The organism is Brevundimonas sp., from assembly GCF_044336875.1.
Classification (GTDB): domain Bacteria; phylum Pseudomonadota; class Alphaproteobacteria; order Caulobacterales; family Caulobacteraceae; genus Brevundimonas.
Map to the genome: position 1 here is coordinate 54,884 of NZ_JBIIOP010000004.1, position 228,028 is coordinate 282,911.

Annotated in this window: 191 protein-coding genes and 2 tRNA genes (2 of these 193 cut by a window edge); 96 read left to right on the forward strand and 97 right to left on the reverse strand. The window is 67.6% G+C overall.

Going from position 1 to position 228,028, the window contains the following annotated elements; genetic code table 11:
• From ACIQ1T_RS07250 to ACIQ1T_RS07270, 5 genes are all read left to right on the forward strand, one after another.
• On the forward strand, positions 1-838 hold the 3' portion of the coding sequence (locus tag ACIQ1T_RS07250) for an AAA family ATPase (protein ID WP_395943862.1). Its footprint begins 23 nt before the window's first position; only the last 838 of its 861 coding nucleotides appear in the window; the start codon falls outside the window, past its left edge; the stop codon is at positions 836-838.
• A 123-nt stretch (positions 839-961) separates the two neighbouring features.
• A complete protein-coding gene (locus ACIQ1T_RS07255; RefSeq protein ID WP_395943863.1) occupies positions 962-1,771 on the forward strand; it encodes a methyltransferase type 11 in 810 nt (269 codons plus the stop codon).
• A gap of 149 nt (positions 1,772-1,920) precedes the next feature.
• Positions 1,921-2,514 (forward strand): YfbR-like 5'-deoxynucleotidase, encoded by a 594-nt coding sequence (locus ACIQ1T_RS07260; protein WP_395944046.1) that lies wholly within the window; start codon positions 1,921-1,923, stop codon positions 2,512-2,514.
• Between the two features lie 17 nt (positions 2,515-2,531).
• Positions 2,532-3,488 (forward strand): NrtR DNA-binding winged helix domain-containing protein, encoded by a 957-nt coding sequence (locus ACIQ1T_RS07265; protein ID WP_395943864.1) that lies wholly within the window; start codon positions 2,532-2,534, stop codon positions 3,486-3,488.
• An 88-nt stretch (positions 3,489-3,576) separates the two neighbouring features.
• A tRNA-Ser gene (locus tag ACIQ1T_RS07270) sits at positions 3,577-3,666 on the forward strand.
• A gap of 167 nt (positions 3,667-3,833) precedes the next feature.
• Here the strand turns inward: ACIQ1T_RS07270 and ACIQ1T_RS07275 are convergent.
• The 8 genes from ACIQ1T_RS07275 to ACIQ1T_RS07310 all read right to left on the reverse strand — a co-directional run bounded on the left by ACIQ1T_RS07275 (position 3,834) and on the right by ACIQ1T_RS07310 (position 15,269).
• Entirely contained in the window at positions 3,834-5,660 is a 1,827-nt protein-coding gene (locus ACIQ1T_RS07275) for a Ca2+-dependent phosphoinositide-specific phospholipase C (RefSeq protein WP_395943865.1), read from the reverse strand.
• Between the two features lie 43 nt (positions 5,661-5,703).
• Positions 5,704-8,622, reverse strand: a complete 2,919-nt coding sequence (locus ACIQ1T_RS07280) for a TonB-dependent receptor (protein ID WP_395943866.1) — start codon at positions 8,620-8,622, stop codon at positions 5,704-5,706.
• Positions 8,623-8,789: 167 nt separating this feature from the next.
• Positions 8,790-9,788, reverse strand: coding sequence for a FecR family protein (locus ACIQ1T_RS07285; protein ID WP_395943867.1), 999 nt, complete (start codon positions 9,786-9,788; stop codon positions 8,790-8,792).
• A 174-nt stretch (positions 9,789-9,962) separates the two neighbouring features.
• The gene (locus tag ACIQ1T_RS07290; RefSeq protein ID WP_395943868.1) at positions 9,963-10,376 is read right to left on the reverse strand and encodes an RNA polymerase sigma factor; all 414 of its coding nucleotides are present in this window, start codon (positions 10,374-10,376) and stop codon (positions 9,963-9,965) included.
• Positions 10,377-10,627: 251 nt separating this feature from the next.
• Positions 10,628-13,378, reverse strand: a complete 2,751-nt coding sequence (locus tag ACIQ1T_RS07295; protein WP_395943869.1) for a TonB-dependent receptor — start codon at positions 13,376-13,378, stop codon at positions 10,628-10,630.
• Positions 13,379-13,553: 175 nt separating this feature from the next.
• Entirely contained in the window at positions 13,554-14,177 is a 624-nt protein-coding gene (locus tag ACIQ1T_RS07300) for a DUF1190 domain-containing protein (protein ID WP_395943870.1), read from the reverse strand.
• Between the two features lie 5 nt (positions 14,178-14,182).
• Positions 14,183-14,596 carry a DUF350 domain-containing protein gene (locus ACIQ1T_RS07305; protein ID WP_395943871.1) on the reverse strand — a complete coding sequence of 138 codons (414 nt, stop codon included), beginning with the start codon at positions 14,594-14,596 and terminating at the stop codon, positions 14,183-14,185.
• 25 nt (positions 14,597-14,621) lie between these two features.
• Positions 14,622-15,269 carry a DUF2491 family protein gene (locus ACIQ1T_RS07310; RefSeq protein WP_395943872.1) on the reverse strand — a complete coding sequence of 216 codons (648 nt, stop codon included), beginning with the start codon at positions 15,267-15,269 and terminating at the stop codon, positions 14,622-14,624.
• Between the two features lie 138 nt (positions 15,270-15,407).
• Between ACIQ1T_RS07310 and ACIQ1T_RS07315 the strand changes: the two genes are divergently transcribed.
• From ACIQ1T_RS07315 to ACIQ1T_RS07325, 3 genes are read left to right on the forward strand one after another with little or no spacing between them, the layout of a single operon-like run.
• Positions 15,408-16,106 carry a YjfI family protein gene (locus tag ACIQ1T_RS07315; protein ID WP_395943873.1) on the forward strand — a complete coding sequence of 233 codons (699 nt, stop codon included), beginning with the start codon at positions 15,408-15,410 and terminating at the stop codon, positions 16,104-16,106.
• 15 nt (positions 16,107-16,121) lie between these two features.
• Positions 16,122-16,862 (forward strand): PspA/IM30 family protein, encoded by a 741-nt coding sequence (locus tag ACIQ1T_RS07320; RefSeq protein WP_395943874.1) that lies wholly within the window; start codon positions 16,122-16,124, stop codon positions 16,860-16,862.
• 2 nt (positions 16,863-16,864) lie between these two features.
• Positions 16,865-18,031: a glutathionylspermidine synthase family protein gene (locus ACIQ1T_RS07325; protein WP_395943875.1), complete on the forward strand. Its 1,167-nt coding sequence runs from the start codon at positions 16,865-16,867 to the stop codon at positions 18,029-18,031.
• A 71-nt stretch (positions 18,032-18,102) separates the two neighbouring features.
• On the opposite strand, the gene ACIQ1T_RS07330 is transcribed toward ACIQ1T_RS07325, so the two are convergent.
• From ACIQ1T_RS07330 to ACIQ1T_RS07345, 4 genes are all read right to left on the reverse strand, one after another.
• The gene (locus tag ACIQ1T_RS07330) at positions 18,103-19,989 is read right to left on the reverse strand and encodes a TRAP transporter large permease subunit (RefSeq protein WP_395943876.1); all 1,887 of its coding nucleotides are present in this window, start codon (positions 19,987-19,989) and stop codon (positions 18,103-18,105) included.
• On the reverse strand, positions 19,986-20,996 hold the full coding sequence (locus tag ACIQ1T_RS07335) for a TRAP transporter substrate-binding protein (RefSeq protein ID WP_395943877.1): 1,011 nt from the start codon (positions 20,994-20,996) through the stop codon (positions 19,986-19,988). The genes ACIQ1T_RS07330 and ACIQ1T_RS07335 overlap by 4 nt, the downstream gene beginning before the upstream one ends.
• Before the next feature lie 97 nt (positions 20,997-21,093).
• On the reverse strand, positions 21,094-21,495 hold the full coding sequence (locus tag ACIQ1T_RS07340) for a PCC domain-containing protein (RefSeq protein ID WP_395943878.1): 402 nt from the start codon (positions 21,493-21,495) through the stop codon (positions 21,094-21,096).
• Positions 21,473-22,027, reverse strand: coding sequence for a PCC domain-containing protein (locus tag ACIQ1T_RS07345; protein WP_395943879.1), 555 nt, complete (start codon positions 22,025-22,027; stop codon positions 21,473-21,475). The genes ACIQ1T_RS07340 and ACIQ1T_RS07345 overlap by 23 nt, the downstream gene beginning before the upstream one ends.
• A 195-nt stretch (positions 22,028-22,222) precedes the next feature.
• On the opposite strand from ACIQ1T_RS07345, the gene ACIQ1T_RS07350 reads away from it, so the two are divergent.
• Positions 22,223-22,981, forward strand: coding sequence for an SDR family NAD(P)-dependent oxidoreductase (locus ACIQ1T_RS07350; protein WP_395943880.1), 759 nt, complete (start codon positions 22,223-22,225; stop codon positions 22,979-22,981).
• 4 nt (positions 22,982-22,985) lie between these two features.
• On the opposite strand, the gene dld is transcribed toward ACIQ1T_RS07350, so the two are convergent.
• From dld to ACIQ1T_RS07375, 5 genes are all read right to left on the reverse strand, one after another.
• Positions 22,986-24,719, reverse strand: a complete 1,734-nt coding sequence (gene dld, locus ACIQ1T_RS07355; protein ID WP_395943881.1) for a D-lactate dehydrogenase — start codon at positions 24,717-24,719, stop codon at positions 22,986-22,988.
• Positions 24,716-25,642 carry an AEC family transporter gene (locus ACIQ1T_RS07360; RefSeq protein ID WP_395943882.1) on the reverse strand — a complete coding sequence of 309 codons (927 nt, stop codon included), beginning with the start codon at positions 25,640-25,642 and terminating at the stop codon, positions 24,716-24,718. The genes dld and ACIQ1T_RS07360 overlap by 4 nt, the downstream gene beginning before the upstream one ends.
• A 10-nt stretch (positions 25,643-25,652) precedes the next feature.
• Positions 25,653-26,450, reverse strand: a complete 798-nt coding sequence (locus ACIQ1T_RS07365) for an SDR family NAD(P)-dependent oxidoreductase (RefSeq protein WP_395943883.1) — start codon at positions 26,448-26,450, stop codon at positions 25,653-25,655.
• Between the two features lie 88 nt (positions 26,451-26,538).
• The gene (locus tag ACIQ1T_RS07370; protein WP_395943884.1) at positions 26,539-27,336 is read right to left on the reverse strand and encodes a phytanoyl-CoA dioxygenase family protein; all 798 of its coding nucleotides are present in this window, start codon (positions 27,334-27,336) and stop codon (positions 26,539-26,541) included.
• Positions 27,337-27,376: 40 nt separating this feature from the next.
• Complete coding sequence (locus tag ACIQ1T_RS07375) at positions 27,377-28,057, reverse strand: GntR family transcriptional regulator (protein ID WP_395943885.1); 681 nt, start codon at positions 28,055-28,057, stop codon at positions 27,377-27,379.
• Positions 28,058-28,260: 203 nt separating this feature from the next.
• Here ACIQ1T_RS07375 and ACIQ1T_RS07380 point away from each other — a divergent pair, with 203 nt between their 5' ends.
• The 5 genes from ACIQ1T_RS07380 to ACIQ1T_RS07400 all read left to right on the forward strand — a co-directional run bounded on the left by ACIQ1T_RS07380 (position 28,261) and on the right by ACIQ1T_RS07400 (position 34,188).
• Positions 28,261-29,103 carry an IclR family transcriptional regulator gene (locus ACIQ1T_RS07380; protein WP_395943886.1) on the forward strand — a complete coding sequence of 281 codons (843 nt, stop codon included), beginning with the start codon at positions 28,261-28,263 and terminating at the stop codon, positions 29,101-29,103.
• Positions 29,100-30,275: an acetyl-CoA acetyltransferase gene (locus tag ACIQ1T_RS07385; protein ID WP_395943887.1), complete on the forward strand. Its 1,176-nt coding sequence runs from the start codon at positions 29,100-29,102 to the stop codon at positions 30,273-30,275. Before ACIQ1T_RS07380 ends, ACIQ1T_RS07385 begins: the two co-directional genes overlap by 4 nt.
• Entirely contained in the window at positions 30,272-31,861 is a 1,590-nt protein-coding gene (locus tag ACIQ1T_RS07390) for an acyl-CoA synthetase (protein ID WP_395943888.1), read from the forward strand. Before ACIQ1T_RS07385 ends, ACIQ1T_RS07390 begins: the two co-directional genes overlap by 4 nt.
• 103 nt (positions 31,862-31,964) lie before the next feature.
• The gene (locus tag ACIQ1T_RS07395) at positions 31,965-33,341 is read left to right on the forward strand and encodes a carbohydrate porin (protein WP_395943889.1); all 1,377 of its coding nucleotides are present in this window, start codon (positions 31,965-31,967) and stop codon (positions 33,339-33,341) included.
• 235 nt (positions 33,342-33,576) lie between these two features.
• Entirely contained in the window at positions 33,577-34,188 is a 612-nt protein-coding gene (locus tag ACIQ1T_RS07400) for a biliverdin-producing heme oxygenase (RefSeq protein WP_395943890.1), read from the forward strand.
• 57 nt (positions 34,189-34,245) lie between these two features.
• On the opposite strand, the gene acnB is transcribed toward ACIQ1T_RS07400, so the two are convergent.
• Positions 34,246-36,828 carry a bifunctional aconitate hydratase 2/2-methylisocitrate dehydratase gene (acnB, locus tag ACIQ1T_RS07405; protein ID WP_395943891.1) on the reverse strand — a complete coding sequence of 861 codons (2,583 nt, stop codon included), beginning with the start codon at positions 36,826-36,828 and terminating at the stop codon, positions 34,246-34,248.
• A gap of 237 nt (positions 36,829-37,065) precedes the next feature.
• Here acnB and poxB point away from each other — a divergent pair, with 237 nt between their 5' ends.
• Complete coding sequence (gene poxB, locus ACIQ1T_RS07410) at positions 37,066-38,784, forward strand: ubiquinone-dependent pyruvate dehydrogenase (protein WP_395943892.1); 1,719 nt, start codon at positions 37,066-37,068, stop codon at positions 38,782-38,784.
• Positions 38,785-38,848: 64 nt separating this feature from the next.
• Here poxB and ACIQ1T_RS07415 read toward each other — a convergent pair whose 3' ends face one another.
• The 3 genes from ACIQ1T_RS07415 to ACIQ1T_RS07425 all read right to left on the reverse strand — a co-directional run bounded on the left by ACIQ1T_RS07415 (position 38,849) and on the right by ACIQ1T_RS07425 (position 43,266).
• Positions 38,849-39,676, reverse strand: a complete 828-nt coding sequence (locus tag ACIQ1T_RS07415) for an alpha/beta fold hydrolase (protein ID WP_395943893.1) — start codon at positions 39,674-39,676, stop codon at positions 38,849-38,851.
• A 408-nt stretch (positions 39,677-40,084) separates the two neighbouring features.
• Positions 40,085-41,767, reverse strand: coding sequence for a response regulator (locus ACIQ1T_RS07420; protein ID WP_395943894.1), 1,683 nt, complete (start codon positions 41,765-41,767; stop codon positions 40,085-40,087).
• Entirely contained in the window at positions 41,764-43,266 is a 1,503-nt protein-coding gene (locus ACIQ1T_RS07425) for an ATPase domain-containing protein (RefSeq protein ID WP_395943895.1), read from the reverse strand. The genes ACIQ1T_RS07420 and ACIQ1T_RS07425 overlap by 4 nt, the downstream gene beginning before the upstream one ends.
• A 190-nt stretch (positions 43,267-43,456) precedes the next feature.
• Between ACIQ1T_RS07425 and ACIQ1T_RS07430 the strand changes: the two genes are divergently transcribed.
• The 5 genes from ACIQ1T_RS07430 (at position 43,457) to ACIQ1T_RS07450 (ending at position 46,869) form a co-directional block, all read left to right on the forward strand.
• Positions 43,457-43,633, forward strand: a complete 177-nt coding sequence (locus tag ACIQ1T_RS07430; RefSeq protein ID WP_395943896.1) for a hypothetical protein — start codon at positions 43,457-43,459, stop codon at positions 43,631-43,633.
• A complete protein-coding gene (locus tag ACIQ1T_RS07435; RefSeq protein WP_395943897.1) occupies positions 43,627-43,866 on the forward strand; it encodes a hypothetical protein in 240 nt (79 codons plus the stop codon). The genes ACIQ1T_RS07430 and ACIQ1T_RS07435 overlap by 7 nt, the downstream gene beginning before the upstream one ends.
• Positions 43,867-43,988: 122 nt before the next feature.
• On the forward strand, positions 43,989-44,597 hold the full coding sequence (locus ACIQ1T_RS07440; RefSeq protein ID WP_395943898.1) for a hypothetical protein: 609 nt from the start codon (positions 43,989-43,991) through the stop codon (positions 44,595-44,597).
• 250 nt (positions 44,598-44,847) lie between these two features.
• The gene (locus ACIQ1T_RS07445; protein WP_395943899.1) at positions 44,848-45,816 is read left to right on the forward strand and encodes a cation diffusion facilitator family transporter; all 969 of its coding nucleotides are present in this window, start codon (positions 44,848-44,850) and stop codon (positions 45,814-45,816) included.
• 114 nt (positions 45,817-45,930) lie between these two features.
• On the forward strand, positions 45,931-46,869 hold the full coding sequence (locus ACIQ1T_RS07450; protein ID WP_395943900.1) for a TIGR03571 family LLM class oxidoreductase: 939 nt from the start codon (positions 45,931-45,933) through the stop codon (positions 46,867-46,869).
• Between the two features lie 61 nt (positions 46,870-46,930).
• Here ACIQ1T_RS07450 and ACIQ1T_RS07455 read toward each other — a convergent pair whose 3' ends face one another.
• The 7 genes from ACIQ1T_RS07455 to ACIQ1T_RS07485 all read right to left on the reverse strand — a co-directional run bounded on the left by ACIQ1T_RS07455 (position 46,931) and on the right by ACIQ1T_RS07485 (position 61,550).
• Positions 46,931-47,875, reverse strand: coding sequence for an aspartyl protease family protein (locus ACIQ1T_RS07455; protein WP_395943901.1), 945 nt, complete (start codon positions 47,873-47,875; stop codon positions 46,931-46,933).
• A 63-nt stretch (positions 47,876-47,938) separates the two neighbouring features.
• The gene (locus ACIQ1T_RS07460; RefSeq protein ID WP_395943902.1) at positions 47,939-49,366 is read right to left on the reverse strand and encodes a sensor histidine kinase; all 1,428 of its coding nucleotides are present in this window, start codon (positions 49,364-49,366) and stop codon (positions 47,939-47,941) included.
• A gap of 66 nt (positions 49,367-49,432) precedes the next feature.
• Positions 49,433-54,940, reverse strand: a complete 5,508-nt coding sequence (locus ACIQ1T_RS07465) for a hypothetical protein (RefSeq protein ID WP_395943903.1) — start codon at positions 54,938-54,940, stop codon at positions 49,433-49,435.
• A 3-nt stretch (positions 54,941-54,943) separates the two neighbouring features.
• Positions 54,944-57,418 carry a VWA domain-containing protein gene (locus ACIQ1T_RS07470; protein WP_395943904.1) on the reverse strand — a complete coding sequence of 825 codons (2,475 nt, stop codon included), beginning with the start codon at positions 57,416-57,418 and terminating at the stop codon, positions 54,944-54,946.
• Positions 57,419-57,428: 10 nt separating this feature from the next.
• Complete coding sequence (locus tag ACIQ1T_RS07475; protein ID WP_395943905.1) at positions 57,429-59,132, reverse strand: hypothetical protein; 1,704 nt, start codon at positions 59,130-59,132, stop codon at positions 57,429-57,431.
• A 5-nt stretch (positions 59,133-59,137) separates the two neighbouring features.
• The gene (locus ACIQ1T_RS07480) at positions 59,138-60,097 is read right to left on the reverse strand and encodes a DUF58 domain-containing protein (protein WP_395943906.1); all 960 of its coding nucleotides are present in this window, start codon (positions 60,095-60,097) and stop codon (positions 59,138-59,140) included.
• Between the two features lies 1 nt (position 60,098).
• Positions 60,099-61,550: a hypothetical protein gene (locus ACIQ1T_RS07485; RefSeq protein ID WP_395943907.1), complete on the reverse strand. Its 1,452-nt coding sequence runs from the start codon at positions 61,548-61,550 to the stop codon at positions 60,099-60,101.
• Between the two features lie 178 nt (positions 61,551-61,728).
• On the opposite strand from ACIQ1T_RS07485, the gene ACIQ1T_RS07490 reads away from it, so the two are divergent.
• Positions 61,729-64,509, forward strand: a complete 2,781-nt coding sequence (locus tag ACIQ1T_RS07490; protein WP_395943908.1) for a M16 family metallopeptidase — start codon at positions 61,729-61,731, stop codon at positions 64,507-64,509.
• Positions 64,510-64,593: 84 nt separating this feature from the next.
• Positions 64,594-66,774 (forward strand): TonB-dependent receptor, encoded by a 2,181-nt coding sequence (locus ACIQ1T_RS07495; RefSeq protein WP_395943909.1) that lies wholly within the window; start codon positions 64,594-64,596, stop codon positions 66,772-66,774.
• A 140-nt stretch (positions 66,775-66,914) separates the two neighbouring features.
• Here the strand turns inward: ACIQ1T_RS07495 and ACIQ1T_RS07500 are convergent, their stop codons facing one another.
• From ACIQ1T_RS07500 to ACIQ1T_RS07515, 4 genes are all read right to left on the reverse strand, one after another.
• A complete protein-coding gene (locus ACIQ1T_RS07500) occupies positions 66,915-67,931 on the reverse strand; it encodes an AAA family ATPase (RefSeq protein ID WP_395943910.1) in 1,017 nt (338 codons plus the stop codon).
• An 88-nt stretch (positions 67,932-68,019) separates the two neighbouring features.
• On the reverse strand, positions 68,020-68,694 hold the full coding sequence (locus ACIQ1T_RS07505) for a response regulator transcription factor (RefSeq protein WP_395943911.1): 675 nt from the start codon (positions 68,692-68,694) through the stop codon (positions 68,020-68,022).
• A gap of 101 nt (positions 68,695-68,795) precedes the next feature.
• Positions 68,796-71,771 (reverse strand): TonB-dependent receptor domain-containing protein, encoded by a 2,976-nt coding sequence (locus ACIQ1T_RS07510; RefSeq protein WP_395943912.1) that lies wholly within the window; start codon positions 71,769-71,771, stop codon positions 68,796-68,798.
• A 511-nt stretch (positions 71,772-72,282) separates the two neighbouring features.
• Complete coding sequence (locus tag ACIQ1T_RS07515) at positions 72,283-73,176, reverse strand: LysR family transcriptional regulator (protein WP_395943913.1); 894 nt, start codon at positions 73,174-73,176, stop codon at positions 72,283-72,285.
• 97 nt (positions 73,177-73,273) lie between these two features.
• Between ACIQ1T_RS07515 and ACIQ1T_RS07520 the strand changes: the two genes are divergently transcribed.
• A complete protein-coding gene (locus ACIQ1T_RS07520) occupies positions 73,274-74,026 on the forward strand; it encodes an SDR family NAD(P)-dependent oxidoreductase (RefSeq protein ID WP_395943914.1) in 753 nt (250 codons plus the stop codon).
• Positions 74,027-74,100: 74 nt separating this feature from the next.
• Here ACIQ1T_RS07520 and ACIQ1T_RS07525 read toward each other — a convergent pair whose 3' ends face one another.
• The 3 genes from ACIQ1T_RS07525 to ACIQ1T_RS07535 all read right to left on the reverse strand — a co-directional run bounded on the left by ACIQ1T_RS07525 (position 74,101) and on the right by ACIQ1T_RS07535 (position 75,633).
• Entirely contained in the window at positions 74,101-74,679 is a 579-nt protein-coding gene (locus ACIQ1T_RS07525) for a hypothetical protein (RefSeq protein ID WP_395943915.1), read from the reverse strand.
• A complete protein-coding gene (locus tag ACIQ1T_RS07530; RefSeq protein WP_395943916.1) occupies positions 74,676-75,386 on the reverse strand; it encodes a GIY-YIG nuclease family protein in 711 nt (236 codons plus the stop codon). Before ACIQ1T_RS07530 ends, ACIQ1T_RS07525 begins: the two co-directional genes overlap by 4 nt.
• Positions 75,387-75,541: 155 nt before the next feature.
• Positions 75,542-75,633, reverse strand: a tRNA-Ser gene (locus ACIQ1T_RS07535).
• A 124-nt stretch (positions 75,634-75,757) separates the two neighbouring features.
• Here ACIQ1T_RS07535 and ACIQ1T_RS07540 point away from each other — a divergent pair.
• Genes ACIQ1T_RS07540 through ACIQ1T_RS07555 form a run of 4 tightly spaced genes read left to right on the forward strand, consistent with a single transcriptional unit; the run spans position 75,758 to position 80,592 of the window.
• Positions 75,758-77,260: an exopolysaccharide biosynthesis polyprenyl glycosylphosphotransferase gene (locus ACIQ1T_RS07540; protein ID WP_395943917.1), complete on the forward strand. Its 1,503-nt coding sequence runs from the start codon at positions 75,758-75,760 to the stop codon at positions 77,258-77,260.
• Positions 77,257-78,717 (forward strand): lipopolysaccharide biosynthesis protein, encoded by a 1,461-nt coding sequence (locus tag ACIQ1T_RS07545; protein WP_395943918.1) that lies wholly within the window; start codon positions 77,257-77,259, stop codon positions 78,715-78,717. The genes ACIQ1T_RS07540 and ACIQ1T_RS07545 overlap by 4 nt, the downstream gene beginning before the upstream one ends.
• Positions 78,714-79,658, forward strand: coding sequence for a glycosyltransferase family 2 protein (locus ACIQ1T_RS07550; RefSeq protein WP_395943919.1), 945 nt, complete (start codon positions 78,714-78,716; stop codon positions 79,656-79,658). The genes ACIQ1T_RS07545 and ACIQ1T_RS07550 overlap by 4 nt, the downstream gene beginning before the upstream one ends.
• Positions 79,659-79,662: 4 nt before the next feature.
• The gene (locus tag ACIQ1T_RS07555) at positions 79,663-80,592 is read left to right on the forward strand and encodes a glycosyltransferase family 2 protein (RefSeq protein ID WP_395943920.1); all 930 of its coding nucleotides are present in this window, start codon (positions 79,663-79,665) and stop codon (positions 80,590-80,592) included.
• Here the strand turns inward: ACIQ1T_RS07555 and ACIQ1T_RS07560 are convergent.
• Both ACIQ1T_RS07560 and ACIQ1T_RS07565 read right to left on the reverse strand, forming a co-directional pair.
• The gene (locus tag ACIQ1T_RS07560) at positions 80,589-81,290 is read right to left on the reverse strand and encodes a hfsB (RefSeq protein ID WP_395943921.1); all 702 of its coding nucleotides are present in this window, start codon (positions 81,288-81,290) and stop codon (positions 80,589-80,591) included. The two genes, ACIQ1T_RS07555 and ACIQ1T_RS07560, sit on opposite strands and share 4 nt — an antisense overlap.
• A gap of 50 nt (positions 81,291-81,340) precedes the next feature.
• Positions 81,341-82,780: a GumC family protein gene (locus tag ACIQ1T_RS07565; RefSeq protein WP_395943922.1), complete on the reverse strand. Its 1,440-nt coding sequence runs from the start codon at positions 82,778-82,780 to the stop codon at positions 81,341-81,343.
• Between the two features lie 123 nt (positions 82,781-82,903).
• On the opposite strand from ACIQ1T_RS07565, the gene ACIQ1T_RS07570 reads away from it, so the two are divergent.
• Positions 82,904-83,656 carry a polysaccharide biosynthesis/export family protein gene (locus tag ACIQ1T_RS07570; protein WP_395943923.1) on the forward strand — a complete coding sequence of 251 codons (753 nt, stop codon included), beginning with the start codon at positions 82,904-82,906 and terminating at the stop codon, positions 83,654-83,656.
• Positions 83,657-83,674: 18 nt separating this feature from the next.
• Here the strand turns inward: ACIQ1T_RS07570 and ACIQ1T_RS07575 are convergent, their stop codons facing one another.
• Positions 83,675-83,986: a sel1 repeat family protein gene (locus ACIQ1T_RS07575; RefSeq protein WP_395943924.1), complete on the reverse strand. Its 312-nt coding sequence runs from the start codon at positions 83,984-83,986 to the stop codon at positions 83,675-83,677.
• Positions 83,987-84,303: 317 nt separating this feature from the next.
• On the opposite strand from ACIQ1T_RS07575, the gene ACIQ1T_RS07580 reads away from it, so the two are divergent.
• Both ACIQ1T_RS07580 and ACIQ1T_RS07585 read left to right on the forward strand, forming a co-directional pair.
• Positions 84,304-84,888, forward strand: a complete 585-nt coding sequence (locus ACIQ1T_RS07580) for an RcnB family protein (protein WP_395943925.1) — start codon at positions 84,304-84,306, stop codon at positions 84,886-84,888.
• A gap of 157 nt (positions 84,889-85,045) precedes the next feature.
• Complete coding sequence (locus tag ACIQ1T_RS07585; protein WP_395943926.1) at positions 85,046-86,065, forward strand: RcnB family protein; 1,020 nt, start codon at positions 85,046-85,048, stop codon at positions 86,063-86,065.
• A gap of 132 nt (positions 86,066-86,197) precedes the next feature.
• Here ACIQ1T_RS07585 and gatB read toward each other — a convergent pair whose 3' ends face one another.
• A complete protein-coding gene (gene gatB / locus ACIQ1T_RS07590; RefSeq protein WP_395943927.1) occupies positions 86,198-87,709 on the reverse strand; it encodes an Asp-tRNA(Asn)/Glu-tRNA(Gln) amidotransferase subunit GatB in 1,512 nt (503 codons plus the stop codon).
• 116 nt (positions 87,710-87,825) lie between these two features.
• Here gatB and ACIQ1T_RS07595 point away from each other — a divergent pair, with 116 nt between their 5' ends.
• Both ACIQ1T_RS07595 and ACIQ1T_RS07600 read left to right on the forward strand, forming a co-directional pair.
• Positions 87,826-88,251 carry a response regulator transcription factor gene (locus ACIQ1T_RS07595; protein WP_395943928.1) on the forward strand — a complete coding sequence of 142 codons (426 nt, stop codon included), beginning with the start codon at positions 87,826-87,828 and terminating at the stop codon, positions 88,249-88,251.
• 70 nt (positions 88,252-88,321) lie between these two features.
• The gene (locus ACIQ1T_RS07600; protein ID WP_395943929.1) at positions 88,322-88,660 is read left to right on the forward strand and encodes a hypothetical protein; all 339 of its coding nucleotides are present in this window, start codon (positions 88,322-88,324) and stop codon (positions 88,658-88,660) included.
• Positions 88,661-88,693: 33 nt separating this feature from the next.
• Here the strand turns inward: ACIQ1T_RS07600 and ACIQ1T_RS07605 are convergent, their stop codons facing one another.
• The 7 genes from ACIQ1T_RS07605 to gatC form a co-directional block, all read right to left on the reverse strand.
• Complete coding sequence (locus tag ACIQ1T_RS07605; RefSeq protein ID WP_395943930.1) at positions 88,694-89,074, reverse strand: endonuclease domain-containing protein; 381 nt, start codon at positions 89,072-89,074, stop codon at positions 88,694-88,696.
• A gap of 315 nt (positions 89,075-89,389) precedes the next feature.
• Positions 89,390-89,698 carry a hypothetical protein gene (locus ACIQ1T_RS07610; protein ID WP_395943931.1) on the reverse strand — a complete coding sequence of 103 codons (309 nt, stop codon included), beginning with the start codon at positions 89,696-89,698 and terminating at the stop codon, positions 89,390-89,392.
• A gap of 230 nt (positions 89,699-89,928) precedes the next feature.
• Positions 89,929-90,246: an RNA polymerase sigma factor gene (locus ACIQ1T_RS07615; RefSeq protein ID WP_395943932.1), complete on the reverse strand. Its 318-nt coding sequence runs from the start codon at positions 90,244-90,246 to the stop codon at positions 89,929-89,931.
• Positions 90,247-90,293: 47 nt separating this feature from the next.
• Entirely contained in the window at positions 90,294-90,845 is a 552-nt protein-coding gene (locus ACIQ1T_RS07620; RefSeq protein WP_395943933.1) for a helicase, read from the reverse strand.
• A gap of 695 nt (positions 90,846-91,540) precedes the next feature.
• Positions 91,541-92,407, reverse strand: coding sequence for a hypothetical protein (locus tag ACIQ1T_RS07625; protein ID WP_395943934.1), 867 nt, complete (start codon positions 92,405-92,407; stop codon positions 91,541-91,543).
• Between the two features lie 312 nt (positions 92,408-92,719).
• Entirely contained in the window at positions 92,720-94,198 is a 1,479-nt protein-coding gene (gatA, locus tag ACIQ1T_RS07630) for an Asp-tRNA(Asn)/Glu-tRNA(Gln) amidotransferase subunit GatA (RefSeq protein ID WP_395943935.1), read from the reverse strand.
• Between the two features lie 147 nt (positions 94,199-94,345).
• Entirely contained in the window at positions 94,346-94,633 is a 288-nt protein-coding gene (gene gatC / locus ACIQ1T_RS07635) for an Asp-tRNA(Asn)/Glu-tRNA(Gln) amidotransferase subunit GatC (RefSeq protein WP_395943936.1), read from the reverse strand.
• Positions 94,634-94,791: 158 nt separating this feature from the next.
• Here gatC and ACIQ1T_RS07640 point away from each other — a divergent pair, with 158 nt between their 5' ends.
• Entirely contained in the window at positions 94,792-95,277 is a 486-nt protein-coding gene (locus tag ACIQ1T_RS07640) for a hypothetical protein (protein WP_395943937.1), read from the forward strand.
• A 101-nt stretch (positions 95,278-95,378) separates the two neighbouring features.
• Here the strand turns inward: ACIQ1T_RS07640 and ACIQ1T_RS07645 are convergent, their stop codons facing one another.
• On the reverse strand, positions 95,379-95,906 hold the full coding sequence (locus tag ACIQ1T_RS07645) for a hypothetical protein (protein WP_395943938.1): 528 nt from the start codon (positions 95,904-95,906) through the stop codon (positions 95,379-95,381).
• A gap of 73 nt (positions 95,907-95,979) precedes the next feature.
• Here ACIQ1T_RS07645 and ruvX point away from each other — a divergent pair, with 73 nt between their 5' ends.
• The 5 genes from ruvX (at position 95,980) to ACIQ1T_RS07670 (ending at position 100,826) form a co-directional block, all read left to right on the forward strand.
• Positions 95,980-96,459 carry a Holliday junction resolvase RuvX gene (gene ruvX / locus ACIQ1T_RS07650; protein WP_395943939.1) on the forward strand — a complete coding sequence of 160 codons (480 nt, stop codon included), beginning with the start codon at positions 95,980-95,982 and terminating at the stop codon, positions 96,457-96,459.
• Positions 96,456-97,379: an AEC family transporter gene (locus ACIQ1T_RS07655; RefSeq protein WP_395943940.1), complete on the forward strand. Its 924-nt coding sequence runs from the start codon at positions 96,456-96,458 to the stop codon at positions 97,377-97,379. Before ruvX ends, ACIQ1T_RS07655 begins: the two co-directional genes overlap by 4 nt.
• Before the next feature lie 39 nt (positions 97,380-97,418).
• On the forward strand, positions 97,419-98,399 hold the full coding sequence (locus tag ACIQ1T_RS07660; RefSeq protein WP_395943941.1) for an aspartate carbamoyltransferase catalytic subunit: 981 nt from the start codon (positions 97,419-97,421) through the stop codon (positions 98,397-98,399).
• 154 nt (positions 98,400-98,553) lie between these two features.
• On the forward strand, positions 98,554-99,825 hold the full coding sequence (gene pyrC, locus ACIQ1T_RS07665; protein WP_395943942.1) for a dihydroorotase: 1,272 nt from the start codon (positions 98,554-98,556) through the stop codon (positions 99,823-99,825).
• 80 nt (positions 99,826-99,905) lie between these two features.
• A complete protein-coding gene (locus ACIQ1T_RS07670; protein WP_395943943.1) occupies positions 99,906-100,826 on the forward strand; it encodes an alpha/beta hydrolase in 921 nt (306 codons plus the stop codon).
• 3 nt (positions 100,827-100,829) lie between these two features.
• On the opposite strand, the gene ubiM is transcribed toward ACIQ1T_RS07670, so the two are convergent.
• Together ubiM and ACIQ1T_RS07680 are read right to left on the reverse strand one after the other, a co-directional pair.
• Complete coding sequence (gene ubiM / locus ACIQ1T_RS07675) at positions 100,830-102,011, reverse strand: 5-demethoxyubiquinol-8 5-hydroxylase UbiM (protein WP_395943944.1); 1,182 nt, start codon at positions 102,009-102,011, stop codon at positions 100,830-100,832.
• A 63-nt stretch (positions 102,012-102,074) separates the two neighbouring features.
• Positions 102,075-103,001, reverse strand: a complete 927-nt coding sequence (locus ACIQ1T_RS07680) for a glycerophosphodiester phosphodiesterase family protein (RefSeq protein WP_395943945.1) — start codon at positions 102,999-103,001, stop codon at positions 102,075-102,077.
• A gap of 129 nt (positions 103,002-103,130) precedes the next feature.
• Here ACIQ1T_RS07680 and plsY point away from each other — a divergent pair, with 129 nt between their 5' ends.
• From plsY to topA, 3 genes are all read left to right on the forward strand, one after another.
• Complete coding sequence (plsY, locus tag ACIQ1T_RS07685; protein WP_395943946.1) at positions 103,131-103,769, forward strand: glycerol-3-phosphate 1-O-acyltransferase PlsY; 639 nt, start codon at positions 103,131-103,133, stop codon at positions 103,767-103,769.
• Complete coding sequence (gene dprA / locus ACIQ1T_RS07690) at positions 103,766-104,839, forward strand: DNA-processing protein DprA (protein WP_395943947.1); 1,074 nt, start codon at positions 103,766-103,768, stop codon at positions 104,837-104,839. The genes plsY and dprA overlap by 4 nt, the downstream gene beginning before the upstream one ends.
• Before the next feature lie 158 nt (positions 104,840-104,997).
• The gene (gene topA / locus ACIQ1T_RS07695; protein WP_395943948.1) at positions 104,998-107,634 is read left to right on the forward strand and encodes a type I DNA topoisomerase; all 2,637 of its coding nucleotides are present in this window, start codon (positions 104,998-105,000) and stop codon (positions 107,632-107,634) included.
• A gap of 169 nt (positions 107,635-107,803) precedes the next feature.
• Here the strand turns inward: topA and ACIQ1T_RS07700 are convergent, their stop codons facing one another.
• The 7 genes from ACIQ1T_RS07700 to ACIQ1T_RS07730 all read right to left on the reverse strand — a co-directional run bounded on the left by ACIQ1T_RS07700 (position 107,804) and on the right by ACIQ1T_RS07730 (position 119,746).
• Positions 107,804-110,998 carry a discoidin domain-containing protein gene (locus ACIQ1T_RS07700; RefSeq protein ID WP_395943949.1) on the reverse strand — a complete coding sequence of 1,065 codons (3,195 nt, stop codon included), beginning with the start codon at positions 110,996-110,998 and terminating at the stop codon, positions 107,804-107,806.
• 46 nt (positions 110,999-111,044) lie between these two features.
• Positions 111,045-111,860 (reverse strand): carbohydrate ABC transporter permease, encoded by an 816-nt coding sequence (locus ACIQ1T_RS07705; RefSeq protein ID WP_395943950.1) that lies wholly within the window; start codon positions 111,858-111,860, stop codon positions 111,045-111,047.
• Positions 111,857-112,804 carry a carbohydrate ABC transporter permease gene (locus ACIQ1T_RS07710; RefSeq protein ID WP_395943951.1) on the reverse strand — a complete coding sequence of 316 codons (948 nt, stop codon included), beginning with the start codon at positions 112,802-112,804 and terminating at the stop codon, positions 111,857-111,859. Before ACIQ1T_RS07710 ends, ACIQ1T_RS07705 begins: the two co-directional genes overlap by 4 nt.
• Positions 112,801-114,069, reverse strand: a complete 1,269-nt coding sequence (locus ACIQ1T_RS07715; RefSeq protein ID WP_395943952.1) for a sugar ABC transporter substrate-binding protein — start codon at positions 114,067-114,069, stop codon at positions 112,801-112,803. The genes ACIQ1T_RS07710 and ACIQ1T_RS07715 overlap by 4 nt, the downstream gene beginning before the upstream one ends.
• Positions 114,066-115,550 carry a glucoamylase family protein gene (locus ACIQ1T_RS07720; RefSeq protein WP_395943953.1) on the reverse strand — a complete coding sequence of 495 codons (1,485 nt, stop codon included), beginning with the start codon at positions 115,548-115,550 and terminating at the stop codon, positions 114,066-114,068. Before ACIQ1T_RS07720 ends, ACIQ1T_RS07715 begins: the two co-directional genes overlap by 4 nt.
• Positions 115,551-115,626: 76 nt before the next feature.
• Entirely contained in the window at positions 115,627-118,632 is a 3,006-nt protein-coding gene (locus tag ACIQ1T_RS07725; RefSeq protein ID WP_395943954.1) for a TonB-dependent receptor domain-containing protein, read from the reverse strand.
• Between the two features lie 49 nt (positions 118,633-118,681).
• Positions 118,682-119,746 carry a LacI family DNA-binding transcriptional regulator gene (locus tag ACIQ1T_RS07730; RefSeq protein WP_395943955.1) on the reverse strand — a complete coding sequence of 355 codons (1,065 nt, stop codon included), beginning with the start codon at positions 119,744-119,746 and terminating at the stop codon, positions 118,682-118,684.
• A 304-nt stretch (positions 119,747-120,050) separates the two neighbouring features.
• Between ACIQ1T_RS07730 and ACIQ1T_RS07735 the strand changes: the two genes are divergently transcribed.
• From ACIQ1T_RS07735 to ACIQ1T_RS07745, 3 genes are all read left to right on the forward strand, one after another.
• On the forward strand, positions 120,051-122,690 hold the full coding sequence (locus tag ACIQ1T_RS07735; RefSeq protein ID WP_395943956.1) for a TSCPD domain-containing protein: 2,640 nt from the start codon (positions 120,051-120,053) through the stop codon (positions 122,688-122,690).
• Between the two features lie 55 nt (positions 122,691-122,745).
• Positions 122,746-123,240: a pentapeptide repeat-containing protein gene (locus tag ACIQ1T_RS07740; protein ID WP_395943957.1), complete on the forward strand. Its 495-nt coding sequence runs from the start codon at positions 122,746-122,748 to the stop codon at positions 123,238-123,240.
• A gap of 80 nt (positions 123,241-123,320) precedes the next feature.
• Positions 123,321-124,217, forward strand: a complete 897-nt coding sequence (locus ACIQ1T_RS07745; RefSeq protein ID WP_395943958.1) for a pentapeptide repeat-containing protein — start codon at positions 123,321-123,323, stop codon at positions 124,215-124,217.
• Positions 124,218-124,288: 71 nt separating this feature from the next.
• Here the strand turns inward: ACIQ1T_RS07745 and aspS are convergent, their stop codons facing one another.
• Entirely contained in the window at positions 124,289-126,121 is a 1,833-nt protein-coding gene (gene aspS / locus ACIQ1T_RS07750; protein WP_395943959.1) for an aspartate--tRNA ligase, read from the reverse strand.
• A 146-nt stretch (positions 126,122-126,267) separates the two neighbouring features.
• Here aspS and ACIQ1T_RS07755 point away from each other — a divergent pair, with 146 nt between their 5' ends.
• The 6 genes from ACIQ1T_RS07755 to ACIQ1T_RS07780 all read left to right on the forward strand — a co-directional run bounded on the left by ACIQ1T_RS07755 (position 126,268) and on the right by ACIQ1T_RS07780 (position 132,426).
• Positions 126,268-126,555 (forward strand): YciI family protein, encoded by a 288-nt coding sequence (locus ACIQ1T_RS07755; RefSeq protein ID WP_395943960.1) that lies wholly within the window; start codon positions 126,268-126,270, stop codon positions 126,553-126,555.
• Between the two features lie 86 nt (positions 126,556-126,641).
• The gene (locus ACIQ1T_RS07760; RefSeq protein WP_395943961.1) at positions 126,642-127,331 is read left to right on the forward strand and encodes a chromosomal replication initiator DnaA; all 690 of its coding nucleotides are present in this window, start codon (positions 126,642-126,644) and stop codon (positions 127,329-127,331) included.
• 131 nt (positions 127,332-127,462) lie between these two features.
• The gene (locus ACIQ1T_RS07765; protein WP_395943962.1) at positions 127,463-127,975 is read left to right on the forward strand and encodes a DUF3617 domain-containing protein; all 513 of its coding nucleotides are present in this window, start codon (positions 127,463-127,465) and stop codon (positions 127,973-127,975) included.
• 331 nt (positions 127,976-128,306) lie between these two features.
• Positions 128,307-130,523 (forward strand): RNA degradosome polyphosphate kinase, encoded by a 2,217-nt coding sequence (locus ACIQ1T_RS07770; protein ID WP_395943963.1) that lies wholly within the window; start codon positions 128,307-128,309, stop codon positions 130,521-130,523.
• Positions 130,523-132,010, forward strand: a complete 1,488-nt coding sequence (locus ACIQ1T_RS07775) for a Ppx/GppA family phosphatase (RefSeq protein WP_395943964.1) — start codon at positions 130,523-130,525, stop codon at positions 132,008-132,010. Before ACIQ1T_RS07770 ends, ACIQ1T_RS07775 begins: the two co-directional genes overlap by 1 nt.
• Before the next feature lie 50 nt (positions 132,011-132,060).
• Positions 132,061-132,426 carry a VOC family protein gene (locus ACIQ1T_RS07780; RefSeq protein WP_395943965.1) on the forward strand — a complete coding sequence of 122 codons (366 nt, stop codon included), beginning with the start codon at positions 132,061-132,063 and terminating at the stop codon, positions 132,424-132,426.
• Positions 132,427-132,473: 47 nt separating this feature from the next.
• Here the strand turns inward: ACIQ1T_RS07780 and rnd are convergent, their stop codons facing one another.
• Positions 132,474-133,625 (reverse strand): ribonuclease D, encoded by a 1,152-nt coding sequence (gene rnd, locus ACIQ1T_RS07785; RefSeq protein WP_395943966.1) that lies wholly within the window; start codon positions 133,623-133,625, stop codon positions 132,474-132,476.
• Between the two features lie 79 nt (positions 133,626-133,704).
• On the opposite strand from rnd, the gene purM reads away from it, so the two are divergent.
• Both purM and ACIQ1T_RS07795 read left to right on the forward strand, forming a co-directional pair.
• Positions 133,705-134,742: a phosphoribosylformylglycinamidine cyclo-ligase gene (purM, locus tag ACIQ1T_RS07790; protein ID WP_395943967.1), complete on the forward strand. Its 1,038-nt coding sequence runs from the start codon at positions 133,705-133,707 to the stop codon at positions 134,740-134,742.
• Between the two features lie 4 nt (positions 134,743-134,746).
• A complete protein-coding gene (locus ACIQ1T_RS07795) occupies positions 134,747-136,105 on the forward strand; it encodes a M20/M25/M40 family metallo-hydrolase (protein ID WP_395943968.1) in 1,359 nt (452 codons plus the stop codon).
• 76 nt (positions 136,106-136,181) lie between these two features.
• Here ACIQ1T_RS07795 and ACIQ1T_RS07800 read toward each other — a convergent pair whose 3' ends face one another.
• Complete coding sequence (locus ACIQ1T_RS07800; protein WP_395943969.1) at positions 136,182-137,792, reverse strand: S10 family peptidase; 1,611 nt, start codon at positions 137,790-137,792, stop codon at positions 136,182-136,184.
• Positions 137,793-137,946: 154 nt separating this feature from the next.
• Here ACIQ1T_RS07800 and purN point away from each other — a divergent pair, with 154 nt between their 5' ends.
• Positions 137,947-138,549 (forward strand): phosphoribosylglycinamide formyltransferase, encoded by a 603-nt coding sequence (gene purN, locus ACIQ1T_RS07805; RefSeq protein ID WP_395943970.1) that lies wholly within the window; start codon positions 137,947-137,949, stop codon positions 138,547-138,549.
• 222 nt (positions 138,550-138,771) lie between these two features.
• On the forward strand, positions 138,772-140,820 hold the full coding sequence (locus ACIQ1T_RS07810; protein ID WP_395943971.1) for a M13 family metallopeptidase: 2,049 nt from the start codon (positions 138,772-138,774) through the stop codon (positions 140,818-140,820).
• Between the two features lie 78 nt (positions 140,821-140,898).
• Here ACIQ1T_RS07810 and ACIQ1T_RS07815 read toward each other — a convergent pair whose 3' ends face one another.
• Together ACIQ1T_RS07815 and ndk are read right to left on the reverse strand one after the other, a co-directional pair.
• The gene (locus ACIQ1T_RS07815; protein WP_054766136.1) at positions 140,899-141,099 is read right to left on the reverse strand and encodes a hypothetical protein; all 201 of its coding nucleotides are present in this window, start codon (positions 141,097-141,099) and stop codon (positions 140,899-140,901) included.
• A gap of 145 nt (positions 141,100-141,244) precedes the next feature.
• Positions 141,245-141,664, reverse strand: coding sequence for a nucleoside-diphosphate kinase (ndk, locus tag ACIQ1T_RS07820; RefSeq protein ID WP_395943972.1), 420 nt, complete (start codon positions 141,662-141,664; stop codon positions 141,245-141,247).
• Positions 141,665-141,805: 141 nt separating this feature from the next.
• Here ndk and ACIQ1T_RS07825 point away from each other — a divergent pair, with 141 nt between their 5' ends.
• A complete protein-coding gene (locus tag ACIQ1T_RS07825) occupies positions 141,806-143,695 on the forward strand; it encodes an ABC-F family ATP-binding cassette domain-containing protein (RefSeq protein WP_395943973.1) in 1,890 nt (629 codons plus the stop codon).
• Positions 143,696-143,839: 144 nt separating this feature from the next.
• Here the strand turns inward: ACIQ1T_RS07825 and ACIQ1T_RS07830 are convergent, their stop codons facing one another.
• Positions 143,840-144,541 (reverse strand): AIM24 family protein, encoded by a 702-nt coding sequence (locus tag ACIQ1T_RS07830; protein ID WP_395943974.1) that lies wholly within the window; start codon positions 144,539-144,541, stop codon positions 143,840-143,842.
• Between the two features lie 126 nt (positions 144,542-144,667).
• On the opposite strand from ACIQ1T_RS07830, the gene ACIQ1T_RS07835 reads away from it, so the two are divergent.
• Together ACIQ1T_RS07835 and ACIQ1T_RS07840 are read left to right on the forward strand one after the other, a co-directional pair.
• Positions 144,668-145,468: a DUF4198 domain-containing protein gene (locus ACIQ1T_RS07835; protein WP_395943975.1), complete on the forward strand. Its 801-nt coding sequence runs from the start codon at positions 144,668-144,670 to the stop codon at positions 145,466-145,468.
• Positions 145,469-145,543: 75 nt separating this feature from the next.
• A complete protein-coding gene (locus ACIQ1T_RS07840) occupies positions 145,544-146,146 on the forward strand; it encodes a DUF998 domain-containing protein (RefSeq protein WP_395943976.1) in 603 nt (200 codons plus the stop codon).
• Between the two features lie 3 nt (positions 146,147-146,149).
• Here the strand turns inward: ACIQ1T_RS07840 and ACIQ1T_RS07845 are convergent, their stop codons facing one another.
• Positions 146,150-148,642 (reverse strand): glycoside hydrolase family 3 protein, encoded by a 2,493-nt coding sequence (locus ACIQ1T_RS07845; protein ID WP_395943977.1) that lies wholly within the window; start codon positions 148,640-148,642, stop codon positions 146,150-146,152.
• 284 nt (positions 148,643-148,926) lie between these two features.
• Between ACIQ1T_RS07845 and ACIQ1T_RS07850 the strand changes: the two genes are divergently transcribed.
• The gene (locus ACIQ1T_RS07850) at positions 148,927-149,739 is read left to right on the forward strand and encodes a DeoR/GlpR family DNA-binding transcription regulator (RefSeq protein ID WP_395943978.1); all 813 of its coding nucleotides are present in this window, start codon (positions 148,927-148,929) and stop codon (positions 149,737-149,739) included.
• Positions 149,740-149,749: 10 nt separating this feature from the next.
• Positions 149,750-150,898 carry an MFS transporter gene (locus ACIQ1T_RS07855; RefSeq protein ID WP_395943979.1) on the forward strand — a complete coding sequence of 383 codons (1,149 nt, stop codon included), beginning with the start codon at positions 149,750-149,752 and terminating at the stop codon, positions 150,896-150,898.
• A gap of 60 nt (positions 150,899-150,958) precedes the next feature.
• On the opposite strand, the gene ACIQ1T_RS07860 is transcribed toward ACIQ1T_RS07855, so the two are convergent.
• Complete coding sequence (locus ACIQ1T_RS07860; protein ID WP_008261149.1) at positions 150,959-151,168, reverse strand: DUF3126 family protein; 210 nt, start codon at positions 151,166-151,168, stop codon at positions 150,959-150,961.
• A 257-nt stretch (positions 151,169-151,425) separates the two neighbouring features.
• On the opposite strand from ACIQ1T_RS07860, the gene ACIQ1T_RS07865 reads away from it, so the two are divergent.
• Positions 151,426-151,857 (forward strand): hypothetical protein, encoded by a 432-nt coding sequence (locus ACIQ1T_RS07865; protein WP_395943980.1) that lies wholly within the window; start codon positions 151,426-151,428, stop codon positions 151,855-151,857.
• A gap of 9 nt (positions 151,858-151,866) precedes the next feature.
• Here the strand turns inward: ACIQ1T_RS07865 and cysE are convergent, their stop codons facing one another.
• Together cysE and ACIQ1T_RS07875 are read right to left on the reverse strand one after the other, a co-directional pair.
• The gene (cysE, locus tag ACIQ1T_RS07870; protein ID WP_395943981.1) at positions 151,867-152,688 is read right to left on the reverse strand and encodes a serine O-acetyltransferase; all 822 of its coding nucleotides are present in this window, start codon (positions 152,686-152,688) and stop codon (positions 151,867-151,869) included.
• A 20-nt stretch (positions 152,689-152,708) separates the two neighbouring features.
• A complete protein-coding gene (locus ACIQ1T_RS07875) occupies positions 152,709-153,347 on the reverse strand; it encodes an NUDIX domain-containing protein (protein WP_395943982.1) in 639 nt (212 codons plus the stop codon).
• Between the two features lie 45 nt (positions 153,348-153,392).
• Between ACIQ1T_RS07875 and ACIQ1T_RS07880 the strand changes: the two genes are divergently transcribed.
• The 7 genes from ACIQ1T_RS07880 (at position 153,393) to ACIQ1T_RS07910 (ending at position 161,240) form a co-directional block, all read left to right on the forward strand.
• Positions 153,393-154,016 (forward strand): nitroreductase, encoded by a 624-nt coding sequence (locus ACIQ1T_RS07880; protein WP_395943983.1) that lies wholly within the window; start codon positions 153,393-153,395, stop codon positions 154,014-154,016.
• 72 nt (positions 154,017-154,088) lie between these two features.
• Positions 154,089-154,751, forward strand: coding sequence for a DedA family protein (locus tag ACIQ1T_RS07885; RefSeq protein WP_395943984.1), 663 nt, complete (start codon positions 154,089-154,091; stop codon positions 154,749-154,751).
• A gap of 118 nt (positions 154,752-154,869) precedes the next feature.
• Positions 154,870-156,459 carry a DUF4173 domain-containing protein gene (locus tag ACIQ1T_RS07890; protein ID WP_395943985.1) on the forward strand — a complete coding sequence of 530 codons (1,590 nt, stop codon included), beginning with the start codon at positions 154,870-154,872 and terminating at the stop codon, positions 156,457-156,459.
• A 2-nt stretch (positions 156,460-156,461) separates the two neighbouring features.
• Positions 156,462-157,172, forward strand: coding sequence for a response regulator (locus ACIQ1T_RS07895; RefSeq protein ID WP_395943986.1), 711 nt, complete (start codon positions 156,462-156,464; stop codon positions 157,170-157,172).
• The gene (locus ACIQ1T_RS07900; RefSeq protein ID WP_395943987.1) at positions 157,169-158,749 is read left to right on the forward strand and encodes a sensor histidine kinase; all 1,581 of its coding nucleotides are present in this window, start codon (positions 157,169-157,171) and stop codon (positions 158,747-158,749) included. The genes ACIQ1T_RS07895 and ACIQ1T_RS07900 overlap by 4 nt, the downstream gene beginning before the upstream one ends.
• Before the next feature lie 64 nt (positions 158,750-158,813).
• Positions 158,814-159,161, forward strand: a complete 348-nt coding sequence (locus tag ACIQ1T_RS07905) for a hypothetical protein (RefSeq protein WP_395943988.1) — start codon at positions 158,814-158,816, stop codon at positions 159,159-159,161.
• 102 nt (positions 159,162-159,263) lie between these two features.
• A complete protein-coding gene (locus tag ACIQ1T_RS07910; protein ID WP_395943989.1) occupies positions 159,264-161,240 on the forward strand; it encodes a TonB-dependent receptor plug domain-containing protein in 1,977 nt (658 codons plus the stop codon).
• A 53-nt stretch (positions 161,241-161,293) separates the two neighbouring features.
• On the opposite strand, the gene ACIQ1T_RS07915 is transcribed toward ACIQ1T_RS07910, so the two are convergent.
• Positions 161,294-162,691 carry a serine hydrolase domain-containing protein gene (locus ACIQ1T_RS07915; protein WP_395943990.1) on the reverse strand — a complete coding sequence of 466 codons (1,398 nt, stop codon included), beginning with the start codon at positions 162,689-162,691 and terminating at the stop codon, positions 161,294-161,296.
• A gap of 57 nt (positions 162,692-162,748) precedes the next feature.
• Here ACIQ1T_RS07915 and ACIQ1T_RS07920 point away from each other — a divergent pair, with 57 nt between their 5' ends.
• A complete protein-coding gene (locus tag ACIQ1T_RS07920) occupies positions 162,749-163,246 on the forward strand; it encodes a MarR family winged helix-turn-helix transcriptional regulator (RefSeq protein ID WP_395943991.1) in 498 nt (165 codons plus the stop codon).
• A 141-nt stretch (positions 163,247-163,387) separates the two neighbouring features.
• On the opposite strand, the gene queF is transcribed toward ACIQ1T_RS07920, so the two are convergent.
• Positions 163,388-163,849 carry a preQ(1) synthase gene (gene queF / locus ACIQ1T_RS07925; RefSeq protein ID WP_395944047.1) on the reverse strand — a complete coding sequence of 154 codons (462 nt, stop codon included), beginning with the start codon at positions 163,847-163,849 and terminating at the stop codon, positions 163,388-163,390.
• Between the two features lie 428 nt (positions 163,850-164,277).
• Between queF and ACIQ1T_RS07930 the strand changes: the two genes are divergently transcribed.
• The 4 genes from ACIQ1T_RS07930 to ACIQ1T_RS07945 all read left to right on the forward strand — a co-directional run bounded on the left by ACIQ1T_RS07930 (position 164,278) and on the right by ACIQ1T_RS07945 (position 166,856).
• A complete protein-coding gene (locus ACIQ1T_RS07930; RefSeq protein ID WP_395943992.1) occupies positions 164,278-165,210 on the forward strand; it encodes an NAD(P)H-dependent flavin oxidoreductase in 933 nt (310 codons plus the stop codon).
• Between the two features lie 35 nt (positions 165,211-165,245).
• The gene (locus tag ACIQ1T_RS07935; RefSeq protein ID WP_395943993.1) at positions 165,246-165,941 is read left to right on the forward strand and encodes a TorF family putative porin; all 696 of its coding nucleotides are present in this window, start codon (positions 165,246-165,248) and stop codon (positions 165,939-165,941) included.
• A 176-nt stretch (positions 165,942-166,117) separates the two neighbouring features.
• On the forward strand, positions 166,118-166,330 hold the full coding sequence (locus ACIQ1T_RS07940) for a cold-shock protein (RefSeq protein ID WP_395943994.1): 213 nt from the start codon (positions 166,118-166,120) through the stop codon (positions 166,328-166,330).
• A gap of 271 nt (positions 166,331-166,601) precedes the next feature.
• A complete protein-coding gene (locus ACIQ1T_RS07945; RefSeq protein WP_395943995.1) occupies positions 166,602-166,856 on the forward strand; it encodes a hypothetical protein in 255 nt (84 codons plus the stop codon).
• 2 nt (positions 166,857-166,858) lie between these two features.
• On the opposite strand, the gene ACIQ1T_RS07950 is transcribed toward ACIQ1T_RS07945, so the two are convergent.
• Genes ACIQ1T_RS07950 through ACIQ1T_RS07960 form a run of 3 tightly spaced genes read right to left on the reverse strand, consistent with a single transcriptional unit; the run spans position 166,859 to position 169,871 of the window.
• Positions 166,859-168,022, reverse strand: coding sequence for a cystathionine gamma-synthase (locus tag ACIQ1T_RS07950; protein ID WP_395943996.1), 1,164 nt, complete (start codon positions 168,020-168,022; stop codon positions 166,859-166,861).
• A gap of 9 nt (positions 168,023-168,031) precedes the next feature.
• Complete coding sequence (locus ACIQ1T_RS07955) at positions 168,032-168,469, reverse strand: hypothetical protein (RefSeq protein WP_395943997.1); 438 nt, start codon at positions 168,467-168,469, stop codon at positions 168,032-168,034.
• Between the two features lies 1 nt (position 168,470).
• Positions 168,471-169,871: a pyridoxal-phosphate dependent enzyme gene (locus tag ACIQ1T_RS07960; RefSeq protein ID WP_395943998.1), complete on the reverse strand. Its 1,401-nt coding sequence runs from the start codon at positions 169,869-169,871 to the stop codon at positions 168,471-168,473.
• Positions 169,872-170,033: 162 nt separating this feature from the next.
• On the opposite strand from ACIQ1T_RS07960, the gene ACIQ1T_RS07965 reads away from it, so the two are divergent.
• Genes ACIQ1T_RS07965 through rnr form a run of 3 tightly spaced genes read left to right on the forward strand, consistent with a single transcriptional unit; the run spans position 170,034 to position 173,046 of the window.
• The gene (locus ACIQ1T_RS07965; RefSeq protein WP_395943999.1) at positions 170,034-170,285 is read left to right on the forward strand and encodes a type II toxin-antitoxin system Phd/YefM family antitoxin; all 252 of its coding nucleotides are present in this window, start codon (positions 170,034-170,036) and stop codon (positions 170,283-170,285) included.
• Positions 170,282-170,722 (forward strand): type II toxin-antitoxin system VapC family toxin, encoded by a 441-nt coding sequence (locus ACIQ1T_RS07970; RefSeq protein ID WP_395944000.1) that lies wholly within the window; start codon positions 170,282-170,284, stop codon positions 170,720-170,722. The genes ACIQ1T_RS07965 and ACIQ1T_RS07970 overlap by 4 nt, the downstream gene beginning before the upstream one ends.
• Before the next feature lie 8 nt (positions 170,723-170,730).
• Complete coding sequence (gene rnr / locus ACIQ1T_RS07975; protein ID WP_395944001.1) at positions 170,731-173,046, forward strand: ribonuclease R; 2,316 nt, start codon at positions 170,731-170,733, stop codon at positions 173,044-173,046.
• A 3-nt stretch (positions 173,047-173,049) separates the two neighbouring features.
• Here the strand turns inward: rnr and ACIQ1T_RS07980 are convergent, their stop codons facing one another.
• A complete protein-coding gene (locus ACIQ1T_RS07980; RefSeq protein ID WP_395944002.1) occupies positions 173,050-173,664 on the reverse strand; it encodes a Pr6Pr family membrane protein in 615 nt (204 codons plus the stop codon).
• A 102-nt stretch (positions 173,665-173,766) separates the two neighbouring features.
• On the opposite strand from ACIQ1T_RS07980, the gene ACIQ1T_RS07985 reads away from it, so the two are divergent.
• Genes ACIQ1T_RS07985 through ACIQ1T_RS07995 form a run of 3 tightly spaced genes read left to right on the forward strand, consistent with a single transcriptional unit; the run spans position 173,767 to position 175,770 of the window.
• Positions 173,767-174,585, forward strand: coding sequence for a helix-turn-helix transcriptional regulator (locus tag ACIQ1T_RS07985; protein WP_395944003.1), 819 nt, complete (start codon positions 173,767-173,769; stop codon positions 174,583-174,585).
• 44 nt (positions 174,586-174,629) lie between these two features.
• Positions 174,630-175,355: an NUDIX hydrolase gene (locus ACIQ1T_RS07990; RefSeq protein ID WP_395944004.1), complete on the forward strand. Its 726-nt coding sequence runs from the start codon at positions 174,630-174,632 to the stop codon at positions 175,353-175,355.
• Between the two features lie 4 nt (positions 175,356-175,359).
• The gene (locus tag ACIQ1T_RS07995) at positions 175,360-175,770 is read left to right on the forward strand and encodes a DUF5990 family protein (protein WP_395944005.1); all 411 of its coding nucleotides are present in this window, start codon (positions 175,360-175,362) and stop codon (positions 175,768-175,770) included.
• Between the two features lies 1 nt (position 175,771).
• Here ACIQ1T_RS07995 and ACIQ1T_RS08000 read toward each other — a convergent pair whose 3' ends face one another.
• On the reverse strand, positions 175,772-176,338 hold the full coding sequence (locus ACIQ1T_RS08000) for a hypothetical protein (protein ID WP_395944006.1): 567 nt from the start codon (positions 176,336-176,338) through the stop codon (positions 175,772-175,774).
• A 126-nt stretch (positions 176,339-176,464) separates the two neighbouring features.
• Here ACIQ1T_RS08000 and rpmG point away from each other — a divergent pair, with 126 nt between their 5' ends.
• Positions 176,465-176,632 carry a 50S ribosomal protein L33 gene (rpmG, locus tag ACIQ1T_RS08005; protein WP_003164451.1) on the forward strand — a complete coding sequence of 56 codons (168 nt, stop codon included), beginning with the start codon at positions 176,465-176,467 and terminating at the stop codon, positions 176,630-176,632.
• A gap of 101 nt (positions 176,633-176,733) precedes the next feature.
• Here the strand turns inward: rpmG and ACIQ1T_RS08010 are convergent, their stop codons facing one another.
• Together ACIQ1T_RS08010 and ACIQ1T_RS08015 are read right to left on the reverse strand one after the other, a co-directional pair.
• A complete protein-coding gene (locus tag ACIQ1T_RS08010; RefSeq protein ID WP_395944007.1) occupies positions 176,734-178,095 on the reverse strand; it encodes a PleD family two-component system response regulator in 1,362 nt (453 codons plus the stop codon).
• Positions 178,092-178,457 carry a response regulator gene (locus ACIQ1T_RS08015; protein ID WP_166622562.1) on the reverse strand — a complete coding sequence of 122 codons (366 nt, stop codon included), beginning with the start codon at positions 178,455-178,457 and terminating at the stop codon, positions 178,092-178,094. Before ACIQ1T_RS08015 ends, ACIQ1T_RS08010 begins: the two co-directional genes overlap by 4 nt.
• A gap of 107 nt (positions 178,458-178,564) precedes the next feature.
• On the opposite strand from ACIQ1T_RS08015, the gene ACIQ1T_RS08020 reads away from it, so the two are divergent.
• The 3 genes from ACIQ1T_RS08020 to ACIQ1T_RS08030 are packed head-to-tail and all read left to right on the forward strand — an operon-like array spanning position 178,565 to position 181,914.
• Positions 178,565-179,833 (forward strand): DNA polymerase IV, encoded by a 1,269-nt coding sequence (locus tag ACIQ1T_RS08020; RefSeq protein ID WP_395944008.1) that lies wholly within the window; start codon positions 178,565-178,567, stop codon positions 179,831-179,833.
• 8 nt (positions 179,834-179,841) lie between these two features.
• Positions 179,842-181,137, forward strand: coding sequence for a nicotinate phosphoribosyltransferase (locus tag ACIQ1T_RS08025; protein WP_395944009.1), 1,296 nt, complete (start codon positions 179,842-179,844; stop codon positions 181,135-181,137).
• A 36-nt stretch (positions 181,138-181,173) separates the two neighbouring features.
• On the forward strand, positions 181,174-181,914 hold the full coding sequence (locus tag ACIQ1T_RS08030) for a polysaccharide deacetylase family protein (protein WP_395944010.1): 741 nt from the start codon (positions 181,174-181,176) through the stop codon (positions 181,912-181,914).
• Positions 181,915-181,960: 46 nt separating this feature from the next.
• Here ACIQ1T_RS08030 and ACIQ1T_RS08035 read toward each other — a convergent pair whose 3' ends face one another.
• Entirely contained in the window at positions 181,961-182,245 is a 285-nt protein-coding gene (locus ACIQ1T_RS08035) for a hypothetical protein (protein ID WP_395944011.1), read from the reverse strand.
• A gap of 83 nt (positions 182,246-182,328) precedes the next feature.
• Entirely contained in the window at positions 182,329-183,219 is an 891-nt protein-coding gene (locus ACIQ1T_RS08040; RefSeq protein ID WP_395944012.1) for a hypothetical protein, read from the reverse strand.
• A gap of 111 nt (positions 183,220-183,330) precedes the next feature.
• On the opposite strand from ACIQ1T_RS08040, the gene ACIQ1T_RS08045 reads away from it, so the two are divergent.
• The gene (locus tag ACIQ1T_RS08045) at positions 183,331-183,789 is read left to right on the forward strand and encodes a RidA family protein (protein ID WP_395944013.1); all 459 of its coding nucleotides are present in this window, start codon (positions 183,331-183,333) and stop codon (positions 183,787-183,789) included.
• On the forward strand, positions 183,786-184,931 hold the full coding sequence (locus tag ACIQ1T_RS08050) for a GNAT family N-acetyltransferase (RefSeq protein ID WP_395944048.1): 1,146 nt from the start codon (positions 183,786-183,788) through the stop codon (positions 184,929-184,931). The genes ACIQ1T_RS08045 and ACIQ1T_RS08050 overlap by 4 nt, the downstream gene beginning before the upstream one ends.
• A 153-nt stretch (positions 184,932-185,084) precedes the next feature.
• Here the strand turns inward: ACIQ1T_RS08050 and ACIQ1T_RS08055 are convergent, their stop codons facing one another.
• The 4 genes from ACIQ1T_RS08055 to ACIQ1T_RS08070 all read right to left on the reverse strand — a co-directional run bounded on the left by ACIQ1T_RS08055 (position 185,085) and on the right by ACIQ1T_RS08070 (position 190,108).
• Entirely contained in the window at positions 185,085-186,728 is a 1,644-nt protein-coding gene (locus ACIQ1T_RS08055) for a methyltransferase domain-containing protein (protein ID WP_395944014.1), read from the reverse strand.
• A 91-nt stretch (positions 186,729-186,819) separates the two neighbouring features.
• Complete coding sequence (clpA, locus tag ACIQ1T_RS08060) at positions 186,820-189,123, reverse strand: ATP-dependent Clp protease ATP-binding subunit ClpA (protein ID WP_395944015.1); 2,304 nt, start codon at positions 189,121-189,123, stop codon at positions 186,820-186,822.
• A gap of 13 nt (positions 189,124-189,136) precedes the next feature.
• Positions 189,137-189,466 carry an ATP-dependent Clp protease adapter ClpS gene (gene clpS / locus ACIQ1T_RS08065; RefSeq protein ID WP_201097917.1) on the reverse strand — a complete coding sequence of 110 codons (330 nt, stop codon included), beginning with the start codon at positions 189,464-189,466 and terminating at the stop codon, positions 189,137-189,139.
• Between the two features lie 171 nt (positions 189,467-189,637).
• Positions 189,638-190,108, reverse strand: coding sequence for a phasin family protein (locus tag ACIQ1T_RS08070; RefSeq protein WP_395944016.1), 471 nt, complete (start codon positions 190,106-190,108; stop codon positions 189,638-189,640).
• Positions 190,109-190,386: 278 nt separating this feature from the next.
• Between ACIQ1T_RS08070 and ACIQ1T_RS08075 the strand changes: the two genes are divergently transcribed.
• Complete coding sequence (locus ACIQ1T_RS08075; protein WP_395944017.1) at positions 190,387-191,865, forward strand: D-alanyl-D-alanine carboxypeptidase; 1,479 nt, start codon at positions 190,387-190,389, stop codon at positions 191,863-191,865.
• Positions 191,866-191,873: 8 nt separating this feature from the next.
• On the opposite strand, the gene ACIQ1T_RS08080 is transcribed toward ACIQ1T_RS08075, so the two are convergent.
• From ACIQ1T_RS08080 to ACIQ1T_RS08095, 4 genes are all read right to left on the reverse strand, one after another.
• Positions 191,874-193,562, reverse strand: a complete 1,689-nt coding sequence (locus ACIQ1T_RS08080) for a cisplatin damage response ATP-dependent DNA ligase (protein WP_395944018.1) — start codon at positions 193,560-193,562, stop codon at positions 191,874-191,876.
• A 98-nt stretch (positions 193,563-193,660) separates the two neighbouring features.
• Positions 193,661-194,137 carry an RcnB family protein gene (locus ACIQ1T_RS08085; protein WP_395944019.1) on the reverse strand — a complete coding sequence of 159 codons (477 nt, stop codon included), beginning with the start codon at positions 194,135-194,137 and terminating at the stop codon, positions 193,661-193,663.
• Between the two features lie 123 nt (positions 194,138-194,260).
• Positions 194,261-196,081 (reverse strand): response regulator, encoded by a 1,821-nt coding sequence (locus tag ACIQ1T_RS08090; protein WP_395944020.1) that lies wholly within the window; start codon positions 196,079-196,081, stop codon positions 194,261-194,263.
• Between the two features lie 85 nt (positions 196,082-196,166).
• Entirely contained in the window at positions 196,167-196,472 is a 306-nt protein-coding gene (locus ACIQ1T_RS08095; protein ID WP_395944049.1) for a BolA family protein, read from the reverse strand.
• 45 nt (positions 196,473-196,517) lie between these two features.
• Between ACIQ1T_RS08095 and ACIQ1T_RS08100 the strand changes: the two genes are divergently transcribed.
• Positions 196,518-197,186, forward strand: coding sequence for a J domain-containing protein (locus ACIQ1T_RS08100; protein ID WP_395944021.1), 669 nt, complete (start codon positions 196,518-196,520; stop codon positions 197,184-197,186).
• A gap of 3 nt (positions 197,187-197,189) precedes the next feature.
• Here ACIQ1T_RS08100 and ACIQ1T_RS08105 read toward each other — a convergent pair whose 3' ends face one another.
• Entirely contained in the window at positions 197,190-197,867 is a 678-nt protein-coding gene (locus ACIQ1T_RS08105) for an SDR family oxidoreductase (protein WP_395944022.1), read from the reverse strand.
• A gap of 52 nt (positions 197,868-197,919) precedes the next feature.
• The gene (locus ACIQ1T_RS08110; protein ID WP_395944023.1) at positions 197,920-199,098 is read right to left on the reverse strand and encodes an N-acetylmuramoyl-L-alanine amidase; all 1,179 of its coding nucleotides are present in this window, start codon (positions 199,096-199,098) and stop codon (positions 197,920-197,922) included.
• 513 nt (positions 199,099-199,611) lie between these two features.
• Between ACIQ1T_RS08110 and ACIQ1T_RS08115 the strand changes: the two genes are divergently transcribed.
• The 3 genes from ACIQ1T_RS08115 to ACIQ1T_RS08125 are packed head-to-tail and all read left to right on the forward strand — an operon-like array spanning position 199,612 to position 204,635.
• On the forward strand, positions 199,612-202,356 hold the full coding sequence (locus ACIQ1T_RS08115) for an Rne/Rng family ribonuclease (protein ID WP_395944024.1): 2,745 nt from the start codon (positions 199,612-199,614) through the stop codon (positions 202,354-202,356).
• Positions 202,357-202,414: 58 nt separating this feature from the next.
• On the forward strand, positions 202,415-203,815 hold the full coding sequence (locus tag ACIQ1T_RS08120) for a M48 family metalloprotease (protein WP_395944025.1): 1,401 nt from the start codon (positions 202,415-202,417) through the stop codon (positions 203,813-203,815).
• A gap of 34 nt (positions 203,816-203,849) precedes the next feature.
• A complete protein-coding gene (locus ACIQ1T_RS08125) occupies positions 203,850-204,635 on the forward strand; it encodes a DsbA family protein (RefSeq protein WP_395944026.1) in 786 nt (261 codons plus the stop codon).
• Between the two features lie 156 nt (positions 204,636-204,791).
• Here ACIQ1T_RS08125 and ACIQ1T_RS08130 read toward each other — a convergent pair whose 3' ends face one another.
• The 7 genes from ACIQ1T_RS08130 to ACIQ1T_RS08160 all read right to left on the reverse strand — a co-directional run bounded on the left by ACIQ1T_RS08130 (position 204,792) and on the right by ACIQ1T_RS08160 (position 212,622).
• Positions 204,792-205,559, reverse strand: a complete 768-nt coding sequence (locus tag ACIQ1T_RS08130; RefSeq protein WP_395944027.1) for an SDR family NAD(P)-dependent oxidoreductase — start codon at positions 205,557-205,559, stop codon at positions 204,792-204,794.
• A gap of 56 nt (positions 205,560-205,615) precedes the next feature.
• On the reverse strand, positions 205,616-207,337 hold the full coding sequence (locus tag ACIQ1T_RS08135; RefSeq protein ID WP_395944028.1) for a hypothetical protein: 1,722 nt from the start codon (positions 207,335-207,337) through the stop codon (positions 205,616-205,618).
• Positions 207,338-207,452: 115 nt separating this feature from the next.
• The gene (gene tuf, locus ACIQ1T_RS08140; RefSeq protein ID WP_376864046.1) at positions 207,453-208,643 is read right to left on the reverse strand and encodes an elongation factor Tu; all 1,191 of its coding nucleotides are present in this window, start codon (positions 208,641-208,643) and stop codon (positions 207,453-207,455) included.
• Between the two features lie 110 nt (positions 208,644-208,753).
• Complete coding sequence (gene fusA, locus ACIQ1T_RS08145; RefSeq protein WP_395944029.1) at positions 208,754-210,832, reverse strand: elongation factor G; 2,079 nt, start codon at positions 210,830-210,832, stop codon at positions 208,754-208,756.
• A 166-nt stretch (positions 210,833-210,998) separates the two neighbouring features.
• Positions 210,999-211,472 carry a 30S ribosomal protein S7 gene (gene rpsG, locus ACIQ1T_RS08150; RefSeq protein WP_267513794.1) on the reverse strand — a complete coding sequence of 158 codons (474 nt, stop codon included), beginning with the start codon at positions 211,470-211,472 and terminating at the stop codon, positions 210,999-211,001.
• Between the two features lie 81 nt (positions 211,473-211,553).
• Positions 211,554-211,775, reverse strand: a complete 222-nt coding sequence (locus tag ACIQ1T_RS08155) for a hypothetical protein (RefSeq protein WP_395944030.1) — start codon at positions 211,773-211,775, stop codon at positions 211,554-211,556.
• 259 nt (positions 211,776-212,034) lie between these two features.
• Positions 212,035-212,622, reverse strand: coding sequence for a hypothetical protein (locus ACIQ1T_RS08160; RefSeq protein WP_395944031.1), 588 nt, complete (start codon positions 212,620-212,622; stop codon positions 212,035-212,037).
• Between the two features lie 116 nt (positions 212,623-212,738).
• On the opposite strand from ACIQ1T_RS08160, the gene ACIQ1T_RS08165 reads away from it, so the two are divergent.
• Genes ACIQ1T_RS08165 through ACIQ1T_RS08175 form a run of 3 tightly spaced genes read left to right on the forward strand, consistent with a single transcriptional unit; the run spans position 212,739 to position 214,881 of the window.
• Positions 212,739-213,365: a hypothetical protein gene (locus ACIQ1T_RS08165; protein WP_395944032.1), complete on the forward strand. Its 627-nt coding sequence runs from the start codon at positions 212,739-212,741 to the stop codon at positions 213,363-213,365.
• A complete protein-coding gene (locus tag ACIQ1T_RS08170; protein ID WP_395944033.1) occupies positions 213,365-214,066 on the forward strand; it encodes a hypothetical protein in 702 nt (233 codons plus the stop codon). Before ACIQ1T_RS08165 ends, ACIQ1T_RS08170 begins: the two co-directional genes overlap by 1 nt.
• Entirely contained in the window at positions 214,063-214,881 is an 819-nt protein-coding gene (locus ACIQ1T_RS08175; RefSeq protein ID WP_395944034.1) for a hypothetical protein, read from the forward strand. Before ACIQ1T_RS08170 ends, ACIQ1T_RS08175 begins: the two co-directional genes overlap by 4 nt.
• A gap of 3 nt (positions 214,882-214,884) precedes the next feature.
• Here the strand turns inward: ACIQ1T_RS08175 and ACIQ1T_RS08180 are convergent, their stop codons facing one another.
• From ACIQ1T_RS08180 to rpoB, 3 genes are all read right to left on the reverse strand, one after another.
• Positions 214,885-215,073 carry a hypothetical protein gene (locus ACIQ1T_RS08180; protein WP_395944035.1) on the reverse strand — a complete coding sequence of 63 codons (189 nt, stop codon included), beginning with the start codon at positions 215,071-215,073 and terminating at the stop codon, positions 214,885-214,887.
• A gap of 145 nt (positions 215,074-215,218) precedes the next feature.
• Positions 215,219-219,415, reverse strand: coding sequence for a DNA-directed RNA polymerase subunit beta' (rpoC, locus tag ACIQ1T_RS08185; protein WP_395944036.1), 4,197 nt, complete (start codon positions 219,413-219,415; stop codon positions 215,219-215,221).
• Between the two features lie 114 nt (positions 219,416-219,529).
• Positions 219,530-223,645 carry a DNA-directed RNA polymerase subunit beta gene (rpoB, locus tag ACIQ1T_RS08190; RefSeq protein WP_395944037.1) on the reverse strand — a complete coding sequence of 1,372 codons (4,116 nt, stop codon included), beginning with the start codon at positions 223,643-223,645 and terminating at the stop codon, positions 219,530-219,532.
• A 372-nt stretch (positions 223,646-224,017) separates the two neighbouring features.
• Here rpoB and ACIQ1T_RS08195 point away from each other — a divergent pair, with 372 nt between their 5' ends.
• From ACIQ1T_RS08195 to ACIQ1T_RS08210, 4 genes are all read left to right on the forward strand, one after another.
• Positions 224,018-224,872, forward strand: a complete 855-nt coding sequence (locus ACIQ1T_RS08195; RefSeq protein ID WP_395944038.1) for an alpha/beta hydrolase family protein — start codon at positions 224,018-224,020, stop codon at positions 224,870-224,872.
• A gap of 131 nt (positions 224,873-225,003) precedes the next feature.
• The gene (locus tag ACIQ1T_RS08200; protein WP_395944039.1) at positions 225,004-225,558 is read left to right on the forward strand and encodes an FKBP-type peptidyl-prolyl cis-trans isomerase; all 555 of its coding nucleotides are present in this window, start codon (positions 225,004-225,006) and stop codon (positions 225,556-225,558) included.
• A 55-nt stretch (positions 225,559-225,613) separates the two neighbouring features.
• Complete coding sequence (locus ACIQ1T_RS08205; RefSeq protein ID WP_395944040.1) at positions 225,614-226,621, forward strand: alpha/beta fold hydrolase; 1,008 nt, start codon at positions 225,614-225,616, stop codon at positions 226,619-226,621.
• A 98-nt stretch (positions 226,622-226,719) separates the two neighbouring features.
• On the forward strand, positions 226,720-228,028 hold the 5' portion of the coding sequence (locus ACIQ1T_RS08210; RefSeq protein ID WP_395944041.1) for a M61 family metallopeptidase. It continues 641 nt past the right edge of the window; 1,309 of the gene's 1,950 nt are visible here — the first part of the coding sequence; its start codon is at positions 226,720-226,722; its stop codon lies off the right edge, out of view.

Below are 228,028 nucleotides of genomic sequence, written 5' to 3' on the forward strand. Positions count from 1 at the left end.
TCGCTATATCGCCACCGCCGACCTGAAGGTGGCGGTCAACGCCGCCGTGGCGCTGGAACGCCCCCTGCTGATCAAGGGCGAGCCCGGCACGGGCAAGACCGTCCTGGCCTACGAGATCGCCAAGGCCTTCGACGCCCCCCTGATCACCTGGCACGTCAAGTCGACGACCAAGGCCCACAACGGCCTGTACGAATATGACGCGGTCAGCCGGCTACGCGACAGCCAGCTGGGCGACGAGCGGGTCAACGACGTCCGCAACTATCTGAAGAAGGGCAAGCTGTGGGAAGCCTTCACCGCCCCTGCCCGCCCCGTCCTGCTGATCGACGAGATCGACAAGGCCGACATCGAGTTTCCCAACGACCTGCTGCAGGAACTCGACCGGATGGAGTTCTACGTCCAGGAGACGGACGAGACGATCCGCGCCGAGGTCCGGCCCATCGTCATCATCACCTCGAACAACGAGAAGGAACTGCCGGACGCCTTCCTGCGCCGCTGCTTCTTCCACTACATCCGCTTCCCGGACGCCGAGACCTTGGCCGCCATCGTCGAGGTCCACTTCCCGGGCGTCAAGCCGCGCCTGGTCGCCGAGGCGCTGAAGACCTTCTACGAGATCCGCGACACGCCGGGCCTGAAGAAGAAGCCCTCGACCTCGGAACTGCTGGACTGGCTGAAGCTGCTGCTGGTCGAGGACATCGACGCCGAGACCCTGCGCGAGAAGACGCCCAACAAGCTGATCCCGCCCCTGCACGGCGCCCTGCTGAAGAACGAGCAGGACATTCACCTGTTCGAACGTCTGGCCTTCCTGGGCCGGCGCGAGGGCGGTCGTCCGGGCGGCTGACCCGGGCGAATGTTCCCGAGAACAGTCGACGGCGCCGATCGGACAGTTGACGGCGACGGCGACGACCGCCGCATTACCGCGATTTCACTGGATCATCGGCCCGCGCGGCCCACAATAGGAACCATGAGCGTTACCGTCCCGTACCGTCTTCTGACCGCCGGCCTGATGGCCGCAGGCCTGACCGCCGGCCTGGCCGCCTGCGACGGCGAGAATGCGGTCCGTATCACCACCACCACGACCACATCGCCCGACAATTCGCCGCGCGGCGTGCTGAAGGTCGTCGACGGACTGCAATGCCCGGACACTCTGGGCGTCCTGACCCGCAAGGGTTCGGCGGATCCCGGCGGCGGCGCCTGCACCTATGGCGGGCCGCGCGGTTCGGAGGTGGTGCTGTATCTGATCAAGCTGGGCGACCGTCCGGCCGAGGACGTGCTGAGCGACTTCGAACGCCGCATCTCGGCCGAGATGCCGCAGGCGGCCGTGCGCATCAACGCCAGCCAGAACGAGAGCGGCGAGGAGAAGGCCTCAGTCGAGGCGCCCGGCGTCGACATCCAGGCCAAGGGAGAGGACGCCACGGTCAGCCTGCCGGGGATCCATATCGAGACCAAGGGCGACAACGCCACGGTCCGCATCGCCGGCATCAACATCCAGTCGCGGGACGGCCAGGGTTTGCGGACCGAAAAGAGCAGCGTCCAGATCCAGAACAACGGCGAGACCACCCAGGTCCGCACCCGGGCGCCGGGCGACGCGACGCGGATGACCTTCATCCTGGCGGACGACCAGGTCGAGGCGGGCGCCTGGCGTCAGGTCGGGTTCGAGGCCCGCGGCCCGGCCGGCGGCCCCCTGGTCGTCGCCACGGTGCGTTCCAAGGCCCGCAACGACCGGGTGTTCGACGCCGCCAGGGATCTGGTCGCCCTGAACGTCGGAAACTGACGGGTTTTCCACCTCGATCCGGACCTGACCGGGTTCCACGCCTTGATCCCCGGCCCGCTTTGCGTCACCTGACCAGCCCACAAGCGATCAGGATCGAAGATTTGGCCGAGCGCCCCAAGAAGAAGACCGAAGTCCGCGCCTGGCAGCGCATGCTGTCCGGTCGCCGGTTGGACCTGCTCGATCCCTCGCCCTTCGACATCGAGATCGAGGACATCGCCCACGGCCTGGCGCGCGTGGCGCGCTGGAACGGCCAGACGATCGGCGAACACGCCTTCTCCGTGGCCCAGCACAGTGTCGTGGTCGAGGAGATCGCGGCCCATATAAAGCCGGGCCTGGACCCGAAATGGCGCCTGGCGGCCCTGCTGCATGATGCGTCCGAATATGTCATCGGCGACATGATCTCGCCGTTCAAGGCGGCGCTGGGCTCGGGCTACAAGGATTTCGAGGCCCGGCTGGAGGCGGCGATCCACGTCCGTTACGGCCTGCCGCCCAAGACGCCCCAGACGATCAAGACCCTGATCAAGAAGGCCGACCGGGCCTGCGCCTTCTTCGAGGCGACCCAGCTGGCCGGCTTCAACGAAAAGGAATCCCTGAGCATCTTCGGCGCCCCGCCCGAAGGCTACAGCTTGGCGATCGAACCCCAGCCGGCCTCCGTCGCCCAGGCGCGCTATCTGGAGCGGTATCAAGTCCTGGCCAAGGCGGTCGGCCTGCTGCCCGCCGACGACGCCTGGCACACGGAATAGGGGCATACCGAACAGGCATGGCGGAACCAGCGGATCAGGGCGTGCGGATCGGACTTTCGGTCGTCGTCATGACGCTGAAGGATCGCCAGGCCGTCGTCCTGACCACCCGGGCCGAGGACGGCGCCCGCGCCCTGCCCTTCGGCCCGTTCGACCCGGCGCGCGACCGGACGTTCGAACGCGCCCTGCGCGATTTCGTCACCGACCAGACCGGATTCCGCCTGGGCTTCGTGGAACAGCTCTACACCTTCGGCGACGCCGGCCGCGCGTCGCCTCGCGCCGCCCCGGATCAGAGGCGCGACGTCTCGGTCGGCTATCTGGCCCTGACGCCCGACGCCGCCGAGGGCCAGACACACGACGCCCGCTGGGACGGGGTGTTCGACTTCTTCCCGTGGGAGGACCGGCGGGGCGGCGACCTTTCCCTGAACACCGGACCGAATGCGGCCCTGGTCGAGGGCCTGACCGCCTGGGCCGGCGATGACGACCGTCGCCGGGCCCGGGCCCGCGCCCTGTTCGCCCTGACGCCGGAGCACCGCTGGAACGAGGAGCGGGTCCTGGAACGCTATGAACTTCTCTACGAGGCGCGACTGGTCGCCGAGGTCTGGCGTGATGCGGGACAGACGCCGCCCGCCGGACAAGCCCCCCTTCCCGGCCTAGCCATGGGCTCGGATCACCGGCGCATCCTGGCGACCGGCCTGGGCCGGTTGCGCAGCAAGCTGAAATACCGCCCCGTCCTGTTCGACCTGACCCCGGGCGCCTTCACCCTGTCGGAACTCCAGGCCGCCGCCGAAGCGGTGTCGGGCCTGACCTTGCACAAGCAGAATTTCCGTCGCGGCGTCGAACGCACGGGCCTGGTCGAGCCCACGGGGCAGCTGTCGTCGGCCACCGGCGGGCGCCCCGCCGAACTGTTTCGATTCAAGGGCGTGGACCCTCAGACAGGGGCGGCGCCGGGCCTGTCCCTGCCCGCGCAAAGATAGCGTCCGATTTCTTTCACAGAGCGCTTGCGATACGGCGCGGCTGCCATTAGAGAAGCCGCTCGCTTCGACCGAGCGACCTGAGCACCGCGGAGAGGTGGCAGAGTGGTCGAATGTACCGCACTCGAAATGCGGCGTGCCTGGAAGGGTACCGTGGGTTCGAATCCCACCCTCTCCGCCACTCACCTCGTCTTCTCGAAATCGAGAGACGACGGGACGAGACCCCCCTGATCCAACACATTATTCGGCCGACATGACGCGGATGCGCATCCGCGTCGCGCCGCTCAAGCACGCCGCGCCGCGCGGGGCCCCGCCGGCCGGCTGACCGGCGGCGGGACCCCGCGTCTTTCAGCGGGCCACGCCGGCGCGGGCCAGAGCGGCCTGGACCTCGGCGCGGGCCGCCTCCATGTCGCGTCGGAAGGCGTCGGAGCGCTGTTCGGCGCCGTAGATGACCATGCCCGACTGGATGCCGGCCTCGACCGCGCTGTAGCTGTGCGAGCCGCAGATGTAGCGGCTTTCGGCGAATTCGCGGCCGCGCGCATAGAGGGCGTCGGCGCGCTGGGGCGCCAGTTCCGCCAGGATCATGGCCACATGGACGCCGTGCGCCGAATGTCCGGACGGATAGTCCGGATTGCCCGCGAGATGATCGGTCTTGGCTTCACAGATCGGCTGGTCACCGCCGAGATAGGGGCGTTTCGTGCCCCAGTGGGTCTTGGCGTCGCCGACCACCGACCGGTCGGCGCCCGACCGATCCAGCAGGGCCGTGAGGATCGGCGCGGTCTCGGGCGTCAGTCGGACGCCCAGGGCCTGGGCGAAATGGTGATAGGCGTCGCCGCTGACATCGTCCGTGGCCAGGGCCCAGCGCGGCGTGCCCTGCAGGGCGCGGGTCTGCTGGAAGACGCCGGCGTTGGCGATGTCGCGCGGCGAGCCCGGCTCGGGCGGCGGCGCCAGGACCGTGGTCAGATCAGGTCGCGCCCCGGCGGCGAGATAGCCGCGCGGCGAGGTCCCCTCGGTCAGATCGGCGGCCAGGCCGTTGCAGCGATCTTCGGTCCGCACCCGGCTGCAGACGGCGGCGTCCCCGCCCGTCAGCCGCACCGCATAGGTCGGAAAGCGCGGATCGGCCCACATATAGTCGGTCGAGACATACTGGGCGCCGCTGGCGAAGGCGGCGCTGCGGCGCGTCACGTCGGCGGCGCGGGCCTCGACCGTGTCGGCGTCGGCGCGGGTGCGGACGATGAAGCCGGCGCGGACCGCCGCCTGGATGCGGTCCTGCTGGCCCACCGGATCATTGAGGGTGAGATAGGCGGCGGCCGGACTGGCCTCGTCGGTGTTGACGAAGAAGACCCGGCCTTCCAGCGAGCGACGGCCTCCGCGATAGGCGGCGACCTTTTCCGGCCCCTCGTCCAGGGCGAAGAAGACCTTGCCCCGTGCGGCGCCCAGGCTGGGCCAGCCGCCGGCCAGCACGCCCTCGCGCAGGGTCGGGTGACGTCCCTGGACCTGATCGGGGGTGATCAGCCGGTCGGCGTCGAAGACCGCCCGCACCTCGGCGTCCAACGCGTCCCAGGCGGCGGCGTCGAAGTCCAGCGGCGCGACCCCGCCCGGCATTGAGGCGGCGCCGGTCTTGGCGTTCAGCATGATCAGGATCGGCGCATGGTCGGGGTGGGCGCGCGACCAGTCGCGGATTTCGGTCAGGCAGGCGACGAAGGTCAGGCAGGAACTGCGGAAGTCCACGTCGGGCATGTGCAGGGTCTTGAAGCCCGGCCGGGCCATGGCCTGGGCGAAGGCCGGGTCCGCCAGCGCCCCCTGGCCCGGCCGTCCCAGGGCGGACAGCGGATGCGCGTAGCGACCGCCCTGGGGATCGTTCAGGACGTCGATCTCGATCTGGCGCGCGCCGGCGTCCAACTGCTGGACCAGCGGCCGATGGGCGTAGTCCAGCCCGACCGCGCGCGGATTGACCGCGACCATGGCCGCCATCTCGACCGCAGGAATGGGCAGTTTGTAGCTGTTGTGGGTTCCGACCGCCGTCAGATCGTTCATGTGCAGCGTGCGATCCATCCAGACACGGGCGCAGGCGTCGCCGCCCGCCGCACGCACGTCTGCGGCCGCCGGGTCGCAAGGGGGTTCGGCGGTCGCCAGAGCGGATCCCGCCAGCAGGGCGGCTATCAGACTGAACATGAGAGACTCCTTGGGTCGTAGAGAAGGAAATGGCGCGTCGCGATCAGGGCAGACGCCAGCGGAAACCGACTGTCAGGCTGCGTCCGACACGGCCCAGCTGCAGCAGTCGGCGTGTGTCGTGCTCGTAGGCGAGGTCGGTCGTGTCGGTCAGGTTCGAGGCCGCGATCACCAGCTGCCCATTGGCGCCGACGTCGATCGTCGCCTGGGCGTCCAGATAGCCGGCCGCGCCGACGGTGAAGTCCGAAACGCCCCCGCCCTGCATGTCGGCCTCGGATCGGAAGGCGGATCGCCAGGACCAGGACAGGCCCGCCGAAACCGGCCCACGCTCGACGAAGGGGTTGATCGAATAGGCCAGGCGCGACACCCCGGCCAGGGGAGTGCGGCCGTCGGCCCCGTGGCCGTCGGTCAGGGTCGCGCTGGCCCACAGGCCGAAGCCTGACGGGAAGCGCCGGTGCAGCCCCAGCTCCACACCCTGACTGACCGCCCGCCCCAGATTGGCCGGGCGCGACATCAGGACCTCGGCCCGGACCAGGGGACCGGCGCGGGTCTCGAACACCAGGGTCTCGGGCGCGGCGACCAGGCCGATGAAGTCGTCGATCGACTTGTGGAAGACCGCGAGGCTGAGCGCGCCGCGGGGGAAGCTCCATTCATAGGAGGCGTCCAGATTGGTCGACACATAGGGCCGCAGCGCCGGATTGCCGCCGACGCCGCTGAACAGGGCGCCCGGCGACGGGTCGTCGATCTCGGCCTGGCCCCGGTCATAGATGGCCGAGACCAGGGAACTGGCCGGCGCCGTGGCCAGCCGCAGGTCCGCCAGCGACGGCCGCGTCAGCGTGCGCGAGGCGGCGAGCCTGAGCCGGCGATGATCGTCCAGGTCGAAGGCGATATTGGCGCTGGGCAACAGGCGCGTGTCCCACCCGGCATAGGCCACGTCGCGGATATCCGCCGCGCCTGCCGCATCGATCCCCAGCATGGCCCCGCGCACCGTCGTGCGGGTCCGCACCAGGCGCAGGCCGGCGTTGCCGAAGAAGGGCGCGGCGCCGACCGCCCCCTCGAAATCCACCCGGCCATAGACGGCCCCGACCCGTTCGCCGACCTCGTAGGAGTTCTGGCGGTCGGCGCCCGTCGGCGTCAGGTCGTCGGGCGTGACGCGAACCCCGTCGACCTCGCCCGGAATGACGAAGGCGGTCTGAAAGGCGTCGAAGTCCGCCACGATCCAGGCGCCCGGATGGCGGTCGATCAGAGGGTCGAAGACGCCGGCCGGAACCCACGCCCCATGGAAGGGGATGACGACGGCGCCGGGCCGCAGCTCGGCCTCGCGGTCGCGGCGCTGATAATCCCGCCCCCGGTCGCTGAACTGGGCGCCGAACCGCACCTCGAACATGCTCACCCCGCCGACGTCGACATCCAGTCCCCGTCTCAGGTCCACCAGGGCGGTCCGGTCGTCGTCGACCGAGTCGATGGCGCGGACGCCGAACCTCTGCAGTTCGATCGCCGACGGATCGCCGACGTCCAGATCGGTCTCCAGCAGGGTCGCAGTCCTGGTGGACGCGGCGTCGTGCTGGTCGAAGCGATAGGCGACCGGAAGGCGCGAGTGAAAGGAGATGCGCTGCAGCGGCGTGTCCAGGCGGGATCGGGCCCGGGAGATGCTGACGCGCGGCGTCGCGGTCCACAGGCCCAGGGCGAGATCCGCCCCCCCGGACACGACGAAATTCAGATGGTTCTGTTCGGAAAATTCCGTGTTGTTGTCCACCCTTCCGGCGGAGACCGTTCCGGCGGTCACGACGCCGTCCTGGACGCGGACGGTCGCGCCCGCGCCTTCGAGGCGGGGGCCCAGTCCATAGGCCAGCCGATCCTCGCGAATGGTGTTGTCGAAGGTGGAGACCAGGCTGTCGAACCGAAGGCGAACGGCCGGCGCCGCCTGCCATTCCCCGCCCAGAAACAGGCTTCGCCTCAGCCGATCCTCGCGCTCGACCGTTGTGCGCAGGTCGCCGGGGGCCAGGACCGTCCGCCCGTCGATCGTCACCGGCAGATAGCGGCCGGTCTGGAACCGGTCATAGACGACCGAGCGTCCCTCCTGCGACAGGCCGCCGACCAGGCCCCAGGCGCCGTCGTCCGCGACGACCCGCCCGGCGACGGACAGGTCCAGGCGCGGATCGCGCGCCCGCGCCTCCGTCGCCGCCCCGACCCGCAGGCTCAGGAAAGGATCGCCGTCCAGACCGCCGATGGTCTCGATATCGATATTGGAGCCGATGCCGCCCTCGATCAGGTCCGGCGTCGCCGACTTGGTCAGTTGCGCGCCCGCCAGCAGGTCCGCCGACAGGGCGCGGAACCGGAATTGGCGGCCGCTCTGGGTCGAGTTTCGGATGTTCTCGTTGAAGGCCACAGGGGCGCCGTTCAGCGTCACCGACTGGAACAGCGGCCCCAGTCCGCGCACGCTGACGAACTGCCCCTCGCCCACCTCCCGCTCGATCGCGACGCCGGGCACGCGCTGCAGCGCCTCGGCCAGATTGGCGGCGGGCAGTTCGCCGATGCGGGTGGAGGAGGCGCTGTCGGAGATGACGTCCGCCTCGCGCTTGCGCCGCAGCGACTCCTCGATCTGTTCCGACAGCCGCCCGATCACGACGATCGATTCCAGCTCTGCGGGGTCCGCCGCAGTCTCCGCGACCGCCGCGGGTCGGGCCTCGGCCCAGACGCGGACGCCCCGCGCGCCGACAAACCGGTAGCTGAGGCCGGTGTCCTCAAGCATACGGGCGACCGCCGCGCGCCAGGACATCCGCCCCTGGACGGCGTGGCTTCGCGCCATACGCCCCGGCGGGGTGACGAAGGCGACCTCGCAGCCCGCCGCGACGCACAGATCGACCAGGGCCCGGCGCGCATCCTGCGCGGGAATGTCGAAGCTCTGGGCGCCGTCCTGGACCTGGGCCTGGGCCTGGACCGGCAGACACCAGCCGGCGGCCATCAGCGACGCGACGACGGCGACAGCAATGCTCCGCCGCGCACCAGGCGGCAGCGATGGAGCGGACGGGGTCAAGCGTGCCGGGCCTTGCGACAAGAGGGCGAACAATCGGAGACCGCCCCTTAGCGCGCCGGCGTGACAGCTCTACGATGGGCGTCCGTCGGCGCGGATCAGCCCGCACGGACCAGGGCGCGCCCGTCCGCCGTCCGCTCCACCGAGATCGGCAGCAGGGCCTGCATCCGCTCGAGCAGGGGGGCCTCGCCGGTCAGCGGCAGGACCGCCGTCACACGCACCCTGCCCAGCGCCGGGTCAGCCAGCACCATCGGCGTGTCGACATAGCGGCCGACCTCGTCCAGCACCTGCGCCAGGGAGGCGTCGTGGAAGACCAGACGACGCTCGCGCCAGGCCGCATCAGCCTCGACGTCCGCGCGCGACAGGACCAGCCGCTCGGCGCCGGGCGTGAAGACGGCGCGATGGCCGGGAGTCAGCGCGACCGCCTGTTCGACGGCGCGCGACCGAGCGGCGTCGTGGCGGCCGATGACCACACGGCCCTCCAGCAGGGAGACCTCCGCCCGGTCGCGGCGCAGGGCCGTGACGAACCGCGTGCCGGTCACGATCACCTGACGATCGGCGACAGAGACCTGGAAGGGGCGGTCAGAATTGTGCGCGACGTCGAAATAGGCCGCGCCCCGGAGCAGGGTCACGCGGCGGACGTCCCGGGCGAAGGCCACCTGGATCGACGAATCCGCATCCAGGGTGACGCGCGAGCCGTCTTCCAGTGCGACATCGACGATCCGCCCCGGCGCGCTGGCGTACAGACGCGGCGCGACGCCGACGTGGTGCGCCTTCAGTCCGGGCCAGACCACCACGGCCGTGACGGCGGCGGCGGTCGCCAGACCGCCGGCGATCAGCACGCGACGCCCGGCGTCCGATGGACGCCGCCCCCGCAACCGCGCCAGGTCGCCGTGGAAGGCGCCCGCCAGGGGCGCCAGGCCCGCCAGTCCGAGCTTGGCGGCCTCATACTGACGCAGATGGTCGTCGTCCTGTTCCAGCCACTCAAGAAAGGCGGCCTGGTCGCGCGCGCCGACGCGCGGCCGACGCAGGCGCGCAAGCCAGGCTTCGGCCGTCTGCGGCCGGCGGTCGAACAGGGCGGTCAGCCGCTGGATCATGCGCGAACGAAACTCTCTGGTGCGTGACGACAGGCGGTGGGCCCGGCGCCTTCACCCTTCACAACGACACGCGCGTGAGACACCTCAGTCATCCCGGGAATTCTTCAGCTGACGGAGGGCTTCCGCTATGTGTTTTTCGACCATGCTGACCGAGACGCCCAGGCGTACGGCGATCTAGCGATAGGTCTGGTCCTCGAACCGGTGCAACAGGAAGGCGTCGCGGGTGCGCGCCGGAAGCCCCCGGATGACGGCGGCGGCGGCGGCCAGGTTCTGGCGGCCGATCAGATGCTGGTCGGCGCTCGGCGCCTCGGCGGCGACGGCGCGCGGGCCGGCGTCCAGGGCATGGATGTCGTCCACGCCGCGCACGCCCTTGCGACCGGCGGACTTCCAGCGGTCCGTCTGAAGATTGCGGGCGATGACGAACAGCAGAGGCCGGGCGTCGGCGCCTGTCAGGTCATGACCGGCGCGATGGAAGCGCACGAAGGCTTCCTGGACCACATCCTCGGCGTCCTCGACCGACTGCCCCTTTCTCTGGAGATAGCCGATCAGGTCGCGACGCAGTTCGGCGACGAGGCGGTCAAGCGCCATGGGCGCCCCCTCCCCGCGCAATGCGGGCGCCGGACGCGCGAAGACGTCCCCTCCATTGGAGGGGACGTCGCGCCAGGTCGGACTCTCGGGGATCAAGAGGCCGGCCCAAGGTCGAGATCGAAACGACGGCCATGATCGCGCATCCGGGACACACGTCTCCCGTCGCCGCCCCCGTCGCCGGCTGGCCAGCGGAGGGCGGCCGACCTGGATCGACCGCCCCCCTCAACATGGCATGGCGTCCGGTAAATGGATCAGAACTCCATCCGCAGACCCAGGGACACTCGGCGTCCGGACTTCTCGTTCATGGTCGGGAAGGACGGATCCATCGTGTAGCCGGTGGTCGCTTCGTCGGTGACGTTGATGCCTTCCAGGCTGATCTGGGCGCGGTCGCTGAGGTTGTAGCTGAGCGACAGGTCGACCTGGCCATAGCCGTCGCGGGTGATCGGGTACATTTCGTAGCCGATGCCTTCGACGTAGGCGTCCTTGTAGTTATACGAGACGCGCCCCTGGAAGCGGGCGTTCTCGTAGAACAGGGTGACGTTGTAGGTGTTGTCGGCCAGACCGATGGGCGGGGTCGGGATGCCCAGGGCCGACGAGCCGGTCAGCGAGCTGTCCAGCATCGTATAGTTGGCGTTGACGCCGAAGCCTTCCAACGGCGCATAAAAGACGCCGAAGGGCACGATGGCGACCAGTTCCACACCGTTGACGTCGTAGGACCCCGGCTCGTTGATCGGGCTGTAGACGTCGAAGTCGTAAATCCCGTTGACCGAGCCGTTGGCGTTATAGACGGTGACGTCCGGCACCGTGCCCGTCAGGGCCTGGCGAACGACGCCCTCGATGGTCTTCGAGAAGTAGGACACCGCCAGCAGACCGCCTTCCGGCAGATATTTCTCCAGACCCAATTCCCACTGTTTGGCGTAGGTCGGCTTCAGGTTCGGATTGCCGTCCGTGAAGCGGAACGAGCTCCAGCTGGCCGTGCGCTTGTAGGCCAGATCGGTCAGGCCTGGACGGATCAGGGTTTCCGAGGCCGCGCCGCGGAAGACGATGCTGTCGGTCAGGTCGGCGGTGAAGTTCAGGCTGGGCAGCAACTTGTCATAGCTGCCGTCGCTGGACACCGGATCCGGCGTATAGGCGGTGCCGCCGGTCGGGGTCTGGACCTGGTGGAAGCCCGACGAGGTGATCGAGGTATCGACGTAGCGAACGCCGCCGTTCACCGCGACCGGCACCGCACCGATGTCGAAGTCCAGATTGGCCATGGCGTAGGCCGAGGCGACCTGTTCGGACACTTCGTAATACTGGCCCGGATCGAACGGGGTGGAGAAGCCCGCATAACGGAAGGTGCGGCGGGCGTAGTCGTTCGACACCTGGCTCCAGGTGATGTCACGGATGCTGTAGCCGCCGCCGGGGACCAGGTCGCCGATCGACGTCAGTTCGCTCTGCGACATCGGTCGGCCGATGTAGTTGGTCAGACCGGCCCCAGACCCCTGGATGTTCAGCGCGCCGTACTGGCGCTCCTTGGACTTGTCCGTGTAGCGGGCGCCGACCTGGACACTGGTCAGGGCCGGGAAGAAGTCCAGGCTGAAGTCCTTGGTGAAGTCGAGCTGGGCGACATATTTGTCGTCCTGGATCTTCTCGAAGGAGGTCTCGTAGGCCTCGAACAGATAGCGGTCGAACGACGAATACATGTCGAAACCGCCGGAGTTGGCGCTCTGGATCGTCTCGCCGCCATCGGCCGTCCAGCGGGTGCGCGAGGGCGCATAGGCGACGTGCTTCAGATTGGCGTAGTCCAGCGTCTTCTCGGCGCCGGAATAGCCGGCCAGGCCGTGCAGCTTCCAGTCCGCGCCGCGCCAGTTCATCTCGGCGCCGAACTGGGCGTAGTCGGTCTCGTTGATATATTCCTTGCTCAGCATTTCGTGCTGGGTCGCGGTGTAGGAGACGTCGCGCAGCACGATCAGGCCCTGGTCGGCCAGGGTGGTGTCGTCGTATTCGTGGATGGTTTCCAGGGTCGAGCGGCTGGAGGCCGAATAGGCCGCCGCATCATACTCGTCCTCGTTGGTGTCGAACCCGCCCAGCATGGCGTCGAACGACAGGTCGAAGTTGGCCGAGGGCTTGTACTGCAGGGCCAGGGTGGCGCCCCACTGGTCCTGGACATTCATGTAGGCGCGGTCGCCGACCTTGTCCTGGAAGACGATCCGGTCGGTGACGGCCTTGTCGTTGGGAACCGGCACAACCACGCCGGCGTCACGCGCCAGCACGGCGACAGCCTGGGCGCCGCGACCGCTGCCCATGGTCGTGAAGCGGGTGACCGGACGGAAGTTAATGCCCGAGTTGGAGTCGGTGCGGTTGCTGCGACGCGCGGTCGAGAACGAAGCCAGCGCGCCCCAATCGCCCCAGGTGTTGGAGGCCAGGAAGGAAATCTTCGGATCGACCTCTTCCGAGATCGAATTGTAGGCGCCCTCGACCGAGCCGACCAGCTTGTGGCCGCTATAGTCGAACGGACGGGCGGTCGAGATATTGACCGTGCCGGCGATGCCGCCCTCTTCGTCCGAGGCGCGCGGCGACTTCTGCACCGTCACCTGCTGGATGATTTCCGAAGCGAAGATGTCGAACTGGACGTCGCGCCCGCCCGAGCCCGAGGCGGTGGCCAGATTGTTTATGGTGACGAAGGTGTAGTCGGTCGGCAGGCCGCGCACGCTGACACGGCTGCCGATGCCGCGGTTGCGCTCGATGGTCACACCGGGGATGCGCTGCAGGGCTTCCGCCAGATTCTGTTCCGGGAAGTTGGCGACGTCGGTGGCGACGATCGAGTCCGAGAAGCCGACCGTGTCGCGCTTGATGTCCACGGCCTGTTGCAGGCTGCGGCGATAGGTGCCGGTGACGACCACTTCGTCGACGACGGTCGCCTGGTCGGCGACGGTCGTATCGGCCGATTGCGCGAAGGCTGCAAACGGCGTTGCGGCCAGCATGGCGAAGGCGGTGGTGCCCAGAATTCGGTTCTTCATTTGGTAGCCCCCAGTGAGTTCTAGGCGCTTCAACGACCCGGGTTCAGGCCCCCTCAACGTGTGACAGTCCTTTTCATTCAAACTTCACGGCGTTGTCGCGTTCGACCTCCCGCCCATGAAAAAACGGCCCGCCGGAAAGCCGGCGGGCCGCTGTCTTGCGTCATCCTGGCGGGCGTCAGCCGCCGTAACTGCGTCCGCCGCCGCCGAACCCGCCGCGCGAGACGACCGTGGTGCGGCTCTGCACCCGCGTCGGGGCCTGGCGGACCACGTCGCCGTGTTCGCGGGCGTTGGTGACGGTGCGGCCGGTGCGGTAGTCGCGATAGGTGTAGCCGCCGCCGTAGCCGTTCGAATAGCGATCCTCTCGGTCGCGATACAGCGGACCGCCGCCACGATAGCCGCCGCCGTTCAGCAGTTGGCCGACGACGAAACCGGCCAGCAACGGGGTGAAGAAGGAGCCGTTGCCGCCCTGGTTGTTGGGCTGACACTGGGAAGGCCCCCACTGCCCCTCGCACTCCTCGCGCGTGGCGTAGCGGGGCGCGGTCTTGGCCGCCTCCTCCTGGGCCTTGGCCAGGGCCGCGTCACACTGGTCGTCAGGGATGTCATTGGCGGCGCGGCACTCATCCAGGGTCGCATAGGCCAGGGCGGGTTCCGGCTCGGGCTGAGGCGCCTGGACCTGGGGCGAACCGCAGGCGGCCAGCGAAAAGCTGGCCGTAGCCATCAGGCTGCTGACGTGCAGGACGCGCGAGCGCTTCAGCCGGCGCATGGTGGTGGTCTGGGGCAGGTCTTTGGGATCGGTCATGGCGGTCACGACGTCATGCAGGCGGCGTTCAGCAGGCCGACGCAGATGGATATGGAGGCCAGATAGACGGCGGCGGCGATCTCGCCCGCCTCGATGCGGACGACCAGGTTGCGGAAGGCCAGGCGGCTGATGGTGACGAAGACCACAATCTGGATGATCCCGGCCAGCAGGGCCCAGGCGGCGAATTCGGCCAGGCTGACCGTGTGCGACAGGGCCGAGGCCAGGGGCAGGACATAGCCGATCAGGGCGCCGCCGAGCGCAATGGCGGCGGCGGTGTTGCCTTCGCGGATCAGCGTATGCTCGTGATACGGCGTGACCCACTGATAGATCAGCTTGAACGCCAGGGTGAAGGCGCCGGCGACGGCGAAGGCGATCAGGAAGGCGATCGCCCCCTGCTGAAATACGAACCAGTCGAACATTAGTCTTGCCCCTCGATGTGCGCGCTCAGGCGCGGAACTCGGCCATTTCCAGCGGAATGCCGATCATGATCTCGTGTGTCGTCTCGCCGCCCTCGGGCTGCTGCTCCAGGGCGATCATCAGTTCCCGTCCGTCCGCCAGCTCGCGCGCATACAACATGCAGGTCTGGAAGATCTTCGCATAAGGCTCGGTCGCGGCGCGGTCGTCCCAGATGGTCTCCCACAGGGTCACCGGCGGCTGGATCGCGTCGCTCTCGGCGAACCAGAAGCGCGGATAGTCGGGCAGTTCCTCGGCGGCGCCGTGGAAGACCGGGGCCGACAGACGGTCGCGCCAGATGCGGCGCTCGCGCTCGCCCGGCGGATAGGCCGAGGTCCAGGGGATGAACAGGCTGAAGTCGTAGCTTTCCAGCCCCGCCTCGTCGTCGCTCATGGCCTGAAGCATGACGTGGTCGTCGGTGTAGAAGCGGTGGACGAACTGTCCCCCGTCCAGACTGACCAGACCCTGGGCCGAAATGTCCAGAACGTCGCGATCCAAGGTGAAATGGGTCTCGTCGCCCAGTCGTCGCCAGGCCAGCGGGTCCAGCGACACGGTGCGGCCCACGGTGATGTTGCGCACCGTCGCCAGCCGGTTGGCGGGGGCGGTTTTGTCCGGCGATCCGAAAAGCTTCTTGAACATGGACGACTATCTAGGCCTGACGCACGCCGAGGGCGAGCAGGCAAAGGCGATGCGACCGAATGATGCGGTTCATGGGGCGAAGTTCCATCCTATCTTGCCTCAAGTCAAGCATACATGTTACGCGTTTCATGTAACGCCATGCCAAACCGCGCCCCGCCCTCCTCCGCCACCGCAAACGACCGTATCCGGGCGTGGCGACAGGCGCGTCGCGAGGCCGGCCTGGTCAAGCTGGAGCTGTGGGTGCCCGAGGCTGCGCGCGAGGACGTGAAGGCCGCCGTCCACGCCATCGTCACAGACTCCACGCGCGCCCCCCCCCTTGTTGGGCGAAGCCTTGCCGGACGGCCGCGCCGCCCCACTTCCGATTCCTTCACCCCTGGAGACGACCATCAGATGGACGCCGTGATCGAAACCCCCTGGACCGTGCCCGCCATCAAGGCGGCGCTGGACGAGTCCGCCTTGACCCGCGACGGGGAGATGACCCTGCGCGTGCTGGAAGGCGCCGAGCCGGTGCTGCTGGCCACCATGCACGAATACGGCGACCTGCCGGTCTATCTGAGCGTCGGCAGCGCCCAGATCGTCTGTTCGGTCCTGCTGTGGCCCGTGTCGGAACAGACCGACCGTCACGCCTTCAACGAATTCCTGCTGAAGGCGCAGCGCGTGGTGCCGCTGTCGAACTTCGCCATCACCAACGTCGGCGGCGAAGACGTGTATGAACTGATGGGCGAACTGTCCTGCAAGACGACGCTGCAGACCATCCTCATCGAACTGCGCACCCTGGCCGAGAATGCGATCGACGCCACCGAACTGCGTGAAACCTTCGGCGCCGACGCCGCCTGATCCGGAAGCCAGACCATGTCCATGCTCAGAAAACTCTCCGCGCTGTTCCGCGGCTCGGCCCATGACGCGGCCCAGGGCGTCGTCGACGCCAATGCGCTGAAGATCCTCGACCAGGAAATCCGCGACGCCGACAACGCCCAGGGCAAGGCCCGCGACGACCTGGCCGGCCTGGTGGCGCGCCGCCGCATGGCCGAAAACGAAATGGCCAGTTTCCGCGACCAGATCGCCAAATACGAAAGCTCGGCCCGCAGCGCCCTGGGCCAGGGCAAGACCGACCTGGCCCGCGAGGTCGCCAGCCGCATCGCCGAACTGGAGGTCGAGATCACCAGCCGCGGCCCGCTGATCGAGGACATGAAGACGGCCGAGACGCGCCTGCGCACGGCCATCGCCTCGACCGACCAGAAGATCGAGACGCTCCGTCGCGAGATCGACATCGTCAAGGTCAACGACTCCGTCCAGCGCGCCCAGACCTCGGTGGCCCTGAACTCGGCCGGTGCCCAGTCGCGCATCGGCTCGGCCGCCGACAGCCTGCAGCGCATCAAGCAGCGCCAGGCCATTCAGGAAGAAAAACTGAATGCGAGTCAGGCCCTGGAAGACCGCCGCACCGGCGCCGATCTGGACGCCAAGCTGCGCGAGGCCGGCATCCTGCCCGGCCATTCGTCGGCCGACGACGTCCTGACCCGCCTGAGCCAGCCGGAGGTGACCGTGGTCACGCCGCGCATCGGCCAGTCTACGCCCGATAAAGACCCGGCCTGACCATGGAGCGTCTGCGCTTCGATCCCCGCACCGACTGGGACGCCAAGGCCGAGGAACTCGGCTTCACCTGGCGCCATACCGACGGCAAACCCTATTGGGACGAGACGGCGACCTACGCCTTCTCTCTGGCCGAGATCGAGGACGGGATCGAGGCGCCGACGGCCGAACTGCACGGTCTGTGCCTGGAACTGGTCAACGAGGCCATCCAGTCCGAGCGGCTGATGGAGCAGCTCGATATTCCGGAGCCGATGCGGGACTATGTGGCCGACAGCTGGAAGCGGGGCGATCCGTCCCTCTATGGCCGGTTCGACTTCGCCTATGACGGTCAGGGCCCGGCCAAGCTGTACGAATACAACGCCGACACCCCGACCAGCATCTATGAGACGGCGGTGTTCCAGTGGCTGTGGCTGGAAGACCAGATCAAGGCCGGCGCCCTGCCCGCCAACGCCGACCAGTTCAACAGCCTGCACGAGAAGCTGGTCGACCGCTTCCGCGCCATCTTCCCGAACGGCGGCTTCGTCCATTTCGCCTCGGACGCCGACTTCGTCGAGGATCGCCAGACGGTGCGCTTCCTGGAGGACCTGGCCCAGCAGGCCGGGCTGGAGCCCCAGTTCGTCGCCATCGACCAGATCGGCCTGAACGCCGACGGCCGGTTCGTCGACCACGAGAACTGGATCATCCAGGCGATGTTCAAGCTGTATCCGTGGGAGCAGATGCTGCGCGACGAATACGCCGCCCCCCTGCCCACCGCCGAGGTCACCGTTCTGGAACCGGCCTGGAAGAGCATCCTGTCCAACAAGGCCATCCTGCCCCTGCTGTGGGAGCGGCACAAAGGCCATCCCAATCTGCTGGAATCCTATTTCGAGGGCGATCCGGCGGAGGCGGCGCTGGGCGCCTCCTATGTCCGCAAGCCCCTGTTCTCGCGCGAGGGCGACAATGTCGAACTGATCGACCAGGGGCTGAGCACGGCCGAGGTCGTCGACGGCGGCTATGGCGAGGGTCGCTACATCCGTCAGGCCCTCTGCAATCCCCCCCTGTTCGACGGCAATCACGTCATCGTCGGATCCTGGGTGGTCGGGACCGAACCGGCGGGCATCAGTCTGCGCGAAGATACAGGCCGGATCACCCGCAACACCTCGCGCTTCGTACCGCACTTCATCCGCGACTGACCCCTCCGAAACGCAACGCGCCCCGCCTTCGAAAAGGACGGGGCGCGCGCTTCGGGGAGAAGAGGTGCGGCCTACTTGCTGGGCAGGAAGCCGGTCGAGATCCACGGGAAGGCCGCGACCACGATCAGGCCGACGATCAGGGCGCCCATATAGGGCCAGATCTTCTTCAGCCCGGCGTCCGGGTTCACATTGCCGATGGCGCAGGCCGAATAGTAGCCGACGCCGAAGGGCGGCGAGAACAGACCGATGCCCATCGCCAGGATCACGACCATCGCATAGTGGACGTCGTTGATCTCCAGCCCGCGCGCCACCGGGAACAGCAGCGGCCCGAACAGGACGATGGCGGGGATGCCCTCCAGGATCGAGCCCAGGATGATGAACATCACGATGGACACGACCATGAAGCCGAAGACGCCGAACGGGACGTTGGACATCATCTCCACCAGATCGCGCGAGAAGCCCGAGGTGGTCAGCGACCAGGCCATGGCCGAGGCCGCGCCGATGATCAGCAGGATGGCGCCCGACAGGGCCGCCGTGTCCGACAGCATCTTGGGCAGGCGTTTCACGTCGAACTTGCGGTAGAAGATGATCCCCACGACGACGCCGTAGGCGATGGCCAGGGTCGAGACCTCGGTCGCGGTCGCCACGCCTTCCGCCACGAAGAAGCGGATGGCCACAGGCAGCAGCAGGGCCGGCAGGGCGATCAGGAAGGCCTTGCCGATCATCTTGCCGGTCGGACGCTTGACCTGGCTCATGTCCTCCTTGCGGGCGCGGAACCAGGCGATGACGCACAGGGCCAGGGCCATGACCACGGCCGGCAGCAGGCCGCCGACGAACAGGGCCTTGATCGACACCCCGACCACCGAACCGATGGCGATCAGGACGATGGACGGCGGGATCGTCTCGGACATGGCGCCCGAGGCCGACAGCAGCGAGACCATCTCGCCCTCGTCGGCGCCGCGCTTGCGCATTTCCGGAAACAGGATCGGGGCGACGGCGGCCATGTCGGCCGCCTTGGCGCCCGAGATGCCCGAGACCAGATACATGGCGCCCAGCAGCACATAGTTCAGGCCGCCGCGGACATGGGCCAGCAGAGAGGCCAGGAAGCTGACCATGGCGGTGGCCAGGCCGGTCATCTCGATCAAGGCGCCCAGGAAGACGAACAGCGGCACGGCCAGCAGGATCAGCGAGCTCATCCCCTCGTCCATGCGGCTGGTCATGACCAGGAGCGGGGCGTCGGTCATGGTCAGCAGATAGGCCGCCGTGGCGATGCCGAAGGCGAAGGCGATGGGCACGCCCAGAACCACGCCGCCCAGCAGGATGACGATGAAGAACAGGATCAGGCTGGTGTGACCCATCTCCTGCAGCACCGGCGCGCCCAGCCACAGCAGGCCGGCGACGACCGCGAAGGCGGCCACGACCATGCCGATGTCGCGCATATTGTGCTTCAGCAACTGGATGATCGAGACGATCAGCATCAGGCCCAGCCCCACCGGAATGGCCGAGGCGCGCACGCCCAGCGACCAGCCCAGCGCCGGGGTCGAGATCATCGACTCCTCATAGGCGTATTCGATGGCGTGGGGCATCAACAGGATCAGCAGCAGGGCCGGGCCGGCGACCGCCAGGGTCTGCAGGAAGGCCTTCATCCTGGGCGGCACGCGCGACACGATGGTCGTCAGACGCATGTGCTGACTGCGCTGCAGCGCCAGGACGGAGCCCAGCATCCCCAGCCACAGGAACAGGATGCCCGACAGTTCGTCGGCCCAGACGATGGGATTGTGCAGGAAGAAGCGGAAGATCACGCTGGTCAGCAGCAGCACGATCTCGGTCAGGACGATGATGGCCGCCGGCACTTCGACGATGCGCTGCAGGATGCGCTCCAGCGGCGTGTAACGCGGGGCCTCGACAGGGACGACGCCCTCGATCAGGCCGTCTTCGGGAATGGTCGTCGTGCTCATGCCAGGCCTCCCACGGCGTTTTCGAGCGTGCGCCAGGCTTGGTCGCCCAGTCGTTCCTTCCATTGGGCGTAGAAGCCGACGTCACGCAGGGCCTGACGGAAGACGCCGGTCTCCGGCGTGTTCAGCGTCATGCCTTCGGCCTGCATCTTGGCCGGCAGGGTCTCGGCCAGGACGGCGAGGTCGGCGCGCTGCAGATCGGCCGCGTTCGAGAATTCGAGCTGGACCAGGTCGCGCAGGTCGCCCGGCAGCTTCTCCAGGGCCTCCTGGTTCTGCAGCAGCCAGAAACCGTCCCACATGTGATTGGTCAGGGCGCAGTAGCGCTGAACCTCGTAAAGCTTGCCGGTGTCGACCACCGCCAGCGGGTTTTCCTGGCCCTCGACCACATGGGTCTGAAGGGCCGAATAGACCTCGTTGAAATTGATCGAGGTGGGCGAGGATCCGAACGAGCGGAACATCGAGGTCCACAGGGCGCCCAGAGGCACGCGGATCTTCATCTCGCGCAGGTCGGCGGGCGAATTGATCTGGCGGGTGCTGGTGGTGATCTGGCGGAAGCCGCTCTCGAACACCTTGGGCGTGGTGATCAGGTGGTGATCGGCCAGGCCCTTCTTGATGACATCGCCCAGGTCGCCGTCCATGGCGCCGAACAGCTGCTGGCGGTCGGTGAAGGCGAAGCCGATGCCGCTCAGCGCCGTCACCGGCACCAGGATCGACATGATCAGGCCCGAGATCGACAGCATCTGGATCGCGCCGGCGCGGACCTGGGCCAGGGTGTCGGCGTCCGAGCCCAGCTGGCTGGACGGATAGACCTCGATCAGGAGGCGATGGTTCGACTGTTGATAGACACGGTCAGCCGCCTCCTTCATCCGCGCGCTCAGCGGGTGGGTGATGGGCAGATTGGTCGCTAGGCGCCAGACGATTTCCGCGTCAGGCCCCTTGCCGCAGGCCGCCAGGGCGGCGGGCGCGACGAGCCCTCCGGCCAGCAGCATGCGGCGATTGAGATTCATCATGGCCTCTTCCTGTCCTTTCCTCGACGACTCGGCTCTTGGCGGCCGGTTCGTCCGTTCTAGGCGCTCGGCAATGTCCGGGCGCGACTATTGATTGATGTCAGGCGGCGGCGCGCCCGGCGCCTTCGACGACTTCCTCGATCACGATCTCGGCCGTGACGCAGACCAGATTGCGGCCCGCCACGAAACGACCGGCCCAGACGGCGCCGCTGGTCTCGCCGACCACGCCCGAGACGCCGGCCGAAACCGCGTCGTCCGCCAGGGCGATCTCGCCCGACAGGGTCAGGATCTCGACCGCCGGCCCCTTCAGCACCTTGGGCTCGCCCGAGGCGGTCTCGATGACCGCGTCGTTCAGGCTGCCCAGACCGCTGCGGACCAGGGCGCGTTCGAAGCCCAGTTCGGCGGCCGCCTGCTGCAGACCCTCGACCAGGTCCTGATTCGGCCCCAGGCGCACCGTGGCGAGACGGCCGGTGCGAATGTCAGTGATGTCCGACGGGTTCATGATGCGACTCGGATACTGGGAAGAAGGTGGAAAAGCGGGTTTCCGGATCCGCGGCCTGGCGGAAGCCAGAGCCGGTCATCAGATGGACGCGGACGCCGCCGGGGCCGGCGACGCATTGTTCCACGTTCAGATGGCCGCCGTGACCGCGACCTTGGTCGTCGGCCAGGGCGCCGTGCAGATGCAACAGCGGCTTGCCCGAAAGGGACGGTCCGAACGACCCCGAGGCGGCGACCACGGCGGCCCCGCCCTCGATCTGGATGGGGGCGCCGTATTCGACGGCGCGGGGACTGTCGTCGCGCGGCTTGGCGACGTGATAGAAGGCCTGATCGAGACGTCCGCCGATCAGCCTGAACCCGCCGGCGACTTCGCCCAGGGCGGCGAACAGCCGTTCCACGCCGACCTGGATCGTCTCACCCTCATGGATGGAGCCCAGGGACTGGCGGGAGTGTTCGCCAACGGCGGTCAGGACGCGGCCGAAGCGCGAGGCGCCCGGGTGGACGACGCGGCGGGTCTCGATCAGCGGCGCGCTCAACGCACCGCTCCAATGGGAATAAGCCTAAGTCGATCGGCCAAATCAAAATCTCCCTTTGGGTCCATATATTGGACCACTTGTTTCTATATTGCCATTATTAGCAGCACGATTAAGACACGCAAGCCGATAACATTAGGAAATATTGGCGCACTCACAGTCCATATAATGGACCAATAAGCATTCAAGGGATGAATCATGGTTGGACGTCTGAATAATCGCGTCGTGCTTGTGACCGGCGGCCTGTCGGGCATCGGCGCGGCGGCGTGCGAGAAGCTGGCGGCCGAGGGCGCCGTGGTGATCGCCGGCGACCTGTCGACGGACGTGACCGAACTGGGCGATTCCGCCATAGCCCCGCTGAAGCTGGACGTTTCGGACGCCGCCTCGGTCCAGGCGGCCATCGACGCCATCGTGGCCAGGCACGGCCGGCTGGACGGGCTGGTGAACAGCGCCGGCATCGCGCGGGAACAACCCTTCCTAGAAACCCCTGTCGACGCCTTCGACAAGATCATCGCCGTCAATCTGCGCGGCAGCTTCCTGATCGGTCAGGCGGCGGCCAAGGCGATGAAGGCGACCGGCGGCGGCTCCATCGTCAATATCGCCAGCGTGTCCGGTATTCTGGGCAATTCGGGCCGCAGCGCCTATGGCGCCTCCAAAGGCGGGGTCATCACCCTGTCGAAGGTGATGGCGGTCGATCTGGCCCAGTTCGGCATTCGTGTGAACGTGATCGCGCCCGGCCCGGTCGAGACCCCGTTGGTGGCCCAGGTCCACTCGGCCGAGACCCGCGAGGAATGGGGCCGGCGCGTGCCCATGAAACGCTATGGTTCGCCCGAGGAAATGGCCGGGGCCGCCGTCTTCCTGCTGTCCGACGAGGCCAGCTATGTCACCGGCCATGTCCTGACGGTGGACGGGGGCTTCGTGGCCCAGGGCCTGGCCGCCCCCATCGCGGCGGAATAGGGTCTCAGACCCACTCGGCGCGGCGCGAGGTCATGCCGATGCCGGGGTTCAGACAGTTGCACGGGTCCAGCCGCTTGAAATGGGTGGTCTGGGCCGGAGCGGCCTTGTAGAGGTGACCGACATTGTGCTCGGCCGGATAGGCGGCGCGCCTCTGATCGAGCAGATCCCACATCCGGTGCTCCAGGGCGATCGGGTCGTGGCCCTTGGCGACGATATAGTCCTGATGGAAGACGTGGCAGAAGAAGTGGCCGTAATACAGGCTCTTCAGGATGGGCCGCTGCACATCGTCGGGCAAAACCTCCATCCAGTCCTGGTCGTTGCGGCGCAGGGCGATGTCCAGGGCGACGATGTCCGACACCTGGCGATGATGGACGGCGCGGTAGCGCACCGCCGCCCCCGCCGCCGCGAACCGGTGCAGGAAGGCGCGCACCCCCTCGTCCGGCGTGCATTCGAAAAAGGCGGAATCGCCGTCGGTCAGGGTCCGCGCCAGATAGGCCCTCGCCTCCTCCACGCCCGCGCCTGACATCTTCAGCATCAGATGGTGTTCGAACCGGTCGCGATACTGGTTCATCCGCGCCGGCAGGTGCTCGGGGAACAGGCCGCTGGCGAACTGCAGCAACCGGTCGCCGAGGTATTTCGGCAGGAAGCCCAAATCCTCGACCAGGGCGTCGAAGCGCGACTTCAGGCCGAACAGCTGGCCGATCCGGCCCGTGCCCAGGGTGCGGATGGCCAGGAAAGTGTCCTTCCCGTACTTCCGAGCGATGTCGTAGCAGTCGCGGTGCATGTATTCGCCGGCGACCGGCAGATGCTCGAAACCACTCAGGATGTCGCGCCGGATCCGCGTCAGCACCGCCGGGTCGTTGGCGCCGATGTAGAAGACGCCCGTCTCGCCCGCCGCCGGGAAGGTGTCGAGCCGCACGGCGAAGACCACCGCCTTGCCCGCGCTGCCCGAAGCCTCGAACAGGCGATCCGGGTCGGCGTTGAACCGCGCCGGGCTGTCGGCGTCGACGTCGCGGACGCGGCGGGCGTAGTCGCCGTCCGAGGCCTGACGGCCGGTGTCGGCCAGGATCTCGCCGGGCTGGAAGTCGCCCGCCTCGACGCGAGCCAGAACGGTCTCGGGGTCATCGCCCAGGGCCACGCCCAGATGATTGACCAGTTCGACCCGGCCGTCGGCGCCGACACGGGCGTAGAGAGCCATCTGGGTGTAGGCGGGACCGCGCTGGATCAGCGAGCCGCCGGAGTTGTTGCACACCCCGCCGACGACCGAGGCGCCGATGCAGGACGAGCCGATCACCGAATGGGGCTCGCGACCCAACGGTTTCAGCATCCGCTCCAACTGGTCCAGCGAGGCGCCGGGCAGGCAGATGACCTGACGCCCCTCCTCGATCAGATGCACCGCCGTCATCCGCAGGGTCGAGATGACCACCACCGGCCGGTCGTAGTCGTTGCCGTCGGGGGTCGAGCCGCCGGTCAGGCCGGTGTTGGCGGCCTGCATGATGACGATCCGCCCCGCCTCGACGCAGGCCCTGAAGGCGCGCCACTGTTCGACCAGGGAGCCAGGCCGCACCACCGCCTCCACCCTGCCCTCGCCGAAGCGATAGCCCCGGCTGTAGCGGCGCGTGGCCTTGGCGTCGGTCATGACATGGGCCGGACCGACGACGGCCTTCAGCCGTTCGATCAGAGACTCGAACGGAAGGGGCGGGTTCGCCACGGCGACGGTCGGGACATGAGTATTCATCGGATCACGGTCAGATAGACGGAGATGGAGACGATCGACAGAACGGTCGTCATCAGAATGGTCTGGGAGGCCACGGCGCCACGGCGACCATAGACCTGGGCCAGCATGAAGGGGCCGGCGCCGGTCGGCATCATGGCCATCAGCACCGCCATCTGCACCACCTGCAACGGGGCGTGCAGGATCGGCCCGGCGATCAGCCAGGCGATCAGCGGCTGGACCACCAGCTTGGCCGCCGTCAGGGGCGCCCAAGCCCAGTCGCCGAAACCGGCCTTGGCGTTCTCGGCCAGGAACAGGCCCAAGGCGACCAGGGCGCAGGGGATGGCGGCGCCGGCCAGCAGCTCCAGCAGGGTCGTCACACCCTCGGGCGGTTTCAGCCCCAGGGTGGAGAAGACCGCACCGAGCGCCGGGGCGATCATCATCGGATTACGCACCACCGCCCCGCCGGCCTTCAGCATCGCCTTGCCCAGCCCGTGCCCGTGGGCGCGCGCCATCTCCAGCCCGATCAGGCCCAGGGCGTAGAGGACGCAGGCCGTCAGGATCACCGACACGCCCGAGAAGGGCAGCGACCAGTCGCCGAACACCAGCAGGCCCAGCGGAATGCCGAGGAAGCCGTTGTTGGCGTAGGCCGCGCTCTGGGCGTCGACCACCGCATCCCCCGCCCCCAGCCTGCGCCAGGTCAGGGCCAGGACGAGAGCGAAAGTCCCGACCAGGGCCCCGGCCATGGCCAGGGTGAAGTCCAGCCGATAGCTGGACCAGTGGGCGTTGGCGGTGATGCCGAACAGCAGCGCCGGCTGGGCCAGCCAGACGACGAAACGATTGATCTCCGTGACCGCCGCCGGGCCGAGGATGTTCACCCGCCGACACAGATAGCCCAGCGCGATCAGCGCGAAGACGGGCAGAACGACATTGAGCAGGGCGGTCATGGAGTCTCGATCAGGCGCAGCGCGCGGTCAGGCCGCCGTCGACCACGATCTGGGTCGCATTGACGTATCTGGCCTCGTCCGACGCCAGGAACAGCGAGGCGTAGGCCACGTCCCAGGCGTCGCCCATCTTGCCGGTCGGGGACTGGGCGTCGCGCTTGGCCACCATGTCGTCGAACGAGCCGTCGTAGCCGCTGGTCAGAGCCCCTTTGATCAGGGGCGTGTTCATCAGGCCGGGCAGGACGCAGTTGGCGCGGATGCCGTCCCTGGCGTGCTGCAGGGCGATGTTCTGGGTCAGGCCCATGACCGCCGCCTTGGTCGCCGTATAGGCCGCATAGGGGAAGCCGATCCAGCGCGTGCCGGCGACCGAGCCGACGTTGACGATGGAGCCCTTCTGCTGGGCGACCATGTGCGGCAGGACATATTTGCAGGTCAGGAAGACACTGGTCTGGTTGATGGCGATCAGCCTGTGCCAGCTGTCCTCGGAGGCGTCGATCGCGCCGCCGGTCTCGGAGATGCCGACGTTGTTGTGCAGCACGTCGATGCGGCCAAAGGCGTCGATACAGGCCTGGACCATGGCCTGGACCTGATCCGATTTCGACACGTCGCAGGCGAAGGTCTCGCAGACGCCGCCCTCTTCCTCGATCAGGGCCTTGGTCTCGTCGGCGGCCTCGATCCGCAGGTCGATGGCGAAGACCTTGGCGCCTTCACGCGCATACAGGACCGCCGCCGCCTTGCCGTTGCCCCAGCCCGGCCCGGACGAACCCGCCCCCGTCACCAGGACGACCTTTTCCTTCATTCTCTCGCCCATGGGCGTCTCCTCGCGTCTTCTTGTTTTTGAACAAGACGCGGGAGCGGTTCGCGACCGCTCCCGCGTCCATACTCTTTGGCAGCGTGACTTAGGCGGCGACCTTCTGGCTGCGCGCGTACTGGACCAGGGCGTCGTCGGCGACCGGCTCGATGGGGGTGAAGTCGGTGTGGGCGATGTATTCGGCCCGTGTGGGCCTGGTGATCGCGTTCGAGACCGCCGACAGGGTCAGATAGACGATCTTGCGCGGATACGGCGTGATGTTGCCCGCCGAGCCGTGGACCAGATTGCCGTGGAACATCAGCAGGCCGCCGGCCTTGCCGGTCGGGGCGACGATGCCGCCCTGCTCCACCAGCTCAGCCACCGTGTCGTTGTCCAGGGTCCACAGCGGATAGGCCGTGGTCTCGGTGTCGTGGCCGGCCTCGATGGCGCCGCTCTCGTGGCTGCGCGGGACCAACATCAGCGGGCCGTTTATCGGCAGGACGTCGTCCAGGAAGACGGCGATGTTCATGGCGCGCGGCTCGGGCATGCCGTCGTCGTTGTGCCAGGTCACGAAGTCCTGGTGCCATTGCCAGACGTCGCCGGTGAAGGCCGCCTTCGCGTTGATCTTGAACTGGTGCATGTACACCGGCTCCTCGAAGGCCTGGGCCACCGGCTCCACCAGTCGCGGATGCTTGCCCAGCAGTTCGCAGGCCTTGTTGTAGGTGTGGCAGGCGAAGGCCGTACGCGGCGCCCCGGACTTCTCGCGCCAGATCTCGGGCCGCTCGGGCGCGAAGACGTCGGCGGCGGCTTCGCGCAGCACCTCCACCTCCTCGGGCGTGAAGGCCTCGGGGATGAAGATATAGCCCTCCGTGCGGAAATGCTCGATCTGTTCCTGGGTCAGTTTCATGGCGTTTCTCCTTTGATTGCTGTTGTTTGTGCGCCGGTCTTTACGCCGGTTGCGCAGTCCTCAGTCTCTGCTCGGTTTCGGAGCCGGCCTTGGCCGCATGGCTCCAGGCGGCCGAGGCCGCGCCTTCCGCATCCCCCGCCCGGATCAGGCGCACGATCTCGGCGTGCTCCTGCCAGGCGCGGGTGCGAATTTCGTCGACGGCCATGACCGCATTCATGGCCCGCTGGATGTGGGGCCACAGGGGCGCCAGCGTCTCCTCGATCGTCGGATTGCCGCACAGGCCGTAAACGACCTGGTGGAAGGCGACGTCCAGGGCCGCCCGCTCCGCCAAGGGCGTCTTCGGCCGGATGGCGTCGCCGGCGGCCAGTGCGGCGTCCAGCCGGCGCGCGTCCGCGTCCGACACGCGGCCGTCGGCGAACTTCTGGGCCAGCAGGCGCGCCGCCAGGGAATCGAGCGCCGCGCGGATCTGATAGACGTCGCGCAACTGGTCGGCGTCCAGCGGGGCGATCTCCACCCCGCGACGGCCGGATTCAATCACCAGCCCCTGGTGTTTCAGCAGATGCAGGGCGTGACTGATCGGAGCGCGCGACACGCCCAGATATTCCGCCAGCTCGCCCTGACGCACCCGCTGACCGGGGGCCAGGGAGCCGTCCGTGATCGCCGCCCGCAGCCGTTGATAGACCTGCTCCACGAGCATGGGGGCGGCGCTGATCGAGCTCATCGCATGGGTCATGATGGAATACGGAATACCGTAATCGAACCACCCCAACAACCGCAAATGCGCAAAAATATTCTACCGGTCCACTATTTGGACCTTTTAACTTTCTTCAAATGCCCATTTGACAGGGAAAATAAGTCGGTTCAGTTTCCGGTCCAGAAATGCCTATATAAGAGTCCAATATATGGACCATTTGGGAGTTTGAAATGACGGACGTCGAAATCAAGGCTGACGGCGCACAGGCGCTGGACCGCGCGCTAGGAATCCTGCGCCTGGTAGGCTCGCGCTCGAAGGAAGGTCTGCGCCTGGCCGACATCGTCAGCCAGTCCGGCCTGGCCAAGCCGACCGCCCACAGAATGCTGAAGGCGCTGGAGCGGAACGGCTTCATCGAACAGAGCGCCACGGACCGCCTGTACCACCTCGGCCCCGAGGCCTTCGTCCTGGGCGTCCTGGCCACCGAACGGTTCGGCATCCACCGCCTGGCCTCTGGCGCGCTGCAACGCCTGTCCGCCTCCAGCCAGGACACGGTCTTCCTGTCGGTGCCGCGCGACGGCCACGCCGTCTGCCTGGAACGTCTGGACGGCGCCTTCCCGATCCGCACCCACGTCCTGCAGGCGGGCGATCGCCATCCGCTGGGCGTCGGCGCCGGCAGCCTGGCCATGCTGGCCGCCATGAGCGACGACGAGGTCGAGCGGATCCTGGAGTCCATCGCCCCTGAACTGGCCTCCGCCTACCCCACCTACACGGCCGAGTTCCTGCGCGACGCCGTCGCCGAAACCCGCGCCGCCGGCTTCGCCTTCAATCCCGGCCGGCTGCTGGCCGGCAGCTGGGCCATCGGCGTCGCCGTGATCGGCCCCGAGGGCGACTGCGTCGGCGCCCTGTCGATCTCGGCCATCGAGACCCGGCTGGGCGACGCCCGCCGCGCCGAACTGGGCCCCATTCTCCAGCAGGAGGCGCAGAAACTGTCGCTGCGCCTCGCCCGCCCGGACATCGCCTCCCCCGCGCCCGAACAGGCGCGTCCCCCTGTACGCCTGAGGAAAACTTCATGACTGAAGCCGCCATCGTCGGCTGGGCCCACAGCCCGTTCGGAAAACTCCATGACGCGCCCGACGTCGAAAGCCTGATCGAAATGGTCGCCGCCCAGGCGATCGCCGACGCCGGCATCCAGCAGGATGAGGTCGACGGCGTCTTCGTCGGCGTGTTCAACGCCGGCTTCTCGAAACAGGACTTCCCCTCCTCCCTGGCCATGCACAGCGTGCCGGGCCTGCGCTTCAAGCCGGCGACCCGCGTCGAGAACGCCTGCGCCTCGGGCGCCGCCGCCGTCTTCCAGGCGCGCGACTTCATCGCCGCCGGTCGGGGCCGTTTCGCCCTGGTCGTCGGGGCCGAGAAGATGACCCACACCACCAGCGCCGTGGCCGGCGACGTCCTGCTGGGCGCCAGCTACCGCAAGGAAGAGGGCGACATCCCTGCCGGCTTCGCGGGCGCCTTCGGTCGCATCGCCCAGATGTATTTCCAGAAGCACGGCGACCAGTCGGACGCCCTGGCCACCATCGCCGCCAAGAACCACAAGAACGGCGTCGACAATCCCTTCGCCCAGATGCGCAAGGACCTGGGCTTCGACTTCTGCCGCAACGAGTCGGAGAAGAACCCCTTCGTCGCCGGCCCGCTGAAGCGCACCGACTGTTCGCTGATCTCGGACGGCGCGGCCGCCCTGATCCTGACGGACGAAGAGACCGCCAAGAGCATGAAGAAGGCGATCCGCTGGCGCGCCGCCGTTCACCTGAACGACTATCTGCCCCTGTCGCGCCGCGACCCGACCCATTTCGAGGCCGGCGCCCAGGCCTGGGCCAAGGCGCTGGAGATCGCGGACCTGAAGCTGGACGACCTGTCCTTCGTCGAGACCCACGACTGTTTCACCATCGCCGAACTGATCGAATACGAGGCCATGGGCCTGACGCCGCAGGGCCAGGGCGCGCGCGCCGCGCTTGAGGGCTGGACCCAGGCCGACGGCCGTCTGCCGGTCAACCGCTCGGGCGGGCTGAAGGCCAAGGGCCACCCGGTCGGCGCCACCGGCGTCTCGATGCACGTCATCTCCGCCATGCAGCTGGCCGGCGAGGCCGGCGACATGCAACTGCCCAAGGCCGATGTCGCGGGCGTCTTCAACATGGGCGGCGCCGCCGTCGCCAACTACGTCTCCATCCTCGAGCCGATCAAAGCATGACCATCCCCACCAGCAACCTGGCCTCGATGCTGGTCCATGCGGCGCAGCATTTCGGCGACCGCGCCGGCCTGATCCAGGGCGACCGCGTCTGGACCTGGACCGAGCTGAACGACCGCGTCACCCGCGCCGCCTCGGCCCTGGCCGCGCGCGGCGTCAAACAGGGCGACCGCGTCCTGGTCCATTCGCGCAACTGCAACGCCATGTTCGAGACCCAGTGGGCCTGCTGGCGTCTGGGCGCGGTCTGGGTGCCGACCAACTTCCGCCTGACCCCGCCCGAGGTCGCCTATCTGGCGTCCTCGTCGCGCGCCTCGGCCCATATCTTCGACACCGGCTTCCCCGATCACGCGGCGGCGGCGAAGGAAGCCAACACGGCCTGCGAGAATGTCTTCTGGATCGGCGCCTCCCCGAACGGAAATGGGGCGCCGGGCGAGGACTGGGAGGCCCTGGTCGCCGACGCCAGCGCGCCTTATGTCGAACTGGCCGACGTGGACCGCGACGACGTCTGCTGGTTCTTCTACACCTCGGGCACCACGGGCCGTCCGAAGGCGGGGATGCTGACCCACGGGCAGATGGCCTTCGTCACCGTCAACCACCTGTGCGACCTGATGCCGGACACCACGGAGGACGATGTCTCCCTGGTCGTCGCCCCCCTGTCGCACGGCTCGGGCATCCACGCCGTGACCCAGGTCGCCAAGGGCGCCGCCAGCGTGCTTCTGGCCACCGAGCGTCTGGACTGCGAAGAGGCCTGGCAACTGGTCGAGAAGCACAAGGTGACGAACATGTTCACCGTCCCGACCATCCTGACCATGCTGACCCAGCACGAGGCGGTCGACCGTTACGACCATTCCTCGCTGCGCTACGTCATCTATGCTGGCGCGCCCATGTACCGGGCCGACCAGCAGCACGCCCTGCGCAAGCTCGGCAAGGTTCTGGTCCAGTATTTCGGTCTGGGCGAGGTCACGGGCAACATCACCGTCCTGCCGCCGCGTCTGCATACGGTCGAGGACGACGCCGCCTATCCGATCGGCTCGTGCGGCCTGCCCCGCACCGGCATGGACATCGCCATACTGTCGGACGACGGCAAGCGTCTGTCGGCCAACGAGACCGGCGAAATCTGCGTGCGCGGCCCGGCCGTCTTCCTCGGCTATTTCGAGAATGACGAGGCGAACGAGAAGTCCTTCAAGGACGGCTGGTTCCACACCGGCGACCTGGGCCACCTGGACGACCGGGGCTTTCTCTACATCACCGGCCGGGCGTCGGACATGTTCATCTCGGGCGGGTCCAACGTCTATCCGCGCGAGATCGAGGAAGCGATCCTGACCCATCCTGCCATCTCGGAAGCCTGCGTCGTCGGCGTGCCGCACGACAAATGGGGCGAATGCGGCGTGGCCATCCTGGTCGTCCGCGAAGGCCATTCGGCTGACGCCCAGACGGTGCTGAGCCACCTCGACGGCAAGCTGAGCCGCTACAAGATCCCGACGGAAGTGCTGTTCTGGGACGCCCTGCCCAAGTCCGGCTACGGCAAGGTCGCCAAGGCCGAGGTCAAGAAGCTGCTGGAAGCGCAGGACGCCTCTCAGGCCGCCTGATCCAGAACGCCGGCGCGGGGTCTCAGGCCGCCCGCGCCGGCGCCAATCAAAGCGCCGCAAAGGCGCCGGCCGTCGATCTTCATGCATTGGGAGGAACAATCGCATGACCACTACCCGTACTCTCGCCCTGTGTGGCGGCGCCTTCGCCGCCGCCCTGATCTCCGCCGGTTCGACCCAGGCCCAGCAGGCCCAGACCCCGCCCGCCAATGTACCGCCGCAGGCGGTCACCCCGGCCGCCGCGACCCAGCCGGGCCTGTGGGACCGCCCGGCCCTGACCGGCGACTGGGGCGGCGCCCGCACGCGTCTGGCGGACAATGGCGTGACCTTCACGTTGAACGAGGTCGTGGACGCGGTTCACAACTTCAACGGCGGCACGCGCGACGAGAGCCGCGCCGCCGGCCAGCTGTTCCTGGGCGCCACCATCGACACCGAAAAGGCCTGGGGCGTCCCCGGCGGCAAGATCCAGGCGACCATCTTCAATCGCCAGGGCAACAGCCTGGCCAACGACGTCAACCTGGGCCTGCTCCAGCCGGTCCAGACCATCTACGGGCGCGGCACCATCTGGCGTCTCGGTCAGCTCTGGTACGAGCAGAGCTTCAATGACGGCGCCACCGCCCTGAAGGTCGGCCGCGTCACCCACGGCGAGGACTTCGGCGCCACGCCCTGCGGCAATGTGATGAACCTGATCCTGTGCGGCCCGGCCTCCAGCCAGATCGTCAGCGGCTATCTCTATAATATGCCGGTCAGTTCATGGGGCGCGCGTCTGCGCCAGCGGATCACCCCCGAGCTGCACCTCAATCTGGGCGTGATCGAATCCAACCCCGAGAATCTGCGCGAGGATCGCGGCTTCTATCTGGGCACCCAGGGCGCGACCGGCACCATCTACGCCGGCGAACTGCAGTGGACGCCCAAGTTCGGCGCCAACAATGACCTGCCGGGAACCTACAAGATCGGCGGCTGGTACGACTCCAGCGATTCCAACAACATCGCCTATGATGTGAACGGCGACTATCAGGCCGTCACCGGCCTGGCCTTCGCCCGCGAAGGTCATCATTCCGGTGTCCACGCCAATGTCCAGCAACAGCTGATCGCGCCCCAGACCGACGGCTCGCATGGTCTTTCGATCGTCGGCAATCTGGCCGTCGCCGACCGTGAGACCAACAGGCTGCGCGCCAAGACGGCGGTGATCCTCAGCTACACCGGCCTGATCCCCGGCCGGGCCAAGGACGACGTCACCTTCGGCGTCGGCGCGGCCATCGTGAACGGCCGGGTCACCGACGCCCAGCAGGCCCAGAACGACGCCGGCCTGCGCGTCGGCGATCCGCAGGACACGGAATACGCCTTCGAACTGAACTACGGCTACAAGCTGACCCCCGCCGTCACCGTGCGGCCGGGCGTTCAGTATATCCATAACCCCGGCGGTCAGGCCGACCGCGACGGCATTGTCGTCGGCGGGCTCAAGCTGGTCTTCACCCTCTGATCCTGCTTTCGGACCGGTGAAGGACCGGGGCCGGCTGTCCTGTCGTCTGACAGGCGGCCGGCCTTCTTGTTTCAGGGCTCGCCCCCTCGCCCGACGGTATTCGATACTTGCGATCGCCTCGCAGATACCCTACCCGACGCGCATATCCCGCGACGTCGCGCCGCTGCGGATCATCCTCCGTCGGCGCCAATATCGAACTGACTGGGTCGTCAGACCCACGGCTACAAGGCTCGCCATGACTGAAGCTGAACCAAGTCGCGCCAGGCGACTGAAGGCCGCCAGCCACGGAGTCCACGAAGGGCTGGACAACGCCATCATGGCCGCCAAGCCGTTCAGCAGTCGCGAGACCTATGTCGAGTTCCTGCGCATCCAGCAGCTGTTCCACCGCGACATCGCCGCCCTGTATGAAGCGCCGGAACTGACGGCCCTGTTTCCCGACCTGGCCGAACGCCGCCGCTATGATCAGGTAAGGGCCGATCTGGCCGACCTAGGGGCCGATCCGGCCGACGAAACCGCGCGCCCCCGCTTCGTTGCGGGCCAGGCGCTGGACCTGCCGACGGCCCTGGGGTGGCTCTATGTGGCCGAGGGTTCGAACCTGGGCGCCGCCTTCCTGATCAAGGCGGCGGCGGCGCTGGGTCTGTCGGACGAGTTCGGCGCCCGACATCTGGCCGCATCGCCCGAGGGACGCGCCAACCAATGGCGCAGCTTCACCGCCGTCCTCGACGCCCCCGAAATGACGGATGACGAAGAGGCCCGCGTCATGGACGGCGCCTCGGCCGCCTTCACCCGCGTACGCGGGCTGGTGGACGCCGGTTTCGGACAGGGAGGCGCGGCCGACGCCGCCTAGGCGGTACAGCCCGCGCCGCCGCTGGACGGGCGCGATTTCACGCCCGCCCCTGCCCCATCACTCGGCCGCGGTGCGGTCCGCGTATTCCGGGATTTGGTCGAAGTTCATGTAGCGATAGACCTCGTCGCTGGCCTCGGCGATCACGCCCATCTCGGCCATATATTCCGCCACGGTCGGGATCCGGCCCAGCTTGGAGGCCACCGCCGCCAGTTCGGCCGAGGCCAGATAGACGTTCGAGCCCTTGCCCAGACGGTTGGGGAAGTTGCGGGTCGAGGTCGACACCACGGTCGCGCCTTCCTTCACCTGGGCCTGGTTGCCCATGCACAGCGAACAGCCCGGCATTTCCATCCGCGCACCGGCGCCGCCCAGGGTCGAGTAGTGACCTTCCTTGGTCAGTTCGGCGGCGTCCATCTTGGTCGGCGGGGCCACCCACAGACGGGTCGGGATGTCCTTCTTGCCCTTCAGCAGCAGCGAGGCCGCGCGGAAGTGGCCGATATTGGTCATGCACGAACCGATGAAGACCTCGTCGATCGGGGTCTCCTGAACCTCAGACAGCAGGCGGGCGTCGTCAGGGTCGTTCGGGGCGCACAGGACCGGCTCGGTCACGTCGGCCAGATCGATCTCGATGACATGGGCGTATTCGGCGTCGGCGTCGGCCTCGAGCAGGGTCGGGGCGGCCAGCCAGGCCTCCATGGCGTCGATCCGGCGCTGCAGGGTGCGGGCGTCGGCGTAGCCGTCGGCGATCATGTTCTTCATGAGCACGATGTTCGAGGTCATGTATTCGATGATCGGCGCCTGGTTCAGCTTCACCGTGCAGCCGGCGGCCGAACGTTCGGCCGAGGCGTCGGTCAGTTCGAAAGCCTGTTCGACCTTCAGGTCGGGCAGGCCCTCGATCTCGAGCACGCGGCCCGAGAAGGCGTTGATCTTGCCGGCCTTGGCCACCGTCAACAGGCCCTGCTTGATGGCGTAATAGGGGATGGCGTGAACCAGGTCGCGCAGGGTGATGCCCGGCTGCAGTTCGCCCTTGAAGCGGACCAGGATGGATTCAGGCATGTCCAGCGGCATGACGCCGGTGGCGGCGCCGAAGGCCACCAGGCCCGAACCGGCCGGGAAGGAGATGCCGATCGGGAAGCGCGTGTGGCTGTCGCCGCCGGTGCCGACGGTGTCGGGCAACAGCAGGCGGTTCAGCCACGAGTGGATCACGCCGTCGCCCGGACGCAGGGCCACGCCGCCGCGGTTCGAGATAAACTCCGGCAGTTCGCGGTGCGTCTTGACGTCGACCGGCTTGGGATAGGCGGCGGTATGGCAGAAGGACTGCATCACCATGTCGGCCGAGAAGCCCAGGCAGGCCAGATCCTTCAGCTCGTCACGGGTCATCGGACCGGTGGTGTCCTGCGACCCCACCGTGGTCATGCGCGGCTCGCAATAGGTGCCGGGCCGGATGCCCTGGCCTTCCGGCAGGCCGCAGGCGCGACCGACCATCTTCTGGGCCAGGGTGTAGCCCTTGCCGGTGTCTTCCGGTTCGACCGGCAGGCGGAAGACCGTCGAGGGCGCCAGGCCCAGGGCTTCGCGCGCGCGGCCCGTCAGCGAACGGCCGATGATCAGATTGATGCGGCCGCCGGCCTGGACCTCGTCCAGCAGGACTTGGTTCTTCAGGGCGAAGGTCTCGACCACGGCGCCGTCGCGCTCGATCCTGCCCTCGTAGGGATAGATGTCGATCACGTCGCCCATGTTCAGCTGGGTGACGTCGACCTCGATCGGCAGGGCGCCGGAGTCTTCCTGGGTGTTGAAGAAGATCGGGGCGATCTTGCCGCCCAGGGTCACGCCGCCGAACCGCTTGTTCGGGACATAGGGGATGTCCTGGCCGGTGGCCCAGATCACGCTGTTGGTCGCGGACTTGCGCGACGAACCGGTGCCGACCACGTCGCCGACATAGGCGACCAGATGGCCCTTGGCCTTCAGATCCTCGATGAAGGCCATCGGGCCGCGCACGCCGTCCTGTTCCGGGGTGATGCCGGGACGGGCGTTCTTCAGCATGGCCAGATAGTGCAGCGGAATATCCGGACGCGACCAGGCGTCGGGCGCCGGCGACAGGTCGTCGGTGTTGGTTTCGCCGGTCACCTTGAAGACGGTGACGGTGATCTTGTCGGCGACCTTGTCGCGCGAGGTGAACCACTCGGCCTCGGCCCAGGATTCGAGCACGGCCTGGGCGTTGGCGTTGCCGGACTTGGCCAGTTCGGCGACGTCGTGGAAGAAGTCGAACATCAGCAGGGTCTTCTTCAGACCCTCGGCGGCGACGGCGCCGACAACCTCGTCGTTCAGCAGGTCGATCAGCGGCTTGACGTTATAGCCCCCCACCATGGTGCCCAGCAGGTCGGTGGCGCGTTCGCGCGACATCGACGGGACCTCGAAGTCGCCGTGGGCCACGGCGGACAGGAAGGAGGCCTTGACCTTGGCGGCGTCGTCCACGCCGGGCGGCACGCGGTGGGCCAGCAGGTGGAGCAGCTCCTGCTCGGACTCGCCGGCCGGGGGCGACTTGATCAGTTCGATCAGTTCGGCGGCCTGCTGGGCCGACAGGGGCAGCGGCGGAATGCCGAGGGCCGCGCGTTCGGCGACGTGGGTGCGATATGATTCCAGCATGGACGGCCTTCCTTGATCCTGTCGCGACAAGACCGGCCATCGGCCCGCCAAACCGCGCGAGGCCTTTCCCACATACGGCCAGGGGTCGCAATAGAGGCGCCGGCTGGACCAATTGCTAAATGGGCGCGTCTCGACGAACGCCGCCATTGAACGTCCGATCCGGATTGCGCGTATTCGTTCAAGACCTGAACCGTCCATCCGTCGACATCGACGGAGATGTTCAAGCGGAGTGGCCCGATGTCGATGACCGTTGCTGACCTGATCGCCAGGACCCTGTCCCACGCCGGCGTACGCCGGATCTGGGGCGTCACCGGCGACAGCCTGAACGGCCTCAACGACAGTCTCAGACGGTTCGGCGACATCGACTGGATGCATGTGCGCCACGAGGAGACGGCCGCCTTCGCCGCCGGAGCCGAGGCTGCGGTGACGGGCGAACTGGCCGTCTGCGCCGGCAGTTGCGGGCCCGGCAATCTGCATCTGATCAACGGCCTGTTCGACTGTCACCGCAACCGGGTCCCGGTCCTGGCCATCGCCGCACACATCCCTTCCTCCGAGATCGGCCTGGGCTATTTCCAAGAGACCCATCCGCAGGAGCTGTTCCGGGAATGCAGCGACTTCTGCGAACTGGTGTCCAATCCGGCCCAGATCCCCGGCGTTCTGGCCCGCGCCCTGACCACCGCCGTCGGCAAGGGCGGGGTCGCGGTCATTGTCCTGCCCGGCGACGTGGCCCTGGCCAAGGCGCCGGACGGCGCGTCCCCAGACTGGAGCCCGCCGGGGCGACCGCGCATCAATCCCAACCCTGCGGACGTGGCGCGCGCCGCCGAATTTCTCAACGACGCCGGCAAGATCACGATACTGGCGGGCAGCGGCTGCGCCGGAGCCCATGATCAGGTCCTGGCCCTCGCCGAGGCGCTGCAGGCGCCGGTCGTCCATGCCCTGCGCGGCAAGGAACACGTCGAATGGGACAGTCCCTATGACGTCGGCATGACCGGGCTGATCGGCTTCTCGTCCGGCTATCACGCCATGATGGCCTGCGACGCCCTGGTCATGCTGGGGACCGACTTCCCGTATCGCAACTTCTATCCGACGAACGCGAAGATCATCCAGATCGACCGCGATCCGACGGCCCTGGGCAAGCGCGCCCATCTGGCGCAGGGCGTGGTCGGCGATGTCGCCGAGACGGTCGGCGCCCTGCTGCCGCACCTGAGATCGGGACGGCCGTCACGCTTTCTCGAGGCCGCCCGAAAACACTATGGAGACGCGCGCAAGGGATTGGACGACCTGGCCCGCCCCGCCCCCAAGGGACGGCCGATCCATCCGCAGTATCTGGCCAAGACCCTCAGCCGGCTGGCGGCCGACGACGCCGTCTTCACCGCCGATGTCGGCACCCCGACCGTCTGGGCCGCTCGCTATCTGGAGATGAACGGCCGCCGCCGCCTGCTGGGGTCGTTCAACCACGGCTCCATGGCCAACGCCATGCTGCAGGGCATCGGCGCCCAGGCGGCCGCCCCTGGACGGCAGGTCATATCCCTGTCGGGCGACGGCGGCTTCACCATGATGATGGGCGACTTCATCAGCCTGACCCAGCTGGGCCTGCCGCTGAAGCTGGTGGTGTTCAACAATGGGGCGCTGGGCTTCGTCGCCATGGAGATGAAGGCGGCCGGCTTCCTCGACACCGGAACGGACCTGCAGAACCCCGACTTCGCCGCCATGGCCACGGCCATGGGGATCAAGGCTTTCCGGGTGGAAGAGTCGGATCTGCTGGAGGACGCCCTGACCCAGGCCCTGGCCCATCCCGGCCCGGCCCTGGTCGATGTGGTGACTGCAAGCCAGGAACTGGTCATCCCCCCCAGGATCAAGGCCGAACAGGCCAAGGGCTTCAGCCTGTTCATGCTGAAGGCGATCATGAGCGGCCGGGGCGACGAAGTGATCGAACTGGCGCGGACCAACCTCTAGGTTCTGGCCGGACAACGAAACGCCGCCCCGCATCGCTGCGGGGCGGCGTCGTCAGGCGCGAAGCTCAGGACTTGATGAAGGCCAGCAGATCGGGGTTCAGGACATCGGCGTGGGTCGTCAGCATGCCGTGCGGATAGCCGGCGTAGGTCTTAAGCGTGCCGTTCTTCAGCAGGGCGGCCGACAGCGGGCCGGCGTCGGCATAGGGAACGATCTGGTCGTCGTCGCCGTGCATGACCAGGGTCGGGACCTGAATGGCCTTGAGGTCGTCGGTGAAGTCGGTTTCCGAGAAGGCCTTGATGCCGTCGTAGTGGGCCTTGGCGCCGCCGATCATGCCCTGACGCCACCAGTTGTCGACCACTGCCTGCATCGTCGTCACGCCCGGACGATTGAAGCCGTAGAACGGTCCCGAGGCGACGGCGAGATAGAATTCGGCCCGGTTGGCGGCCAGGCTGGCGCGGAAGCCGTCGAACACCTCGATCGGCAGGCCGCCCGGGTTTGCGGCGGTCTTCAGCATCAGCGGCGGCACGGCGCTGACCAGGACGGCCTTGGCCACCCGGTCGGCGTGACGCGCGACATAGTGGGCGACCTCGCCCCCGCCGGTCGAATGGCCGATGTGGACGGCGTTGCGCAGGTTCAGATGTTCGGTCACCGCCGCGACGTCGGCGGCGTAATGGTCCATGTCGTGGCCGTCGGACACCTGGGTCGACCGCCCATGACCACGTCGGTCGTGGGCGATGACGCGATAGCCGTTCAGCAGGAAGAACATCATCTGGGCGTCCCAGTCGTCCGAACTCAACGGCCAGCCGTGATGGAAGACGATGGGCTGGGCGTCCTTGGGCCCCCAGTCCTTGTAGAAGATTTCAACGCCGTCCGAGGTGGTGACGTAAGACATGGTGTCGTCTCCGGTTGGGAAGACCGCGGCGGGCGAAGACGCCGCCGAGGCCAGGGATGGAACGAGGGAGGAGAGTCCTAGCGCCGCGCCGCCGGCCAGAAGGCCGCGCCTGGAGGCCTGAAGCGGGAACGCGGGGGAGGAGTCGGATACGAAAGCCGTCATTGCACTGGTTCCGATGAGGGATCACGCGGTGCGGCCGCGCCCGTAATCGACAGCGACAGACTGGCCAGCTCACACGCGCCGGTCTTGGACCATACCACCGCGATTGAACGATCAGGCGACAGATCCGTCAGATCGTCATCGCCGGTTCGGAAGCCAGCGGAACGGTGGTGGATTCAAAGGCCGGCGGAACGGCCGGTCAGGTTGGGCCTGGACGTCGGCGTATCGATCAAGGTCGGGATGGCCGCGTCAGCTCACGTGGAAGAAGGCGTTGGCCAGTTTCTCGGCCAGTTCGACCTGTTCGAACGGCTTGCGGATGACGCGCTCTTCCGGCGCGGCTGCTAGCGCTTCCGCATCTGCATATCCGGTCGCGAACAGGATCGGCACCTTGGGGCGGCGCGCCTGCATCTCGCGAGCGAGATTTGCGCCGTTCATGCCCGGCATGGCGAAGTCCAGGATGACCGCCTCGATATCCTTGCGGAGTTCGAAGATCTCCAGCGCCGCCCCGCCGCTGCCGGCCTCGAGTACGGCGTATCCGAGGTCCTGCAGGTAACCCAAGGTGACCTCGCGTACGGCGTCGTCGTCGTCGACCACCAGGATCACCACATTTGCGGCGTGGGCTTGGGGAAGCCGGAAGTCGGCGCTCAGATCCACGACCGGCGGCGCCTCGGCCAGCGGCAGGAACATCTTGATCGTGGTGCCGACCCCGACCCTGGTCTCGATCTTGACGCCGCCACCCGACTGTTTGGCCAGACCGAAGACCTGACTGAGCCCCAGGCCGGACCCCTTGCCCACGTCCTTGGTGGTGAAGAAGGGCTCGAACGCCCGGGCCAACACCTCGTCCGTCATGCCCGAGCCGTTGTCGGTGACCGAGACCATGACGAACCTCCCGGCCGGTGGATCCTCGGCCGAAAGCGGCGCGCCGGTCTCGACGTTCTCGGTGCGGATCAGCAGCGTGCCGCCGACGTCCATGGCGTCCCGCGCATTGATGGCCAGGTTCAGGATCACCAGCTCGATCTGCGTCGGATCGATCATCGCGGGCCACAGCGCGTCGGCCAGTTCCGGCTCGCGGATCAGGACGCTGCCGCCGATCGTGCTCTGGAGCAGGTCCCGCATGCTCCGCACGGTGTCGTTGAGGTCGACTGAGCGCGGCTCCAGCTTCTGGCGACGCGAGAAGGCCAGCATCTGGGCGGTCAGCCGCGCGCCCCGACGCGACGCCTCCTCCATCATCGACAGCCGGCGCTGCTTGCGGACGTCCGTCTCCTGCTTCTTCATCTGCTCGACATTGCCGAGCACGACAGTCAGCAGATTGTTGAAGTCGTGGGCCACGCCCGACGTCAGCTGGCCGACAGCCTCCAGCCGCTGGGCCTGGCGCAACGCCGTCTCGATCTTCTCCCGCTCGACGATCTGGGCGGCGAGCTGGCGGTTGGCCGCCTCAAGTTCGGCCGTGCGTTCGGTCACCCGCCGTTCCAGCAGCGCCTCCCCGCGGCGGATCTCCTCGATCCGCTCGCGCGCTTCGTATTGCCGGCTGCGCCCACGTAAAGCCGTCTTCACGGCGCTGACCAGGGTCGTGGGATGAAAGGGCCGTTCGAGGAAGCTGACATTCCCCAGGGTCTCGGACAGCCGCCTGGCGAAAGGATTACGTTCGACGCTGCCTCCCCGCTGAGTGAGCAACAGGAAGGGAAAATCGCACCAGGAGGGTTGTCCCTCGATCCAGTGGGCCAGGGGCGAGACGTCGCTATGCCGCATCGCCTCGTCGACGACCACGGCCATGCCCGCCCCCTCGCCGATACGAAGCAGCAGGTCGGGCAGGTCCCGGCACGCCAGGGCCGGCACGCCAGCCTCTATCAATATCGTCGCTGCGATGACGGCGTCGCGCCCCGAAGGCGCCAGGATGAGGGCTCTCTGCGATAGGGCGCCGCCGTCGCTCATGCTGAGGCTTCGCCGAGCAGACCACTGCCCTGGCCGACGAAGTTGGGCACGCCGCGAAGCACGCCCTGAAAGCCGCTCAACGGTTCACCGAGGGTCAGACCCGTGGCCCCGATGGTGAACTCTCGAATGGTCTTCTCGTGCTCGCCAGAACGCTTCTTGATCACCGAAACGGCCCGTCGCACGTGTCCCAAGGCCTCGAAATAGCGCAGCAGCACCACAGTGTCCGCCAGATAGGTGATGTCGACCGGGGCCTTCATTTCTCCGACCAGACCGTGCTGGGCGACGGTCAGGAAGGTCGAGGCGCCCTGGCGGTTCAGATACTGCAGCAGTTCATGGATATGCAGCACCAGGAACTGCTCCTGCGGCATGGCCGCCTGATAGCCGTTCAGACTGTCGATCACGACGGTCTGGATCTTCTGCTCCGTCACGCAGCGACGGACTCGCGACGAGAATTCTCCCGGCGACAGCTCGGCCGCGTCAATCTGTTCCACGACCAGGGCGTCGTCCGCCTGCATCGCCTCCAGGTCGATGCCCAGCTTCTTCATCCGATCATAGAGCAGCCCCAGTTCCTCGTCGAAGATGAACAGGGCCGCGCGCTCGCCCCGCGCAACGGCGGAGACGGCGAAATTGATCGCGAACAGCGACTTACCGGTACCCGCAGGCCCCAGGACCAGAGCGCTCGATCCCCGTTCGATACCCCCGCCCAGCAGGGCGTCCAGTTCGTCGACGCCGCTGGACATCAGACTGCGCTCGAACCCGGTGCGATGTTCCGAGGCCACGATGCGCGGATAGACGTCCAGGCCGCCCGTCTTGATGGTGAAGTCATGATAGCCGCCACGGAACCGGCGACCGCGATATTTTATGACCCGAACCCGACGGCGTTCGGCCCCGTACTCGGGCGCCAGTTCCTGCAACTGGATGACCCCGTGGGCGACGCTGTGCACAGTCTTGTCGTTGATGTCCGTGGTGAGGTCGTCAAGCAGCAGCACAGTTGCGCCGTGCTTGGCGAAATAGTGTTTCAACGCCAGGACCTGCCGACGATAGCGCAGCGAGCTCTGGGCGAGCAGCCGGATTTCAGAGAGGCTGTCGATCACGACGCGTCGCGGCCGCCTCGCCTCGACGGATTCGAAGATCATCCGTGTCGTTTCGCCCAGTTCCAGGTCCGACGAATACAGCAGGCTTTGCTGCTGCTGCTCGTCCAGCAGGCTCTCAGGCGGCACCAGCTCGAAGATGTCTACGCCGTCCAAAGACCAGCCGTGCGACGTCGCCGTCCCACGCAACTCGTCCTCGGTCTCCGAAAGAGTGATGTAAAGTCCAGCCTCGCCCTCGCGCGCGCCTTCCAGCAGGAAGCTCATCGCGGCCGTCGTCTTGCCCGTACCCGGCGCGCCTTCCAGCAGATAGACGCGGTCCCGCTCCAGACCGCCGGCCAGAACGTCGTCCAGACCGTCGATTCCAAATCGCGCCTGCTGCGTAGACCCGCCGGCGCCGTGTAGGTTCATTGTTCTCATCACATGTTTGGCTGAGCCGTAACGCCCTGCGCGCCCTTTGGTTACGCGGCGAACTGGCCGAACATTCGGTTGTCCCGCTGCACATCCGCCGTTCGCTGCGTACCGAATTAATGCGCCCGTCAGACAAGGCGTAAGTACCCAGGCCTAGGCCGAGCCGTCTCCCACGAATCCGGCGTCACGCATGTTCGACATCATCGTACAGATTCTGACCCTGACCGGCGTGGCGGGCGTGGCCCTAATGATGTTTGCCGAGAACCTCTTCCCGCCCATTCCGTCCAAACTGATCATATTCTGGCGGCCTATTCCACGCGAGGCGCGCAGACCTGTTTTCAACGCGCGGCGGCGCGACCGGTGCTGAGCCTGGTCGATCAGGAGACGCGCCTGACGAACGCCGTCCATGACGACGGACTGATCGAGGAGATCGCGGTCTGGCTCCGCGCCCTGGGTCTGGAACTGGCCGGCGGCGTCGCCTTGCCTGTGCGTCGCATCTCCAGGCCGTACGGCCGTGCCGGGAATCCACCTGCAGGACGTGTCGGCGGCGGCCAACGGAAGCGGGCCGCCCTATCGCGTCCGACGAGCGATTCCGTCTAGGTCGAGCCGTCGCCCCAGCCGACCGGGTCGTTGAAGATCGGCTTGGCTGAGAAGCAAGGATCCGCCCCCGGATCCTTGCCCCCGGGGACCGGCCCCAAGCTCACGTCGGGCGATCCGCCTACATGCGGCTGGCCACGCGGCCCCAAGCGACGCTGACGCTGTGGGATGAAATCACGCCGCGCCGCCGCATGGTCGGCGTCTATGCGCCGGATATCCATCAGGCGGTAGAGGTGACCAACAGCCTGCGCCTGCCCTTCCCGCCCGCCGCCGACATCATGCACCTGGCGCGCAACCACATCCTCACCCAGGAGCCGTTTACCGGGCGGTTGACGCATGACCGTGCGCTGGTGCTGTCGAGCATTCGAGCCGGGCGTATCTATGTGTCGCTCGACGATATCGGGGTGGGCAGAGGGTTTCGATTTTCGGCATTGAAGGCCGACGCGACTGTCGACGCGCAGATGGGCGACGAGGTGACGGCGGGGCCGGTCAGGCGGTTCAGGGTCGACGCGCCCGAAGCGACACGCGCCCTGGAGGCTGTCATCCGTTTGATCCGTAACGGCCAGGCCGTGGCGACAAGCCCGCCGGGCGCGAGCCGCCTGGACTACGAAGACGCCCGACCCGGCGTCTATCGGGTCGAGATCGTCGCCCCGAAACGCAGCCTTCCTCAGGCGAAGAGCGACATAGTGTGGATCTATTCCAACCCGATCTACGTGCGAGCGCCGTCCGACTGAGGGCTGACGCCTCAAACGATCAGACGCCGGCCGTCGGCCCCGAGCGTCGTCGGACAGATCGGAAAGCCACAAGCCTGATCCGTTCGGCGCAGTATCGGCCCGACCGGACCTTGCCGCCACGACGGCCGGAACCGCAGCGCGGCCGTATCATTCCACCCACGCCCCGAGCGCTGTGGTTCGCTTCAAGGCCGTTCTCTTTTTCGCTCCATCGTCGGCTGCAACCTCGGCCGGCTGGGCGCAGGATTCCCAGATGACAGACGCTGCGACGACGCCTTCCCCCTCGCCCATCCGGGCGAACATCGTCCTGTTCGCCGCCCTGTTCGCCAACCTCGGGATCGCGGTCGCCAAGTTCGTCGCGGCGGGGATCAGCGGGTCATCGTCGATGCTGACCGAAGGCGTCCACTCCCTCGTCGACAGCGGCAACCAGGTCCTGCTCCTCTATGGCCAGCACAGGGCCAAGCGTCCCGCCGACGCGGTCCATCCCTTCGGTTATGGCCGCGAGCTGTATTTCTGGGCCTTCGTCGTCGCCATCCTGATCTTCGCCGTGGGGGCCGGAGTGTCGGTCTATGAAGGCTGGATGCATCTTCGCGACCCGGAGCCGTTGCGCGATCCGACGATCAACTATGTGGTTCTGGCCGTCGCCGCGCTTCTGGAAGGCGGATCCTGGATCATCGCCGTGCGTGAATTCGACACCAAGCGTCACGGCGCAAGTTGGTGGCGCGCCATCCGGCGATCCAAAGATCCCGCCGGCTTCATCGTCCTGTTCGAGGACAGCGCCGCCCTCCTCGGGCTGGCTGTCGCCGCCTTGGGCGTGTTCGCCAGCCACGCCCTTGGCGACCCTCGCATAGATGGCCTGGCCTCGATCCTCATCGGCTTGATCCTGGGTGTCGTCGCGCTGTTGCTGGCCCGCGAGGCCAAGGGGTTGCTCATCGGCGAGAGCGCCGATCCCGTCCTGATCGCCGACATCCGCGACCGCATCGCGGCCCGCCCGGAGATCACCAGCGTCAATCACGTCCGCACCATCCACACGGCGCCCGACGCCGTCTTCGTCGCCGTCAGCGCCGACTTCGAAGATACACTGACCCTGGGTCAGGCCGAGACGGTGATTGAGGCGATCGAGGCCGAGCTCAAGACGGCCCATGCCCAGTTGACCTCCATCTACATACGACCTGAAAAACGCGCCGACGCTGTCCTTCAGTCGATCGACGCCACCGACTGACATCCGGCGCATCGTATTATTCGTCCTGCGGGCGGCGGCGCGGGCGCGCGAACCCCATATGGACGGCGAAACGCCTCCAGACCCGTGCCCGCCGTCGTTCGAGACATTCCGCCAATGGTTCAAAACTCGTCGATCGCCGCCCGGCTGTTCCGGCCGGATCAAATGAGCCTCGGTCTCGCACTGCCCTTGCGAACCGTCGCCTCCGGTGAAGTCGATCTCAGGCGTCAGGTCGAGATCGCCGGTCTGGCGGAGGCCGCCGGTTTCGACGCCCTGTGGGTCCGCGACGTTCCCCTGAACGGCGACTGGTACCCGGAAGACTTCGGACATCCGGATCCCTTCGTCATGTTGGGCGCGCTCACCGCGAAGACCCGGACGATCGCCCTGGGCACGGCCGCCACGGTCCTGACGCTGCGCCACCCGCTCCATGTCGCCAAGGCCGCCGTTTCGCTTGATCGGCTTTCCGGCGGTCGTTTCGTTCTCGGCCTCGGGTCTGGCGACCGGCCCGAGGAGTTCGCCGCCTTCGACGTTCCTCGCGACCAGGGCCGCGAGAGGTTCCGCGACCACTGGGCCCGGCTCGCGTCGGCTCTCGCCCATCCCCAGCGTCTTGATGGCGAGGGCGATCCCGAGGTGGCCTATGCGCTCCGCCCGCCTCCCCTGACCGAGATGCCGCTGATCGCGATCGGCTCCAGCGGCCAGACCCTAGAGTGGATCGCCCGCAACGCCCAGGGCTGGGCGACCTATCATCGACCGCCCGAGGTGCAACGGGATCGCCACGCCCTCTGGAGGCGCGCGGTGGAGCGTCACGCGCCCGACCGTTTCCGCAGTTTCACCGTAGCCATGGGCGTGGACCTGTCACCCGATGCAGACGCACCGGCCGAGCCCGTTCCGCTGGGCCTACGTGCTGGCGCCAGGGCGCTGGTCGAAGAACTGCACCGGATGCGATCGGCGGGCGTGCACCACCTGATCCTCAATCTGCCCCCTGGGGAAATGACCGTGGAGCGACGTCTGGAAATCCTCTCGCGCCATGTCATCGAAGAATGGGCGCGGACCTGAGGGCAAAGTGGCGGCGCTGCGGCGGGGCTTCACGCGACAGGCCTGGTCGACCGACCGGCGCCTAGTTTGCCGTCGGCACTCGGATTTGCAGCTGTCCCTGCGAAAAATCGATCGCATACGCCTGTAGTGCATTCAGCAGGTCCGACCCGAGAATCAGGCTGGGGCGCCCGGCGGCCTCTTCCGATGAAGCGATCGGCGTCTCTGCGGTCGCCGGCGCGTCAGCGAAGATGAGGTCGATGTCGCGGAAGTTGACCGGCCCAAGCTTTATCCGTCCCACCCGTCCTGAACGGATCGCCGTCTGATGCTGGGTGGCGCCCCGGATCGTGCCGGCGGCTTTCAGACGCGGATCGTCGTCTGACCAGCCCAGCGCGCGCAGAGCGCCGCCAGAGGCGACGGATACGCCCGCTCCCGTATCGACCAGGGCGTCGAAGGCGACCCCGTCTATCTCGACCGGCACCGTCAACAGCCCCGCCTCATTCAGCCGGCCCTGCACCGCAACGAAGCCGTCCGGCCGAGCCGACGGGCCCAGGGTCAGACGATTGGCGGTCAGGTCGAACTCCAACCGTCCCTGCGAGAACATCTCCATGCCGACGATGCCGCGCGCCTCGGTCACATTGGCGTTGGGCATGGCCAGCAGGGCCACCCCTTCAACATCGAACAGATCGGTGGCGAACCGGTCCACGCCATAGAGTTCCGCCTGGGTCTGTCCGGCGACGCCGTTGACCGTCATCCCCTCGCCCAGTCCCGGCAGACCCAGTTCCTGAATCAGGGGCTGACCGACAAGACTCATCTGGGCCGCCGTGTCGACGACCATCCTGACCGGCGGCTGGCCGTTGAACCGAGTGTCGATGGTCGGCCGGCCACGCGTATCGCGATACAGGGGCGTATGGACGACGGCCCGGACGTCTGCGTCTGCGGCTGCGACCGTGGCCGTATCCGATGCGGGCGCGGCAGCGGGCGCCGCCTGGACGGCAAGGGACAGGGCGGACAGGGCGGCGGCGAACATGGGCTGGCTCCGGATTCTTGTCCCAGCCTAACGAGGCAAGCTGATCGGAAGCTGGCGCCCCGCTCACCCCTGAAGCATGGCATCCGACAAGGGCTCGAACCGCAGCGCGACCTCGGCGCCCCCGCCGGGCGGGGCCGTGACCTCGACCAGCCCTTCGTGCCGATCGATCACGGCCTTCACTATGGCCAGCCCCAGCCCATAGCCCGACCGACCGGTGGAAAAACGAGTGAAGGGCTCGAACAGGTCCTTGATCTGTTCGGGCGGAATGCCCGGTCCGTGGTCACGCACCCGGACCCAGCCGGCCTTGTCGAGGCGAACCGTCACCCTCTGTCCCTCGGCGGAAAAGGACAGGGCGTTGTCGATGACATTGCCGATGGCGGTCTCGACCAGGCCAGGGTCGGCCCAGACGACGTGCCGCGTCACCTCGCGCTCGAACACCAGGTCCAGGCCGCGCCGACGCGCCACCGTTTCGCGTTCGCCGACGACCCGCCCCGTCACCGTGACCAGATCGGTCTCGCGCATCGCCTCTTCCGCCTCGCCGATGGTCATCAGGGTCAGCAGCTTGTTGGCCAGATCGGTCAGACGGCGCACGTCCGAGATCAGCTTATCCTTCAGCCGCCCGTCGTCCATGATCTCCAGTCGGGTGCGCAGGACGGTCAGGGGGGTTCGCATCTCATGCGCCGCCGCCGACAGGAAGAAGCGCTGGCGTCGCTGCGCCTCGTCGACCCGCACGATCATCTGGTTCAGGGCGGTGACCAGGGGCGTCACCTCCAGCGGCAGGCCTCGCTCGGGAAAGAGGCCCTGAAGATCGTCGGGATCCAGATCGCGCGCCATGGCGGCCACCCGCCTGATCCGCCACATATTGACCAGCAGGATGACGGCGAAGACGACGAAGGCGGCCCCGACGGTGAACAGGAACAGCCCGCCGTAGCTCCAGATGAACTTGCCGTAGAGTTGGGCCGAACTGGCCGCCGCGCTGGTGGTCGCGTGCTGGATCCCGGCATATTCGTAATAGCTGCGCTGACCGCCGCAATCGGCATAGGCCAGGAAGCTCTTCCCGCTTCCGCCGATGTCGTTGCGCGCCGTGTTCACGCACAGGTCGGGATAGGTCGCCGACAAATTCTGGCGCTCCAGTCGATCGAAGGCCAGGCTGATGAAGAAGGGCGTCCCGTCCCCCTGCCGATAGTCCCGACCGTTGACCCGCACGAAATAGCGGAAGTCCGGATTATGGACGCGGATGTCGCGCAGCGCCGGATCCGCGGCCAGATCGCCGCCCGACCCGGGCTTTTCCCGTTCAGCGAAGGCGAAGCGGCTGAGCGCCTCGGACGCGCGCGTCGCCGTCCGATCCAGAGGATCCGCCACGCCGCTGGGCTCGACCGACAGCAGCGGACGAATGGTGAAGAAATAGACCCCGAACCCGACGAACAGAATGGTGATGAGGGCCATCTGGCCGAACATCGACCGATGCAGGGTCCTTAGATTGAAGCCCAAACCGTCCTCCTCGCCTGTCGGCGCCGCTTGCAGCCTAGACCGATGCGTCCCCCGGCGAAACGGCCCTTACGGCGTCCCGGTCTGCGGCAGGGGCGGCAAGTCTCCGAAGCGGGAGATCGACGCCCGCTCGGACTGGCGCTCCAGGACCGCCTGCAAGGCGTCATAGGCCTGACGCCTGTCAGAAGGATCCGGCAGCGACGACAGCACGTCGACAAAGGCGGCTGGCGCCAACGGCGGATCGCCGGGCTCCAGATAGGTCGACGGCGACGGATAGAGGGCCTGCAGCAAGGCTGCCTGCAGCAGACCTTCCGTCGCCTCGAGATCGCCGGCCCGCGCCGCCGCACGCGCCGCCGCCAGTCGCAGACCCGCCGACGGAGACGGCGTGGCCCGTAACTGCTGTTGCACGTTTTCGAGCGTTGCAGCGTCGAGCGATGCCGGACCCTCGTTGACCAGGGCCAGATAGAGGGACAGGTCGTGAACCGACATGAGGTCGCCTCCGAGTTCCGCCTCCAGTTCCGTGCGACGCGAGGCTCCAGCGCCCTGGGCCAGAAGCCCTCGGGCGACCTGGGCGTAGAGCCGCATCTGCCGACCCTGGGCCTGAGGCGACAGGACGGCGAGTTCCGCTTCCAGTTCCGCAGTGAGGTCCGACCGACGCACCAGCGCCTCGGCGACCCGAGAATCGTACTGGGCGGCCACCGGATCGGCCAGGGAGTCGATCAGGGCCTGGCGTGCGGCCGTATCCCCGTCCTCACGACCGCGAGACACGGTGTCCCGCCACAGGCCGCGCAGGATGTCGTGCGCCGCATCCGCCCCCTCCGGCCCTGTGATTAGGCGGTCCAGTGGACGACTCCCCGTGTTTTCGACCGGAGACCATTCCTGTTCCGGCCGGGCCAGGGCGCGCACGGCCGGGGCGTCCGGGAAACGGTTCTGGTAGGCGTCCCAGGCCGGGCCGAAGGCGCCGAGCATGTCGCCCGCGCCCGAACGCGGCTGTGACGCGCGCGTGGCCAACTGGCTGATCCAGTCGGCGTCGTCCAAATCCACGCTCGAGGCTTGCGCCACCCGCGTCGCCGCAGCCTCGTCGCCGGTCAGACGATAGGCCAGCCCCAGAACCGTGGCCGCTTCCTGGTCCTCGACATGGCCCTCGACATAGGGCCGCGCGGTCTCGACCAAGGCGGTGAAGTCGCCCGAGCGAGCCTGCAGCGTCATCAGCGCCGCCACATAGGCCGTATTGCCAGGCTCGAAGGCGACCAGTCGGCGATAGGCGGCCAGCACGGCCGGATCGACCGCGGTCTGGTTCAAGGCCCCGCCCAGGAAGCGCCGCTGGAACCGCGCGGTCTCCTCGCGCGTGGCCGAGGGCCGGGCCAGGAAGGCGTCGAAGGCCGCCTGCCGTTCGGCGGCGAAACGGGTGCGCAGCAGGGTCTGCAGCCCGATGTTGTTCTGGGCGTCCGCCTGTTCGATCAGGGCGGTCAGGGCCTCGAAGCTTGCGGCGCGGTCTCCGGCGAACCAGGCGCTCAGCACCTCCGGCAGGCGCGCGCCGTCCGGATAACGCACGGCGGCCGCACGGGCCGCCTGAAGCAGGACGGGCCGGTTCTCCTGAGGCGCATCCAGCCGCAGCAGCAGGCCGGTGAAGGTCGTCACGCTGTTGTCCGCATTGGGACGATCGCCGCTGATGTCGCGGATCAGCACCGTCTGCAGACGCTCGCGCCGCGCCGGCGAAAGCGGACGATCCAGCAGATAGGCGGCGATGGCCTCCTGCAATCCCGAAACCTCGCCGGCCTGTTCCATCCGCTCGACCAGGGCCTCGTAGAAGCCGACCAGCCGGTCCTCGTCGAACCGCGCCGCCATCTGCTGAAGCGGACTCGGGCCGCCGCGTCGGCGCGACGCCGCCCCGCCGGTCGGCATGGGGTCCCCGCCGCGCGTGACCAGGAAGCGGATCAGGCTCTCGTCGTCGATCAGCCGCCGCCCGGCCGCCGTCTCGAACCGGCCGAGACGTTCGGGGTCGATCCGGTACAGATCGAAGAAGACCGCGTCGCTGAACCCGGAGGCCAGCAGCGGCGGCAGGATGTCGTCGCGCAGCACGGCTGGCGAACCGAAGTCCGCAGCCTTCATAAGCAGAACGATCAGGCCCTCGGGCTGGGCGCCCTCATTGCCGCGTTCGCGCGCCGCGCGCCAGGGCGCGTCTTCGGCGATGGCCTGGGCGGTCATGGCGCGGATGCGTTCACGATCCTGCGCCTCGAAGGCCAGGACCAGATCCAGTTCGAACTCCTCGCTCCGGGCGACCTGACGACGCAGGTCGTCGAGGGGCCGGTCACGGGTCTGGTCGCGGACCTGGGCCGCCGCTGGATCGGCCTGATAGCCGGCGAGCGCGCGTCGATACGCCGGATCGCCGCCGTAGATCGCCTGCAGCGGCGCCTCGGCCTGGGCCAAGGCGGGCCTGTCCAGGGCGGCGGCCAGGCGCCGGTTGACCGTCACGGCCAGGGCCAGACGCGGCGCATCGGCCAGCTTCGGCCCATCCCCGTCCGCCTGGTCAGGCGCCTGGGCCGAGGCCTGGGCGGCGTCGAAGGTCGCGCGCCAGCTGGCCAGCCGGTCGGCGTCGTTCGCCTTCGGCCAGGTCAGCAACAGGCCTTCGATCACGGTCGGTCCATACTGGGCCGCATCCAGATTGGGCGGCGCATCGCCCACCAGCCGCGGCGGCTGGCGCTGGATCAGCAGGTTCAGGGCCTTCCAGTAGAGGCCGCTCGCCTCGTCGCCCTGACCTTCGGCCTCCATCAGCTCCGCCGTCCGCGACAGCAGATCCAGATTGTCCTGATCCTGCAGCAGGGCCAGCCGATAGCTGGCCAGGGCGTCGCCGTTGCGGCCGACGGCGGCATAGGCCTCGCCGCGCAGCCCCTCGACATTCACCAGCCCGCCCATGTCGCCCATCAGGGCGAAGGCGCGTTCGGCGCCGGCCACGTCGCCCTGTTCCAGGAAGGCGCGGGCCAGGTCGGCATAGACCTCGGGCGGATAGGGTTTGCGCATGGCGACCAGACGACGACCGTAGACGACCTTGCGCGCCGCATCGCCGGATCCGCTCTCGCTGGGCGAGGTCAGGGCGATCAGCTGGCGCAGCACCGCCGGCTTCTGGTCCCCCGCCACGGCGAGCGAGGACTGGAGCGCGCGCAACTGGGTGTCGAAATCGCCGCGATCCTGGCTGACGTCCCCGACTAGGGACGACAGGCGCACGTCGTCGCCATAGGTCAGGATCCGCTCGAGCGCCGCGCGTCGGGCCCAGCCGAGACGCGCCTGCACTAGGTCCGCCGGCACGGGCGAACTGCCATCGCCGCCGGACGCCAGGGTGTCGAGCAGACCGTTCACGGCGGCGACGAAACTCGCCTCGTCCGTCGCCGTCTCGGCCTTGTACTGCAGCAGGGTCGCGGCCTGGGCGACGTCGCCCCGCGCCTTCTGGGCTGCCGTATATTCCAGCAGGGCGTCGACATCGTTCGGCGCCAGGGCCAGGGCGCGCCGGTGCTGGACCAGGGCCTCGTCCAGACGATAGCCCGAGGTGTAGATCGAGGCGGCGAACCGCGCGGCGTCGGCGCCGTCCAGCCGTCCGGCGGACTGGATCCGCGTCAGAAACGCGTCGATCCGGGCGTTGCGCGCAGCCTCGCTCTCGGCCGGATCGGGGAAGCGCAGGATGTTGATGATCAGGCGGCGCAGATAGGCTTCAGCATTGGCCGGGTCGATATCGGCCAGACGCCCCAGGGTCTGGTTCAGGGCCGTATAGTTGCGCATCCGCGCCTGGACCGAGGCCAGTTGCTCCAGCGTCCGCACCTCTCCCGCGCTCGACCGCTCGGCATAGGTCCGCACCGCACGTTCGGCGCCGGGGCCGTCCTGCTGGGCGATACGGATCTCGACCAGCAGATTGACCTCGCCCTGGTCGGCGGTGCCGGCGACGATCCGCTGTTCCAGCTCGTCGCCGATGACGTCCAGACGGTTCAGCCTCTGGGCCGCGCGGATGATCAGCCGCTGCAGATAGGTCTTGCGCGCCGGCAGCTGGGTCCGGGCCCACAGTGTGCGCCAGCGGTCCAGCGCCTCTTCGGGCCGTCCGGCGGCATAGGCCAGTTCGGCGATATGAGCCTGCTGGTCGTCGTCCAGCACGCCGCCCGCCCGCTCGATCGACAGCAGCGTATCCAGCGCCTGATCCTGACGACCCAGACGCTCATAGTCCTCGGCCACGGCGAGCTGGGTCGTCACGTCGTTCGGCCGCAGAGCCCGCAGGGCCTTCAGTCCGGCGTCGGCCTCGGCGTCGCGGCCCTGGTCGATGGCGATCTCGACCTCGAAGCGTCGCACGGCCACGGCCAATTCGGGCCGGGCGCCGGCGTCGCCCAGCAGGGCGCGGGCCTGGTCGCCCAAGCCCATGGCGATCATCCGGCGCGCCGCCTCGATCTGGGCCTCGGGCCGGTCGCGGTTGGCGGCGAAAAAGGCGCGATAGACCTGAACCGCCCCGTCTGTATCGCCACGCTGCAGATGGAAAGCGGCGAGATCGTTCGACCAGCGCACCTCGGCCGGCTGGGCGCGGATCAGCCGGGCGTATTCCGCCTCGACCTCGTCGGTGCGGCCGGCGGCGCGCAGCACGCCGAGCAGTCGTTCGCGCAGGGCCGCCCCGCCGCTTGACTGAACGAAGGCGACCGCCGCGTCATAGCGGCCCAGTTCCAGCATGACGTCGAGACGGGTCTGGTCCACCTCCGGCCCGCGCGGGCGCGAGGCCAGATCGGCTTCCGCCCCGGCCAGATCGTCCTGCGTCCGATAGGCCTCGACCAGCAGGGCCAGGGCGTAGAGCCGGTCCTCGGGCGTCGTCGCCGCCGAGAAGGCGCGCCAGACGGCGGCGGAGGCGACCGCCCGGTCGCCCGCCGTGATCGCCCAGTCCGCCTGCCGGATCGCCACCGCATAGCCCTGCACCGAGGGCCGATACAGGGCCAGGGCGTCGTCGGACCGTCCCAGCAGCCCCAGCACGGCCGCCGCGCGATTGGCCGCCTCGGGCCCGGCCTCAGCCAGGTCCTTCAGAGCGTCGGGACGACGACCGGTCACGCCGATCACCGCCAGCCTGCGGTCGATCATGCTCCGTTCGGCTGCATCCCCGGACTTGGCCCGGGCGCGTTCGTAAAAGCCCGTCGCGGCGCCGGCCTGGCCCTGGACGTCGAGCAGGCGCGCCCGCAGCAGCAGGGCGTCGGTCGTCTCGCACTGGGCCAGCGCGGCCGCCACCGTATCGCCCGCCGCCTCGGCCTGACCGTCGCGCCATTGCAGCACGGCCTTCAGCACGGCGGCGCGGCAAGCGGCGGCCTGGTCCGGCGAGGCCGTCAGGGCGTCCAGACGCGCCATGACGCCAGCCAGATCATCGGCCAGCACGGCGCGGGCGTACAGACGATCGGCCGCTGCGAAATCCAGCCGGTCCGCGCCCAGCAGACCGGGCTCTATGGTGGTCGGGACACGGGCGCCGGACGCTTCTACCTGGGGGGCGGCCAGCACTGTCGTCGGCGCGACGCCGCCCAGGCTCAGACCCAGGGCCAGGAACAGGGATCGGGAGCGGAGGTTCATCGGTCAGGCTCCCGCGACGGTCCGCCGGGGCGGCCAGCGACGATAGACGATTTCGGCCAGATACAGGGACAGGGCCAGCCAGCAGAGCCAGCCCCACAGGTCCAGCGCCGCCGCCTCCCCGCCCCTGACGGCCGGTCGGGACGCAAGCGCGGCGACCGTGTCGAGCGCCTCGCCTCCGGTCAGACGCGACAGCTGGTCCAGCGGCAGGGCGTCGGCCTCAGACAGGGGACGGTTCAGATCGCCGCCCGCAAAGGCCGGCAGGGCGGCGCGCGTCACGCCGTCGGCGTCGCGGACCTCCAGACGCACCGGTCGGCCGGGCGCGACATCGACGGCGACCGTGAACAGACCGGGGGCGCGCTCGACCGGCGTCAGATCGCGGCCGGCGCCGCCGTCCTGGCCCAGCAGCCGCAGGGTCGGCGCGTCGTCTCCGGCGCCGCGCACCCGTTGGACCACGACCGAGACCTGTCCGCCGGCCCGGCCCAGACGCACGTCCCAATCGGGGCGCGCATCCGCCGTGCGCGCGATCAGCCGCCGCAGCCAGTCGCCATAGCCGGACCAGTTGCGCCAGCTCTGCGTGCCCGCGCCCACCGGCTCGGTCATCAGGGCGGTCACCCTGCCCGCGCCCCACTGCCAGCTGGCCAGGACCGGATCGCCGGTCCCCGTCCGCAACAGGGTGTCGGCCAGCGGCCGCACGCCCGCCTGGGCATAGCCGTCCAGGGCCGGCGGCGGCGCGGCCAGATCGCTCCAGCCATAGGCCGGCGCCGAGGCGGCCAGGGCGAAGCCGCCGCGCTTCACGCCCGGCTCGGGCTTCTGCTGCGGCTGTTTCAGATTGATCTCGACCAGGTTGAACTCGTCATTGACCACATAGAAGCGGCCACGTCCCAGACGCGCCCACTGGGCCATCCGCGCCTCGCCCTCGGTGCTGCCCCCGACCAGGACGGTCGAGACGCTGACCTGATCGTCGGCGATGTGGCGGATCAGTTGCGGATAGCGGTCCGCGTTCACCCCGGCGTCCGAGATGACCAGGATGTGGCGATAGCGGGCCTGGGTGTTCTGCAGACCGTAGTAGGCCTCCTGCAGGGCGCCGAACAGGTGTTCGCTGCCGCCCTGAGCCTGGACCCGGCCGATGGCGCGCTCGACCTCGGGGATGTCGCGGGCGGGCTGCATCGGGGCGACCCACTGACGACCGCCGTAGAATTCGACCACGCCGACGCTGTCGGCCGGGGTCAGTTTGCGCACGGCCAGACGCGCGACCTGTTTGCCCAGATCCAGAGGCGTGCCCAGCATCGAGCCGGAGGTGTCGATGACGATCGCCAGGGCCACGCTGGGGTCCTCGGTCAGTTCGTCCTGCTTGATCTCGACCGGCAGGGCCGCCGCCAGCGGCGTATCGGCATAGCCGCCCGGTGCAAAGGCCGCATCCCCGCCCGAGACCGCCAACCCCAGACCGCCGCCGCGCACCGCATCGAGCAAGCGGGCCTGGGTCGTCGCCGGCAGGACCGAGGCCGGCACGTCGTCCAGCATGACCGCGCGATAGGCGGCCAGATCGACCGATCCGAGGGTCGAGGGATCGCGCGCCTCGACCCGCACCCCGTCGCCCAGCAGGCGTTGCAGGGCGGCGCCCGCCCCGGCCTGACGGCCGTTGGCGTAGAACAGCCGCAGCGGATCCTGAACCGCCAGTTCCGTCTGATACCGGCTGACCACCGCGCCGTCGCGCGACAGCTCCAGACGCAGTGAACGATAGCCCGCCGCCGCGCCGGGCAGAGACAGGGGAACCGCAAAGCCGCCGTCCAGATCGAACGGACCGACGGCGGCGATCCGACGCTCGCCGTCGAAGGCGGCCAGGGTCAGCCCCTGTCCCGCCCCTTCCAGCCGCACCTGCAGCGACGCCCGTTCGCCGGCGCCGACGACCGGCGCCGCGACGCGGGCGATGAAGGCGTCCTGACGCCCGGCCGCCAGGGCCACCGTATCGACGGCGACGCCGCGCGACAGCAGGCCCTCGACGGTGCGGCCCCAGTCGCGATCCGGGCTCAGCCCGTCGCTGATCAGGGTGACGCGCCCGCGCGATCCTTGCGGGAACACATCCAGCGCCAGACCCAGGGCCTGGGTCAGGGAGCCGTCGCCGCCGGTCTCGCCCAGGCGGACGAAACGGTCGGCCTTCAGTTTCAGCGGTTCGCCGCCGCGCTGGATCACGACGACCGGGCCGTCCGCCCGGCGACGGGCGACGGCGGCGGTCACGGCCTCGCGCACCTGGTCGCGCACGGCGGGCGACAGGCGGTCGCCCTGATCGACGACGAAGACCTGGGGCGCGCCGCGTCCCGGATGGATCAGGCTGGGCTGGGCCAGGGCGGCGATCAGGGCCGTAAAGACGGCGAGCCGCAGCCCCAGCCGCACCGGCGCGGCCTTGCGCCCCAGCCAGAAGAAGGCGGGGAGCAGCAGCAGAAGCCAGCCGGCCTCGGGATGAAGAAAGGTCAGGGACACGATCGGGATCTCAGGCCAGGGCGCCGCGCTGATGCAGCCGCCATTCCAGCAGCAGCAACAGGCCGGCCAACAGGACCAGCAGGCTGAAGAACAGGTCGACGGCCGGACCGCGCACCGGCACGACCACGACGTCCGCCGGTCGCGGACGGGCCGCATCCAGGGTCACGGTCCGGTCCAGCAGGGAGACGGTCGTCGACAGGTCGCCGATCCGGGTCTCGCCCGCCGCGCCCAGATGGAGGTCGCCGTTCAGGGCGCGCGCGGCGATGCGCCGGTCCGCCGCCAGACCATACAGGTCCGACTGATCGACCAGGGTCGTTCCCGCCGCCGCATAGGGGATCCACGGCTCGGGATCGGACAGCCAGCGCAGCGAGCGGGACACAAAGACCGGGAAGTCGGCCGAGGCAGTGAAGCCGCGCCCGTCGTCGAACAGGACCGACCAGACCGACAGGCTGCGACGCGGACCGGACCCGGCCTCGACCGAAACGGCGCGATGGGTCCGTTGGGCCAGGGCGGCGGCGTCCAGGTCGGCCAGGCCCAGGGTCTCGGCGTCGGCCGCCAGATCGGGCGCGTCCTCGGCCTGGCCATAGGTCAGGCGGAAGGCCGGGCCGTCGGTCCCGGTCAGGACCAGGGCGGGCCGGCCAGCGCCGAAGCGCTCGCCGGCGCGACGGACCACCACATCGGCCTGATCGGCCGCGACCTCGGTCAGGCCCGCGTCCAGCCGCACCACCTGCCGCAGGGCGGCGGGCGTTCCGGCCGACAGGGCCACCTTCAGCACGCCGCGCGACGGCAATCTCAGCGCCGCCCGGTCGTCGGCGGGGAAGTCGTCGCCGCGCGCCAGCCGCACCGCGAACAGGCTTCCGTCCGCCGCCACGTCCCGGATCATCAGCGCCCCGCCCGGCAGGACGCTCGCCTGAACCGACAGGTCGCGCCCGTCGCGGCTGAACCTCAGGGCCTCGGCCGACAGGGCCGCGCCGCGCGCGTCCACGGCCTGAACCAGAATATCGGCGCGATCCGCCGCGCCCGAGGCCGCCGGACGCGCGCCCAGGGCCACGACGCCGCGATTGCCCGTGACCGGCTCGGCCAGATAGCCCCAGACCAGATCGGTTCCCGTCGCCGGGCGCGCCGCCACGCCGGACGACCAGGCGCCGTAATAATGGACGACGGTCCGCTCGCCCTGCGACGGGACCGCCATCGGATCGACCGGACCGGCCGCGACGAACCGGGCGAAGCCGGACGGGCGGGTCTGGGCCTCCACCCCGTCCAGACGTCGCGTCAGCAGGGCGATGTTCTCGCCGGGCCGCAGCAGGGGCGTGCCCGTCGCGTCGCCTAGATAGACGGCCCGGCGCGACGGCTCGGTCGCGCGCACGTCGGCGATCAGGGCGCGGCGGGCGCGCTGGAAGTCGTCGCGTCCGGTCAGCCCCGCCGAGGCGTCCAGATAGAAGACATGGCGCGCCGCATCGCGATCCGGCGTCAGCTCCGGCCGCGCCCCCGCCGTCCACAGCAGCAGGGCGATGGCCAGGATCAGCAGATAGGCCAGCCAGCGCTGGAACCTCTGGCGGAACACCCGCAACGGCGCGACGCGCGCCGCCTGGGCCCACAGGCCGGCGGCGGCGATTCGCACCCGCTTCTGGCGCGCCTTTAGGATCTGCAGCGCGAACAGCAGGGCCGCAAGAAGGCCGGCGCCGGCCAGAACGGCCCAGAGGGGAAGCGACACGAAACTCACAGCCGGACCGCTCCGCCTTCGAACAGGACCGCCAGTTGCTCCATGACCGGCGCATCGGCGTCGATCCGCGCCAGACCCGCGCCGCGCGCCCGGGCGAAGTCGACCAGGGTCCGGTCGAAGACGCCATAGGCCGCCTTGTACCGGGCGATCAGATCCGGGGTGATAGTCAGGGAGGCCGGCGCCGGCGCCTCGCCGTCGTCCATCAGCACGTCGCCGTTCAGATCAGGATGGCGTTCGGGATCGGCGTCATGCGGCTTGACGATCTGCACCAGCAGCAGGCGGTGCGGCAACCGCTCCAGCCCCTTGACCACCGCCTCGATCCCCGCCTCGTCGAAGAAGTCCGAGATCACGATCACCAGACCCTGGCGGACGCGCATTCCCGCCAGATGCATCAGGGCCGCCGCCAGACCGGTGCCGCCCTTCGCCTCGTAGCCGGCCAGACTATGGGCCACGCGCGCCAGCCCGGCCTTGCCGGACACGGCGCGGAACTCGATCTCCATCGTGTCCGAGAAGGGAAACAGGCCGACGGAATCGTGCTGGTCCAGGGCCACGGCCGACAGGGCCAGGGCGGCGCGCTGGGCGGCGTGGATGCGCGGCGGCCGCTCGACGTAGAGGCTGCGCGACCGGTCGACCAGGACATAGACCGGCATGTCCTGGCTTTCCTCGAACACCCGCACGAAGACCTTGCCCAGACGGCGATAAACGTTCCAGTCGATGGCGCGCAGATCGTCGCCGGCGACATAGGGTTTGAAGTCGGCGAACTCAGACCCCTGGCCCCGCGCATTGGTGCGCTGTTCGGCCAGACGCCCGCCCTTCTGCGCGCGTGCTATCCGCAGGGAAAAGGGCTTCAACCCGGCCAAAAAGACCGGGTCAAACAGAGCCTCGAAGCTCAAGGGTTGGGCCAGATCGTCGACGGGCGCGGCGGGCGCGCCCGCAGCGCGCTTGCGGAACAGCATCTCAGTTTCCGCTCGCGTTGCGTCGGGTGAAATAGTCGCGCGTCAGCCGCTGGTCCTGGGCCGAGGTCACGCGCGGCGCCGTGCGCGACGCCTCGCCCTGCGCCGCGCCGCGGTCGCCGGCCTGACCGGGCGTGACGGGAAAGGCCTGGGGCGCGCCGTCGCGGGTCGTGGTGCTGGTCCTGCCAGGGCTGACCATGCCGGACAGACGATCCTGCATAGGCGTGGCCAGCAGCAGGCTGGACACGCCCCGTCCCTTCTTGGCGCCGGCGTCGGCGCCGCTGCGCTGGCCGGATTCGCCCTGGCCGCCGCTCTGTTCGCCGCCCTGCTGGCCCTGATCGCCGCGCCGGCTGCGCCCGCTGGGCTCCTGGCCCTCGCCGCTCTGGCTGTTGTTGGATCCGGACTGGGGTGGTTCCGCCTGCCGGGCCGAAGGCGCGTCCTGACGGCCGCCGGCGGACTGACCGCTGCTGGCGGGCGCGGAGGCCGTGTCGGACTGATCCTCGTTTCCGATCTGGCCGCTCGGGGTCCGGTCATCGGTTTCGGGACGACCCGCCTCGGGCTCCCCCGCCGTCGCGCCGCGAGAACCACCGCGTCCGGCGGCGCCCTGCGCGCCGCGCCCGGCGCTCTCGCCGCCGCCCGCCGCCGCCTCTCCGGCCGCTCCGGGCTTGCCGGACGCGCGCGGCCCTCCGGCCGACCCTCGATCTGGACTCAGCAGGGACGTCAGCCGCCGCAGGATCGACGACACGCCCTCCCCTTCGCCCGCCAGTCCCGGCTGGCCGCCATTACGTGCGGCGACGGCCCGCGCGGCGTTCGCTTCAACGAGACGGGGCGACGGCGAAGCGCCGGGTTCGAGCGCAGCGCCCGATACCACCGCCACGCTCGCCCCCTCATCCGCCTCGAATGCGATCGGCGCGGGAACGGATCCGAGGCGCGGAATGAAGAAGGCCGACGCGCACAGCATCAGGGCGATCACTGGCCAGAGCCACAGCCGGGACGGTCGAACCGTCAGCGGCGGCGTCGAAGCGACCGTCCCGATCGCCGCACGCTCGAGCCACGGCGAGGCCTCCTGGAGGGCGGCGATCTGAAAGGGAGACCGATCCGCCACCCGCAGAAACTCGTCGACGGTGAGAATCCGGTCCTTGATGCGAAATCTCTGGTCCATCCGGGCCAGGGCGGCGCTGCGGTGGGCGACCAGGGCCCTGCGGGCGCTGAGATAGATCACGAAACCGGCGATGATCGGCGGCAGGCAGATCGCGACTGCACCCACGACAGGCGACGGGCGTACGAACAGGGCGGAAATCGCGAAGGCCAGGCCGCCGACGGCCGAGGCCGGCGCGGCCCAGACCAGCGCCCGCGACACGGCCTGGCGACGCGCCTGATCCAGGATCAATCGCAGCCCCTTGGCCTCGAGCGCGTCCAGACGCAGTCGCAGCCCCGTATCGCCTCCCTGGATCATCCGCCCCAACCCGAACCGCACACGCGAAACACCCTGAAATCCGTAGGCCGGGCAGCTTGCACCAACCTTACGGGGCGTCCGGGCACAGACGAAAGCGCGCGGCCCCCGATCCGGCAAGGCTGGGGCAAGCTTCGCATGTTTGGTGGTCGTCCAGAACGCGATATTTCGGGGATCGACCGTGCATTCATTCGTCAAGACGACGGCGGGCGTCGCCCTCGCCGGCCTGCTGCTGTGCGGCGGCTCCACGACCGCCCTGGCCCAGGCGGCGAGCCAGGCCGCAACCCAGGCCCGGGCCGAACTGGGCAAGGTCCGGATTCCCTACGAGCGTTTCACCCTGCCGAACGGCCTGACCGTACTGGTCTATACCGACCATACCGTCCCCACCGTCTTCGTCGGCGTCTGGTACAAGGTCGGGTCAAAGGACGAGCCTGAAGGCCGCACCGGCTTCGCCCATCTGTTCGAACATCTGATGTTCCAGCCCACCCGCAACCGGCCGACCGAATATTTCCCGCCTCTGGAGGCTGTCGGCGCCACCGGCATGAACGGCAGCACCTCGACTGACTACACGCAATACTACGAGACTGTGCCCTCCAACGCTCTGGACCGCGCCCTGTGGATGGAGGCGGATCGGATGGGCGACTTCGGCAACGGCATCACCCAGGCCCTGCTCGACGAACAACGCGCCGTGGTCAAGAATGAGAAACGGCAGGGTGAATTGGGTCCGGGCCAGGCGTCCGAGGCCCAGTTCCTGCGCAGCTATTATCCCGCCGGCCACCCCTACGCCCACACCACCATTGGCTCGATGGAGGATCTGGACCGCGCCACCGTCGAGGACGTGAAGGCCTGGTTCGACGCCAACTACGGCGCCTCCAACGCCGTCCTGGTCCTGTCCGGCGACATCGACGCGGCGACGGCCCGCGAGAAGGTCGCCCGCTATTTCGGCGGCGTGCGTCAGGGCGAGCCGATCAGCCGGCCGGAACGCTGGACGCCGTCGATCCCCGACATCCGCCGCGACGTCGTCTATGAGAACATCCCCGTCGCCTCCCTGACCCGCACCTGGCCCCTGTCCAACGGCGCCTCGCGCGACAACACCCTGCTGCAGCTGGCGGCGCGCAGCCTGGCCGGCGGCAAGGGCACGCCCCTGTACGACGCCCTGGTCGAGGATCTGGACCTGGCGACCGGCGTCTCGGCCAGCGTTAGCGAGGGCGTGCTGACCGGCGCCTTCAGCCTGTCGGTCCAGCTGAAGCCCGGCGTCACGCCCGAGACGGCGGACGCAGCCGTCGACCGGGTTCTGGCCGACTTCTACGTCACGGGCCCGAAGGCCGAACGGCTGGAATCAGTCGTCACCGGCACCGACCTGTCCCTGCTGCGGATGATCGAGAACAGCAACGCCATCGGCACCTGGCTGGCCGACGGCGAAGTCACCCACGGCGACCCGACCTATTTCCTGAAACAGCGCGACTGGATCGTCGACGTAAACCGCGACGAGGTCCGTGACCTGGCCGCCCGCACCCTGTCGCGTCCCTATTACGAACTGATCCAGGCGCCGTCGCCGGCCCCGGTCGCTGCGCCGGACGCCTCGGCCCTGGCCGACCCGACCAGGATGCCCGATCCCGGCCCCGCCGATACGAAGATCCAGTTCCCGGCGGTCGAGGAGACCACCCTGCCCAACGGCATGAAACTGGTCGTGGCGCGCCGTCCCAATCTGCCCGTCGTCGACGCCAGTTTGCAGTTCGCCACCGGATCCCTGGCTGAAGAGGCCTATGGTCGCGGCACGGCCGCCCGCGCCTTCAGCCTGATGACCGCCGGCACCCGCCGCTACGACGCCGAACAGCTGGCCCGCGAGGCGTCGCGCATCGGCGTCGGCATCAACGGCGGCGCCCAGGCCCGCCAGAGCGGCGTCAGCTGGTCGATGCTGGAGGCCAAACTCGACGAAGGCTTCGCCCTCGCCGCCGAAGTGGTGCGTCACCCCGCCTATCCCCAGCGCGACATCGACCGGGGTCTGGAAGGCGTCGGCCCGCAGTTCGACGCCTATGAGCGCAATCCGATCGAATCCGCCGGCCCCGTCTACGCCCGCGCCATCTGGGGCGAGGGCCACCGCAGCGGACGGATCGGCACCCGCGCCGACGCCGCCGACGTGTCGCGCGACGCCATCCAGTCCTTCCATGACCACGAACTGGGCCCGAACAACGCCACCCTCTATCTGGTCGGCGACATCACCCTGGATCAGGCCCGCACCCTGGCCCGCAAGCATTTCGGCGACTGGCGTCCGGTCACGCCGACCCCGCTGGCGACCGTTCCAGAGGCGACCGGCGCGCCCGGCCGGGTCATTCTAGTCGACGCCCCCGGCTCGGCCCAGACCAGTCTGACGGTCGGCCATGTGGTCGACGCCTTCGACCCCGACCAGTCCGCCGCCGAGGCCCTGGCCGATTCCGTCCTGGGCGCCGGCTTCAACAGCCGCCTGAACATGAACCTGCGCGAGGACAAGGGCTGGACCTACGGCTTCACCGGCGGGGTCTCCGACGCCCCGGTCGGCCAGCGCGTCTTCACCGCCAGCGGCACGATCGAAGCCGAACACACGGCCGAGGCCATGACCGAGGTCCGCAAGGAGATCGCGGACTATGTCGGCGACCGTCCCGCCACCCAGGAAGAGATCGACCGCGACCGTACGGCCCGCATCCTGGCCTTACCCTCGGCCTTTACGGGCAATGGCGCCTTCCTCGGCTCCATCGTCAGCTCGGCCGCCTATGGCCAGCCCTACGACCGCGCCGCCTCATCCGGCGACCGGCTGGCGGCCGTGACCCTGGATCAGGTCCAGGCCCTGTCGCGCCGGACCTATCATCCCGACCGACTGACCTGGGTCGTCGTCGGCGACCTGTCCAGGATCGAGGCCTCGGTCCGCGCCCTGAATCTGGGTCCGGTCGAGGTCTGGGACATCTACGGCAAGCGCCTGAGATAGGATCCATCAACCGCAGGATGTCCTTTCGGCAGAATCGTGCGAACGAACCGCCGGCTCCGCCCCTCCCCGACGGAACATCGTCCCATGACCTGGCCCTCCCTCGTTCTCATGCTCGCCGGCGCCGCCCTGCCCGGTCAGGAGACGGTCGGGCCGCGCCTGGACGACGCGCCGCCCACCGCCGTTCTGGAAGACGTCGAGGTCACCGCCCGGCGGGGCGCGGCCCGGGTTCCGCCGGAACAGGAGTATGACGGCGCCGCCATCGACGCCCTCGCCGCTTGGGACATCAACGAGGTGATCGCGCGCGCTTCGGAACGCGCGGGTGATCGCGATCCTCCCGTCATCATCATCAACGGACAGCGGGTGGCGGACCCGTCCATCTACCTGGACCTGCCGCCCGATGCCATGACGCGGCTGGAGCTGCTGCCGCCTCAGGCGGCGTCGCTGTATGGGCAGCCTCCGGGTCGACGGGTGATGAACCTGGTCATGGAGCGGCGCTTCGACAGCACGGCGATGCAGGTCGGCGGTTCTCGTCCCACGGCGGGCGGAACCTCGACCCTGCAGGGCGACCTGCGCCGCTCGTCGATGAACGACGGCGCCGTCACCAACTTCGGCGGGGCGGCCGGTTCCACCAGCAGCCTGCGCGCCGGGGAACGCTCCGGCTACACCCTGGGCCAACCGGGCGATGAGAGCGGTTCGACCACCCTTCGGCCCGAGACGCGCAATCTCTCCGTCAACGCCGCCGTCAGCCGTAGGTTCGGCGACTGGTCTTCCAGCCTGCGCCTGGATGCGCGGTCGATGTCCAGCCGCAGCGTCGCCGTCTTCGCCGGCGTCCCGACCGGCAACAGGACCGAGTCCGACGGACTGTCCGCCAACGCCGGACTGAACGGCGCGATCCTGGGCTGGCAGACCCAGGCCATGCTCAACGGCGGCCTGAACCGTTCCGAACAATACGGCCTGAGCGACAGTCGCCAGCAGACCCGGTCCCTCGGCGCCGACCTGTCCGCAGACCGCAGCCTGAAGTCCCTGCCGGCCGGCGATCTTCGCGCCAATCTGTCCGTCGGCCTCAATCACAGCTGGTCCGAGGTCGAGCGCGCCTCTCTCGGCGCGACGCCGAACGACGAAGACCGGATCAGCCGCAACGCCCAGTTCCGTGGCGGCCTGACCCTGCCGCTGTTCAGCCGCACCGATCGCAACGGCGAGCGCCGCCCCGGCCCCGGCGATCTGTCTCTCAGCCTCGCGGGCAATCTGTTCTCCAGCGAGTCCGGCGGCGGCCAGGGCGTCGACCTCGACCTGAACTGGTCGCCCCTCCAAAGCCTTCGCTTCAACACCGGTCTCTCCACAGGGACCAGCGCCCTGCCGACGGACCAGTTGTACGCCCCCCTCACCTATGGCGACCCCATCACCGTCTTCGATCTGGTCACTGGCGAATCCGTCCAGGTGGTTCCGATCCGGGGCGGCAATCCCGACCTGCGCGCCCAAAGCAACGACCGCCTCAACATCGGCGTCAGCGCCGGCCCCTACACCGGCCAGCGGCTGTTCATGAACCTCAACTATATGCGCAACGAGACGCGCGACGGGCCGGGGCAACTGGACGCCCCCACCCCGGCGCTGGAGGCCGCCTTCCCCGATCGCTTCATCCGCGACGCCGACGGGCGGCTGATCTCGATCGACCAGAGGCCGTTGAACCTGGCCTCGAGCACATCGGACATGGTCTCGGCGAGCCTGAACGCGGATCTGCCGCTGCCGTGGTCTGCCGGAGAAGACGCTCAGCGACTGCGGATAAACCTGAACCATTCGTACCAGATCAGCGACATCTCGCGGTTCGGCCCCGGCGCCCCTGTGCTCGACCGCCTCTCCGGCGTCGGCGCCGGCCGCTCGCGACAGACCAGCTACCTGAACGCCGATACGATGCGCGGCCGGTGGAGCCTGAACGCCACCGGACAATGGCAGTCGGGTTACCGGCTGCGCCGCAACGACGAGCCCGGCCCGAACGATCTGGAAGTCGACGCCGTGGCCACGGTGAACCTCAGGATCGCCTTCGTCCTGATGCCTCGTCAGAGATCGGACGCCACGGCCTCTGCGACGCCGGGCTCAGGTAAGGGCCGTATGTCCGGCGGTGGTCAGCTCACACTGCAGATCAACAACCTGTTCGACACCCGCCCCGACGCGCGCCTCGGCGACGGTCGCGCCGCACCGGGCTATGGCCGCGACGATCGGGACCCGCTCGGCCGGTCGATCCAGATTCAACTGGCCAAACGTTTCTAGGCCAGAACCAGGCCTTGCGCGGACCTTGGGTCCGCCACTTCACGCCAGAGCCGACACGCAGCCGGGCAATAAAAAACGCCGCAGGGAAAGCAGGACCCTGCGGCGCTTCGGCGACCGTATGCAGACTGGCGCTGGAGCGATCAGTCGGTTGCGTACGGCCGTTTGACGTGGGCCAGGACGTCCTCGAGCAGGGCGTCGGCCGTCAGATTGTTCGCCTGGGCGTGGAAGTTGACCACCAGGCGGTGACGCAGCACCGGCATGACCACGGCGGCGACGTCGTGAGTGCTGACTGCAAAACGGTCGTCCAGCAGGGCCTGAACCTTGGCGGCCAGCATCAGGCTCTGCACCCCGCGCGGAGAGGCGCCCAGGGCCACGCTGCGGTTGACGCTGTCGGGGGCGTAGTCGCTGCCGGGCTGCGTGCCCATGACCAGACGGATGGCGTAGGCCTTAGCCGCCTCGGTCACCGGCACCTGACGCACCACGGCGCGCATCCGCTGAATCGTCGCGGCGTCGGTGACGGGATTCAGCACCACGTCGTGGCCCGCCGTCGTGCGGTCGATGATGGCGTGATAGTCGGCCTCGGACGGGTAGCCGACGACCAGTTTGAACAGGAACCGGTCCAGCTGCGCCTCGGGCAGAGGATAGGTGCCCTCCTGGTCCACCGGGTTCTGGGTGGCCATGACGCAGAAGGGTTCTGGCATCTTGATGGTGCGGCGGCCGACGGTGACCTGGCGCTCCTGCATCACCTCCAGCAGGGCGGACTGGGTCTTGGGCGTAGCGCGGTTGATCTCGTCCGCCAGCACCAGGTTCGAGACGATCGGTCCCTGCTGGAAGGTCAGCTCATGGCCGCCGCCCTCGGTCTCGGTCAGGACCGTGGTGCCGACGATATCGGCCGGCATCATGTCCGGCGTGAACTGGATGCGCGAGAACGGCAGGTCGATGGCGCGGCTCAGCGAGGCGACCAGCATGGTCTTGCCCAGGCCCGGCACGCCTTCCAGCAGCACATGGCCGCCGGCCATCAGGGCGGTCAGGACGCCGTCGACGACGTCCGCCTGACCCACGATCATCCGGCCGATCTCGGCGCGGATCCTGATGAAGGTTTCCTTGAACTCGGCCGCGTCGCGGCGGGCGCGTTCGACATCGTCTTGAGACGCCATGGAAGATCCGGTTTCGTAAGCCATGAGAAGAAGATCGCACCTCTGGCTTGCACCAGACTGGCAGGGTTGGAGAAGTTGCGGAAAGGGCTTAGCCTTCCCCAGTCAGGCAGTAGCCCAAGCCGCGCACGGCCTGGATCCGCACCTTGTCGGTGCGCCGCGCCAGATTAGTCCGTAGGCGGGAGATCTGCGACTCCAATGAATTGGCGTTGACCACCTTGTCGTAGCCATAGACCCGCGACTCCAGCGTCTCGCGCTGAACGACCGCGCCGGGACGCGCCATCAACGCCTCCAGCACCAGGGCCTCGGTCCGCCGCAGGGTCAGGGGCGTCTCGTCGATGAAGAAGACGCCGCTTTCCACATCATGCATCAGCGGTCCGAACCTGCGCATTTCACGACGCGTCTCGATCGTGCGCCTCAGCGCCGTACGGATCCGCGCCAGCAGTTCGCGCGGCTCGAAGGGCTTGGCGATATAGTCCTCGGCGCCGGATTCCAGTCCTTCGACCCGGTGATCGATCGAGGTCAGGGCCGTCAGAACGATGAACCTCTGACGCCGGTTGCGCTGCTCGGCCCAGGCGATCAGCGAGACCCCGTCGCCGTCGGGCAACCCCCGGTCCAGCAGGACCAGATCGAACCCGCCGTCGTCCAGCGCATCGCGCGCCATGGCCAGACTGGTGGCCACATCAACGACGAACCCCTGTTTCTCCAGATAGAGCACCAGGGTCTCGGCGACATCCGCGTCATCCTCCACCAGCAACAGTCGCATCACACAAACCCCGGCGGCGTCAAAGCCCGTCGCCCCTTATCGTCCGCTTCGGCCGAAAGCCAAAGACCGGCCGCATCCAGGATGCGACCGGTCCTCGATCGTCAGAAGCTGTACTGCAGTTCCAGAGACAGCGTCCGTCCTGCCGCATTGTAGCGACCGGTGTCGTACGGACGGCCCTGCACGACCACGAACGGCGGATCGGCGTCGAAGATGTTCCGACCCGCGAAGTTCAGGCGCACATCGTTGCTGATCCGCCAGGCGGCCGTCAGATCGATGGTAAGGCTGGCGTCGACCGGCTTGTAGCGCTCGAGGTTCGCAATGACGCCCGAATACTGATTCACCTCGTAGTTGTTGGTGTACGAGGGAATATAGTTGGCCCAAAGCATCGCGTTGATGTCGTGATAGTACCAACCCAGAGATCCGATAATCTTATAGTCGTCGGGCCCTTGCAGATAGCCGAGGGTGGAGGCGGCCGGCACGTCCGCAAAGGCGCGCCGTTCAGCGTTCAGATTGTCGAGATACGAGATCTTCGGCTCGAACGTGCCGCGGCTGGTGACCCACAGATAGCTGAGGTCGTAGTTGATCGACGCATATTCCGACCCCAGGATGTTGAAGGTCATGCTGCGCGCTTCCAGGATCTTATGGGTCACCGGATCGCGCGGATAGAACTGCTCCAGCTGCAGGATCTGCGCCTGGGTCAGGAAGGTCTGCAGATCGTTCGTACGGGCGAACTCGTTATCGATCTTGGTGCGGTTGTAGTTGATGTCCAGCATCAGCCCGTCCAGCCGCCCCTTCGGACGCCAGGTCATGCCGTACGAACTCTGGGTCGAGGTCTGGGGCTGCAGATCCGGGTTGGACGTGGTTCGCATCACCACATTGTACGAGTTCGGCGACCAAGTGTAGGCGCAGTCCGTCGTGCACTGATACAGCGGGTCGTTGTAGATCGTCGTCGTATAGCTCGTGCCGCCGACGGCGGTGAACAACTGGGTGAAGGGCGGAGCCTGGAAGCCTTCGGTCCAGCGACCGCGGAAGGACAGACCCTCGAACGGCTCCCAGCGAACGCCATAGGCCGGCGTGGTGCGCGCGAAGGTGTTCTCCGCAATGATCAGGACGCCGCCGGCGTCGGCGGGAATGCCGTCGACCGTGCCGATCGGCCCCTCCGTCGTATAGGAGTCGTAACGCGCCGCCAGGCTGACCATCAGCGAACGCATGCCGGGGAAGGAGAAGTCCCCGCCGAAGATCGGCAGGTTCATCTCGCCGAAATAGGCGTAACGGTCACGGCTGCCGGACGTCGTGGTCCGGTAGCTGACCTCGCTGCTCTCGACGCCGTCGTCGTAGAGCTCGCCGCCCACCGCATAATAGATCTTGCCGGCCGGCAGGGTGTAGAGGACGCCGTTCAGACGGGCCTGCCAGTTGGCGCTGCGCGACTGCCGCTCCTCGGTGACGGGCGTATAGAAGAAGTCGGCGACGCTGGCGCCCGGTCCGCCGGCGACCGACTTCCAGGGATTGATGGCCAGGGTCGGATCGCTGCTGGTCAGAGCCAGGCACTGGCGATCGAAGACGGACTGCAGATAGTCGCGCGCGGCGCCGGTGACCCGGTTTTCCCGAAGATCGAAGTTGTCGCACCGGACGCCGTTGGGCGAGGTCGCGTCTGCGATCAGGGAGACCACCGAGGCCAGACGCGGCAGTTGCCCGTCGGTGTCCGACTGGGAGGTCGTGTAGGTGACTTCCAGCTTAGTGTCGGCGTTGAACTGGTAGGTGGCGCCGGCGTTGATGCTCCAGTTGCTGGACGTATTGCTGACCTTGCCGACCGGCAGTTCGCCTGCGGCGATCTCGGCCGCCGGGCTGTAGTTGACCGTCGCGCCGGGCGAGTAGGTGTTGAAATAATAGGCCGGGAACGGATTATAGGCCTGCCCCGGCGCCAGATCCAGGCGCAGCCCCGTGTCGTACAGCAGCTCCTGGGCGTTCGTGGACCGGTTATACAGGCCGTCGACGAAGACGCTCAGCTTGTTGGTCAGCTTCTGCTGGAAGTTGAAGGTTCCGCTGTAGCTCTCGGTCTCGGGACCGGCCAGTTCCGGCACATAGTCCGGCAGGGCCTCGGCCCCGACCGTGATCATGTCCGCCATGGTCGGCGCCCCGGTGAAGCCGGGACGCACCGTCAGCCCCTGGGTCACCCGGGTGGAGTTGAAGTTCTCGTCATAGACATAATAGGTGGTGTCGATGACGCCCGGCTGCAGCCCACGCGAGAAGCTCCGCGTGTCGAAGGCCGTATCGCCGTCGTAGTAGCCCGAGTAATCCTCGGTGAAATAGCCGGACTTGTAGTTGTTGATCGGCATGCGGCGGCTGTAGCTCAACGTGCCGGAAACACTGCCCGACCCCCAAGAATAGCCGGAGAAGGCGCTGATCCGATCCGTGTCCGCGTCATTGCTCGAATACTCGTGCTGGGCGGTGACCGTGGTGCCGGTGAAGTTGCTCTTCAGGACGAAGTTGATGACCCCGCCCGTCGCGTCGGCGCCATAGATGGCCGAGGCGCCGCTCATCGTGATCTCGACGCGCTCGACCGCGCTCAGCGGAATGCCGTTCAGATTGACGAAACCGTCCTCGATGCCGGCGGCCCCGGCGATACGGCGGCCGTTGACCAGGACCAGGGTGTTGCCCGCACCCATGCCGCCGAGATTGGCGGCCGAGACGCCCAGGGCGCCGATGGCGGTGACCGGCGCGTTCCGCGCCATCAACGGCCCGCGGCCGCGTTCGTTGGTAATGGCGCCGATGGTGGCGACGTTCTGCGGCAGGGTGCGGATCAGATCCTCGACGCTGCTCACGCCCCGCGCCTTGATCTCTTCCTCGGTGATCACGATGACGCTGGCGGTCGGATTGCCGTTGCGCAGACGGCTGCCCGTGACCTCGACCGTGTCAACGACGGCGGCGTCGTTGCTCTCCGGGGAACGGGTCCGCTCTTGAGCGGCGGCCTCTCGCGCCGCCTGTTCGAGGGTCGCTTCCGTAGACGTCGGCGCGGACTGCGCCCAGGCGCCGCCCGCCGATGCGCACAGCATCAGGGCCAGCATTGAGGTACTCATCACTCGTGCAGTCACGTCATTCCCCCTGCCGGCGGCGCCGGCGCAAAGATCACCTCCGCCGCTCGACCCGCATCGGCTGCGGGACGCCCCCACGACGACCGCACCGACGACACAATGTCGCGACATCGTCACCGTTACGTCGTCTAGCTTGCACCAAACTGGCAGGAACAGCTCAGCTGCCGGGCGCCCTTGTTTTTGACCGCAATCGCGCAATGAACTTGTCCATAGTGACGGGATCGACACACAGGCCGACACGTTCAAACCCCTGAGCCCACAGCGCGAAGCGAATATCGCGCAATGTCCGGTCGCAAGACGGCAGGTCGCTCGGCCGATCCGTCATTTCGGCGGCCACATTGCTGCTTTCGTCGTGTTGAAGCCCGATCGGCTGAGGTCGCCCGGAAACGACGCTTAAGATGATGCGATCGAGCCGACGCCTCGCCTTCCCCATAGCCGCAGCGATCGGATGTCGGTCGATCGATCGGCGGCCCGCAACCTGCGGATCAAACAGCAGCTAGCCCAATCGACTCCACCCCTGGGCGCGGCGAACCTCGCCCAGTTCCTGCGCGACAGACATCAGCCGTTCGGCGTTACGGGTCAGGTGGCCGCTGCGCCACAGGAAATGGATCTCGGTCCGCCCCGCTTCGCCCAGCGAATGGACCCGCACCTGCTGATGGCCCGGCAGGGTCTCCAGCACCGAGCGCAGCATCCAGGCCGCCCCCATGCCCGCCGTCACGCAGGCCAGCATGGTGTGATAGGATTCGATCTCGACCACCGGCAGGTCCGTCGCCTTCCCCTCGGTCAGCCAACGGTCCATGCGAAAGCGGAACGAACAGTCGTGGCGAAAGCCGTACAGTTCCCCGCACTCCAGTTCGGCCGGTCCGCCGACCGGCGGATGCGCCTGTTCCGTCACCAGCAGCATCTCGTCGATGAAGGCCAGCCGGCTCTCCAGGGCGTTCGACCGCACCGGCCCGTCCGTCAGGGCCAGGTCCAGCGCCCCCTCTCCGACATTCTGCACCAGGTCCTCCGACGCCTGATGCCGGATATCCAGATCGACGCCGCGGTAACGCGACCGGAACCGGCCGATCAGGGCGGGCATATAGTCGACCAGCACAACATCCAGCGCCCCCAGGGTCAGCCGCCCGCCGACGTCCTCATCCTTCATCAGGCTCCGGGTGCTCTCGGTCAGGTCCAGGATCCGCCGCGCATGGTCCAGCAACTGTCGCCCCGCCGGCGACAGCGACATGCCCTGCCGGTCGCGCAGGAACAGTTCGCAGCCCAGATCCTGTTCCAGCTGCTGGATCCGCACCGTCACCCCGGACGGCACCCGGTTCAACACCCGCGCCGCGCCGGAGACGGACCCCGTCTGGGCCACAGCGCAGAAGGCGCGAAGTTGGTCGATCTTCATATGTTCACATAATCCGAATTCAGGCTTCACGCCTTTTCAATTTCGCGAATACAGCCGCCGACCTACCGTCCGCCCGGATTACACGCGGGAGACGACGATGGATCTGCAACTCAAGGACGCCAGGGTGCTGGTCAGCGGCGGATCGCGCGGCATCGGCCGCGCCATCGTCGAGGGCTTCCTGGCCGAGGGGGCGACCGTCGCCTTCTGCGCCCGCACCGAGGCGGGGGTGCGCGAGGCCGAGGCGGCCCTGGGCGAAAAGGCCTTCGGTTCGGTCGTCGACATCACCGACTCGGTCGCTCTGGCCGCCTGGGTCGAGGCCTCGGCCGACTGGCTTGGCGGGATCGACATCATCGTGCCGAATGTCAGCGCCCTAGCGGGCGGTTCGGATCTGGAAACCTGGCGTTTGGCGATCGAGACCGACCTGCTCGGCACGGTCGCCTTCGTCAAGGCCGCCCAGCCCTGGCTGGTCGCATCCGACGCGGGTTCCGTGGTGCTGATCTCCAGCGTCTCGGGCCGTGAAGTCGATATGTTCGCCGAGCCCTATGGCGTCATCAAGAGCGCCGTCATCCACTACGGCAAGACCCTGTCGGTGAAGCTCGCGCCTCAGGGGGTGAGGGTGAACACCGTCTCGCCGGGGAACGTCTATTTCGAGGACGGGGTCTGGGGTCGGATCGAGCGCGAGACCCCCGAGACCTTCGCCGATTGCCTGGCCATGAATCCGCTGGGTCGCATGGCCCGCCCGGACGAGGTCGCCCGCGCGGTGCTGTTCCTCGCCAGCTCAGCGGCCAGTTTCACCACGGGCACGAACCTGACCGTGGACGGCGGCCTGACGCGGGGCGTTCAGTTCTAGGGAACGACACCCCTTGATCGCCGAGCGGGCCGTCCGCCGTCTGCGGTGAAGTTGAGCCCCGAACCTCGTGTCGATTACTCGCGCGACGTTGAGGCTAAGTCGACCTCCTTGGCTTGAAGAACTCGATAGTGGAGCCTTTGGACGGCCTTGCTGAACCGCGCTGCCTTCACGGCCTGTCGCTCAAGATCACCAGGGTAGTAGTTGAACCACCTCTCGGTAATGTCCTGCCCATCCATCGCGATTTCGATAAAGCGCGTGAACTCCGGCGCCACCATATCGATATCGGCATGAGCCATGCGATTTCGGATTTCAGCACTCTGCTCGTAACGATCAAGAATAGCCGCCCCCAGCGACGAGACCTTTTGCAACGGTCCATCCCGCTCCAACACCTTCCGCAAGTAGGCTATTCTCGCGATCCGCCGAAACGGCGCTCGCTCTGAAACGTCACTATATTCGGGCGTACTGGAACATAGGATAGCGAACTCCATCAGGCGACGTTCAATATGGCTGTAGCTCCACAGAATAGAGGCGCGGAGCATCAGCACCATCGCCAGCTCACGATCCGGCGTCCACGGGCTGATGATCGCGCGCCACTCCTGAGGAACGAGGTTTGCCTTCAACGGACTCGAATGATGACTTCGCGGTTCGCTCATTGAAACTTCCGTTTCCGGAAGGCCGACACATCCACTGAGATCAGCTTGAACCACTCGCCGTTAGCGCGCCGATCAGCAAACCGACGATGCCAGTAGGCTTCAATCCCCGGCGGATCATCTGTTCGGATCGTGTGAACCAACGTCGCCTTGTCGGGCAAAGCGGTCCGGATTTCCTTCACTCGCCGTTCCAGATCGTCGCTACGTCCGATTTTGTAGAAATCCCCCGACCTAATTAGATAGACGCTGCCCTCCGTCGCCCTCGACGGAGAGACGACCTTCTCGGCCCGCTTCATCGATGGGGCTGGCAGTAACGCCGCAACGTCGCGAAAACCGTCGTCACCCTCGACCCGTCGCCGGATCGTCTCGATCATATCCACTCGCCCGCCCAAATGCCGCGCGATGGCATTGCTGCTTGGAACCGCTGGATCGGTCTGCCGCAGCAAATCCATTTCGTCGCGCGTCGGCACCCGTCCGTAATGGCGGCAAGCGCGTATTACCGTCATCAGGACCGCATCGCTGTCGAGCGCTCCAGTTTTCTCGTTAGGCGCAAACCCAGCTTCAAGAAGCGCGTCGCTCCAACGCGCCCAGTATTTCCCTCGCCACTGATGCTCTTGAATGCCGGTGTCGCGAGTGAATGCCTTCTGTCCGGGGGCTTGGCCGGCCCCGGCTGAAAGCCTGCGAATCTCTCTGATGATCTCGTCGCGCATGACGATGAAGTACGCGATAGCGTCCCTATCTAATCAAGCGCCGTGTTCGACGAACTTGAACCCTCAATCGGCAAGCAAATGCGTGTCACACAAAGCGTCACACAACCCGCCTCAAGGCCGCCTTAAGCGGTTGTTTTTGCTCACTTTTAGGAAAATGGCGGAGACGGAGGGATTCGAACCCTCGGTACCCCTTACAGGGTACGACGATTTAGCAAACCGTTGCCTTCAGCCACTCGGCCACGTCTCCAGCGAAGGGCTCGATAGCGGAGGTCGCCGCCTCGTGCAATCCGGTTCGAACGAAACCCCTGTTGTTAACGCGACATAGAGGCCGGTCGTGCACAGTCGGGGTCGTTCGGAACCTACGGATCCCCATGCCCGACTGCGCCCCTCCCCTCGCCGCGCCGCCCCTGGCGACGCCGAAAGATCGCGCTGCACAAAAGGCGGAACGGGGGCCGTTCCGCCCGGAAGTCTGGTTGAACGCTCGTCAGCGGTCCAGCGTCCGTCTGGCCGCCCATTATTTCCGCGCCGCGGATGTCCTTGCTGTCGCCGGTCTGGCCGTGACGGCGCTTTGGCTGCTCGACGCCGCCGACCTGAACAGCCTGACCCTGGGCGCGATCCTTCCTCTGGCGACCGGCGCAGTGGCGATCCTGGCCCTGCTGCGCGGTCTGGGCCTCTACAGGTTCGGCCGGGACCTCGCGCCCCTGATCCACATTGCCTGCATCCTTGGCGCAGGCGTGCTGGCGATCGGCGCGGCTCTGCTCGTCGGTCTTGCGCTGGGCCGCAAGGGCCTGGGTCCCGTCGTGCCCTGGGGCGTCGCCGCCACCGCGACCCTGACCGGCCTGCACGCCCTGTGGCTGATGCTGGTGGCGCGCTGGCGCAGACAGGGCGCCCTGTCGCCCAATATCGTCATCGTCGGTGCGACCCGGAACGCCGAGGCCCTGATCGAACGCGCGCTGGAACGGCGCGACCTGAACATCCTGGGCGTCTTCGACGACCGCCTGGCCCGGTCGCCCGACAGCCTGGGCGGCGTGCCGGTGCTGGGCGGCGCCGACGCGCTTCTGACCCACAAGATGGCGCCCTATATCGACCGGATCGTCCTGGCCATCGACGCCGAGGGCGGTCCGCGTGTGCGCGACCTGACCCGCAAGCTGGAGACCCTGCCCAATCCCCTGACCGTCCTGGTCGATTCAGAGACCGGCCGCGACGCCGTTCTGACCCGTCTCGCCAGCGCGCCTCTGGCCGAGATTGGACAGGGCGCCGATGCGGATCGCCGCGCCTTCGTCAAACGGCTGCAGGATCTCGCCATCGGCGGCATGGCCCTGGTTGTCGCGGCGCCCATCATGGCCGCGATCGCCCTGGCCATACGTCTGGACAGCCCCGGCCCGATCTTCTTCCGCCAGCGTCGCCACGGCTTCAATCAGGAGGCCATCGTGGTGTGGAAATTCCGCTCGATGCGCCACGCCGCCGCCGACGCCACCGCCAGCCGCCAGGTCAGCGCCAATGACGACCGCGTCACCCGCGTCGGCCGCTTCATCCGCGCCACCAGCCTGGATGAGTTGCCCCAGATCTTCAACGTCCTGACCGGCGAGATGTCCCTGGTCGGCCCCCGCCCCCACGCCATCGGCATGAAGACGGGCGAGACCGAATCCGCCCTTCTGGTCGCCGAATACGCCCATCGTCATCGCATCAAGCCGGGCATGACCGGCTGGGCCGCCATCAAGGGCTCGCGCGGCCCGGTCGACACCGAGGCGGAGGTGCGTCGCCGGGTCGAGCTGGACGTCGACTATATCCAGCGTCAGTCCTTCTGGCTGGATCTGTGGATCATCCTGATCACCATCCCGGTTCTGCTGGGCGACCGGGCGGCCGTCAGGTGAGCGAGAAGCGCATGTTCTGGCGCGGCGTCTGGGGCTATCTGCCGGCCCAGATCGTCCAGGGCGTGGTCGGGTTCCTGACCATCGTCGTCTTCACCCGCCTGCTCAGCCCCGAGGATTTCGGCCACTACGCCCTGGCCTTTTCCGTCACCACCCTGGCCCATACGGCGACCTTCAGCTGGCTGGAGGCGTCGATGGCCCGCTTCTGGGCGGCCGAGCGCACCCCCGAGGGCCTGGCGACGCATTTCGCCAGTCTGTACCGGACCTCGTTCGCCATCATCGCCGTCTTCGTGCCGGTCGCGGCGATCGCGGTCTGGCTCCTGCCCCTGACCCCGGCCTTCAAGCTGGCGGTGGGCTTCGGCCTGGCCGGGGCGCCGATCCGCAACCTGGCCAAGCTGGCGCAGGAGCGTTACCGCGCAGCGGGCGAGGTGTCGAAGGCCGCCTCGGTCGACATGTTCGTCGCCATCCTGGGCTTCCTGGTCGGAGCGGGTTTCGCCCTGGCCGGCGCCGGGGCCGCCTCGCCCATGCTGGGGCTGATGATCGCCCCCCTGTTCGCCCTGCCCTTCATCCTGCCCGGCGAACTTCGCCGTTCGGTCGGCGGCGCCGTAGATCGTGAACGGCTGCGCGCCTACGCCGCCTACGGCTATCCGATCGCCGCGTCGCTGACATTGGCCCTGGTCCTGGCCTCGACGGATCGCTTTTTGCTGGCGGCCTTCATGGATGCGGCGGCGGTCGGCGCCTATCACGCCAGCTACAGCCTGGCGAACCGCACCCTGGACGTGATGTTCATCTGGCTGGGTGCGGCCGGGGCGCCGGCCATGGTCATGGCGCTGGAGCGCGGCGGGCGCGAGGCCCTGCGCCACACCGCCCTGGAACAGGGGTCGACCCTGATCCTGATCGGCCTGCCCGCCGCCGTCGGCCTGTCGCTGGTGGCCCGCCCCCTGGCCGAGCTGATGATCGGCCCGGACCTGCGCACCGCCGCCGCCCTGGTCACGCCCTGGATCGCCGCCTCGGCCTTCATGTCCGGTCTGATCGCCTATTATTTCGGCTTCGGCTTCACCCTGGGCAAGAAGACCGGCCTGCTGCTGGTGACCATGGCCATTCCCGCCGTCAGCAACATCGGCCTGAATCTGGTGCTGATCCCCCGGATGGGCGTGACCGGCGCCGCCGTCGCCACCGCCGTCAGCTTCGCCATCGGCCTGGCGGCCTGTCTGTTGATCAGCCGCCGCGCCATCGCCCTGCCCATTCCATGGGAGGCCCTGATCCGCTGCGGCGTCGCCTCGGCCGGCATGGCGCTGGTGGTCTGGCGCCTCCCCCCGCTGGGCGGGTTGCTGGAACTGATTATGGACGCTGGCGTCGGCGGCGCCGTCTATGCGGCCCTGGCCCTGACGCTGAACGCCGCCGGGGTCCGTGACGTGCTGAATCGCCTGATCCAGGCCCGACGGAGCGCCCCGGCATGAGTTCCGCCTCTCGCGCCGACATCCACGACAACCCAGGCTGGCCCCAGGCTCAGCCGGCCCTGTCCGTCCTCATGCCCTTCCTTCGCGACGACCCCGAGGCCCTGCTGCGCCGGCTGGACACGGAGGCCGCGGCCTTGGCGGGACGGGTCGAATTGGTCCTTCTGGACGACGGCACCGGCGATGCCGCCTTGACCGCCCGACTGAAAACGACGCTCGACGCCCTGACCCTGCCGGCCCGGCTCATCAGCCTGCCGGCCAACGAGGGCCGCGCCCGGGGTCGCAACCGCCTGACCACCGCCGCCCGCGCCGGAACCTGGCTGTTCCTCGACAGCGACATGAAGCCGGACGCCGCGACCTTTCTCCAGACCTGGATCGCGCTGATCGCACGCGATGACCCTGCGGTCGCCTTCGGGGGGTTTTCATTGGACCAGGCCCCGACCGACGCGCGGTTCGCCGTCCACCGCGCCCTGTCCGGAGCCAGCGAGTGCGTTCCGGCGTCCGAGCGCGCGAAAACACCCGAGAAATACGTCTACACCTCCAACCTGCTGGTCCGGCGCGATGTCTTCGCGGTCGAATCCTTCGACCCTGGCTTCACCGGCTGGGGCTGGGAGGACGTGGAATGGGCCATGCGGGTCTCGCGTCGATTCGACGTCGTCCACATCGACAATCCCGCCACCCACATGGGACTGGACACTGTGGCGGACCTGGCGCGCAAGTTCGACCAGGGCGCCGTCAATTTCGCCCGGGTGGTCGCCCTTCATCCCCAGATCGTCCAGACCTATCCCAGCTACAAGGCTGCGAGAGCCCTGAAACGCCTGCCCGCCCTGCCGCTGGCGCGCCGCCTGATGCGGCGGGCGGCCCTGTCGCCCGCCCTTCCGACCAAGGTCCGCGCCTTCGCTCTGCGCATGTATCGCGCGGCCGTCTATGCGGATGCGGTCTGAGCCCATGAGAGACGTCGCCGTCATCATCCCGACCCTGCGTCGCCCCGAGATGCTGGAGCGCGCCCTGCGCTCGGTCTTCGTCCAGACCGGATCGCTGGACCGGATCGCCGCCGTCGTCATCGCCGACAACGATCCCCAAGGTTCAGCAGCCGCCCTGGTCGAGCGCCTGCGGGCCGAGGCGCCCGTTCCCCTGACCTACGCCCACGCCCCCGTTCCCGGCGTCGCCACCGCCCGCAACATCGGCCTGGCCGCCACGGACGCCCCCTTGATCGCCTTCCTCGACGACGACGAGGCCGCTTCTCCCGTTTGGCTCGCCGCCTTACTCAGAGCTCAGGCCGCGACCGGCGCCGATGTCCTGTTCGGCCCCATTCGCGGGCGGGTGCCCGACGGCACAGGCTGGACCACCGCCTATCTGGAACGGTTTTTCGGTCGCGACGGCCCGGCCGAGACCGGCCTGACCGGCGACATCCACGGCTGCGGCAACAGCCTGATGGTCCGCGCCACGGCCCTGCCCGGCGACGCTCCGTTCGACACGGCCATGAACGAGACCGGCGGCGAGGACGATCGGCTGTTCACCGCTCTGCAGAAGCGCGGCGGCCGGTTCGGCTGGGCCGCCGACGCCTGGGTGGACGAGTTCGCGCCTCCCGACCGCGCCACCCTGAACTATGCCCTGCTGCGCGCCTTCGCCTATGGCCAGAGCCCCAGCCAGATCGCCGCCGACCGCCGCGACTGGCTCGGCGTCGCCCGCTGGATGATGATCGGGGCCGCACAGGCGGGGGTCTGGGGCCTGGCGTCCCTGGTCTTGTCTCTCCTGGGTCGCCCCTCGCGCGCCGAGACACTCGACCGCATGGCTCGCGGCCTCGGCAAACTGTTGTGGACCAGGGGGTTCGAACCGAAACTCTATGGTGCGGCCATGCTGCGCCGAATAGACTAGCCCGCCAGCCGCCCCAGGAATTTCGGCGGCTTGTAGGTCGAGCGGTTCATCACCACCCCGGCGATCCGGCCGCCCACGGCCTCGATCTCGTCCCGCAAAATGACCGGCTCATTGGCGGCCGTGCTGCCGGCGGCGACCACCAGAACCGTCATGTCGACGAAGGGCGCCAGGATGATGGCCATGTCGTTGCGGTCGGCGGCGGGGCTGTCGATGACGATGGTGTCGGCGTGGGGTCGCAGGGCGTCCCAGTAGCGGGGATCGCCTATGGCCTCGACCCGGTGGCCGGATCGCAAGGCCTCCATGTGAAACCGTGTCGTCCACAGCCGACCGCCCAGGCAGGCCCTGGCCGTCAGCAGGCGCGCCGACGGCACGGGCTTGCCGTCCGTACCGGTCGGCGCGGGGGTGACGACGAAGAAGCTGGACCCGTCGGGCGAGGCCTGAGCCGGCTTGCCCAACTGGCCAAAGCGATCGGGTTCGGCGGCGATGGCTTCCAGTTGGCCCTGCTGCGCCAGGTCGCCGTCGACAAGCCAGACGGGCTTGCGGGCGCGTACGGCGGCCAGACGCGAGAACTCGCGCGCCACGGTCGAGACGCCCTCGCCCGTCGCGGCCGAGGCGAACTGGATCACGCGGGCGCGGTGGGCCGGCGCCGGTCCCAGCGCCGCCCACAGGCCGGCCATTTCGGATGTCAGATCGACCATCGAATCGCTATGCGCGCTCCACAGGCAGGCAGCCTATCACGGCCACGGGCCTAGTGCGCCTTCGCCGGGGCCACGGCCAGGACCGGCATGTCCAGCGTCCGCCCGACCGAGGCCGGGGTCGAGAAGCCGCGGCGCGTGAAGATGCGCAGCAGGCCAATGCACAGGGCCGTAAAGGCGGCGAACAGGAAGACGGCGGCCAGGGCCGGCGCCTTCAGGCTTTTGCCGGTCGAGGGCGGCTGGGCCCGTTCGATGACGGTGACGTTGTCGGCGCCGGCGGCGACCAGAGCGTTATCGGCCCGGCTCTGGCTCTCGCGCTGCTGGAACTCGCGGATATTGGCGGTCAGAACCTCGCGATTGCCGGCCAGGGTCGCGTTCTCGGACTCCAGCGCCGTCAGCCGTGCCTGGCGCGACCGGATGTCCGACAGCTGGCGATCCAGCGCCGCCAGCCGCGCGGCCAGGGAATCACGGTCGGCGCGGGTGTTGATCCGGGTCGTCTCCAACTCGGTCCAGACGGGGTTCGGCCCGGTGCGAACCTCCTTGGGGCCTACCGCCGTCCCGGTCGAGACATAGGCCTGCAGCTGGCCGATCCGCGCCTCGATATCCTTCACCGGCTGGGCGTCGGCCTGATAGCGCGACAGCAGTTGCTCGCGCTCGGTGCGCAGCTGCAGCACCTGGTCCTGGGCCGAGATGTTCAGATCCTGCTGCAGGGCCACTTCCGCCGGCGTTCCCGCCTGCTGCGCCACGAGAGTATTCAGCCTCTGGCTGGTCTGGTTCAACTGGCTCTGCGTCGACATCCGGTCGGTGAAGACGGTCTGATAGGTGGCCGCCAGCGTCGCCTTGGCGGCGGCGAAGTCGCCGATGTCGTTGGTCGTCAGGAACTGCTCGTAGGCCTGATCCGCCTGATCGAGGTCGTCCTCGAAAGCCAGACGCTGGGTCGCAATGGCCGGGGTCTTGTCCTGAAAGACCTCGCGGCGATAGGCCAGATACTGTTCGATCACCGTGTTGAGGATACGCGCCGCCCGCTCGGGATCGTCGGCCTCGTAGCTGAGGCGGATCACTGCGCTGCCCGGCGCCGTCGCCACGCCCAGGCTGCCGCCGATCAGTTTGCGCGCCGCCGCCTCGGCCCTCTCCTTGGATCCGGTCGGCGCCTTGCCCAGGATGGCGGCCGGCCCCAGAGCCTCCACCACCCGCTGGCGGACCTGCCCCGAGCTGAGAATGGCGGCTTCGGAGTTGGCGACCTCGTCGCCTTGGGGCGCCTGGCCCCGTTCGGCGGTGCCGACGCGCGGCTGATAGACATATTCCTGGCCCACCCCGGCGAAGACCGCACCCTGGGCTGTGTAGTTCTTCTTCATGGTGAAGGCGGCAGCCGCGCCCAGGACGAAGATCACCAGAAAGATGACCACCATCAGCAGCAGCTCGCGGAACAGCAGTCCGACGACGTCCAGCACACCGTAGCGCGGTCGGGTCGTGACGTATGCCGTCGAGCGCATTGGCGAGCCGAATCCTGAAACACTTGTTCGAATCCACCCTTCGCCCACCGGCGTTAACCCATAGTTACCCATAAGGGTCGAGGTTGCGCGTCAACGCCCTTTTCCGTCGGACCAGACCGATTCATGACGCCAGATCGCCGACTGTTCCTGCTGGCCCTCGGATCGGTCGCTGCGGCGCTGTCCGCCTGCGGCGGCGTCGGCGTATCGCGCTCCGGCGAGACGGACCGTCGCGTCGAGCGCGCCGGTCGCGGCGACTTCCCGGACATCCCCTTCGCCGACTGGAGCGATGAGGAGCCGGAATATCTTCTCTACCCCGGCGACGAGATCGAGGTGGCGACGCCCACGGCCGCGGAACTGACCCGGACCCTTAAGGTCGGGCCGGACGGCCGCATCGCCCTGCCGCTGGTCGGCCAGGTCATGGCGGCGGATCGCAGTATTTCAGAATTGCAGGGCGCGGTCGCCGCAGCCTATTCGACCCAGCTGATCCGGCCGGTCGTCGAGGTGACCCTGCGCCAGGCCGGCCCGATCCGCGTCTGGGTCGACGGCGAGGTCCGCACCCCCGGCGTGATCGAGATGACCGGCGATCTGGACGCCTATCAGGCCGTGGTCCAGGCCGGCGGCTTCCTGCCGTCCGGCAAGCCGGATCGCGTGGCGCTGATCCGGCGCGGGCCCGGCGGATCGCGCATGTTGCGTGTGGTCGATCTGCGTCCGCGTCGCGGCGAGGTCGTGGCCCTGCGTCGGGGCGACATCCTCTACGTGCCGCGCACGACCCTGGGCGAACTGGCCGCCTTCTTCACTCAAGTGCGCGCCGCCATGCCCATCGGCTTCAGCTATTCGATCAATGGGTCGAACGGCAACGGCTACGCACAGTTCTAAATGGTGGTTGAAGGCGGCTTAGGCCGCCAGACGAACCACGCCCATGTCGATATATTGGCGCGCGGCCTTCTGGGCCTCGGCGATCTCTTCCCGCTCCATCTCCTGGCTCATCTCGCGACGATAGACGCGCGCTTCGATCGAGCCCTTCATGGCGGCCAGATTGAAGATCATATGGGCCGAGACCCGGTCCATCGGGCAGCCGCCCGAGCCGGCCGAATACATCATGCCCAGCTTGAACAGGTCGTCGCCGGTCATGTCGACCGTCGGCAGGGGCAGGCCCTCGGTTTCCGAGTTGGCCTGCAGGTCTTGCGCGATTTCTTGCGCCTTCATCACCGTATCTCCTGAACGGGCGCCCTTCTGGGCCCGCCTCTGAAACCGCATCAAATACCGCCGGTTTGAAGTTAAAGTTAACGGCGAAAACTGGGCCAGGACTTTTTAGTAAAGCAGAAATGAATACTCCGAAGATGATTCAGATCTCTGAAATCTCTCGGAAATCTCTTGTTCATGCCTGACGAGCCTCGACGCCGTCGACGGGCTTCAATCCTGACACGGCCGTTCAGGAGGCGTTCAGGCGCACGGCCCGACCTTCAACGTCATTAACGGGCCAGGTCGTCCTTTCCGTCGCCGGCCCAGAATGGAGCATGAAGATGAACCGCCTCACCAAGGCCGCCGTCGTCGCCCTCGCCCTGACCACCACGGCCGTTCCGATGCTGGCCGAGGCCCAGAGCCGCGACCGTCGCGAATATCGTCAGGACCGACGCGATGATCGCCGCGACTTCCGCGACGAACGTCGGGACGACCGTCGCGACTGGCGCAACGGCCGCTACGACAATCGCCAGGACTATCGCCGCGACCGGCGCGACGACCGCCGTGACTTCCGCGACGAACGTCGGGACGACCGCCGCGATTTCCGCAACGACCGCTGGGATCGCAACAACCGCGACTGGTGGCGCGGCCGCTCGGATTTCCGAGGCTACAACGGCCCGCGCTCGGGCTACTGGTATGCGCCCAGCTACGGATACTACCGGGTCGAGCCGCGCTACTATGGCTATCGCTGGCGGACCGGAGGCTATCTGCCGTCGCAATACCGCAGCTACTATGTCCGCGACCCGTATTTCTACGGCCTGCGCGAGGCCCCGCGCGGCTATCGTTACGTCCACGCCGGCAGCGACATCCTGATGATCGCCGTCGCCACCGGCCTGATCGCCAGCGTCCTGTCCAACGTCTATTGAGGGCCGCCATCGCCGTTTTTGAAGGCCCCGCCGGTCCGCCGGCGGGGCTTTCTCCTGAAGGGTTTCGATACGAAACCCTGTTCAGCCAGGGTTCATCGACACGGCGCGATCATCATCCCAAGCCGCCGGAAAACCGGCGTGCAGGAACAGAAAGACCATGAAACGCCTCCTGATGGCCTTTACCGCCATCGCCGCCGTGGCCGGCCCCCTCGCCGTCCCGATTCAGGCCCTGGCTCAGGACCAGGCGGAACCGCGCCAGGAACGCCCCAACCGCGACCGCGGCGAGCGTCCGCAACGTCCCCAGATCTCGCGCCCCGAAGGCACGCGCCGTGACGAACAGCCTATCCGTCCAGTTCGCCCCCAGAGCCCGGATCGGCCGCAGTCGTCGCGCCCCGACCGGCCGAACCCCGACAGGCCGAACTCCGACAGGCCGAACTCGGGCGGTCGCCCCGACAATGGCCAAAGCCGCCCCTCCCGCCCCAACCGGCCGGAAGGCGGCTGGACGCGTTCGGATCGCCCCGCCGACCAAGGACGGCCAAACCGCCCCGGCGACAACGGGGGACGGCCAGATCGTCCGAACGGCGGATGGAACAGACCGGACCGCCCTGAAAACGGTCAAGGCCGTCCCGACCGGCCGGATCGGCCCTCCAACGGCGGCCGCCCGGATCGTCCCGGCGCCGACAGCGGACGCCCGGACAGGCCCGACCGGCCGAACAACGGCTGGAACCGCCCCGACCGCCCGAACAGCGGCTGGAACGGCTCGAACCGGCCGAACCGGCCCAACTCCGGCTGGAACCAGAACCGCGACCGACACGACGACTTCCGTCGTCGCTTCAACAGCGACCAGTGGCGACGCGACTTCTATCGCAACCACAGCTCCGACTGGTGGCGCAACGACCGTCGTTTCCGGGGCTATACAGGCGTCCGCACCGGCTTCTATTTCGCGCCGGGCTGGGGCTACTACAGCGTCCCCAGCTCCTACTGGGGCCGCTACTGGTCGGTCGGCGACTATCTGCCGGACACCTTCTGGCGTTACCGGCTGGACGACTGGCGCACCTACGGCCTGGGCTATCCGCCCGCCGGAACCCGCTGGGTGATGGTCGACAACACCATCTATCTGATCGACGACTACGACGGCTACATCATCGACGTCATCCGCGACGCCTGGCGCTGGTAGCCAAGACCATGAAGGCCCCGGAGAACACTCTCCGGGGCCTTCATTTATTGAAGCGTGTCGCTCAAGCAGCGAGCGACCGCGTCGCGAGCGTTAGCGACCGGCCGGGGGTTTGGGGGCCGCAGCCCCCAAGCATCAAAGACCCAGCTTGGCCTTCAGGATGTCATTGACCGCCGCCGGATTGGCCTTGCCGCCGGTGGCCTTCATGACCTGACCGACGAACCAGCCGATGGCCTGGGGCTTCTCGGCCACCGCCGCGGCCTTGTCCGGGTTGGCGGCGATGATCTCGTCGACGGCCTTCTCGATGGCGCCGGTGTCGGTCACCTGTTTCAGGCCGTGCTTCTCGACCACTTCGGCCGGCGAGCCCTCGCCGTTCCACACGTGATCGAAGACTTCCTTGGCGATCTTGGACGAGATGGTGCCGTTCTCGATCAGCTCGACCAGTTGGGCCACATGGGCCGCCGGCAGCGGGTTCTCGCTGAAGTCCTTGCTGTCGGCCGCCAGACGCGCCGAGACCTCGTTAGTGACCCAGTTGGACACCAGCTTGGCGTCCCGGCCCTTGGCGGCGGCCTCGAAATAATCGGCCTTGGCCTGTTCCGAGATCAGCACGATGGCGTCGTATTGCGACAGGCCGTAGTCGGCCATCAGCCGCTTGCGCTTGTCGTCCGGCAGTTCCGGCAGCGACGCCTTGATCTCGGCGATCCAGGCCTCTTCCAGATCCAGAGGCAGCAGGTCGGGATCGGGGAAGTAGCGGTAGTCCTGCGCCTCTTCCTTCGACCGCATCGACCGGGTCTCGCCCTTGGTCGGGTCGAACAGCCGCGTCTCCTGGGTGATCGAACCGCCGTCCTCAAGGATCTCGATCTGACGACGCGCCTCGTACTGGATCGCCTGGGAGATGAAGCGGAAGCTGTTGACGTTCTTGATCTCGCAACGCGTGCCCAGGAAGCTGAAGTCCCCGCTGGCCTTGAACTTCTCGTAGTTACCGGCCCGGCAGACCGAGACATTCACGTCGGCGCGCAGATTGCCCTTCTCCATGTCGCCGTCGCAGGTGCCCAGATAGATCAGGATGGTCCGGATCTTCTTGACGTAGGCGACCGCCTCTTCCGGCGTGCGCAGGTCGGGACGCGAGACGATCTCCATCAGCGCCGTGCCGGCCCGGTTCAGGTCGACGTAGGATTCGGTCGGCGACAGGTCGTGGATCAGCTTGCCCGCGTCCTGTTCCAGGTGCACCCGCTCGATGCCGACGTTGAAGAAGCTGCCGTCTTCGGCCTCCACCTCGACCACGCCCTCGCCGACGATCGGATAATAGAGCTGGCTGATCTGATAGCCGGTCGGCAAGTCGGGATAGAAATAGTTCTTCCGGTCGAACTGGCTGCGCTTGTTGATTTGCGCGTTCAGGCCCAGACCGGTCTTCACCGCCTGTTCGACGCAATGTTTGTTCAGGGTCGGCAGCATGCCGGGGAAACCGGCGTCGACCAGCGACACCTGTTCGTTCGGTCCCGCGCCGAAGCCGACGGCGGCGCCGGAGAACAGCTTGGCCTTCGACGCCACCTGGGCGTGGATCTCCAGACCCATGACGATTTCCCAATCGCCGGTGCGGCCCTTGATCGTTTTGGTGCTGGAGGCGGTGTCGATAGTGTCGGTCATGGTTCCGGCTATAGCCCGGAGGCGCCCGCCGCCTCAAGCACCGGCATACGCCTCAGCTTGCATCCCGTTGCACAGACGCTAGATTTCGCAACTCGCTGTTGTGCGGACACTGATCGATGAAGACGTGGACGGACCGGAAACGCGTGCTGATCGCCGAGGACGACAGTCTGGTGCGCGAAGTCCTGCGCATGCGGCTGGGCACCGCGGGCTACGACGTTCATGTCGCGCACAACGGCAGCGAGGCCTTGCAGAAGATCCCCTTGCTCAAACCGGCCGCCCTGGTGCTGGACCTGGGCCTTCCCGGCGTCGACGGCTTCGGCGTGCTGGGCGCGATCAGGAAGGACTACGCTCGGCTGAATATAAGGGTCATGGTCCTCAGCGCCCGTCGCAACGAAGCGGATATCAAGCGTGCTCTGGAACTGGGCGCGCGGGACTATGTGCTGAAGGCCGAGGTGGAGGTGGACATGCTGAAACGCATCGGCCGGCTGCTGCGCCCCACGCCCGACAAGGACAGGGACAAGGATACGATCTCGATCGCCTAGATGCGGCGGCGACTGTCTTTCGCTTGTCGCGAAATCGCGCTCAACTTGTCTCGCCTCAATGGAGAGACCGATGACCAAGACCCTGTTCGCCGCCGCGACCGCCTCCCTGCTCCTCGCCGGCGCCGCCTCGGCCCAGACAACCGAGCCCGCCCCCGCTCCGACGCCCGCGCCGGAACACGAACATCACGCCGCCCACCCCACGATCGAAAGCTCGATCGAGGCCCTGATGGCCGATCCGGCGACCAAGGCCGTGCTTGAGAAGCATCTGCCGGGCATCGACAAACACCCCGCCTACGGCCAATTCAAGGGCATGACCCTGCGCCAAGTCGCCCCCTTCTCGCAGGGCAATATCACCGCCGAGAAGATCGCCGCCATCGACACCGACCTGAAGGCCATTCCGGCCGCTTGATCCCCTCTCCCAGAGGGAGAGGGAGGGGCCCGCTCAACGCAGTTGAGTGGGAGGGTGAGGGGTTAGGGCGCCCGCCATTCGGACTTGGGCGCAAATAGCATTCAGAACCGACGGCAAGGCGCCGCTAACCTGCTCATTCCGAAACCGCAGAACAAACCAACCTGAGGCTTCGATTTCCTGCTGGCGTATGTGGTCGTTCAGGTGGATGTCGTCCTGATCGTGAACCCCGCCGTCCAGTTCGATGACGAGGCGCAAGGACTCACAGGCGAAGTCGGCGAAATAGCGTCCAACAGGGTGCTGGCGGCGAAACTTCAGTCCGTCCAGTCGGCCACCGCGCAGCGCCTTCCAGAGAAGCTTCTCAGCTTGCGTCTCGCGCTGACGGAGAGCGCGAGCAAACTCGGCCCTATCCTTCATCGCCTTCCCTCTCCCTGTGGGAGAAAGATAAGCATCTTTGATGGCTATAGGTTGTTGTTAAAAAGGACAATTTTCCGTTGAAAAATGCCGTGTAGAGTTCGTGTAGATAATTCTTCACGCTCACGCCAAAAGTTGGCTGGAGTCGGTGGTGGCGTCCAATGGTTTGAGCCGCTTGTCCATGTCAGCGGTTGGGCAGCATAAGGCGTCAGGGTAAGGCTGCCGCAGCCCTCCGGCGCCCAAGACGCGCAAACCTCGCCAGCCCAAGCCGATGGTAACGGCGGGCGTCCGTGCCAACTGCGTGAACTCCCGACAGGCCTAGAACAGCGACAACTGCCTGTTCGCCTGATGGAAGGCCTTCCATTCCAGGGAACGCGACGCTTGATCTAGCCACGCCTCCACGAAGGCTTCCGCGCTGCCGTAACCGTCTATCGACGCCTTCGGCGTGAAGTGCGACCTATAACCGGTCTCGGTGATCGGCAGCGGCGCCCGCTCGGGTGAGACACTCACCACTTCCAGATGGGCCATATGGGTTCGGTCGTCATAGACCAGATAGTCGGCGTTCCAACGGATTTCGATCTCGATGCCGTTCCAGTGTGTCCTTGTGATTGAATAGTCCTTCTTCATATCCGCCTCTGGGGTTTGGGTTCTTACTGAACCCTTGCCCGTCGGCGAGACTGGGGGAGCAAACGGAGCGGGAGGCTTCGCGGGGACCCGGCTGCAACGAGCAGAGCGAGTGAAGCTGGGCGGAAGGCTCTCAGAAGTGCGCTAGGGGCAAGGCCCCAAGCTCTTCGTGGTAGGGATTACAACCCGCATGGGCTGAGATCACCGGCTGAGCCGGAAGCTCAGGGCGAAGCCTAAAGCCCGCCGCGCTTCGGCGCGGATCGCCCTGCTGCTAGGTCTCGCTTTTTCAGTCGTGTGAGTTCCGACACCTCTTCGCGCTCGGAAATCCTAACCGCCCGTGCGAGCCGCACCATCGCGGCGGCAAACGCCGCCTTCACGGCTTCCGGGGGTATTCCAAGATGCAATCCGATCTCGTCGTAGGTCATCCCCCCGAAACGATGGAGAACGAACACGTCGCGCAGCTTTGTAGGCAGCCGCAGGATCGCGACTTTGAGGACATCGGCAGAGCTTCGTGCACGTCGGCGTCTTGGCCGAGGTTTTGATGCTGTCATCCGCCTGTCCTCCGATCTAAGCTTGGCTGGTCTCTTCCGCTTGCGGTCTACGCGCCGAACACGCCGTGATGGGTATCCGCCGACAGCGCGATGAGATCCTGCCGCGATCTCGCAATCATGGCGTGGGCTTCGGGGTGGTCCTCGGGCCAAATCAGACGCTCCAGGACAGCGAGCCTTGCGATGATCGCCTCGAAGCTCACGGATGCGGAATCCGGAATAGCCTCCAACAAGCGCTCACGCCTCTCGAACAACGTGTCAAGGATGCCGTCTATGTCCTTAAGCTCCTTGGACCACGGCAAGGCTTGCTGTTCGGAGGGGCTAAGATTGCACCAAGAATGCTCCCGGATCAGCCAGCCCTCCAGTTTCGCCCAGCGGTTCTGGAGCCGCCCTATCTGGGCGTCGATAGCCAGCCAGTTCTTGCAGTGTCTGGTCGCCTCAGTGGAAGCAATCAATGCGGCGGGAGCCAGACTAGTGGAGGCGGCGGCGGCGGTAGGACTGGCCAGTCCAAACGCCGCAACCGATGTTCCTGCGATGAGCGCGCGCCTGGAAATCTCAGGCAGGCGCGCGTCCTCGACGCCCGTCTTTCGACGCGACCCCATGACCAAAGCCCTCTAATCACCTATGATGATTTCATCATCTAATAGGGGGTCTACGGAGTCAATATGAAGTTGTCTCTGACGATTATAAAATAGTCATCTGATGCTCACATCCTCGCAAATTCGAGCGGCGCGCGCGTTGCTAAGTTGGAGTCAGCCGGCTTTAGCGAAAGCATCTGGGCTGTCGCTGCCGACCATAGTCCGCATGGAGAGCCAGCTCGGTCCTGGCCGAAGCTCGGCCGCTAACGTTGAAGCCGTACGACGTGCTCTGACGTCAGCTGGCGTCATCTTCCTGGATGCCGAAGAGACAAGTGAAGCTGGGCCAGGCGTCCGTATTAAACAGAGTCCTGCACGATAAATCTTTCAGTCGGTTTGAATTGCGATAGTCAAACCCGCCTTTCGGGAAGCTGACAGTCATCAGCGCGAGTATCGCGGCTAGCGCCTAGTCCGACCCAATCCAGCAGGTCGCTTTCCACGCCAGCCCTCATTACGCCGGTTGCTTCCGGCGACTCCCTCAACCTATGCTCGCCCGCAGGGGGAGCTAATGGGCCAGAATAATATCGCGCGCGGATCGGAATGGCGAAAGTGGGATTTTCAAGTCCACACGCCAGCGTCACATCTCAACAACCAGTTCGGCTCGGATTGGGATGTTTACGTTCAGAATCTATTCCGCGCAGCGATTGCCAAGGACATTTCGGCTAGGCGTCGCGAAGCGCATCGAGTTCGCGGATCGCAAAGTCGCCCGCCAAGGGACGGTATCGATAGAGATGCGGATCGATTTCATTCTTCCGCATCACGTTGAACTGGATGACGGGCGCACCGCCGTATTCGGTTTTGTGGAGGCTGCCGACTACGAAGAACCGGTGCACAAGCCACAGGGCGTGATGTCTATCGAGCTTGAGACCGGTATTGGACCCGCAGGTTGGACAGACCTCTGAGCTCGTCGTGCCGATACGCTCAGCGTCGAGCTTCAGGCCTTCGTTGCTGAAGCACAGCGAACACAGCACGGCGTCAGACAGGTGTGGCTTGCTGTTCCGGCGAAGCCTTTCCTTGGCCTTGCCTGCGGCGACCTCTTTAGCCGCAGAGCGTTCCGTCTCCGTCATCGGCCGCACATTGCCGTGGCGGGTCATGCGGCCCTGACCTAGCGACCGCCGCCAGGACGGATAGTTTTGCCAACGGTCCAGCGCGATCAGATCGATCTGGGTCTTGCCGACATAGGGGTTGAGCTGGTTCTTCACGACAGATTCGATGAGCTTCACGCGGCCCATTGTGATCTCACCACGCTGCACGCGTAGTCTCTGCTCCGCGATATAGTCCTTCGCCACGGCGGAGAACGGACGGTTGAACACCGGCAGATTGCGCTTCAGCGCAAATCGGACTTCGCTTTCGTGATCGTAGGCCAGGCTGCGCGCAGTCGTGATGTCCGGCGTCTTCAAAGCGATGGTCTTGTAGCGGGTCGCCTTCGGCAGGCGAACGCGGCAGTACCAATCCCGGCTTTGCAAATCGCCCCGCCGGAAGATCACCAGTCCGGGTTTTAGCTCTTCCTTGTCCGTCACAAACGCCATGACAGCTTCCATCGTCGTGCAGATTTCGTGCACATCGCGGCGCTAAGTCATTGATCTGCCGTGACGTGCATACATCGTGTAGCAACGATTTAGCAGAAAATGCTGTGTATTTCCAGTTGTTTAGTGTTTTGGCCCTCTCCCTGTGGGAGAGGGCTTGAGCCTCCGAGAGCGAAGCGATCGGCAAGGCGAAAGGGTGAGGGGGTGCGGTTCGAAAAATCGATCACTGACGCTCCCCCAGACCGTAACCCCTCACCCTCCCACGCCTGCGGCGCGGGCCCCTCCCTCTCCCTCCGGGAGAGGGAAAATATCAGATCACCACCACTGACCGGGCTTGGCCGTAAAGCCCGCCGCCTTTTCCAGCGCGGCGCCGACTTGGAAGACGGTCGCCTCGTCCAGCGCCTTGCCGATGACCTGCAGGCCCAGCGGCAGACCGCCGGAATCGACGCCGGCCGGAACCGAAATGCCCGGCAGGCCGGCCAGATTGGTCGTCACCGTGAAGACGTCGTTCAGATACATGGTCAGCGGGTCGATCTGCTTGTCGCCCAGCGCAAAAGCGGCCGACGGCGTCGACGGCGTCAGGATGGCGTCGACCTGGCCCCAGACATTATCGAAGTCCTCGGCGATGCGGCGACGCACCTTCAGGGCCCGGACGTAATAGGCGTCGTAGAAACCGGCCGACAGCACATAGGCGCCGATGGTCAGACGGCGCTGGACCTCCTTACCGAAGCCCTCGGCGCGCGAGGTGGCGTACAGGTCGTCCAGCGACTTGAACTCGTCCGCCCGGTGGCCGAACCGCATCCCGTCATAGCGGGCCAGGTTCGACGAAGCCTCGGCCGGCGCCACGATATAATAGGTCGGCAGGGCGTATTTGGTGTGCGGCAGGCTGATGTCGACGATCTCGCAACCGGCGTCCTTCAACCAGGCCACGCCCTGATCCCACAGGGCCTGGATCTCGGCCGGCATCCCGTCCACGACATATTCGCGCGGCACGCCGATGCGCAGTCCCTTGACCGACTTGCCGACCGACTGGGTCCAGTCGGGCGTGGCGATGTCCAGGCTGGTGGAGTCCTTGGCGTCGAACGAGCACATGGAGCGCAGCAGCAGGGCCGCATCCTCGACCGTCTTGGTGATCGGCCCGGCCTGGTCCAGCGAACTGGCGAAGGCCACCATGCCGAAGCGGCTGGCGCGGCCATAGGTCGGCTTGATCCCGACGGTGCCGGTGAAGGCGGCCGGCTGGCGGATCGAACCACCGGTGTCCGAGGCGGTCGCGGCCAGACACAGGTCGGCGGCCACGGCCGAGGCCGAACCGCCCGACGAACCGCCCGGCGTCAGATCGGCGTTCGAGCCGGTCGACTTCCACGGGTTCTTCACAGGCCCAAAAGCGCTGGTCTCGTTGGACGAGCCCATGGCGAATTCGTCCATGTTCAGCTTGCCCAGCATCACCGCCCCGTCGCGCCACAGATTGGCGGTGACGGTCGATTCATACGGCGGGACGAAGCCGCGCAGCATGTTGGATCCGGCCGTGGTCTGGACGCCCTCGGTGCAGAACAGGTCCTTAATGCCCAGCGGGGCGCCTTCCAGGGCGCCGGCTTCGCCCGAGGCGATGCGGGCGTCGGAGGCCTTGGCCATCTCCAGCGCCTTGTCCGCCGTCACCTCGACATAGGCGTTCAGGGTCGGATTGGCGGCCTCGATCGTGGTCAGGAAGGCCTGGGTGATCTCCTGGGAAGAAAAGTCTTTCGACTTCAACCCGTCCACCGCAGCCTTCAGTGTAAGTTTCGTAAGATCAGACATTCGCGCCAAACCTAAAATCCGTCACCCTCGGGCTTGTCCCGAGGGCCCACCGCGCAGCATTCACCGCGCTTTGACGGCAGACGCCGCCGTTCGAACCCGCCATGGGCCCTCGGGACAATCCCGAGGGTGACGGGGAAAAAGAGATCGTCACTCCACGACCTTGGGCACGACGAAGAAGCCGTCGGCCGACTTCGGGGCGTTGGACAGGACGGCGGCGATCTTGTCGCCGTCGGTGACGACGTCCTCGCGCAGACGCAGCGGCTGGGCGACGTTCGAGGTCATGGGCTCGACGCCGTCGACATCGACCTCGTTCAGCTGTTCGATCCACTGCAGGATGCCGTTCAGCTCCTGGGCCAGCGGCTCCAGCCGATCCTCGGGGGTCTTGATGCGGGCGAGATGCGCAACCTTGCGCACCGTCGCGGCGTCGATGGCCATGCGGCCCTCCAAAATATCCGTGTTTAGGTGACAACCACCCAAAGGTGACTATCGAGGCGGGATTAGCGGCGTCCGGGCGGATTCACAAGGACGCCGACGTCCAACGGACGCCGCATTTGCAAGCTCCGATTTAGTTCTTGCAATCTAAGGATGACGTCATGCTCCTCGCCGCCTTCGCCGCCGCCCTGCTACAGACCGCTCCGATCCCCGAAGCGTGCGCCTATGACCGGGGCGCCATGATTGCGCTTTCACCTGAGGCCTTCGATCAAGACCTGAACGGCGGATGGCGACCGATCGCGGCCAAGCCCGAATGCCAGGAGGCGGCGGCGGATCTTCTCGCAGCATACCGCGAAGCGCACTGGGGAGACCTGAGCGTCGGCGAACTCCACACCAACTGCTGGCACGAGGGCCAGGTGCGCGCCTCTCTGGGTCAGACCCGTCATGCCATCCGTTTGATGATGGCCGGGGTCAATCCCCAGTTCCAGACCGACGGTTTCCATGAATACGCCTTGGGCACTATCGCTTTTCTGAATCGGATCTCCCCGCCCTGGAAGCCGCACGCGCCAGACTGGCCGCTACGCCGGCACCGCCCGACTTTGAACAATCCACCCGCGCCTTCCGAGAAAAGTACGGGATGGAGTTGAAATGGCCGATGAACCTGGACGTTCTGGACGGGCTGATCGCCTGTTTCGACAGACCTTACAGCGAGGCCTATGACGCCAAGTGCCGATCCTGACTCCGCGCCTCACGGCCCCGTATTGACAGTCACCGTCTCCGGCGGGGTCTCGCCGTCCCAGGCGAAGTCGATGAAGACGTGACGTGACTGGGAGCGGATGTTTCCGTCCGGCCCCGCCGCCTCCTGTTTCACCGCCAGCACCACCCGCCCGGCCCGCGCCTCGGTCATCTTCCATTCGACGTAGTCGCCGACCGCATAGGCGCGCCAGCCCTCGGCCGGGCCGCCGAACAGGGCGAAATAGGTCACCAGGCCGTTCGCCGCCGGATCCCCGCCCGACAGGCTGAAGACCTTGGCGTTCAGGGCCGGCAGGGCCTGGAACTGAGAAACGTCGGCGGCCGTGCCCATCTCCTCGGTCGAAACGGCGGGACTGGCGGCGCCCGGTCCGGTCGGTCGAGCCTGGGCGCGCGCCACCGACATTGGCGTCGGCGCTGGAGACGCCCCCGCCTTGTTGGACGGAGGATCCGCCGGTTCGCAGGCCATCAGCCCCACGGAAACGACCGCCACGACAAGGGCCGCCATCAAGGACATCGCACGCATCACGCCCTCCCCCGCCAGGATTTCCGCCACCATCGCCTTTGACTTCGCCGCGCGCCAGTCCTAACCGCAGGCCGTGCCCGTTCTCGACCTCCTCGACCTGCCCGCCGCCTGCCCGCCCGACACCCCGTGGATGGGGCTGGACCTGGGCGAAAAGACAATTGGGGTGGCGGTGTCGGACGCCACGCGGCTGATCGCCTCGCCGCTGGAGCTGATCCGCAAGTCGAAGTTCACGCTGGAGGCCGAACAACTGTTCAAGCTGATGGCCCACCGCAAGGTCTCGGCCCTGGTCATCGGCCTGCCCGCCAACATGGACGGCACCGAGGGCCCCCGCGCCCAGTCGTGCCGCGCCTTCGCCCGCAATCTGGAACGCCTTCGCCCGATCAACGTCGCCTTCTGGGACGAACGTCTGTCGACCAGCGCCGTCGAACGCTTCCTGATCGAGGATCTGGACCTGAACCGCAAACGCCGGGCCCAGGTAGTCGACCGCACCGCCGCCGCCTGGATCCTGCAGGGCGCGCTGGACCGGGTGCGCGACCAGGCGACCTGGCTGTGACGGCGCTCCTGGCCGGCGTCCTGCCGGTCTTCTGCATGATCGCCCTGGGCTACGGCCTGAGAAAATCCGGCTTTCTGCCCGACGAGGCCTGGCGGCCCATCGAGAAGCTGTCGATCAACATCTTCTACCCCAGCTTCCTGATCCCCGCGATCTGGCACGCCAATCTGGCCGGCGGCGGCGCGACCGTGGCCGGCGCGGCGGCGGTCGGGGCGACCCTGATCGTGGCGGCCGCCACCCTGGCCGCCAAGCCCCTGATCACCTTGGACGGCCCCGCCTATTCCAGCGTCTTCCAGGGGGTGATCCGCTGGAACAGTTTCGTCTTCGTGCCGGTGATCCAATCGGTCTATGGCTCGGAAGGCACCGCCCTGGCGGCCGTGGCCATCGCCTTCATCATCCCGGTGACCAATATCGCCTGCGTCGCCGTCCTGGCCCGCTGGGGTTCGCTGCGGCGCGAGCCCTCGGTGCTGGGATTGGCGAAGTCGATGATCGCCAATCCGATCCTGCTGGCCTGTCTGATCGGCCTGACGCTGAACCTGCTGCGCGTGCCCCCCATTCCGGGCGTGTCGGACGTGATCGACCTGTTGGGCGTCGCCGCCCTGCCCCTGGGCCTGATCGTCGCCGGCGCCGGCCTGTCCTTCGCCGAGGTGCGTCGTCGCCGCACCACCATTGCAATGGTCACCCTGGTCAAGCTGGGCGTCATGCCGCCGCTGATGTGGTTCATCGCCTGGGCCCTGGGCGGCGACAGCCTGGCCCAGGGCATCGCCCTGATCTGCGGCGCGGCCCCCGGCTCGGCCGCCTCCTATATCCTGGCGCGCCAGATGGGCGGCGACGCGCCCCTGATCGCGGGCGTCATCGCCCTGACCACCGTGGGCAGCGCCGTGGTCATCCCCATTCTTCTGACCGTCTTCCACTTCACCTGACTCGCGTTTAGGCCGACTCCCGCCTATAGCCGCGTCTCGATGACCCAGCCCCCAGAAGTCACCGACCAGACCCTCCAGGCACGGCTGGTCCCGTTCCCGAAACCCCATTTCCTCGCCGCGTCGGATCTCGATCCGTTCGTCACGCCGCAGTTGCTGGATCTCGGCGACGCCTTCGTCGACTTCAATCGCCAGTCCTCCAAGGCGCTGGACGTGCTGCACGGCCGCACGGTGGTGAACCTGTTCTTCGAGAACTCGACCCGCACCAGTTCCTCGTTCGAGATTGCCGCCAAACGTCTGGGCGCCGATGTCGTGACCATGCCGGTCGCCTCCTCCTCGGTGAAGAAGGGCGAGACCCTGATCGACACGGCGGTCACCCTGAACGCCATGAAGCCCGACATCCTGGTCGTCCGCCACTCGGCCTCGGGCGCGGCGGAACTGCTGAGCCAGAAGGTCGGCTGCGCCGTCGTCAACGCCGGGGACGGCCGCCACGAACACCCGACCCAGGCCCTGCTGGACCTGCTGTCGATGCGCCGCGCCTTCGGCGACGTGACCAGCCTGACCGTCGCCATCTGCGGCGACATCACCCACAGCCGCGTGGCCCGCTCCAACGTCGCCCTGCTGCAGATGATGGGGGCGCGCGTCCGCCTGATCGGCCCGCCGACCCTGGTGCCCGGCGACGCCGACCGCTGGGGCTGCGAGGTCTTCCACGACATGCGCGAGGGCCTCCAAGGCTGCGACGTGGTCATGATGCTGCGCCTGCAGCTGGAACGGATGGCCGGCGCCCTCGTCCCCTCGACCCGCGAATATTTCCGTTTCTGGGGTCTGGACCGCGAGAAGCTGGCCTGGGCCAAGCCGAACGCCAAGGTCATGCACCCCGGCCCGATGAACCGGGGCGTCGAGATCGATTCCGACGTCGCCGACGATCTGGACGTCTCCCTGATCCAGGATCAGGTCGAGATGGGCGTCGCCGCCCGCATGGCCGTCCTGGCCTCCCTCTCCGCCCGTTGGGGAGAGAAGTGATGGAAAGCAAAAGCATCCGTCACCCTCGGGCTTGTCCCGAGGGCCTACCTGTCCGCCGCACAGGCCTTTCTCGCGCGTTCGCCGTCGTGACCGCCATCCAACAACCGAGCCGCCTCCGCCGTGGGCCCTCGGGACAAGCCCGAGGGTGACGGGAATGAGCACGACAGCAATCGTCAACGCCCGCCTTCTGGACCCCGCCACCGACTATGACGGCCCCGGCTCGATCCTGATCGAAGACGGCCGCATCGTCCGCGTCATCCACGGCGCGGCGACGCCCGCCGCCGACCAGATCGTCGATGCAGACGGCCTGTGCCTCGCCCCCGGCCTGATCGACATCCGGGTCAAGACCGGCGAACCGGGCGCCGAGCCCAAGGAGACGCTGAAGTCCGCCAGCCTGGCCGCCGCCGCCGGGGGCGTGACCACCATCGTCGTCCAGCCCGACACCGACCCCGCCGTCGACGACCCGGCGATGATCGACTTCATCCAGCGTCGCGGCGCCGCCCTGAATCTGGTCAATGTCCGCGCCGCCGGCGCCGCGACCAAGGCCCTGGACGGCCAGCGCATGGCCGAGATCGGCCTGATGGACGAGGCCGGCGCCCTCTATTTCACCGACGGCGACAAGGTCATCGTCAACAGCCGCACCCTGCAGCGGGTGATGAGCTACGCCGCCGCCTTCAACGCCCTGATCGCCTGCCGCCCGTCCGACCCCTGGCTGACCGAGGGCGCGGTCGCCGCCTCGGGCGAACTGGCCACGCGCCTGGGTCTGTCCGGCAGCCCGGCCATCGCCGAGCGGATCGGTCTGGAGCGCGACCTGGCCCTGGTCGAACAGACCGGCGCCCGGTTCCTGGTCGACCAGATCTCGACCGAGGGCGCGCTGGAGACCCTGGCCCGCGCCCGCGCCAAGGGGCTAGAGGTCGCCGTCAGCGTCTCGATCAACCACCTGTGCTTCAACGAGGTGGACATCGGCGACTATCGCACCTTCTACCGCCTGGACCCGCCGCTGCGCTCCGAGGCGGATCGCCAGGCCCTGATCGAGGCCGTGCGTGAGGGCCTGATCGACGTCATCACCTCGGCCCACGCCCCGGCCCCCGCCGAAGACAAGCGCCGCCCGTTCAGCGAGGCCGCGCCCGGCGCCGTGGGTCTGGAGACCCTGCTGCCCGCCGCCCTGACCCTGCACCACGAGGACGGTCTGGACCTGCTGGACGTGCTTCGCCCCCTGACCCAGGGCCCGGCCGCCCTGCTGGGCCTCGACGCCGGCGTCCTGGCGGAAGGCGCGCCCGCCGACCTGGTCCTGTTCGACCCCGGCGCCCCGATCATCGTCGACGCCGACGCCCTGCGCTCCAAGTCCAAGAACTCCCCGTTCGACGGCCGCAGGCTGCAGGGCAAGGTGATCGGAACCTGGGTGGGCGGCCGCAAGGTGCACTGAGGCCCTCCTGCAGCAGAGACCGAGTTCCGCCACATTACCCCTCGAAGGTTGCTCACAGTGAAGCTTTCGGGGGAATCGACATGCGCGCCATCGGACTGGGACTGATCCTTCTGACGGCGCCCGTCACCGCCGCCTGCAATCAACCGGCGGACGCCCGGACCTCGACACCGTCTGACGCGACGACGACCGAAGGCGCGCCCTATGTGCTGAACGACACCCAGGTCTGGACCGTGCCGGATCCCGTATCCGGCCGGGACTACGAAGTCTTCGTCAGCCTGCCGCCCAGCTACGAGGCCAGACCCCAGCGCCGCTATCCGGTGCTCTATGTCACCGACGCCGACTACGCCTTCCCGATCATCCGCCAGATCACGCGTCGGATGAACCTGGACGGGCCGGTGATCGAGGAATTCATCCTGGTCGGCCTGTCCTACTCGCGCGGCGACAGCGGCGTGGTCAGTCGGAACCGCGACTACACCCCGACGCCGAACGGCCCGCGGCGCGCCAGCTCCACGGTTCACGGTCAGGGTGCTGCCTATCAGACCTATCTGAAGACCCAGGCTCTTCCCTTCATCGAGGGCCGGTTCCGCGCCGATCCCGCACGCCGCTTGCTGCTGGGCCACTCCTATGGCGGCCTGCTCGGCGCCCAAATTCTATTCACGGACCCGACCCTGTTCTCGGCCTATGCTTTAGGCAGCCCGTCCTTCTGGTTCGACGACAGACACATGATGACGATGGAGGCGGACTACGCGCGGACCCACCGTGACCTGCCGGCTGATGTCTTCATGTATGTCGGCGGATGGGAAGTCCCCGGCCCGGATCGTCGCAACACCTCCGGCGCCGACATGGTCGCCGATGTTCGAACCATGGAGCGCAGCCTGAAGTCCCGCGCCTATTCGGGTCTGACCGTGCGATCGGTCGTACTCGAGGACGAGGACCACCTGAGCATCGCGCCCACCGGCTTCACCCGCGCGCTGGAGGCTCTCCTGCCCGCGACACGCTGAGCCTCACGCCGTCAGCATCTTGCGCACCACCGCCTTGAACGGCGCCGTCGCCTGCCCGGCTCTCAGCGCCACACCGCGCGCCAGACGCGCCGGCGCCGTCTCCTCGGTGAACAATCTCACCAGGGCGTTGGTCCCCCGATACAGCGGCCAACTGGCCAGCCGGTGCTCGCGTTCATATCGCGCCAGCAGCCGCCCCGAGCCGATGTCCCCGACCCGCGCTGACCGCACCACCTTCGCCAGCGTCTCCTGCCCGCGCAGACCCAGGTTGAAGCCGTGGGCCGTGACCGGGTGCATCCCCACCGCCGCATCCCCGATCAGGGCGAAGCCCTCGCCCGCGAACCGGCGGCTCCAGGTCGTGGCCAGAGGATAGGCGTGGCGCGTGCCGACCAGTTCCAGCCCGGTCAGCCGCCTCTGCATCCGCCGCTCGATCTCGACCGCGAAAGCCTCGGGCGTCAGGCTCATCAGACCGGCGATGGCCGGCGCCGCCAGGGTCAGCACGACGGAAGACACGCGCTCCTCCGCATCCGCGACCGGCAACAGGGCCACCGTCTGTCCATGGTCGAACCATTCGGTCGCCACATGGCCATGCGCCTGGTCGTGCCGCATCCGGCAGACCATCATCGACCGACCTAGCCGGTTCATCTCGACGCCGACGCCCAACTGGTTGCGCACGCCCGAGAAACGCGAGTCCGCCGCCACGATCAGCTTCGCCCGGATCGTCGCCCCGTCGTCCAACACGACCCGCCCGCGCGGCGCGGCGGGTTCGACGGCGCAGTTCGCCACCTTCCGCCCGGCCATCAGCGAAACCCCGGCCTGCCCCTCGACGATCTCGAACAGGGCGCGGCGGATAAGGTGGTTGGGGATCAGCACGCCCAGCCGGTCCGCACCCTCCGCGCCGAACGTCAGGGCGAAGGCCGAACCGCCGTCCAGCACCCGCGCCTCGCGCAGGTCCGAGATTTCTCCCGCCGGAACCCGGTCCCAGGCGCCCAGGCTCTTCAGCAGCCGGATCGAATGATGGGTCAGGGCGATCTCGCGTCCGTCGAAACCGGGATCGCGCAACGCCGCCTCCGGCTGCCCCTCGATCAGGGCGACGCTCAGCCCGCTTCCCGTCAGCGACCGCGTGAAGGCCAAACCGGCGGGACCGGCCCCGACCACGGCTATGTCGAACATCAGATCATCGCTCATGCCGCTCTCCTGCCTGATCCGAACCGCCCCGCCCTTGATGCAGCGCAATCCTGAACCCGGGCCTCAACGCGGCCGTTCGCAGGTCGCGGCCTTGGCCACCTCAGCGCCGAGCACCGACTGGACCGCCAGCGGCGTATCGGTGGCGATCACCGTCACACCCTGGCGGAACAGGTCGCGATACTCGGACACATTCCCGTCGGCGGCGTAGCGGTCGTCGCGGCGCACGCCCTCGGCGCCCAGGGTGCCGAACTGGACTTCGACGCCCACCGCCTTCAGCGCCCGCCACAGGGCCGGGCGTTCCTCGCGCGTCCCGGTCCAGGCCAGGATCTGCGCCGGGTTCAGCCCCTCCAGCCCCTCAAGGTCGCTGACCCCGGCCGAGATCATCATCTCCGGCGCCATGGCCGCCACGGCCCGCGCGTCAGCGGCGTTGTAGGTGATCAGTATCACCCGCTTCTGCGCGCCCGAGCGCCGCACCTGATCGATGATCGCCCGCGCCAGATCGACCGTCGTCCCGCCCTCGGCCGGCTTCAGGTCCAGACTGGCGATGGCCCCGACCCGCCCGGCGGCGTCCAGCGCCTCGGCCAAGGTCGGCGGAGCGGCGGTCGTCAGCGAACCGTTCGACGCCTTCAGCCGGGCCTGCTTCACCTGTGCCAGGGTCAGGTCGGCGACGCGCCCCCGGCCGGTCGTGGTCCGGTCCATCGTCTCGTCGTGCATCAGGACCAGCTTGCCGTCCTTGGTGAGGACTGCGTCCAGCTCCAGGATCGCGCCGGGTATGGCCCGCCCCGTGGCCTCGATGGCGGCGATGGAGTTCTCGGGCTGGTCGGGCGCCGACACGGCCCTATGCGCGGAGATGGCCACGCCCCCGTCGCGGACGCAGTCGAAATAGGCCGCCAGCGCCGGACCGCCGGCGGACACGCCCCCCTGCGGCGCCCCCGCGCAGCCGGCCGTGGACAACAGAAGGGCCAGAACGGCGGCGGAGGTGCGGATCATTTTTCAGGCTCCCGGAAGGCGCGGGGACCAGACGCCGCGCGGATCGCCGGGTCAAGAGGTCGGATCGCCCTTGCTCCGCGCCGCGCCCCGACGCATTTTGCCGCAACGACACGCGGGGAGAGAATCAAGGTGCAGGATCTGGTGGGGCCCGTTCTCGGGACCTTGGCGCTCGTGGCGCTGGGCGGTTATCTGCTCGGCTCGATCCCGTTCGGCGTGGTCATCACCCGCGCGGCCGGCGCCGGCGACGTGCGCAATATCGGGTCCGGCAATATCGGCGCGACCAATGTCCTGCGCACAGGCCGCAAGGACCTGGCCCTGGCTACCCTGCTGCTGGACGCCGGCAAGGGCGCGGTCGCCCTGCTGATCGCCCGACACCTGTTCGACAGCGAGGTCGCCGGCGCCGTCGCCGGGGGCGCGGCCTTCCTGGGCCACCTCTTCCCCGTCTGGCTCAAGTTCAAGGGCGGCAAGGGCGTCGCCACCTTCTACGGCCTGCTGCTGGCCGCCGCCTGGCCGCTCGGTCTGATGGCCGGCGCCGTCTGGCTGATCAGCGCCTTCCTGTTCCGCTTCTCGTCGCTGGCGGCCCTGATCTCCTCGGCGACCGCCCCGCTGCTGGCCCTTCTGCCGCTCGCGGTCGTCGGCCTGCCGGTCGGGGCGCCCATCCTGATCCTGACCGTCTTCGCCGCCGTCCTGATCTGGATCCGCCACCACCAGAACATCGCCCGCCTGCTGAAGGGCGAGGAACCCCGTATCGGGAAGAAGAAGGCGTGAGCCCCTCCGCAGCCGAGCGTTTCGCCCGGCTGCGGCTCGCCCGCACGGACCGTATCGGTCCCGTCGCCTTCTCCCAGCTGCTGGCCCGCTTCGGCTCGGCCGCGGGGACGCTCGACGCCCTGCCCGACCTGATCCGCAAGTCCGGCGCCGACTCCATCCCTCCGCCGGTAGAGGCCGTCGAGCGCGAACTGACCGCCGGCGAACGGCTGAACGCCCGCCTGCTGGTCCTGGGCGATCCCGACTATCCCGAAATGCTGGCCGCCCTCGATCCGCCCCCGCCGATCCTGTGGACGCGCGGCGATACATCCCTGCTGAACCGCCCCAGCGTCGCCGTCGTCGGCGCCCGTATCGCCTCGGCCGGAGGCCAGCGCATCGCGCGCGGTCTGGCCCAGCAACTGGGTCAGGCCGGTCATGTGGTCGTCTCGGGCATGGCGCGCGGCATCGACGCCGCCGCCCACGAAGGGGCCATGGAGACGGGAACCGTCGCCGTCCTGGGCGGCGGGGTGGATGACGTCTATCCGCCGGAACACGACGATCTCTACGCCCGCCTGATCGACCAGGCCTGCGTCGTCTCCGAAAGCCCGGTCGGCGCCCGCGCCCAGGCCCGCGACTTCCCCCGCCGCAACCGGATCATTTCCGGCCTGTCGCGCGGGGTCGTGGTGGTCGAGGCCGAGATCCGCTCCGGCTCCCTGATCACCGCCCGCCTCGCCGCCGAACAAGGGCGCGACGTCTTCGCCGTGCCCGGCTCGCCGCTGGATCCGCGCGCCCGCGGCCCCAACGAACTGCTGCGCCAGGGCGCCATACTGTGCGAGGGGATCGAGGATATCGAACGCGCCTTCACCACCCTTCGCACCCTGGCCGAGCCCCCTTCCGATCCCCTGTCCTATGACGCAGAAGTCGACGACGCCTTCCTCGACCGGGTCGCAGCCCTGCTGTCGCCGGTCCCGACACCCCGCGACGAAATCGCACGGGCCCTGAACGCCCCCATCGCCCAGGTCGCCGCCGCCCTGCTGGAGCTGAACCTCATGGGCCGCGCCGAGATGCTGCCCGGCGGACTCGTCTCTCTGTAGTTTGGACTCGACCTGATCGAACGCCCTTCCGGATTCGGCCTCTATCCGTGATAGTGGGGCGTCATTCCGAACGAAGTTGGCGGGCGTCTGACGGCCGGTGATTGACACACGGCTCCGCTCCAACCACGTTCGCGCCCCTTCCCGAGACCGAAACACGCATGAACCTCGTCATCGTCGAGAGCCCCGCAAAGGCCAAGACCATCAATAAATACCTGGGCTCGGACTACGAGGTCCTGGCCTCGTACGGTCACGTCCGCGACCTGCCGTCCAAGGACGGATCGGTCCTGCCCGACGACGACTTCTCCATGCATTGGGAGGCCGACGCCAAGGGCGCCAAACGCCTGTCCGAAATCGCCGAGGCCGCCAAGCGCGCCGACCGTGTCATCCTGGCGACCGACCCCGACCGCGAAGGGGAGGCCATCAGCTGGCACGTGCTGGAAGTGCTGAACAAGAAGAAGGCGCTGAAGGACACCCAGGTCGAACGCGTCACCTTCAACGCCATCACCAAGTCCGCCGTCCTCGAGGCCATGGCCAATCCGCGTCAGCTCGACATGGAGCTGGTCGACGCCTATCTGGCCCGCCGCGCCCTGGACTACCTGGTCGGCTTCACGCTCTCGCCGGTTCTGTGGCGCAAGCTGCCGGGCGCCCGCTCGGCCGGTCGCGTCCAGTCGGTCGCCCTGCGCATCGTCGTCGATCGCGAGATGGAGATCGAGAAGTTCAAGGCCCAGGAATACTGGTCCATCGAAGCCGACCTGAACGCCGACAGCCCGCCCTTCACCGCCCGCCTGGTCAAGCACGCCGGCAAGCGGATCCAGCGCCTGGACATCAAGGACGAGGCGACGGCCGACGCCGCGCGCGCGGCCATCGACGCCGGCGACTTCACCATCAATTCGGTCGAGAAGAAGCCCATCCGCCGCAATCCGGCGCCCCCCTTCACCACCTCGACCCTGCAGCAGGAAGCCTCGCGCAAACTCGGCTTCTCCGCCCAGCGCACCATGCAGGCGGCGCAGAAGCTTTATGAAGGCGTCGACGAGACCGGCGGCCTGATCACCTATATGCGGACCGACGGCGTCCAGACCACGCCCGAGGGCATCGCCCAGGCGCGCGAAGTGATCGGCAAGGAGTTCGGCCCGGCCTTCGTTCCGCAGGAACCCCGCTATTACAAGACCAAGGCCAAGAACGCTCAGGAAGCGCACGAAGCCATCCGGCCGACAAACATCGCCCGCCATCCCGATTCCGTGCGCCTCGAATCCGATCTGCAGCGCCTCTACGAACTGATCTGGAAGCGGATGGTCGCCTCGCAGATGGAGGCCGCGCGTCTGGACCGCACCACGGTCGAGATCGAGACGTCTGACGGCCAGACCGGCCTGCGCGCCACCGGCCAGGTGGTCACCTTCGACGGCTTCCTGGCCGTCTATGAGGAAGGCCGCGACGAGAAGCAGAAGGGCGCCGAAGAGGACGAGGGCGACGACACCAGCCGCCTGCCCGCCCTGAAGGAAGGCGCCAAGGCCAAGGTCGACGCCATCCGCACCGACCAGCATTTCACCGAACCGCCCCCGCGCTATTCGGAAGCCACCCTGGTCAAGAAGCTGGAAGAACTGGGCATCGGCCGCCCGTCGACCTACGCCTCGACCCTGTCGACCCTGCGCGACCGCGAATATGTCCGCGTCGACAAGAACCGCTTCTATCCCGAGGACAAGGGACGGCTGGTCACGGCCTTCCTGGAGCAGTTCTTCAAGAAGTGGGTCGAATACGACTTCACCGCCGCGCTGGAGACCCAGCTCGACGAGGTCTCGGCCGGCGAACTGAACTGGAAGGTGCTGCTGCGCGCCTTCTGGCAGGACTTCCACGCCGCGACCCAGGCCGCCGGCGAACTGCGCACCACGGCCATCCTCGACGCCCTGAACGAGAGCCTGGGCGCCCATATCTTCCCGGACAAGGGCGACGGCACGGACCCGCGCGAATGCCCCCTGTGCCACCAGGGCCAGCTCAGCCTAAAGACCAGCCGCTTCGGCGCCTTCATCGGCTGCGAACGCTATCCGGACTGCAAATACACCCGCCCCGTCGCCAGCCCCTCGGCCGAGGACGGTTCGGCCGAGAGCGGCGACCGTGAACTGGGCATCGACCCGGAGACGGGCCAGCCGGTCCAGCTGAAGATCGGCCGCTTCGGCCCCTATGTCGAAATCACGCCCCCGGAAGGCGACAAGCCGAAACGCTCGTCCCTGCCCAAGGGCTGGTCGCCAGCGTCGCTGGATCTGGACCGGGCGCTGCGCCTGCTGGCCCTGCCGCGCGAGGTCGGGGTCCACCCCGAGGACGGCAAGATGATCACGGCGGGCCTGGGCCGCTACGGTCCCTTCGTCCTGCACGCCGGCACCTACGCCAATGTCTCGGACATCGAGGAGGTGTTCGAGGTCGGTCTGAACCGCGCCGTCGCCCTGCTGGCCGAGAAGCGCGCCGGTCGTCCCGGCCGCGGCGCCGCCACGGCCCCGCTGAAGGATCTGGGCGCCCACCCGGAGACGGGCGAGCCGATCCACGTCATGGCCGGCCGTTTCGGCCCCTATGTCAAATCCGGCAAGATCAACGCCACCCTGCCGAAAGGCACGGCGCCGGAAGACCTGACCCTGGAAGCCGCCCTGCCCCTGCTCGCCGCCAAGGCCGGCGCCGCGCCCAAGAAGAAGGCCCCGGCCAAGAAGGCGGCTGCCCCGAAGAAGGCCGCAGCACCTAAGGCTGCAGCCAAGAAACCCGCCGCCAAGAAGGCGCCGGCGAAAAAGGCCAAGGCCAAAACCGAGGACTGACTCATAAAGCCCCTCTCCCAGCGGGAGAGGGCTTGAGCGCCCGAGAGCGTAGCGATCGGTCTTGCGCAAAAGGGTGAGGGTTCGGGCGTGCGAGGTAGCCCACCGGCGGAACCCTCATCCGGCCCTTCGGGCCACCTTCTCCCAACGGGAGAAGGAACATCTTCGGCGATCAGCGCATCTCCACCCGTCTTGCGCTCGTCGGGATCACCAGTTCGTCCCCACTCCACGACGCCGCGCGGCCATCAATCCGCACCCGCCCGGGGCGTTCCTCACCAGCAGCCCATCGCAGCACAAACCCTCCCGGCGGCGTCGCTTCGCCACTCAAGGTCAGGACATAGGCCGCGCCCTGTTTGCGATAGGCGTAGGTCAGCGGTCCGTGGGCCGTGCGCAGGTCGCGCACCCCGACACCCTCTGCCGTATCCAACCAGGCTTTCGGCACGCCCGCCGCCAACACCAGGGCCTGATCCCGCTCGTAGGCGAACAGGTCCAGGGCCGAACGGATATAGTCCGAACTGATCCATGCGTGGGGCATGTCGCCGATGAAACGGGATTCGCGTTTCTCACGCCCCACGACCTCGGCCCAGCCGTTCCAGGCCTCGGGTCGACGGTCGGCCATCAGGAAGTCCAGCACCGCCAGGGCCCGGTCCTTCTGGCCCAGCCGCACATAGGCGCCGACCAGACGCCATTCGTAGGGGGTGTAGTCCTTCCACGCCGTGCGATTGGTCAGCCGGTTCTGGAAGTTTTCCCAATAGCGGTCGAAGGTTCGGTCCATCAGTTCAGGCGGCAGATTGGCCTGTTCCCCCGCCGGAGACAGGGCGATGGTGGTCGAGGTGGCGTCGAAATCGCCCCGGTCCGCCGCGCCGGCGATCCAGTCGATGCCGTGATGCGTCGCCGTAGCCGCGATGGAGGCGCGGATGTCGGCGGCGAACTGATCCCGCGCGGCGGCGTAGCGGGCGGCTGCCTCGGCGTCGCCCAGGGTTTCGGCGATGAAGACCGCGTCCTTGTAGCCCAGCAGGCCCCAGAAATCGTCCCAGTAGGAATAGGCCGCCTTGTCCGAATAGCCCTCGTGGCTGATCGTCGGCGGCAGCAGGCCGTAGAGGTGGCGCTGGTCCGGCGTTTCGAACGCCGCCGTCCGGGTCGAGGCACGCAGTTCGTCCATGTAGGCGATCGCCTTCTGCACCTGGGGCCAGACCTGACGCAGAAGGGCCTCGTCGCGGGTGTAGCGATAGGTCTCGGCGGCCAGGAAGACGAACTCGCCGTGGCTGTCGTTCTCGGGCACCGGGTCGGCGCCGCGCGCATCGACACAGCACGGAACCTTGCCGTTCTCGAACACATAGGGCGCATACCAGCGCAGATAATCGGCCGAGTGTTCGGCCATGCCCAACCGGTTCAGCCCCTCGGCCATCATGGCCCCGTCGCGGATCCAGGAGCGGTTGTAGCTGCGGGTGCCGGGCTGGAGGATCGGTCCCTGACGCGACATCAGCATATGGGCCAGCGAGGATTTCAGCGCGTCCTCGATCCGCTGGGCGGCGGGCGGCAGGGTCAGTTCGACCCGGTCCAGTTTCTCGCGCCATTCGGCCGCCAGATCACGCTCGACCTGATCCAGCAAGGCGACGCCCTGTCGTGGCGTCGGGGCTTCGCCCGCCAGGGGCGACAGGAAGCCGAAACTGCGGGTCTCGCCCGGCTGCAGCGTCACGTCGTAGAGCAGAGCGCCAGCCGGCAGTTCGGTCGCGTCGGACACGGTCATCGGCTGATCCGCCGGTCGCCGCGCCGAGGGCAGGATCAATGATTGAGGATCGGCGCCCGCGTCGAAACCGGCCGCCGCCACCGCATCCGGCGCGGCCAGGGCGTGAACCTGCACCGTCTCGTTCAGCGTCAGGCTGGATCCGTTCCAGCCGATGGTCTTCACCGGGGCCACGCCGCCGGGAATGGCCAGGAACTGCACCGGCCCGTTGACCTGGAACGGGCGCGCCGCCAGGGCCAGGGTCAGGTTGCACGGACGGTCAGACGTGTTGGTCAGGTCGTAGTGCCCCCACAGCCGCGCCTGCTCCGGTGTTCCATCGGCGAAGGCGGTGATCTTCAGCCGCCAGCCGTCGGCGCTCCAGACGACCGAGGGGATGGGCAGGTCGTCGTCCTTCAGCCCCTGTTCGATATTGACGTCGGCCCAGGTGATCAGCCGCCCGTTGTCGACGACGAAGGGTTCGATGCTCGGCCCTGCGCGGCGCAGTTCGATGGCGCCGTCCTCGCCGATCAGGCCGCTCTCCCCGCCCCCATCGACCCCGACCAGGGTCCAGTAGGGCTGTTCCCCGAAGAAGCCGCGCGGATAGAGGCCGCGCCGGTTCTCCTTGGCCACGGCCTCGACGAAGGCCGTGGCGTCCTCGCCGAAGGCCAGGGGTTCGACCTCGATCTCGTTCAGGGCCCAGGTCGTCGCCTGGACCGCGCCCAGCCTCTGGCCCGCGCCGGACGAACCGACCACGTCGGACGATGCAACCGGCGCCAGGGGCTCCAGCCGCAGCCAGCGCGCCGTCGCCTCCGGCGTCCTCAGCCAGTCCACGCCGCCGTTGCCGCCCATGACGGTCGCCAGTTCGCGCCAGTCGCGCCCATCCAGCGAGGCCGAGACGCGATAGTCCGCCGCCGCCCCTCGCTCGCCCCAGCGCAGGGTCAGGCCGCCGAACTCGCGCTCATAGCCCAGGTCCAGGGTCAGGGCCGGCGTCCTGGCCATGGGCGGGGTCCAGGCGGTCTTGGGGTCCAGGTCCACGGCCCGCGCGGCGGTCGATGGGCTCAGACCGTCGCTGGCGACCGGCTGGGGCGGGACCGCCGGATCGACCGGCAGTTCGCGGATCGCCAGCTGGTCGATCTCGATGAAGCCCCGGCCGCCGTCGGCCGCGACCACGACGAACTCGACCCGCTCGGCATGGCGCAGTTCGGTCTCGGGGCTCGGGCCCCAGGCCTTGGACACCTGGCGCCGCTTGATGACGAACCGGGTCCAGCCGTTCGGGAAGTCGTAGCGCGCCGTCTGTTTCCACCAGACGTTCTCGGCCGCCGCATCGGTGAACTTGACCTCGAAGGTGTTGGTCGGCCCCTCGCCGCGCACCCAGAAGCTGATCTCGTAATTGTCGGGCAGGTCGAACGGCAGCGCGCGCGCGGCGAAGGCGTAGCCCGCCTTGCCGTTGAAGTCGTAGCTCAGGCGCACCGCCCGCCCCTCCTGCCCTGCGACCGAGGTCACGGTCGATGAGACGTCGGTCGAGGCGTCGGCCGTCCAGACGGCGGCGTCCTCCATCGCATCCAGCACCCGCGTCTGCTGGGCGAAGGCGGGGGTCGAGATCGCCACGGCGATGGCGAACAGAGAGGCGGCAAGGTGCATGATCGGCCTGTTCCTTGTCGTCGTCCCCGAGGGGGACAGGGGAAGCTCAGCCCTTGACGCTGCCCGCGAGCATGCCGCGGATGTAGTAGCGTTGCAGGGCCAGGAAGAGGATCAGCACCGGGGCCACGGTCACCACCGCCCCCGCCATCATCAGTTCGACATCCTGAACATGCTCGCGCGACAGGGCGGCCAGCGCGACCGGCAGGGTGTAGTTCGACTGGTCCGTCAGGATGATCAGGGGCCACAGGAAGTCGTTCCAGCTGCCCAAGAAGACGAACAGGCCCAGGGTCACAATGATCGGCTGCAGCGTCGGCAGGACCACGCGGCGGAAAATCTGGCCCTCGCTGGCGCCGTCGATCCGGGCGGCCTCCAGCATCTCGTCGGGAATGCTCAGCGCATACTGGCGCACCAGGAACAGACCGAAGATCGAGGCCAGCCACGGCACCAGGGCGCCGGCATAGGTGTTCACCAGCCCCATTCCCTTCAGCATCAGGAACAGCGGCAGGGTGCCGATCTGGGCCGGCACCACCAGGGCGGCGACCAGGAACTGGAACAGGCGCTCGCGCCCAGTGAACCTCAGCTTGGCGAAGGCGTAGCCGGCCGGGACGGTGAAGCTCAGCGCCAGGATCGTCGCCAGTGTCGCCAGGGCGAAACTGTTCCACAGATACCGGCCCATCCCCTGGTTCAGGAACAGGTCGCGATAGTGATCCAGAGTCCAGGTCTTGGGCAGCAGCGGCGGCGGGAAGGTCGCGGCCTCGCCGGTCGACATGAAGCTGACCGACACCATCCAGGCCAGGGGAAACAGGGCTAGCAGGGCGATAACCGCCACCGCCAGATTCAGCAGGATCGCGCGCGCCTTCATTGATAGGCTCCCACGCGCTTCGCCACCGCCAACTGGACCAGGGTGATGGCCAGAATGCACAGGAACAGGACGAAGGCCACGGCGCTGGCGGAGCCCAGGTTCCACCATTTGAAGCCTTCCTCGTACATGAAATACAGAACCGTCACCGTGCTCTGGGCCGGCCCGCCCTGGGTCATCACATAGGGTTCGGCGAACAGCTGGAAGAAGCTGGCGACCGAGATGATCGAGACCAGCAGCAGGGTCGGAGCGATGGCCGGCAGGGTGACGTGCCGGAACTGTTTCCACGGCCCGGCGCCGTCGATGCGGGCGGCCTCGTACAGGTCGTCCGGCACGGTCTGCAGCACGGCCAGGAAGATCAGCATATTGTAGCCGAAGATCTTCCAGACCACGAACATCAGGATGGCGGGGATCGAGGTCGAGGGCTGGCCCAGCCAGTCGACGGCGGGCAGGCCGACGCTCGTTAGACCCCAGTTGATCACGCCGTAGCGGGTGTGCAGCAGATAGCGCCACACCACGGCGGTCGCGACCAGGGTGGTGACATAGGGGGCGAAGAACATCACCCGCCAGATCGGCCGCCACTTCACCACCCGCGCGTTCAGGATCACCGCCGCCGCCAGCGAGGCCGCGATCGACAGGGGCACGCCCAGGACGGCGAAGGTCAGGGTGTTCTTCATCGCTCCCCAGAACAGGGGATTGGTCAGCAGCCGCTCGTAGTTCTGCAGGCCGACGAAGCGCAGATTGTCGAGGTTCGCCAGGGCGTAGATGTCGAAATCGGTCAGGCTGAGCAGCAGGGCCGCGATCACCGGCAGGGCGAAGAACAGGCCGATGGCGATCATGGCCGGGGCGACGAAGCCCCATGCTGCGTATTTCTGGGCGGCGCGCTCGCGGGCGCCGGGACCGCGCGACGGCTTCACCCGCGCGAGAGTGGGATCGGCGACGGTCATACGGCCCTGCCCTGTTCCAACATCCAGCGGCGCTTCTCCAGCAGACGGTCGGCGCGGCGGTCGATCTCGGCGGCGGCGGCCTCCGGCGTATATTCGCCGCGCACCATCCGTTCGGCGACGATCTGCATCTCGGTGACGATCCGCTCCCATTCGGGCACCTTCGGCACCGCCCTGGCCCGCTCCAGCTGCCCCTTGAACGGCGCCATCATCGGGTCGCGCTCGACCTGGGCCAGGCCCCAGGCGCTCTGGCGCGCCGGCAGGTCGCCGACGATGGTGTTGAACCGGGCCTGCACCTGCGGCTCGGACAGATAGCGGACCAGGGCCCAGGCCGCGTCCTGATGCCGGGATGAGGAGAAGACGGCCAGGCTGGACCCGCCCGGCGCCGATGCGCCCGGCCCCTTAGGCCCCGGCACCCCGGCCGTGGCCCAGTGCGGCTGGAACGACGCCGGAAGACGCTCGCGAAAGTCGCCGACGCTCCACGGGCCGGAGAAATAGAAGCTGAAACAGCCGCGCGCGAACTCGGTCCAGACGTTGGAGATCTGTGTCGCCGAGGCCATCGGCGCTAGGCCCTCGTCGAACAGGCTCTTGTAGAAGGCCAGGGCCGCGACGAAGCCGGGACTAGAGAAATTGCCGCGGGTGTCCCGGTCGCGCAGCAGGGGCTCGTCGATCTGAAGCCCGAAGGTCAGCAACTGCTCGAACTCGTTGAGCGGCAGCAGGATGGCGAAATTGCCCTCGCCCGCCACGCGCTTGATCCCGTGCATGGCCCGCTTCCATTCGGCCCAGTCGCGCGGCGGCACCCCGAACCCGGCCCGGGCCAGCAGATCCTTGCGATAGAACAGCAGGCGGGTGTCGACATACCAGGGCGTGGTCATGGCCCGGCCGGCGATCTCGTTCGTCTCCAGCACCGCCGGGAACTGGTCGGTCAGCAGGTTGGCCGCCTCGGGCGGGGTCGGCGACAGGGCGCCGATGGCCGTCAGTTCCGCCACCCAGGTATTGCCGATCTGGCTGACGTCCGGCAGCGAGGCCCCGGCATAGGCGGTCAGCAGCTTCTCGTGCGCCGCCGTCCACGGCAGGGGCTGGACCTCGACCCGGACGCCGGGATTGCGGCGCTCGAACTCGGGCATCAGCTGGCCCACCGTCCCGCCTTCATTGCCCATGGCCCAGAAGCGCAGCACCGTCTCGCCGTCTCGGCGCGGCGTGCAGGCCGCGGCCGCGCCGCCCGCCAGCAGGGCCAGGGCTCCCCGTCTGTGGGGGGCTGAACTCATGCGCTGAGCCAGCCGCCGGTGAAGCCGGTCATTTCCAGCGCCTTGCGAATGTTGGGCTCTCCCCGCATGTAGCGCCAGATGAAGTCCGAGCGGTGGTTCTCGGTCATGCCGACGATCGGCCCCTGGTCGATGCCCAGATAGTCGCCGTCGACCCAGCCCACGCCCTCGACGATCTTGCCGTGCTGCAACGGACCGTCGCGCATCGTCAGGGTCGGGTTGAAGCTGTCGAGGAAGCCCCACTCGGTATAGATCCCCGCCCCGAACCGGCTCTTCATCGCCTTGACGCAGGGCACGACGATCTCGGGCGCGAAGGCGATGGAACTGGCCGCCGCCGTCGGCGCGATGGTGCCGTCGTCGCGCTCGCCCGGACCGCGCGCCGAATAGCTGAAGAACTCCCGCTCCACGCCCGCGATGGTCTGTGTGAAATCGCCCGGCCCGTCGCAGGCCGTCAGGCCCCAGGTCTCGGACGAATAGCCGACCCACTGTTTGGGATTGTCGTGGGCGTATTTCTGCTGGGCGTACACCGCGCGGCGACTGTTCTCGAAATAGTCGAGATACTCGCCCAGTTGCGCCGTCTGGCCGCGCATCCAGGCGTCCTGGATGCCGCGGAAATCGATGAACATGTGGCTGTACTGATGGCCGAAGATCGGCGCGAAATTCAGGTGCCAGCTGCCCCACTGGTCGGTCCAGCTCTCGCTGTAGCTGGCGGCCCACTCGTGCCAGACATTGACCGAGACCGGATGGGTCGGGCTGCCTATGGCCAGCAGCAGGACCAGCATGCCCTCGTTGTAGACGTGCCAGTCCGAGGGAATGAAGCCGGTCTCCGGGTGCCAGCCCATGGTGATCCGGTTGTCGCGCACCACAGCCCAGTCCCATTCGATCCGCTCGTAGAGGGCCTGGACCCGGCTGCGGATCTCGACCTCGTCCGCGTGATCGCCGTCGAAATAGCGGGCGGCGAACAGCATGCCGCCCATCAGCAGGGCGGTGTCGACGGTGGACAGCTCGTTCTGCGCGAACCGCAGACCGGTCTCCATGTCGAGGAAATGATAGAAGAATCCCTTGTGGCCCGCCGTGCCGGTCGCCTCGGGTCCCTGGGGCAGGCTGTTGAAATAGCGGACGGTGGTGAGGGTGCGCTCGCGCGCCTCGGCGCGGCTCATCCAGCGGCGCTCGACGCCGATCGGCCAGCAACTCAGGGCGAAACCGACCGCCGCCACAGAACAGAAGGACGGCGTAGGCCAGCGGTCAGGCGTTAGACCCGTGCGCCGGTCGGTCACCTTCTCGAACCAGCGGAAGGTGCGTTCCTGAAGCTCGTTGATCTCGCGGTCCAGCCGCAGCGGCCGCCGCTCCGTGCCGTTCACCGCGCCCGTCCCCTGCTGCGCCGCAGCCGCCTGCCGCGCCTCTTGCGCCACGGCCATCCCCGGCAGGACCGCCAGCGCCGCAGCGCCGGTCGTGGTTCGCATAAGGAAGTTTCGACGGTTCATGGGCACGCTCACTGGGACTGTATCGAAAAGAAAGGCCGTCTCCCGCACAAGCGAGAGACGGCCCAGGCTCAGGTCTTCAGAAGGAGTAGCGGGCGCCGAACTGGAAGGTCCGGGTCGGGAACAGCACGGTGCTGGGGTTCCCGAAGTTGGGCGAAGTCGCCGAACCCTCGTAGCCGCTGTAGTTCTTGAAATCGAAAATGTTGATCGCATCCACGAACAACTGGATCTCGCTGCCTTCGGTGATCGCGAAATTCTTCGTCAGACGCAGGTCGAGATTGCGATAGGCGAAGGCGTTCGGGATGAAGAAGTTCTCCTTGTCCGGACGGCCGGCATAGGGACGGAAGTAGAAGGTCGAGCCCGTGCCGTCGAAGACATTGTAGGGCGTTCCGGAGCCTAGCGTCAGGATGCCGGACAGCTGGAAATCGAATGGCAGGTCCACGATGCCGTTGGCCACGATACGGTGACGTTCGTCGTCGGCGGAAGACCGCTTGGGGGAATCCTCAACCGAGAAACAGTCGAAGCAGAAGTTGTCGTTGCCGCCATTCTGTTCGGACTTGGATAAGGTGTAGGCGATATTCAGACCCCAGCCCGAATCCCGCGTGTAGCCCTTGTCCAGCTTGACGTAGAGGGCGGTGAACTCGCGCTCCTTGTTATGGTCGGACACCAGATAGTTCGAATAGGGATTGGAGCCGCTGGGGGCACAGTTGCCGCCGTTGTCGCCGAACCCGTTCCCGTCGTTGCCGTAGCTCGGCTCGCGGCATCGCGTCAGGGCTTGCCAGGTGAACTCGTTCTCGGTCTTGCCGTAGGCGAGGGTGAATTCGGTCTGCCAGGCGCCGAGGCGCTGGCGGACGCCGAGGTTGAACTGATCGGTGCGCGGCGGTTCGAAATCATTCTTCAGCAGGAAGGCCTGGCCTCGCGCCGGCACGTTCTCGAGCAGGGCGTCCAGTCCGGCGGTGGTCAAATAGGCCGGATCCCACAGGAACGGATTGTTAGGTCCCCCGTCCACCACGCCCGGCGCACCGCCGGTCGTGGAGAAGAAGACGTTCTGGGTGAAGTCGAACGGCTTGGCGATCTCGTCGAAGGCGAAGTTGAACTGTACGCGGTCATAGTAGCGGCCGGCGCCGCCGAACAGTACCGTCGAGCGGTCGCCGAAGACGTCATAGGAGAAGCCGATACGCGGCTGGAAAGCGTCCTTGAAAGGCTCGCGATCGCCGTCTGCGATATAGTCATCGATGTTGAACCAACTGGGCGCATAGCCGGCCGGCTTGCCGCCGTCGGTCGAGGCGATCCACTGGTTGAGCCCGTCGATGACCGACTGAGGCGTCACATAGTCGGCGTTGCTGGCGTTATCCTCGTAATCCCAACGCAGGCCGAGGTTCAGTTCCAGCTTGTCGGTGATCTGCCAGTCGTCCTGGATGTACAGGCCATAGACCTTGTTGGTCAGGTCGACAGTCGGGAATTCGTTGCCCAGTTCAACCCGATAGGGGATGTCGGCGTCGCCGCTGGCCCCGCCGTTTAGGTCATAGAAGAACTGCGGATTGCGCCCGAACTCCTTGTCGACCGTATAGTTCTGGTTCGAGAATTTGACCCCCATCTTGATGGTGTGGAAGCCACGGAACTCAATGTCGGTGAAGGTCAGGTCGTTGCGGACCGTCAGGGCCTCGTCGGTGATGTCCTGACGCGTATTGGCTCCGCCCAGATTGGCGATCGCCACGCCGCCGAAGGGCTCGTAGCCGTTCTCAAAGATCCGATAGCTGGCGCCGGCCTGGTCGAAATTCACGGCCGTCGGATTGTAATTGTAGTTGCGATAGTCGACCGCGAACTCGTTCAGGAAGCCCTGCCCCTGCCACTGGTAGCGCAGGTTGGCGCTCTTTGTGGTTTGTTGCAGGCCGGAGGCCCTGTCGACCGTATTGGCGCCGCCGACGCCCGTCACGTCAGCCTCATCACGGTAAGTGACGCTGAGGTCGATCAGGTGGCCTTCGGCTGGCTGGAAGCTCAATTTGCCGAAATAGAGGTCTTCCTCAAACGGCGTGCCAAAGGTGCCGATATAGTCTCCGAACTGGGCGACATAGACAGGGTCCTGGCGGCCGAGGTTCACGGCGGCGGCGCGTGTTTCTTCCTTGCGCTCGTAGGAGCCGAAGAAGTGCAGCCGATCCTGAATGATCGGCCCGCCCAAGGCGGCGCCATATTGCTTGACCTCGAGATTCGGTTTCTCGTCGCCCCGACGCTCCGAGAAGATGTCCTGGGTCACCATGCTCTGGTCGCGATAGGTGCCGAAGATCTCGCCGTGGAATTCGTTGGTGCCGGACCGGGTGACGGCGGTGATGATGGCGGACGAAGCCTGTTCGTACTCGGCCTTGAAGTTCTGGCTGACGACGCGGAACTCCTGCACCGCCGCCTGCGGGAACGGGTTACCCCGACTGTCATCCTGCCCGGCGATGCCGCCGCCGATGACGTTGGATTTCAGGCTGGCGCCGTCGATGAAGGCGTTGACCGATTCCGCGCGCTGACCGCCGGCTGTGATCGTCTGCTCTGTCTCGGACTGTGACAGCCGCACCCCCGGCGCCAATGCAGCGAAGTTCAGGAAGTTGCGGTTGATCTGCGGCAGCGTCTGGATCTGCTGGGTGGTGACGTTGGTGGCGTTCTCAGGGGTGCGCACCTCGGCCAGACGGCGGCCGACGACGACCACGTCGCCCAGTTCCGCCGTGCTTTCTCCACCGGCAGCCGCTTCCGTCGGCGCGCCGACGGTCAGGTCGAGGCTGCCCACCTGGCCCACGCCTATCGAGACCGTGTCGCTGGCGGTGTCGCCATCGGCGGTGGTCACGGTCACCTCATAGGTGCCAGGCCGCAGGCCGGACAGGGTGTAGCCGCCCTGAGCATTGACGGTGGCGCGGTTGGTGAAGCCCGAATTGACGTCGCGGGCGACGACCGTGGCCCCGGCCTCGACCTGGGTTCCATCGGTGACGCTGCCGCGAATAGTCGAGGTCGCGACCTGCGCCGTCGCCGTCCCCGCGATGGCGGTCGTGATGGCGAAGGCCGATACGGCCGCAAGGGCCGCGCTACGCGTATTGAACTTGATCATCCTGGTTTCCCCTCCTGATGGGCCCGATCCACAACGGCAACGCTGCTGTTCAATCGGGGTTCAACCCGGCGGTTGAAGCCGCCGCGGTGGATTGTCGCGCGACCAGGAGCGGTCGAACGATTTCGCAAGCGGTGTCCGGGTCGGCGCCTGAGCCGGTCCGGGCCAGGCCGATGAGGCGTTCGACGCCCCTGCGGCCCATTTCCGCGATATTCACTCTCAGCGTCGTCAGCGCGGGCCGCATCAGGGCGGCGATCGGCACGTCGTCGAACCCGACCACGGCGATGTCCTCGGGGCAGCGCACGCCGGCTTCCTGGAAGGCCAGCAGGGCGCCGACGGCCATCATGTCGTTGGCGGCGAAGACGGCGTCGGGCCGCTCGGTCAGCGCCAGCAGCGCGGTCGCCGCGCGATGGCCCGAGGCCTGGGAGAAGTCGCCCTGCACAATGATCGGATCCTGATCGACCAGGGCGCTGGCGTAGCCCTCGGCGCGGACTTCCGCCTCCAGATTGCCTTGTGCGCCCCGGATGTGGGCGATGCGGCGCCGGCCGGTAGCGATCAGATGTTCGACGGCCGTCACGGCGCCGCCGTGGTTGTCGATGGAAATGGAAGGCCGCCCGGTCTCATCCACGCCGCCGTTCATCAGCACCACCGGCGTGCGGCCCGCGACGTCGGCGGCCAGATTGGCGGCGCGTACGTGGGGCGACAGGACGATCATCCCGTCCACCCGTCCGCGCATCGAACGCAGGGCCGCCAGGGTCTCCTCGGTGTCGCCGTGCGAACTGGAAACGATCAGATGCTTGCCGTGGGCGCGGGCGGCCAGATCCATGCCGCGGATCAGTTCGGAAAAGAACTCGCCGAACAGGTCGGGCAGGATGACGCCGATGGTGTCGGTGCGGCTGGTCGACAGGCTGCGGGCGCCGACGTGGGGCACGTATCGGAGGTGTTCGACGGCGTCCAGCACCCGCTGGCGGGTGGTTTCGGTAATGGCGTCGGAGCCGTTCAGCACACGGGACACCGAGGCCACGGACACCTGGGCGCGCTCCGCGACATCGCGGATCGTGGCGGCCTTGGCGGCCAGCACACGTCCGTTCGCGGCAGATGGCGCGGCGATGTCCAATCCGTTTCCTCACTGAGCGTCATCGTGCCGGCCCACTTATCGAAGGTCCGTCGATTAAATAATGTAATCGGTTACATGACACAGGAGTAATGTCAGTCGCAAGCGGCACAATGTCGCTTTGTGTCGATTTCCAGCCGCTCTCGCGGCGGCGATTTTGCAGCGACCACGAGGTTTTCGGCTGGGTACGGACCAAGCCGTCGGAAAATCCCACAAAGGGATTCAGCCGTTGATAACTACCACATCTAGTGGCGCATCGCCCCATCAGGCCCTAATGTAGTCGACAGCATTCGGGGAGACGCCGTCCATGCGCTTTCAATCCGGCTTCGTCGCCCGCGCCGAAAAGGTCGCGATGGAGATCCGCGCCGTCGAGCGCGCCGACACGGTCCAGGACGTTCTGGCGCCGGCCGGATGGTCCGACCCGCAGATCGAGGCCTGGCTGGACTGGAGCGAATCGCAGGTCCCCGCCCCGCTTCTCACCGGCGACTGGCTGAACGGCGGCGTCGACGCCTGGGCCGACGGTCTGGCCGCCAGGGGCCTGAGCGCCGGCGTCTTCGCCGACCGGGCGGAGGCCGCCGCCTTCGCCGCCGAACTGGCGGCCACGATCCTTCTGGGACTGGCCGCGCCCGTGGGGCGGGCCGCCGCACAGCCCGCCGAAATCGTCGACCTGTCCGATCCCGCCGCCGCGATCCGGTTGGCCGAGCATCGGGCTGATCGCGCCACCGCGCGCCTGGCGCTCCAGTCGGCCGAGACCCTGGCTGACGCCCTGTGCGCCGTCGCCGACGCCGTGGACCGGTGCGAGGGACCACGCGGCGACTGCGGCGACCCCTCGCGCAATCCAGCCCTCGGCCGGGTCGCCGCCACCGCCCGCCGTCGCGGCGCGACCGATGCGGACATCCTGCGCGCCATTGACGGCGAACGCCCGACCCTGGCCCTGCGCCCGTTCCAAGAAGGCGCGCCCCTGATCGCCCTGGCGAACCGGACCCAGGTCGCCGCCGGCGCGCCCGAGGCCCTGCTGGCCGCAGAAGCCATGCTGGACGGCGGCCTGATCCTGACCTTCCACCCCCGCGACGCCGACATAATGGCCGAACCCGCCGCCGGCCGCGCCATGCTGAACCTCGGCGCCGTCGCGGGTCTTTCCGCCGATCTGGAGGTCCTGCCGGACCTTGTCCGGCTGTGGGCCGTGGCCCTGGATCTGCAGACCGCCGGCGAATCCTCGATCGCCCTGGGGCTCGACGGGCTTCTTACCGCCCTGGCCCTGTCAGGCGGCGACCTGGCGGTCCGCGCCGAGGCCGTCGCGGGTCTCGTGGCGACCACGGCGGCCGAGACCTCGGTCGAACTGGCGCGCCTGCGCGGCCCCTGCGTCGAATGGGACGGCGTAAAGAGCGAGGCCGCCGACGCGCACAGGGCGCGGCTGGCGCGGCTGAAAGCCAATACCGACCCTCTGGCCGCCGTCGCGGCCCGAACGACCGGCAAGCCCGCCCCGCGTCGTCACGCCGCCATCGGCCTGTTCGTCGATGACGTCGACGCCCGGCTCCGACTGGGCCTGGGCTCGGCCTCTGCGGTCGATATCTTCCAGACCGCCGACGGCGAGATCGGTCGCCGCCTCGCTCCCGCTCTGGCGACCGCCCTGGCTCGGGCCGACGGAGACCTCGAGGCCGCCGAACGCCACCTGTTCGGGCGCCGAACCCTGGTCGAGGCGCCCGGAGTCGATCATGCCGCCCTGCGCGCCCTCGGTTTCACCGACATCGAACTGGCCGCCGTCGAGCAAGCCTTGGCCTGGGCCGACGGGTTCGACGCCGTCTTCGCCGCGCCGGTGCTCGACCCCGGCTTCATCCGCGACGTCCTGGGCCTGGAGGACGGAGACGGCCCTCTGCTGAACCTGCTGGGCGTGCCGGAGGAAGCCGAGGCCGCCGCAGCCTTATGGGTGTTCGGCCATGGCGACCTGAGCGGTTGGGGCGATGCGCCCGAAACGGTTTCCGCCCTGCTGGCCGATCCGACCGGTGTCGAGGCCGGGTTGCGCCGCATGATCGAGCCCTTCAGCGACTCGGCCGATACGGCGATGGAGATGCTGGACTGGCGCGCCACGACCGCCCAGGCCGCCCGCCGCCTGAGCCAGGTCGCCGCAGAAGGGCGCCGCGCCGTTCGCCTATGTCGCGCCGCTCCGCCGTCCGGTCCGCTGCTGACCCTGCCGACGGCTGAACCCGCGCCGCGCTTCGAGGCGCCCCGCCCCACCCCCGTCGCGGCCCCGCCGACTGAACGTGTCGTGGAGCGGGTGGTCGAGCGCCAGCGCGCGCGCCGCAAACTGCCCGACCGTCGCAAGGGCTATATCCAGAAGGCGGCCGTCGGCGGCCACAAGGTCTATATCCACACCGGCGAATACGAAGACGGCGAGCTCGGCGAGATCTTCATCGACATGCACAAGGAAGGCGCCGCCTTCCGCAGTCTCATGAACAATTTCGCCATCGCCATCTCCATCGGCCTGCAATACGGCGTGCCGCTGGATGAGTTCGTGGACGCCTTCGTCTTCACCCGGTTCGAGCCGGCGGGCCGCGTCACCGGCAATGACTCGATCAAGTCGGCGACCTCGATCCTCGACTACATCTTCCGCGAACTGGGCGTGTCCTATCTGGACCGCGCCGAACTGGCCAACGCCGACGCCGAACATCCCAATCCCGACGATCTGGGCGACGGGAAGCACGACGAGGGCGAGGCCGTGCCCGCCGCCCGCTTCATCTCCAAGGGGTTCGCGCGGGGATCCGCCCCCGACAATCTGGTGGTCCTGCCCTTCGGCAAGAAGGCCGAGCCGGAGCCCAAGGTCGTCGCCAACACCGAGGCGGTCGCCTGCCCTTCCTGCGGCGACTTCAGCCTGCAGCAGCGGGGGGCCGCCTGGGTCTGCGACACCTGCGGGGCGGCTCCGGCCATGCAGGGCGGCGATCAGGGCTAAGTTAACGGCTAGGCTCTAGGCTGTGCCGATGCGACGCCTTCGCCGGAGCGACCCCATGTCCCGTCTGACCGCCCTTGTTCTCACCGCCGCCGCCCTGCTGACGGCCGCCACGCCCGCTCTGGCCCAGAACGCGAGCCAGATCGCCAGCGTGAAACGCGGCGCCTCATGCTCCGGCTGCAACCTGTTCCAGGGCGACTTCTCGGGACTGGAGCGCGACGGACTGAACCTGTCAGGCGCGCGCCTGCGCCAGGCGGACCTCAGCCTCAGCGTCATGAACCGCACGCGGCTTTCCAACACCGACATGCGCGACGTCGAGGCCTATGGCGCCGTCCTGTCGGGGTCGAACTTCTCGGGCGCCAATCTGACCAACGCCAGTTTCGTCGGCGCCTATCTGCGCGGCGCCAACTTCTCGCGCGCCAATCTGTCGGGGGTCAACTTCTCCGGCGCCGACCTGTCGCGGGCGACCGGACTGAGCACGGGACAGCTGGCCCAGGCCTGCGGCGACGGCTCGACGATCCTGTCCGGGGGACTACGTATCCGGGCCTGCTGATCCCGGTTACCTTGCGACAAGTTCATGAAGTTACCTCGATTTAAGTAGGCCCCACGGGCGTTTCGGGGCATTCAGACTGCGTGAAACAGATCGCTCGCCATACACCATTCTCTCTGAAGACCGCCCTGGTTGCGGCGGCGGGAATTCTCCTCGCCACTCCGGCCCTGGCCGGAGTCGAGATGACCGTTCAGGACCGCGACGTGTCCCGGTCGGTGTCGCTGGGCGGGTCCTGCAACCGCTGCGAACTGTCGGGCCGCAACCTGTCGGGCGCGACCTTCACCGGCGCCAGCTTCATGAACGCCACCCTGGTCGGCGCCAATCTGCGCGGCGCCGAGATGGTCGGCTCCAACTTCTCCGGCAGCGACTTCAGCCGCGCCAATCTGTCGGGCGTCGAGATCGTCGGCGCCAACTTCACCTCGGCCAACTTCACCGGCGCGGTCCTGACCGGGGCCGAGGCCCAGGGCTCGTCCTTCGTCCGGGCCAATCTGTCGCGGACCAACCTGTCCAGCGCGGAGTTGCACGGAGTCAACTTCAACGGCGCGACCCTGGCCGGCGCGGACTTTTCCAGCAGCGAACTGTTCGGGGCCACCCTGGCGAACGTCCATGCCCCGGGCGCCAACTTCTCGAACGCCGAGATCAACGCCTCCAACCTGTCGGGCGGCGATTTCTCCGGGGCCAGCTTCCGCGACGCCAGTCTGGACAGCGCTCGCCTGACCGGCGGAACCTTCAGCCGCGCCGACTTCTCCGACGCCTCGCTGCGTCGCACCGACATTCGCGGCGCCGATCTGTCCGGCGCGCGCGGCCTGACCCAGGATCAGATCAGCGAGGCCTGCGGCGACGGCTCGACCCGCCTGCCCGGCCGGCTGACGGCCCAGGCCTGTCGCGGGACCATCCGGGTGATCCGCACCCCGCCCGCGCCCCCGGCGCCGCCCGTCCCGCCCCGGGTGCGGAACTTCATCTCGGTCGCCGAGAACTGAGCAGCAAAAAGGGGACGCCGAGGCGTCCCCTTCTTCGTTTCGGCGCTGCTGCTCCGATCAGACCTTGCCCATCAAACCTTGATCGGAACGGCGGTGCGGATGTGGACGTCCTTCAGCTGACGCTCCTCGGCCTCGGTCGGGGCGTTCATCAGCAGATCCTCGCCCTGCTGGTTCAGCGGGAAGGCGATGACCTCGCGGATGGCCGTCTCGCCGGCCAGCAGCATGACGATCCGGTCGATGCCGGGGGCCAGACCGCCGTGCGGCGGGGCGCCGAAGCGGAAGGCGTTCAGCATGCCGCCGAACTGTTCCTCGACCACCGAGGCGTCGTAGCCGGCGATCTCGAAGGCCTTCAGCATGATCTCGGCCTTGTGGTTCCGGATCGCGCCGGAGCACAGCTCGTAGCCGTTGCAGACGATGTCGTACTGATAGGCGCGGATGGTCAGCGGATCCTGGCTCTCCAGGGCCTCCAGACCGCCCTGCGGCATCGAGAAGGGGTTGTGCGAGAAGTCGACCTTCTTCTCTTCCTCGGACCATTCGAACATCGGGAAGTCGACGATCCAGCAGAATTTGAACTGGTCCTCGTCGACCAGCTTCAGCTCCGTGCCGACGCGGGTGCGGGCCAGGCCGGCGAACTTGGCGAAGACGGCCGGGTCGCCGGCGGTGAAGAAGGCGGCGTCGCCCTGGCCCAGGCCCAGCGACGACATCAGGGCCTCGGTCGGCTCCTGCCCCAGGTTCTTGGCGATCGGGCCGCCCCAGGCGCCCTGGTCGTCCGACCAGAAGATATAGCCCAGTCCCGGCTGGCCTTCGCCCTGCGCCCAGGAGTTCATGCGGTCGCAGAAGGCGCGCGAGCCGCCGGTCGGCGCCGGGATGGACCAGACGGCGTTCTTGGCGTCCGCGCCCAGGATCTTGGCGAACAGGCCGAAGCCGCCGTCGCGGAAGTGGTCGGAGACGACCTGCATCTTGATCGGGTTGCGCAGGTCCGGCTTGTCCGAACCGTACCAGGCCATCGACTGGGCGTAGGTCAGGCGCTCGAAGCCCTTGTGCTCGAAGGTCTCGCCGAAGTCGTTGGTGAAGACATGGGCGCCGTCGATGGACGAGACCGGCTTGCCCTCGCCGAACTCCTCGAACACGCCGTGCATCAGCGGCTCGATGGCGGCGAAGACGTCTTCCTGGGTGACGAAGCTCATCTCGACGTCGAGCTGGTAGAATTCCAGCGAACGGTCGGCGCGCAGGTCCTCATCGCGGAAGCAGGGCGCGATCTGGAAATAGCGATCAAAGCCCGAGACCATCAGCAACTGCTTGAACTGCTGCGGCGCCTGCGGCAGGGCGTAGAACTTGCCGGGGTGCAGACGCGACGGCACCAGGAAGTCGCGCGCCCCTTCCGGCGACGAGGCCGTCAGGATCGGGGTCTGATATTCGAGGAAGCCTTGACCGACCATGCGCTGGCGGATCGAGGAGATGACCTTCGAACGCAGCACGATGTTCTTGTGCAGACGCTCGCGGCGCAGATCGAGGAAGCGGTTCGCCAGACGAATGTCCTCCGGATACTCCTGCTCGCCGAAGACCGGCATCGGCAGTTCGGCGGCTTCCGACAGGACCTCGACGCCCTGGACACGGACTTCGATCTCGCCGGTCGGCAGGTTGGGGTTCACCACCGAGGCGTCACGGGCCACGACCTCGCCGTCGACCTTGATCACGCTTTCGGCGCGCAGACGTTCGACAGCGGCGAAGCCCGGGGTCTCCGGGTGAAGCACCAGCTGGGTCAGGCCGTAGTGGTCGCGCAGGTCGATGAACAGCAGCCCGCCGTGATCGCGCTTGCGGTGCACCCAGCCGGACAGGCGGACGGCGGAACCGGCGTCGGAGGCGCGCAGGGCGCCGCAGGTATGGGAGCGGTAGGCGTGCATGAGAATCGTCTGGACTGGGCCGCGCGCGCGGCGAAATCGGAAGCGGCGTAGGGCGCATCATCGCCCCCGAAAGTCAAGGTTTCGGGCGTTGCAAAGCCCGACCCGACACGCGATATCCGACGGACCAAACTCAAAAAGGCCGCCCCATGTTCGTCGTCACCATCACCTACACTCAGCCCATCGAGGCCATCGAGGAGAAGACCGCCGAACACCGCGCCTGGCTGGACCTGCATGTCGCCAGCGGTCTGATCATCGCCGCCGGTCCAATGGTCCCGCGCACCGGCGGCATCCTGATCGTGCGTAGCGGCGGCACGAAGGAAGAGCTGGAGGCCCTGCTGAAAGCCGACCCGTTCCAGGTCCACGGCCTGGCCGACTACAAGGTCACCGAGTTCAAGGCGGGCAAGCTGAACCCCGCCCTGGCCGAATTCGCCTGATTTCATCCACAGGGCGGGACTTCCCTCCCCGCTACCAACAGGGTCGGCCCGACGCGGTTAACCCTCGCCTCTGCTATGAGGGCCTCATGCCCGCGCAGAGCGCCCTGATCCGACCGACCGCCGAACAGCTGCGTCTGCCGCTGGAGCGCGCCCTCGTGGGCGAGGCCTTCGTCACGTCGGACAGCAACGCGGAGGCCGTGCGCGTCCTGGCCCGCTGGCCGGACGGCGCCGGCTCGGTGCTGGCGCTGCACGGGCCCGCCGGGTCGGGCAAGAGCCGCCTCGCCGCCGACTGGGCCGAACGGGTCGGCGCCGTGCCGCTGAACGGCGTGGAGGCCGCCCTTGTCGATCCGCTGGAGCTCGAGGGCCGCCCGGTCCTGCTGGACCGCGCGCCCGACGCGGATGACGAAAGCCTGTTCCACCTGATCAACCTGGCCAACGCCGGCGGCGGCGCCCTGCTGCTGGTGTCGCGGTCCGCACCACGTTGCTGGTCCGTATCTCTGCCCGACCTGCGTTCACGTCTGGACGCCCTGCGCGCCGTGGCGATCGAGGCGCCGGACGACGCCGTCCTGTCGGCCATACTGCGCGCCCGGTTCGCGGAACGCAGCATCACTCCGTCCGAGGAGGTGATCGACTATCTGGTGCGCCGCCTTGACCGATCCGCCGACACGGCCGCCGCTGTGGTCGAACGGCTGGACGCCCTGCACCGGCCGGTCACCCGCGTCCTGGCCCGCCAGGCTCTGGACGAGATGCACGCCGCGCTCGAGGTCGACGGCTAGGCCGCCCCAGTCGCCATCCCTCCGGAGCGAAGCCCGCACACGAAATCGCGCGACGATTTTGAACGCACAGCCTGGCCTTGTCGTTGGGCAAGCGGAGCGGCGCTGCGCTCCAGCCAAGGGAAACGTCCAAAATGCGTGTTCAACTCGTCCTGACATCCGCCGTCGCCATGCTCGCGGCCTGTTCCAACTCGGAAGACACGAAGACCGCCGCGAACGGCGATACCGCGGCTCCGGCCGCCGCCGAGACCGCCGCCATGACCGCCCCGCAACCGGGCCTGTGGCAGCAGACCGTCTCGGGCGCCCAGATGCCGCAACCGATGACGGTCAAGATTTGCGTCGGCGAAACTGCGCCGGGCGCCAACCCCTTCAACACCCCGCAGCCCGGCGTGTCCTGCAGCGAGAACACGGTCAAGTCCGCGCCCGGCGGCGCCGAATTCCATTCGGTGTGCGAGGCCCAAGGCATGACCGTGACCTCGGACGGCAAGGTCGCCGGCGACATGCGAACCGCCTACAAGATCGACATCACCACCAAGACCACCGGCGCGAACGTGCCCGCCGGCATGGGCGAGATGAAGATGAGCGTCGACGCCACCCGCCTGGGCGATTGCCCGGCCGGCGCCGCGCCGAACTCGGTCGTTCAGTAAGGGCGCGGAAACCTCGGGACGGCCGCACGGCCGCGCGGTCGTCCCGACCTTCCGGATCAGACGCGCGGATGGTGGCGTCTATGGCCGCGTCGCCGCATCAACCGGCGATATAGTCGTCGCGGCATCGGCTGTCCGGCCAAGTCCCAGCCGATCGCGGCGACCGCCAGACCGACAATCAGCCCCCCAAGCACGAACACCATCACGATCCCCCGATCAGCAGCGTCTCGACAACGAGCAGAGCGTGACCATAAGCCCTGGCGGAACGATCCCCGCATCACGAAAATGTACGCACCCGCTTGCGGCCGTCACAGTCGCGGGCGAGAACCGGCGCATGACCGACGCCGCGATCCACGACGCCACCCGGGGCGAGGAAGTTCCCGCCTCACGCGCCCCCCAGCTTGCGCTGAACGAGGAGCTGATTGCTTCGCCGACGCGGTTCTTCAACCGCGAAATCTCGTGGCTGGCCTTCAATGAGCGCGTGCTGGAAGAGGCCGCCAATCCGAACCACCCCCTGCTGGAGCGGCTACGGTTCGTCTCGATCTCGGCCAACAACCTCGACGAATTCTTCATGACCCGCGTCGCCGGCCTGAAGGGCCAGTTGCGCGAGCGGGTGCGGGTTCTGTCGGCCGATGGCCTGACCCCGGCGGAACAGCTGGAACGGATCAACATCTCGGCCGGCGAACTGATGGCCGAACAGCAGGTCCGCTGGCGCCAGCTGAAGAAGGAACTGGTCGGCGCCGGGATCGAGGTCGTCGATCGTCAGCGCATCACCAAGACGGAGAAGGACCGGCTGGAACCCGAGTTCCTGAACCAGCTGTTCGCCATTCTGACGCCTCTGGCCATCGACCCGGCCCACCCCTTCCCCTTCCTGCCCAATCTGGGTTTCTCGCTGGCGCTGAAGCTGAAGCGCAAGGGCGAGGCCAAGACCTTCTACGCCCTGGTGCCGGTGCCGACCCAGGTGCGGCGCTTCTGGGAGCTGCCGACCGACGGCCGTTCCGCGCCTGGTCGCAAGCGGTTCATCACGCTGGAAAACGTGCTGTTGCTGTTCATCGACCACCTGTTTCCGGGGTGCGAGGTTCAGGAAAAAGGCGTGCTGCGCCTGATCCGCGACAGCGACATCGAGATCGAGGAAGAGGCCGAGGACCTGGTGCTGGAGTTCGAGGAGGCGTTGAAACAGCGTCGCCTGGGCTCGGTCGTCCGGGTCAAGATCGAGGCCTCCATGCCTGCCGACCTGCGCGATTTCATCGTCGGCGAACTGGAGGCCGCCCCCCAGGACGTGGTTCTGGTCGACGGCATGCTGGGCCTGGCCCAGTTGTCGGATCTGATCCCCGGCGGCCACCCGGACCTGAAGTTCAAGGGCTATGAGCCCCGCTATCCCGAACGCGTGCGCGACAACGGCGGCGACGTCTTCGCCGCCATCCGCGAGAAGGACATGCTGATCCACCATCCGTTCGAGAGTTTCGACGTGGTGGTCCAGTTCCTGCGTCAGGCCGCCCGCGATCCCAACGTCCTGGCGATCAAACAGACACTCTACCGCACCTCCAAGGACAGCCCCATCGTCGCCGCCCTGATCGAGGCGGCCGAGAACGGCAAGAACGTCACCGCCCTGGTCGAGCTGAAGGCCCGGTTCGACGAGGAGGCCAATCTGCGCTGGGCGCGGGCGATGGAGCGGGCCGGCGTCCACGTCGTCTTCGGCTTCGTCGAGTACAAGACCCACGCCAAGCTGAGCGTCGTCGTCCGGCGCGAAGGCGACGGGCTGAAGACCTACTGCCACTTCGGCACCGGCAATTATCACCCGGTCACGGCCAAGGTTTACACCGACCTGTCGCTGTTCAGCTGCGATCCGGTCCTGGGCCGCGACGCCAGTCGGGTGTTCAACTATATCACCGGCTACGCCACTCCCGACGAGCTGGAGGCCCTGGTGGTCTCGCCGCTGAACATGAAGTCGACCCTGATCGAGCTGATCGGCAAGGAGATGTCGGCCGCCGCCATGGGCAAGCCCGCCGCCATCTGGGTCAAGCTGAACTCGCTGGTCGATCCAGAGATCATCGACGCCCTGTACCGCGCCAGCCAGTGGGGCGTGCGGATCGACCTGGTGGTGCGCGGCATCTGCTGCCTGCGCCCCGGCGTGACCGGCCTGTCCGAGAACATCCGGGTCAAGTCGATAGTCGGCCGTTTCCTGGAGCACAGCCGCATCGTCTGTTTCGCCAACGGGAAGGACCTGCCGCACGACAAGGCCAAGGTCTTCATCTCCTCGGCCGACTGGATGACGCGCAATCTGGACCGCCGGGTCGAGCTGATGACCCCGATCCGCAACGCCACGGTCCACGACCAGGTGCTGGACCAGATCATGGTCGCCAATCTGAAGGACGACGCCCAGAGCTGGGTGCTGGACGCCGAGGGCCGCTACACGCGCGTCACCCCCGCCGATCCGGAACGGCCCTTCTCGGCGCACAAATACTTCATGACCAATCCCAGCCTGTCGGGCCGCGGGCGCAAGGTGAAGACCCTGCCCGCCACGCTCCGCTATGAGCGCCCCGGCCGCTGATGGCCGATCTGGGTCTTACCGGGCGCGACATCGCGGCCATCGACATCGGCTCCAACTCGGTCCGTCTGGTGCTCTACCGGCTGGAAGGCCGGGCCATCTGGACCGTGTTCAACGAGAAGGTCCTGGCGGGCCTGGGCCGCGACCTGCCGACGACCGGCAAGCTGTCGCCCGAGGGCGTGGTCATGGCCATGACGGCCCTGCGCCGCTTCGCCGCCGTGCTAGAGGGCGTCCGACCCGACACCACGCTGATCGCCGCCACCGCCGCCGTGCGCGAGGCGCAGGACGGGCCGGACTTCTGCCAGCGTGTCGCCGCCGAGACGGGTCTTCAGATCCGCGTCCTGTCGGGCGAGGAAGAGGCGAAGTACGCGGCCATGGGGGTGCTGGCCGGCGCCCCGGACGCCCACGGGGTCTCGGCCGACATGGGCGGCGCCAGCCTGGAGCTGACGCGCCTCAATGGCGAGGGCGTACAGCACGGCCTGACCTTGCCGCTGGGTCCCTTCGCCCTGGCGGAGGGCAAGGGTTTCGACGCCGACCGCATCAAGACCCGCATCGACCAGCGATTGAAACCGATCGCCGACCGGTTCCAGACCGACCGGCTCTACGCCGTCGGCGGCGCCTGGCGCACCCTGGCCCAGGTGCATATGGCGCTGAAATCCTATCCGTTGCGGGTCGTCCACCAATATGTCCTGTCCGCCGACGAAGCCCTGGAGACCGCCCGCCTGGTCGCCCAGCAGTCGACCGCCAGCCTGACGAAGTTGCCCGGCGTGTCCAAGAAGCGCGCCGAGACCCTGCCCTACGCCGGCCTGGTGCTCGAAGGCCTGATCAAGCACCTGAACCTGAAGCGGATCGAGATGTCCGCCTGGGGCGTGCGCGAGGGCCTGCTGTTCGACACCCTGGACGAGGAGACCCGCACCGCCGACCCGCTGCTGGCCGGTTGCGCCGCCCTGGGCGGCCGCCAGGGGATCGACCCGGCCCTGCCCGGCGCCCTGAACGGCTGGATGTCAGATATCATCGCCGCCCTGCCCAAGGCCTTCGGTGAGGCTCGCGACACCGTCCTGACCGCCGCCGCCTGTCGCCTGGCCGACCTGGGCGCCCGGCTGCATCCCGACCATCGGCTGGAGCTTGTGTTCGACCAGGTCTTGCGCGCGCCGGTCGCCGGGGTCAGCCACGCCGAACGCGCCTTCCTGGCCGCCGTGATGAACGCCCGCTACGGCGGCGGCTCGGCCACGCCCCAGCCGGAAATCATCGCCCGCCTGCTGGACGAGAACGCCGCCCGGCGCGCCCGCGCCCTGGGGCTCGCCATCCGCCTGGCCTGCGACCTTTCGGGCCGATCGCCCCAACTTCTGGCCAACGCCACGGCCACGGTGAAGGGCGGCGACCTGAAGCTGACCGCGACGGACGGCTATGCCGACGTGCTGCTGGGCGACCAGACGAAGAAGCGCGCCAAGGCCCTGGCCGAAGCCATGGGACTGGGTCTGTCGATCTAGACAGTTCGACGAACAAGGTTCAGCCTGTTCGTCGAACGAAAGGAATACCCATGCCCGTGACCGGAATCGGCGGCTTCTTCTTCCGAGCCAAGGACACCGAGGCCCTCGCGGCCTGGTATCTGGAACACCTCGGCGTCGGCGCGCCCGCGGGGCAGTTCCTGTGGGACCAGCAGGCGGGTCCGACCGTCTTCGCCCCCTTCAAGGAGACGACCGACTATTTCGCCGAGGACAAGCGCTGGATGCTGAACCTGCGCGTCGACGGGCTGGACAACCTGCTGGCTTCGCTGAAGGCGGCTGGAATCGAAGTGATCACCAAGGACGACTGGGACGCCACGCCCGAGATCGGCCGCTTCGCCCGCATCCACGACCCGGAAGGCAATCCGATCGAACTGTGGGAACCGCCGGCGGCCACATAGTCTCCTCCCCATCGCAGATAGGGAGGAGACGTTTTAAGTTCCGCGCCCTAGCCCTCGATCTCGACGACCTCGACCCGCGACCCACTCAACACCAGGGCGATCTCGCCGCGCTTCAGCTTCAGGGCGTCCTCGCCGAAGATCTGGCGGCGCCAGCCCTTCATCGCGTCCACATCGGCGTCGTCGCTGACGGCGATCTTCTCCAGATCGGCCACCGTGGCGATCAGCTTGGAGGCCACGCCGGCGTTGTCGCTCTTGGCCTTCAGCAGCACCTTCAGCAGTTCCACCACCGAGGGCGGGGCCGGCTGGCGGTGGGCGGGGCGTTCCATCTCGGGCGCATGGGCCTCGGGATCGGCCAGAACCCGCTTCAGTTCCTCGGCCAGTTCCAGGCCCAGGCGCGAACCGCCGAAGCCCTTGGGCACCGACCGCAGACGGTTGAAGGCGTCGGGGTCGGTCGGGGTCTGCTGGGCGATCTCGTCGATGCCCTCGTCCTTGAGGATACGGCCGCGCGGCTGGTCGCGTTCCTGGGCCGCGCGCTCGCGCCAGACGGCCACGGCCTTGAAGGCCGCCAAATATTTGGCAGAGAACTTCTTGGGCTTCAGCCGTTTCCAGGCGTTCTCCGGATTGGTGTCGTAGAGGGCCGGATCGACCAGATCCTCCATCTCGCCCGTCACCCACTCCAGACGGCCTTCCTTCTTCAACCGATCGCGCAGCTTGGGATAAAGGGCCGCCAGATGGGTCACGTCGCCCAGGGCATAGACCAGCTGGCTGTCCGACAGCGGGCGGCGGGCCCAGTCGGTGAAGCGGCTGCCCTTATCCAGTTCGATGCGCAGCATCTGCCGCACCAGCGAATCATAGGCCACCTGTTCGCCGAAGCCGGCGGCCATGGCGGCGACCTGGGTGTCGAACATCGGCTTGGGCATGGCGCCCAGGCGCACGAAGATCTCGACGTCCTGGCGGCAGGCGTGGAAGACCTTCACGATCTTCTCGTCGCGCAACAGGGCCAGGAAGGGCTCCAGGTCCAGGCCGTCCGCCATCGGGTCGATGATGGCGGCGTGTTCGGCGGAGGCCGCCTGGATCAGGCACAGCCTGGGCCAGTAGGTCGTCTCGCGCATGAACTCGGTGTCGACCGTGATGAAGGGCGCGGAGGATACGCGGGCGCAAAACTCGGCCAGCGCCTCATTGGTGGTGATCGGCGTCATTCAGGTGCTATAGCCCCCCGGAACCCACCTGTGGCAAGAGCCGCGCTGCATTTCCGCCCCGATTCCAGGCCCAAGAACCATGAGCGACACCCAAAAGCCCCTCGAAAACGGCCTGACCTACGCCGACGCGGGCGTGGACATCGACGCGGGCGAGATGCTGGTCGAACACATCAAGCCCCTGGCCAAGTCGACGGCCCGCCCCGGATCGGAGCCCTCGCTGGGCGGATTCGGCGCCCTGTTCGACCTGAAGGCCGCCGGTTTCGAGGATCCGCTGATCGTCACCACCACGGACGGCGTCGGCACCAAGCTGAAGATCGCCATCGAGACCGGCCGTCATGACGGCGTCGGCGTCGATCTGGTGGCCATGTGCGTCAACGACCTGCTGGCCCAGGGCGCCGAGCCCCTGCTGTTTCTCGACTATTACGCCACCGGCCGTCTGGAGATCGACGCCGCCCGCCGCGTCGTCGCCGGCATCGCCGAGGGCTGCCGCCAGGCCGGCGCCGCCCTGGTCGGGGGCGAGACCGCCGAAATGCCGGGCATGTACACCGAAGGCGACTACGACCTGGCCGGCTTCAGCCTGGGCGCCGTCGAGCGCGGCCACGCCCTGCCCTATCTGGACCGTCAGGCCGCCGGCGACGTCATCATCGGCCTGGCCTCGACCGGCCCGCACTCGAACGGCTATTCGCTGGTCCGCAAGGTGGTCGAGAAGTCGGGCCTGGCCTGGGGCGACGACGCCCCCTTCGCCAAGGACCGCTCCCTGGCCCAGGCCCTGATGGAGCCGACCCGCATCTATGTGAAGCCGGTCCTGCCGCTGATGAAGGCGGGCCTGGTCAAGGGCGCGGCCCACATCACCGGCGGCGGCCTGATCGAAAACCCGCCGCGCTGTATCGCCGAGGGCCTGCAGGCCGCGTTCGACTGGGACAGCTGGCCGATGCCCGCCGTCTTCCAGTGGCTGGCCGAGACCGGCGGCGTCAGCGACCACGAGATGCGCCGCACCTTCAACTGCGGCGTGGGCTTCATTCTGATCGTCTCGCCCGAGAACGCCGAACCCGTTCTCGCCGCCCTGCTCAATGCCGGCGAAGTCGCCTTCGTCTGCGGACAACTGGAAGCCGCCTGATCCCATGAAGACCGCCCTGCTCGCCTCCGTCGCCGCCCTTTCCCTGGCCCTGACGACGGGGGCGGCGCAGGCGCAGACGCCGGCCGCTGTCGAACAGCCGCTGCTGCACGGCGTCGCCGCCGAGGTCCAGCCGGACCGGATGCGGGCCGATATCGAGGCCCTGGTCGGCTTCGGCACCCGCCACACCCTGTCGGAGACTCAGTCCGAGACGCGCGGCATCGGCGCCGCCCGCCGCTGGACCGAACGCCAGTTCCGCGCCATCGGCGCCGACTGCGGCGGCTGCCTGACCATCGCCCTGCCCGCCGACACCGTGACCGGGCGCCGCGTGCCGAACCCAACCGAAGTCGTCAACGTCCTGGCGATCCAGCGCGGCACGACCGATCCCGACCGGGTCATCGTCATCTCCGGCCATATCGACAGCCGCGTCACCGACGTGATGGACTTCACCTCCGACGCGCCGGGCGCCAACGACGACGCCTCGGGCGTGGCGGCGGTGCTGGAGGCGGCCCGCATCCTGTCCAAGCACAAGTTCCCGGCCACCTTGGTCTACGCCGTCCTGTCGGGCGAGGAGCAGGGCCTGCTGGGCGGCAAGATCCTGGCCGACTACGCCACCGCTCAGGGCTGGAAGGTCGAGGCCAATCTGAACAACGACATCGTCGGCAATTCCGAGGGCCAGAACGGGGTGCGCGACACCACCCGCGTCCGCGTCTTCTCGGAAGGCACCAAGACGGTCGAGACCCCGGAACAGGCCGAACGCCGCCGCTACAACGGCGGCGAGGTCGATTCCTCGTCGCGCAATCTGGCCCGTTTCGTCGACGGAATCGCGGACCGCTATCTGGCTAATTTCGACGTCGAGATGATCTATCGCACCGACCGCTACGGCCGCGGCGGCGACCAGGTCGAGATGCTGAAGGCCGGCTTCCCCGCCGTCCGCATCAGCGAGGGCGCCGAGAACTACGACCGCCAGCACCAGGATCTGCGCGTCGAGGACGGCGTCCATTACGGCGACACCCTCGACGGCGTGGACTTCGCCTATCTGGGCCAGGTCGCGCGGCTGAACATCGTCTCCATGGCGGCCCTGGCCTCGGCCCCGGCTGCGCCGACCGAGGTGGCCATCGCCGGGGCGGTCAAGCCGGACACCACCGTCACCTGGGCGACCGTGCCCGGCGCCGTCGGCTATCGCGTCTGGTGGCGGTCGACCACCGCCCCGCAATGGACCTACAGCCGCGCCGCGCCGGCGGACGCCACCACCCTGGTCCTGCCCAATATCGTCATCGACGACTGGTTCTTCGGTGTCTCGGCCATCTCGGCCGACGGCTACGAGAGCCCCGTGGTCTTCCCCGGCGCGCCCGGCGCATTTTGAAGACCCCGTCCCTAACGAAAAAGGGCCGGAGGCGTCGCCGCCTCCGGCCCTTTCCGTTTCAACATGACCTAGGGGGTCAGCGGACCCCGCCGTTGGCCGTCTCGGCGTAGAAGCGCGACAGGTCAGCGTGCAGCTTCACCAAGGCGTCGTGGCTCGTGTACATCATGTGCCCGCCCTCATAGTAGGTGAACTCCAGGTTCGAGCGCAGCGCGGGCTCCAGCATCATCTGGGCCAGGTCGAACTCGGTCGAGAAGAAGGGGGTAGCGGCGTCGTAATAGCCGTTCAGCGACAGCACCTTCAGATACGGATTGCGCCGCATCGCCGTGGCCAGATCGACCGCCGTGTTCGGCGTGGTCTGCGGCCCGCCCACCGGCGGTCGGTGGCTCCAGTTCCAGTTGAAGCCCGGCAGGCCCCGCGCCGACATCCGGTATTCGACGTCGGTGCGATAGTTCAGCTCATTGGCCACATAATCGCGGAAGACGCCGAAATAGACGCCCGTCACGGCCGAGCTGGACGGATCCTCTTCCGGAGAGTCGCCCGAGGCGTCGGCGTCCATGCCCAGATAACGCATGTCCAGACGGCCGATGGTCTGGCGCCGGTCGCGCAGCAGTTCCTTGCGGAAGCTGCTCAGGTCGACACGCAGATTGGCGTTGTCGATGAAGGTCGGCGACAGGCCGATCAGCTCGCTCATCTGCCGCCCGATCTCGGCCCGTTCGGCGTCCGAGATCATATGGCCCTTGGCCAGGGCCGAGGCGTAGGGGCCGAGCGCGAAGTCGCGCGCCCGCTGCACCTGTTCCTCGACCGTCGCGGCCGGATTGGCCAGCTTGCGGTGATACCAGGCGGTCGCCGCATAGGTCGGCAGCAGGGTGACGAAATTCTGCGGATAGCCCGGCTGGCGCACGCCGTAGTTCATGATCGACGACAGCAGCACCACCCCGTTCAGGGCCATGCCCCGGTCTTCCAGCTGGAAGGCCACGGCGCCGGTGCGCAGGGTGCCGTAGGATTCGCCGATGATGTATTTCGGGCTGGTCCAGCGGTCGAACTTGGTCGTGTAGCGCATGATGGCGCGGGCGAAGGCGTCGGCGTCGCCGTCCACGCCCCAGAAGGTCGAGCCCGGCGTCTCGCCCAAAGGCCGCGAGAAGCCGGCGCCCACCATGTCGATGAAGACCAGATCCGTCTGGTCCAGCAGGGTCATGTCATTGGGACCGAAGGCGAAGGGCGCGGGCCGCACCACGGTCGGCTCGTCGGTCAGAATCCGCTTGGGTCCGAACGAGCCCATGTGCAGCCAGACGGTCGGCGAGCCCGGCCCGCCGTTGTAAAGATAGGTCACCGGCCGCGTCCCGACCGGCTGACCGTCCAGCGTATAGGCGGTGTAGAACAGGCTGGCGGTCGGCATGCCCGCGTCGTCGCGGATGGTCAGGGTGCCCGCAGTCGCATGATACCGCAGGCTTTTTCCATGAGCATTGACCGAATGGGCGGTCGTCACCTCGGCCTCGTCGACGGGCGCGCGAGCCCAGTCCTTCTCGATCGCCTCGGCGTTGGCGTTGCGGAAACGGTCGACGGACGAGCGCATGGCCGCGCCCCCGCCGTTATTGCTGCTGCTGTTCGAGCCGCTCTCCTGAGCGACGGACGCCACGGGCGCGCCCAGCATCGCGGCCATGGCCGCGAGGCAGATCAGTCTCTTCATGCGATAGTCCCCTGTACGCGCCGACCCACAGTCCCCGGATCGGGCCCCCTCGTCGGGCGGCCGGCGTTACACGCTAACGTCCGAACACGGCGGACGACAACCCCGTGACGTTTGATCCTTGCCAATCGGCCCCCGCCCCGTCATGGGGGCGGCCATGTCGTCCGAAGCCGCCTCTCCCGTCCGCGTCGCCGTCCTGATCTCCGGGACCGGCTCCAACATGGCCGCCCTGATCGACGCGGCGAAGGTAGCGGACAGCGGTTACGAGGTGGCCCTGGTCCTGTCGAACATCGAGGGCGCGGGCGGCCTGGCCATCGCCGCAGCCAAGGGCGTCCCAACCGTCGCCGTCCCTCACAAACCCTTCAGCAAGGACCGCGAGGCGCACGAGCGGGTCGTGGACCAGGCCCTGCGCGACGCCGGCGCCGAGGTCGTGGCCCTGGCCGGCTACATGCGGGTGCTGACGCCCTGGCTGGTCGGCGGCTGGCGCGAGCGGATGCTGAACATCCACCCCAGCCTGCTGCCCCTCTATCCGGGTCTGGACACCCACGCCCGCGCCATCGCCGCCGGCGACGCCGAGGCCGGCTGCACCGTGCATCTGGTCACCGAGGGCGTGGACGAAGGCCCGATCCTGGGTCAGGCCCGCGTGCCGATCCTGGCGGACGACACGCCCGGCAGCCTGGCCGAACGGGTCAAGACGGCGGAGCATGAGCTGTATCCGCGCGTGCTGAGTGCGTTCTGCAGAGGTCTGGCGCGGACCTAGATTTTCCGCTCATCCCCGCGAAAGTGGGACCCAGTGTTTTGGGCGCTCCATCCGATCCGCGGCGCCACACCCTCGATCCCCTGCACCCTGCTCTACAACAGACTGGCCCCCGCTTTCGCGGGGATGAGCGGGGTGCGGAGCATCAGATTACGAAAACTTCATGCGACAGGGCGTCGCACCGGCGCAAAGGTGCCGCCGATTCAAATCGGGACCCAGTCTTACATGCAACGTATTCGCCTGATGGCCGCCTGCTCGGCCTGTATCGTCGTCGCGCTGACCGGCGGCGCCTCGGCGCAGGACCACGCGCACGGCGCCCACGCCGCCCCCGGCATCACCCCCTGGGGTTTCGATCTGGCCGGTCGCGACACGGCGGTTAAGCCCGGCGACGACTTCAACGCCTACGCCAACGGCACTTACCTGCGCACCACCGAGATCCCCGCCGACAAGGCCCGGTTCGGTCCGTTCGACGTCCTGTACGAAAACGCCCAGGCCCAGCTCCGCTCCATCATCGAGACCAGCGCCGCCAATCCCGCCAACGAGAACGCCCGCAAGGTCGGCGCTCTCTACGCCAGCTTCATGGACGAGGCCCGCGTCGAACAGCTGGGCGCCGCCCCGATGCAGGCCGACCTCGCCGCCGTGAAGGCCGTCACCGACCACGCCGGCATGGCCCGCCTGATGGGCCAGAGCCACTCCGGCTTCGGCGGTTCGCTGTTCGGCGTCGCCGTGTTCGAGGATCTGCAGAACCCCGACATCAACTCGGCCTATCTGGCCCAGGGCGGCCTGGGCCTGCCCGACCGCGACTATTATCTGAAGCCCGACTTCGCCAGCCAGCGCGAGGCCTATCTGGCCTATCTGACCCAGACCCTGACGGCCATCGGCTGGACCACCCCGGCCCAGTCCGCCGCCGACATCCTGGCCTTCGAGACCAAGGTGGCCGAAAAACACTGGACCACGGTCGAGCGTCGCCAGATCGACAAGCTCTACAACCCGACCAAGGTCGCCGACCTGGCTGCCCTGGCTCCCGGCTTCGACTGGGCCGCCTTCCTCGACGGCTCGCAGGTCGGAAATCTCGAGACCCTGGTGCTGATGGAGAATACGGCCATTCCGGGCATCGCCCAGGTCTTCGCCGACACCCCCATCGAGACCCTGAAGGCGTGGGAGGCGACCCAGATCGTGGATCAGGCCAGCCCCTATCTGTCCAAGGCCTTCGTCGACGCCCGTTTCGAGTTCCGCGGCAAGACCCTGCGCGGCCAGCCCGAAAACCGTCCGCGCTGGAATCGCGGCGTGGCCCTGGTCGACGGCCAGCTCGGCGAGGTCCTGGCCCAGGAATATGTCCGCCTGCACTTCCCCGCCTCCTCCAAAGCCCAGATGGAGACCCTGGTCGGCAATATCCGCGAGGCCATGACCGAGCGTCTGAAGACCCTGGACTGGATGAGCGAGCCGACGCGCGAACAGGCCCTCTACAAGATGTCCAAGTTCGGGGTGAAGATCGGCTATCCGGACAAGTGGCGGTCCTATGACGGCCTGGAGCTGACCGCCGACGACCTGTACGGCAATGTCGAACGCTCCAGCGCCTTCGAATGGGCCTATCAGCGCGGCAAGATCGGCCAGCCGGTCGATCCGCTGGAATGGGGCATGACGCCCCAGACGGTGAACGCCTATTACAACCCGCCGCGCAACGAGATCGTCTTCCCGGCCGCCATCCTGCAGGCGCCCTTCTTCGATCCGAACGCGGACCCGGCCGTCAACTACGGCGGCATCGGTGCGGTCATCGGCCACGAGATCACCCACGGCTTCGACGACCAGGGCCGCAAGTCCGACGGCGACGGCGTGCTGCGCGACTGGTGGACGCCCGAGGACGCCGCCCGGTTCGAGGCGCGCGCCAAGGTGCTGGGCGACATCTACGACAGCCTGGAGCCGATCCCCGGCGTCCACGTCAACGGCGACCTGACCATGGGCGAGAACATCGCCGACCTGGGCGGCCTGCTGCTGGCGCTGGACGCCTACCACAAGTCGCTGAACGGCCAGCCGGCCCCGGTGATCGACGGCCTGTCGGGCGATCAGCGCGTCTTCCTGGGCTGGGCCCAGGTCTGGCGCGAGAAGTCGCGCGAGGCGGCCCTGAAGGAACAACTGACCACAGATCCGCACTCGCCGGGTTCGGTCCGCGCCTCGACCTCGCCGCGCAATATCGACGCCTGGTACGCCGCCTTCGGCATCAGTGCGGACCAGAAGGAATATATCGCTCCGGAAGCCCGCGCCCGCATCTGGTAGGCGGTCGTACAGCCCAAACGCAAAAAGGCCCGGAGCGTCGCTCCGGGCCTTTCTTTTTCAGCCGTTGGGCTGAAGGGCTTACTTCGGCGTGGTCGCCGCGCCGGCCACGGCGCCGATGGCGGCGCCGGCGACGGTCGAGCCGGTGTTGCCGCCAACCACCTGGCCGGCGACGGCGCCGCCCAGGGCGCCGGTGGCGGCGCGTTGTTCCATGGTCTGGCCGCAGGCGGCCAGCAGGGCCACGGCGCCGATGACGGGGGTCAGTTTCAGGATGGTCTTCATGGTTCTTCTCCGAGAGGGGGACGAGACGATGCAGACCAAACGAAAAGGCCCGCGTCCGGTTCCGGACGCGGGCCCTAATGTCGCAGTCGCGGTTGCGATCCTGCTGGCGCTATGCTCGGGACGCGGTCCCTCGCGGCTTGAGCGCTTAGCCGACGATCTGGTCTTCGGTGAAGAACTGCTCGATCTCGATCTTGGCGTTGTCCTGCGAGTCCGAACCGTGGACCGAGTTCTCGCCGATCGACAGGGCGAACTGCTTGCGGATGGTGCCTTCGGCAGCCTGTTCCGGATTGGTGGCGCCCATGACTTCACGATAGGCCAGAACGGCGTTGTCGCCTTCCAGAACCTGAACGACGACCGGCTCGGCGGTCATCTGCTCGACCAGTTCGCCGTAGAAGGGGCGTTCGGCGTGAACTTCGTAGAATTTCTTGGCCTGGTCGGTCGACAGCTTGACGCGACGTTGGGCGACGATGCGCAGGCCGGCGCCTTCGATGACGGCGTTGATCGCGCCGGTCAGGTTGCGGCGCGTGGCGTCGGGCTTGATGATCGAGAAGGTGCGTTCGGTCATGGAGGTGACTTCTTGTTTGGGAGTTTGAGTGTCGCGGGCTTATAGCGACGACCTCCCGAGTTTCCAACTGTCCCTTTTTTCATGTCTGCAGGCCCCTCGCCCGGCGATCGGCGGCCTTCGGACGATTTCAGATTTCGCTCCATGCTCCAGATCACAGACCTGACCTTCAACGCCTGGGGCCGCAAATTCCTCGTGGACGCCTCGGTCAGCCTGCCGCCCGGCTCCAAGGTCGGCCTGGTCGGCCGCAACGGCATCGGCAAGTCGACCCTGTTCAAACTGATCCTGGGCGAGCTTCACGCCGCTGGGGACGAGATCAGCCTGCCCAAGACCGCCCGCATCGGTTCGGTCGATCAGGAACACCCGGCCACGCCGGTCAGCGTCATCGACACCATCCTGGAAGCCGACGTCGAGCGCCACGAACTGCTGGGCCGTCTGGAAACCGCGCCGCCCGAGGAGATGGGCGAGATCTGGGCCCGCCTGATCGAGATCGACGCCGACGCCGCCCCCGCGCGCGCCGCCGAAATCCTGGTCGGCCTGGGCTTCGACCAGGAAAACCAGGCCCGGCCGATGTCGCACTTCTCCGGCGGCTGGCGGATGCGCGTCGCTCTGGCCGCCGCCCTGTTCGCCGAGCCGGACATGCTGCTCCTCGACGAACCGACCAACTATCTCGACCTGGAAGGCGCCCTATGGCTGGAGGCGAGGTTGAAGAAATACCCGCACACGGCCCTGATCATCTCCCACGACCGCGAGATGCTGAACGAGGTCTGCACCCATATCCTGCACCTCGCGAACCACACCCTGACCCTCTACACCGGCAACTACGACGCCTTCGAAAAGGCCCGCGCCGAGAAGGCCAGGCTGCAGTTGTCGGCCAAGGCCAAGCAGGACGCCGAACGCGCTCACCTTCAATCCTTCGTGGATCGCTTCAAGGCCAAGGCCTCCAAGGCCGCTCAGGCCCAGTCGCGGATGAAGCGGCTGGAGAAGATGCAGCCGGTGGCCACCACCATCGAGGAGCGCGTCGCCCCCTTCACCCTGCCCTCGCCGCCGCGTCCGCTGGCGCCGCCGCTGATCCGGCTGGAGCGGGCCAATGTCGGCTATGACACGGGCAAGCCGATCCTTCGCAATCTGAACCTGCGGATGGACCTGGACGACCGGATCGGACTGCTGGGCGTCAACGGCGCCGGCAAGTCGACCTTCGCCAAGATGATCGCCGGCGCCCTGAACGTCTCCGAAGGCGAATTGCACCGGGACAAGAAGATGAAGGTCGGCTGGTTCCACCAGCACCAGATCGAAGCCATGGACCCGACCGACACGCCGCTGGAGATCATCCGCCGCGCCATGCCGGACGCGCCGGAAAGCGGCCGCCGCTCCAAACTGGCCCAGTTCGGCCTCGGCTACGAAAAGCAGGAGACCACGGTGGACAGCCTGTCGGGCGGCGAACGCGCCCGCCTGCTGCTGAACATGGTGGCCATGGACGCGCCCCACGTCCTGATCCTCGACGAACCGACCAACCACCTGGACATCGACAGCCGCCGCGCCCTGCTGGACGCGCTGAACGACTACACCGGCGCCGTCATCCTGATCACCCACGACCGTTCGCTGATGGAGATGGTGGCCGACCGGCTGTGGCTGGCCGCCGACGGGACGGTGAAACCCTTCGACGGCGACATGGACGACTACGCCAAGTTCGTGCTCGACCGCGCCAAACAGGCCATCGCCAAGCCCAGCCAGATCAAGAAGGAAGAGGCCGCCCAGACCGACAAGGGTTCGAACAACAAGGGCAAGAAGAACGACCGCAAATCAGGCCCTTCGCCCTCGACCCTGCGCCATGCGGTCAAGAAGGCGGAAGAAAACATGGCCCGTCTGACGGCCGAGATCGCCCGCATCGACGACGACATGGCCACGGCATCGGTCAGCAACCCCAAGGCCCTGGAAGGCCTGACCCGAGCCCGCGCCAAGACCGAGGGCGACCTCGCCGCCGCCGAGGCCGCCTGGGTCGCGGCGGAAGAGGCCCTGGCGGAGGTGGCGTAGGGCCAAGCCCCCCGCTCGCGTCCGTCATCCTGGGCCTTGTGCCTAGGATCCATACGCCCGGTGTCAAAGGGCGCGCACCCTACCGAAACACCGGGAGTCTGGATCCTCGCCACAAGGGCGAGGATGACGAGGTGAAGTATTCATTCAGCCGCCGCTATTGGCCTGCATGTACGTCTCCTCGTAGGGCTGGACCACGACCCAGCCCTCGCCCTGGAACTTCATCTGGATGCTCTCGCCCGAGCCCCTGCCGACCAAGGTCTTGAACGAGATGTCGGTGGCGATCTCCGGCGTCAGATTGCCCGACCAGGCCACTGTGGCGTTGGGGTCAGTGAAGACCGGGCCGGTCGCCGCACTGACCTTGAGGATGAGCGGGTCATAGTGGGAGGTGATGGCGACGATGCCGCTGCCGCTCAGCTTCACATTGAACAGGCCGCCGGACATCATGCCCGCGATCCGCTTCATCATGGTGATCTGGTTGCTGACGCCGGTCTCCAGCGCCAGAACGTCGTTGCCGTTGGCGAAGATGGTCTCGTTATCGAGCCGCAACAGGGTGATCTTCTTGCCCGTGTCGGCGAGATAGACGCGCCCCTGCCCCTCGACCTTCATCAGCACCATGCCTTCGCCGCTGACGGCCTTCTTCAGAAGATTGCCGATTCCCTGCTCCATCAGGCCCTGACGCGTGAACTTCACCTGGCCGGTCCGCGCCACCATGGCCCCGGATTTCGCCCAGACCGAGCCGTTCAGCCGCACCTCGAGCAGATACTGGTTCTCCAGTTCGAAGGCTTCGGTGCTGACGTCCTTCTCCTTATAGGCGGCGACGAACTCGGCGACGGTCTTCACGGGCATGGGGAACCTCAGGAATGGGGGATTCTGGGAAGACGGAACCTGCGCGAACAACCGTCAGTCGCGCAAGCCTGAACGATTGCAAACGCCTCGCAATCTTATAATGTTCGTGCGAACGGGAGCGCGACCATGACCAGAACCACCCTGCACGCCGGCCTGCTGGCCAGTCTTCTCGCCGTCTGGAGTGCAGGTGCGGCCCAGGCCCACTCCCCCTATCTGCGACCCAATGTCTTCGACGCCACCAACCGCGACCACGTTACGGTCGAGGCGGCCTTCACCGAGGACGTCTTCAACGCCGAGGTCGTGATGCGGTCCGACAGCTTCCATATCGTCGGCCCAAACGGTGACACGCCGATCAGCGCCGTCACCTATCTGCGGGATCTGGCCGTGTTCGAGGCGCCGACGCCGGTCGACGGCCTCTATCGCCTGTCCTCCGGCGCCCGCGTCGGTCGTTCGGCCAAGATGTACGAGACCCCGTCCGGCTGGAAGATGGTCGGCGAGGAGGATACGCCCCCGCCTCCCGGCGCCGAACTGGTCGATGTCCAGAGCATCACCGTCGCCGACGTCTATGTAGTGCGCGGCGCCCCCGACGACGCCGCCCTGAAACCTGTCGGCCAGGGGCTTGAACTTCAGCCCCTGACCCAGCCCAACGACATCGTCGCCGGCGAGGACGCGACCTTCCGCCTGCTGTTCGACGGCCAGCCCCTGGCCGGCGCCGCCGTCACCGTCTTCCGCGAGGCCGGCCAGTACGACGGCAAGAAGATAGAGGCCGAACTGACCACCGACGCCACAGGCCTGCTGACGATCCGCGTCGACGACCCCGGCGCCTATATGACCCAGGTCCGCCACCGCACCGCCTCCCCCGCCGGCGCGGCGACGCCCTATCGCAGCTACAGCCACACCCTGACCTTCGTCGCCCACGCGGGCTGAGGCGGCGATTACATCCGCTGATTGTCCGGCGCATTCTCCATGCTACCGTCCACGGCGAAGCTTGGGGGACACGGCGTGACTTGGACGAAAATCCACATCCTGCTGCTGGGCGCGATCCTGCTGCCCATCCTCTATTTCGGGGTGCAACTTGTCCTGGGGCCGACATTCCCCGGTTACGACCCGATGACCGATGCAGCCAGTCTGCTTGGATCGGATCGGTCTCCCTATGCGGCCGTGTTCAACGCCGTCGCCTTGATTTGCGGCGCCATTGGCCTAGCGGGCGCGTTCGGGCTGTTTGGCGCCTTCAGGGAGGATCGCTGTCCGTTCGCGCTCAATCTGCTGATCCTCGCTGCAGTTCTGCTCGCGGCCAGCGGCTGTATCTGGGCCGGCGTCTTCCCGCTGCCGGACCCGCGTCACCGCACCAATCCCTCGACACCCGCTCTGCTGGCCCTGCCGCTGCTGTTCGCCGTCGCAGCCTTCGCGGCCCCGTCTTTGAAGCGATGGCGCGTCTATTTTGTCGCCAATCTGGCGCTGATGGCGCTGATGGTGCTGATCATGTCGGGCGTCGTGCCAGTCGATCGGGCAGCCTATGGCGGCCTGCTGCAACGGTTCATCGCACTGGCCGCCTTCTCCCCCATAAGCGTCGCCGCCGTCGCCTTGTGGCGAACGGCGGCCTGATCCTCACCCCGGACAGCGGGTCTCCGTCTGGCTGGCGTCCAGCTTGATCTCCGAGATGGACAACGTCAGCGCTCTGCCGGTCGCCATGCGGAATGGGACCTCGACGCGGGACAGGTCGCCGCCGTCGGTGCGGAAACAGGTCAGGGGGATGCGCGCCTCGCGCCACTCCCCAACCGGCGCGCCGCGCAGCAGGGGCGTCAGATCGGTCGAACCGCCGCCCAGAGAGAAGCGCACCGGGCCGCTCGGCGCCGCATCGACGCGATAGCGGAAGCCCAGGGCCACGGCGCCGTTGGCCTGGCGGGTCAGGTCGATGGGCGTGCCCCAGATCTCGACACTGGCCTCGCCTTGGCCGGCGAAGACGAACTGCTGGGCGCTTTCCTGGGCCAGGTCGTCGACCGGGCGAGTGGTCACGCCGCCGCGCGGGCTGGACGAGGTCTTGGCCGTGCCGGGCCGGGTCTGACCGCCCGCGTCGTTCAGCAGCAGGCTCCACGGCGAGACGAACCGGCCGTCGACGAAATAGCGGTCCAGGCTGGCGGCGGATTCGGCCACGCCGCTCTCCTCGGACAGGGCGCCCACCGTCGCGGGTGCGGCGTAGCTGAGCCCGTAGCCATAGGCGAACTGCGGGTCGTAGCCGGGCTGGCCGTGGTTCAGCGGCGCACCCGTCGCATCCCTGGGCCAGCTGAACGACAGTTTGCCGGTGAAGTCGTGGCGCGGCTTGCCGTCCACCCCGCCGACCAGCAGGTCCGCGACCCCGCCGCCCTCCGTGCCCGGCAACCAGGCGGCGACGAAGGCGTCCGAGGCGTTGATCTCGGGATTGGTCCACATCGGCCGGCCCGACAGGAAGACCGAGACGGTCGGGATCCCCGCCGCCTTCAGCCGTTTCAGCGTCTCCAGCGGCGCGGTCGGGACGTAGTCCAGATTGTCCACGTCGCCCTGGAACTCGGCATAGGGGGTCTCGCCGAAGACGACGATGGCGACGTCCGGCTTGTCGGTGAAGGCGCCGTCCGTGCTCAGGGTCGCGGTTCCGCCGCCGGCCTTCACGGCCTCCTCGATCCCGGCCCAGATCGACTGGCCCTGGGGGAAGTCGGCGTTGGAATTGCCCGTGCCCTGCCAGCTCAGGGTCCAGCCGCCCGAGGCCTGGCCGATGTCGTCCGCCGCCGTCCCGGCCACCAGCACCCGCGCATTGGCGCGCAGCGGCAGGACGCCGTCGTTCTTCAGCAGGACCAGGGATTTCCGCACCGCGTCGCGCGCCAGGGCGCGGTGCGCGGGCGAGGCCAACTCTTCGAACCGGCCTTCCATCGGCCGCGCCGGTTCGAACAGGCCGGTCTTGACCTTGGCCAGCAGGATGCGGCGCACTGCCTCGTCCACCCGCGATGCGGGGATCTCGCCCGACCTGGCCTGGGCCAGGGTCGAGACATAGAGCGGCTTCCAGCTGTCCGGCGCCATCAGCATGTCGATGCCGGCGTTGATCGCCAGGGCGCAGCTCTCGTTGCTGCAGCCCGGCAGTTGGCCGTGGGCGTTCCAGTCGGAGACGACGAAACCCTTGAAGCCCAGCGGCCCGCGCAGCACGTCGTGCAGCAGCGTCGGATTGCCCGAATGCTTCACCCCGTTCCAGCCCGAGAAACTGGCCATGATCGACAGGACGCCCGCGTCGATGGCTTGGACATAGCCGCCCAGATGGACGTCGATCAGTTCCTGTTCCGTGCCCCGGAAATCGCCCTGGTCCTCGCCCTCGAAGGTGCCGCCGTCAGCCAGGAAATGTTTGGCGGAGCCGGCGATATGGCCCGGCGCCAGCGGCTGTCCCGCCCGAAGCTCGCCCTGCAGGCCCAAGGTCATCGGCCCGGCGTAGGCGCGCTGCACCTCGGGATCCTCGGCATAGCCCTCGTAGGCGCGGCCCCAGCGGTCGTCGCGCGGCACGGCCAGGGTGGGGCCGAAGGTCCATTCCGCCCCGGTCACCGCCACCTCGACCGCCGTCGCCGCGCCGATACGGCGGATCAGATTGGGGTCGCGCGCGGCGCCCAGGCCGATATTGTGCGGGAAGATGGTCGCGCCGGGGACGTTGTTGTGCCCGTGGACCGCGTCGATGCCGTAGATCAGCGGGATGACCGTCCCGCCCCGAGCCTCGTTGGCGGCGCGGAAGGCGCGGGCCAGGTCCAGCCATTTCTGCGCCGGCGCCTTGTCGTCGCCCCAGGGACCGGAACTGCCGCCGGCCAGGATCGACCCCAGCGGATAGGTCTTCAGATCGTCCGGCGTGATCGACGAGATGTCGGCCTGGATCAACTGACCGACCTTCTCCTCCAGCGTCATCCTCGCCATCAGTTCCGTGACGAAAGCCTCGGCCCGGGCGTCGGTGATGGCGGCGGGGCTGGCGGCGTGGGGCCAGACGGCGGGATTGGCCCGCGCCGCCTCGGGCACGGCGATCTGCTGCGCCAGGACGGGAGCGCCGCCCGACAGGGCGAGCGCCAGGCTCATCAGGGATACGGTGGTGCGGCGCATGATCTTCCTCGCGTGTTCGGCCCCATGAGGCGATGCGGAGAAGGTCCGGAAACAGGCGGATGGACGTCGTCGGAGGCCATGCCGCCCCCGGCCTCGTCATCCCGTGCGTTCGCTCCCGGACGATCGTTCCGCCGCCCTTCGCCTGCGATAAGGGCCACGTCGCGACCCAGCGTCAAGCTGTTTTTGAGAACGTTCTCACTGATAGGGCGCGCAAGTTGACGCAGGCCGGGCCGCATTTCGGAACACGCACAAACAGGCACTTGCAATTAAAAACATGCATCAATATGCACACGATCATGCATATCAACTCGCCGCCCGAACGCCGCCGCGACATCATCCTCGAACGCTTGGCCGAGGATCAGCCAGTCATGGCGCGCCAGCTCGCCGAGGAGTTCGGCGTCTCGGAAGACGCCATCCGCCGCGATCTGCGCGACCTGGCCGAGGCCGGGAAATGCCGCCGCGTCTACGGCGGCGCCCTGCCCCTGAACGAGGCTTCGCCCTTCGTCGAGCGGGTGGACCGCGACTTCCCCGCCAAACGCGCCCTGGCCCGGGCGGCGGCGGCCCTGATCGAACCAGACCAGACCATCTATATCGACGCAGGCACCACCCATCTGCTGCTGGCGGAATCCCTGACGCGCGGCCGCCCCGTGACCGTGATCACCAATTCCATCGCCGTCGCCAGCGCCGTCTATCGCCGCCCGGAGATCAAACTGTTCCTGATCGGCGGCGCCGTGGATCCGGAACTGGACGGGGCGCTGGGCGCCACAGCGGCGGCCCAGATCGCCCAGTATCGGCCGGCCCTGACCTTCATCGGCGCCTGCGCCGCCGATCCGGTCGCCGGGATCTCGGCCCTGGACGACCGCGAGGCCGAGCTGAAACGAACCGCCGCTGCCTCCAGCCAGCGGCTGGTCGCCCTGGTCACCAACGACAAGCTGGGCCGGATCGCGCCCCATCATGTCGTCGCCAGTTCGGCGCTGGACACCCTGATCGTCGAACACGACGCCCCCGAGGCCCTGTGCGCCGGGTTCGAGGCGGCGGGCGTCACCGTGATCCGGGCTGTACGCGCGCCCGACCTGATGCCCCGCCACGCCGGCTAGGACGACCGAGATGACCCCGTCCAACGACCGGCCGCAGACGCGGATCGCCACCCGTCTCGCCTTCCTCGCCGCCGGTTTCGGCCTGGCCAGTTGGGCGCCTCTGGTGCCGTTCGCCAAGGCGCGCTTGGGCGTCGACGACGGCGCCCTGGGCCTGTTGTTGCTCTGCCTCGGCGTCGGCTCGGTCCTGGCCATGGCCCTGACCGGGATCGCCAGCGCCCGCTATGGCGCGCGGCCGGTCATCATCCTGGGCGGACTGCTGATGGCCGCCGCCCTGCCCTTCCTCGCCGTCGCCGCCACGCCGCTGAGCCTGGGCCTGGTCCTGTTCGTCTTCGGCGCCGGTCTGGGCTCGCTGGACGTGGCGATGAACATCCACGCCGTCGATGTCGAGAAGGACGCGCCAAAGCCCCTGATGTCCGGCTTCCACGCCCTGTTCAGCATCGGCGGCTTCGCCGGCGCCGCCTTCGTCACCGCCCTGCTGTCGCTCGGCGTCGTACCCGTCATCTGCGCCACGGTCGGCGCCGTCGGCGTGGCGGCGGCCATCCTGTTTGCGTGGCCGCGCCTGCTGAAGGCCAAAGGCGCCCAGGACGCGCCCCTGTTCGCGGTTCCGCACGGCGCGGTCCTGCTGCTGGCGGTGCTGGCGGCGGCCACATTCCTCGCCGAAGGAGCCATACTGGACTGGAGCGCCCTGTTGATCACCGACAAGGGTCTGGTCGCCCTGTCGCAGGGCGGGATCGGCTATATCGTCTTCTCGATCGCCATGACCACGGGGCGGCTGGTCGGGGACCACATCACGGCGAGCCTGGGCGATTTCCGCACCCTGTTCTGGGGCGGTCTGGTCGCGCTCGGCGGGTTCGCGCTTCTGTTGCTGGTTCCGGTCGCGCCCATCGCCATCGGCGGCTTCGTCCTGATCGGCCTGGGGGCGTCCAATATCGTGCCGGTGCTGTTCCGGCTGGCCGGCGCCCAGACCGTCATGCCCTCTGGTCTGGCGATCGCGGCGATCACGACCACGGGCTATGCCGGGATTCTGGTCGGACCGGCGGGCATAGGATTCGTGGCTCACGCCACGGGGCTGACGGCGGCCTTCTGGATCCTCGCCGCCCTGATGGGACTGGTCCCGCTGTTCGCCCGGACCGTCACGCGGGCCGCTTCCGTCCGTTGACGGAGGCCCGCCGCCCGTGACGCCCCGCCGGAGCGAGCGTCACGGGCGAGAGTTCTGCACCTATTCCGGCAGGTCTTCGGCCAGGATGGCCATCTCGAACATGAAGGAGCCTTCCTCGTCCTCGTCCTCGAAGACGATGCCGATGAACTCGTCACCGACATAGACCTCGGCCGAGTCGTTCTGCTTCGGACGGGCCTTCACGATGATGCCGCCGGTGTTGAAGGTGCGCTTGAGGTGGGCCTCGATGCGCTTCAGGTCGGTGTCTTTCACGGGGGGCCTCATGGTCTGAACGTTGGCCGCGGACCCTAGAGACATCAGGCCTTCAGGGAAACCGGCGTCGCGCATTTTCCGCAGACGTTCATAAATCCTCTCCCGAGCGCGAGAGAAGCTGCACGCCGACCAGCATAGCTGGTCCAACGACCGAGAGGGGAGCCCACAACGACCTCGCGCGGGAATCTGTCCAAAGCTTCACGTGACAATCCAAGGTACGTGCGGCGATCTACCGGAACATGTTTTCGGAGGCTGGCATGATGAAGGCTTCGCTGATCCTCGCGGTCGCCCTGATGAGCGGCGTCCTCGGCGCCCCGGTTCAGGCGCAAAGCACGGGCCCCATTGTCCTGCGGGAAGTGGTGGGCGAGTGGTCGCTGCTGATCACGCCTGCCGAAGGCCAGGACCGCAACATAAGCTTCAAGGCCAAGGACGGAAGCGAGAGGCTGAACTTCCCCCTAACGGTGACAACCGGGAATAATGGCCGCCTGAACTGCGTCCTCGACGGCAACTCCGCAGACTGCAGACTGAGAGACGGCGATCTGGTCGTCACCTCATCTGGTGGAGGCGTGAGGATGATCTATCGTCTTAGCGATCGAACGCGCGACGGTTTCACCGGCGACGCCACCTTGCGGCTGCGCCTCCTGCCGGTGGGCGGACCGATCGGCGACGTTCGCATGGCGCGTCGTTAGAACCGCCCTTCAGATCACGAAGTCGTACACGACCTCGGCCAAGGTATGGTCCATCGTCCGGGCCGGCTCCGCATTGGTCGGGCAGTTGACCAGACGGGCGGGCACCCCGGCGACGGTGCAGCCCGACGGCACATCCTTCAGCACCACCGAACCCGAGGCTACCTTGGCGTAGTCGCCGATGTGGATATTGCCCAGCACCTTGGCCCCGGCGCCCAGCAGGACGCCCTTGCCGATCTTGGGGTGGCGGTCGCCGCGTTCGGCGCCGGTGCCGCCCAGGGTGACGTTGTGCAGCATGGAGACGTCGTCGCCGACCACCGCCGTCTCGCCGATGACGATGCCGGTGCCGTGGTCGAGGAACAGCCCCTTGCCCAGGCGCGCCGCCGGGTGGATGTCCAGTTGGAACAGTTCCGAAATCCGGCTCTGGAAGTGGAAGGCCAGGGTCTCGCGCCCCTGCCCCCACAGCCAGTGGGCCACACGCCAGGCCTGCAAGGCCTGGAAACCCTTGAAATAGAGGAAGGGCTGCAGAAGGTTGCGGATCGCCGGATCGCGTTCCGCCACAGCCTGCAAATCGGCCTCGGCCGCCTCGACGATGGCCGGGTCGGCGATGAAGGCCGACAGGCAGACCTCGCGCACAGACATGGCGCTCATCTCGCCGTCCGCCAGCTTGCGCGCGATCTGGAAGCTGAGCGCCCCCGCCAGGTCATCGTGCGACAGGATGACGGCGTTCATCTGCGAGCCCAACTGAGGCTCCTCGCGCGAGGCGGCCTCGGCCGAGGCGCGCAGCTGGCGCCACACGCTGTCCGTTTCGGCGACGATCTCTAGCTTGGCCATGCCGGGCTCCTTCGACGTCATCATACCGCCCCAAGCAAGGCGCGCGCCAGCGCCTCGGGCAGTTCGCCTGTCCGGGCCATATGGTAGGCGCGATAGGCCGTCGCCACCGTCAGCGAATCGCGGACCGTCCCCCGTCCGATCTCGTCCAGCAGAGCGGTGAAGGGCACCCGCACCACGGCGATCACCTCGGTCGGGTCCGGCGCGACCGGAACGGGGCTCAGGCCCCAGGCGATCCAGGTATGGGCCATCTCGGTCGTGACCGAATTGGACAGCTCCATCTCCAGCGCCTGCGCCCAGTGGGCCGCCTCCAGCCCCGCCTCCTCGGCCAGTTCGCGCCGAACGCCGTCGAACGGATCCTCGCCCAGGGGCGCCCCGCCCTCGGGCATCTCCCAGGAATAGTTGGCGAAGGCGAACCTCTGCTGCCCGACCAAGACCACGGTCCCGTCGTCATGGACCGGCAACACCCCCGTCGCCGCATTCTTCGGCCGCATGACGGTATAGTCGGCCGGATTGCCGGTCGGGGCGACGGTTCTGTGCCGGGTCAGCCGCATCCACGGGTTCTCGAACACCGTCTCCTCGGTCTCGGCGCGCCACGCCGGTGGTTTGGCCAGCCCCTCGGCCCATTTCGGCTCCGGCGATTTTTCGGACGAATTGGTCATGCCCCAGCTATGGCGGATGCGGGGTTGAAAGCCTAGCTAGACGCCATGACCGACCTGCCCGACTTCGCGCTTCCCGACTATGCGTTGAACGACGCCGTCCCCCTGCCCGCCCCGTCGCAGGCCTTCCTGCTTGGCCTGGCCACCCGCCGCTCGGCTCCGGCCCAGGCCCTGGTCGCCCCCGGTCCGTCGGACGACCAGCTGGACCAGATTCTTCAGCTCGGCGCCCGCACCCCGGACCACGGAAAGCTGTTCCCATGGCGCTTCATCGTCCTGGGGCCGAAATCCCGCGCCGAGATCGCGGAAAAACTGGCCGTCCTGGCCGAGACCCAGGGCCGCCCGTCCAAGGAACAGGCGGTGCTGGCCAAGCTGACCGCCGCCCCCCTCACCATCCTCGTGGTCTCGACGCCCATTCCCAACGCCAAGCCGGTCTGGGAACAGCAGCTGTCTGCCGGCGCCGTCTGCATGAATCTGGAGCACGCCGCCTCGGGCTTCGGCTATTCCGCCGCCTGGATCACCGACTGGTACAGCTACGACGCCGAGGCCGCCGCCCTGTTCGGGGTGAGCGAGAGCGAGACGGTCGCCGGTTTCATCCACATCGGAACCCTGACCGAGCCGCCGCTGGAACGCCCCCGCCCCGATTTGACCGCCAAAGTCACACGCCTGCCGTAAGCCGGTGACATAAGGTCGCCCTGCGTCGGTCGGGACTCGACCGACGACGCCTTCCTCCCCCAAGGCCAGTTCATGGATTCCCTGTTGCAGTCCGCGGGCGACTTCATCGCCCGCAACCATATGTGGGCCGGCGTGTTGCTGGGTCTGGTCGTCTTCGTCGAGTCACTCGCCGTCATCGGCGCCTTCGTACCGGCCACCGGCCTGCTGGTCGCCGCAGGCGGCCTGATCGCCGCCGGCGTGCTGGATCCGGTCAGCGTCATCGGCGGCTGTCTGATCGGCGCCGTGCTGGGCGACGCCATCAGCTATTGGCTGGGTCGCCGTCTCGGTGTTCGTTTCCTGCAGCGTCCGATGTTCAAGCCGCACCGTCGCCGCATCGCCTGGACCCGCCTCTACTGCCGCCGCTACGGGATCATGTCGATCTTCATCGGCCGCTTCTTCGGCCCCTTGCGCGCCTTCGTCCCCCTGACGCTGGGGATGCTGCGGATGCGCCAGCGCGCCTTCCAGTTCGGCAATGTCGCCTCGGGAATCGTCTGGGTCCTGGCCATGCTGGCCCCCGGCTATCTGGCCGCCCAGGGACTGGCCCAGCTGGAGCTGCTCAGCGAGGCCCACGGCCCCACCCTGCTGATCGGCGCCCTCGCCCTGACCATACTGGTCGTGGCGGTCGTCTATCGGACGGTGAAGACCCGGATGTCGCGCAAGTCGGCCATACTGCGGGGAGCGCTGCAAAGCCGCTGAGGCCCGTGACCCGGACCGTCTGCATCGAAGTTGCACGGCCTCTGCGCGGACATTCCTCGCGCCATCCGCACGGGCTGGACCTCGCGCGTGAACAAGCGGCCCCGAAAGGGAGGCCTGCATGCTTCACACACCGATACTGTCCCGTTCGTCCCTCTGGCTGAAGATCGCACTGGGCTGCACCCTGGCCGTCCTGGCCGACCGGCTGCTGTTCGGCCATGCGCCCGGATCGGGCCTGGGTCTGTTCGCCCTGGCCGCCGTCCTCGCCCTGGTCGTGACCCGCAAGGGGCTTCTGCGGACGCCGCGCGGCCGCGCCGCCGTCCTGGCCGCCACCGCCCTCGCCCTGATCCTGACAGACCGGCCCGGCTTCCTGGCCTGGCTCCTGTTCGGCCTGGCCGTCACCGTCGCCGCCCTGTCGATGCGGATCCGGGCGAACGAGACCGCCTGGGCCTGGGCCCAGCGCCTGGCCCTTCACGGCGCATTCGCCCTGTTCGGCCCTGTGGTCGACCTGGCGAAACTGGGACGGTTGAAGCGGATCCGAAAGAACGTCTCCATCCAGTCCCTCCTTCTCCGCCTGGCCATGCCGATCGTGGGCGGAGCGATCTTCCTCTGGCTGTTCGCCATGGCCAACCCGATCATCGCCGACCTGCTCGACGCCTTGGCCCTGCCGGCGCTGTCCGGCGGGACCATCGCGCGCGTCGCCTTCGGCCTGGTCTTCCTGGTCGGGGCGATGAGCCTCTTGCGCCCCCGCTGGCGCAAACCCCTTCTCGTCCTGCCCACGCGGAAGATCGGCAAGCCGTCGCCCGGCCTTACCACCTCCATCGCCTGGTCCCTGATCGTCTTCAACCTCGTCTTCGCCCTGCAGAACGGCCTCGACATCGCCTTCCTGTGGAGCGGCGCCCCCCTGCCCGGCGACATGAGCCTGGCCGACTACGCCCATCGCGGCGCCTATCCGCTGATCGCCACCGCCCTGCTCGCCGGTCTGTTCGTCCTCGTGGCGCTGCAGCCCGGATCGGACACGGCCAGACGCCCGGCGGTGCGCGGCTTGGTGATCGTCTGGATCGCGCAGAACATGCTGCTGGTCGCCTCCAGCCTGCTGCGCACGGCCGACTATATCGAGGCCTACGCCCTGACCCGGTTCCGAATCGCGGCGGTGATCTGGATGGTCCTGGTCGGAGTCGGCCTGCTGCTGATCTGCTGGCGGATGCTTCGCGACAAGTCGGCCCACTGGCTGATCGACGCCAATGTCGCGGTCACGCTGTCGGTCCTGGCCGTTCTCAGCGCCTTCGACCTGGGCGCGATCGCCGCAGGCTGGAATGTCCGCCACGCCCGCGAGGCCGGCGGCCGGGGCGTCCAACTCGACCTGGGCTATCTGCGCGGCCTCGGTTCGCCCGCCCTGGTCCCGCTTGTCGAGCTGGAACAGACCAACCTGCCGCCGATGTTCGCGGACCGCGTCGCCGCTGTGCGGACCGAACTGATGGCCGAAACCCAGCGTCGCCAGGGCACGTCCGCCTGGACCTGGCGCGACCGGCGACGTCTGGACCGGATCGAGGCCCTGACCCAAGGGCGCCCCCTGGCGACGCCCCGACCGGGTGAGCGGACCTGGGACGGCCATCTGCGTCCACACCTGCCCCCGGTCGAGCCCGTGACGCCGGCCGTCGTCACAACCGCCCCTTCGACCGCACCGTTGACCTCGAGAGCGGGAGGCTGAACATGGCGATCATGCAATGCACCGTCCTGGTGGTCGACGACGACCCGCACATCCGCGAACTGCTCGCCTTCGCCCTGCAGAAGGCCGGACTGGCGACGCGCGAAGCGGCCGACGGCGAGGCGGCCCTGGCGGACATGGCCGAGCGCACGCCCGACCTGGTCATCCTCGACATCAACATGCCGCGCATGGACGGGATCGAGACCTGCCGCCGCATCCGCGCCCAGGGCGATCTTCCGGTCCTGTTCCTGTCGTCGCGAGACGACGAGATCGACCGGATCCTGGGTATGGAGCTGGGCGCCGACGACTATGTCACCAAGCCTTTCAGCCCGCGTGAGGTTGTGGCGCGCGTCGCCGCCATCCTGCGTCGCGTCCACCGCCGTCCGCCGCCCCAGACACCCGGCCGGTTCTCCATCGGCGGCCTCAGCCTGGACGCCGAGGGCTGGCGGGCGAAGTGGCGCGGTGTCGAAGCGCCGCTGACGGTGACCGAGTTCAGCATTGTCCGCACCCTGGCCGATGCGCCCGCGCGGGTCTTCACGCGCGACGCCATCATCGACCGGGTCTATGGCCCCGGCTTCGCCATGACCGACCGAACCATCGACAGCCACATCCGCAACCTGCGCTCCAAATTCGCTGCGCTGGGCGGCGTCGACGTGATCGAGACCCGCGCCGGTGTCGGCTATCAGTTGGGGCAGTGCCAGGGTGAGGCCCCGTGATCCAACGCCTGCGGGCCGTTGTCCGCGCCCACTGGCCGGCGCTGAGACTGCGCACCATCCTGGTCTCGGTCCTGATCTTCGCCGGCATATTACCGGGACTCAGCGCCATCTTCCTGCGTGTCTACGAGAACACCCTGGTCCGCCAGACCGAGGCGGAGCTGATCGCCCAGGCCGCAACCCTGACGGCCGTCGCCGAGGCCGACTGGCCGGGCGCCGTCGCGGTCTCGCCCGGACCGGCCCGGCGCCAGGCTCCTGGCTACTACCGGCCCGAGCCCGCCACCATCGACCTCGGCTCGACGCCGGTCCTGCCCGCGCGACCAGCCCCCGCGCCCGCCGCCGGCCCGCCGACCGCAGCTGCAGTCCAGGTCGCCGCCCGCCTCGACCCGGTAATGGAGGCGACCAGCCGCACCACCCTGGCCTCGATCCTGCTGCTGGACCGAAACGGCGTGGTCGTGCGTGGCCAGGGCCTGGGCCGCAGTCTCGCCGCCCTGCCCGAAGTCGGCGTCGCCCTGTCCGGCGCGCCGGAAACCGTGCTGCGCCGAAACGACTCCTACCATCCGCGCTATTCCATGGAGTGGCTCAGCCGCGCCTCGGCCCTGCGCATCCACCACGCCCGGCCCGTGATGGTGAACGGCCGGGTCGAGGCCGTGGTCCTGGCCTCGCGCTCGCCCCGCGCCCTGTTCAAGGGCATCTATCAGGACCGAATCAAGATCGGCCTCGGGATCGTCGGCACGCTCGGCGCCCTGGCCCTGCTGGCCGTCCTGGTTTCGCGCGGCATCGCCCGACCGATCGAGGCCCTCAGCCGCGCCACACGCGACGTGGCCACAGGCGGCGGGCCCCTGCCGCCCACGCCCGCCACCGCCGCCGTCGAGATCCGCACCCTGTACGAGGATTTCGGCCACATGGCCCAGGCCGTCGACCGCCGCTCCCGCTACCTCCGCGACTTCGCCGCCGCTGTCAGCCATGAGTTCAAGACGCCCCTGGCCGGTATTCAGGGCGCCGTCGAACTGCTTCAGGACCACGAGATGGCGCCCGCCGAGCGCCGCCGTTTCCTCGACAATATCGCCGCTGACGGCCGACGGCTCTCGGCCTTGGTGACCCGGCTGCTGGATCTGGCCCGCGCGGACATGGCCCGGCCCGAGGCCGGCCTGTCCGTCGATCCGCATCCGCCGGTGACCAAGGCCGTCGACGCCCGCTGCGACCGGCTCGCCATCGTCAACCGCTTGGCCGAGGATGCGCCCCGCGTCGCCGTGCCGGCCTCGACTCTGGAAATGGTGGTCTCGACCCTGCTGGAGAACAGCCGTCAGGCTGGCGCCGCCGCCGTGACCCTGGACGCCGCCGTCGTCGCCGACCGGCTGGTCCTGACCCTGACGGACGACGGCCCCGGCGTCGCCCCCGCCGACGCCCGTCGCATCTTCGAACCCTTCTTCACCACCCGTCGAGGCGAAGGCGGTGCAGGCCTGGGCCTGTCCATCGCTCGCGCCCTTCTCGCGGCCAACCAAGCCACGCTGGACCTGACGCCTTCGACGAGCGGCGCGGCGTTCGAACTGTCCTTACCGCTGGCCGAAACGGCCTGACGTCGCGCCATCCCGTCGACGCCCGTTGCCAGCCGTTTCGGATCGACGTAGACGCCATCTCGCGATGCAACGCCCCGCCCTCACCCTGTTCGGCCGTCTGAAGCTGGTCTTCCAGCTGGTGCTGGCGCTCGCCGTCTTCGCACCAGCGGTGTCGGCCCACGCCTGCGTCGACCAGAACTGCGGCGTCGTCGCTGTCGGCGTCGAGAGCTCGGCCGACGACGACCAGCGCGGCTGCGCGGACTGCGGCCCCGCCTGCGCCAATGGATGCTGTCACGCGCCGCATCCCGCGACTCCGCCGGATCTGCAGCCGAAGGACGCCCGCACCTCTCCCGCTTCGCGCATGACCTGGACCCATTCGGCGGAGCCTCCACCAGTCGCCGCCTCCGGCCCTCGCCGCCCTCCCCGGGCCTGATCCCCGCCAGGCCCAGGCCTGGTCTTTCCGCCGCTGCCGCCGCCTTCGGGCGCGCGCAAACCGCTGTCAGGGCCGGCCATGCGCCGGCCGAGGATCATCATCATGCACACCCCGTTCAGCCGGCTGCTCGCCGGCGCCGCCCTCGCGGCCCTATGTCCCGCCGTGGGCCTTGCTCAAACCCAGCCCCAGACCCCGCCACGAACGCCACAGCCCCAACAGGTCGAGGAGGTGGAGGAGATCGTCGTCGTATCGACCCGCTCCCGTCGACGCGTTCAGGACGAACCTGTCCGCGTCGAGGTGCTCGGCCAGGAAGAGATCGAGGAGAAGCTCCTCATGCGTCCCGGCAATATCTCCATCCTGCTGGCCGAGACCGGCGGCGTGCGGGTTCAGGTCACCTCGCCCGGCCTGGGCGCGGCCAATCTGCGCATCCAGGGCATGCGCGGCCGCTACACCCAGCTGCTGGCCGACGGCCTGCCGCTGTACGGTGGGCAGGCGTCCTCGCTCGGCCTGCTGCAGATCGCGCCCAGCGACCTCGGCCGCGTCGAGGTCATCAAGGGCGCCGCCTCGGCCCTCTATGGCGGCCAGGCCCTGGGCGGGGTCATCAACCTGATCTCGCGCCGCCCCGGCGACACGGCCCAGGGCGAATTGATCCTCAACGCCACTTCCCGCGACGGCCAGGATGTCTCGGCCTACGGCGCTTCCCCCCTGTCCGAACGGTGGAGCGGCTCGTTGCTGGCGACCTATAATCACCAGGCGACCCAAGACCTGGATTCCGACGGCTGGATCGACATGGCGGGCTATGGTCGCTGGTCCGCCCGGCCGCGCCTGTTCTGGACGGGCGACAGCGGCGCGACCCTGTTCCTGACCGCCGGCGTCATGGGCGAGGAAAGGCGCGGCGGCGTGCTGGACGGGGCCGTCACGCCCGACGGCCAGGCGTTCCGCCTGGACCAGGACACCGACCGCCTCGACGCCGGCCTGGTCTATGAACGCCCCCTCGGCGAACGGGCCTGGTTCCAGACCCGCGCCTCCGCCGTCGAACAGAACCACGACCACCGCTACGGCGACCTGCGCGAGTCCGACCGGCACCGGACCTTCCTCGTCGAGACCTCGCTGTCGGCCGAGGCGGCCGGCGCGGACTGGCTGGGGGGCCTGGTCTGGCAGGCCGACGACTACGCCTCCGAGGCCTTCCCGATCTTCGACTACCGCTACACGACCCCGGCGGTCTTCGCCCAGGTCGAACGGGACCTCACCCGGCGTCTGACCCTGGCCGCCAGCGCCCGCTATGACGACCACAGCCGCTACGGCGGCCAGTTCAGCCCGCGCCTGTCGCTGCTGTGGCGCCCCGGCCCGTGGACCGTACGAGGGTCATGGGGGCGCGGCTTCTACGCCCCCACCCCCTTCGTCGAGGAGACCGAGGCCGCCGGCCTGTCGCGCCTGGAGCCCCTGTCTGACCTGCGGGTCGAGACAGCCGCCACCGCCTCGCTGGACCTGGGCTATGCGCGCGGGCCGTGGGAGACGACGCTGACCCTGTTCGGGTCCGACATCGAAGACGCGGTCCAGCTCCAGACCCTTGCGCCGGACCAGGTGAGGCTGGTCAACACAGACGGCGCCACGCGGACGCGCGGCGTCGAACTGCTCGGTCGCTGGCGTCGAGCGCCCTTCGTGGTCACCGCCAACTATCTGTATGTCGACGCCGACGAGCCCGACGGACTGGGCGGGGGCCGACGCGAAACCCCGCTGACCCCGCGCCACACGGCGGGTCTGGTGGCCATGTGGGAGGAGCATGATCGCGGACGTCTGGGCTTCGAGGCCTATTACACGGGAGCCCAATCGCTGGAGGATGATCCCTGGCGCGACCGGGGCGACGCCTATTGGGAACTGGGTCTGCTGGGCGAGGTGGTGCTGGGCCGCTACCGCGTCTTTCTGAACCTCGAGAACCTGCTGGACGAACGCCAGACCCGCCAAGGCTCCCTGGTCCGGCCCACCCGGGCGCCCGACGGGCGCTGGACCGTAGACGCCTGGGGCCCGCTGGAAGGCTTCGTCGCCAACGCCGGGGTGCGCATCCGCTTCGGCGGATGAGGCCACGCCGGGGCCTCATCCGCCGGCGCCGGTTCGGACGTCTGCCGCAGGCGTCACGCCTGCGGCAGACGCGCCCCCATGAAGTCCGCCAGACAGACGGCCGACGGATGGCCGCGGTTGCACAGGACAATGGTCGTAAAGGCGGGGAAGATCGCCAGATCCCCGCCCACCCCGGGCGCGCTGCCGCCATGCCCGAAATAGGCCAGACCGTTGCGCTCGCGAAGGGCGAACCCCAGCCCCCAGTGCGAGGCTCCGGCTGCGACCAGACGCTCGGTCATGGCCTTCAGGGTGTCGGGCCGCACCAGCCGCCCCTGTCGCAAGGCGACGGCGAAGCCCCCCAGGTCGTCGACGGTCGAATAGCCGCCGCCCGCCGGCAGGCCGACATAGGGCGCCAGCGGCTTCAGCCCCGTCGCCCGCGCGCCGCTATAGGCCGTCGCCGTCGAACGACTGTCCGCGAACCGCAGCGATGTCGCCCCCATCCCGCATGGCCCGAACACCTGTTCCTCGACCAGCGCCCCATAGGGCCGGTCCCGCACCACTTCCAGAATCCGGCCCAGAAGCACGAAGCCGAAATTGCTGTAGGCCCAGCGTGATCCCGGCGCGAACAGGGGCTCTCGAGCCCCATACAGCCGGACCAGATCGCCGGGCTCGGCGCTCGCCCCCTCGTGCCCGTCATAGCCCGGGCCGAACACATCCCCCGTCCCGCCGGTGTGGGTCAGCAGATGGCGCACCGTCACGCCCTCGGCGAGGGCGGCGTTGGGATAATCGGGCAGATAGTTCCGGATCGGCGTCTCCAGCCGGATCCGCCCCGCCTCGACCATCTGCATCACGGCGACGGCGGTGAACATCTTGCCCATGGAGCCGATGCAGAAGCGGGTCCCCGGCGCGATTCGCGCGCCCGAGGCCTCGTCCGCCACGCCCGCGCCGGCCCGCACCGCCACCTGATCCCCCTGAGCGACCAGGACCGCGCCGCTGAACCGGCCCGCGCGCCCTTCGCGCGCGATCTTGTCGCCGATGGCGGCCACGGCGGCGTCGGCCTTCAGCCGGGATATCGTCTCGAGGGCGGGTGCGCCGGCGAAGGCGATGTCCTCCAGCCGCCGGTCGTCCGAAGCGCTCAGCGTCACCCGAGACACCCGATCCCAGGCCCGGTCCCTCACCCGCGCAGTGACGACGCCGGCCTCCAGCCGCTCCACCTCGACCAGATCGAACCCGCCCGTGATCTCCCGCACCGACAGATCGTCGTCGACATAGGGCAGGACCGACGGCGCCGTCTCTTCCACAAAGGTGCGATAGGCGTGCAGATCCGCCGCGTTGAAGGCCGCCAGCCACCGCGCCAGCCAGACCTCCATCCGCCTGGCCTCCGGCCCCGCCGCCATCCCGGCCTCGGCCCTTCCCGCCAGCGAGGCGACCGCGCCGCCCAGGCTTCCCGACAACAGATCCCGACGCCGCACTCATTCCCCCCCGACAGGCTTGCCAGGCACCGTTGTAATTAGTTACGACGAGAGTCAATGACCCAGGATGACGCCCCCGACGCCGACTTCAGCCGCCGCAGCGGCGCCGCCGCCATCGGCGCGCGCCTGCGCCGACTGTCGGAGCGGATCGACCGCGACGCCAGCCGCCTTTACCGCGAGACCGGCGAGATTTTCGAGCAGCGCTGGTACGGGGTCGTTCGCCTGCTGGCGGAACAGGAGGCGCAATCCGTCGGCGACCTGGCCGCAGCGCTTGGCGTCAGCCATGCCTCCGTCAGCCAGATTCGCGACGGCCTCGCGCGGGCCGGGTTGATCGCCTGGGAGACGGACACCCGGAACGCCCGCCTGCGCCGCCTGCGCCTGACGCCGGAAGGCCGCGCCCTGGCCGCACGGTTGACCCCGTTATGGAACGCCCTGAACGCGGCCGCCGTGGAGTTGAACGCCGAGGCGAAAGACGCTCTGGCCGCCATCGACCGTCTCGAACAGGCCGTCGCCCGCGTCTCACTCTATGATCGGGTCAGGGCGAACCTCGGATAGGCCAGCTTCCGTCCCGGACCGATCGCCCGGCGCCGGCCGTCTCGTCCGCGCTACGCCGACTGTTCGCCGGCGTCAGAACCATCGACAGCCGCGCGCGGGAATTCCACTTCCGCTATCGCGCGCGCCGGAACGGTCGTCTCCCTAGCCCCGTCCGCGATAGGTCGGCACGCCCTGATCGGGCAGCCACAGGCCTTCCGGCGCCACGCCGGTCTGCCAGAAGACGTCGATCGGGATGCCGCCGCGCGGATACCAGTAGCCGCCGATCCTCAGCCATTTCGGCTGCAGCAGGTCGGCCAGCCTGCGGCCGATGGCGACGGTGCAGTCCTCGTGGAAGGCGCCGTGGTTGCGGAAGCTGGTCAGGTACAGCTTCAGGCTCTTGGACTCGACCAGCCAGTCGCCCGGCGCATAGTCGATGACGATATGGGCGAAGTCCGGCTGGCCCGTCACCGGGCACAGGCTGGTGAACTCGGGCGCCGTGAATCGGGCCAGATACAGGGTGTCCGCGTGCGGGTTCGGCACCCGCTCCAGCACGGCGGTCTCGGGGCTGGTCGGCGCGGCGGTCTGGGCGCCAAGCTGGCTCAGGTTGTCGGTATAGTGGGTCATGCCGGTCATTTAGGGCGTCGAGGCGGATATGAAAATCCACCCGCTCCCTTCCACCTGCGCAGCGCGGAGCCTGAAGCGCGTTGCGCTCCTAATTCTGAAAATCTTCTCTCGACATTTCAGAGAGATGACATCGTGAAATGCCGATCGACCCAGCGCTGCTCCAAACGCCCTTATAATAGACGGTCGAACCTTGTGGAGGCGAAGCGCTTGGACTCATCGGACTGTTATTTCGGCGTCCCCGACCCGCGTCCCAATTGCACTCTTTTGCATATTGCACCGTTTTCAGGGTGTGCAGTTCAATTTCGCGTCGCCCCGATTTCACACCATTCACACTATTCAGACTGTCTTTTTTCCGCCGACCGCCGACCGATTTGCCTTCCCCCGCGACAGCCCGCTAAGCGTAGCGAAAGAAAACCAAGGAGACGCCCGTGGCCATTCCCGCTTCGCTTCAGAAGGGTCTGACCCTGCCGATCATCTCGGCGCCCATGTTCCTGGTCTCCGGCCCGGATCTGGTGGTCGAGGCCTGTAACTCGCGGATCATCGGCACCTTCCCGTCCCTGAACCAGCGCACCACGGAGGGCTATCGGGACTGGATTCACGAGATCAAGGGCCGGCTGACGCCCGATGCCGCCGCCTTCGGCGTCAATCACATCGTCCATCCGACCAATCCCCGGCTGATGGCCGACATGATGGTCTCGGTCGAGGAGAAGGTGCCGCTGATCATCACCTCGCTCGGCGCAGTGCGCGACGTGGTCGATGCGGTCCACGGCTACGGCGGCGTGGTCTTCCACGACATCGCCAACATCCGTCACGCCCGCAAGGCGGCCGAGGCGGGCGTCGACGGCCTGATCCTGGTGGCCAATGGCGCCGGCGGCCATGCCGGGATCATCAACCCCTTCGCCCTGGTCAACGAGGTCCGCAGCTTCTTCGACGGAACCATCATCCTGTCCGGCGCCCTGTCGACCGGTCAGGACGTGGCCGCCGCCCTGATGCTGGGCGCCGACTTCGCCTATATGGGCACCCGGTTCATCAACACGACCGAGGCGCTCGCCGATCCGGCCTACAAGCAGATGGTGATCGACAGCGGTTCGACCGACATCGTCCACACCCCAGCGGTGTCGGGCATTCCCGCGAACTTCATGATCAAGTCCCTGGTCGAAAACGGGATCGATCCGAAACACCTGCCCGAGCACAAGCTGGACATGGGCGACGAGGCCAAGGCCTGGAAGACGGTCTGGTCCGCCGGTCAGGGCGCGGGCGGAGTCCACGACGTCCTGCCGACCGCCACCCTGGTCGCTCGCCTGCGACAAGAGTTCGCTCTGGCCACGGAACAGTTCTCGAAGAAGGTCGGCGTAGGCTAAGGGCTCCTTCGCGCCTTTCGCGCGTTGGAGCCCGCATGACCCGATCGACCGTCCTTCTGCCCCTGTCTCTGGCCGCCCTGCTGGCCGCCTCCCCCGCCCTGGCCCAGACGGCGACCGGGGGCGACTGGAGCTTCGAGATCGGGACAGGCACGGACAACCGGTCGAAGAACGCCTCCAAATCGGGCAATGACGGCTACGCCTTCGGTTCAGCGACCTGGGAAAGCGGCGACGGCCTGTTTTACGCCGGCCCGGCCTTCCAGACGATCCAGTCCGGCGGCTCGAACCTGGAGGCCGAGCTGGTCGCCGGCTACCAGCCCGAGGCCTTCGGCTATCAGTTCGACTTCAGCCTCGCCTACAAGAACCGTCTCGACGCCGATCCCGGCTATGACGCCGAGACTGTGGAGCTGACCGCCGACATCAGCCGCTCCATCGGCCCTGCGCGCGCCGGACTCCAGCTCCAGTACGCCCCCCAGGCCGCCGGTTCGACTGAGTCCTTCACCTGGGTCGAGGGCGAGGTAGGCTGGGCCTTCAGCGACCGTATCGACGCCTCCGTCGCCGTGGGCCGCCGCGAACAAGACAACGGTCCCGACTACACCGGTTGGAATGCGGGCGTGACCCTGGCCATGACCGACGCCATCGCCCTGGACCTGCGCTACTATGACACCTCGGCCCACGCCGACGGCGAACAGTATGAGGACGCCCTGGTCGCAAAGGTCGCCTACGCCTTCTGATAATCACCCCCTTGCGCGATGGTTGTCGGCTCCCCATCTAGAGCTGGTCGATCTCTCTGCGTAACGCCGCTGCTCCCTTTGCATCACGCACCGAGGTCCAAAAGCCGATCCCATTCAGACCCGACAGGCCGATCAGGGATCCCTCCCTGCGGTCAACGCCAGACGGAGGTCTCCAAATGGCTACCGGCACTGTTAAATGGTACAACCCCACCAAGGGCTACGGCTTCATCGCTCCCGATGACGGCGGCAAGGACGTCTTCGTTCACGCCTCGGCCGTCGAAACCTCCAGCGTGGGCTCGCTGAACGAAGGCCAGAAGATTTCCTACGAAATCGAACGCGATCAGCGCTCCGGCAAGGAATCCGCCGGCCAGCTCAAGGCTGCGGAGTAGGACAAGCTCCAGGCGTCCAACACGAATGAGCCGCCCGCTGCACGGGCCGGCGTCATCGCCTTCGACGGGGAAGTCTCAAAGCTCCTGCCGCTCGGCGGACGACGGATTCGTCTGGACAACGGCCACCTGATCACAGTCCTGCCCTCGCTGGGCGCCCAGACGGGCGTCTCGCTGCTGGGGGACCGGGTGACGGTGGAAATCGCCTTCAATTCGCTGAAGGGCTGGCGCCTCGCGCGCCGGCCCTGAAGCCATTCCGCCCAGGACGCTCTTCATGACCCTCGCCGACAAGATTCCCGCCATGACGGACGCCGACCTCGTCACCCTGCGCGCCAACGCCGCCCGCCTGGTCGAGCACGGCGCCTCGACCCAGGTCATGGCCGCCAGCGACATCATTCCCGTCATCGACGTGGAAGTCGCCCGCCGCGCCGCCCTGCCCAAGCCGGAGAAGGCGCCGGTCAAACGCGCTGCTCCCAAGAAGAAGTTGCCGCCCGTGACCGGGCACCAGACGGCCCTTCCCTCCAGCTGAGATCAGCCGATGGCCTGATCGAGATCCGCGATCAGGTCCTCGACGTCCTCGACGCCGACCGAAAGCCGGATCAGGCTGTCGCTGATCCCGCCCTTTTCGCGGACCTCCTTGGGCACGCTGGCGTGGGTCATGATCGCCGGGTGGTTGACCAGGCTTTCGACGCCGCCCAGCGACTCCGCCAGGGTGAAGACCTCGACCCGCTCCAACACACGCTTCGTGCGGTCCAGATCGCCGTCCAGGATCACGGTGACCATGCCGCCGTATCCGCCCTGCATCTGTCGCGCCGCCAGCTCGTGTTGCGGATGGGCGATCAGCCCGGGGTAGATCACCTTGGCCACGCCCTTGCGGGTCTCCAGCCAGTGCGCCACCGTCAGGGCGTTCTCGCAGTGGGCCTTCATCCGCAGCGCCAGGGTCTTCAGCCCCCGATTGGCCAGGAAGGCGTCGAACGGCCCCATGATCCCGCCGACCGAATTCTGCAGGAATTTGATCCGCGTCGCCAGGTCGGCGTCGCCGGTCACCAGCACGCCGCCGATGATGTCCGAATGGCCGTTCAGGTACTTGGTCGCCGAGTGCATGACCACGTCCGCCCCCAGGCTCAGCGGCTGCTGGCAGAAGGGGGTGGCGAAGGTGTTGTCGACGATCAGCAGCAGGCCGTGCGCCTTGGCCACCACCGACAGGGCGGCGATGTCGGCCAGCTTCATCAGCGGATTGGTCGGCGTCTCGACCCAAAGCATCTTCGTTTTCGGCGTGATCGCCGCCTCGACCGCGGCGATGTCGCTCAGATCGACATAGGCGAAGTCCAGCCCCATCGACCGCCGCCGCACCCGCTCGAACAGCCGCCACGAGCCGCCATACAGGTCGTCGCCGGTGACCACATGATCGCCCGCGTCCAGCAGTTCCAGCGCCGTCGAGGTCGCCGCCATGCCCGAGCCGAAGCCGAACCCGTGCGTCCCGCCCTCAAGGTCGGCCACACAGGCCTCGAACGCCTCCCGCGTCGGGTTCTTGCCCCGCGCGTATTCATAGCCCTTGTTCACGCCCGGGCTTTCCTGGGCGTAGGTCGAGGTGGCGTAGATGGGCGTCATCACCGCCCCCGTCGTCGGGTCCGGCCTCTGCCCGGCGTGGATGGCGCGGGTGGAGAAGCCCTGGCTGTTCTTCTTGTCGCTCATTGGTCTTCCTTAAAGGTCGAAGCCAGGATGGAGGTCCGTCCGAGGCTCGTTCTCGATCCATCCCTCGGCGGTCAACCGATCCTGCAGACGCGTATCGTCGACGGTGTACTCGATCTGGGTTTCCACCGGCGCGCCCAAGCCCGGCAACAGGCTTCTAAGCAGCCCGCGAACGCCGTCCAGATCGTCCGCCTCGATATCGATACCGGTCAGTATGATGGTCGTTGCGCCGTTCTCGTCCGGCGCGGACTGCATGGTGCCGCCGCCACTGACATAGCCGAGGTTGCGCAGTTTCAGCTGTTCCTCGATCGGATCCTCGAAGAGGTAGTGGCGCTCGACCGGCTGCACGTCTCCCGGCATCCGGACATAGACGAAATGGGTCTCGAGCTCGCCGTCCAAGGGCGGCGCGACGTCGTGGCCCTTGCCGAAGATCTTCTTGAGCCAGGACATGTCAGCGGTTCAGGCTGAGGTGGTTGATCAGGTCGGTGCGGGTGATCAGGCCGACGAAGGTCTCGCCGTCCAGCACGATGGCCACCCGGTCGCGGTCGAAGACCGGGATCAGGGCGTCCAGCGGCTCCTTGACCTGAACCGTGTCCAGATCGCGCGTCATGGCCGAGGAGACCGGTTTGGCGAACCGCTCCTTGCGGGTGATCTCGTCGGTGTTCATCACCTGGATCAGGTCGCTCTCGTCCAGGATGCCGACCAGACGGCCGTCCTCGATGATGGGCAGTTGGGACACGTCGGCGCCCTTCATCCGCTTGAAGGCGGTGTCCAGTGTGTCGCCCGGTCCGGCGACGACCACATCGCCCTTGGCGTATTTGCGGTTGATCAGGTCCGAAAGGTCGCCGTGGATCTCGCGCTCGCCCAGGCCCTGATCGGCCAGCCAGGCGTCGTTATAGACCTTGGACAGATATTTGGCCCCGGTGTCGCAGACGAAGGTGACGCAGGTCTTGGCTTCCGTCTGCTCGCGGCACCAGCGCAGGGCCGAGGCGATCAGAGTGCCCGAGGACGAGCCCGCCAGGATGCCTTCCTTCAGCAGCAGTTCGCGCGCCGTGGCGATGGCCTCGGCGTCGGTGATCGAATAGGCCTTGTCGATCAGGCTCATGTCCGCCGTATCGGGCACGAAGTTCTGACCGATCCCCTCGACCGTATAGCCGCCTTCCGGCCCCGGCACGCCGTCGTTGACGATCCCGGCCAAGGTCGATCCGACCGGATCGGCCAGGATGATCTGGGCCTTGGAGCCGACGCTCTTCAGGAAGCGCGCCGTGCCCGTGATCGTACCGCCCGAGCCAATGCCGGCTACCAGGGCGTCGATGTCGCCGCCGGTCTGTTCCCAGATCTCCGGCCCCGTGGTCTTCACATGGGCCTCGGCGTTGGCGTCGTTGGCGAACTGGTTGACGTAGAAGGCCCCCGGGATCCCCTGGGCCAGCCGCTCCGCCATGTCGGTGTAATACTCCGGGTGCCCGTGCGGCACGTCCGACCGGGTCAGCCGCACATCGGCGCCCATGGCCCGCAGATGCTGGATTTTTTCCTTCGACATCTTGTCCGGGATGACCAGAAGCACCTTATATCCCCGCGCACGGCCCACCAGGGTCAGGGCCAGGCCCGTATTGCCGGCCGTCGCCTCGACGATGGTGCCGCCGGCCTTCAGGAAGCCTTCGCGCTCCGCCGCATCCAGCATCTCCACCGCGATCCGGTCCTTGATCGAACCGCCGGGGTTCTGGGATTCCAGCTTCAGCAGCAGGCGGCATTTCCCGGTGTCGATCTTCGTCACCTCCACCATCGGCGTCTTGCCGATCAGGTCGAGCGGCGAGGCGACGGGCGCGCTGAGGGCGGGGGCGGAAAGGCTCATGGACGACTCCATTGGGGATCAGCCGGAAGCTAGTCGGCGTCGGGACGCGGTCAACTCGTGCAAGTTTTGACCGCCTTCGACGGTTCCCGGCCATGCTAAAGGGCATGGCTGGCGGGGTCACGGCAGAATGGCTATATTTATGGCCATATTCGGAGAGAAAAAATGGCCGCCTACAGCGTCGCCGAAGCCAAGAACAGCCTGCCTCGCCTGCTCGACAAGGCCATCGAGGGCGAGAAGGTCATCATCACCCGCCACGGCAAGCCGGTCGCCGAGATACGTTCCCTTCCGTCCCTGACGCCGGAGGAGCGCAAAGCGAAGCTGCTGGAGATCGCCAGTCGCCGCCTGTCGCGCCCGCCCCTGGGCATGACCTCGGTCGAACTGATCAACGGCATGTATGACGAGCCCGTCGAGTGATCGACTATTGCGACGCCAGCGTCGTGGTGCCCTATCTTATGGCCGAACGGCACAGCGAGGCGGTGATCGCCTTCATGGCCGATGGCGACCGGTCGCTGCAGATCAGCGACTTCGTCGTCGCCGAGGTCTCGTCCGCCGTGTCGCGCCTGGTGCGGATGCGCAAACTGACCGTCGATGACGCCGACGGCGTGTTGCACGACCTGGACGACTGGATCGATACCACCACGCCCCCGATCGAGGTCGAGGGCGCCGATGTACGGGAATCCGTCCTGCTCGTCCGCCAATTCGACCTGAAACTCGGCGCGCCCGACGGGCTCCACATCGCGATCTGCCGCCGCATCGAGGCGCGGCTGATCACCCTCGACAACAATCTGGCGGCCGCCGCCCATGCGGTCGGCCTGCCCTGTATCAATCCTGCCGAGTCTTCGGCAGTCTGAAAGACGTAATGACCAAACCCACAAAGAGGCCGCCCGCCGGCCTTCCCGATAAAGACACCCTCGTCGCCTTCCTGCGCGAGGCTGGATCGGCCGAGAAGACCGATATCGCGCGCCACTTCGGCCTGAAGGGCGGCGACCGCCGCGCCCTGCGCGAAATGATCCGCGAACTGGAAGCCGAAGGCCGACTGGGCAAGCGCGGCCGCAAGGGCTTCACCGAGGCCGGCGCCCTGCCCCCCGTCGGCGTGGCCGACGTGGTCGAACGCGACGCCGACGGCGAATTCTATGTCCGCCTGGTCGAGGCCGGCGCCGACGCCCCGCGCGCCATACTGATGCCCGACCGGACCAAGGTCGGCCCCGCCCCCGGCCTGGGCGACCGACTGCTGGTCAAATTCCTCCGCGCCGAAGACGGCTGGGAAGCGCGGATGATCAAGAAACTGGACGTCGGCTCCAACCGCGTCCTCGGCGTCATCCGCAAGTCGGCGCGCGAGACCCGCGTGGAGCCGGTCGACCGCCGCTCCAAGGACGTCCTTCTGGTGCCCCAAGCCCAGTCCGGCGACCTGCGCGACGGCGATCTGGTCCTGGCCGCCGTCGAAAAGGGCGACCAGCGCTATGGACCCAAGCGCGGCAAGATCCTGGAACATATCGGCAAGGAGGATGATCCCCGCGCCGCCTCCCTGATCGCCATACACGCCCACAGCATACCGACCGGCTTCTCCGAGGCCGTCGAGCGCGAGGCCGAGGATCAGGCCCTGCCGACGCTGAAGGGCCGCGAGGACCTGCGCGAGGTTCCCTTCATCACCATCGACCCCGCCGACGCCCGCGACCACGACGACGCCGTCTATGCGGCCCGCGACGAGGATTCGAAGAACGAGGGCGGCTGGATCGTCTGGGTCGCCATCGCCGACGTCGCCGCCTATGTCCGCCCCAACTCGGCCCTGGACCGCGAGGCCCGCGACAAGGGCAACTCGACCTATTTCCCCGACCGCGTCGAGCCGATGCTGCCGGAGGTGCTGTCGAACGGCCTGTGCAGCCTGAAGGAGGGCGAAAACCGCGCCTGCATGGCCGTGCGGATGGTCTTCGACAAGGACGGCCGCAAGACGGGCCACAGGTTCGTGCGCGGCCTGATGCGGTCGCACGCCAAGCTCAGCTATGAACAGGCCCAGGCGGCCATCGACGGCCAGACCGACGACGCCACCGGCCCGATCATGGACGCCATCCTCTATCCCCTGTGGAACGCCTACCACACCATGCTGAAGGGCCGGCTGAAACGCAGCCCGCTGCAGATCGAATCCGCCGAACGCCGCATCCGCATGGCGCCCGACGGCGGCATCGCCTCCATCGAGAAGCGCGCCTCGCTGGAGGCGCACCGGCTGATCGAAGAAATGATGATCCAGGCCAATGTCTGCGCCGCCGAAACGCTGGAGCAGAAGAAGACGCCGCTGATCTACCGCGTCCACGACGCGCCCAGCCAGGAGAAGATCTTCAACCTGGCCGACTTCCTGTCGACCATCGGCAAGCCGTGGAACAAGGGCGAGCCGCGCACGACCAAGCGGTTCAACAAGCTGCTGGACGAGACCCGCGACGGCGACCACGCCGATGTGGTCAACGAGGTGGTCCTGCGCACCCAGATGCAGGCCATCTATTCGCCCGATAATGTGGGCCACTTCGGCCTGAACCTGGACCGCTACGCCCACTTCACCTCGCCGATCCGGCGCTATTCCGACCTGATCGTCCACCGGGGCCTGATCCGCGCCCTGAACCTGGGCAAGGACGGTCTGACTGACCGCGAGATCGCCGAACTGCCGGCCATCGCCGAGGGCGTCACCATGACCGAGCGCCGGTCGATGGCCGCCGAGCGCGATGCGATGGACCGCTATATCGCCGCCTTCCTGGAGGATCGGGTCGGGGCCACCTTCACCGGCCGGATAACCGGCGTCACCCGGTTCGGCCTGTTCATCCGGCTGGATGAGACGGGCGCGGACGGCCTGGTCCCGGTCTCGACCCTGGGCAGCGAATATTTCACCCACGACGACCGCGCCCACGCCCTGGTCGGCGAACGCACCGGCAAGCGGTTCACCCTGGGCCGCAATGTCGAGGTCAGGCTGCAGGAAGCCACCCCCGTCACCGGCGGCCTGGTGTTCGAAATGCTCAGCGAGCCCGAGGCCCGCGATCCCAACGCCCCCGCCCCGCGCTATGGCGTCCGGGGCCGTGGCGGCGACGGGCCACCGATGCGCGGCAAGAACCGCCCCGGCGGCCCCAAGCCCCGCAACGGCTCCAAACCGTCCGGCGGACTGAAGGGCGTGCGCAAGGGCAAGCGGAAATAGGGCTCAACGCTTCCGCCCCATCGCCCGGTCGAGGCCCAACAGGACCAGACTCGCTACGACATACAGGGCCGCCATCCCCGCGATGGCGGCCGCCACGCCGCCTGCCCCTTGGGTCCTCGGATCGAGGAAGCCATAGGCGTATTGGCCTGACACCGCGCCCCGCACCATGGCGTAGGTCCAGTAGAAGGCCGGCCAGGCCAGCCACAGCAGCGCCGTCCGCCGCCTCAGTTCCCCCTTGGGCGTGAACACCAGCCAGAACACCAGGCCCGCCAAGGGCGTGACCCCATGCAACAGGATATTCTCCAGGGCCGAGGTTCCCAGCACCAGCCGCCCGCCGATCAGCCAGAAGCCGACCCCGACGGTGACGATCGCTACGACCGCCCAGCCCACGACATGCGGCTCCGACAGGCGCCGCAGATTCAAGGCCACACCGGTCATGACCACGGCCAGAATCAGGTTCGACAGATCGGTCAGAAAGCCAAGGTTGTTCCACACGGCGACCAGCCAGTCGCCTTTCGACGCCGTCGCCTCCGCGACGAGGTAGAGCCCGAGCCCCAGCCACCCGATCGCCGCCAGAAGCCCGGCGGCCGCCCGCGCCGCAATCCCGTATCGCATCATGGATATTCCCCGACCAACGATATTTAAACAGATTAGAGCGGCCAACGACAGGCTCGGCCCTGCGATCTTCATTTCGGGCCGAGGCCGTGGCAGGACTGTCTCATGCCGCCCTCGCCCGCTCCGTCCGACACCGTCCTCGCTCGCTTGAATGCGGCGGAGCGCGAACTGCTGATCCTGCTGGGTCAGGGGCATACGGCCAAGTCCATCGCCGTGCTGAAAGGGCTGTCCGAACTGGCGGTCAACGAGCGTTTCCGTTCCGCACGGCGCAAGACCGGCATCGGATCCAGTCGTGAGATCGCCCGCCTGCTGGCCGCCCGAGAAAATCGTGACGACTTTATCGGACTGGCCGAACCGACCGTCTCGCCTCCAGACCTCCCTCGTCCCGACGCACCACGCCGTGCGTCACCTCAACGATGGAGACTTACTATGGCCGCCGCCGTCCTGATCGCCGCCGCGATCCTCGCCCAGCAGACATCCGTCGCACCAACGGTTCCGCCGGCGCCGGACCGTCCGATTTCACCGGCCGTCGAAGCGCTCTTAGCGCCGCGCTCGCCACAGCCCGACATCTCGGCCCTGCACGCCGAAGTCATGGGCGGGGGCGTGGATCCCAACTGGTCGGCCGCCACCGAGACTGCGCTGCGACGAATTTACGGCCAGGCCATCGCGCCCGACACGCTGGCCTCGTTCGAGGTCACATGCAGCGCCTCTCTCTGCGAAGCGCTCGGCGTCGGCCGCCCGGGGCTCGTCAGCGACGCTGTCACGGTCTTTACCGATGCGGTGCAAGGGCCAGACGTCAGCCAGGCAGCGGGCACGCTGGGCCTGCTCTCGGTGATGAACGGCTTCACGGTGACGCGAGACGAGGCGGCGAACGCCAAACCGTCCACCTTGGTCTTCGCCGCCTACTGGCGTCGCATCGATTAGGCGCCGCGCTTTCCTTGGCGCTCGGCGCATGGCATCGATCCTCGATGCCGACGCCGCTCCAGCCCTTCGACGCCGTCCAGGACCTGACCGACGCCCCGCGCGTCGGCGGCGCCCAGCGGCCGAAGGATGCGGCGACCCTGATCCTCACACGGGGCGGTTCGCGGCCCGAGGTGCTGATGGGCCGCCGCGCGCCGGGTCACGTCTTCATGGCGTCGAAATGGGTCTTTCCCGGCGGGCGGATCGATCGCAGCGACTTCACCGCCGCCAGCGCCGCCGATCTGTCGCCCGAAACGGCCCGGCGGCTGGAAAGCGAACTGCCCGCCCGCCGGGCCCGCGCCCTGGCCCTGACGGCGGTGCGCGAGACCTTCGAGGAGACAGGCCTGGTCCTGGGCCGCGCCGCGCCCGCCGCCTCGGTCGCCGGACCATGGCGCGACTATCGCCAGGCGGGCGCCCTGCCCGACCTGTCGGTCCTGACCTACGTGGCCCGCGCCATCACCCCGCCGGGGCGCACGCGCCGCTTCGACGCCCGTTTCTTCATGGCCCCGGCCGAGGCCCTGCTGTCGCCCGAGCCGACCGCCGGGTCGGGCGAACTGGACGAGATCGCCTGGCTGCCGCTGGATCAGGCCCGCGCCCTGGACCTGCCCGCCATCACCCGCTTCGTCCTGGGCGAACTGGCCGAGCGGCTTGGCCAAGATCGAACAAGCCCGGATCGCCCCCTGCCCTTCGTCCGCATGGTGCGCGGACGCCATCTGGTCGATCACAGGGACTGACGCCATGGCCGGAACGACCATCACCCTGCGCCTGACCACCGTCGATCCGGTCGCGGGCGTCGCCTACAGTCTGCAGGACAAGACCAATAGGCCGGTCGATCCCCGCATCGCCGACGACGGACCGATCAGTTTCGACGCGCAGATCACCCTGTCCGACGACGGCCGGTTGACCGGTCCTTTCGTCCGGCGCGAGGGGCCGGCGCGGCGCTTCGTCTATATCGCCATCGGAACCTCGGCGGGTCAGCACAGCGAATGGTCCCGCCGGGCCAAGATCGACGTCCACGACATTCCAGACGAGCTTCTGGCCCTTGCGCGCGAAGGCCGGGTGCTTGAAGTCGTCCTGCCCGGCCGCGCCCGCGACGGCGGCCCGGCCTGCGCCACCGTGCGGCCGCTCCAGCCCTGGCGGGCCGTCTGACCTAGTCGGCGACCGGCCTGGTCAGGTCGAACTCGACGCGGAAATGCCGGTTCGCCCGGCGCAGTTCATAGGCAAACACCCGGTCCGGATGGACCTCCATCGCCCAGATGTTGGTGGTCGAGACCGAGGCGTTGTTGGCGTTGAACAGGGCGATCGATTCGGCGTCGACCGGGAACGCCTGCCGTTCGGCCGTGCCCGCATTCTCCGTCTCGCCGCCGTACCAGTGCAGCACGTCGGTCGTGCCGTCCTCGTGCCGATGGTCGTGCTTCAACCGCAGCCTCGCCTCATGCCGGCTCACCACCCAGGTTCGTGACCGGTCCTGGCCCACGGCGAAGGGAATGCGAATCTCGTCCGCCGAACAGTCGCGGACGTGCATGACCAGCCGCTTGTCGGCGAAATCGGCGTCGGCGGCGTCCGTCGAGACCACCCGCCCCTCGAACCTGCGTCCGCACAGTTCACCCAGATTGGCGAAGAAGACGGCTTGGGGCGTATCCGACCTGGCCGCCGCGACGCCGGGAAACAGCGGGAAACTCAGGGCCGTCGCGGCCAGCAGGGATGCGATTTTCATTCCCAGACCCTATATGTGCGCCAGACCGCATCAACGTGGCATCGCGCCCGTTGACTTTGGAGCGCGGCTGAGTATGTTCCGCGCCTCTTATTTTAAGCGGCTTTCGCCGTCGCAGAGGTAATTCCGATGGCCAAACCGGCTTCCATCAAGATCCGCCTGAACTCCACGGCCGACACCGGCTTCTTCTACGTCACCAAGAAGAACGCCCGCACCATGACCGAGAAGATGGTCGTGAAGAAGTACGACCCCGTCGTTCGCAAGCACGTCGAGTTCAAGGAAGGCAAGATCAAGTAAGCACTTGATCTGCTGACGAATACGAAACGCCCGGCTGGTCACCAGCCGGGCGTTTTTGCTTGTCTGTTTTGCTGTTCGTCACCCTCGGGCCCGCCACGGGGTCAGGCCGCCTTGGCGATGACCCGGTTCCGCCCGCCGGCCTTGGCCTCGTAGACGCCTTCGTCCGCGCGTTTCAGCAGGACCTCGGGCGTATCGCCGTCGCCGGTCGTGGCCGCCACGCCGATGGAAATCGTGATGGTGATCAGTTCCTTGCCGCCCATGACGCGGAAGGGCGCCGAGGCCACGTCGCGGCGAATCCGCTCCGCCACCATCTGGGCGTCCTCCAGGCTGGCGCCCGGCATGACCACGACGAACTCTTCGCCGCCCATGCGACAGGGCAGATCCACGGCCCGGACATTGGTCGCCAGTCGCACGGCGAACTCGACCAGGACCTCGTCGCCGGCGTCGTGGCCGAAACCGTCGTTGACCGACTTGAAGTGGTCGATGTCCAGCACCAGCAGGGCGACCGGCGTGCCGCCGTGCGCGGCGCGGCCGACCAGGGCCTGCAGCTGGCCCGTCATGTAGCGACGGTTATGCAGGCCGGTCAGGGCGTCGGTGACCGCCATCTCCAGACTGGAGTCCAGCTTCTGGCGCAGGAAGTCGGTATAGCGTTTGCGCCGGATCTGGGTGCGGACCCTCGCCGACAGCTCCTCGGGATCGATCGGGCGCGGCAGGATGTCGGTGGCGCCCAGTTCCAGCGCCTTGACCATGCGCGGCCGCTCGGTCGGTTCGACGATGGCCAGGATCGGCGCCCGGCGCGCATCGCCCGACTTGGCCTGGGCCACGATCCGCAGACCGTCGAAGCTTTCAGCCGCGACATTGACGATGATCAGATCCAGCGGACCCTTGGCGGCCGCCATGGCGGCCTCAGGGTCGGTCTCGATGGTGACGCGGTGCTCGCGGCCCAGCTCCTCGGCGACCTTGGCCGCCTGGCGTTCATTGTCGTCGACGATCAGGACTCGACCGCCCTCGCTGCGCAGGCGTGTCGCGCCCTCGCCTTCCACGCCCATGCGACGGCTGCTTTCCTCGCGTTCGCGCAGTTCGTCCATCACCTGTTTCAGCCGCGTCAGCGACTTCACCCGCGCGAACAGGACGACGTCGTCGATCGGCTTGGTCAGGAAGTCGTCGGCCCCGGCCTCCAGGCCGCGAATCCGGTCCTCGCGACCGTCCAGCGCAGTCACCAGCACCACCGGGATATGGCGGGTCTCCGCCTGGGCCTTCAGCCGCCGGCAGGTCTCGAACCCGTCCATCCCCGGCATCATGACGTCCAGCAGGATCAGGTCCGGCTGATGCGCGGACGCCAGGTCCAGCGCCGTCTGCCCGTCGTTGCAGGTCAGGACGTCGTAATATTCGATAGTCAGCTTGGCTTCGAGCAGACGCACGTTCACGTCCACGTCGTCGACCACCAGGATCCGCGCGCTCATCCGAGGTGCTGCCGGATGGTGTCGAGGAAATGCATGACCGAGATCGGCTTGGAGATATAGGCCTCGCAACCGCCCTGGCGGATCCGCTCCTCGTCGCCCTTCATGGCGAAGGCGGTCACGGCGATGACGGGGATGTGGTTCAGTTCCTCGTCGTCCTTCAGCCACTTGGTGACCTCCAGGCCGGAAATCTCGGGCAGCTGGATATCCATCAGGATCAGATCGGGATGGTGGGCGCGCGCCAGGGCCAACGCCTGCAGTCCCTCTCGGGTCTGCAGCGTCTCGTAGCCCTGGGAATCGAGCAGATCATGAAAAAGCTTCATGTTCAGCTCGTTATCCTCGACGATGAGGACTTTCTTGGACATCATCACCTGACCTGCGGGCCCCTGAAAAAATGGGACGCCTCGTTGGGTGCGATAGTGGGCGCCCAGTCTTAAGTTGGGGTGAAGCCAACGTTACGGAGACCTTAAGCGTGGCCATCAAGGCCATCTGCCGCGACTGCCTGTGGACCGGCGAAGATCCCGCCGGGCCGCCCGATCGCCGTTGCCCGTCGTGCGGCTCGCGGCGCATCGTCGCGGACGCCGAGCTGGACACCCTGTCCATCGCCCATATGGATTGCGACGCCTTCTACGCCTCGGTGGAGAAGCGCGACCGGCCCGAACTGCGCGACCGGCCGGTCATCATCGGCGGCGGCAAGCGCGGGGTCGTCTCCACCGCCTGCTATGTCGCCCGCCAGTACGGCGTCGGCAGCGCCATGCCGATGTTCAAGGCGCTGAAGGCCTGTCCCGAGGCCGTGGTCATCAAGCCCGACTTCACCAAATATGTCTTCGAATCGAAACGCATCCTGGGGGCCCTCGGCGATCTGACGCCCCTGATCCAACCCCTGTCGCTGGACGAGGCCTGGGTGGATCTGTCGGGCACCGAACGTCTGAACGGCGGCCCGCCCGCCTTTCAGCTGATCCGTTTCCAGAAACAGATCGAGGAGGAGACCGGCCTGACCGTCTCCATCGGCCTGGCTCCGAACCGTTTCCTGGCCAAGATGGCGTCCGAGATGGACAAGCCGCGCGGCTTCTCGGTCGTCGGCGCCGCCAACGCCCAGGCCCTGCTGGCGCCGCGCGCCGTCACCACCCTGCCCGGCGTCGGCCCGGTGTTCGGCAAGGCCCTCCGCAGCGACGGCTATGCGACCATCGGCGATCTCGCCGCCGCCGACGTGCGCGACCTGGTCAAACGCTACGGCGAATCGGGGCTGCGCCTCCACGACCTGTCCCACGCCCGCGACGCCCGCGCCGTGAACCCCGAGCGCGACCGCAAGGGGATGAGCGCCGAGACCACCTTCAACGAGGATCTGACCTCGACCGAGGCGCTGGAGGCCGAGCTGTGGCCCCTGTGCGAGAAACTGGCGTCCAAGGCCCGGCGCGACGGCGTGGCCAGCCGCGTCCTGGTGCTGAAGCTGCGCCGTACCGACTTCAAGATCGTCACCAGACGCGTCACCCTGGCCGATCCGGTCCAGACCGCCCGCGCCCTGTTCGCCGCCGGACGCGACCTGCTGAAGCCCGAACTGGGCCTGCCCTATCGTCTGATAGGCATCGGCATGGCCGACATCCAGGACGCCGACGACGCCCCCGCCGGCCTGTTCCAGACCGGCGAGACCCGCGCGCTGAAGACCGAACGCGCCATCGACAAGCTGCGCGAGAAGTTCGGCAAGGACGCCGTGGTGGCGGGACGCGTGCTGAAGTCCTAGGAAACGATATGGATCTCGCCAAACGCGCCTACGACCACGGCTTCCGCCTGGACCCGATCGTCCGCAGCCTGCTGGACACCGACTTCTACAAGCTGCTGATGCTGCAGATGATCTGGCGCGAGCACCGCGACACGCCCGTCGTCTTCCAGGTCATCAACCGCACCACGTCGGTGCGTCTGGCCGACGAGATCGACATCGCGGTCCTGCGCGATCAACTGGATCACGCCCGCACCCTGCGTTTCACCAACAAGGAGCTGGTCTGGCTGTCGGGCAACAGCTTCTATGGCGTGAAACAGATCTTCTCGCCCGACTTCATCGCCTGGCTGACCGACTACCGCCTGCCGGACTACGACCTGTCGGTTCAGGACGGACAATATGTCCTGACCTTCTCCGGCGCCTGGGCGGAGGTGACTTTGTGGGAAATCCCGGCGCTGGCCATCCTCAACGAACTGCGCTGCCGCACAGGCCTGCGCCGCCTGGGCCGGTTCGAGATGGACGTCCTCTATTCGCGCGCCAAGACCCGACTGTGGTCCAAGGTCGAGCGGCTGCGCGCCCTGCCCGACCTGGCCCTGTCCGATTTCGGCACCCGCCGTCGCCACGGTTTCCTGTGGCAGCGCTGGTGCATCCAGGCGCTGAAGGAAGGCCTGGGCAAGGCCTTCATCGGCACCTCCAACGTGCTCCACGCCATGGAGAATGATCTGGAAGCCATCGGCACCAATGGCCACGAACTGCCGATGGTCATGGCAGCCCTCGCCCCCGACGACGCGGCCCTGGCCCAGACCCCCTATACGGTGCTGGACGAATGGCGACGGCATTATGCGGGCAATCTGCTGATCGTCCTGCCCGACGCCTTCGGCACCGAGGCCTTCCTGGAAAAGGCGCCCGACTGGGTCGCCGACTGGACCGGCTTCCGCCCGGACTCGGCCCCGCCCATCCCGGCGGGCGAGCGGTTGATCGACTGGTGGCGCGAACGCGGGCGCGATCCGAAGGAGAAGCTGCTGATCTTCTCGGACGGCATGGACATCGACGGCATCGAGGCCGCCCACGCCCATTTCCACGGTCGCGCCCGTCTCAGCTTCGGCTGGGGCACCAATCTGACCAACGACTTCCGCGACTGTTCGCCCGTCCCGGCGCCTGAGCTGGAGCCCATCTCCCTGGTCTGCAAGGTAGTCGAGGCCGGCGGTCGCCCCGCCGTCAAACTGTCGGACAATCCGGAAAAGGCCGTCGGCGATCCGGGCGAGATCGACCGTTATCGCCGCGTCTTCGGCGTGCGCGGCCTGATCGCCCAACCCGTCACGGTCTGAAACCCGGCCTTAAGCCCGATCCGGCATAAGCGCGGGATGAACGACTTTATCGACAAGATGCGCCGCCGCGCCGGCCGCTATCTCGACGTCCGCCCCGCGATGGTCCAGCCGGCGCGCGGCCTCCTGAGCCTGTCGTTCGACGATATCCCGATGTCCGCCTGGACCGAAGCGGGGCCGATCCTGGCCCAGCACGGGGTCAAGGCCACCTATTATGTCTGCGGCGGCCTGGCCGGCGGTCGGAACCTGGATCTGCCGCAGTTCGAAACCGAGCACCTTCAGGCGCTCCACGACGCCGGCCACGAGGTCGGCTGCCACACTTACGAACACGTCTCGACCCTGACCCTGTCGCCGGCCGAGCTGGACGCCAGCCTGGCCCGCAACGCCGCCTGGGTGGCCGAGCGACTGGACGACTATCAGATGCGCACCTTCGCCTATCCCTTCGGCGATTGCGCCCTGGGCTCCAAGTCCGTGATCGACAGCCGCTTCCTGTGCGGGCGCGGCGTGCGCGACGGGATCAACGCCGGACGCGCCGACCGCAATCTGCTGCAGGCCATCGGCCTCGAAAGCCGCCGTCTGCCCGGCTACGATCTGGAAAAACTGGTGGCGGACACGGCCGCGTCGAAAGGCTGGCTGATCGCCTATGGCCACGATGTCAGCGACGCCCCGACCCCTTACGGCTGCAGACCCGACGATCTGGATCGCATCATCCGCCTGGCCAAGGCCGCCGATCTGGACATCCAGCCCGTTGCGGCGGCGTGGAGAATTGCGACCCAATAACCGTCACCCTCGGACTTGACCCGAGGATGACGGAATGGGGGTAGGATCAGAAAATCCCCACTGCGCCCTGAGCCCAGATCAGCAGGACGGCCAAGACCACCACTCCGGCAATGATCGCTGCCCCGGTCCGGTTTCGAACCTTAAGCACAGCCAGTTCGATCAGGAGCCCCGCGCCGACCAGCAGCCCGGCGGCGAACAGGAAGTCCGACGCGGTCCAGGCGACCTCGCGGGTGAACTGCATGGCGACCAGAGGCGTCAGCAGGGCCAGGGCGACCAAGCCCCACCCGGCCGGCCGCAGCCAGCCCAATCCCGTCGTCGCCGCCCGCATCATCGCCGTCACTCCCAAGTCGATGAAGAGCTTATCGCCCGACCGGCCATCGGCCGCACGTGGAGTTTCGGTGCAGACGCCTCGGTTCAACCGGCCTTGCGCGCATCCGCCCAGGCGATCAGCTCCTTGCGCGGCCAGACCATCAGCCACGACCGGGCGGTGTATTCGCCGCTGTCGATCAAGGCCTTGCGCGAGGCCGAGGCCGCGCCGGCTCGTTCGGTATGGATCGGCGCCGGCCCCTGGTGGACCATGAAGGCGCCGCCGTTCAGCGGGTTCAGCCGCAGGTGGGCCAGGCGGGGGCTGATCTCGGTCAGGGGGGGGTCATAGAACCAGCTGGAGCCGATCATCCCCGCCAACTCAGGCCGGGCGCGGCACAGTTCGGCGGCCGTGGCCCAGGCGTCGTTCCAGCCGTCCTCGTTGAAGCCGCGCAGCCAGCGGCTCTCGGTATGGACCTCCAGCCAGGGCTCCTTCTTCGCCCCAGCCGCCAGATAGCGGAACAGCGGCTTCAGCCCCCAGCCCTGACGAACATGGGTGACGATCTGCCCCGGCCCGACCGGCGAAGACAGGTCGATCACCTGGCTCTTGGCGCCCGGCACGCTCAGCGCCAGCGAGAAACGCACATCCTTGGACCAGTGGTCCTGGTCGTAATCACCCTCGGCCTTGGTCAGGAAGGCGGCGACCTGTTCGATCCAATAGGGATACAGGGCCATCACCTCGGCCGGCAGGGCCATGGCCAGCACCCGGTCGGGCAGTTGCAGCATCCAGGTCGCGACCAGGCCGCGCCGCACCTCGTCCGACACGCCCGCGCCCAGGAAGGCGTCGACCGCCTTGGCCGGCGCCTCGAAGTCCCAATGGGCCGCGACGGCTGCGGCCTTTGCGGCGGCCGGCGCCTGCGCCGCATCCACGCGCGCCCTGTCTTCGGGCGACAACCGCGCCAGCACGGCATGGAAGGCGGCGACGTCGGGGGTCAGGTGCATGTCCATGGCCGTCACCCTGACACACGGCGGTTGGCGAACCTTTAAGGGCGCAGGAATGGGTGACGCCGCCCTTGCGCCACGCTAAACCGCCGACCAGATCAAGGAGCCCCCATGACCATCGAAGCCCGCATCGCCGAACTTGGCATCGTCCTGCCGGAACCCGCCAAGGCGGTGGCCAACTATGTGCCCTTCGTCCAGACGGGCGCCGTGGTCCACATCTCGGGCCAGCTGTCGAACGACGCCTCGGGCGGGGTCAAGGGCACGGTCGGGGTCGACGTGACGCCGGAAGAGGCCGCCGCCGCCGCCCGCCTGTGCGGCATCAATCTGATCGCCCAGATCAAGGCCGCCTGCGACGGCGACCTGGACCGCGTCGTCCGCATCGTCAAACTGGGCGGCTTCGTCCAGGCCGGCCCGGACTTCGAGGCGATTCCCGCCGTCATCAACGGCTGCTCGGACCTGATGGTCGAGGTCTTCGGCGACGCCGGCCGCCACGCCCGTTCGGCCGTCGGCGTCTACAAGCTGCCGCTGGGCTTCGCCGTCGAGGTGGACGCCGTCGTGGAGATCCGCTGATCTTCCAGATCTCGGTTCATAACGGGATCGCCGACATCGGCCAAGCCGCGTGGGACGCCTGCGCGGACCCGACCGGCGATCCCTTCGTCTCCTACGATTTTCTGCACGCCTGCGAGGCTTCGGGCAGCGCCGCCCCGCGCCAGGGCTGGGCGCCGCGCCATCTGGCCCTGCGCGACGAAGACGACGCTGTCCTCGGCGTCATGCCCCTCTATCTGAAGGGCAACAGCCAGGGCGAATATGTCTTCGACCACAGCTGGGCCGACGCCTATGAGCGGGCCGGCGGCCGCTATTATCCCAAACTGCTGGGCGCCGTGCCCTTCACCCCCGCGACCGGGCCGCGCTTCCTGGCCCATCCCGACGCCGACCGCGCCACGGTGCGACAGGCTCTGGTCCAGGGCGCTTTGACCTTGGTCGAGCGACTGGGCGTCTCGTCCCTGCACGTCAACTTCCCGGACGAGAGCGACTGGTCCGCCCTGACCGACGCCGATCTGCTGCCCCGCCGCGACATCCAGTTCATCTGGCACAACGACGGCTACAAGACCTTCGACGACTTCCTGGCCGCCCTGTCGTCCAATCGGCGCAAGACCATCCGCCGCGAACGCCGCGACGCCCAGACCGATCTGGACATCCGCGTCCTGACCGGCGCCGATCTGAACGAGGAGGCCTGGGACGCCTTCTTCGCCTTCTACATGGACACGGGCAGCCGCAAATGGGGCCAGCCCTATCTGACCCGCGCCTTCTTTTCGATGGTGGGTCAGACCATGGCCGACCGCATCGCCCTGGTCGTGGCCTACCGGGACGGAGCCCCCATCGCCGGCGCCCTGAACTTCATCGGCCGCGACGCCCTGTACGGCCGCCAGTGGGGAACCCTGGAGGACGTGCCCTTCCTCCATTTCGAGCTCTGCTACTATCAGGCCATCGAATTCGCCATCGCGCGCGGCCTGTCCCGCGTCGAAGCGGGGGCCCAGGGCGAGCACAAGATCGCGCGCGGCTATCTGCCCTCGCCCGTATATTCGTCCCACTTCATCGCCGACCCGGCCCTGCGCGGCCCCGTGGCCCAGTATCTGCGCGGCGAAGGCCCGGCCGTGGAGGCTGAGATCGTCGCCCTGACCGAGGACCAGTCGCCGTTCAAACGGAGTTAGATCTCGTCCTTCTCCCTTTGGGAGAAGGTGGCCGCGAAGCGGACGGATGAGGGTTCGGTCGAAAACCGGCTCGCACCGTCTCTCCCTCACCCTTTCGCGCAAGACCGATCGCTACGCTCTCGGGCGCTCAAGGCCTCTCTCCACGGGAGAGGCTCATTTTCGTTGTCCCCAAAGGTGATACATCCCCGCAAACAGGGTCGGCCGCCGCGCTTCCAACCGGTCCCATAGACCCAGATCCAGCCGGTTCGCCGTCGCCCCGAACGCCTGCCGGGACGCCTCTTCCGCCTCGGGCGAGGCCTCGAACCCGATCAGCCGCAGCCCTGCCCCGTCCAGCAGATCGCCCAGTTGCGGCGGCGTGTAGCGATGTTCCTGCACATGGAAGACCAGGTCGCGACAGCCGCTCAGGCTGTAGAAGTCGTCGCTTGCCCTCAGCCCCGCCAACGGATGTTCGTCCGGCAGGGCCAGCACGTGAGCGCGGAAGGCGCGGATGTCGGCCGGGTTCGCCGTCCAGCCGCGCTCGCGGATCAGGGCGTGCGCCCGTTTCACCAGATCGCGGCCCCGCTCGCTGTAGAGGCCCAGCCGGACGACCCCGCCCGGCCGCAGCACGCCCGTCAGCCGCGCCAGCCCGTCCTGGGGCCGCGCCATATGGTGGATGACGCCGGTGCTGGTCACGAGGTCGAACCGATCCTCGATCCGATCCAGCGCCAATATGTCCCCCACGGCGAACCGGACCCGGTACAGCTCCAGCTCGTCCGCGACCCGCGCCCCGTGAGCCAGACTGGCGCGGCTCAGGTCCATGGCGGTGATCGACAAGCCCGGATCGGTCCGCGCCAGATCGATCGGCTCGAACCCCGTGCCGCAGCCGGCGACCAGCACCGTCTCCGCCCGCCCGCCGAAGGCCGCCCGGTCCAACCCCGGCAGGGCCTCGATCACCGCCGCCAGCGAACGCAGGGAAGGCGCCGGCGGAGTCGCCCAACGCGGATAGGGATTGACCTCGTACTGGTCCCGCACCGCCCCGGACACGGCGTCGTCGGACAGGGGTGTCAACCGCTCCAGCCCCGCCGCCAATTCACGCTCGCGCTTCGGCTGCTCGACGGCCCGCCGCGCCAGTTCGCCGCCGGCGCCCTCGCCCGCCTCCGGCGCCCGGAACAGCCAGGCCAGAGGCGGCGTCACATCGCCCGACGCCGGATTCAGATATTCCGCCGCGAAACCGTTCAACGCCAAGGCCTGGATCAGGGCCGCCCGCCCCTCCCCTTCCGCGCCCTCGGTCGCCCGCAGCGCCGCGCGCAACGCGTTCAACCGCGCCTCCATCGCCGCATCGACGTTCAGGCAACGCGACAGAAACGCCAGCCACAGCGGATCACGCCCCAGCGCCTCCAGCGTCTCGACCGCCCCGTCGAAACTCGGCGCCTTCAGCAACAGGGTCCGCGCCGTCACCCGCGCCAGCGTCTGCGGATCGACCGACGCCTCGTTCAGCAGCACCGTCAGATCTGCGTCCAGCACCGTGTGCCAGCCGTTCGGCGACAGGTCCGCCAGTCGCTCGGCCAAGGCCGCCGCCACGCGACCGCGCGTCCTTGGATCAACCGCCCTGGCCAGCGCCCGGCTCAACACCTGGCTCGCCTGCCCCGGATCGCCATAGGCAGACAGGAACAGCCCCATGGTCGCCAAAGCCGCCGGATGATCGGGATCGGCCGCCAGCACAGCCTTCAGCCCCGCGAATCCGCCCCTAAGGTCGCCCGCCGCCAGTTGCGCCTCGGCCTGCGCCGTCGCCTCGTCCTGATCCACCCCAGCCTGCATCAGCCCACTATGGCGCGACCGCACACGCCGCGCATGAAAAAAGGCCCGGGCGTCGCCGCCCGGGCCTCGTCTTTCCTGAAGATCCGACCGATCAGGCCGTCTCTTCTTCCTCTGACTTCGCCGGCGCGCCGCTGGGGCTGGTCACGTCGAAGTCGATCTTGCCGTCCTTCAGCTGGACCTTGACATGCCCGCCGCGCGTCAGACGCCCGAACAGGATGTCGTCGGCCAACGGCTTCTTGATCGAGTCCTGGATGACCCGCGCCAGAGGACGCGCGCCATACAGTTCGTCGAAGCCGTTCTTGGCCAGCCAGTCGGCCGCCTCGTCGGTCAGCTCGATGGTGATGTTGCGGTCCGCCAGCTGGGCTTCCAGCTGCAGCACGAACTTGGTCACCACCGAGCGGATCGTCTCGGCCTGCAGCGGCTTGAAGGCCACGATGGCGTCCAGCCGGTTGCGGAACTCCGGCGCGAACAGGCGCTGGATGGCCTTGTCGTCCTCGCCCTCGACCTTGCCCCGGCCGAAGCCGATGGAGGCGCGGGCGTTGTCGGCGGCGCCGGCGTTGGTGGTCATGATCAGGATGACGTTCCTGAAGTCGACCTTCTTGCCGACCGCGTCGGTCAACATGCCGTTGTCCATCACCTGCAGCAGGATGTTGTAGACGTCCGGGTGGGCCTTCTCGATCTCGTCCAGCAGGATGACGGCGTGCGGATGCTGGTCCACGGCGTCCGTCAGCAGGCCGCCCTGGTCATGGCCGACATAGCCGGGAGGGGCGCCGATCAGACGGCTGACCGTGTGGCGCTCCATGTACTCGGACATGTCGAACCGCTGCATCTCGATGCCCAGCGTGGCGGCGAGTTGCTTGGCCACCTCGGTCTTGCCGACGCCGGTCGGGCCGCTGAACAGGAACGAGCCGATGGGCTTGTTCGGATCGCGCAGACCCGCCCGCGCCAGCTTCATCGCCGCCGAGACCTGTTCGATCGCCTGTTCCTGGCCGAAGACGACCCGGTTCAGATCGACCTGCAGTTCGCGCAGGCTCTCGGTGTCGGACTTGGACACCGACTTGGCCGGGATGCGCGCCATCTTGGCGATGACGGTCTCGACCTCCTTCTGGCCGATCACCTTCTTGCGCTTGGATTCGGTCAGCAGCATCTGCGACGCCCCGGCCTCGTCGATCACGTCGATCGCCTTGTCCGGCAGTTTCCGGTCGGTCATGTAGCGGGCCGACAGTTCGACGGCGGTGCGGATGGCGCTGTCGGTGTAGCGGACCTTGTGGTGCTGCTCGTAATAGGTCTTCAGACCCTTCAGGATCTTCACCGTATCCTCGACTGTCGGCTCGTTGACGTCGATCTTCTGGAAGCGACGCACCAGGGCGCGGTCCTTCTCGAAGTGCTGGCGATATTCCTTGTAGGTCGTCGATCCCATGCAGCGCAGCGAACCCGAGGCCAGGGCCGGCTTCAGCAGGTTGGAGGCGTCCATGGCCCCGCCCGAGGTCGCGCCGGCGCCGATCACCGTGTGGATCTCGTCGATGAAGAGCACGGCGTTGTCGTGGTTCTCCAGCTCCTTGACCACCTGTTTCAGCCGCTCCTCGAAGTCGCCGCGATAGCGGGTGCCGGCCAGCAGCGCGCCCATGTCGAGCGAGTAGATGGTGGCGCCCTTCAGCACGTCGGGCACTTCGCCGTTGACGATCTTGCGGGCCAGACCCTCGGCGATGGCGGTCTTGCCGACACCGGGATCGCCGACCAGCAGCGGATTGTTCTTGGTCCGGCGGCACAGGATCTGGATCGAGCGTTCGACCTCGGCCTGACGACCGATCAGCGGATCGACCTTGCCCTGGCGCGACTTCTCGTTGAGGTCGACGCAATAGGCTTCCAGCGCCTCGCCGCCCTGTTTGACGGCCGACTGGTCCTCGGCCTCCTCGGGCGAGGAGCCCTTGGCCGGACGCGTCTCGCCGGCCCCCGCCTTCTTGGCGATGCCGTGGGCGATGAAATTGACCGCGTCGTACCGCGTCATGTCCTGCTCTTGCAGGAAGTAGGCGGCGTGGCTTTCGCGCTCGGAGAAGATGGCGACCAGCACATTGGCGCCGGACACTTCCTCGCGGCCGGACGACTGGACGTGGATCACCGCGCGCTGGATCACGCGCTGGAAGCCCGCAGTCGGCTTGGCGTCCTCGCCGTCGGCCGTGGCCAGGGCGGCGAGATCATTGTCGACATACAGGGTCAGGGCCGCCTTCAGGGCGGTCAGATCCACATTGCAGGCGCGCATGACGCCCGACGCGTCGGGATCGTCGATCAGCGCGAGCAGTAGGTGCTCGAGCGTCGCATACTCGTGCCTGCGCTCGTTGGCGTATCCCACCGCGCGGTGCAGGGTTTCTTCGAGAGGACGGGAAAATGAAGGCATAGGGAGGCTCCTCTCAGTCCTTTTCCATCGTGCATTGCAGAGGGTGCTGGTGGCGACGCGCGGTCTCGATGACCTGCGCGACCTTGGTCTCGGCGACCTCGTAGGTGAAGACGCCGCAGACCCCCACGCCATGCTGATGCACATGCAGCATGATGCGGGTCGCTTCTTCCCGGGACTTCTGGAAGAACCGCTCCAGCACATAGACGACGAATTCCATCGGCGAATAATCGTCGTTCAGGATCAGCACCCGATACAGCGAGGGCTTCTGAAGCTTCGGCTTGGTTTCGGTGACGGTGGCGGTTCCTTGACCGCCCCCGGTTTCACCGGGCCTTTGTATGGGCATTCGTATTCCGTGATGGGGAGTCGTCTTGTCTCTATCAGATAGGGAATGATGGCCTGAATTGAAGCGGCGTCCAGTCACAGGTTTCGTGAACCGCAAACCTTGGACACAGAACGAAAAAGGCCCCGGAGCGAACTCCGGGGCCTTTCGGATCCGTTCAAGGGTCGCCGCTGATCAGCGGGCGGCCTGGAAGGTCTCGACCGAGGCGGTGACGCGCTCGTTGATCGGCTTCAGGCTGTCCTTGACCGTGGAGGTGACGATCTCGTTCGTCCTGGTCAGTTCGGACATGTAGCGTTCCATGGACTTCTTGGCCCAGGCCGTCTGCAGTTCGAAGAACTCCTGCACCGAACGCGCGGTCGACAGTTCCTTGCTGGCGGCGACGCCGTCTTCCCAGGAGGTCTTGGCGAAGCCCAGCGCCTGTTGCGACAGGGCCTCGGCGCCCTTCTGGGCGACGGCCGCCGACTCGACCATGGCGTCTAGGTTCTTCTTGCCGTGAGCGTTCAGTTCGCCCAGCGAGGCCACCGACTTGTCGAGGGTTTCGCGGAACGCCTGGGCGCCGGCGGCCTGGAAATCGGCGGCCTGGGCCTTGGCCTTGGCGGTGGTCTGCTCGACTGTCTTCTTCACGTGTTCAGCGCTGTCGGCCATGATCGTGTCTCCGATATCTGGGCCTGAAAGGGGATAGGCACGGCGGAAATTCAAGCGCAAGGCGAACCTTGCCTGAGCGGCTTATGCTGCAAGTGCGAAGGTCATTCAAGGTTGTTTTGTGCAATGCACCATATGAACGCCGATAACCTGGTTCGGCGCTTCAAATTCCCGTTGACGGCCGGTTAACCACCATGAAACCCGCGACTTCTATGCTAGCTCTTCCATCGCGTCGGCCGGGGGGCCTGTCGCACCCTGCTCACCGAGGGTCGTAACCGCCCATGATCGCCTTTCTCCGCCGTGGCCTCTTCGCCGTTCTTGCGCTCTCCCTGGTCCTGGGCGCGAACATCAGGCCGCTTGAAGCGCAGACTCAGGAAAACAGCCGCTACGCCGCCATCGTCATCGACGCCGCCTCGGGCGAAGTCCTGTTCGCGCGTCATGCCGACAGCCGCCGCTATCCCGCATCCCTGACCAAGATGATGACCCTGTATCTGACCTTCGAGGCCCTCTCTCAGGGCAAGGTCAAGCCGGACGATGTCCTGACCGTCTCGGCTCGCGCCGCCTCCCAGCCGCCGTCGAAACTGGGCCTGGCCGCCGGTCAGACCATCACCCTGGACGACGCCATGCGCGCCACCGCCGTCCGCTCAGCCAACGACATGGCCGTGGCCATCGCCGAACACGTCGGCGGTTCGGAAGCCCGTTTCACCAATCTGATGACGCTGAAGGCGGAACAGCTGGGCATGACCCAGACCCGCTATGTCACCGCCAACGGCCTGCCCGACGCACGCCAGCTGACCTCGGCCCGCGACCAGGCCATACTGGCCCGCGCCATCATGCGCGACTTCCCCCAGTATTACAGTTATTTCGGTCTGCACGACTGGGCCTACAACGGCCGCAACTACCGCAACACCAATGGCCTGCTGCCGACGGGGCGCGGCTATGACGGCATGAAGACCGGCTATACCAACGCCTCGGGCTACAACCTGGCGGCTTCGGCCGTGCGTGACGGCCGTCGCCTGATCACCATCGTCCTGGGCGGCCGCTCCAGCGCCAGCCGCAACGCCCACGTCGCCGAACTGATGGACACCGGCTTCGAGGTCGAACGTCGTCGCTCGCAGGGCGAGACCATCCAGATCGCCCAGACCTTCTTCGAACAGCGCGGCTTCGGCATTGGCGCCGAGGCCCTGGCGCCGCCGGTGGCCTACGCCGCAATCGGCAATGACGACGAGGACGGCATCGGTGCGGAATCGCCCACCGCCGTCGCCTATACGGCCGCCCCGCCGCCCGCCGCCCTGCCGACCCGGATCATGCCCGCACCGTCCGAGCGCGCAGCCGCCGCCAGCCAGCGGGCCGCCGCGACCGCCCAGGCCGCCGGTCAGGTCCAGGCCAACCGAGCGCCCGCCAATGTCACAGCCTCGCTGAACGGCGCCCCGCGCGGCGCGGCCGTCGCCCCCTCGACCACGCCCAGCCGCGCCACGCCGCCTCCGGCGCGTGAACCCGCCCGCGCCGCCGCAGCCCGCCCCTCGGGCCGCTGGGCCGTCCAGGTCGGCGCCTTCCGCGAGGAAAAGGTCGCCAACGACTGGCTGGCCGAGGTCAACCGCCGCTTCCGCAGCCAGTTCGCCAGCGCCGAACGCAATGTCCAGACGGCCGGCGACTGGTATCGCTCGCGCTTCACCGGCCTCACCGAGGACGCCGCCAAGTCCGCCTGCGCGGCCCTGGCCGAACGCCGGGTCACCTGCATGGTCATCCGTCCGGACTAACGCCCGGACTAGGCTTTCGCGATCCGTCCGCCTCCGCTTTCGATGGCGTCCAGCAGGTCCATGACGTCGCCGATGGTGTTCGCCTCCCGTGCAGGCTTGTCCCAGCGGATACGGCTGACGCGCGGAAACCGCATGGCCACGCCCGACTTGTGCCGGGTCGAGCGTTGCAGGCCTTCGAAGGCGATCTCCAGCACCAGGCCGAAATCCCGCTCGGCCCGCACTGACCGCACCGGCCCGAACCGGTCCACCGTGTGGTCGCGCACGAACTTGTCGAGCTGTTTCAACTCCTCATCGGTAAAACCGAAATAGGCCTTGCCCACCGGGGTCAGCGCCCCCTCCTCCGTCCAGACCCCGAACGTATAGTCGGAATAGAAGCTGGAGCGTTTTCCGTGGCCGCGCTGGGCGTACATCAGCACGGCGTCGATGACGTGGGGATCGCGCTTCCACTTGAACCACGGCCCCTTTGGCCGCCCCGCCAGGTACGGACTGTCCCAACGTTTCAGCATCAACCCCTCGGCCGCCGCCCCGATCGGCGGATCGGCCCTCAGCCGCGCCAGCTGACCCCAGTCGGCATAGTCGACCAACGGCGACAGATGCAGCCGCTCGCCCCTATGCGCCGCGACCACCGCCTCCAGCCGCGCCCTGCGGTCGCGCAGCGGCAGGCCGCGCACATCCTCGCCTGCGTCCGCCAGTATGTCGTAGGCCACCACAGCCGCCGGAAAGGCCGCCATCGCCTTGGCGTCGACCGTCTTGCGGTTCAGCCGCTGCTGCAGGTCGCCGAAAGGCGCGATGGCTCCATCGCGCCAGACCACCAGCTCCCCATCCAGCGCCCCGTCGAAGGCCAAGGCCTCCATCACATCGGGAAAGGCGGCCGAAATCTCGTCTCCGGTGCGGGACCACAGTTTGCGCACCCCACCCTCGACCACCGCCTGGACGCGGATCCCGTCCCATTTCCACTCGGCGGCGAAATCGGCCGGATCCATCTTCGGCAGATCGACCGCCTCGTCGACTGCAACGGCCAGCATGACCGGACGGAACCGGCCCGGCGCATCGGGGCTGGGTCGCTCCGCCCGCCCCTCCAGCCAGGCGAACAGGTCGCTGTATGGCGCCTCCACCGCGTGCCAGACCTCCTCGACCGCCGAGACGTCGACCGGATCCAGCGCCAATTTCGCCTCACCTCCGTCCGGCGAAGGCGTCGAACTGACCGTCTCGGGCCGCATCATGGCGGCCGCCGTCTTGGCCAGCCGCGCCGACAGGCCGACGCGCAGGCCGCCCGTCATCAGTTTCAGCAGCGCCCACCGAGCCTTGGGCTCCAGCGCGTCGAGCCAGCCCTCCAATAGGCCGCGCACCTCGGTTCGCCCGGCGGTCCGCAGCGCCTCAACCACCTCGCCCAGTTCCGGCTCACGATTGGGCCGCCGCTCCGGCGGGGCGGGCCAGATCAGAGCGACCGTCTCCGCCAGGTCGCCGACATAGTCGTAGGACCAGCCGAACAGCACCCCGTCCACCCGCGCCTCGACCGCCTTGCGGATCATGGCCGGCTTGGCCGCGTCAAAGGTCAGGTCCCCGGTCAGGGCCGCCAGGGCCCAGCCCCGGTCGGGATCCGGCGTCGCCCGCAGATAATCCCGCACCAGCACCAGTTTGGCGTTCCGCGAGGCGGTCAGCGACAGGCGGTCCAGAAGTTCGGCGAAGGCGCGCATGATGGTCCATCTTGGGCGTCCGCAGCGTCGCCGTCAGCCCACAACGAAAAACGCCCCGGAGGTTTCCCTCCGGGGCGTCTATCCCGGTCAACGATGGGTCAGTTGAACAGGCCGGCGATGACGGCGGTGATCAGGCCGCCGGCGACCGCGGCCAGCACCACGTCATTGCCGCTGCGGACATACTGGTAGCCACGCGGCGGGGCGCGCAGGCCGTAGCGGTTGTAGTCGTTCACCACATAGGCGTTGGAGCGGTAATAGGCCGGCATCCGCTGGCCATAGCTCCAGTTCCGGGTCGCATAACCGCGCGGCGGGGCGTAACGCGGGGCGTTGTAGCGACGCTGGGCCTGCTGCCAGCGGGCGTACTGGCGTTGATCCTGGCGGAATTCCCGACGGTCCTGACGTTGGTCCTGACGGAAGTCGCGGCGATCTTCACGACGTTCCTGACGGTCGTCGCGGCGATCCTGGCGCTGTTCGTAGCGGTGGTCGTTGCGCGACTGGGCAGAGGCCGCGCCTGCCGCGCCCAGGGTGGTCGCAGTCAGGACCGCGGCCATCGTGGCGGTGAGGATCTTCTTCATGATGATGTCTCCATCTGCGGTCGAACCATTCGACTTGCCCGCACTATGGAGACCAACGGCTGAGGCGCATCTGAACCGGCGCGGTCGCCTGCCGTTCAGACTAAGGCCCGGTTTCAGCCCCAATCAGGCAGCGACCGATTGCTCCGCAGCCGGCAAGGCGGCGCGTCCTACCGCCTCGCGCCCGCCGGGGACACGGCTCATCATCTCGGCCAGGGCGCCGAAGTCGATGGGCTTGTTCAGATAGGCGTCGGCTCCGGCGTCCAGGCCCGCCTGGTGATCCTCGCTGCGGGCCGAGGCGGACAGTACGACGATCGGCGTCTGGGCGTTGGGTCCCTGGCCGTCACGGATCAGGCGGGTGGCGGTCAGCCCGTCCATGACCGGCATGTTGACGTCCATGATGATCAGGTCGAAGGGCTGCTCGCGTGCCGCGTCCACGGCCAGCTGACCGTTCTCGGCCGTGGCGGTGACATGTGCGGCCGTGCTCATCCAGGCTTCCAGGATCATACGGTTCACCGGGTGATCCTCGACCACCAGAACCCGCAGGCTGGCGACGTCCTCGACCTCGTCCTCCACCGCCTCGGCCTGCACCGGCCTGGCCCATTCCACCACCTCGGCCTCGACCGTCAGGGTGAAGCAGGACCCCTCGCCCACCACCGAGGTCACGGTGATGTCGCCGTCCATGATATTGGCCATGCGTCGTGCGATGGTCAGCCCCAGCCCTGTGCCGCCGAACCGACGGGTCGACGAGGCGTCCACCTGGGTGAAGGGCTGGAACAGCCGCTCCAGATCGGTCGCGGAAATGCCGGCGCCGCTGTCGGTCACCGAGAATTCGAAGCCGACCCGTTGGTCGGAGATGCGTTGGCCGCGCACGACATAGCGGATGTCGCCCGCGTCGGTGAACTTCACCGCGTTCGACAGCAGATTCTGCACCACCTGGCAGACGCGCAGCGGGTCGCCCCGCACCACGGCCGGGATCTCGCCCTCAAAGGTCGAGACGAAGGTCAGGCCCTTGGCCTCGGCCTGGGCCTCGAACGGGCCGGTGATGCGACGATGCAGATCCTCGACCACGACGTCGACGACCTCGAAGGTCATCTTGCCGGCCTCGATCTTGGTCATGTCGAGAATATCGTTCAGCAGCGACAGCAGATTGTCGCCCGAGTTGCGGATGATCGATAGATATTCCCGCTGGGTGGATTCCAGCCGCGTGGCGCTGAGCAACTGGGCCGCGCCGAGCACGCCGTTCATCGGGGTGCGAAGCTCGTGCGAGATCACGCCCAGGAAGTTCGACTTGGCGTCGTTGGCGGCGTTGGCCTTGTCGCGTGCGGCCTCCAGTTCCTCGATCAGATGGGCCTGATGGGCCTGGAAGGCCTCGATCCTTTGCTCGCGCAGCATGGTCATGGTCACCAGGACGAACAGGCCGGCGACAGTGAAGGGCAAAACCCCCAGCATCGACCAGAACTCAGGCGTGCCCCACAGGCTGAAAAGAATGATCGCGGCGGCGGCGCCATAGGGCGACGAGATAATAATGGCCTGGCGCGGCGAGCTGCGCAGCTGGGCGAAGACCAGCACATAGCCGGAAATGATCAGGGCTATAGCCAGGGCCTGCCCGAAGGCCGAGGCAGAGAACCAGGCCATCAGGGGTGCGATCGCCCAGGCGGCGGTGGTGATGGTGGCTACGGCGGGGAAGATCATGCCCCAGCCGGCGTCCACGCGATGGCTGAGCTTGTGTTCGACCACGCCGCGGATCGAGCCGGCGCCCAGGGTGAGGACGAACCAAAGCAGCGCCTGCCACCAGCCCACCGTGCCCAGCAGACCCACAGCCCAGCTGGCGATGATCAGATAGCGCAGATACTGAGTCTGCAGGATGGCGGTCAGGGCCTGGGCCGCATCGCCCGCACGCTTGTCGCCTGGCAAGGCCTTCGCGACGCCGTCAGATTCCACCATAGCCCAGCCGTCCCCACGTTCTGTTTGGTCGCGTGACGCTAGGGCGAAGGTTCTAAGACGAAGTGAACGCTGGTTTTTCCCGCAATCAGGCGCTGTGCGCGGCCTCTGCGGGCGTCAGAGCCTTGATGGACAGGGCATGAACGGGCCCCGCGAGCTCCTCCCTGAGCAGGGCGTTGACAGCCCGCTGGCGCAGAAGTCGCGACTGGCCCTCGAAATTTGACGAGACGATCACCAGATTGAAATGGCTTTCGCCGCCTGGCTTCGCGTCCATGCCGCCCTCGTGGTGGTGACCGGCGTGTCGCCAGCTGTCGTCCTCGACCTCGAGCCGTTGCGGCGAGAGCGCGGCGCTGAGTTTTTCACGGATAATCGTCGCCACGGGGCCGTCTGACATGATCGTTTCCTTGAAGAGGTCCAATTCCGGACTACACTTCGGGTGATGTCCGCTTCCTTTCAATACAAACCGCGCTTCACCGACATTCGGGTGAAACCGCCGAAGGCCGAGGAGGAAGCCGCCAAGGCCGACGTCCTCCACCTGAAGCCGGGCGAAAAGCCGTGCCAATGGCCCGACTGCCGCAAGGCCGCGACCGCCAAGGCGCCCAAGTCGCGCGAGCGGCTGAACGACTTCTATGAATTCTGTCAGGGCCACGCCGGCGAATACAACAAGGGCTGGAACTTCTACGCCGGGATGAGCGAGGGCGAGGTCCGCGCCGTCCAGGAGAACGAGGCCATGACCGGAGGCCGCCCGACCTGGGAGATGCAGGCCGGAAAGTTCACGCGTGAAGCCGCCGCCTTCTCGGCCAAGATGGGCACGGCCAACAACACCGGCGCGGGGTCCTGGCGCGACAGCTTCGGCCTGTTCGGCCGTCGCGGCGACCAGGCGCCCCAGTCCCCGACCGAGGATCGCCGGATCGGCAAGCTGGAACGCGCGGCCCTGGCCGACCTGGATCTGGACCCCGGCGCCGACAAGGCCCTGATCAAGGCCCGCTATCACGATCTGCTGAAACGCTTCCATCCGGACACCAACGGCGGCGACCGGGGCGCCGAGGCCAAGCTGCAGCGGGTCATCAAGGCGTTCAAGACCCTGAAGAAGGCTGGTCTGGCCTGAAGCCTAGTCGGCGTAGATCATCTTCTTGGTCATGCCGCCGTCCACGGTCAGCACCTGCCCGGTGACGAAACCGGCCTCGGCCAGATAGAGCACGGCCCGGGCGATGTCCTCGACCCGGCCGACGCGTCCGACCGGATGCTGTTCGTGATCGACAGCCCGCAGGTCGTCGTCGCCCGAGATCCAGCCCGGCGCTATGGCGTTGACCCGCAACCCAGGTCCCTGGCTGATCGCCAGGGCGTGGGTCAGGGCGACGATGGCGCCCTTCGACGCCGCATAGGCTTCGGTCTCCGGCTCGGACATAAAGGCGCGGGTCGAGGCCATATTGACGATGCTCCCGCCCTCGCGCAGCAGAGGGATGGCGGCGCGGCTCATCAGGAAGGCGCCGGTCAGGTGGCTGTCCACCGTGCGCCGCCAGTCCGCCAGCGATAGCTCGGCCAGCGGCCCGTTCACCGGATTGGCGACGCCGCCGTTGTTGACCAGCAGGTCCAGATCCGACCAGCCCAGTTCGTCAAACGCCCGCGTCACCGAGGTCTCGTCGCCGATGTCGCACAGGATTTGACGCGCCTCGCCCATGGTCGCCTTCAGGTCGAAGGACGCGACCTCCCAGCCCGCTTCGATCAGACTCTTGCAGACGCCGGACCCGATCAGGCCGGCTCCACCCGTGACTATGGCTTTCTTCATGGCTTTCCGAACAGGCGAGACGGCGCTTGGTTGCGTCCGCTTTCGGGGCGGATCAGGGCCGACCGGCGGCGCCTTCATTCGAGGCTGTCATCAGCGGGGCCGAAGGCTCGCGGAAATAGCGGTCGATGCCGTCGGCGACCGACTTCATCAGGCGGCGGCGGGCGCGTTCGTCGGTCAGCATCCGCTCGTCCTCGGGATTGGTGATGAAGCCCATCTCCAGCAGGACAGCCGGCACGTCGGGCGCCAGCAGCACGGCCAGACCGGCGTCGCGATGGCTGCGGCGCAGCAGCGGATGCTCTGAACCCTCCAGATGGGTCAGCAGGACCCGGGCGAACTGGGCCGACCGATTCTGGGTGGCCCGCTGTGTCATGTCCAGCAGGATCCGGTCCACCGACGGGTCGCGGCCCGGCAGGTGAAGTTCGCGGTGCCAGTTGTCGCCGCGCGTGAATTCGCGCACCGCCCGACCCGCGCCCTGTTCCGACAGGGTATAGACGCTGGCCCCGCGCAGGGCCGGATCGGCGCCCGCGTCGGCGTGCAGGGAGATGAACAGGTCGGCGTCGGCCTGGCGCGCGATGGAGACGCGACGATACAGGTCCACATAGGTGTCGTCGGACCGGGTCAGGCGCACGCGATAGCGGCCGGTGCGCTCGAGCTCGGCCTTCAGGGCCAGGGCCGCAGCCAGGGTGACCTGTTTTTCGCGCGCCGAGGCGCCGCTGGCGCCGGGGTCGTTGCCGCCGTGGCCGGCGTCGATGACGACCAGGGGCTTTTCGGCACGTCGCGGTTCGGGCGCGGCGCGCACGGCCGGGCCGGCGCGAGAGGCCGCGACGGCGCCGCCGACCGCCTTCAGGTCGATGACATAGCGATAGTGGGTCACTCCGTCGCCGGGCGGCAGCAGGAAACGACGTTCGATCTCGCTGCCGCGCGCCAGCTCCAGCCGCACGCGAGACGCGCCGCCGGCGGCCTCGACCCGATAGGAGCGGACCAGGCCCGAACCGCCGCCGTCCAGGCCGCGTCCCGGCGCAACGCCGTTCAGGGCCAGGGTGACCCGCCCGTCCGCGCCGGCGTCGATGACCCGCCCTTGCGTCGACTTGTCCAGGTCGATGACCACGCGGGTCCGGTCGCCGTCGGCGCCGAAACGCACGGCCAGCACGTCGCCCTGGGCGCCCCAGGCGAAACCGCGCGTGGCGAACAGCCCGACCACGCATATGACGGCGAAGGCCAGGGCGGTCATCGCCCATTCCCTCGCGCCCCAGCGCCCCAGACCTGTCAAAATACGATCGCCCATCGCGAGGTCGAACCCGATACCCACTCAACTGACCGCCATGATGCCAGACGCTCGTATTCAGGGGGTTAAGGCCGAACACCTTTTAATTCGCGTGCGGCGTGACTATGCTGTGAACCGCTCGCGAACCGATCGCGCCTTTTCGCCCGTGCGAAACCCGGCGCGCCCTCCTCGCGGCGCTGACTTTCACCAATCCGAGAACCGCCCCGGCGTCCCAGCCGGTGGTTCGAAGAGCGGACCAGGGACGCGGCCTTCCGTTTCGGATTGGCGCGCCCGGTTCAGGACCGACGACTTCCATGGGCCTTTCCGCCTGCGCACCCCAACGGCTTGTTCAAGCCAGCTTCGCCGTTCTCGGCGAGGGGATGTCGCGCGCCCCGGCCCTTCCCCCCGTTAGGCGAGCCGCCATGACCCTGCCCGGTGTTCCGGGACGGTCGGCCTGCGCGCGCCAGAGAGAGACTTTCCATGTCAAAGACCATGCTGATCGACGCGGCCCACCCGGAAGAAACCCGGGTCGCGATCGTCGACGGACGCCAGATTGAGGAATTCGACTTCGAATCCCGCGCGAAGCGCCAGCTTCGCGGCAATATCTACCTCGCCAAGGTCACCCGCGTAGAGCCCAGCCTCCAGGCTGCGTTCATCGAATACGGCGGCAATCGCCACGGCTTCCTGGCCTTCAACGAAATTCACCCGGACTACTACCAGATCCCGGTCGCCGACCGCGAAGCCATCATGGCAGAGGCGCACGACGACGAGGACGAGGACGACCTGGGTCGTGAATCCGATGACGACGCCGATCCCGAATCCGCCCTGGCGGACGAGGAGCGCCTGAAGCGCCGCCTGATGCGTCGCTACAAGATCCAGGACGTCATCAAGCGCCGTCAGATCCTGCTGGTCCAGGTCGTCAAGGACGAACGCGGCGCCAAGGGCGCGGCCCTGACCACCTGGCTGTCGCTGGCCGGCCGCTACTGCGTGCTGATGCCCAACACGGGCAAGGGCGGCGGCATCAGCCGCAAGATCACCAACACCTCCGACCGCCGCCGCCTGAAGAGCGCCGTCGCGGCCCTGGAAGTGCCCAAGGGCATGGGCCTGATCATCCGCACGGCCGGCGCCAAGCGCACCAAGGCCGAGATCAAGCGCGACTACCAGTATCTGCTGCGCCTGTGGGAGACGATCCGCGAGACCACCCTCGCCTCACACGCTCCCTCGGTGATCTACGAGGAAGAAAACCTGGTCCGCCGCGCCGTGCGCGACATGTTCGACAAGGACTTCGACGGCATCCAGGTCGAGGGCGTCGAGGGCTTCAAGGAAGCGCGCGACTTCATGCGCGTTCTGATGCCGGCCCAGGCCAAGAAGGTTCACCTGTATCGCGGTTCGCGCCCCCTGTTCGCCGCCAACGGCATCGAGGAGCTGCTGACGCAGATCCACCAGCCGGTCGTGCCGCTGAGGTCGGGCGGTTATCTGGTCATCAACCAGACCGAGGCCCTGGTGGCCATCGACGTCAACTCGGGTCGCGCCACCAAGGAACGCAACGTCGAACAGACGGCGTTCAAGACCAATATGGAAGCGGCGGAGGAAGCCGCCCGCCAGCTTCGCCTGCGCGACCTCGCCGGCCTGGTCGTCATCGACTTCATCGACATGGACGAGGGCAAGAACAACCGCGCCGTCGAGCGCGTGCTGAAGGAGGCCCTGTCCTCCGACCGCGCCCGCATCCAGATGGGCCGTATCTCGCCGTTCGGCCTGATGGAGATCAGCCGCCAGCGTCGCCGCCTGGGCGTAATCGAGGGCGCCACCGAGGCCTGCCCCCACTGCCAGGGCACCGGCCGCATCCGTTCCGCCGAATCCGCCGCCCTGATGACCCTGCGCGCGGTCGACATCGAGGCCGGCAAGAACGGCGCCGGCGTCGTGGTGCTGAAGGTCTGCACCGCCGTCGGCCTGTACATCCTGAACCACAAGCGCGCCTACCTGCAGGCGCTGCTGGAGCGTCGCGGCCTGAACGTCATCGTTCAGATCGACGACAGCCTGGGTCAGGGCGAGCATAATATCGAGCGCACCGAGACCAACGAGGACTTCGTCGCGCCCGAGATCGAGATGCCCAATCTCGACGACGACTTCGACGCCTCCCTGTTCGAGGATGAGGACGAGGACGACGACGAGGAAATCGTCGCCGACGACGAGGACGACGAGGACGAGGACTCGCTGGAACGCGAGGACAGCGACGACGACCAGCCGCGCGAACGTTCGGAACGCCACGACGGCGGCCGTGATCGTGGTCGTGGCCGCAACCGTCGCCGTCGCGGCGGCCGTCGCGACGAAGAGACGACCGAGACCGTCGAAGCGACCGAGGGCGCCGATACCCTGAACGCCGACGACGCCTCGGACGACGAAGACGACGAGAACGGCCGCCGCCGCCGTCGTGGTCGCCGTGGCGGTCGCCGTGTCCGCGAGGACGGCGAGCGCGACGTCTATACCTGGGTCCGTGGCCGCACCCCGTCGCTGGATGACCCCTATGTCTGGTTCGACCCGCTGAACCCGGGCCGTCCCGAGCCGCGTAACGAACGTCCGGAACGCGCCGACCGCCCCGCCGCAGCAACAGCCGAGATCGAGGGCCTGGACGCCGTCGCCGGCGAAGGCGCCGGCGAGGAAGGCGGGCGTTCGCGCCGTCGCCGTCGTCGTGGCCGGGGTCGCGGCAATGACGCGGCTCAGGAGATCAAGGTCGAGAACCGCGCCACCAACGAAGGCATGCCGCCCGACGGCTCGCCCGAGACGCCGATGGCCGTGATCGTCGAACCGGCCGCCGAAGCGGTCGAGGCCGATGCGCCCGTCGCCGTGACTGCAGAGCCGCAGCGCCGTCGCGTCCGCCGCAAGAGCGCCAAGGCCGACGCCGTCGCCGAAACCGCAGAGGTCGAGGCCGAGGCTCACGTCGAGCCGCACCCCGACACGGCCATCGAGCCGAACGAGGCTCCGGTTGACGGCGCTCCGGTCGAGCTGGACGTCACGCCCGAGGAAGCCCTGACCGCAGAGCCGGTCGAGGTCGCTCCGGTCGAAAAGCCCACGCCGCCGGTCCCCGCCACGCCCCAGCCCGCCGTCCTGGCCGAACCCTTCGTCGCCCCGACGCCGGAAATCGACGTGGCGGCCATCATCGCCGAGGATCCGAACCAGATCTCGACCCCGCCCGAAAAGCCCAAGCGTGGGTGGTGGCGCCGCTGATCGGTCACGATTAGACTGTCAGGATGCAGACGGGGCTCGTTCGCTACTGGAGTACGCCATGAGGTGGCTTCCTCGTTCTGCATCCCGACTTCTGGCAGCGGCCACGGCGGGACTGATGGTTTTGGCCGCCGCAGGCCAGGCGTCGGCCCAGAGCCTGATCCGGGACACCGAGATCGAGGGCATCATCCGCGGCTGGGCCGATCCGGTGTTCGTCTCGATGGGGCTGAACCCGGACGACGTCGAGGTGCTGCTGGTCAATGACAACGAGTTGAACGCCTTCGCCACGCGCGGGCGGATCATGGGCGTCAACACCGGTCTGATCCTACGCACCAAGAACCCCAACGAGCTGCTGGGGGTGATGGCGCACGAGGCGGGCCACATCAAGAACCGCCACACCCTGCGCGACGGGGCCCAGAACGCGGCCAAACAGCCCATGTTCATGACCATGGCCCTGGGCGCCCTGGCCCTGGCCGCCGGCGCGCCTGACGCCGGCATGGTCCTGCTGGGCTCCAGCCAGTATTTCGGCACCATCGGCGCCCTTCAGTATATGCAGGGCCAGGAGGGCGAGGCCGACCTGACCGGCGCCCGCGCCCTGGAAGGCGCCGGTGAGTCCGGGGCCGGCCTGGTCTCGTTCTTCGAGAATTTCCGCGCCCAGGAGGTCTTCTCCGACGCCCGCCGCTATCCCTATTTCCGCAGCCACCCCTTGTCGTCCCAGCGGATCGAGTCGATGCGCCGCTTCGTCCAGGACCAGCCGCACTACGACCATCGCGACAGCCCGGAGCGTATGGCCCAGCACGCCCTGGTCCTGGCCAAGATTCACGCCTTCATGGATCAACCGAACGCCACCCTGCGCGCCTATCCCTCGACTGATACGTCCCTGCCCGGCCGCTACGCCCGCGCCATCGCCTGGTATCGCGACGGTCAGACGGACAAGGCCCTGGCCGCCGTCGACGAACTGATCGCGGGCGACCCGACCAATCCCTATTTCGCAGAGCTGAAAGGCCAGATCTTCTTTGAGGAAGGCCGCCCGGCAGAGGCCGTCGTCGCCCACCGCGAGGCGGTGCGGCTGAACCCGAACGCCCCCCTGCTGCGCGTCAACCTGGGCCACGCCCTGATCGGCGTCGGCGGCGCGGATAATCTGAACGAGGCCGTCGACCAGTTGAAGCACGCCACCGTGGCCGAGCGCGACAACACCATGGCCTGGCGCCTTCTGGGCCAGGCCTACGCCGCCCAGGGCAAGGAGGGCGAGGCCCGCCTGGCCACCGCCGAATATTATTTCGCCGGCGGCGACGAGAAACAGGCGACCCAGTTCGCCCTGCGCGCCCGCTCCATGCTGGACCCCAGCTCGATGGAATGGCGACGCGCCGTGGACATCGTCCTGGCCTCGGGCGCCACGCCCGACGACCTGCTGGATCTGGACCGCCGCGACGCCGCGCGCCGGCCCACCAGCCTGAACTGATCCCCCTCCCCCGCCTGCCCGACTGCGAGACCGAATGACCGACGAAACCTCCACGCCCGAAGCCGCGCCCGAACAGCCCAAGAAGCCCGGCGGCTTCACCGGCGCCGTCGCCGGCTATGTCGCCCTGGGCGTTTCTGTCGTGGCCCTGGGCCTGGCCGCCGCGCCCTATTTCGGCGGCGGATCGGGCGGAGACGTCCGCGCCTATCTGCTGCAACATCCCGAGGTGCTGCAGGAGGCCAGCCAGGCCCTGCAGGCCAAGGAAGGCCAGGCCCGTGTCGACGACACCAACGCCGCCGCCGCCGCCAACCCGGGCCTGCTGGCGGTGGACGCCCGCGACCCCGCCTTCGGCCCGGCCGACGCCAAGGTGACGGTGATCGAATTCTTCGACTTCCGCTGCCCCGGCTGCAAGGCCGTGGCCCCCCAATATCGCGCCCTGATGGCCGCCCACCCGGAAGTCCGTTTCGTCTTCAAGGACTGGCCCATCCTGGACCGGGGCGAGGACGTCACCTCGCAATACGCCGCCCGCGCCGCCCTGGCCGCCCACCAGCAGGGCAAGTATCTGGAAGTCTACGACGCCCTGATGACCGAACGCGCCCTCAGCGTCGAAGCCATCGACCGGATTCTGGGCGAGCACGGCGTCGATGTGGCCCGCGCCAAGGCGGCCCTGGTCTCGCCGGAGACCACCCGCCACATCGCCGACATCCACACCTCGGCGGCGGCGCTGAAGCTGCAGGGCACCCCGACCTTCTTCGTCAACGGCAAGGCCGCCTCCAGCATCGACCCCGCCGAGATCGGCCGGATGATCGAAGCCGCGAAGTAAAAACCCTCTCCCGTCGGGAGAGGGCTTGAGCGCCCGAGAGCGCAGCGATCGGTCTTCGCGCGAAAGGGTGAGGGTTTGATGGTGCGGACTGGCCCACCGTCAGAACCCTCATCCGGCCCTTCGGGCCACCTTCTCCCACAGGGAGAAGGGCTTCCCTTACGCCGAGGTCGCGCCCATGCCGCCGTCGATGCGGTAGTAGGCGCCCGTGATGAAGGCCGCCTTGTCCGAGGCGAGGAACAGCATCAGGTCGGCGATCTCGTCCGCCGTGGCGTAGCGGTTCAGGGGCACCGCCGCCTGGAACTTGGCGCGCGCCTCGGCCTCGTGGCCCGGCGCCGTATTCTTCTCGATGTCGTGGATCATGGCCGTGTCGACGCCCGACGGCGCCACGGCGTTGACGCGGATGCCATAGGGCGCGGCTTCCAGCGCCACCGACTTGTTGATGCCGATCAGGGCGTGCTTCGAGGCCACATAGGCGCTCATCCCCGGCGATCCCAGCCAGCCGCCGTTCGAGGCCGTATTGACGATGGCGCCCGACTTCTGGGCGATCATCACCTTCATCACGTGCTTCAGCCCCAGGAAGGCGCCGATGACATTGACGCCGAAGACCTTGGTGTAGTTCTCGACCGTCTGATCGACGATCGGCGCGGTCTGGCCGTTGATGCCGGCGTTGTTGATGAAGACGTCGATCCGGCCGAACCGTTCGACCGCCTGATCGACATAGGATTTCACCTCGGCCTCTTCGGCCACATTGGCCGCGACCAGCAGGGGCTCTCCGCCGACGCCCTCGGCCGCCTTGGTCAGGGCCTCCAGCGACAGGTCGACGAGCACCAGTTTCGCGCCCTCGGCGGCGAATTTCCTGGCCGCAGCTATGCCGATGCCGCCGGCGGCGCCGGTGATGAGAACGACTTGATCCTGGAACTGCATGGTCTCTACTCCGTAACGGGGGAAGTTACGGACCTATGTGCTCCGGTCGCCCCTCGCTAGGCTTCGGCCAGGGACATTTCGCCCCCGATCCATTCGACTCCGGCGTGGCGCAGGGCGTTATTCGCCGCCGCCTCGTCGCCCAGCGCCTGCTCGGTCCGGTACAGGACGTAGTAGCTGTAGGGATCGTTGGGCCAGTCCTTCAGCAGTTCGCCGATCTTGGCCTTGGCCCCTGCCGCATCGCCGGACGCCAGCAGGGCCGCCGCCAGGCTGCGCCGCGTCGGATACCAGATCATCGGCGGATCCCCGCCCTCCGGATTCATCGCCTGGATCTCGGCGGCCCGGCCATAGGCGGCGATCGCGGCCGGATAGTCGTGGGCGATCATGGCCGCCCGACCTTCCAGCACCTTCTGGAACAGTTCGGCGAACCCCTTCTGCCGGTCCGCCATCGCCCCCTTGAAACTGTCGGCGGCCAGAAGCTCGGCGATGGCCTGGGCCTCGGTCCGGACGGCCCGCGCATCACCGCGACGCGCCGCCGCCTCGCCTCGCGCATAGCGCCAGCCCACGCGCATCAACGGCCGCCCCGCATCCGGCTCCGATAGGGCCGCAACCTGGGCCGCCGTTCCGAACCGGCCGTACAGGGCATAGGCGTCCGCCGCCATGACCTGCCGATAGACGGTATAGCCGTCCTCCCCCGCCTCGGGCGCGCCCAGCAGCTGCGGATAGGTGGCCATATACCAGTCGGCCAGCTCCAGCCCCTTCTCGGCCCCACCGGCCATCAGGGCGCCTCCCATCCCGAAATGGATGTTGTGGGCGTGCAGCCGCATCCCCTTCACCCCGCCGGGCGGGCTGGCCAGCCGGTCGTAATTCCTGTCGAGCGCCACCGCCTCGACATTGGACATCATCGCCTCCCGATACCGCCCGACGCGATAGAAGGTGTGCGACGGCATATGCACCAGATGGCTGGCGCCCGGCGCCAATTTGGCCAGCCGCTCGCCATAGGCCAGGGCCCGGTGCGGATCGTCCGACCATTCGGTCAGGTGGATATAGAGGTGGATGGCCCCCGGATCGTCCGGCTTGACCGTCAGGGCGTGTTCCAGGATTCCCATGGCGCGGGTCACCGCCGGATCGGCGGCCTTGCCGTCCTTGTCCCACCACTCGCCCTCGGGCTGCAGCATCCAGGCGTCGGCGGCGATACTGGCCACCGAGACGTCGTCCGGATGGCGTTTGGCGATCCGGTCCATCGACCGGGCGAAACGGATGGCCCGCGTCTCCTCCTTGCCGGAATAGCGCTGGATCAGGGCGTCGATCATCTGTCGCTGCATCGGCGTGGCGTCGCGCGCCAGCCGCCGCGCCTCGCGCGCGACCCTCAGGCCAGTGGCGATCGAGGCGTCGTCGCCCCCTCCCCCGTTCAGGTTCGGCCCTATGGCCCAGGCCTCGCCCCAGGCGCACATGCCGCACTGGGGATCCAGTTGCCGCGCCTTGCGGAAGGCCCGCACCGATTCCGAATGTTCGAAGGCCCAGCGCAGCCGCACCCCGTGATCGAACCAGGCCTGGGCTTCAGGGTTCGCCGTATCGACCGGGAAGCCGTCGCTGCCGAAGCCGGGGACCATGACCATGTCCGCCGTCGGCTGCACGTCCCCGACCGCATCCACCCGCCCACAGACCTGCGGATTAAGGATCAGAGCCAGGGTCGCCGCCGTGGTCGTGGCGTCGGCCACCGCCGCCGGCGCGATCAGACAGGCGACGGACGCCGTCGCAGCGAGCATGGTCTTGCGCATCTGAACCCCCAACCCTGCTTCCATTGTGCCGGGTTCGGCGTCACGCGCCAAATGCAAAACGGCCCCCGGATCGCTCCGGGGGCCGCTCTGTTACGCTACTCGATCAGAAATTCGATTACTCGATGATCTTGGCGACGACGCCGGCGCCGACGGTGCGGCCGCCTTCACGGATGGCGAAGCGCAGGCCCTGGTCCATGGCGATCGGCGTGATCAGTTCGACGCTCAGCTCGGCGTTGTCGCCGGGCATGATCATCTCGACGCCTTCCTTCAGGTGGACGATGCCTGTCACGTCCGTCGTGCGGAAGTAGAACTGCGGACGATAGTTGGTGAAGAACGGGGTGTGACGACCGCCCTCTTCCTTCGTCAGGATGTAGGCTTCGGCCTGGAACTTGGTGTGCGGGGTGATCGAACCCGGCTTGCACAGAACCTGACCGCGCTCGACGTCTTCACGCTTGGTGCCGCGCAGCAGAACGCCGACGTTGTCGCCAGCCTGACCCTGGTCCAGCAGCTTGCGGAACATTTCGACGCCCGTGCAGGTCGTCTTCTGGACCGGACGGATGCCGACGATTTCGACTTCTTCACCGACCTTGACGATACCCTTTTCGACGCGGCCCGTGACCACGGTGCCGCGGCCCGAGATCGAGAAGACGTCTTCGACCGGCATCAGGAAGGGCAGGTCGACCGGACGTTCCGGCTGCGGGATGTAGGCGTCGACGGTTTCCATCAGGGCCAGAACGCGCTGTTCGCCGATTTCCGGGTTCACGCCGTCGGTCGCGGCCTTGGCCGAACCCTTGGTGATCGGAATATCGTCGCCCGGGAACTGGTACGAGCTCAGCAGCTCGCGCACTTCCATCTCGACCAGTTCCAGCAGTTCTTCGTCGTCGACCAGGTCGACCTTGTTCATGAAGACCACCAGGGCCGGCACGCCGACCTGACGGGCCAGCAGGATGTGCTCGCGCGTCTGCGGCATCGGGCCGTCGGCGGCCGAAACCACCAGGATCGCGCCGTCCATCTGCGCCGCGCCGGTGATCATGTTCTTCACATAGTCGGCGTGGCCAGGGCAGTCGACGTGCGCATAGTGACGGTTGGCCGTCTCATATTCCACGTGCGCCGTGTTGATCGTGATGCCGCGGGCCTTTTCTTCCGGCGCAGCGTCGATGTCGGCGTAGTTCATCGCCTTCGCGCCGCCGGCCTTCGCCAGCGTCATCGTGATCGCAGCCGTCAGCGTCGTCTTGCCGTGGTCAACGTGACCAATCGTGCCGATGTTGCAGTGCGGCTTCGTGCGTTCGAACTTTTCCTTGGCCATTCTCTAGCTCCTAAGGTCCCCGAACCGGGGGTTCCTGCAGTTTGGGGGTTAAGGCGCCCGGCTGGTGACCGGCCGGGCGCTTGTAGGTCCGCTTTTCCGAAAGGAAAAGCTTAGGCGTACTTCTTGATCACTTCGTCGGCGACGTGCTGCGGCACCGGCTCGTAGTGGTCGTATTGCATCGTGAACTGGGCGCGGCCCTGCGACATGCCGCGAAGCGTGTTCACATAGCCGAACATGTTGGCCAGCGGCACGAAGGCGTTCACGACGGTGGCGTTGCCGCGCATGTCCTGACCCTGGATCATGCCGCGACGGCCGTTCAGGTCGCCGATGACCGAGCCGAGGTATTCCTCGGGGGTCACGACCTCGACCGCCATGATCGGCTCGAGCAGCTTGGGCGAACCCTTTTCCTTCAGCTCACGGAAGGCGGCGCGGGCCGCGATTTCGAACGCCAGCACGCTGGAGTCGACGTCGTGGTACTTGCCGTCCGTCAGGGTGGCCTTGAAGTCGATCAGCGGGAAGCCCGCCAGCAGACCCTGGTCCTTGATGCCGTTCAGGCCCTTTTCGACGCCCGGGATGTATTCCTTGGGCACCGCGCCGCCGACGATCGAGTTTTCGAACACGAAGCCCGAGCCCGGCTCGCCGGGTTCGAAGGTCAGCATGACGCGGGCGAACTGGCCCGTACCGCCGGTCTGCTTCTTGTGCGTGTAGTCGATGTCGACCTTGCGGCCCAGGGACTCACGATAGGCGACCTGCGGCGCGCCGATGGTAGCCTCGACCTTGTAGGTGCGCTTCAGGATGTCGATCTTGATGTCCAGGTGAAGCTCGCCCATGCCCTTCAGGATGGTCTGGCCCGACTCGTGGTCGGTCGAGACAGTGAAGGACGGGTCTTCCGAAGCCAGCTTGGCCAGGGCGACGCCCAGCTTCTCCTGGTCGGCCTTGGTCTTGGGCTCGACCGAGATCTCGATGACCGGCGCCGGGAATTCCATCTTCTCGAGGATGACGGGCGACTTCAGCGGATCGCACAGGGTGTCCCCGGTGCGGGTTTCCTTCAGGCCGGCCAGGGCGACGATGTCGCCGGCGAAGGCTTCCTTGACGTCCTCACGGTTGTTCGAGTGCATCTGCAGCATCCGGCCGACGCGCTCTTTCTTGTCGCGGCTGGAGTTCAGCAGGCTCATGCCCGTTTCCATCTTGCCCGAGTACAGGCGGCAGAAGGTCAGCGAGCCGACGAAGGGGTCGTCCATGATCTTGAAGGCCAGGACCGACAGGGGCTCTTCGTCCGACGCCTTGCGGACGACGGGCTCTTCCGTCTTGAAGTCGATGCCCGGGGTCGGCGGGATGTCCAGCGGCGACGGCAGATAGTCGACGACGGCGTCCAGCAGCGTCTGCACGCCCTTGTTCTTGAAGGCCGAGCCGCACAGGATCGGATAGAAGGCGCCGGTCAGCACGGCCTTGCGGATGCACTTCTTCAGCACTTCCACCGAGGGCTCGGTGCCTTCCAGATAGGCTTCCATCGCCTCGTCGTCGAGTTCGACGGCGTTGTCGATCAGGTACTGACGGGCTTCGACGGCCTTGTCCATCAGATCAGCCGGGATTTCACCGACGGTGAAGTTGGCGCCCAGGGCGTCATTGTCCCAGACGACCGAACGCATTTCGACGATGTCGACCAGGCCGGTCAGCGAGGACTCGGCGCCGATCGGGAACTGGATCGGCACGGCCTTGGCGCCCAGGCGATCGCGGATCGACTGAACCGAGGCGTCGAAGTCGGCGCCGATCTTGTCCATCTTGTTGACGAAGACGATACGCGGCACCGAATATTTGTCGGCCTGGCGCCAGACGGTTTCGGTCTGCGGCTCGACGCCGGCGTTGCCGTCCAGCACCGTTACGGCGCCGTCGAGCACGCGGAGCGAACGCTCGACTTCAATGGTGAAGTCGACGTGCCCGGGGGTGTCGATGATGTTGAGGCGCTTTTCTTTCCAGAAAGCGGTCGTCGCGGCCGACGTGATGGTGATGCCGCGCTCCTGCTCCTGGTCCATCCAGTCCATGGTCGCGGCGCCGTCGTGGACTTCGCCGATCTTGTGGTTCTTGCCGGTGTAATACAGGATCCGCTCGGTCGTCGTCGTCTTGCCCGCGTCGATGTGGGCCATGATGCCGAAGTTGCGGTAGTCCTCGAGCTTGTGCGTACGAGCCATGAAAACGTGCCTTAGAAGTAGGTCAAGGACGCGGGTGGCGCCCTCGGGGATGATCGTCGATGCGGCGGATAAGACAGCGCGGGCGATTTAGCTCAAACCGCCCGCGCCGGATAGTCTTAGATAGGAACCGTCCCTTAGCTTCGAAAGGGAGACGGTTTTAAGACGCTTACCAGCGATAGTGGCTGAAGGCGCGGTTCGCCTCGGCCATCTTGTGGGTGTCTTCGCGCTTCTTGACCGCGGTGCCGCGGTTGTTCGAGGCGTCCAGCAGCTCGGCCGCCAGCTTTTCCGTCATGGTGTTCTCACCACGCTTGCGCGCGGCGTTGACCAGCCAGCGGATGGCCAAGGCGCGACGACGGTCCGGGCGGACTTCGACCGGCACCTGGTAGGTGGCGCCGCCGACGCGACGCGAACGGACTTCGACCGACGGGGCGACGTTGTCCAGAGCGGTATGGAAGGTCTCGACCGCAGTCTGCTCCTTCTTCTTGTCGGCCAGGATGTCGAAGGCGCCGTAGACGATGTTTTCGGCGACGGCCTTCTTACCTTCGTACATGACGTAGTTCATGAACTTGGTGACGATCAGATCGCCGAACTTGGGATCCGGCAGAACTTCACGTTTCTGGGCGCGGTGACGACGCGACATGGGGTATTCCTCTTGGGGCCCGACAGACGTCGGGTAGGTCTCGGAAAGGCCTCCGGGCGCGACGGCCCGGACGCGAATGGCTTACTTCGGACGCTTGGCGCCGTAGTGCGAACGGCGCTGCTTGCGGTCCTTGACGCCTTGCGTGTCGAGCACGCCGCGCAGGATGTGGTAGCGAACGCCCGGAAGGTCCTTCACGCGGGTGCAGACGCCGCGACGCTGGGGCGAACCCTCCAGAGCCGGCACCTTGTTGCGGGTGGGCTTGGGCTTGCGCGGCTTGCGGATCAGCTGGTTGATCGTAGGCATTGAGACAGGTCTCGACTTCTATGGGGGGCGTGTGTCTTTCGACCGAAGCGCCCCACGCCTTCTTTTGTGAACGAGGGACCATTCCCTCGCCCGGGTGTCATCGAGGCCGATGCCGTAACGACAAACAGAAAAACCGGAACGCGCGCTACGGGCGTTCCGGCGGCGCACAGGCCGTCCGTTCAATTGTCACGATCTCGGCGACCGGCGAACCGGTCACGCCTCGAAAGTTCGGCGCGTATAGGCGGGATGGGGCGATTGGTCAAGAAGGCGGCGGTTCGACCGCGCATTCAGGCCGTGTCTGCGCCTCCATATAGGTTCGTTCGAAGCAGCGGGACAGCCATTGCAGGTTCGCGCCGTTGTAACGGTCGCCGTCGTTCGGCGAGGCCCGAAGCCTCGCAAGCCGTGATTCCAGCAGATCCCTGTCCTTGACCAGGAAGCCGTACAGCCCTTCGACATAGGCGTTCCAGTCCAACGGAATCTCGTCTCCGGTGCGCTGATCCGACCGTCTCGCCCCCGCCAGCGCCTGGGCGGCGGCGGCCTCGTCTCCGGCGAAGGCCAGGTAACGCGCCATGTGCAGATGAGAAATGGCCGATTCCCGCACGGCCAGCAGCGGACCGCGCGTCAGATATTCCCGACTGGCCTCGGCCGCCCGCCGATAACAGCCGAGATCGGCATACCGCATGGGACTGCCCGGCGCGTCGGTTGAAAATTCGAAATCCTCCCAGTCGCGGCCGGCGTTGGCCTGGATCGGAACGGCCGGACAATGCACCGGGTCCGTCGTGGCCGCCGGCCGTTCCCCCATCGCATTCACCTGCATAAGCAGGGCCGCAACCAGCGCCGTCAGCATCTCCGCCTCCCTTGAGAAGCGGTCATCACACAGCCCTGACGCGAACAAGTCAAACCCGCGCCTGAATCCAGCCACGCTTGGGATGGAGCTTCACCATCGAACGGTCGGGGATGGGCATGGCTGCGACGACGGGCAGGATGGGCTGGACGGGTGCGACGGCCGCCGCCGTGGGCGTCAACACTCCGATCCTGGCCCTGCTGTCGCTGGAAGATCGGCGCGTGCAGATGGAACGCCTGTCCGCCGCCCGGTCGCCCCTCTACCTCGAGATGGAACCCACGCCGCGCCTGGCCAGCCCCCGATTTTCCGCTCCGGCCATTGGAGGCGTAGCGCGCGAGGACGCCCCTCCCCCATTTGACTCGCCCCGACGACCGCCCCTCGCCCCGATCGATGAGGACAGGTCCGGAGCAGCCCCCCCGACCGCCCCGATCCTGGGCCTCTCATCCGAATGGCTCGCTCGCCGGGATGCCCTGATCGCGCACGGAACGCCGTCTGACGTGCGGGCCGGCCGCCGTGGCCCGCCCAACTGCGCCTGGCCAGAGACCCTGGCGACGACCGAGCGCCGACGATGCCTGGACTTCGCCCAGGCCAGGGTCGACCCGCGCGAGGCGCCGCCTCAGCGTTCCGGCGACGAGGACCGGAACAGCGTCTTCGCCCAGGAGGCCGCAGCCAAACAGCGGTGGCGTGATTATCGGGCAGGCGCCGCGGAGTATCCCGGCCTGCTGTCCCTGATGGGCAAGACCTGATGGCGGACGTCCACACGCGCCCTGGGTCCAAGAAAAGGCGCGACGGCTGGCGAAACAGCAGCCTGATCCTGGCGTCTGCGGTCTTCAACTTCGGCTTGGTCGCCCTGCTGGTCCTCGCCGATACGGATCGTCGTCCGCTGCGGCGCGTCGGCGACGAACTCCTCTATCTGGAGATCGAGCCCCGTCCGCGAACGCCGGCGGATCGCCTCGCCACGGCCGCGCCGCTTTCGTCGCCCAGGGTCCGAACCGCTGCGGCGACGGGCCCGGCCGAAACGGGCCGAGCCGATCGTTCGGGACCGGACTCGCCGATGATCACCACCACTCCAGACGGCAGCGCCATCGACGACCGCTGGCGGGTCGCCGGAAGCGCGCCCCGCGCCGCCCTGCCCGCCCAGTCCTGCGACATGCCACACCGGCTATCGCTCGACGACCGACGGCGGTGCGACGGCCGTTGGGACGCCCTGGGCCAGGACGCCCGCGTCATCTCCGGCACGGGAAATGCGGACCGTGACGCGACCTTCGCGCGCCACGGCGCTCGCCGCCTGGCGGCCTGGGAAAACCAACGTGCTGCGCCAGCCCGCACCGCCACCCCATGCGTCGAATTGGGCCCCGTGGTCGAATGCGGCGGCGTGAATATCCAGGTCGAGCTATTCTCCACTCGGGACGGCATCCTGCCCAATCTTCGAAAGCGTCGTGAATGAGCCTGTCCGCCCCGCCGCATGACGGACACTCGCCCTGGTCCCCAGGCCAGCGGTCCAACTGGCGAAAAGCCGGGCTGGCGACGGCGGCGGTGGCGATCAATGTCGCCTTCATCGCCGCCCTGTCGGTGTCGACCCTCGAGATCGCGGACCGCGACATCGTCATCCAGCCGCCCCTTATCTATCTCGACATCGAGCCCCGGCCGCTGCTGCGCGACGAGCAGCCGCGTCCGCCGACCCTGGCCGCACAGGCAAGCCCCGCCGCCACCGCCTCCTCGGCGGTCGAGCCCAGAACAACCCCCAGCGTACGAACGGAAACGACGGCGCGCCCCTCCCCTGTCCAGCCCCGCGTCGCCGCGCCCGCCCCCCGGGGCGTCCAGGCGCCCGACAGTCCCTGGCGGGTCGATCCGAACGACCGGCGCGCCGCCATGGCCCGCAGCCTTCGCCAAGGCCTGCCCGGCTGCGCCTCGCCGGAGTTGCTGAACGAGATGGAGCGCCGTAACTGCCGGGACGAGTTCGCGCGTCGCGGCGCCGGCGCGGCGCCGATCACAGGCACAGGCAACCCCGAACGGGACGCCGCCTTCGCGCGCGAGGGCGCGCGGCGGCTTGCGCAATGGGAGGCGCAGCGTCGCCCCCTGTCCGGCGGCGCCGGGGTGGTCGGACCGGCCGACTGTATCGGCTCGAACTTCGGCACGGGCTGCGCCGGGGCGCACCTTGATCCGTCCATGCGCCAGGAGGCGCCCAGCGTCATCCGGCAGGACAGCAACAAGCTCGACGGCCCGCGCCGTTTTCGAGGCCTGACGCCCCCGCCGCAATAGTCGCTACGACGACAACTGGTTCGGCAGCCGCACCGCCGTCATGGCCACATGACCGGCGTGGTCGCGACAGTAGGAGTCATGCATGGCTTCGCCCAGTTCCATGGCTGCGGCGCAGAGGCCGACGTAAGCCACGCCCACCCATAGCGCCAGGTTCACGCCCCACAGCGTTCTCTTGGTCCAGGATCCGTTCATCACTTCCCCCTCAGCCACACCACAAGCTGAGAAAGAATGACCCGCAACCCAGGCGCGGTCAATCCGCCCTGCCCTGACGCCAGGAAAAAGGGCGGCGCCGTCGCCGGCGCCGCCCCCTTCATTCAGTCGCTTCCGTAACCGGAGATCAGCCTTCGCTGCTCTCCAGCTCCAGTTGCAGATCGGCCGGCAGCGGCTCGATCGCATCTTCGCGGGCTTGCGTCAGTTCTGCATCGCGATCGTTGGCGATCTTTTGCAGGCTGCGCAGGTAGGCGCCCGTACCGGCCGGGATCAGACGGCCGACGATGACGTTTTCCTTCAGGCCTTCCAGCATGTCCTTCTTGCCGTGGACCGAGGCGTCGGTGAGGACGCGGGTGGTCTCCTGGAAGGACGCCGCCGAGATGAAGCTGCGGGTCTGCAGCGACGCCTTGGTGATGCCCAGCAGGACGGGCTGGGTGGTGGCCAGACGGCCGCCACGCTTCTCGACCTTGGCGTTTTCCAGAACGGCTTCGGCCACTTCGACGGTGTCGCCGCGGATCAGGGTGGTTTCACCCGAATCCAGCACTTCCACCTTCTGCAGCATCTGACGGACGATGACTTCGATGTGCTTGTCGTTGATCGGCACGCCCTGCAGTCGGTAAACCTCCTGCACTTCGTTCACCAGATACTCGGCCAGCGCCTCGACGCCCTGGATGCGCAGCAGATCGTGCGGATCCGGGTTGCCGTCGATGATGTAGTCGCCCTTCTGAATCAGATCGCCGTCGTGGACGGAGATATGCTTGCCCTTCGGGATCAGGAACTCGACCGGTTCGCCCTGCACGCCGTCGGCGTTGACTTCCGGCGTGATCTTGATGCGGCGCTTGTTCTTGTAGTCGCGACCGAATTCGACGCGACCATCCATCTCGGCGATGACCGCGCAGTCCTTCGGACGGCGAGCTTCGAACAGTTCGGCGACGCGCGGCAGACCGCCGGTGATGTCGCGGGTCTTGGCGCCTTCGGTCGGAACGCGGGCGATGATCTCGCCCGGCTTGACCTCGTCGCCGTTCGACACGGACAGAACCGCGCCCACGGGCAGCAGGTAACGGGCGTCGGAGCCTGAGGCCAGCTTGGCGTAGGCGTCGCCCAGGGTGACGCCCATGGCCGGACGCAGGTCGGAACCACGCGGGCTGGCGCGCCAGTCGCTGACGACGCGCTGGGCGATGCCCGTCGCTTCGTCGGTTTCTTCCTTGACCGACAGGCCTTCGACCAGGTCCTCGAAGCGCACGATGCCGCCGACTTCCGTCAGGATCGGGGTGGTGTAGGGGTCCCACTCCGCCAGACGCTGGCCGCGCTTCACTTCGCCGCCGTCCTTGACCCGGATGCGGGCGCCGTACGGGGCCTTGTGGGTTTCGCGGTCCTTGCCGTCGACGACCACGGTCACGGTGACGTTGCGGCTCATGGCCACCAGGTCGCCGTGGGCCGCGACGACGGTCGGGCCGGCGATGCGGGCGTTACCGGCGTTGGTCGCCTCCATGAAGGAGGTTTCCGCCACCTGGGCCGTACCGCCGATGTGGAAGGTCCGCATCGTCAGCTGGGTGCCCGGCTCGCCGATTGACTGGGCGGCGATGACGCCGACCGCTTCGCCGATGTTGACGTTGGTGCCGCGCGCCAGGTCACGGCCGTAGCAGTGGGCGCAGATGCCGGCTTCCGCCTCGCAGGTCAGGCCCGAGCGGACCTTGACCGACTGGACGCCGGCGGCGTCGACGGCCTCGACTACTTCTTCCACCAGATAGGTGTCGGCGGGGAACAGGACGTTATCGGTGCCCGGCTCCTTGATGTCCTCGGCCGCATAGCGACCCAGGATGCGCTGACCCAGCGAGACCAGGACGTCGCCGCCTTCCATGACCGCACGCAGCGTGATGCCGCGGGTCGAGCCACAGTCGATCTCGGTGACGATCGAGTCCTGCGCCACGTCCACCAGACGACGGGTCAGATAACCCGAGTTGGCGGTCTTCAGCGCGGTGTCGGCCAGGCCCTTACGGGCGCCGTGGGTGGAGTTGAAGTATTCAAGGACGGTCAGGCCTTCCTTGAAGTTCGAGGTGATCGGCGTCTCGATGATCTCGCCGGAAGGCTTGGCCATCAGGCCGCGCATGCCGCCCAGTTGCTTCATCTGCGCCTGCGAACCCCGGGCGCCGGAGTTGGCCATCATGAAGACCGAGTTGATGTCGGGGTTTTCGCCCTCGATCAGCACGCGCGGTTGCGCGATCTCGCCCATCATGGCGTCGGCGATCCGGTCCGTGGCCTTGGCCCAGGCGTCGACGACCTTGTTGTACTTCTCACCGCGCGTGATCAGGCCGTCTGCGTACTGTTGCTCGTACTCCTCGACCTGGGTGCGGGTTTCAGCGACCAGCTCGGCCTTCTTCGCCGGAATGACGATGTCGTCCTTGCCGAACGAAATGCCGGCCTTGGCGGCTTCGCGGAAGCCCAGGCCCATCATCTGGTCGGCGAAGATGACCGTCGCCTTCTGACCGCAGTGGCGATAGACCACGTCGATCAGGTTGCCGATTTCCTTCTTGGTCAGGTTCTTCTCGAGCAGGCGGTAGCCGACGTTCGGGTTGCGCGGCAGCAGGGCCGCCAGCTTCATCCGGCCCGGCGTGGTGTCGATGACCTTGGTCACCTCCTTGCCTTCGGCGTCCTGTTCCGTCCAGCGCGCCTTAATGCGGCTGTGCAGGGTGACGACCTTGGCGTCCAGCGCGGCGTCGATCTCGCCGATGTTGGCGAACAGCTTGCCTTCACCCGGCTCACCGTCCTTGACCAGCGACAGATAGTACAGGCCCAGGACGATGTCCTGCGACGGCACGATGATCGGCTTGCCGTTGGCGGGCGACAGGATGTTGTTGGTCGACATCATCAGGACGCGCGCTTCCAGCTGGGCCTCAAGGCTCAGCGGGACGTGAACGGCCATCTGGTCGCCGTCGAAGTCGGCGTTGAAGGCGGTGCAGACCAGCGGGTGCAGGCGGATGGCCTTGCCCTCGATCAGCTTCGGCTCAAACGCCTGGATGCCCAGACGGTGAAGCGTCGGCGCGCGGTTCAGCAGGACCGGGTGCTCGCGGATGACCTCGTCCAGGATGTCCCAGACGGCGGGCTGTTCGCGCTCGACCATACGCTTGGACTGCTTGACGGTGCCCGACAGGCCCTTGGCGTCCAGGCGCGCGTAGATGAAGGGCTTGAACAGCTCCAGCGCCATCTTCTTGGGCAGACCGCACTCGTGCAGCTTCAGTTCCGGCCCCACGGTGATGACCGAACGGCCCGAATAGTCGACGCGCTTGCCCAGCAGGTTCTGACGGAAGCGACCCTGCTTGCCCTTCAGCATGTCGGCCAGCGACTTCAGCGGACGCTTGTTCGCGCCGGTGATGACGCGGCCGCGACGGCCGTTATCGAACAGGGCGTCGACCGACTCCTGCAGCATCCGCTTTTCGTTGCGGATGATGATGTCCGGCGCGCGGAGCTCCATCAGGCGCTTCAAGCGGTTGTTGCGGTTGATCACGCGGCGATACAGGTCGTTCAGGTCGGAGGTCGCGAAACGACCGCCGTCCAGCGGCACCAGCGGACGCAGTTCCGGCGGGATGACCGGCACGATGGTCAGGATCATCCACTCGGGCTTGTTGCCCGATTCCAGGAAGGCCTCGATCAGCTTCAGGCGCTTGGACGCCTTCTTGGCCTTCATTTCCGACGGGCTGTCCGCCAGCTCGCCGCGGTGCTTTTCAGCCTCGGCGTGCAGGTCGATGCCCATCAGCAGGTTGCGAACGGCCTCGGCGCCGATCTCGGCGGTGAAGCCGTCGTCGCCGAACTCTTCCTGGTAGCGATAGAACTCGTCTTCTGTCAGCAGTTGGTTCTGCTTCAGCGGGGTCAGGCCCGGCTCGGTGACGATATAGTTCTCGAAATACAGGACGCGCTCGACGTCCTTCAGCGCCATGTCCAGCATCAACGAGATGCGCGACGGCAGCGACTTCAGGAACCAGATGTGGGCGACCGGGGCAGCCAGGTCGATGTGACCCATACGCTCGCGGCGAACGCGGGCCAGCGTGACTTCAACGCCGCACTTCTCGCAGATGATGCCCTTATACTTCATGCGCTTGTACTTGCCGCACAGGCATTCGTAGTCCTTGGTCGGGCCAAAGATACGGGCGCAGAACAGGCCGTCACGCTCGGGCTTGAACGTCCGGTAGTTGATGGTTTCCGGCTTCTTGATCTCGCCGAACGACCACGACCGGATCTTCTCCGGCGAGGCCAGGGCGATCTTGATCTGGTCGAAGGTCGGGGTGACCGGGACCGGGTTGAAGATGTTCAGGACTTCCTGGTTCATCTTGTTTTCCTTCTGCGGATTTCCCCGATTTGGGGGCCGCGAAAATTATTCAGAACGGAGAGAGGCGGAGGGACCGCCCTCCCCCGCCGAGGCGGGAGAGGGCTCTGATCCAACTCAGCTGTTCTCCAGCTCCACGTTCAGACCCAGCGAACGCATTTCCTTGATGAGCACGTTGAAGCTCTCGGGAATGCCGGCCTCGAAGCTGTCGTCGCCGCGGACGATGGCCTCGTAGACCTTGGTCCGGCCGGCCACGTCGTCGGACTTCACCGTCAGCATTTCCTGCAGGGTGTAGGCGGCGCCGTAAGCTTCCAGAGCCCAGACCTCCATTTCCCCGAAGCGCTGACCGCCGAACTGCGCCTTACCGCCCAGCGGCTGCTGGGTGACGAGCGAGTACGGGCCGATCGAACGGGCGTGGATCTTGTCGTCGACCAGGTGGTGCAGCTTCAGCATGTAGATGTAGCCGACCGTGACCGGACGCTTGAACTGTTCGCCGGTCTGGCCGTCGTACAGGATCGACTGGGCCGACTTGTTCAGACCAGCTTCTTCCAGCAGGCGTTCGATGTCGCCGATGTGCGCACCGTCGAAGACCGGGGTCGCGAAGGGCACGCCCTTGGACAGGTTCTTCGCCAGTTCGATCAGCTCTTCCTCGTCCTGCGGCAGAGGGGTTTCCTCGCCGTAGATGTGGGTCAGGCGATCGATCAGGGCCTGCTTCTGACCACCCTGCTGCCAGGCTTCCAGCAGACCGGAGATCTGCTTGCCCAGGCCAGCCGCGGCCCAACCCAGGTGGGTCTCGAAGATCTGGCCGATGTTCATGCGCGAAGGCACGCCCAGCGGGTTCAGAACGACGTCGACGTGGGTGCCGTCTTCCAGGTGCGGCATGTCCTCGATCGGCAGGATCTTGGAGATAACGCCCTTGTTGCCGTGACGGCCGGCCATCTTGTCGCCGGGCTGAAGCTTGCGCTTCACGGCCACGAAGACCTTGACCATCTTCATCACGCCGGGGGGCAGTTCGTCGCCGCGCTGCAGCTTCTCGACCTTGTCTTCGAAACGACGGTCCAGTTGCTTACGTGCGTCTTCGAACTGGCGCTTCATGGCCTCCAGTTCGCCCATGGCCTTTTCGTCGTCCAGGGCGATCTGCCACCACAGACCACGGCTGACCTCGGCCAGCTTCTCTTCGGTCAGCTCGCCGCGGCCGATGCCCTTCGGGCCCGACACGGCGTTCTTGCCGATGATCAGCGGCTTCAGACGGCCATAGACGTTGCGCTCCAGGATCTTGAGCTCGTCGTCGCGGTCCTTGCCCAGACGTTCGATTTCGGCGCGTTCGATGGCCAGGGCGCGTTCGTCCTTGTCGACGCCGTGACGGTTGAAGACGCGCACGTCGACGATCGTGCCGGCGACGCCGGGCGGCAGGCGCAGGCTGGTGTCACGGACGTCCGAAGCCTTCTCGCCGAAGATGGCGCGCAGCAGCTTCTCTTCCGGGGTCATCGGGCTTTCGCCCTTCGGCGTCACCTTGCCGACCAGGATGTCACCCGGCTGGACTTCGGCGCCGATGGCCACGATGCCGGCCTCGTCGAGGTTGCGCAGGGCTTCCTCGCCGACGTTCGGGATGTCGCGGGTGATTTCTTCCGGGCCCAACTTCGTGTCACGCGCCATCACTTCGAACTCTTCGAGGTGGATGGAGGTGAAGACGTCGTCGCGCACGATGCGCTCCGAGATCAGGATGGAGTCTTCGAAGTTGTAGCCGTTCCAGGGCATGAAGGCGACGAGGGCGTTGCGGCCCAGGGCCAGTTCGCCCAGGTCCGTCGACGGGCCGTCGGCGATGACGTCGCCGGCCTTGACCGCGTCGCCCACGCGCACGATCGGGCGCTGGTTGATGCAGGTCGACTGGTTGGAACGCTGGAACTTCGACAGGCGGTAGATGTCGACGCCCGAACGGGCGGCGTCCACATCGCCGGTGGCGCGCACGACGATCCGGGTGCCGTCGATCTGTTCGACGACGCCTTCACGACGGGCGACCACGACGGCGCCGGAGTCCACGGCCACGACCGCTTCCATGCCGGTGCCGACCAGCGGCGCGTCCGACTGCACCAGGGGCACGGCCTGACGTTGCATGTTCGCGCCCATCAGTGCGCGGTTGGCGTCATCGTTTTCCAGGAACGGGATCAGGGCGGCGGCGACCGAAACCACCTGTTTCGGCGACACGTCCATCATGTCCACGGCGTCCTTGTTCAGGAGCTGGGATTCGCCGTTGATCCGGCCGGGGACCAGGTCCTCGACGATCATGCCGTTCTTCAGTTCGATGTTGGCCTGAGCGATCGTGTACTTCGACTCTTCCATGGCCGAGATGTAGACCACCTCGCCCTGGGCCTGGCCGTCCTTCACGCGACGGTACGGGCTCTCGATGAAGCCGTACTTGTTGACGCGTGCGTGGGTGGCCAGCGAGTTGATCAGGCCGATGTTCGGGCCTTCCGGCGTTTCGATCGGGCAGATGCGGCCGTAGTGGGTCGGGTGGACGTCGCGGACTTCGAAGCCCGCGCGCTCACGCGTCAGACCGCCCGGGCCAAGCGCCGAAAGGCGACGCTTGTGGGTGATTTCCGACAGCGGGTTCGTCTGGTCCATGAACTGCGACAGCTGCGACGAACCGAAGAACTCGCGAACCGCAGCGGCGGCCGGCTTGGCGTTGATCAGGTCGTGCGGCATGACCGTGTCGATATCGACCGAGGACATGCGCTCCTTGATGGCGCGCTCCATCCGCAGCAGGCCGACGCGGTACTGGTTTTCCAGCAGTTCGCCGACCGAACGGACCCGGCGGTTGCCCAAGTTGTCGATGTCGTCGATCTCGCCGCGGCCGTCCTTCAGGCCGACCAGGATCTGCAGCACCTTCAGCACGTCGTCCTTGCGCAAGACGCGGATCTCGTCGGACACCTCGGGGGTTTCCAGACGCATGTTCATCTTGACCCGGCCGACGGCCGACAGGTCGTAACGTTCGCTGTCGAAGAACAGCGAGTTGAACATGGCTTCGGCGGCTTCCGGGGTGGGCGGCTCGCCCGGACGCATCACGCGATAAACGTCGAACAGGGCGTCTTCGCGGTTGTCGTTCTTGTCGATGCGCAGGGTGTTGCGCATGTAGGCGCCGACCGTGACGTGGTCGATGTCCAGCACCTCGATGGTGGTGAAGCCGTTCTGCTCCAGCACTTCGATGGTCGGCGCGTCCAGTTCGTCGCCGGCCTCGGCGAAGATTTCGCCAGTCTCGAAGTTGACGGCGTCATTGGCCAGATACTTGGTGACCAGGGCGTCGGCGGCCAGCGACAGCGACGTCGTGGTGTCGCCCAGCTTCTTGGCGGCGCGGGCGCTGATCTTCTGACCGGCCTGGGCGATCACTTCGCCGGTGTCGGCGTCGACCAGGTCGAACTCCGGCTTCACACCGCGCCAGCGTTCGGCCTTGTACGGCGTGACCCAGCCCTCGCCGCGCTTCTCGTAGGGGACGGTCTCGTAGAAGGTCTTCAGGATCTCTTCGCCGTCCATGCCCAGACCCATCAGGAAGGTCGAGGCCGGCAGCTTGCGGCGACGGTCGATGCGGACATAGACCACGTCCTTGGCGTCGAACTCGAAGTCGAGCCACGAACCGCGGTACGGGATCACGCGGGCGGCGAACAGCAGCTTGCCCGAGCTGTGCGTCTTGCCCTTGTCGTGATCGAAGAAGACGCCCGGCGAACGGTGCATCTGCGACACGATCACGCGCTCGGTGCCGTTGACGATGAAGGTGCCCTTGTCCGTCATGAGCGGGATGTCGCCCATGTAGACGTCCTGCTCCTTGATGTCCTTGACCGAACGGGCTCCCGTTTCCTCGTCGGTTTCGAACACGATCAGGCGCAGCTTGACCTTCAGCGGCGCGGCATAGGTCATGTCGCGCTGGATGCATTCCTCGACGTCGTACTTCGGCTCTTCGAACTCGTACGAGACGTATTCCAGGATGGCGCGTTCGTTGAAGTCCTTGATCGGGAACACCGACTTGAAGACCGCCTCGATGCCCTGCTCCTTGCGGACGCCCGGGCGGACCTCGCGCTGCAGGAACTGCTCGTAGGAAGCGCGCTGGACCTCGATCAGGTTCGGCATCTGAACCGCTTCGGGGATGCGCCCGAAGGATTTGCGGATGCGCTTCTTGCCGGTGAACGAGGTAGCGGAAGCGATCTGACCGTTGATGGCGAGATCGTGGGCGACGTCAGTCATTCAGTGTTTCCCATGGCGCGCGATCCGGGGAAATCGCGCGTGAAATGCAGCAGCAACGGCGCGCGTTTCCGCGTCCGCAGCCAGTTTTTCGGCGTCCACCCTCGGCCCGCTGCCGGGCCAGGACGCCTGAAATATACCGGCTCCCTGGGGAAGGAGCCGCGCCTTCGCTCCGGTCGGAGGGCGACGGACCGGGCCTCGGCGCTTGCGCGCAGACTCAATTGGAGTGTTGCGGAACGCGCACATATACTCGCTTCTGCGACGAAATAAAGACCCTCGACGTCGTTTGGAGGAACCTTTTCCCGTCACCCGCCTAGAAGGCGCGATTGACAACCCTTGCGGCGGGTCCATGATCGCTGCGGGGGAGATCACGGCATGAAGATCGGACATATGGGAAGGGGTACGGCGATCGCCACCACCCTCCTGTTCACACTGGCGGGCTGCATGTCAGTGAACGTGCCCGAGGACGCCTTCTTCTATCCCGACACCCGCGTCGCGGCCGAGAGGATCACCCTGCCCGCCGACATCCCTATGGACTTCGAGACACAGGTGCTGACAGTCCCCTATCCGGGCGGAAATGTCGGGGCCACGCGGGTCCGCACCGGCCGGGCCGACGCGCCCCTGATCCTGTTCTGTGGCGGCAATCTGTTTCGACGCGGCGCCCAGGCGGGCAAGACCGCCGCCAAACTGGCCCCGTTCGGCGACGTCCTGATGTTCGACTACCCGGGCTACGGCGATACGGCGGGCCAGGCCGACTACGCCGCCTTCATGGCCGCCGGAGCAGTCATGGCCAGGACCGCCCGCGCCCAGGCCGACGCCGAGGGCCGCAAACTGATCGCCTGGGGCCATTCCCTGGGCGGCCCGGTCTGCGCCCAGGCGGCCCAACTGGTCCACGCCGACGCCCTGGTGCTGGAGACCACCACCCCGACCACCCGCGCCGCCGTCGACACCATGGTCGGCTGGGCCCGCCCTTTCGTCCGCATCCACATCGCGCCCAATCTGAACAGCATCGACATCCCCGCCGCGCTCCAGGCCTATTCCGGCAAGGTGGTGGTCCTGGAGGCCGGCCTCGATGACACCCTGCCCGCCTCGCTCAGCCGCAAACTGGTCCTCGACCTGAAGGCCGAAGGCGTCGACGTCGACCATCTTGCCTTCCCCGGCGCCGGCCACAATGATGTCGGCAGACAGCCTGACTTCCAATCCCGCGTCGCGGCCGCCCTCCAACCCTGACCGGCGCCCTCAGCCCGTTGACGGCGGGCTATCCACCCCGCACGGCTCCAAGAGCGCTCCGTCCCGCCCGTCGGCGGGAATGAGCCGCAATCCCGTTGCCGCCCCACGCCACTCCCTGATAGCGTCACCTTATGACTCGCACCGTTCTCGCCGCCCTCGCCGTCCTGTCGCTCGCCGCCTGTGCAACGCATCGCGAGCCGGTAACCTTCGCCGAGACCGCCTCGGCAGCCGCCCGCGCCGCCGCCCAGGTCGAGGGGCAGGCCTCGCAAACGCCGCAACAGACCTGGGACGCCGGCAACACCGCCTATCTGGCCTGGAACGGCGCCCGTCGCGGCTGGACCACCACCGAGAGCGGCCTGCAGTATCGCCGCGTCGGCAAGGCACACCCCGACGCCGCCCAGCCCACGTCCACCGATACGGTCAAGGTCCACTATCGTGGGACCTTCATCGACGGGCGCGAGTTCGACAGCTCCTACAGCCGCAACGAGCCCGCCGAATTCCCGCTGAACCGCGTCATCAAGGGCTGGACCGAGGGTGTCGCCCTGATGCACGTCGGCGAAATCTACGAGTTCGTCATTCCCGCATCGCTCGGCTACGGCTCCCGCTGGGTCGGTGGCGACGAACTGCCGCCCAACTCAACGCTGCGCTTCTCCGTCGAACTGCTCGAGGTCAAGCCGGTCGGCTGAGGGACAACGGGTCGCGGGGCGGAACGGCCGAGAAACCTCTAGCGTTCGCCTCGCCATGATCCGCCCTCTTCTCTCCGCCCTCGCCGTCCTCGCGCTTTCCGCTGCAGCGCCCGCTGTCGCCCAGGACCGCCCGGCGTACGGCCCCCGGCTCGAGGGTTATGACTACCCCTTCCCAGTCCGGACCTACGGGTTCGAATCCCAGCGCCAGCCGCTGGAGATGACCTATATGGACGTGGCCCCGACCGGCCCGGCCAACGGCCGGACGGCGGTCCTGCTGCACGGCAAGAATTTCTGCGCCGCCACCTGGGCGCCGACCATCCGCGTCCTGGCCCAGGCCGGATTCCGCGTCATCGCCGTCGACCAGATCGGTTTCTGCAAGGCCTCCAAGCCTGCCGCCTATCAGTTCAGCCTGGCCCAGCTGGCGACCAACACCAAGGGACTGCTCGACAGCCTGAACATCGACCGCGCCGTCATCGTCGGCCACTCGATGGGCGGGATGCTGGCTTCCCGCTTCGCGATCATGCATCCGGACGCCGTCGAGCATCTGGTCTTGGTCAACCCGATCGGGCTGGAGGACTGGCAAGCCGAGGGCGTGCCCTACGCTACGCTAGACGCCGCCTTCGCCAACGAGCAACGCACCGGCTTCGACAGCATCAAGGCCTATCAGCAGAAATTCTATTACGACGGCCAGTGGCGGCCCGAGTACGACGAACCGGTCGCCATGCTGGCGGGCATGTACGCCGGTCCGGGCGGAGCGGCCGTGGCCTGGAACCAGGCCCAGACCTCGGACATGATCTTCACCCAGCCCATCGCTCACGAATTCGGCCGGATCTCCGCCCGCACCACCCTGATCATCGGCGGCACGGACCGCACCGCCCCCGGCGCCAACCGCGCCTCGCCCGAGATCCAGGCCCGTCTGGGCCAGTATCCGGCCCTGGGCCGCCGCACGGCCGAGGCCATAACCGGCGCCGAACTGATCGAATTTTCCGACCTGGGCCACGCCCCCCAGACCCAGGATCCCGACCGTTTCCACGTCGCCCTGCTGCGCGCCCTGTCGAACTGAAAAGGGTTTCGGCCAAGGAATGGCCGCCCGAGCCTTGACGCCCGCCGCCCTGCGGCAGACTGTCGCGCCCTCCCCCGTGGCCCAAAGAGTTCGCCTTCATGATCCGCACCCGCCTGAGCGCCGCCGGCCTCGCCCTTCTGCTCGTCTCGACCGCCCCCGCCGCCATGGCTCAGGTCGCCTCCACCTACGCCCCCGCCCTGCCCGCGCCCCAGCCGGCCATTCCTGCGCCGCGCGACGTCGCCTATCCGGGCGTGATCCAGCTGGACGTCGATGCGACCAACCTGGCGCAGCACATCTTTGACGTGACCGAGACGATCCCGGTCTCGCAGTCCGGCCCGCTGACTTTGTTCTTCCCGGAATGGCTGCCCGGCAACCACGGCCCGGTCGGACCGGTCGCCCAGCTCGCAGGCGTCGAGATCACGGCGAACGGCCAGCGCGTGGAATGGGTGCGCGACACCCTGTCCCCCTTCGCCTACCATCTGACCGTCCCAGCGGGCGCAACCGAGCTGGTGGTGAAGCTTCAGCACCTGTCGCCGACCACGGGCGCCCAGGGGCGTATCACCATGACGCCCGAGATGCTGAACATCCAGTGGGAGAAGATGCTGCTCTATCCCGCCGGCCACTGGTCGCGGAACATCACCGTCCAGCCCACGGTCAAATTCCCCGCAGGCTGGCAATTCGGCACGGCGCTTGAGCCCGAAACCAAGGACGGCGACCTCCAGACCTTCAAGCCGGTCAACCTGGAAGTCCTGATCGACAGCCCGGTTTTCGCCGGCGTCCACTATCGCCAGATAGACCTTGACCCAGGCGGCCGTTCGCGCGTCGTCGCCAACTTCGTCGCCGACGAGGCCAAGAGCCTGGAAGCCACCGACGACCAGATCCAGATCCTGCGCAATCTGGTGACCCAGATGGACCGCCTGTATGGCGCGCGCCACTTCGACCATTACGACTTCCTGGTCGCCATGACCGACAAGCTGGGCGGCATCGGCCTGGAGCATCACCGCAGTTCGGAGAACTCGGTCGACCCCGCCTTCTTCACCGGCTGGGACACCCATCTGGGCGATCGCGATCTGCTGTCGCACGAGATGAACCACTCTTGGGACGGCAAGTGGCGCCGCCCCGCCGACCAGTATGTGCCCAACTTCAACAGCCCGCTGCAGAACTCCCTGCTGTGGGTCTATGAGGGCCAGACCCAGTACTACGGCCAGGTGATCGCGGCCCGCTCGGGCCTGCTGACCAAGGAACAGGCGATCGACTCCCTGGCCCTGACCGCCGCCACCTATGACAACCGCGTCGGTCGCGAGTGGCGCGCCATGCAGGACACCACCAACGACCCGATCATCAGCCAGCGTCAGCCCAAGGGCTGGCTGTCGTGGCAGCGCGACGAGGACTACTACTCCGAGGGCC

Excerpts from the sequence above, each read along its gene's own strand:
- ACIQ1T_RS07430 (WP_395943896.1), top strand. The coding sequence starts at position 43,457 with ATGTTCGACATCATCGTACAGATTCTGACCCTGACCGGCGTGGCGGGC.
- ACIQ1T_RS07420 (WP_395943894.1), bottom strand. The coding sequence starts at position 41,767 with ATGAGCGACGGCGGCGCCCTATCGCAGAGAGCCCTCATCCTGGCGCCT.
- ACIQ1T_RS08100 (WP_395944021.1), top strand. The coding sequence starts at position 196,518 with ATGTCCGCTTCCTTTCAATACAAACCGCGCTTCACCGACATTCGGGTG.
- ACIQ1T_RS07740 (WP_395943957.1), top strand. The coding sequence starts at position 122,746 with ATGTCCCGTCTGACCGCCCTTGTTCTCACCGCCGCCGCCCTGCTGACG.
- queF (WP_395944047.1), bottom strand. The coding sequence starts at position 163,849 with ATGACCCACTATACCGACAACCTGAGCCAGCTTGGCGCCCAGACCGCC.
- ACIQ1T_RS07755 (WP_395943960.1), top strand. The coding sequence starts at position 126,268 with ATGTTCGTCGTCACCATCACCTACACTCAGCCCATCGAGGCCATCGAG.
- ACIQ1T_RS08155 (WP_395944030.1), bottom strand. The coding sequence starts at position 211,775 with ATGCCTACGATCAACCAGCTGATCCGCAAGCCGCGCAAGCCCAAGCCC.
- rpoB (WP_395944037.1), bottom strand. The coding sequence starts at position 223,645 with ATGACTGACGTCGCCCACGATCTCGCCATCAACGGTCAGATCGCTTCC.
- ACIQ1T_RS07770 (WP_395943963.1), top strand. The coding sequence starts at position 128,307 with ATGACCGACGCCGCGATCCACGACGCCACCCGGGGCGAGGAAGTTCCC.
- ACIQ1T_RS07645 (WP_395943938.1), bottom strand. The coding sequence starts at position 95,906 with ATGCGTGCGATGTCCTTGATGGCGGCCCTTGTCGTGGCGGTCGTTTCC.
- ACIQ1T_RS08180 (WP_395944035.1), bottom strand. The coding sequence starts at position 215,073 with ATGAACGGATCCTGGACCAAGAGAACGCTGTGGGGCGTGAACCTGGCG.
- ACIQ1T_RS07980 (WP_395944002.1), bottom strand. The coding sequence starts at position 173,664 with ATGATGCGATACGGGATTGCGGCGCGGGCGGCCGCCGGGCTTCTGGCG.
- ACIQ1T_RS07290 (WP_395943868.1), bottom strand. The coding sequence starts at position 10,376 with ATGGCGCTTGACCGCCTCGTCGCCGAACTGCGTCGCGACCTGATCGGC.
- acnB (WP_395943891.1), bottom strand. The coding sequence starts at position 36,828 with ATGCTGGAATCATATCGCACCCACGTCGCCGAACGCGCGGCCCTCGGC.
- rnr (WP_395944001.1), top strand. The coding sequence starts at position 170,731 with ATGACCAAACCCACAAAGAGGCCGCCCGCCGGCCTTCCCGATAAAGAC.
- ACIQ1T_RS07570 (WP_395943923.1), top strand. The coding sequence starts at position 82,904 with ATGACGCCAGATCGCCGACTGTTCCTGCTGGCCCTCGGATCGGTCGCT.
- ACIQ1T_RS07720 (WP_395943953.1), bottom strand. The coding sequence starts at position 115,550 with ATGAACCGTCGAAACTTCCTTATGCGAACCACGACCGGCGCTGCGGCG.
- ACIQ1T_RS07525 (WP_395943915.1), bottom strand. The coding sequence starts at position 74,679 with ATGAGCGAACCGCGAAGTCATCATTCGAGTCCGTTGAAGGCAAACCTC.
- ACIQ1T_RS07505 (WP_395943911.1), bottom strand. The coding sequence starts at position 68,694 with ATGCGACTGTTGCTGGTGGAGGATGACGCGGATGTCGCCGAGACCCTG.
- ACIQ1T_RS08025 (WP_395944009.1), top strand. The coding sequence starts at position 179,842 with ATGGATCTCGCCAAACGCGCCTACGACCACGGCTTCCGCCTGGACCCG.
- ACIQ1T_RS07360 (WP_395943882.1), bottom strand. The coding sequence starts at position 25,642 with ATGACCGCCCTGCTCAATGTCGTTCTGCCCGTCTTCGCGCTGATCGCG.
- ACIQ1T_RS08000 (WP_395944006.1), bottom strand. The coding sequence starts at position 176,338 with ATGAAAATCGCATCCCTGCTGGCCGCGACGGCCCTGAGTTTCCCGCTG.
- ACIQ1T_RS07865 (WP_395943980.1), top strand. The coding sequence starts at position 151,426 with ATGATGAAGGCTTCGCTGATCCTCGCGGTCGCCCTGATGAGCGGCGTC.
- ACIQ1T_RS07515 (WP_395943913.1), bottom strand. The coding sequence starts at position 73,176 with ATGAAGATCGACCAACTTCGCGCCTTCTGCGCTGTGGCCCAGACGGGG.
- gatA (WP_395943935.1), bottom strand. The coding sequence starts at position 94,198 with ATGTCTGATCTTACGAAACTTACACTGAAGGCTGCGGTGGACGGGTTG.
- ACIQ1T_RS07370 (WP_395943884.1), bottom strand. The coding sequence starts at position 27,336 with ATGAAACTGACCCAGGAACAGATCGAGCATTTCCGCACGGAGGGCTAT.
- ACIQ1T_RS07390 (WP_395943888.1), top strand. The coding sequence starts at position 30,272 with ATGACCATCCCCACCAGCAACCTGGCCTCGATGCTGGTCCATGCGGCG.
- ACIQ1T_RS08205 (WP_395944040.1), top strand. The coding sequence starts at position 225,614 with ATGATCCGCCCTCTTCTCTCCGCCCTCGCCGTCCTCGCGCTTTCCGCT.
- ACIQ1T_RS07775 (WP_395943964.1), top strand. The coding sequence starts at position 130,523 with ATGGCCGATCTGGGTCTTACCGGGCGCGACATCGCGGCCATCGACATC.
- ACIQ1T_RS08085 (WP_395944019.1), bottom strand. The coding sequence starts at position 194,137 with ATGAAGAAGATCCTCACCGCCACGATGGCCGCGGTCCTGACTGCGACC.
- ACIQ1T_RS07555 (WP_395943920.1), top strand. The coding sequence starts at position 79,663 with ATGAGAGACGTCGCCGTCATCATCCCGACCCTGCGTCGCCCCGAGATG.
- ACIQ1T_RS07440 (WP_395943898.1), top strand. The coding sequence starts at position 43,989 with ATGCGGCTGGCCACGCGGCCCCAAGCGACGCTGACGCTGTGGGATGAA.
- ACIQ1T_RS07990 (WP_395944004.1), top strand. The coding sequence starts at position 174,630 with ATGCCGACGCCGCTCCAGCCCTTCGACGCCGTCCAGGACCTGACCGAC.
- ACIQ1T_RS07335 (WP_395943877.1), bottom strand. The coding sequence starts at position 20,996 with ATGATGAATCTCAATCGCCGCATGCTGCTGGCCGGAGGGCTCGTCGCG.
- ACIQ1T_RS08075 (WP_395944017.1), top strand. The coding sequence starts at position 190,387 with ATGATCGCCTTTCTCCGCCGTGGCCTCTTCGCCGTTCTTGCGCTCTCC.
- ACIQ1T_RS07275 (WP_395943865.1), bottom strand. The coding sequence starts at position 5,660 with ATGTTCAGTCTGATAGCCGCCCTGCTGGCGGGATCCGCTCTGGCGACC.
- clpS (WP_201097917.1), bottom strand. The coding sequence starts at position 189,466 with ATGCCCATACAAAGGCCCGGTGAAACCGGGGGCGGTCAAGGAACCGCC.
- ACIQ1T_RS07600 (WP_395943929.1), top strand. The coding sequence starts at position 88,322 with ATGACCAAGACCCTGTTCGCCGCCGCGACCGCCTCCCTGCTCCTCGCC.
- ACIQ1T_RS07715 (WP_395943952.1), bottom strand. The coding sequence starts at position 114,069 with ATGAGTTCAGCCCCCCACAGACGGGGAGCCCTGGCCCTGCTGGCGGGC.
- ACIQ1T_RS07780 (WP_395943965.1), top strand. The coding sequence starts at position 132,061 with ATGCCCGTGACCGGAATCGGCGGCTTCTTCTTCCGAGCCAAGGACACC.
- ACIQ1T_RS08125 (WP_395944026.1), top strand. The coding sequence starts at position 203,850 with ATGACCGACGAAACCTCCACGCCCGAAGCCGCGCCCGAACAGCCCAAG.
- gatB (WP_395943927.1), bottom strand. The coding sequence starts at position 87,709 with ATGACCGACACTATCGACACCGCCTCCAGCACCAAAACGATCAAGGGC.
- ACIQ1T_RS08195 (WP_395944038.1), top strand. The coding sequence starts at position 224,018 with ATGAAGATCGGACATATGGGAAGGGGTACGGCGATCGCCACCACCCTC.
- ACIQ1T_RS07610 (WP_395943931.1), bottom strand. The coding sequence starts at position 89,698 with ATGAAGAAGGACTATTCAATCACAAGGACACACTGGAACGGCATCGAG.
- tuf (WP_376864046.1), bottom strand. The coding sequence starts at position 208,643 with ATGGCCAAGGAAAAGTTCGAACGCACGAAGCCGCACTGCAACATCGGC.
- ACIQ1T_RS08070 (WP_395944016.1), bottom strand. The coding sequence starts at position 190,108 with ATGGCCGACAGCGCTGAACACGTGAAGAAGACAGTCGAGCAGACCACC.
- pyrC (WP_395943942.1), top strand. The coding sequence starts at position 98,554 with ATGAGCACGACAGCAATCGTCAACGCCCGCCTTCTGGACCCCGCCACC.
- ACIQ1T_RS08015 (WP_166622562.1), bottom strand. The coding sequence starts at position 178,457 with ATGTCCAAGAAAGTCCTCATCGTCGAGGATAACGAGCTGAACATGAAG.
- purN (WP_395943970.1), top strand. The coding sequence starts at position 137,947 with ATGTCGTCCGAAGCCGCCTCTCCCGTCCGCGTCGCCGTCCTGATCTCC.
- ACIQ1T_RS07995 (WP_395944005.1), top strand. The coding sequence starts at position 175,360 with ATGGCCGGAACGACCATCACCCTGCGCCTGACCACCGTCGATCCGGTC.
- ACIQ1T_RS08040 (WP_395944012.1), bottom strand. The coding sequence starts at position 183,219 with ATGCACCTGACCCCCGACGTCGCCGCCTTCCATGCCGTGCTGGCGCGG.
- ACIQ1T_RS07710 (WP_395943951.1), bottom strand. The coding sequence starts at position 112,804 with ATGACCGTCGCCGATCCCACTCTCGCGCGGGTGAAGCCGTCGCGCGGT.
- ACIQ1T_RS07895 (WP_395943986.1), top strand. The coding sequence starts at position 156,462 with ATGGCGATCATGCAATGCACCGTCCTGGTGGTCGACGACGACCCGCAC.
- ACIQ1T_RS08115 (WP_395944024.1), top strand. The coding sequence starts at position 199,612 with ATGTCAAAGACCATGCTGATCGACGCGGCCCACCCGGAAGAAACCCGG.
- ACIQ1T_RS08170 (WP_395944033.1), top strand. The coding sequence starts at position 213,365 with ATGGCGGACGTCCACACGCGCCCTGGGTCCAAGAAAAGGCGCGACGGC.
- ACIQ1T_RS07385 (WP_395943887.1), top strand. The coding sequence starts at position 29,100 with ATGACTGAAGCCGCCATCGTCGGCTGGGCCCACAGCCCGTTCGGAAAA.
- ACIQ1T_RS07550 (WP_395943919.1), top strand. The coding sequence starts at position 78,714 with ATGAGTTCCGCCTCTCGCGCCGACATCCACGACAACCCAGGCTGGCCC.
- ubiM (WP_395943944.1), bottom strand. The coding sequence starts at position 102,011 with ATGAGCGATGATCTGATGTTCGACATAGCCGTGGTCGGGGCCGGTCCC.
- ACIQ1T_RS07565 (WP_395943922.1), bottom strand. The coding sequence starts at position 82,780 with ATGCGCTCGACGGCATACGTCACGACCCGACCGCGCTACGGTGTGCTG.
- ACIQ1T_RS07560 (WP_395943921.1), bottom strand. The coding sequence starts at position 81,290 with ATGGTCGATCTGACATCCGAAATGGCCGGCCTGTGGGCGGCGCTGGGA.
- ACIQ1T_RS08035 (WP_395944011.1), bottom strand. The coding sequence starts at position 182,245 with ATGATGCGGGCGGCGACGACGGGATTGGGCTGGCTGCGGCCGGCCGGG.
- ACIQ1T_RS07835 (WP_395943975.1), top strand. The coding sequence starts at position 144,668 with ATGACCAGAACCACCCTGCACGCCGGCCTGCTGGCCAGTCTTCTCGCC.
- ACIQ1T_RS08090 (WP_395944020.1), bottom strand. The coding sequence starts at position 196,081 with ATGGTGGAATCTGACGGCGTCGCGAAGGCCTTGCCAGGCGACAAGCGT.
- ACIQ1T_RS08130 (WP_395944027.1), bottom strand. The coding sequence starts at position 205,559 with ATGCAGTTCCAGGATCAAGTCGTTCTCATCACCGGCGCCGCCGGCGGC.
- ACIQ1T_RS07735 (WP_395943956.1), top strand. The coding sequence starts at position 120,051 with ATGCGCTTTCAATCCGGCTTCGTCGCCCGCGCCGAAAAGGTCGCGATG.
- rnd (WP_395943966.1), bottom strand. The coding sequence starts at position 133,625 with ATGACGCCGATCACCACCAATGAGGCGCTGGCCGAGTTTTGCGCCCGC.
- ACIQ1T_RS08055 (WP_395944014.1), bottom strand. The coding sequence starts at position 186,728 with ATGCAGGCTGGGGTGGATCAGGACGAGGCGACGGCGCAGGCCGAGGCG.
- ACIQ1T_RS07880 (WP_395943983.1), top strand. The coding sequence starts at position 153,393 with ATGACCGACCTGCCCGACTTCGCGCTTCCCGACTATGCGTTGAACGAC.
- ACIQ1T_RS07520 (WP_395943914.1), top strand. The coding sequence starts at position 73,274 with ATGGATCTGCAACTCAAGGACGCCAGGGTGCTGGTCAGCGGCGGATCG.
- ACIQ1T_RS08045 (WP_395944013.1), top strand. The coding sequence starts at position 183,331 with ATGACCATCGAAGCCCGCATCGCCGAACTTGGCATCGTCCTGCCGGAA.
- ACIQ1T_RS07575 (WP_395943924.1), bottom strand. The coding sequence starts at position 83,986 with ATGAAGGCGCAAGAAATCGCGCAAGACCTGCAGGCCAACTCGGAAACC.
- rpoC (WP_395944036.1), bottom strand. The coding sequence starts at position 219,415 with ATGAACCAGGAAGTCCTGAACATCTTCAACCCGGTCCCGGTCACCCCG.
- ACIQ1T_RS07585 (WP_395943926.1), top strand. The coding sequence starts at position 85,046 with ATGAAACGCCTCCTGATGGCCTTTACCGCCATCGCCGCCGTGGCCGGC.
- ACIQ1T_RS07885 (WP_395943984.1), top strand. The coding sequence starts at position 154,089 with ATGGATTCCCTGTTGCAGTCCGCGGGCGACTTCATCGCCCGCAACCAT.
- ACIQ1T_RS07985 (WP_395944003.1), top strand. The coding sequence starts at position 173,767 with ATGCCGCCCTCGCCCGCTCCGTCCGACACCGTCCTCGCTCGCTTGAAT.
- ACIQ1T_RS07450 (WP_395943900.1), top strand. The coding sequence starts at position 45,931 with ATGGTTCAAAACTCGTCGATCGCCGCCCGGCTGTTCCGGCCGGATCAA.
- ACIQ1T_RS07330 (WP_395943876.1), bottom strand. The coding sequence starts at position 19,989 with ATGAGCACGACGACCATTCCCGAAGACGGCCTGATCGAGGGCGTCGTC.
- ACIQ1T_RS07415 (WP_395943893.1), bottom strand. The coding sequence starts at position 39,676 with ATGTCTTACGTCACCACCTCGGACGGCGTTGAAATCTTCTACAAGGAC.
- ACIQ1T_RS07960 (WP_395943998.1), bottom strand. The coding sequence starts at position 169,871 with ATGAGCCTTTCCGCCCCCGCCCTCAGCGCGCCCGTCGCCTCGCCGCTC.
- ACIQ1T_RS07375 (WP_395943885.1), bottom strand. The coding sequence starts at position 28,057 with ATGAGCTCGATCAGCGCCGCCCCCATGCTCGTGGAGCAGGTCTATCAA.
- ACIQ1T_RS07395 (WP_395943889.1), top strand. The coding sequence starts at position 31,965 with ATGACCACTACCCGTACTCTCGCCCTGTGTGGCGGCGCCTTCGCCGCC.
- ACIQ1T_RS07295 (WP_395943869.1), bottom strand. The coding sequence starts at position 13,378 with ATGAAGAACCGAATTCTGGGCACCACCGCCTTCGCCATGCTGGCCGCA.
- purM (WP_395943967.1), top strand. The coding sequence starts at position 133,705 with ATGAGCGACACCCAAAAGCCCCTCGAAAACGGCCTGACCTACGCCGAC.
- ACIQ1T_RS07455 (WP_395943901.1), bottom strand. The coding sequence starts at position 47,875 with ATGTTCGCCGCCGCCCTGTCCGCCCTGTCCCTTGCCGTCCAGGCGGCG.
- ACIQ1T_RS07700 (WP_395943949.1), bottom strand. The coding sequence starts at position 110,998 with ATGCACCTTGCCGCCTCTCTGTTCGCCATCGCCGTGGCGATCTCGACC.
- ACIQ1T_RS07480 (WP_395943906.1), bottom strand. The coding sequence starts at position 60,097 with ATGCTGTTCCGCAAGCGCGCTGCGGGCGCGCCCGCCGCGCCCGTCGAC.
- ACIQ1T_RS07260 (WP_395944046.1), top strand. The coding sequence starts at position 1,921 with ATGCTGTCCGGTCGCCGGTTGGACCTGCTCGATCCCTCGCCCTTCGAC.
- ACIQ1T_RS07670 (WP_395943943.1), top strand. The coding sequence starts at position 99,906 with ATGCGCGCCATCGGACTGGGACTGATCCTTCTGACGGCGCCCGTCACC.
- ACIQ1T_RS08165 (WP_395944032.1), top strand. The coding sequence starts at position 212,739 with ATGGCTGCGACGACGGGCAGGATGGGCTGGACGGGTGCGACGGCCGCC.
- ACIQ1T_RS07445 (WP_395943899.1), top strand. The coding sequence starts at position 44,848 with ATGACAGACGCTGCGACGACGCCTTCCCCCTCGCCCATCCGGGCGAAC.
- ACIQ1T_RS07465 (WP_395943903.1), bottom strand. The coding sequence starts at position 54,940 with ATGAACCTCCGCTCCCGATCCCTGTTCCTGGCCCTGGGTCTGAGCCTG.
- ACIQ1T_RS07955 (WP_395943997.1), bottom strand. The coding sequence starts at position 168,469 with ATGTCCTGGCTCAAGAAGATCTTCGGCAAGGGCCACGACGTCGCGCCG.
- ACIQ1T_RS07815 (WP_054766136.1), bottom strand. The coding sequence starts at position 141,099 with ATGAAGACCATCCTGAAACTGACCCCCGTCATCGGCGCCGTGGCCCTG.
- ACIQ1T_RS07765 (WP_395943962.1), top strand. The coding sequence starts at position 127,463 with ATGCGTGTTCAACTCGTCCTGACATCCGCCGTCGCCATGCTCGCGGCC.
- topA (WP_395943948.1), top strand. The coding sequence starts at position 104,998 with ATGAACCTCGTCATCGTCGAGAGCCCCGCAAAGGCCAAGACCATCAAT.
- ACIQ1T_RS08200 (WP_395944039.1), top strand. The coding sequence starts at position 225,004 with ATGACTCGCACCGTTCTCGCCGCCCTCGCCGTCCTGTCGCTCGCCGCC.
- ACIQ1T_RS07500 (WP_395943910.1), bottom strand. The coding sequence starts at position 67,931 with ATGGCGTCTCAAGACGATGTCGAACGCGCCCGCCGCGACGCGGCCGAG.
- ACIQ1T_RS08160 (WP_395944031.1), bottom strand. The coding sequence starts at position 212,622 with ATGCTGACGGCGCTGGTTGCGGCCCTGCTTATGCAGGTGAATGCGATG.
- ACIQ1T_RS07325 (WP_395943875.1), top strand. The coding sequence starts at position 16,865 with ATGGAGCGTCTGCGCTTCGATCCCCGCACCGACTGGGACGCCAAGGCC.
- ACIQ1T_RS07910 (WP_395943989.1), top strand. The coding sequence starts at position 159,264 with ATGCACACCCCGTTCAGCCGGCTGCTCGCCGGCGCCGCCCTCGCGGCC.
- ACIQ1T_RS07495 (WP_395943909.1), top strand. The coding sequence starts at position 64,594 with ATGACCTGGCCCTCCCTCGTTCTCATGCTCGCCGGCGCCGCCCTGCCC.
- ACIQ1T_RS07380 (WP_395943886.1), top strand. The coding sequence starts at position 28,261 with ATGACGGACGTCGAAATCAAGGCTGACGGCGCACAGGCGCTGGACCGC.
- rpmG (WP_003164451.1), top strand. The coding sequence starts at position 176,465 with ATGGCCAAACCGGCTTCCATCAAGATCCGCCTGAACTCCACGGCCGAC.
- ACIQ1T_RS07845 (WP_395943977.1), bottom strand. The coding sequence starts at position 148,642 with ATGCGCCGCACCACCGTATCCCTGATGAGCCTGGCGCTCGCCCTGTCG.
- ACIQ1T_RS07855 (WP_395943979.1), top strand. The coding sequence starts at position 149,750 with ATGACCCCGTCCAACGACCGGCCGCAGACGCGGATCGCCACCCGTCTC.
- ACIQ1T_RS07595 (WP_395943928.1), top strand. The coding sequence starts at position 87,826 with ATGAAGACGTGGACGGACCGGAAACGCGTGCTGATCGCCGAGGACGAC.
- ACIQ1T_RS07280 (WP_395943866.1), bottom strand. The coding sequence starts at position 8,622 with ATGGCCGCCGGCTGGTGTCTGCCGGTCCAGGCCCAGGCCCAGGTCCAG.
- poxB (WP_395943892.1), top strand. The coding sequence starts at position 37,066 with ATGTCGATGACCGTTGCTGACCTGATCGCCAGGACCCTGTCCCACGCC.
- ACIQ1T_RS07945 (WP_395943995.1), top strand. The coding sequence starts at position 166,602 with ATGACCCTCGCCGACAAGATTCCCGCCATGACGGACGCCGACCTCGTC.
- cysE (WP_395943981.1), bottom strand. The coding sequence starts at position 152,688 with ATGGCCAAGCTAGAGATCGTCGCCGAAACGGACAGCGTGTGGCGCCAG.
- ACIQ1T_RS08110 (WP_395944023.1), bottom strand. The coding sequence starts at position 199,098 with ATGACCGCCCTGGCCTTCGCCGTCATATGCGTGGTCGGGCTGTTCGCC.
- aspS (WP_395943959.1), bottom strand. The coding sequence starts at position 126,121 with ATGCACGCCTACCGCTCCCATACCTGCGGCGCCCTGCGCGCCTCCGAC.
- ACIQ1T_RS07965 (WP_395943999.1), top strand. The coding sequence starts at position 170,034 with ATGGCCGCCTACAGCGTCGCCGAAGCCAAGAACAGCCTGCCTCGCCTG.
- ACIQ1T_RS07850 (WP_395943978.1), top strand. The coding sequence starts at position 148,927 with ATGCACACGATCATGCATATCAACTCGCCGCCCGAACGCCGCCGCGAC.
- ACIQ1T_RS07935 (WP_395943993.1), top strand. The coding sequence starts at position 165,246 with ATGACCCGATCGACCGTCCTTCTGCCCCTGTCTCTGGCCGCCCTGCTG.
- ACIQ1T_RS07830 (WP_395943974.1), bottom strand. The coding sequence starts at position 144,541 with ATGCCCGTGAAGACCGTCGCCGAGTTCGTCGCCGCCTATAAGGAGAAG.
- rpsG (WP_267513794.1), bottom strand. The coding sequence starts at position 211,472 with ATGTCGCGTCGTCACCGCGCCCAGAAACGTGAAGTTCTGCCGGATCCC.
- dld (WP_395943881.1), bottom strand. The coding sequence starts at position 24,719 with ATGAATACTCATGTCCCGACCGTCGCCGTGGCGAACCCGCCCCTTCCG.
- ACIQ1T_RS07425 (WP_395943895.1), bottom strand. The coding sequence starts at position 43,266 with ATGAACCTACACGGCGCCGGCGGGTCTACGCAGCAGGCGCGATTTGGA.
- ACIQ1T_RS07725 (WP_395943954.1), bottom strand. The coding sequence starts at position 118,632 with ATGATCAAGTTCAATACGCGTAGCGCGGCCCTTGCGGCCGTATCGGCC.
- ACIQ1T_RS07940 (WP_395943994.1), top strand. The coding sequence starts at position 166,118 with ATGGCTACCGGCACTGTTAAATGGTACAACCCCACCAAGGGCTACGGC.
- ACIQ1T_RS07315 (WP_395943873.1), top strand. The coding sequence starts at position 15,408 with ATGCCAAACCGCGCCCCGCCCTCCTCCGCCACCGCAAACGACCGTATC.
- ACIQ1T_RS08120 (WP_395944025.1), top strand. The coding sequence starts at position 202,415 with ATGAGGTGGCTTCCTCGTTCTGCATCCCGACTTCTGGCAGCGGCCACG.
- ACIQ1T_RS07890 (WP_395943985.1), top strand. The coding sequence starts at position 154,870 with ATGCTTCACACACCGATACTGTCCCGTTCGTCCCTCTGGCTGAAGATC.
- ndk (WP_395943972.1), bottom strand. The coding sequence starts at position 141,664 with ATGACCGAACGCACCTTCTCGATCATCAAGCCCGACGCCACGCGCCGC.
- ACIQ1T_RS07285 (WP_395943867.1), bottom strand. The coding sequence starts at position 9,788 with ATGATCCAGCGGCTGACCGCCCTGTTCGACCGCCGGCCGCAGACGGCC.
- ACIQ1T_RS07485 (WP_395943907.1), bottom strand. The coding sequence starts at position 61,550 with ATGATCCAGGGAGGCGATACGGGGCTGCGACTGCGTCTGGACGCGCTC.
- ACIQ1T_RS07810 (WP_395943971.1), top strand. The coding sequence starts at position 138,772 with ATGCAACGTATTCGCCTGATGGCCGCCTGCTCGGCCTGTATCGTCGTC.
- ACIQ1T_RS08105 (WP_395944022.1), bottom strand. The coding sequence starts at position 197,867 with ATGAAGAAAGCCATAGTCACGGGTGGAGCCGGCCTGATCGGGTCCGGC.
- ACIQ1T_RS07875 (WP_395943982.1), bottom strand. The coding sequence starts at position 153,347 with ATGACCAATTCGTCCGAAAAATCGCCGGAGCCGAAATGGGCCGAGGGG.
- ACIQ1T_RS07265 (WP_395943864.1), top strand. The coding sequence starts at position 2,532 with ATGGCGGAACCAGCGGATCAGGGCGTGCGGATCGGACTTTCGGTCGTC.
- ACIQ1T_RS07340 (WP_395943878.1), bottom strand. The coding sequence starts at position 21,495 with ATGAACCCGTCGGACATCACTGACATTCGCACCGGCCGTCTCGCCACG.
- ACIQ1T_RS07795 (WP_395943968.1), top strand. The coding sequence starts at position 134,747 with ATGAAGACCGCCCTGCTCGCCTCCGTCGCCGCCCTTTCCCTGGCCCTG.
- ACIQ1T_RS07320 (WP_395943874.1), top strand. The coding sequence starts at position 16,122 with ATGTCCATGCTCAGAAAACTCTCCGCGCTGTTCCGCGGCTCGGCCCAT.
- ACIQ1T_RS07580 (WP_395943925.1), top strand. The coding sequence starts at position 84,304 with ATGAACCGCCTCACCAAGGCCGCCGTCGTCGCCCTCGCCCTGACCACC.
- ACIQ1T_RS08030 (WP_395944010.1), top strand. The coding sequence starts at position 181,174 with ATGAACGACTTTATCGACAAGATGCGCCGCCGCGCCGGCCGCTATCTC.
- ACIQ1T_RS07400 (WP_395943890.1), top strand. The coding sequence starts at position 33,577 with ATGACTGAAGCTGAACCAAGTCGCGCCAGGCGACTGAAGGCCGCCAGC.
- ACIQ1T_RS08175 (WP_395944034.1), top strand. The coding sequence starts at position 214,063 with ATGAGCCTGTCCGCCCCGCCGCATGACGGACACTCGCCCTGGTCCCCA.
- ACIQ1T_RS07800 (WP_395943969.1), bottom strand. The coding sequence starts at position 137,792 with ATGAAGAGACTGATCTGCCTCGCGGCCATGGCCGCGATGCTGGGCGCG.
- ACIQ1T_RS07950 (WP_395943996.1), bottom strand. The coding sequence starts at position 168,022 with ATGAGCGACAAGAAGAACAGCCAGGGCTTCTCCACCCGCGCCATCCAC.
- ACIQ1T_RS07625 (WP_395943934.1), bottom strand. The coding sequence starts at position 92,407 with ATGGCGTTTGTGACGGACAAGGAAGAGCTAAAACCCGGACTGGTGATC.
- fusA (WP_395944029.1), bottom strand. The coding sequence starts at position 210,832 with ATGGCTCGTACGCACAAGCTCGAGGACTACCGCAACTTCGGCATCATG.
- ACIQ1T_RS08095 (WP_395944049.1), bottom strand. The coding sequence starts at position 196,472 with ATGTCAGACGGCCCCGTGGCGACGATTATCCGTGAAAAACTCAGCGCC.
- ACIQ1T_RS07605 (WP_395943930.1), bottom strand. The coding sequence starts at position 89,074 with ATGAAGGATAGGGCCGAGTTTGCTCGCGCTCTCCGTCAGCGCGAGACG.
- ACIQ1T_RS07300 (WP_395943870.1), bottom strand. The coding sequence starts at position 14,177 with ATGACCGATCCCAAAGACCTGCCCCAGACCACCACCATGCGCCGGCTG.
- ACIQ1T_RS08010 (WP_395944007.1), bottom strand. The coding sequence starts at position 178,095 with ATGAGCGCGCGGATCCTGGTGGTCGACGACGTGGACGTGAACGTGCGT.
- ACIQ1T_RS07920 (WP_395943991.1), top strand. The coding sequence starts at position 162,749 with ATGACCCAGGATGACGCCCCCGACGCCGACTTCAGCCGCCGCAGCGGC.
- clpA (WP_395944015.1), bottom strand. The coding sequence starts at position 189,123 with ATGCCTTCATTTTCCCGTCCTCTCGAAGAAACCCTGCACCGCGCGGTG.
- ACIQ1T_RS07310 (WP_395943872.1), bottom strand. The coding sequence starts at position 15,269 with ATGTTCAAGAAGCTTTTCGGATCGCCGGACAAAACCGCCCCCGCCAAC.
- ACIQ1T_RS07530 (WP_395943916.1), bottom strand. The coding sequence starts at position 75,386 with ATGCGCGACGAGATCATCAGAGAGATTCGCAGGCTTTCAGCCGGGGCC.
- ACIQ1T_RS07365 (WP_395943883.1), bottom strand. The coding sequence starts at position 26,450 with ATGGGCGAGAGAATGAAGGAAAAGGTCGTCCTGGTGACGGGGGCGGGT.
- ACIQ1T_RS07905 (WP_395943988.1), top strand. The coding sequence starts at position 158,814 with ATGCAACGCCCCGCCCTCACCCTGTTCGGCCGTCTGAAGCTGGTCTTC.
- ACIQ1T_RS07620 (WP_395943933.1), bottom strand. The coding sequence starts at position 90,845 with ATGGGGTCGCGTCGAAAGACGGGCGTCGAGGACGCGCGCCTGCCTGAG.
- ACIQ1T_RS07540 (WP_395943917.1), top strand. The coding sequence starts at position 75,758 with ATGCCCGACTGCGCCCCTCCCCTCGCCGCGCCGCCCCTGGCGACGCCG.
- gatC (WP_395943936.1), bottom strand. The coding sequence starts at position 94,633 with ATGGCCATCGACGCCGCGACGGTGCGCAAGGTTGCGCATCTCGCCCGC.
- ACIQ1T_RS08080 (WP_395944018.1), bottom strand. The coding sequence starts at position 193,562 with ATGCGCGCCTTCGCCGAACTTCTGGACCGCCTGTCGCTGACCGCCTCG.
- ACIQ1T_RS07615 (WP_395943932.1), bottom strand. The coding sequence starts at position 90,246 with ATGACAGCATCAAAACCTCGGCCAAGACGCCGACGTGCACGAAGCTCT.
- ACIQ1T_RS07680 (WP_395943945.1), bottom strand. The coding sequence starts at position 103,001 with ATGATCCGCACCTCCGCCGCCGTTCTGGCCCTTCTGTTGTCCACGGCC.
- ACIQ1T_RS07760 (WP_395943961.1), top strand. The coding sequence starts at position 126,642 with ATGCCCGCGCAGAGCGCCCTGATCCGACCGACCGCCGAACAGCTGCGT.
- ACIQ1T_RS07255 (WP_395943863.1), top strand. The coding sequence starts at position 962 with ATGAGCGTTACCGTCCCGTACCGTCTTCTGACCGCCGGCCTGATGGCC.
- ACIQ1T_RS07305 (WP_395943871.1), bottom strand. The coding sequence starts at position 14,596 with ATGTTCGACTGGTTCGTATTTCAGCAGGGGGCGATCGCCTTCCTGATC.
- ACIQ1T_RS08135 (WP_395944028.1), bottom strand. The coding sequence starts at position 207,337 with ATGCGCAAGACCATGCTCGCTGCGACGGCGTCCGTCGCCTGTCTGATC.
- ACIQ1T_RS07825 (WP_395943973.1), top strand. The coding sequence starts at position 141,806 with ATGCTCCAGATCACAGACCTGACCTTCAACGCCTGGGGCCGCAAATTC.
- ACIQ1T_RS07640 (WP_395943937.1), top strand. The coding sequence starts at position 94,792 with ATGCTCCTCGCCGCCTTCGCCGCCGCCCTGCTACAGACCGCTCCGATC.
- ACIQ1T_RS07705 (WP_395943950.1), bottom strand. The coding sequence starts at position 111,860 with ATGAAGGCGCGCGCGATCCTGCTGAATCTGGCGGTGGCGGTTATCGCC.
- ACIQ1T_RS07510 (WP_395943912.1), bottom strand. The coding sequence starts at position 71,771 with ATGAGTACCTCAATGCTGGCCCTGATGCTGTGCGCATCGGCGGGCGGC.
- ACIQ1T_RS07660 (WP_395943941.1), top strand. The coding sequence starts at position 97,419 with ATGACCCAGCCCCCAGAAGTCACCGACCAGACCCTCCAGGCACGGCTG.
- ACIQ1T_RS07350 (WP_395943880.1), top strand. The coding sequence starts at position 22,223 with ATGGTTGGACGTCTGAATAATCGCGTCGTGCTTGTGACCGGCGGCCTG.